Source organism: Streptomyces lacaronensis, from assembly GCF_047337785.1.
Classification (GTDB): domain Bacteria; phylum Actinomycetota; class Actinomycetes; order Streptomycetales; family Streptomycetaceae; genus Streptomyces; species Streptomyces lycopersici.
Genome location: NZ_JBLHDK010000003.1, coordinates 1,134,562 through 1,365,247 on the forward strand (window position 1 = coordinate 1,134,562; position 230,686 = coordinate 1,365,247).

Sequence of the window (230,686 nt, forward strand, 5' to 3'; positions counted from 1 at the left end):
GGGGCTGGACTCCTCGGCGATGACCTCGCTCGCCGCCCGCAAGCTCGGCGAACACGGCGAGACCGTCCGCAGCTTCGCCGTGGACTTCCCCGGGCAGGCGGAGAACTTCCGCGCGATCGACGTGGCGCCCAGCGTCGACACGCCGTATGTGCACGCCGTGGCCGAGCATGTGAAATGCGACCACCGGGACATCGTGCTCGACGGCTCCGCCCTGTCCGACCCGGCCGTCAGGCAGGCGGCCATCGCGGCGAGGGATCTGCCCACCGGTCTCGGCGACCGGGACAACTCCCTCTACCTGCTGTTCAAGGCCGTTCGCGAACAGTCGACCGTGGCTCTGTCGGGCGAGTCGGCCGATGAGGTCTTCGGCGGCTACCCGTGGTTCCACGACGAGCGGCGCGAGGCCGACACCTTTCCGTGGCTCGCCGGAGGACTGACGCTCGGCGACACCAAGGACCTGCTGTCCCAGGACCTCACCGAGAAGCTCGACCTGGACACCTATCTGCACGACCACTACCTCAGCGCCCTGGACGAAGTCCCGCTCAAGGACGGCGAGACCGGCTTGGAGAAGCGCATGCGGCAGGTCTGCTATCTGCACCTCACCCGCATGGTCAACACCCTGCTCGACCGCAAGGACCGGATGAGCATGGCCGTCGGCCTGGAGGTCAGGGTGCCGTTCTGCGACCACCGCCTCGTCTCCTATGTCTTCAACACCCCCTGGTCGCTGAAGACATTCGACGGGCGGGAGAAGAGCATCCTGCGCGAGGCCACCCGCGATGTGCTCCCCGAGTCCGTGGCCAACCGTAAGAAGAGTGGTTACCCCGGCAGCTTCGACCCCGCCTATCTCGCCGCCATCAGGCGGCAGGCGGGCGACCTCATCACTTCCGGACACCCGGCCCTCGAACTGTGCCGCGCCGAGACGCTGAAGGAGGCGCTCGACGCACCGGCGGAGGTCATCACCACTCAGCAGCGCGCCACCATCGAACGCGCCCTCGACCTGGCGACATGGTTCGACCTGCGCAAGCCCATCATCACGATCGACTGACCCCCGGGTCCCGAGCAATTCACACGTCACAACACATCACGAGGGACGGGCACCCGGGCCACCGGGTGCCCGTCCCTCGTCCCGTGGCCGGTCAATCGCGCCGCCCCCGCCCGGTGCTGCCGTGAGGTAGCTGGTGATCATCGCGACGAGTTCGTTCTCCAGCCGCGTGGTGTCGATGGAGTCGGGCGCCGCGATGAGCTGGTGGACGACGAGCTCGACCGTGGACACCACGAGCCGGGCGGCGACGTAGGTGTCCTCGACCCGGACCTCGGGATGGCGCTCGAGCAACTCCTGGGTGTAGGCGACCCGCTCCCGCTCATGCCGGGCGATCTTCTCAAGCAACTCGGGCGACCGTGGCCCGTGTTCCATCATGACGCGGAGCAGCTGCGGGTCGTCCAGATGGTTCGCTATCACGGGGCGCGCGAACCCGCGGATGATCTCTTCCAGGGAGTCCGGTTCGTCCTCGTCCTGGCGGCTCCTGATGGCGACGCCCCCGGCGTCGAGGTGACGGATCAGCAACTCGGCCAGGATCGCGTCCTTGTTCGGATAGTACTGATACAGCGAGCCGATCGAGATCCGGGCGCGCTCGGCGATGCGATTGGTGGTCCCGGCGGCATAGCCGTACTCGGCGAAAATGTGAGCAGCGGCGGTGAGGATGCGCTGCCGGGTGAGCTCGGCCCGGACCTGGCGTGGCTGTTTACGTGGCTGAAGTCCGTGACGGCCGGTCGTCATGACACCTCCTGCACAGCGCCTGTGAAAGCGAGTGGCGCGAGACCTGAGTAATTGCTCACAATAGTGCCATGAACTGCGGCGGAGCGGTGAGCCACCGTCGTCGGCAGGGAGGCGGGAGGCGACCGGCACGGGCCCCGCGCCCTCCGCTCCGCCCCTCCCGGAAGGAGTCCTCATGACACAGACCAGCACACGCCCCCGGCGGTTGTCGCCGGCCGAGGTCCACGCTCTGCTCGGGGAGCCCGAAGCCATGACCAAGGCCAAGATCCAGGACCATATCGACGATTACTTCCGCCTCTTCATCGCGCACTCCCCCTTCCTGTCCATGGCCACGGCGGACGCGGAGGGCCGCGCCGACTGCTCCCCCCGTGGCGACTACCCGGGGTTCGTGAAGGTGCTCGACGACCGCACGCTGGCGATTCCCGACCGCCCCGGCAACAAGATCGCCGACTCCTTCCGCAACCTCGCCGAGAACGACGGGATCGGGCTGCTCTTCTTCATCCCCGGGCTGCGGGAGACCTTGCGGGTCAACGGCCGCGCCTACCCCACCGACGACCCCGATGTGCTCGCCCGGATGCAGACCGAGGCCAGGGATCCGGTGCTGGCGATCGTCGTCGAGGTGGCGGAGGCGTACTTCCACTGTGGCCGCGCGCTCATCCGCTCCCGGCTGTGGGATCCCGCGAGCCAGGCCCTCGCCGACGAGATCCCATCGGTCGGCGAGATCGCCGCCGCCCAATTCGGGATGGACATCGACCCGATGGCGCTCACCCACGCTCTCGAAGAGGGCTACCGGAAACTCTACTGACCACGGCACAAGGTGAATCAACGATGCAACAGACCGTCGTCGACCACATCGAGCAGGTCGCCGAAGACGTCGTCTCCCTCGTCCTGCGGGGCGCCACCGGCCCGCTGGCGCCCTGGGAACCGGGCGCCCATATCGACCTGGCGCTGCCGAACTGGCTGACCCGGCAGTACTCGCTGTGCGGAGACCCGGCGGACCGGGAGTCCTACCGCGTCGCCGTACGCCACGACCGCCTCAGCCGGGGTGGTTCGGAGTACATCCACCGGTTTCTGCGCCGGGGCCGCGCCCTCGATGTGTCGCTGCCCCGGAACCACTTCCCGCTGCTCGCCGCGCCCGAGTACCTCTTCCTCGCCGGCGGGATCGGCATCACCCCGATCCTGCCGATGCTGCGGGCGGCGGCCGCGTCGGACGTCCCGGCGTCGCTCGTATATCTGGGGCAGTCGGTGGCGTCCATGCCCTTCGTCGACGAACTGCGCTCCTCCTACGGCGATCGGGTGCGGATCGTCGCCACGCGACAGCAGGGCAGGCCGGACTTCGCCGCTCTGGCCTCCGCGCTGAGCCCCGGTGCCGTGGTGTACGCCTGCGGCCCCGGACCGATGCTCGCCGCGGCGGAGGACGCGTTCCCCTCGGGGCGGCTGTACGCGGAGCGGTTCCGCCCGGCGCCCAGGACGTTCGCCCCCAATACGGCGTTCGAGGCGGTGTGTGCCCGGTCGGGGCGGACGGTCCAGGTACCCGCCGACGAGTCGCTGCTGGACGCCCTGACCCACGCCGGATTCCGCGTGGCGTCCGGATGCCGCGAAGGCGTCTGCGGCAGCTGCGAAGTGGCCGTGCTCGACGGCGAGCCCGAGCACCGGGACGACATCGGCGCCCCCTCGGGCCGGATGTACGCCTGTGTGTCCCGCTCCCTGTCCCCGCGGCTCGTCGTGGACCTGTGACCAGGCGGCGAGCGGCCTCCAACTCAACGCGAGGAACGACATGTTGCCCAAGACGCGCACGCCCGAATCACGGCAAATGATCACGCTGGAGGTGCGCCGTAACACTCAACTGACACCCGCCTTCTCGACCATCACGCTCGGCGGACCCGAACTGGAGCATCTGAAGCCGATGGGCTTCGACCAGATGGTGCGGCTGTTCTTCCCCCGCGAAGGGCAGGACGGGCTGAGGATGCCGAAGCTCTCCAGTGATGCGTGGATGGCGGAATTGCTCCTCCTGCCGAAGTCACGCCGACCATGGGTGCGCAACTTCACCATCCGGCGCGCCCGGCCCGAACTCGGCGAGGTGGACATCGAGTTCGCCCTGCACGGCGACACCCCGGCCTCCATCTGGGCCCGGCGCGCCCGGCCCGGGGACCCGGCGGGCATCTTCGATATGGGCATGAGCTATCTGCCACCGGCCCATGCCGAATGGCAGCTGCTCGCCGGGGACGAGAGCGCCTTACCGGCGATCCTGGCCATCCTCGAGGACGCTCCGGCGTCACTGGTGGCGGAGGTCTTCCTGGAGGTGCCCGGGACCGCCGACATCCGTGACGACATCACCGCTCCCGAGGGGGTACGGGTGCGGTGGCTGGCCCGGGACGGCGGGGACACCCTGCCCGGCGCACTGGTCCTCGACGCGGTCCGGACGTCGTCCCTGCGACCGGGTCGGTTCTACACCTGGGTCGCCGGGGAGGCCGGACTGGCCACCGGGCTGCGCCGCCACTTGGTGCGCGACCGCGGCGTGCCGAAGCCGGACATCGCGTTCTTCGGCTACTGGCGGCACGGCCGCTCCAGTCCCGGCTGAGCTCACACCGGTGGCCGTGGGTCGTACTGGATGCCACGCCGCACCTGACGTGCGCGCTCCGGTGAGGCCAGCCTGGCGACCAGGTGAAGGGCCATGTCGATACCGGCCGAGACCCCCGCGGAGGTGATCAGGTCACCGTCGTCGACGAACCGCTCGTCGGGCCGTACGTCGATCGTCGGGTCGAGCTCGGCGAGCCGGTCCAGCGACGCCCAGTGTGTGGTGGCGGGCCGCCCGGCCAGCAGTCCGGCCGCCGCGTAGACCAGCGAGCCCGTGCACACGCTCGTCATCAGGGGCACGGATCGCCGCTGGGCCCGGACCCACTCCAGATGCCGGGCGTCCCCGAGCTGGGGCCGGGTCCCCTGGCCGCCGGGGTGCAGCAGCACATCCAGGGCGGGCAGGTCAGCCATCGCGTGACGGGCTGCGACGGTGAGCCCCTTCGCGCAGGTCACAGGGTTTCCATCGGCGGAGAAGCAGAACACCCGCCATCCATCCTCGGCGAAGTTGCGCGTCCAGTAGGACAGCACCTCCCATGGACCGATGGCGTCGAGCTCCTCCACGTCCGGGAACAGCAGGATTCCGATCTTCCGCGTGTCTTCCTGGGCCATACCGCGATCCAATCAGACCCTTCCCCGCCCGGCCACGAATTTCACGGGGAGGAGGCGAGGCCGCCGATCGATGTCGGCGGCCTCGCGCTGCCGCGGCGCGGTCGCGGTCGCGGTCAGTACGCCACCGGACGGTTCTCCCGCGCCCAGAGCTGTTCGGCTTCGCTGCGCGAGGGAGGGGGCCACATCCCGTCGATCATCCAGAGATCCCGGGGCGTCTCGTCGACGTGGAACTCGCAGTGCAGCCCGCGATCCCGGGTGTGAGGGGCCAGCAGGCGGTTGAGTCCCTCGGTGCCCTTCTTCCTCACCTCGGGGTCCGTCAAGTGGCGGGCGATGTGCTCGACCACGACCCGGACGGAGTTGTTCGACGGCTCCCCGCCCACCAGGAACGAGGACTCGGGAACCTCGTGGAAAAGAGTGACGACGTAGAACTTCGGCAGACCGACCCGGGTGTAGTACTCCGTGACGTCCGCGGCGAACTGCCGCTTCTGCTCCGCGGAGTAGGCGTCGACCGGATGGTAGACGTGCCACAGGGGCATTGCTCTCTCCTTGAGGACGAGTGAAGTCGAACGGTGGCGACGAGCGACGTCCGCGGCGGGCGGTCAGCCTCCGAGACGAACGGTGAGGCCCTCCACCGGCCCGGCGAGCGCCGCCTTCATCTGCCGGGTCACGGCGTCGACGAGCACCTCGTTGCCGCCGCTCTCGACGCCGTCCAGGACCGCCTCCACGACCTCGGCCGGGGAGATCTTCTGACTCGGTATCCCGGCGACCATGTCGGTGTCGGCGAGCCCGAGGTGCACCCCGACCACCTGGGTCCCCTGCTCCGCCAGCTCGATGCGGAGGGAGTTCGTGATCGACCACAGGGCGGCCTTCGAGGCGCCGTAGGCAGCCGCGCCGGCGCCCCAGGACAGCACGGAGTGCATGTCGACCAGCGCGCCGCCACCCCGCGCGGCGAGGACCGGGGCGAACGCACGGGCCACCCGGAGGGGCCCGAAGACATTCGTTTCGAACGTGGCCACCACGTCGGCCATGTCCGCCGTCAGCAGCGGCGAGGGCAGGAGCACTCCCGCGTTGTTGATGACGATGTCCACGTCCGTGGCCCGGTCGGCGAGCGCGGCGACCGCGTCCGCGTCGTTGACATCGAGGGAAACGGCCTCGACCCGCGGGTCCTCGCTGGGGCTGGGCTTTCGCGCCGTCGCGTAGACCTTCGCCGCTCCGCGCCGGAGCAGTGCCTCCACATACGCCTTGCCGATGCCACGTTGGCCTCCGGTCACCAGCACCACGGAACCATCGATCGCAACCATGTCGGACCTCCCTGTCGAACGTGTCGAATCGCGCGTACGAACCGGCGGGGACGGCGGCCCATGAGGCCGCGGCCCAGCGGCGCGCTAAAATAGATTATTAGCATCATCTAAAATGGACCGCAAATATCATCGACGCGGTACCGGCGTCCGGTACCCCAGTCCGGCACCACACGCAGAAGGAAGTACCGACCATGCCCCGAGCATCCCGAGCCGAGGCCGAACGCCACCGCGAGCAGGTGATCGCGGCCACCGCGAAGCTGGTGCGCACCCATGGCGCCGAGAAGGTGAGCGTGCCGCAGGCGATGGCGGCGGCAGGTCTGACCCACGGCGGCTTCTACCGCCACTTCGCCTCGAAGGACGACTTGGTCGCCCAGGCGTGCTCGGCCGCGTTCGCCGAACGCCTCGCCGACATGGAGGAACCCGCCGAGGGTGAGGACACGGGCGGCGCCCGGGCCGCGTTCCTGGCCAGCTATCTGTCCGCCCGGCACCGTGACAACCCCGGGCTGGGGTGCGCCGCCGCGGCGCTGGCGGTGGACGCCGCGCGGGCGGAGCCCGGTGACCCGCTCAAGGGGGCGTACACCGAGGGTGTGCGCAACCTGATCGGCGGGATGGAGCGCACCGCGAGGACGTCCGGCGACACGGCCGCCGACGAGGAGTCCGTTCTCGTCGAACTGTCCACCATGGTCGGGGCGTTGGTGCTGTCGCGGGCCTGCGCGGGCGACGATCTGTCGGACCGCATCCTGACCGCGGTGCGCGACCACGTCCTCGGCGCGTATGCGCACACCCCCGACGGGAAGGACGCGTCCGGCACCGCGGGGTGAAACGCGCTCGTGTCAGGGGTTCGGACTCACCCGGTGCCCGCCCTCCGAAGGCGGGCCCAGGCGCGGACTACCGTACGAGCACCGAGGACAGCCGCGCCGCGAGCGGCTCGCCGTCGAGGAAGTCCAGCAGTTCGCCGACGGTCGGTCCGGTGGCGGGGCCGTGGCGGGTGACCGCGAAGGCGGCCGCCGCGTTGGCACCCCGTACGGCGCCGCTCAGGTCCAGCCCGTGGCCGAGGAGGGCCAGGAGCGCTCCCGTATGGGCGTCGCCCGCGCCGTTGCTGTCGACGGCGGTCACCCGGTGGCCGGGGATGTGCGCGGGCTCGCCGCCGGGCGGGACCAGCCAGCAGCCGTCCGCGTCGGCCCGCAGCAGCACACCGGTGCGCGGGCCCAGCCGGGCGGCGAGCGCCGCCGCGGCCTCCCGGGCGTCGTCCCGGCCGGTCAGCAGCCGCCCCTCGCGCTGGTTGCAGCTGAGCCAGTCGCAGCGCGCCAGAACGGGCTCCAGCACCTCCTCCGGGATCTGGTCGGCCAGCGGGCCCGGGTCGAGGAAGACCCGGGTGTGCTCCGGCAGCCGTGCCACGAGCGAGGCCAGGACCGGGCCGTTCACCGGGTAGGCGAGCCCGTATCCGGAGATCTGCACCAGGTCGCCGGGGCGCAGCGCGGCGAGCACGGCCGCCGCGTGGGCCTCGGTCAGCCGGGCCTCGGCGCCGAGGCTGGTGGCGAAGGTGCGCTCGCCACCGCCGTCGACGAAGGCCACGCAGAATCCGGTGTCCTCCTCCGTGACCGGAGGCAACGGCACCTCGATGCCTTCGCGGGCGAGGTCCGCCCGGACCCGGTCGCCGAACGGCCCGGTGCCGTGGGCGCCCGCGTACACGGCGGGCAGGCCCAGGCGGCGGGCGGCGGTGAGGACGTTGAATCCGCCGCCCGTGGTGAGGGTGGTGTCCTGGGAGATGATGTCGCCGCCCCGCTCGGGCAGTGCGGGCACCCGCATCACCAGGTCGACGATGGCGTTGCCGAGCAGCACCAGCCGACCGCCCGTGGCCTCGCCACAGGCCCCGGGGACGCCGTCGTGGCCGGTCATGAGAGCTCCCGCGCGGCCGGGGCGGGCAGCACCTGCTGCTGGGGCGGCTGCGCGGACGCCTCCTCGCGGACGGTGCCGTCGAGCCGGCGCAGCAGGGCGTAGACGACGGCCGCGAGCACCAGGGTCACCACCCATCCCAGCCCGTTGGACCCGATCCAGCTGTGGGCTAGCGGCCCGGAGAACCACACGTCGGTGGCGCTGGTGCTGGCCTCGGTGAACAGCAGGCCCACCACGATGGCCACCGCCCAGGCGATCATCGCGGCCCAGGCGACCCCGCCCCGGAACCAGTAGCGGCTGGAGCGGCCGACGTCCATCAGGGCCGCGCCGTCGTAGGACCGGCGGAGTACCAGGTCGACCGCGAAGACGCCCACCCAGGCGTTGATGGGGACGGCGAGGAGGGTGAGGAAGGTGATGAACGGACCGTAGAAGTCCTTGGCGATCAGGATGAAGTAGATCCCGCCCGCGAAGGTGACGACCACGTCCAGGCCGACGGCGAGGGTGCGCCGGACCCGTATCCCCAGGGTGATCATGGTGAGCCCGGCCGAGTAGACGGACAGGTGGTTGGAGAGCAGCAGTCCGCCGAACGCGGCGATCAGATACGGGATGGACATCCACGACGGCAGCATCGTGTTGATCGCCGAGACGGGGTCGGAGGCGGAGGCCAGATCGGGTTCACCCGCCGCGAGGAGCGAGCCCAGCGAGATCAGCACCACCAGCGGGATACCGGCGCCGAAGGCGGAAGCGGCCACCAGCCTGCCGCCGGGAATCCGGCGGGGCAGGTAACGGGCGTAGTCGGCCCCGGTGTTGGCCCAGCCGATCCCGGTACCGGCGGCGATCATGCCGACGCCCACGACCATCGAACTCACCGGCCCGACCTGGGCGTGGAAGACCTTGCCCCAGTCCAGGGTGGTGGCGAGAAAGCCGATCACGACCAGGTTGAGCAGCCCGAAGACATAGCTGGCCCATCTGTTGATCCACATGATGGTGGCGTGGCCCAGGCCGCTGATCAGCAGGGTGCAGCCGATGAAGACCAGCAGGCACACCACGGTGAGGACGGTGTTCCGCCGGATGCCGAAGGCGGCGTCGAGCAGCGCCAGCAGGGCGAAGGCGGCCGTGGTGGTGTTGATGGTCTCCCAGCCGAGCCGGCTCATCCAGGTGACCAGCGTGGGCCCCGCGTTGCCACGGACCCCGAACACCGCGCGGGAGAGGGTGAGGGCGGGTGCTCCGCCCCGCTTCCCGGCGATGCTGAGGGCGCCCACCAGGGCGAAGGAGCCGAAGGACCCGAGGATGGCCACGACGGCCGCCTGCCAGATGTTCAGGCCGCGGAAGCTGACCAGCGCCGCGCCGAGCGGCAGGCCGAGGATGCTGATGTTCGCGGCGAACCAGGTCCAGAACATCTGGCTCGCGTGGCCGTGGCGCTCGGCGTCGGGAACCGGTTCGATGCCTCTGGTCTCCACGGAGCCGACGCGGTCGTTCTCTGAAGCCGCCATGGTCGTACCTGTCTTTCTGTCCGGGGGCGCTCCGGTGCGGATGTGGGGGCGGAGGTGTGTGTCATTCGGCCGTGTCGGCGCGCAGCGCGAGCAGGGCCTTGGCCAGCGGTTCCAGGGCGAGGTCGTTGACCGAGCGCAGGGTGGCGAGGGCGTCGGCGGGCAGGGCGGAGGCCCCGCTGACGGCGCCGGCCATGGCGCCGGCCATGGCGCCGATGGTGTCGCAGTCGCCGCCGAGGTTGGCCGCCAGCAGGCAGGCCCGCCATGGCTCGCCCTCGGCGAGGGCCAGTACGGCGAAGGCGGCGGGGACCGACTCCTGGCTGGCGACGCTGGTGCCGACCAGGTCGCAGACGCGGTCCAGGGCCTGCCGCTCGGGAGTTGCGCGGACCAGGTCCACGGCCCAGCCGATGCGGGCGGCGATATCGGCCCCGGCGACCCAGTGGCCGCGTTCGGCACCGGCCGCGGCCGCCGTGATCGCCGCACCGACGGCATCCTCCAGATTCCCGCCGCCGATGCCCCGGCTCACCGCGGCGGCCACGGCGGCCGCGGAGGCGATGCCTATGGAGGTGTCATGGGTGACCTGGCACGCCTCCGCGACCCGGTCGAGGAAGGGCTCCAGGGGCGTGTCGGGGAAGGCGACGCCGACGGGGGTGATCCGCATGGCCGCGCCGTTGGTGGCACCGGACTTGCCCGCCTCCTCCGGCGGTACGCCACGGGACACGGCCTCCAGTGCGGCCTTGGTGGAGGGGCCGAGCAGATCGAAGGAACCCTTGGCCTTCATGGCGCGCTCCCACTCCAGGAGCTCGTGCGCGAGCCGCAGCGGGTCGATCCGGCCGCCGGACCCGGTCAGCAGCCGGCCCACGATGACGGCCTGATCGGTGTCGTCCGTGACCGAACCGGCGGGCATTCCGGCGCTCACCGGGTTGTCCTCCGGGCCGGGTTCGAAATCGGTGACGGTGCCGAACCGGGCGACGATGGACCGCCGGGACATGATCTGGGTGGGCATACCGAGGGCATCGCCCATCGCCAGGCCGTAGAGGGCGCCGAGCGCGCGGTCGTGCTGGTGGTTCATTCGGACTTCCTGTCGGTCTTCCTGTCAGTGCGCGGAGGCGGTACGCCGGGTGCGGGCGGGCGCGGTGTGCGGTCTCATCGGGGCTGCTTCGTCGCGGATGCCCCGTCGCCATTGCCCAGGGCCGTCTCGTCGGGGCTCTCCCCGAAGCCGAGGTGCAGCTGGAAGCGGGCGGGGTCCAGGAGGCTGGTCACCCGCTCGACGATCCGGCCATCGGCACCGCGGCTGACCCGGCGGGTGTTGAGCCAGACCTCTCCCACCTGGCGGCGGAGCAGGGTCGCCTCGTCGGCGGCCAGTTGGCGCACGGACGCCCACTCGTCCCCGTGCGTGGCCCGGAGGCCGACCGCGGCGAGGGTCTTGGTCAGCGAGCCGTCGAGGAGCCCGCCGAGCGGGACATCGGCCAGGGCCGGGACCATCGGAACCCGGCTGCGCTCCAGCGCGACCGGAGTGCCCTCCGGCAGCACCCGCAACCGGTCGAGCGCCATGAACTCAACGCCCTCGATGCCGAGTTCACCGGCCAGCCGGGCGTCGCGCACCACTTCGAGACGGAGCACCTCGGTGGTGACCTGAGCGCCCTGGTCGGCCAGCGCCCTGGTCCACCCCAGCCGGTTGTCCAGCAGGCCGCCGTCGAAGGTGACGAACGAGCCGACACCCGCGTGGGTGGAGATCAGTCCCTGCTTGCTGAGCTCGTCCAGCGCCTGGCGGACGGTGGCCCTGCTGACCGCGAAGCGCCGGGTGAGCGCGTGTTCGCCTGGCAGCCTGCTGCCCGGCTCCAGGGCGCCGCTGTGGATCTCACGGGCCAGGACGCGGGCGATGCGCTGATGCTTGAGGACCTGTTTAGGCATGTCCGGGAGTTAGCCATACATGTTCAGTCCTGTCTAGAGTCGCAGGCACTCCAATCGGGAACTGATCACTCTTGGTCCGGAAACGCTGATGACAACGGGAACTGAGGGCGACGGGAACCGATGACAGCGGGAACGCCGATGACAGCGGGAAAGCTGATGGCGCGGTCCACTGCGCAGTGGACCGCGCCATCAGCGAGCGACAGCCGAGGGGCCCGTCAGGCCACGTCGTGCAGGATCGCCGCCAGCTCACCGGGCCGGTCGAACATCGGCCAGTGCCAGCCGGGCAGTTCCCAGTACGCCCAGCCCTCGGTCGCCATATGCCGGAAGGCCGGAACGACGCCGATCCGCGCCCGGACCTCTGCCACCGGGAAGCTGCACAGCACATGCAGCCGCGGCGGCTTCTCCCATGCCCCGGTCAGCCGGACCGGGGTGGTGGCGGTGGCCCACGGCTGCGGGGCGGACAGCCGCACCATCCGTTCGAGCGTGTCGTCCGGCAGCCCGGGTACCTCGGAGGCCAGCCGCCGCCACGGCGGGGGCGGCAGCCGCCAGCCCTCCCCCTCCGTACGAACCAGCTCGGCGTTGCGCGACCGCTCCTCCGGCGGGGTGAACTCCAGATGGGACATGCCATCCGGCAGCGGTCCGCTGTCGATGAACACCAGGCGGCTGATCCGGTCCGGCATCCGGTCCGCCACGCTCGGTACCACCACGGCACCGGCATAGCTGTGCCCGACCAGCACCACATCGTGCAGGTCCTCGTAGTGGATCAGGTTGAGCACATCGGTGACATGGGTCTCCAGGTCGGTGTCGGGCCGGGCGAGGTGTACCCGTTCGCCCATCCCGGTCAGGCTGAGGGAGTGGACATCGTGCCCACGGCCGCGCAGGTCATCCGCCACCGGGCGCCAGGCCCAGGCCCCGAGCCAGAACCCGGGAAGAAGTACGTAGGTCGCCATGGCTCGGACGCTAGAAGGGGTACCGGACAGGATCCGCCCGGTATTCGCGGAATACTTGATCGGTATGAACCGACCGACCGCCCGTGTGCTCGCCCTGCTGGAGATCCTCCAGGCCGGTGGCACCCGTACCGTCGCCGATCTGGCCGGCCGGCTCGGCGTGGACGAGCGCACCGTCCGCCGCTATGTCGGCCATCTGATCGACCTGGACGTCCCGGTCCGGTCGGTGCGCGGCCGCTACGGCGGCTACCGGCTCGCGCCCGGCTATCGGATGCCGCCGCTGATGCTCACCGACGAGGAGGCGCTGGCCGTGCTGCTCGGGCTGGTCGCCGGCCGCCGGGCCGGGCTGGTGACCACGTCCGTCGCGGCGGCGGAGAGCGCCGCCGCCAAGGTGCGCCGGGTGCTGCCCGAGGCGCTCGGCCGCCGCCTGGACGCGCTGCTGGCGACCGCCGACTTCACCGCCCCGGCCCGCCCCATGGCCATCCCGGAGACCAGTGTGCTGCTGATGCTCGCGGAGGCGGCGCGGGACCGCCGCCCCGTCGCCATCGGCTACACCGCCTGGAAGGGGCGGCGCAGCGAACGCACCGTGCATCCGTACGGGGTCGTCGCGCACTCCGGGCGCTGGTATGTGACGGGGGCGGACTCGGCCAGCGGCGAGGTGCGCACGTTCCGGCTGGACCGGATCGAGACGGCCTCGGTGCTATCGGGGTCGTTCGATGTGCCCGAGGGGTTCGACCCGGCCGCGCGGGTGCTGTCCGGGCTGGCCGGGGTGCCGTATCTGCACGAGGTGTCGCTCCGGGTCCGGGGCACCGTCGAGCAGGTCCGCCACCGGCTCCCGCCCGGGCTCGCCACCGTGCGGGAACTCCCGGCCGCCCCGGCGCGGGACGCCGCCGCTGCCCCCGGGCAGGGAGAGGGCAGCGCATGGGTGCGGGTCGAGCTGCGGGCCGAGCGGCTGGAGTGGGTGCCCTCCGTACTCGCCTGGCTGGACCTCCCGTTCGTGATCGAGCATCCGGAGGCCCTGCGCGACCATGTGCGCGCCCTGGCCCGCCGACTCGCCACGTGCGCCGACGCGGTCGCCGATGCCACCGAGGGAGCGGAGCCCCGCGCGGAGTGACCCCGGATCGTTCAGGCGCACCGCGGTCATGCCGGTGTGACACTCAGCGGCGGGGCCACCGTACGGCGGTGTCGGCCACGGCGGAACGCGCCCGCTCCAGCGTCTCGGCGTGCCCGAACAGGCCCGGCAGCCCTCCCGTGTGCACGAAGACCGTGCGCTGCCCGGGGCGCACTTGGCCGTCGTGGACGGCCGCGATGAGACCGGCCAGGGCACGACCGGTGTAGATGGGGTCGAGGACGATGCCTTCGGTGCGTGCCGCCGTGGTGATGGCGTCCATGACCGGTTCGGTGAGCGCGGAGTAGCCGGGCCCGACCTGATCGAGGCGCAGCCGCAGGGATGTGGCCGCGGGCTGTCCGGCCAGTCCCTCGACCAGGTGGCCGACGGTGTGCCCGGGATCGGCGACGGCCCCGCAGTGCACCCCCAGCACCCGCTCGGCCCCGAGGGTGTGGACGAGACCGGCCATGGTGCCGCCCGATCCGACCGCCACGACCGCCGTGGTCAGCTCCGGGTCCTGCACCAGGAGTTCCGTCCCCGCCGCGGCATAGCCCTGGGCGCCCAGCACACTGGAGCCGCCGAAGGGGATCACCGCGGGCCGGGCGCCCCGCTCACGCAGGTCGCGGGCCACGTCCTGCACGGCCGCCGCGAGTTCCGCCTCGCTCACCTCGCCCGCCCATACGACGCGGGCGCCGAAGAGACCGTCGAGCGCGATGTTGCCGGTCATACCCTCGGTCGGCGCACCGGCGAGGACCAGGACCACGTCCATGCCCAGCCGGGCCCCGGCCGCGGCCGTCAGACGGGCGTGGTTGCTCTGCGCGGCCCCACTCGTCACCAGCGTGGTGGCGCCCTCGGCATGGGCGGCCCCGGCCGTCCACTCCAGCTTGCGGACCTTGTTGCCCCCGCCGCCGAGCCCGATCAGATCGTCACGCTTGATCCACAGATCATCGGGCTCCAGCCCGATGGCACGGGCCAGGCGCGGCGCGGCCTCCAGCGGTGTGGGCCGGCTCATCAACTCGGCCCGTGTGGTGCCCTGACGTTCTTCTGACACGATCGCCGCCTTCGCCTCACATATCGGGGCCGGGCTCGGCGTGGAGGGGTTGCGACAAGGCGGCCTCGGCCTGCCTGGTCTCCTCATCGGCGAGTACTTCCAGCCAGTCGTTCGCCAAGGCTTACATGGTCTGCTCGGCCACGTCGACCGCGGTGATCTTCGGTGCGTCTCCACTCGGACGCGCGCGAGTGGGGCGCGGGTCGCCGCCGCCCGAGTTCGGTGCAGCGGGCGCGCATCGCCTCGCTCGCGGCCGGACCCGCGGTGAACACGTACATCTCGCTGTCGTCGAGGCTTCGGCACCCAGCGGCTCGTGGGCGACTTCCCCGGCGGCACCGTCGACCTCCGCTATCGCTCCACGCCCCGTCAGGACCTGATCAGCCACCTCACCATCGCTCCCTGAGGCGCTTCAGACGCTCTCCGCCGCGGGGCCATCGGGCACGGCCCGCACCTGACCGGCGCGCACCACATTGCTGAGCGGGCTCCCCGTCTCCAGACGGTTGATGTTGGCCGCGATATCCGTGGCGCGAGCGGCGAACGTCTCCTCCGTGTGGCCCGAGTTGTGCGGTGTCATCACCACGTTGGACAGCGTGTGGAACGGCAGCCGACTCGGCGCGTGTGGTGGGCCGGCCCACCACACATCGAGGGCGGCCCCGGCGATGGTGCCGACCGACAGCGCCTCGTACAGCGCCTCCTCCTGCACGACCGGGCCACGGGCGACGTTGACCAGGAGGGACCGCGGGCCCATCGCGGCGAGTTCGGCCGGGCCGATCAGTCCGCGGGTCGCGGGGCTCAGCGGCACGGTCACCACGACGATGTCGGAGTCCGCCAGCAGTTCCGGGAGCCGGTCCGTGCCGCCCACCCAGTCGGGGCGCAGATCGTCGGGCAGCGGGGCCGATGGGTCGCGGCGCACGGCCCGTACGCCCAGGCCGACCGCCTGGCACAGCCGGCCGATCTCCCGCCCGGTCTCGCCGAAGCCGATGACGCCGACACGGCGGCCCCGCAGGGTGTCCCCGAAGGGGAGCGTGGCATCGACGGCCACGTTCCGCCAACGGCCGGCCCGCAGTTCCCGGTCGGCCGTGAGCACCCGCCGGGACAGCATCAGCACGCACATCAGGACGTGTTCGGCGATCGACGCGCCGTGGTGAAAGGTGTTCGCCACGGTCACATCGGGCCCCAGCGCCTCCAGGGGGATGCCGTCGTAGCCCGCGCCGACGACATGGACGAGGCGGAGGCGCTGGGCCCGGCGCGCGTGGTCCTCGCTGAGCTGTGAGCCCACGTACACATCGACGGAGGCGATGGCGTCGGCGATCCGCGCCGCGTCCCAGTCGCAGACGTCCAGCCACTCGTGCCGGTCCTCGGTCCGCGCTCGCAGCCGCTCGCCGAACCTGCTCAGAATCCGGTGGTTGAGCATGATGCGCATGCCCCGGTCACCACCGGGGGTAGCCGTCCTGGCCATGACCACCGTCCTCATATATAGGCGCCGTCTTCATTTGTGCACGCGACCCATAAGGCTGTCAATGATCAGGGAGCCCTGACCAAAGACCGTTTCACCTGCGTCTGTTGTCAGATCCCTTGACGCACCGGCACCTCCGGTTTAGCTTCGGCGTCCACAAATGCAGACCGGGTACGTAAGTGTAGACAGCCCATGTCGACTGTCGTTCTCGGGCGGCAACCCGCCAGCACCCTCGGAGATACGCCGACGATGAAGTCCTCCGTACCCTCCAGCCCGCGCCGGGAACGGGGCCGGGCCCATACAGTTCTCGCCCTTCTCACGACCGGCACGTTGCTGCTGACCAGCGCGTGCGCCGTGGCGAACAGTGACGCGGCGGGTGACGCCGGCAGCGCGGACGGCCGCACCCTGCGGCTCGTCCTCACCCAGGAGCCCCCGACGCTGGAGCCCTGTGAGTCATCGCTGACCGCGACCGGTGTCGTCGTCCGCTCCAACATCACCGAGCCGCTGGTGGAACGCGACCCCACCTCGGGGAAGCTGGATCCGCTGCTGGCGACCGGCTGGCGGCAGACGAAGCCCACGACATGGACCTTCGACATCCGCCCCGGTGTGACCTTCCAGAACGGGCAGCCGTTCACGGCGAAGGACGCCGCCTTCTCCATCGACCGCGCCGTCAACTCCGATCTCGCCTGCAACGTGGACGGCTACGTCTTCGGCGACGAGAAGCTCGAAGTACACGCCGTCAGCCCCACCCGGCTGACGGTCACCACCGAGAAGACCGACCCCATCCTCCCCCTGCGGCTCAGCTTCGTCGAGATCGTGCCGCGCACCACCAGCACCAAGGCCAAGGTGCGGATACCGATCGGGACCGGCCCCTACGCCGTCACGTCATGGCAGACCGGTGTCTCGATCTCCCTCGCCCGCAATGAGAACTACTGGGGGAAGGCGCCCGCCTACCCCCGGGCCCGGTATGTCTGGCGCAGCGACGCCAGCGTCCGCGCCGCGATGATCGACAAGGGCGAGGCCGACATCGCGACGGCGCTGGACCACACCAGCGCCGACAAGGGCAACACCGTGGCCTACCCCAACAACGAGACCACCGCCCTGCGTCTGGACGGCCGCGAGGCGCCGCTCAACGACATTCGGGTGCGCAAGGCGATCGGCATGGCCGTCGACCGCAAGGGCATCATCGACGCCCTCCTCGGCGGGCTGGCCAAGCCCGCCGCACAACTCGTCCCGCCCGGCGTGGTGGGCCACAACGACGACCTCGCCCCAGTCCCGTACAAGGTGGCCGCCGCCCGCGCGCTGGTGAAACAGGCCGCCGACGACGGCGTGCCCGTGCACCGGCAGATCACCCTCGTGGCGCGCAACGGCATGTTCGCCGGGATCTCGGAAGTGGCCGAGGCCCTGCAGTACGAGATGGCACGGGTGGGGCTGAACGTGAGGATTCGCATGGCGGACACCGCCACCCACCTTCAGTACCAGCTGCGTCCGCTGCCCCGTGATGTCGGGCCGGTAGCGCTGCTGATCATGCACGGCAACCAGGCCGGGGACGCGGCCTTCACCACGAGTCAGTACCTGGTGAGCGACGGCCCGCAGTCCACCTTCGGCACCAAGGAGCTCGACCGGCGCATCGCCGCGGCGGACGCGCTGTCCGGCAAGGCCCGCGAGAAGGCGTTCGCCGAGGTGCTCGGCTACCAGAACGAGACGGTCGCGCAGTACGCCTATCTGGCCCATATGCGCGGACTCCTGGGACTGTCGCCGAAGGTGCGGTACCGGCCGGACTCCGCCACCGGGGACGAGATGCGGCTGGCCGAGGTCAGCCCCGCGCAGGCGGGGAGGCACTGAAGTGACGTCCTTCCTGCGCAAGCGCATCATCTCCAGCGCGATCCCCCTGGTGTTCGTGGTGCTCGGCGTGTTCTGCCTGGCCCGTCTGACCGGCAGCCCCGTCGATCTCTACCTCCCGCTGAGCGCCACCCCGCAGCAACGCGCGGAGTTCTCCGCCGCTCACGGCTTCGACGACTCCATTCCGGTGCAGCTGTGGGACTACCTCACCAACGCCGCGCGACTCGACTTCGGGACCTCGCTGCGCACCGGGGAGTCGGCCGGTTCGATGGTGCTCAAGGCGTTTCCCGTCACCCTCCAACTGGCCGGGATGACGATGCTCCTGGCGATCCTCGGGGCGCTGCTGATCGGAAGCCTCGCCGCGTACCGGCCCAACTCGCTCATCGACCGGATCGCCGGTCTGCTGTCGATGACGGCGGCCAGCATCCCCGACTTCTGGTTCGCGATCGTGGGGGTGCTGGTCTTCGGAGTGGGGCTGGACTGGCTGCCGACCTCCGGCACCCTGGGCGGTCCCGAGATCTGGGTACTGCCCATCGCCACCCTGCTGATCCGCCCGTTCGGGGTGCTGGTGCAGGTGGTCCGCGGCAGCATGGTCGGTGCGCTGTCCGCGCCGTATGTGAAGGTCGCGCGCAGCAAGGGAGCCGACCCCAAGCGCGTGGTGTTCGGGCATGCGCTGCGCAACTCCATCACTCCGGTGCTGACCGTGGCCGGGGATCTCACCGTCGGTCTCGTCAACGGCGCGGTGGTGGTGGAGACGATCTTCGGCTGGCCCGGGATCGGCAAGCTCATGATCGACTCGATTCTGCAGCGCGACTTCGCGGTGCTGCAGGCCGCCGTCCTGCTCACGGCGGTGACGATCTTCGCGTTGAACATCCTCGTGGACGTCTGCCACGCCCTGATCGACCCCCGAGTGCGCCAGGCGGTGCCGGCGTGAGCGAAGGAGCCACCATGACCGACCCCGCCGACCCCACCGGCTCCGCCGACCGGCCCTCCGGCGCGGCAGCCGTCCCGTCGCGCCAACGCCCGCCCCGCTGGTGGCTGCTGCTCGGCCGGGACCGGGCCGCCGCCGTCGCGGCCGTCATCCTCGCCGGGGTGTTCCTCGTCGCGCTGTTCGGCCGGCTGTTCATCGGGGACCGAGCCGTACGACAGGATCTGCGCGCCTCGCTGCGCCCGCCCTCCCTCGACCACGGCTTCTACGGGCTGCTCGGCACGGATGTGCTGGGGCGCAGCGTGCTGGCCCGGCTGATGGACGCCGCCGGGACGACGCTGTCCGTCGCGGTGCCCGCGGTGCTGTGCTCGCTGCTGATCGGCTCGGCGCTGGGGCTGTGGGCCGGATACCACGGTGGCATGCGCGAGAACGTCGCGATGCGGGTCGCCGATGTCATCCTCAGCTTCCCGTCCCTGCTGATCGCGGTGGTCGTGCTGTATGTCTTCGCGCCCAGCGCGATGAACATCGTGCTGATCCTCGCCATCGCGCGCGTCCCGGTCTATCTGCGCACCGCCCGCGCGGAGTCGGCCGAGCTGAGGAGCCGTCTGTTCGTGGACGCCGCCCGGACCTTCGGCACACCCAGCCGGAACATCATCTACCGGCACATTCTGCCGATCGCGCTGCCCACGCTGCTGACCGTGGCCACGCTCGACTTCTGTTTCGTGATGCTGACCGAGTCGTCCTTGAGCTTCCTCGGCATCGGCATCCAGCCCCCCGATGTGAGCTGGGGGCTGATGGTGGCGCAAGGGCGCCAGTACCTCCAGACGGCCTGGTGGATCGCCGTGCTGCCGGGTGTCGCGATCGTGCTCACCACGGTGTCGGCCACGGTGCTCGCCGCCTGGGTCCGCCTGGCCACCGACCCGGCCCAGCGCTGGCGTCTGACCTTGCCCCGGAAGCGGCGCGGCAACCGGGCCGCTGTTCCCTCGGAGATGATCGCGTGAAGTCCTCCACCCTGCCCGCGCCCGCCGGGACCGGCGGCCCCGCGCTCGAAGTCGAGGGGCTCAGTGTCGACTTGCGCACTCCCTCCGGGACCGTACGCGCCGTGAACGGCGTCGGCTTCCAGGTGCGCAAGGGACGCACACTGGCGCTGCTGGGCGAGTCCGGCTGCGGGAAGTCGATGACCGCGCTGTCCATCGTCGGGCTGCTCGACCCGACCGCCGAGGTGACGGGCGGATCCGTGAAGGTGTCCGGCACCGATGTGCTGCGGCTGGGCCAGGCGGGGCGCAGGAAGCTCGCCGGTCCCGTGCTGTCGATCGTCTTCCAGGACGCGCTGACCGCGCTCAACCCCGTACAGCCGGTCGGCAGGCAGCTCGCCGAGCCGTTCCGCATCCATCGCGGGATGTCGCGCCGCGATGCCCGGGAGAAGGCGGTCGAGCTGATGACCCGCGTCGGCATCCCCGAGCCCCGGCTGCGGGCCCGCGCGTATCCGCATCAGTTCTCCGGCGGTATGCGCCAGCGGCTGCTGATCGCGATGGCCGTCGCGCTGGACCCCGATGTGCTCATCGCCGACGAGCCCACGACCGCGCTGGATGTCACGGTGCAGGCCCAGATCATGCGGCTGCTGCGGGATCTGCAGACCGAGCGGGACATGGCACTGGTACTGATCACCCACGATCTGGCGGTGGTGGCCCAGCGCGCGGACGATGTCGTGGTGATGTACGCGGGCAATGTGGTGGAGACCGGCCCGGTGGCGGAGGTGTTCTCCCGCCCCCGCCACCCCTACACCAGGGGCTTGCTCGACTCGGTTCCCGAACACGCCGTCAGAGGCCGCCCGTTGCCCGCCGTACCCGGGAGCCCGCCCGAGCTCAGCGCGGTCCCGTCCGGCTGTGTCTTCCAGGCCAGATGTCCGCTGGCCCAGGAGCGCTGCGCCCAGGAGCGCCCCCGTCTGATGTCCGTCGGGGCCTCGCGTTCGGCCGCCTGCCACTTCTCCGAGGAGCTCGACCGTGTCTGAGACGCCCCTCACCGACGCCACCGACGCCGGTCCCCGGGCCGATGGCTCCGCCACTCCCCCGCCCCTGCTCGAGGTCCGCGGCGTGACCAAGTCGTTCGGCCATGGCCGCCGGCGCCTGACCGCGCTCGACGGCGTCGATGTGCGGGTCGGGCGCGGGCAGACGCTCGGGCTGGTGGGCGAGTCCGGATGTGGTAAGTCGACCCTGGCCAGGGTGGTGCTCGGTCTTGAGCGGCCGGACTCGGGCACCGTGCGCTTCGACGGCACCGATCCGTTCACCCTCAAGGGCAGGGAACTGCTGGCCTGGCGGCGCCGGGTGCAGATGGTGTTCCAGGACCCCTTCGCCTCGCTCAACGCCCGGATGTCCGCGGCCGACCTCATCGGCGAGCCGTGGCGCACCCACCGCGACGTCGTGCCCACGGCACAGGCGCGGGAGCGGCGGGTCCGTGAGCTGCTGTCCCTCGTCGGGCTGCGGGACAGCGACGCCCACCGCTACCCGAACGAGTTCTCCGGCGGACAGCGGCAGCGCATCGGCATCGCCCGCGCGCTGGCGCTGGATCCCGACCTCATCGTGTGCGACGAGCCGGTGTCCGCGCTCGACCTGTCGGTGCAGGCCCAAGTGCTCAATGTGCTCTCCGAGTTGCGGGAGCGGCTCGGTGTCTCCTACGTCTTCATCTCCCATGACCTCTCCGTGGTCCGGCATGTCTCGGACCGGGTGACGGTGATGTACCTGGGCAAGGTCATCGAGCACGGCCCCACCGAGGACGTCTTCGACCGGCCCGTGCATCCCTACACCGCCGCCCTGATGTCCGCCGCGCCCACCCTCGACGTGTCCGGGCAGGCCCAGGACGAGGAGATCCAGCTGCGCGGGGAGATCCCGTCCCCGTACGACATCCCGTCGGGCTGCCGGTTCCGCACCCGCTGCTGGAAGAGCGAGGCCCGGTGTGCCGAGCTCGCTCCTCCCGTCGTGATCCGCGACGGCACGGCGGACACCGGGCGGGAGCCGCACGAGGGCCTGTGCCACTTCCCGCTGGCTGCCGGGCCGATGGAAGCATGAGCCCGCCGGAGTTCGCCCTGCTCTTCATCACGGTGGCGGTCGGGGCGCTGCTCCAGGTCTCCATCGGCTTCGGGCTCGGTCTGCTGGCCGCCCCGGTGATCGCGATATTCGACCCGTCCCTCACCCCGGTGGTGGTCCTGCTGCTCGCCACCGGGGTCACGGCCGCGGTGCTGGCGCTGGAGGGCGGCCACCTGGACCTGCGGGGTGCGGGGTGGGCGCTGGTCGGCCGGGTGCCGGGGGTGCTGGGCGGCGCGGCGCTGGTGGCCGTGCTGCCCGCCCGGTACCTCGCCCTCCTCGTGGCCGCGGTCGTCCTCACGGGCGTGGCGGTGAGCCTGCGCGGCTTCGTGCCCACAGCGCGGCGGCGGTCGGTGCTGCTGGCCGGTCTGATGTCGGGGCTGATGGGCACGGCGACCGCCATCGGGGGGCCGCCGATGGCCATGGTCTGGCAGCGCCTGAGCGGACCGCGGCTGCGCGCCACGATGAGCGGGTTCTTCCTGGCCGGTTCGGTGATGAGTCTGGCCACCCTGGCGGCGACGGGAGCGGTCCACACGTACAGCCTGTGGCGCACCGCCCTGCTGGCCCCCGCCGCGGCGATCGGGGTGCTGCTGGCCCGCCCGCTCTCGAGCCGGCTGGACACGCGGCGCACCAGGGCCGTCGCCATGGGGCTCGCCGTGGCGAGCGCGACCGTGCTGGTGGTCCAGCAGTTCGTCTGAGCCGGGCGGCGCTTTTCCGTCGGAAGAGGCTGGGGGCGACGGGCGACGGGCCGTGGTGGCGCCGGGGGGTGCCACGGCGCTCGTAGGCGAACAGCTCCTCGACAGCGTGGTCGGTCCGCGGCCCCAGTTCGCGCTCCAGCAGGTACAGGCCGAGGGCGGCCGTGGTGCGCAGCGGTACGCCGCCGACCCCGCTCACTGGCACGGGTGACATGGTTCAGCGGGGATCTCGCCAAGCAGGCCGGAGGGTGCGGAAGGGTGCCGCGGTCAGGCGTCTCAGGCCACGTCGGGCGGCATGTTGTACGGCGTGACGACCTGGATCGGCGAGGGCAGGGAGGGGCCGTCGTCGGGGAGGGCTCCGTGGGCCCGCATGATGATCTGGCAGGCGCGGCGCAGGTCCTGGCGCAGGTCGTGGTGGAGCACCGCGGACAGCCGCCGCTCGCGCAGCAGCCGGGTGTTGTCGTGGTCGAGGTCGTGGGCGATGAACACCTCGTAGTCGCGCCCGAGTTCCTCGAAGGCCTGGATGGTCGCGGTGTTGCCGCCGCCGATCGAGTAGACCGCCCGGATGTCCGGGTCGCGTCGCAGCGCCCGCAGGACCAGGTCGCGCTGGGTGGCGTCCAGCCCGTCGCTGTCGGTGACCTCCACGAGCGTGCGCCCGGGGTGTGCGTTGCGCAGGGCGCTGCGGAAGCCCATCTCGCGTTCCTCCTCACCGCGGAAGAAGCCCCGGCTGATGGTGGTGAGCACATTGCCGGGGCGGTCGCCGAGCCACTGGCCCATGAGGTACGCGGCGGTGGCTCCGGCGGCGCGGTTGTCGATGCCGACGTAGGCCCGGCGTGCGCTGCTGGGCAGGTCGGTCACCAGGGTCACCACCGGTAGCCCGAAGGCCGCCAGGCGGCCGACGGCCGCCGTGACCTCCGGGATGTCGGGCGCCTTCAGGACGACCCCCTGGCAGCCGCCGCGTTGGGCGACGCGGTCCAGCGTGGCGATCAGCTCCTCCACCGGACCGGTCTCGCGGAAGTGGAAGCGCGACCGCATCACCGCCGGGCGCAGCGAGGGCAGCTCCGCCTCCAGGGCGGCGCGGACCGCCGAGGAGAAGCGCTCAGGGGCCTGCATCACGATGTCGATCATGAAGGTGCGGCCACCGATGCGGACCTGGGTGCGCTGCCGGTCCAGATCCTTGATCGCCTGACGGACCTCCCGGGTGGTGCTCTCGCGCACCCCGCCCCGGTTGTTCAGCACCCGGTCGACGGTGGCCTCGCTCAGGCCCGCCTGCCGGGCGATCTCCCGGATGGGATACGGATGGGCCATCGGCGCGCCTCCCTGAGGGGTTTTTGATGGGCTGCTGAGGATTGCTCGATGCTCGGCCGATCACAACACTGACAGAAAGCCGCAGCCCACGGGAAGGATCGGAAAGCAATGCCTCTCATCGCTCCGAGGTCTCATGCCTGGCTCAGTGAGGCCGACTGCTCCCTCGAGGCCTTCCGCGCCCTGGTCGAGCGGACCACCGACCCCGGCGACCACCCAGGTGCCGACGCCGTGGAGCACAACGTCCCCGTCTACGACGGCGACCGCCTGCGGGCCCGGGCCGCCACGGTCCCCGGCCGCCGGGAGGCACGGGCGGAACTGGTCCACGCCCTGCTGGACGGCCCCGGCATCGTGGTGTTCAAGGGCGCCTTCCCCGACGCGTCGGTCCTGGACCGGGCCACCGAGGCGTTCACGGCGCTGATCGAGCGGGAACGGGCGGCGGGCGCCGCCCGCGGTGACCACTTCGCCAAGCCCGGCGCCAACGACCGGGTGTGGAACGCGCTGGAGAAGCTGGCCCTGAGCGCACCGGAGGTCTTCGCCGACTACTACGCCAACGACCTCATCGCCCTCGTGGCCACCGCCTGGCTCGGCCCCGGCTACCAGGTCACCTCACAGATCAACCAGGTCAACCCGGGCGGCGCGGCCCAGAGCGTGCACCGCGACTACCACCTCGGCTTCCTCTCCGAGGCGCGGGCCGCGGCCTACCCCGCCCATGTCCACCGGCTCTCCCCCGTGCTGACCCTGCAAGGCGCCGTCGCCCACTGCGCCATGCCGGTCGAGTCCGGCCCGACGCTCTACCTGCCGTACTCGCAAGCGTACGAGCCCGGCTATCTGGCCTGGCGCCGCCCGGAGTTCATGGCCTACTTCGCCGAGCACCACGTCCAGCTGCCCCTGGAGGCGGGTGACGCGGTCTTCTTCAACCCCGCGCTCTTCCACGCCGCCGGACACAATCGCTCGGCGGACATCCGGCGGATGGCGAACCTGCTGCAGATCTCCTCCGCATTCGGCCGTGCCATGGAGACCGTCGACCGCGAGGCGGTGGCCAACGCCGTCTTCCCCGTACTACGGCGGCGCAAGACCGAAGGCGCCACCGAGGACTGGCTGCACAACGTGGTCGCGGCCTGCGCCGAGGGCTACCCCTTCCCCACCAACCTCGACCTCGACCCGCCGGTCGGCGGCCTCGCCCCGGACTCCCAGGCCGACACCCTCCGGCGCGCCCTGGAGGGGGACTGGACCCCGGACACCCTGCGTACGGAACTGCGGGCCGGCGCCGAGCGCCGCCAGAGCTGAAACCGCCAGAGCTGAAGGAGACGGACCGCTGATGGGACTGTTGCAGGACAAGATCGTCCTGGTCAACGGGGGCAGCCAGGGGATCGGGGCGGGCATCGTCCGCGCCGCCGCCCGCGAGGGGGCCACGGTGGCGTTCACCGGACGCCACCCCGACACCGGTGAGCGGCTGGCCGGGGAGCTCGCCGACCGGGGAGCCACGGCCTCCTTCCTCCGCGCCGACCTGGCCGATCCCGCGCAGGCACGCGGCAGCGTGGAACGGGTGGTGGCGGCCCACGGCAGGATCGACTGCCTGGTCAACTCCGCCGGGCTCACCTCGCGCGGGACGCTGCTGGACACCACGCCCGAGCTCTTCGACGCGCATGTCGCGATCAATCTGCGCGCCCCGTTCTTCGCCATGCAGGCCGCCGTCGCCGACATGGTGGCCAGGAAGGCCCCGGGCACCATCGTCAACATCATCTCCAACTGCGCACACGGCGGATATCCGTTCCTGGCGCCGTACGCCGCCGCGAAGGCCGGGCTCGCCGGCCTGACCCGCAACGCCGCACACGCCCACCGCTGGGACCGCGTCCGCGTCAACGGCCTCAACCTGGGCTGGACCGACACCGAGGGCGAGGACGCCATCCAGCGCGCCTTCCACGGCGCGGGCGACGACTGGCGCGAGGAGGCGGCCCGCGCCCAGCCGATGGGCAAGCTCGCCCAGGTCGACGAGATCGCCGATTTCGTCGTCCTCCTCCTCTCCGACCGCAGCGGGGTCGTCACCGGCTCGGTCATCGACTGGGACCAGAACGTCCTCGGCGGACTCGGCTGACCCGCCGCGTCACAGAAGCAACACCACCGTCCAGAAGCCACACCACTCCTGAGCCACACCCTCCCCTGAACCACACCTCCCCTGAACCACACCATCAGCACTCGCACCACCAGAAAGGGACACGACTCCCCATGCGTATCGGCATCATGGGCCTGGGCCGGATCGGCGCCTTCCACGCCGAGACCCTGTCCACGCTCGACGCGGTGGACTCCCTCGTGGTCACCGACCCGGTCGCCGCGGCCACCGCCACCGCCGCCGAGCGCTTCGGCGCCCACGCGGTCGACTCGCCGGAGGCCGTACTCGCCGCCGATGTGGACGGCGTCGTGATCGCCGCGGCCACCGACGCCCACCCCGAGCTCATCGTCGCCGCCGTACGGGCGGGCGTACCGGTCTTCTGCGAGAAGCCCGTGGCGCGCACGATCGAGGAGAGCCTCGATGTCCTCCGCGCGGTGGAGGGCAGTGGGGTGGAGGTCCAGATCGGCTACAACCGGCGGTTCGACCCCGGGTACGTGGCCGCGCGGGCGGCCGTGGTCAGCGGTGAACTCGGGCCGCTGCACACCGTACGGTCGACCACCTTGGACCCCGAGCCGCCCCCGGCCGCCTATGTGGCAGTCTCCGGTGGCATCTTCCGCGACTGTGCCGTGCACGACTTCGACACCGTCCGCTGGATCACCGGCCACGAGGTCACCGAGGTCTACGCGACCGGCGCCAACCGCGGCGCCGAGTACATCGCGGCCGCCGGAGACGTGGACACCGCCTCCGCCCTCCTCACCCTGGACGACGGCACCCTCGCCGTGGTCTCCAACACCCGCCACAACCCCCGCGGTTACGACGCCCGCCTGGAGCTCCACGGCATGACGGACAGCGTGGCCGCGGGCTTGGAGGACAGGCTGCCGTTGCGCTCCGTCGAACCGGGCGCCATCTTCCCCGGCGGCACCCCGCACCACTTCTTCATGGACCGCTTCGCCGCCGCCTACCGGGCCGAGCTCACCGTCTTCACCGAGGTCGTGGCGGGTCTGCGGCCCTCCCCCTGCACCGTCGCCGACGCCGTCGAGGCCGGCTGGATCGCCGAGGCCTGCACGCTTTCACTGCGCGAACACCGCCCCGTGACCATGGAAGAGGTACGCGAGGCATGACGACAGCCGAGCCGCTGCGCATCGGGATCCTGGGCGCCGCCCGGATCTCCGAGCTCTCCCTCGTCGCCGTGGCCGCCCGCTCCCGTGGCCGGGCCGCTGCCTTCGCCGCCGAGCACGGGTCGAGCGCGTTCTGGGCTCCTACGCCGATGTGATCGCCGACCCCGATGTGGAGGTCGTCTACAACCCGCTGGCCAACAGCCTGCACGCGCAAGCCACGCTCGCCCCCTGGGCCGGTGGTCCCCCGCGCCTGGTCACCGCCCGGGGCGGCGCCCGGCACGGCGCACCGGAGGTGGACGAGTGGCTGGACGCGGACCTGGCCTTCCCCGGCGGCGCCACCGGATCCGCCCGCTGCCATATGGCACATGAGGAGTACGGATGAGCCTCAGGGGCATCGGCTCACGCGGGGAAGCGACGGCCATGAACTTCGTCCAGCCTCATCTTGACGACCGGGTCGTGGTGCGTACGCCCGCGGGTGAGCGGACCGAGCAGCTGGGCAAGCTGTCCTCGTACGCCTACCAACTGGACGCGTACGCCGCGCACCTGCGGCACGGCGCACCGCTTCCGCTGGACGCGGAGGACGCGCTGGCCGCCATGTCCCTGATCGACGCGTGCTACCGCGCCGCCGGGTTCCCGCCCCGGCCTTGCACCGCGCTCCCGGTCCCGGGCTGATCCACGAGACAACCCGCGCCACGGAGGTCCCCCCGACGGCGGGCGGGGGCCTCCGGCCGGGCTCAGCCCGCCGGGCCGGCCGCCACCCCCGGCCGGGTTCAGCTCACCCCGTCGGCCGCCGCCCCCGGCCCGGCCGCCCCGGGCGCACCCGTGCGCAGCCCGTCCATGACCAGGTCCAGAAGCCGTCGGGCGCGTGCCTGTCCGTTCTCGCCGGGCCCGATCTGCCACAGGCCGGCGATGGCGAGCAGGAAGTCGTCGGTGGTGACGCCCGGGCGGATGGTGCCGACCTCCTCGTTGGCCCGCAGCAGGAGCGCCACGGCCTCGGTCATCTGGCCGTGCCCCGGTTTCTTCTGGCCGCAGGATGCGCTGATGGCCTTGTGCAGCGCGTCGGCGAGACCGGCCTTGGCCATGGCGAACCGGGCCAGGTGCCCCATCCACTCCCGCAGGGCCTGATCGGGCGCGCGGGTACGCAGCAGCTCGGCCGCGGTGTCGGCCACCTGCCGCATCTCATGGCGGTAGATCTCCAGGACGAGGGCCTCGCGGCTGGGGAAGTTACGGTACAGCGTGCCCTGCCCGACGCCCGCCTTCTTCGCGATGGCGCTCAGCGGGACGTCCGCCGAGCGCGTCAGCTCCGCCAGCGCCACTTCCAGGATGCGCTCGCGGTTCGCGGCCGCGTCCGAGCGCAGACGCGCGTCCCTCTCTGCCCGCACTCGCCCTCCTCCGGACCCCGCCGTAGCGCCGACCTTGCTCACCGGACAGCTGTCCGCTAAGTTTCTTGCACAGCGGACAGCTGTCCGCTTAGGTCCACCTTACCGGCTGAAACGGCCAGTGTGGATGGCCGAAACCGAGCGCCGACCGGCATTGTCCCGCATCCCCCATCCCCGGGACCCCCTTCCCTGGACCCCGGGCCCCCTCCATCGGACGACTTCAACGCGCACCACACCCGCGAAAGAAGGCTGATCATGGCCCCATCGACGTCCAGCGTCATCACGCTGACCATCAACGGCGAGAAACACACGCTGCCCGTCGACCACCGCACCACCCTGCTCGACGCCCTGCGGGAGCAGCTCGACCTGACCGGCACCAAGAAGGGCTGCGATCAGGGCCAGTGCGGTGCCTGCACGGTGCTGATCGACGGCCGCCGGGCCGTCTCCTGCCTCCAGCTCGCGGTGGCGGCCGAGGGCCGCGAGGTCACCACGATCGAGGGCGTGGCCGAGGGTGACGAGCTGCACCCGGTGCAGCAGGCCTTCCTCGACCTCGACGGCTACCAGTGCGGCTACTGCACCCCGGGGCAGATCTGTTCCGCCCTCGCCGTGCTCGAGGAGCACGCGGCGGGCTGGCCGAGCGCCGCCACCGCCGATGTCCGCCCCGAAGCGGGGCCCCCGCCCCTCAGCCCGGATGAGATCCGGGAGCGGATGAGCGGCAACCTGTGTCGCTGCGGCGCCTATGTGTCGATCGTGCAGGCGGTCGCGCGGGCGGCCGAGGCGCGTACGGCCGGGACCGAGGAGGCCCTCGCATGAAGGAGTTCGGCTACCAGCGGGTCCTCGAGGTCTCCGAGGCGGTCTCCGTGCTCGGCGCCGACCCCGACGCGCGTTTCCTCGGCGGCGGCACCAACCTGGTCGATCTGATGAAGACCGGCGTCGAGCGGCCGGGACGCCTGGTCGACGTACGCGAACTGCCCCTGGACCACGTCGAGGTGACGCCGGACGGGGCCTTGCGCATCGGGGCCACGGTGACGAACAGCGATCTCGCCGCCCACCCCGAGGTGCGGCGCCGCTACCCGGCCCTCGCCGAGGCCGTCCTGGCCGGTGCGTCCGGGCAGCTGCGCAACATGGCCACCGTCGGTGGCAATCTCCTCCAGCGCACCCGCTGCGGCTACTTCACCGATGTGGCCGGGCCCTGCAACAAGCGCCTCCCCGGCAGTGGTTGCCCGGCCATCGAGGGTGAGCACCACAACCACGCGATCCTCGGCGCCTCCGAGCACTGCGTGGCCACCCACCCCTCGGACATGGGGGTCGCGCTCGCCGCCTTCGATGCCGTCGTACGGTACGAAACCGCCGACGGGCCGGGCGAGTTGCCGCTCGCGGACTTCTATCTGCCCGTGGGCGGCACCCCGCACCTGGAGACCGCGCTGCCGTCCGGCGCGCTGATCACCGGTATCACCCTGCCCCCGGCCCCGGTGGCCGCCCACTCCCGCTACCGCAAGGTCCGCGAGCGCGCGTCCTACGCCTTCGCGATCGGCTCGATCGCCGCCGCCCTCGACGTCCGCGACGGGGTCGTCCACGAGGTCCGCCTCGCCCTCGGGGCGGTCGCCTCCCGGCCATGGCGGGCGCTGGCGGCCGAGCGGGCGCTGACCGGGGGCCCGGCGACCGCCGAGGCGTTCGCCGCCGCCGCGGACGCGGAGCTGGCCGCCGCCGAGACGCTGCCCCACAACGGATACAAGGTGCCGCTGATGCGCAACCTCGTCGTGGCCCTGCTGACCGAACTCACCGAGGAGGCCGCCCGATGACCACGACGACCGGAACCACCACGACGACGGGCGCCTTCGGCACCGCGCGCACCCGCGTGGAGGGCCGGGAGAAGGTCACCGGAGCGGCCCGCTACGCGGGCGACATCCCCCTGCCCGACCTCGCCCACGGCTGGATGGTGCTGTCCACCGTGGCCCGCGGCCGCGTCAGCGCGGTCGAGTCCGAGCCGGTGCTCGCCATGCCCGGTGTCCTCGCGGTCATCCACCACGAGAACGCCCCGCGGGTCAACCTGGACTACATGGGCATGATCGGGAAGCCCGACCCGATCCTCGGGGTCTTCCAGAACGACCGAGTCCCCTTCATGGGCTGGCCGGTGGCGCTGGTCCTCGCCGAGCGGCCCGAGCAGGCCAGGGAGGCCGCGGAAGCTCTGGTCGTCCGGTACGACCAGGAGCCGCACGACATCGGCTTCACCTCCGGACACCCGGATATGTACACCCCTCCGGATTCGCCCTTCGGGCCGGCGGTGGCGTCGAAGGGGGACGTCGAGGCCGAACTCGCCGCGTCCGCCTTCGTCGTGGACTCCGAGTACACCACTCCGGAAGAGCACCACAACCCCATGGAGCCGCACGCGGCGACGGCCCACTGGGACGGAGGCCGCCTCGAGGTCTTCGACTCCAACCAGGGCAGCACGATGGTGGCCGCCGAGCTCGCGCAGATCTTCTCCCTCGACGCGGAGTCGGTACGGGTGCGGTCCGAGCACGTCGGCGGCGGCTTCGGCTCCAAGACCACCCGTCCGCACCAGGTGGCCGCCGCCATGGCCGCCACCGTCCTCCATCGCCCGGTGCGCGTCGTCATGACCCGCCGCCAGATGTTCTCGACGATCGGCTACCGCAGCCCCACCGCGCAGCGGGTCAGGCTCGGCGCCGACGAGTCGGGGCGGCTGCGGGCGCTCGACCACCGGTCCGAGTGCGTCACGTCGACGATCCACGAGTTCATCGAGCGGAGCGCCACGGTGGGCCGCGTGATGTACGACGCCGACGCGCACTACACCAGTGACCGGGTCGTACGGCTCGATGTGCCGAGCCCGACGTTCATGCGCGCGCCCGGCGAAGCACCCGGCTCGTTCGCGCTGGAGTGCGCCATGGACGAGCTCGCCGAGAAGACCGGCATCGACCCGATCGAGCTGCGCGTCCGCAACGAGCCCGACCGCGGCCCGGTCTCCGGCTTGCCGTTCAGCAGTCGCAATCTGGTCGCCTGCTACGAGGAGGGCGCCCGCCGGTTCGGCTGGGCGGACCGGGATCCCCGTCCGGGGGTGCGCCGCGAGGGGCGGTGGCTGCTCGGGACCGGTGTGGCGGCGGCCAGCTTCCACTCCGGCGCCGGGCCGTCCACGGCGGCCGTGACGGCGGAGGCGGACGGCACCTTCACCGTGCGCATCAACGCGGCTGACATCGGCACCGGTGCCCGGACCGCCATCAACCTGATCGCCGCGGACGCGCTGGCGGTGGATCCGGAGCGGGTCCGGGTGGTCATGGCGGACAGCGACCTCGGCCCGGCGATGCTCGCCGGTGGCTCGATGGGCACGCGCTCCTGGGCGTGGGCGGTGGCGATCGCGGTGAGCGAACTGCGCGAGCGGCTGGCCCTGGGCGGCGACATCCCGCCCGAGGGGATCACCGCGCGGTCCGACACCACCGAGGCCATCGGCGCCCTGGCCAATAAGGAACGCCACTCCTTCGGCGCGCAGTTCGCCGAGGTGGCCGTGGACGTCACCAGCGGAGAGGTCCGGGTGCGGCGGATGCTGGGCATCTTCGCGGCGGGCCGGATCGTCAACCCGCTGACCGCGCGCAACCAGCTCGTCGGCGGAATGATCTGGGGCATTTCCATGGCCCTGCACGAGGAGGCGGTCAGGGACCGGGCCTCGGGCGGCCTCGTCTCTCCCGACCTCGCGGGCTATCACTTCGCCGCGAACGCCGATGTGCCGATCGTCGAGGCGGACTGGGTGGACGACCCGGACCCGGACGACCCGGTCGGCATCAAGGGCGTCGGTGAGGTCGGCATCGTGGGGGCCGCGGCGGCGATCTCCAACGCGGTGTGGCACGCCACCGGCGTACGCCACCGCAACCTGCCGATCCGCCCGGACCGGGTCCTGTCGGCGGGGACGAACGTGCCGGAGCCCGGCCACGCGGGCTGACCCTTTCACCGTCGAGTGCTCGGCGCCGGCCAGGTTTCCCACCTGGCCGGCGCCGAGCTCGTACGAATCGGGGCGTTCCGATACCGCCGATCGGCTGGTGCTGTGCGGCGATCCAGTCATCTTCCCGCTCCGCCCGCTCCCCTCCGGGCCCCGGCGGGGAACACTCGCCCAAGCCGAGAAGAGCAGAGAGGGCACCGATGAGCGACGACTTCGTGCTGGACGTGACCAGGATCCGTGACAACGCCCGCCGGACGATGGCGGCGGGCCCGGTGACGGACGCCTACGGTCTGGACAAGGACCGGGTCATCGGCATCCTCAATGACGTCGTCGCGACCGAGGTGGTGTGCTGGCTGCGCTACACCCGTCACGCCATCTCGGCCAGGGGGATCGACCGCGCCCAGGTGTCCTCGGAGTTCACCGAGCACGCGAAGGAGGAGATGCAGCACGCGCTGCGCGCCGCCGAACGCGTCTCGCAGCTCGGCGGCGATCCCGACTTCGACCCCGCCTCACTGGCCCAGCGCTCCCACACCGACTACACCACCCCGGCCGACAACGACCTGAAGGCGATGCTGGAGCACAATCTGCTCGCCGAGCGCATCGTGATCGCCAGCTATCAGGAGATCATCCGCTGGCTGGGCGAACACGACCCGACCACCCGCCGGCTGATGGAGTCGATCCTGGAGCAAGAGGAGGAGCACGCCGACGATCTGGTGGATCTGATCGGCGTCTGACGCCTGTGATGGCTCGGCCCATGACCACGCGGTGGCCCCGCTCGCTCTCCTGCCTCATCGTGACCGCCCTGTCCTCGGCCCTGCTCGCCGGGTGTGGGGAGGGCGACGACCACGGCCGGAGCTGTTCCGGCCGTACGGGCAAGGATCTCTCCGGCCGCGCCGTGGCCGGTGGCGACCTGTGGCAGAAGAAGCTGCGGTGCGTCAATCTCGAACGGTCCACCCTGACCGGGCTGGTGTCCGAGGCCAATCTGCGCCGGGGCAATCTCTACGCGGCGCGGCTGGCCACCGTGTCGCTGGAGAACGTCGATCTGCGGGGCGCCGACCTCCGGCGGGCGGACCTCACCTCCGCCACCCTCTCGCAGGTCGATCTGCGCGGCGCCGATCTGAGCGGCGCCAGGCTCGGCAGGGGTCTGCTCACCGATGTCAGCTTCGAGGGCGCACGGCTGGACGACGTGTATCTGCGGGCGGCGTCCCTCACCCATGTCGGCCTCAACGGAGCGGATCTGAGCGGCGCCGACCTGGCCGGAGCCACGGTGTCCGACTCCGATCTCCGCGGCGCGCGGCTGCGGGACGCGGATATCTCGACGACGAGTTGGGAGAACGTCCTCTGCCCGGACGGCTCCCGGTCGAGCGCACGGGTCTCCTGCGCCGACCATCTGGACCGGGCGGCGAAAGGGGCCCCGGGTCAGCTTCCCCCGCCGTCGGCCGCCTTATCCGTCTCCCCCTGAGAGGTCTTCTTCGCGGCGCGATGCGCCTGCTCGAGACCTTTCATATAGGCGTCCAGATAGTCGGTGTCCGACAGCCGGGCGCAGGGCGCGGGAACGGGGTGGGAACGGACCGCTCCGCCCTTGTGGGCGGCGGCCCGGTCGGCGATGGCATCGACACAGGCCCGGGTGAACTCGGCCTTCTCGGCGGCGGCCGGGGTGCCGCTCGGGGTGCTCTTGTCGCGCGCGTCACCGCCGGTGGAACAGCCGGTCAGGAGGAGGGTGATGGCGAAGACTGCCACGGCTTGGACGGTGCGGGTGCCCATGTGTCTCCCAGATGCGTGGATGGTGGGGTGCATCATGCGGCGCGGCGGCGGCGAAGTGGGAGGGCCATGTATGCGTTGTGATGAAACGGTGACCGAACGGACGTACAGATGAACCCCGCCGGAACTCGGGCAAAGCGACGGCCGGGGCGGGCCCGTGACGGACCGGCACACCCGACCGGACCGGGCACAGGATGTCGGGTCCGGCAGGGTGCCGGCTTCCTAACGTGATCAGCGTCAAGGAAGGAGACCGAGGTGCTGGAGCGGCTGAACGAGGCCCTGGACCACGTCGATTCGCGTCTGGATCAGCGGATCGAGGTGGCCGAGCTGGCGCGGATCGCGATGACGTCGGAGTACCACTTCCGGCGGCTGTTCTCCGCGCTGGCGGGGATCTCGCTGTCGGAGTACATCCGGCGCAGACGGCTCACCCTCGCGGGGGCCGAGGTGCTCGCCGGGGAGCGGACGCTCCTGGAGATCGCGGTGCGCTACGGCTACGGCTCGGGGGAGGCGTTCGCGCGGGCGTTCCGGGCCATGCACGGCGTGGGCCCGGGTGAGGCCCGGCGGGCGGGTGCCTCGCTGAGCTCCCAGCCGCGGATGTCCTTCCGCCTCATCGTCGAAGGGAGCAGCAGTATGCGATACCGGGTCGTGGAGAAGGAGCGGTTCCAGGTGGTCGGCAAGAAGGTCCGTGTGCCGCTCGTCCATGAGGGGGTGAATCCGGGGATCGCGGAGTTCATCCGGGGGATCGGCCAGGAGACGATACGGCGGATCGCCGCTCTGTCCGATCAGGAGCCGGAGGGGATCCTCGGGGTGAGCGACGACCTCGATCCGAGCCGGGCCGAGGGAACCGAACTCGACTACTACCACGGGGTGGTGACCGGGGCCGCCGCTCCGGAGGACCTGGACACGCTGGCCGTCCCGGCGGGGACATGGGCCGTCTTCGAGAACTCCGGGCCGTTCCCGCAGGCGCTCCAGTACCTGTGGCGGGACGTCTTCACGCAGTGGTTCCCGTCCAACCCGTACCAGAGCAGGCCGGGGCCGGAGATCCTGCGCACCCGGCTGTCGCAGGACGGGGCGCGGGCGGACGCTGAGCTGTGGATCCCCGTGGAGCGGACCGCGGTCTGACGGTACGTACCGTGGTCCGGTCCGGCCGCCCGCGCCTTGCCCGGGCGGGCGGACCGGGCCCTTCTCACATACGCTCCCGCGCGCCGCGGTCCCCTCGGACCAGTCCGGCGACCGCACAGCAGACGACCAGGACCAGCGCGGTGACGGTCTGGACGGCCACGGCCGGGGCGTCATCGGTGCCCGCCGCCAGGACCAGCGCCCAGCAGGACAGCGTGTGGAACCCACCGATGATCAGGACGGCGAGACAGGTGGCCCGGGGGATGGTCCGCTCCGGAGAGCTGTACGCGTACTTCCTGCCGTATCCGCCGGACTGCCTCCGCGGCAGCAACGAGCAGCACAAGGCCATCCGGGCCGCGCTCGCCGAGCGGGACGCCGCCTCGGCGGCCGCCCTGCTCCGGGACCATGTGGCGGAGCTGCACCACTCGATGTACGTCGGCCTCGCGGACTCCGCCGAGCGGGGCGAGGACGGCTGCCCCGAGGCCGTCCGCGTCTGTGGCCGACTCCATCTGTGGCCGACTCCACAGATCGCATGGTGAGACCGGGGTCCAATTCTTGAAACCCGGACCATATCCTGGAGTGCATGTCCGCACCCGCCCGTCTGCTCTGTCTCGCGCTGTTCGCGAGCTCGGCGTGGTGCGTCGACGACGGCCTCTGTCGCCGCTGAGCCGGAACCAGCCGGTTTCCCCCACCGCGGCCGCCGTCTTGGCGCCACTCCGTCCGGCCGGGCCCTCCCGCCCAGCGTCATCCCCTCTCCTCCATCCCCGGAGTCCGCACGTGACCACCGCCCCGCCCGCCGATGCGGCGAAGACCGCCGCACTGCTGTCCCCCTCCCCCACCTCCGTGCCGCGGCCGGAGGCGCCCGCCGCGCCGCCGGTGCGGCCGGTGCCACTCGCCGTGTCCGGGCTGCTCGCCGTGGCGCTGACCGCGTACGTATGGTCCGCCCACGGGGCCAAGCCCGGCGTCCTGCTGCTCCTCGGCCTCGCCCTGGGTGTCGCCCTCTTCCACTCCCGCTTCGGCTTCACCTCCGCCTGGCGGCAGCTGGTGGCCGTCGGCAACGGCACCGGGCTGCGCGCCCACGCCCTGCTGCTCGGCACCACGGCCACGCTGTTCGCCCTGCTCATCGGCACGAAGACCGGGCTGTTCGGGTCCGTGCCGGCGCCCTCGGGCGGACCGCTGGGGCTCGGGCTGCTGATCGGCTCGTTCCTCTTCGCCGTCGGCATGCAGCTCGGTGGCGCCTGCGCCTCCGGAACCCTCTTCGCGGTCGGCTCGGGGCAGACGTCGATCGTGCTCACGCTCGGCGGCTTCATCGGCGGCGCCACCCTGGCCGCCTGGCAGTTCGACCTGTGGAAGGACCTGCCCTCGCTGGAACCGGTCGTCATGGCGGACCACATCGGCTGGTTCGGCTCCTGGGCGGTGACGATCCTCGTGCTCGCCGCCATCGTCCTGGTCAGCCGGCGCGTCCAGGCCCGCCGCAACCCGCCGCCGATCGGCCCGGTGCCCTCCGCCCGCGGTGCCGCCGCCCGTGTGCTGCGCGGCTCCTGGCCGCTGGCGGTCGGCGCGCTGGCGCTGGCCGTGCTGGGCGCCGGTGTGCTGCTCGTCTCCGGTGGCGCGTGGGGCGTCACCAGCGCCTTCAGCCTGTGGGGCTCGGAGCTGATACGCGCGCTCGGCGGCCATCCGGAGAGCTGGAGCTGGTGGCAGCAGCCCGGGAACAAGGAGATGCTCGCGGGGCCCGTGCTCGCCGACAAGACGAGCCTCACCGACATCGGCATCATGATCGGCGCGGCGGTCGCCGCGGCGCTCGGCGGCACCTGGACCCTGCACCGCGGTGTGCCGTGGCGTACGGCGACCGCGGCGGTGCTCGGCGGGGTGCTGATGGGCATCGGCGCCCGGCTGGCGGGCGGCTGCAACATCGGCGCCTATCTCGCGGGCATCGCCTCCGGCAGCCTGCACGGCTGGGTCTGGGGCGCCTTCGCCCTCCTCGGCACCTGGGCCGGGCTGAAGCTGCGGCCGTTCTTCGGGCTCGGGAACCCGAAGCCGGGCGACGGCGTCTGCTGACGGCGGCGGGCCCGTGGGCGGGGGTCGCGGGAGTCCACGGAGCCGGGAGTCCACGGGCCGGGAACGGTTCATGGGTCATGAGGGGTGCATGTTCGATGATCGTTCATGCGCACGCCATGTAGGTGATCCATCGTCAGGGCGGTGTGCCGGTCCGCCGACCGGACCCGCAGCCGACGAAGGGTGCTCACGATGGTCCCGGTCCCGTCCCATGCCGCTCCCCCGCGCCGTACCCGCCGGGTCCTCCCCGCCGCCGCGCTGGCGCTCGTGGCCGGTGCCGTGACGCTGTCCGCGCTCCCGGGCTCCGCGATGGCCGGGAGCACGGGCTACGGCACGCCGACCATCAAGCTCGCCACCTCGTACCTGTCCGGCGCCGTCGGCGCCACCGGCGACCCGACGGTGACCGTGAAGATCGCCCAGAGCGGCGCCGACACGGGCGCGCTCACCGTGTCCGCCACCGCCACCACCCACGGTTCGGTCGCCCGGGCCGGGGACGTCACGGTGACCGGCACCGGCGCCACCCGCGAGGTGGCCGTACGGGCACGCGGCAAGGGCTACACCGACCTCACCCTCGAGGTGACCGGCCTCGGTGGCAAGAGCGCCACCACCACCCTGCGCTACGCGGCCTCCGGCGCCGTGCGGAACGCCGCCGACACCCGCTACCTGACCGGCTCCAGCGACTCCTCCGCCGCCGTGGACGTCGGCGGCGGCTATATGGTCGTCGCCGACGACGAGTCCAACGTCCTGCGCCTGTACCGGCGCGACGCGTCCGGCGCGCCGGTGCGCACCTGGGACGTCAGCTCCGACCTGGACGTCGACAAGGAGATCGACATCGAGGGCGCGGCCCGCGTCGGCGACACCGTCTACTGGACCGGCTCACTGGGCAACAACAAGGACGGTGAGCCGAAGGAGGACCGCTTCACCCTCTTCACCACCACCGTCTCCGGTTCGGGCGCCGACACCGACCTCCAAGTCGGCGGCTCGTACCAGGGCCTGCGCGACGACCTGGTGGACTGGGACAAGGCCAACGGCGACCGGCTCGGCTTCGCCAAGGGCACCGCGGACGGCCAGGTGCCCAAGCGGATCGACGGATTCAACGTCGAGGGCCTGGAGTTCGCACCCGGCTCGGGATCCACCGCGTACATCGGCTTCCGGGCGCCGCTGGTGCCGCCCGCCGACGGCGGCAAGGCGCTGCTGGTCCCGGTCACCAACGCCGACGAGCTGGCCCGGTCCGTGGGCGACAAGGACACCCACGCCACCTTCGGCGATCCGATCACCCTCGACCTCGGGGGCCTGAGCGTCCGCGACATCCGCCGCAACGACAAGGGCCAGTACCTGATCGTGGCCGGTTCCTGGGCGGCCGAGGACAACAGCGCCCCGTACGCGCTCTACTCCTGGGACGGCGTCGCCGGACACCAGCCGGTCAAGCGGCTCGACCTGCCGACGGCCGACCCGGGCGGCTGGGAGATCGTGGTGGACGTGCCCGACCTCGCGGCGCCCGGCGCCCGCGCCCAGGTCATCACCGACGGGGGCTCGGCCGACCTGTACGGGGACGGCACCGAGGCCAAGGACCTGGAGCACGAGGAGTGGAAGAAGTCCCGGTCGGTCACGTTCCCCCTGAACCCCTGAACACGGTTTTCCTGACGGCTCTTCAGCAGCCGATACGGGAGGTGCCGACGGCCACGTCGTCGTACCAGAGGGTGTCGTCGCCCTCGCCGTAGCTCTCCCAGCCCAGCCGCAGATCGGCCGGGGCGGGCCGCCACCCGCCCCGGTTCAGCCACTGCTGGTCGACGTCCTGGGTCGGGGTGCCGTCGACCACCAGGCCGGTGACGAGCCCGCCGTTCACCCAGGTGTCCAGGCGGCCCGCGGCGCGGTCGAGCCGGAACTCCAGACAGGTCCAGGTGTTGACGGGCAGCGGGGTGCTGAGCGCGACGCCCGCCGGGCTCTGGGCGGGGAGGGTGGCGTCGTCCGACTCGCGGTTCCACTGGAGCGCCTTGTTCTGCCCGCCCATGCGCAGGTCCTTGCCGTTGTCGTTGGTGTCGCGCAGGGCGGCGAACGTGACGTGCTGGGCGGGCAGCGCGGTGGTGTGGCGGACCCAGAAGCGGGCGTAGAGGTCGCCGCCGGACGGCAGCCCGGACAGCGAGGTGCCGGCGAAGGCGTGGTTGCAGTACCCCGCCTTGCCGTTGATCCGGACCGACTTGGTGCCGCCGTGCGCCATCGTGGTGTCCACGGTGGCGGTGCCGGTGCCCGAGCAGTTGGCCACGGCCGTGGTCCAGCGGCCCGCGGGGGTGGTCCCGGTCTGGGACTCGAAGTCCTCGCAGAAGCCGTTGGCGGCGCAGGCCGCCGGTCGCGCCGAGGCCCGTGGCGCGGCCGGGGCGGTCAGCGCCACCGCCACGGCCACCGCGGCGACGGCCAGGGCGCGGTGTGGTGTGGGGGTCATGGGAGATCCTTCGGCTGGTCGGGAGGATGGGGAGCGCCTGAGCTTGGGAGCGCTCCCATGCTTGCCTCGCACTGTAGCCCGTACATGACAACCCCGGAAGGCCGAACGCCCGCGCAACTGGCGCGCAAGCCGCTTCACCCCGCCGGTCACCAAAAGGTTCCCCAGTCACCGAAAAGTGCGTTCTTCCATGTCAGAGGCCGCTCTCTTACGGTTTCCGGGTAACCACGAGAGAGCACGGGCTCTTGGATTCCGTGGCAGCGAGCGAGCCCGTGGGCTCCCATGACGAGAGGGCAGGCAGTATGGCCATCACCCTGGTAAACCCCAGCGGATTGCCGGAGATCGACGCGTACCGACAGGTGTCGATCGCGACCGGGTCAAGGCTGATCCACATCGCCGGGCAGGTGGCCTGGGACGCCGATGGGGTCACGGTCGGCGAAGGCGATCTCGCCGCTCAGGTCGAGCGGTGCTACCTCAACATCGCCACCGCCCTGGCCGAGGTCGGTGGCTCCTTCGACGATGTGGCGAAGCTGACCGTCTACGTCGTCGACTGGACCCCCGACAAGATGCCCCAGTTCCTGGAGGGGGCCGCGCGGGCGGCCGCGAAGCTGGGGGTCACCCCGGTCCCGCCGGGCACGCTGCTGGGCGTCGCGGCGCTGGACGTGCCCGAGCATCTGGTCGAGATCGAGGCCACCGCGGTCCTGGACTGAGCGTGGCCGCGCGGTGGCCCCACCTCTTGTGAGGCCACCGCGCGGCTCGGGTGAGCGTTCCGCTCGTTCAGGCGTCGAAGCGGCGGCGGGATTCCTCGATATGACCGAGGTACGTATGCGTCCAGCCGCACATTCCATCGACCGTCGCCCGCAGGGCCCGGCCCGCCTCGGTGAGGGTGTACTCGACCCGTGGCGGCACGATGGGATGCACCTTCCGCTCGACCAGGCCGTTGCGCTCCAGCATGCGCAGGTTCTGGGTGAGCATCTTGTGGCTGATGCCCTCGACCTCGTTCCGCAACTCGCTGAAGCGCAGGGTGCGTTCACCGAGGAACTCGATGATCAGGAACGCCCACTTGTTGGCGACATCCGCGAAGATCTCCCGCGCCAGCGAGTCCGCGCGCATCAGATCGGCGTCCTCGGGCGAGCCCGTGTACTGCTTGGTCCCCATGAAATCACTCTCCTACAGTTCTCCAGTCACCACAAGAGAGCACGGATACGGGGAGCCGACTCGGATCAGGTGAGCCGGTCGTTCAGGAACGTCAGCAGTACATCGGCCACCTCGCCCGGCACCTCCTCGGCGAGGTCGTGTCCGGCCTCGAAGACATGGCCGGTGACATCGTGGGCGAGCAGCCGCATCTGGGCCTCGTTCCGGTCGCCGATGAACGCGTCGCCGCCGAGCGCCAGCACCGGGATGTCCAGCTTCGTCCGCGCCGCCTCCCGGTTCTGCCCGGCGTCGACGAGCATCGCCCGATAGATCGCCAGCATCGAGCGGATACCGCCGGGCATGGAGTAGCAGCGCACATATTCCTCGATCGCGTCCGCGGTGGCGGTGTCGGGGTGGCTGCGCTCCTCCTTCAGCATGTACGTGATGAGCTCGCACTCATGCCCGGCGATCAGCATCTCGGGTACGTCCGGCTGGAAGTAGAAGCCCAGATGCCACAGGAACATCCCGCCCGAGACGTTCTCATGGGTCAGGGCGGTGTGGTCCTCGAAGCCGAACCCGGGCAGCAGCGCCTCGGCGAACACCAGCGCCTCGACGTGATCTCGGTGCCGGGCGGCGAGCTGATAGCCGACCACCGCTCCCCAGTCCTCGCCCATCACGGTGTAGGTGTCGTGCCCGAGATGGGCCATCAGCGCGGCGATGTCCTCGCTCATCGTGGCGCAGTCGAAGCCGTCCGCGGGATGGGCGGAGTCGCCCAGACCACGGAGGTCCGGTACGACGACGGTGTGCCGTGCCGTCAGCTTCGGGACCAGGTGCCGCCAGTGATAGCCGGTCTTGGGCACGCCGTGCAGCAGTACCACCACCGGGCCGGAGCCGGCCGTTCGGTAATGCAGCTTCGTCCCGTTGACGGCGGCGCGGCCGGTGCGGAGAGGTGCTCCACGATGGTCGGAAATCATTGCTTCTCCATGATCGATCTCGGGGTTTCGGGTGTTTCTTCGATTTCGGGACTGAGTGGTCTCGAATGAACGCAGGCATGAGCCACCGGCGACCACAGGTGTCTTCCGCGCTCGCGCGGCCGTGGACTGCCGCCGTCAGTCGGTGACGGCGGCCGCCGGTGGGGTCAGCATCGCCATGACGGCGTCGACGGAGGTGGTGATGCGGTCACGCTGGTCCACGCCCGCGCACGACAGCACCTTCAGACCGCTGTTGAGCGAGGCCAGCATGGTGGCCGCGGACCTCGGGTCCACGCCGGGGGCCAGCTCGCCCTCCGCGTGGGCCCTCAGCAGCGCGCCGTAGAGCGCGGTCTCGAGGCGGCTTCGGTTGCCCTCCAGGCGCCGCGCGATCTCGGGGTCCGAATCGCCGTGTTCCACCGTGGCGTTGACCGCGAAGCAGCCCTGGGGTGTGTCCGGTTTCGGGGCCGCCGCGCTGGTCTCCAGGAGATCCCGGACGGCGTCCAGGGCCGATGTTCGCGACGCCAGGATGTCGGCCGGGCTCGGCCCCGCGCCGCCGGAGAGGAAGCGGTCGAGCGCGGCCAGGTACAGTCCGCGTTTGGAACCGAAGGTCCCGTACAGACTTGCCCGTGCGATGCCCAGCTCGTCCACCAGGTCGCTGGTGGACGTCCCCTCGTAGCCCTTGCGCCAGAACAGCCGCATCGCGGCGTCCAGCGCGACCTCCGGATCGAATTCCTTCCTCCGTGCCATACCGGCACGCTAACCCTTTTGAGATCGATCAGTCAATTACACGGGGGCGCTGCCCGGGGGCAGCGCCCTCATCACCGCCTCGCCCGGCGGGCACTCCGCTGCCGGACCCGCGGGCGCATCGCCTTGCGGGCGTCGATGGCCACGACCTCGAAGTTGTCCACGGTGCGGTTCACCCGGCCGAAGAGGTTGTCCGGACCCGCGATGCAGACCTTGGTGATGCCGTGCTCCCGCATCGTGTCCACCATGTCCGGCCAGCGGATCGGGCGGTCGAAGGTGTCGAGCAGCATGGTGCGCACACCGTCCGCCTCGGTCAGCAGCGCGCCGTTCTGGTCGGCGACGACCGGCAGCTTGGGGTCGGCCACCTCGAAGGTGCCGAGGACCTCCTCCTCCGCCTTGCGGCGCAGGGCGCCGAACGCCGGGGCGTGCACGGGCGGCCACATGGTGTACATGTTGTAGCCGCCGAGCTCGCCGATCCGCTTCTTGAACCGGTCGAGCACGGGCTCGCGCAGGGACACGAGGTAGAAGCCCTGGTCGATGTAGCCGGAGACGTCGTGCCACTCCCCCTCGGCGTCCAGTTCGGCCAGCGCCTCCTTGAGCCGCTCCTCGGGGGTGTGGATCACGCAGTGCGTGACCGCCTCACGGTGCTCCTGCCGGAAGTACTCCTCCTCGCAGCGCGCCAGCTCGGCGGTGAGCCGCACGGTCTCCTCGAACGGCAGCGACCCCGCGTAGGTCACCGCGGCCCGCTGGCCGAAGCTCGGTCCGGCGCACAGCTCGGGCCGCTCCCCCAGCGTCTCCTCCGCCCAGTCGGCGAGGGAGAGACACACGGTCAGGAAGGCGATCTGGGTGTGCGCGGCGTACTGCGCCTCCTCGTCGGCGTCCGACTGGCGGTACCGGTCGAACACGGAGTACCCCACGACCTCGTCGGCGATCGCGAGCCGGCGCCGGGCATGGGGGTTGGTCAGCAGGAACTCGCCCACGTCGGTGAAGCGGAAGGGTCCCATCCCGGGGAAGACCATCGCCGTACGGCCGGTCTGCGACTCTGTCGCCTGCGGCTCGGTGGCCTGTGGCTCGGTGGCCTGTGGCTCGGTGCTCTGCTGCTCTGTCATGCCTTCGCTCCCGGCGCCAGGTCGAGGGCCAGTTGCTCGAGCTGTCGTTTGTCGGGCTTGCCGTTGCGGTTCAGGGGGAATCGCTCCAGGACGTGAATGCGGTTGGGGTGCTCGAAGTCGGGCAGCAGGGAGGTGATCGGCTCCCGCCAGTACCGCGGCTCGCGCTGCTGCTCGTCCTCGACGAAGAAGAGGAGCTGGCAGCCGCGCTGTTCGTCGGGGACGGGGACGACCTTGACGAGGCAGCCGCCCGCGGCCAGCTTGTGCTCGATGATCTCGGGGTAGAGCGTGTGGCCGTTGCGGTGCACCGCGGCCTTCCTGCCGAGGACGAAGAGGTTGTCCCCGCCGTCCAGATAGCCGAAGTCGCCGGTGGGGTACCAGTCGGTCTTGGTGGGGTCGACGGGGGCGACCGTGCCGTCCTCCGCCAGATAGCCCTCCATCAGGTCGGGCGAGTGGACCTGGATCTCCCCGACTTCGCCGGAGGTGAGCACGGCGCCCTCGTCGTCGACGATCCGCAGCTTCAGGCCCTCGACGGCCCGTCCGCAGGCGACCACGTTGTCCTCGGTCGCGAAGGCCACGTTCCCGGCCTCGGTGCTGCCGTAGCTGTCCAGCAGGGGCAGTCCGAACCGCTTGACGTAGTCGCCGACCAGGCCGGGGTCCAGCGGGGCCGCCCCGCTGCAGAACATCCGGACGTCGGACAGCTCGTCCGCCAGGGCGGGCTTGCGGCCGATCATGTTGAGCATGCTGCGGTAGCTGGCCGGGGTGGCGTCGACCACCGTGGCCCCGCAGGTGCCCGCCATGGTCATCGCCCGGTCCAGCCGCCGGTAGGGCGCGATGACCAGCGAGCACTTGACCAGCCAGGCGATGAGCACCATGGACAGCCCGTACTGGTGGGAGAAGGGCAGCAGCGGCAGCAGGACGTCATCGGGGCGGTGGCCCACCTGCTGGGCGTTGCGCTCCAGGTTCTTCAGGAACTTCGCCCCGGTCTTGACGACGCCCTTGGGCTCCCCGGTGGACCCGGAGGACCACATGATCAGGCCGTCGGGCAGCTCGCGCCAGGTGTCGAGGGACAGCCGCTGCTCGGCGGGGGTCTGCTCCGTGGAGGCCACGAGCAGCTCGTAGATGGTGACGCGGGCCGGGCCGCTCTCGGGCATCGGGGTGTCGTCGTCGACCACACAGATCTTGACGCCGGCCCGGTCACAGATGCGCTGTGTCGCCTCCGCCCGCTCCTGGTGGTCGACCATGACGATCGACGCACCGGTGTGCATCAGGGCGAGGAGGGCCCCGACGTAGCCGGCGGAATTGCCCGCCTTCAGCATGACCCGGGTGCCGTCGCCGACGCCGCGCTCGCGGAGCGCTTCGGCTATGGCCAGGGCCCTCTGCTCGAACTCGGGAAGCGCATACACCGCTTCCGTCGCAAAGACCTTTGCGGTCATCGGGTTTCACTGTGCCTTTCTTCTTCTTGAAGCCTCTTGGGGTGAGAAACACCCGCGCCGCCGGGGCCCTTCGAGACATGGCCCGGGAGTGCGAGTCCCCCCGGAGATCTCCGGAGGGACTCGGCCTTCGTCAGTTGCCGAGATCCTCGAGCATCATGTCGATCAGGGCGTCGTCGTCCATCGCGTCGATGGAGTCCGTCTCCTTCTCCTCGGTGTCTGTCTCGGCCTGGTCCTTGCCGCCGGCCAGTTCGGTGAGCGTGTCCAGCAGACCGGCACGGCGCAGGCGCGCCAGCGGAATCGACGCCAGGAGGGCGCGGATCCTGGCCTCTTCGGGATCGACGTCCGGTTCGGCCGGGCTGTCCGTGGCCACCCGGCCGCGCAGATACTCGGCGAGCGCGGCGGGCGTGGGGTTGTCGAAGATCAGCGTGGAGGGAAGGCGGAGCCCGGTGGCCGAGTTCAGCCGGTTACGGAACTCCACACCCGCCAGTGAGTCGAAGCCGAGGCTCTGGAAGGAGCGGTCGGGCTTGATGGACTGGGCGCTGCTGTGGCCCAGCACCATCGCCGCGCTGCCACACACCAGGGCGAGCAGCGCATGGTCGAGTTCGGCTCCGGAGAGACCGGCCAGCTGCTCCTTGGCCGACTCGGCAGCGGTCGCCTTCCCGTCGGCCGCCGCCCTGCTCCGCACCCGGACCGCGCCCCGCAGCAGGGTGGGGATATCGGTCTGGCCGCTGAGCGCCGAGGTCTCCAGCCGCATCGGCACGAGCAGGGCGTCCTCACTGGTCCGGCCGGCGTCCAGCAGACGCAGACCGTCCGCCATGGACAGGGCCGCCATGCCCTCGCGCGCCATGCGCACCATGTCCGCCTGGCTGAGCGTGCCGGTCATGCCGCCGGCCTGCTCCCACGGTCCCCAGGCCAGCGATACGGCGGGGAAACCGAGCGCGCGCCGATGTGCGGCGAGCGCGTCCAGGAACGAGTTGGCCGCGGCGTAGTTGCCCTGTCCCGGGCTGCCGAACACACCGGCGACGGACGAGAACATCACGAACTCCGCCAGGTCCAGATGGCGGGTCAGCTCGTGCAGGTTCCACGCCGCGTCGACCTTCGGCTCGAAGACCGCGTCGATCCGCTTCGGCGACAGAGTGTCGATGACACCGTCGTCGAGTACGCCCGCCGCGTGCACGACCGCGGTCAGCGGGTGGTCGGCGGGCACGTCGGACAGCACCCGCTCCAGCGAGGCGCGGTCGGCCACATCGCAGGCCGCCACCGTCACCGACGCGCCCGCCTCGGTCAGTTCGGCCTTGAGGTCGGCGGCGCCCTCCGCGTCCGGCCCGCGCCGGGAGACCAGGACCAGGTTGCGCACTCCGCGCTCGGCCACCAGGTGGCGCGCCACCTCGCTGCCCAGGCCGCCGGTGCCACCGGTCACCAGCACCGAACCCTCGGGGTTCAGGGCGCTGGGCATGGTGAACACGTTCTTGCCGATGTGCCGGGCCTGGCTGATGTACCGCACCGCGTCCGGTGCCCGGCGCACGTCCCACGCCGTCACCGGGAGGGGGTGCAGTGCGCCACGGTCGAAGAGGTCGACCAAGTCGGCCAGCATCCGCTGGACCCAGTCGTAGTCGGCCACGTCCAGGTCGAACGCCGTGTACTTCACCCCGGGGTGGTCCTGCGCGACGACCTCGGGGTCCCGCAGGTCGATCTTGCCCATCTCCAGGAACCGCCCGCCCCTGGGCAGCAGCCGCAGGGAGGCGTCGACGAACTCGCGGGCGAGCGAGTCCAGCACCACGTCCATGCCCCGGCCGTCGGTGGCCTCCGTGAAGCGCCGCTCGAACTCCAGGTCACGCGTCGAGGCGATGTGCTTCTCGTCGAATCCCATCGCCCGCAGGGTGTCCCACTTGCCGGGGCTGGCCGTGGCGTACACCTCGGCACCGAGGTGGCGTGCGAGTTGCACGGCCGCCATGCCCACACCACCGGTGGCGGCATGCACCAGGATGGTCTCGCCCTCCTGGAGCTCGCCGAGTTCCACCAGGCCGATGTAGGCCGTCAGGAAGACCAGCGGCACCGACGCCGCCTGCGCGAACGTCCAGCCGCTCGGCATGGGGACGATCCGCCGCCGGTCGGTGACCGCGACCGGCCCGAACGATGCGTCGATCATGCCCATGATCCGGTCACCGGGTGCCAGGTCGGTGACTCCCGGGCCGACCTCCAGGACCACACCGGCGCCCTCGCCACCCATCGTGGCGTGGTCGTCGGGGTACATGCCGATGGCGATCAGCGCGTCACGGAAGTTCAGACCGGCGGCGCGCACCGCGATCCGCACGTATCCGGGTGCCAGCGGCTCCTCCGCGGCCGGATCGGGCAGCAGCGAGAGGCTGTCCAGGGTGCCACCGCCCGTGGTGCCGAGCTTCCACGCCGATGTGCCGGCGGGAGCCTCGAGCACCCGCCCGGCGGCGTTCCTGGCGAGCCGGGGAATCAGCCCCCGGCCCACGCGGAGCGCCACCTCGCGCTCGCCCGCCGCGATCGCGGCCGTCACCACGCCGGCGGCCGCGGTGGCCGACTCGGCGTGGCGGTCGATGTCCACCAGCTGGATCCGGCCCGGGTTCTCCGTGGCCGCCGAACGCAGCAGTCCCCAGACCGCGGCGTTGGACAGTCCGGCGACGCCCTCACCCGGGCCCGTCGCGACCGCGTCGCTGGTCACCACGACCAGCCGGGACCCGTCGAACCGGTCCTCCGCCAGCCAGGACTGCACCAGGGCCAGCGCCCGGTGGGTCGCCTTCCGAGCGGCGTCGGCGAGGTTCCCGGCGTCCGGCCCGGCGGGCTCGCCGCCGCACCAGGCCCAGACCACATCCGGCACCGCGGCACCCTCGTCGACGGCGGCGACGAGCGCGTCCACCCCGGTGTACTCGGCGTACTCGACGGCGGAGGCGGTGAGCAGCTCGGCCACCCGCGCCCGGTCGGCGCCGATCACCGCCGTGGACGCGCCGTCCACGGTCCGCTCGCCGTCCCGCGCGGCGGCGAACTCGTCCCAGTTGGCCCGGAACAGCGTTCCGTCGCTGCCGGTGGCGCGCGGCCCGGACGCGAACCGCTCGGCCGCCACCTCGCGCACCACCAGCGACTCCACCGAGGCGACGGGCGCACCCGTGGCGTCGGTCACCAGCAGCGCGACCGTGTCCTTGCCCTGCGGGCGCAGCCGCACCCGCACCCGTGCGGCGCCCACCGCGTGCCGGGTCACCCCGGTGAAGGAGAACGGCAGCGTCACCCGTCCGCTCTCGCCGCCGAAGTCGCCCATCTCCATGGCGTGCAGAGCGGCGTCGAGCAGGGCGGGGTGCAGGCCGAACCGTCCGGCTTCCTGGGCGGCCGAGTCCGGCAGCGCCACCTCGGCGTAGACGTCGCCATCCAGCCGCCAGACCGACTCCAGCCCCTGGAAGACCGGACCATATCCGTAGCCGACCTGGGCGAGGCCCTCGTAGAAGCCCTCCATGGGCACTTGCTCGGCGCCCGGGACGGGCCATTGCAGCAGGCTGTCGGTGACCGCGGCGCCGCTGTCGGCCTCGAGGACGCCCTGGGCGTGGCGCACCCACTCCTCGCCCGGCTCGTCGCTGTCGGAGCGCGAGTACACGCCGAGGGGCCGTACCCCGGACTCGTCGACGGGACCGACCACGAGCTGGACGCGGACGCCACCCTGCTCCGGCAGCAGGAGCGGGGTTTCGAGGGTGAGTTCACCGAGCCGTCCGGCACCGGTCTCGGCGCCGGCGAGCAGGCCCAGTTCGACGAAACCGGTGCCGGGGAAGAGCACTCCGCCGGCCACGGCGTGGTCGGCGAGCCACGGGTGGGTCTGCAACGACAGGCGCCCGGTCAGCACGGTGCGGTCGCCCTCGGCCAGTTCGGTGACCCCGCCGAGCAGCGGGTGGTCCACCCTGCCGAGCCCCACGCTCCGGGCGTCGCCGGTCACGGCGCCGCCCGACTCCAGCCAGTACCGCTTGTGCTGGAAGGCGTAGGTCGGCAGGGCGACCCGGCGGGCGCCGCGCCCGGAGTACACCGCGTCCCAGTCCACACCGACGCCGTTCGCGTACAGGGTGGCGACCGCCTCCGCCAGTGTCTTGGCCTCGGCACGGCCGGAGCGGGCCAGGGGCACGAAGGCCGCGTCGGCGCCGACGGCGTCCAGGCAGTCCTGGCCCATCGCGGTCAGCACGGCGTCGGGGCCGAGCTCCACGCAGGTCGTCACGCCCTGGTCGGCGAGGCGGCGCATGCCGTCGTCGAAGCGGACCGCCTCGCGCACATGGCGGACCCAGTACTCGGGGGTGGCCAGTTCGGCGCCCGCGACATCGCCGGTGACGTTGGAGATGACCGGGATCGCCGGGGCCGAGTACGCCAGGCAGGCGGCGAGCTGGCCGAACTCCTCCAGCATGGCGTCCATCCGGGGGGAGTGGAACGCATGGCTCACCCGCAGCCGCTTGGTCTTGCGGCCCTGGGCCTCCCAGTGGCCGGCGAGTTCGAGGACCGCGTCCTCGTCGCCGGAGAGCACCACCGAGGTGGGGCCGTTGAGCGCCGCGAGCGAGACCTGGTCCTCGCGGCCCGTCAGGCTTCCGGCCACCTCCTCCTCCGACGCCTGGACGGCCACCATCGCGCCGCCCTCGGGCAGCTCCTGCATCAGCCGCCCGCGGGCCGCCACCAGGGCGGACGCGTCCTCCAGGGACAGCACCCCGGCAACGTGCGCGGCGGCGATCTCGCCCACCGAGTGCCCCATCAGGAAGTCGGGGCGCACGCCCCAGGACTCCAGCAGGCGGAACAGGGCCACCTCGAAGGCGAACAGCCCGGCCTGGGTGAACATCGTCTGGTCGAGTTCGTCACCGGCCGCGGCCGCGTCGCCGTCCTCGGGGCCGAAGACCACGTCGAGCACGGAGGTGCCGAGACGCACGTCCAGATAGTCACACGCCTCGTCGAAGACGTCGGCGAACAGCGGGTAGGTCTCGTAGAGCTCGCGGCCCATGCCCGGCCGCTGGGCGCCCTGTCCCGTGAACAGGAACGCCATCCGCTGCGCGGTGGACCTGCCCGTCACCACGCCCGGTGCGTCGGTGTCCTCGGCGATGCCCGCGAGTCCCCGGAGCAGCCCGTCGCGGTCGGCGGCCACCACCACGGCCCGATGTTCGAGCGCGGCACGTGTCATGGCGGACGACCAGCCGACGTCGACCGGCCGCAGCGAGGAGTCGCGCACCACGTGTTCGCGCAGCCTTGCGGCCTGTGCCCGCAGCGCCTCCTCGCTCCTGGCGGACACCAGCCACGAGATGGGCTGGGAGGCGGTCTCCGGGTCCTCGGCGTCGTCCGCCGTCAGGGTGGGCTCCTGCGGCGGTGCCTGCTCGATGATGGCGTGTGCGTTGGTGCCGCTCATGCCGAACGAGGAGATACCGGCACGGCGTGGCCGTCCGGTCTCCGGCCAGGCGCGCTGCTCGGCGAGCAGCGCCACGCCGCCCGACGACCAGTCCACGTGCGGGGTCGGCACCTCCACGTGCAGCGTCTTGGGCAGGATGCCGTGGCGCATGGCCATCACCATCTTGATGACGCCACCCACACCTGCCGCCGCCTGGGTGTGGCCGATGTTCGACTTGAGGGACCCCAGCCACACCGGCTGTCCCTCCGGCCGGCTCCCGCCGTAGGTGGCGATCAGCGCCTGGGCCTCGATGGGGTCGCCGAGCGAGGTTCCGGTGCCGTGCGCCTCGATCACGTCGACCTGGTCCGCGGTCAGCTCGGCGTTGGCCAGCGCCTGCCGGATGACACGCCGCTGGGAGCTCCCGTTGGGGGCCGTCAGACCGTGGCTGGCGCCGTCCTGGTTGACGGCGGAGCCGCGCACGATCGCCAGCACCTCGTGGCCGTTGCGGCGGGCGTCGGAGAGCCGCTCCACCAGGAGGACGCCGACGCCCTCGGCCCACGAGGTGCCGTCGGCCTCTGCGCCGAACGCCTTGCAGCGCCCATTGGAGGAGAGCCCGCGCTGGCGGCTGAAGAGGATGAAGTCACCCGGGGTCGGCATGGTGGCGACACCGGTGGCGAGCGCCAGATCGCATTCGCCCTGGCGCAGCGAGTGCGCCGCCTGGTGCAGGGAGACCAGCGACGAGGAGCACGAGGTGTCCACGGTCCACGCCGGGCCCTCGAAGCCGAAGGTGTAGGAGATACGTCCGGCGGCGAGGCTGCCCGCGATCCCGGTCAGCGCGTAGCCTTCGAGGCCGCTCTTGGTGCTTTGCAGGTGGGGCCCGTAGTCGTGGTGCTCCGCGCCGGTGAAGACGCCGGTCCTGCTCCCCCGCAGCTTGGTCACGTCGATACCGGCCCGCTCGAAGACCTCCCAACTGGTCTCCAGCAGCAGCCGCTGCTGCGGGTCCATGGCGAGCGCCTCACGCGGCGATATGCCGAAGAACTCCGCGTCGAACTCGGGCGCGTCGTGGATGAACCCGCCCTCGGTCGCGTAGCTGGTGCCGGGCTGGTCCGGGTCCGGGCTGTAGAGCGCCTCCAGGTCCCAGCCCCGGTCGGTGGGGAACGGGGTGATGGCGTCGACACCCTCGACGACGACCTTCCACAGGTCCTCGGGGCTGCCCACGCCTCCGGGGAAGCGGCAGCTCATCCCGACGATCGCGATGGGGTCGTCCGAGCCCACGACGGCACGCGCGGGGGCGGTGTCGTCCGTGGCCACGGGGAAGATCTGCCGGTGGAGGTGGTCCACCAGTTCGCTGGGCGTCGGGTAGTCGTAGACGAGCGACACCTCGAGCGTGAGCCCGGTGGCCGCCACCAGTCCGCGGTGCAGATTGACCGCCGCGAGCGAGTCCAGCCCCAGGTCGAGGAAGGAGCTCTCGGCGTCGAGGGTGCGCGGTGACTCGGACCGCAGTGCCCCGGCGACATGCGCGCGTACCAGGTCGAACAGGACCCTGCGCTGCTCGTGGTCCGGCAGTTCTCGAAAGTCCGGTGCGAGTGGAGGAAGTTCGCCTGGGCTCTCCCCGCGATCCGGCCCAGCCTGGATTCCGGACTCTCCTGAGTCGCTGGACCCGCGCAACATGCTGCTCACCTAACTCCTGCTTCGTGGAAGACCTTGCGTCAAAGCTGTGTGCCGCGCTGAATGCGGCCTCGGCGTGGGCGCCCGCCCGCCATCCGTCGATGCCGGGCGGGCGCCCGGCTGTCAGAGGCCGGCCACCCAGTCCTCGACGGCCTGGGCGGTGGTGTCCGCGTGCTTCTCCATCATGGTGAAGTGATCTCCGGGCACATCGATGGCGGAGTCGGCGGGCCAGTCCGCCTGCCAGCTCTGCGCCTCCGCGTCCGGGGCCGCCCGCAGCACCGGCTCCGTCGCACGAATCTGGAGGCTGGGAACCGAGATCTGCGGCGGCTTCCACCCCTCGAGCAGGTGCACGTACCAACCCATGGCGGACATCCGGACACCCTCCATGGAGACGAGCTCGTCCCGCTCGTACATTTCGTCCGTCCAGGCGTCCTCGAACTGGCCGAGCTTCGTGGTGTACGGAAGGTAGGTGTCCATCAGGACGACTCCTGCGGCCGGTGTGCCCTGGCTCTCCATGGCGGCGGCCACCGCGTGGGCGAACATTCCTCCGGCCGAGGAGCCGCACAGGACGACCGAGTCGCCTTCGGCGTACTCGGCGACGACCCGCGCCTGCAAGCGGAACAGCGCGTCCAGGGTGGCCGGAAGGCTCTCACCGTGGACGGACCCCACGGTGCCGAGAGCCGCCACATCCCGGTTGCCACGGAACGGCGCGGCGAACCGCGCGTACTGGTGGACGCCGCCCAGGGCGACATGGGAGGAGAAGCACACCAGCCGGGGGCGCCCAGGACCCCGGGAGAGCCGCGCGGGCCTGATGTTCCCCTCGAAGTCGGCGGGGTCCTCGAAGGTCGGACGGAGCTGCGCCGCGTTCATCAGCAGATCCATGCCGATCTTGTGCTTGCCCTGCTGCGCCGCCTGCCGGTAGAGAGAGCCGAGGGTGTCGGGCGCGTTCGCCTGCGGCGCCGCGGCAACGGGCTCGGTCACGGGCACGGGCACGGCGACCGGAACGGCCGGGACGGTCTGCTCCTGGGCCTGGCGGCCGATGGGGCTGGACGCGACCTCGGCCGCGAGCCTGGGCCGCAGATGGGCCACCATCTCGCCCGGGCTCGGGTGGTCGAAGACGACCGTGGTGTTCAGCCGGAGGCCGGTGAGGGCGGCGAGCTGGTTACGGAATTCCACCGCGGTAAGGGAGTTGAAGCCCATCTCCAAGAACTCGTGGCCGGTGTCGATGTCATTCGGCGATGCGAACCCGAGCACCGCGGCGGCGACGGTACGCACCAGTTCGAGAAGCACCTCGTCCGTCTCGGCCTCCGACAGCCCAGCCAGCCGCTGCCGCAGCTGTCCCGGCTGGTCCACCTCGGACTCCGCCGCCCGAGCCGCACGGCGGACCGGGGAATCCGGGACGACGGAACGGAACACGGCGGACATCGCGGCGCCCTGGGCGCGCAGCGCACCGATGTCCAGCCGGGCGGGAATCACCACGGCCGTGTCGGAGACGACGCCCGCGTCGAAGAGCTCCAGGCCCTCCTCGGAGGAGAGCGGCACCAGACCGGTGCGCGCCACATCGTTCCACGCCGCGTCCAGCCGCTGGACCTCGTAGAGATCGCTCAGCAACGGGCTGGGCCGGACCGCGGTGAACGCGGGAGCGAACCGTTCCCAGTCCACGTCCACGACGGCCACCACACCGTCGTCACCCGCTATCGCGCGTTCCAGACCGGCGATCGCCGGCTCGGGCGCCATCCTGGGCAGGCCACGTCGCGCCAGCTGCTCCCCGGAGTCGTCCCCCGCCGCCATGCCGCTCTCGGCCCAGGGGCCCCAGACCACGGAGGTGCCGGCGAGACCCCGCGCACGACGGTCTTCCACCAGCGCGTCCAAGTAGGCGTTGGCCGCACCGTAGGCGGCCTGGCCACCGCTGCCCCACATACCGGAGACCGACGAGAAGACCACGAACGCGTCGAGCTCACGGTCGCCCAGCAGCTCGTCCAGGTTGACGGCGCCCGCCACCTTGCCCGATACCAGGGCGGCGACATCGGCCAACCCGCTCTCCATCAGTGGCACCACCCCGGTGGCCCCCGCCACGTGCACGACCGCCGTCAGCGGATGCTCCTCCGGCACCGCGGCCAGCACCGCGGCCAGCCGATCCCGGTCGGCCACATCACAGGCCGCCACGGTCACCCGGGCACCCAGCGCCTCCAGCTCATCGCGCAGTCCGGCAGCCCCCGGCGCGTCAAGACCCCGACGGCTGGTCAACACCAGATGCTCGGCACCACTACGCGCCAGCCAGCGGGCCGTATGAGCACCCAGCCCGCCCGTGCCACCGGTCACCAGCACGGTGCCCCGCGCCCGCCATGTCGCCTTACCGGTGGTCGCGGCCGACCGCACCAGACGGCGTACGAAGACACCGGAACCACGCACCGCGACCTGGTCCTCGCCGCCCTCGACGGACAGCACACCGGCGAGCCGCGCCGCGCCGCGCTCGTCCAGCGACTCCGGCAGATCGACCACACCGCCCCCCAGCAGCGGCAGCTCCAGCGCGACCACCCGGCCCAACGCCGCCACCATCGCCTGTACGGGGCTGGTGAGCCGGTCCGAACCGCCCACCGAGACGGCCCCCCGCGTACCGCTCCACAGCCGAGCCGAGATCTTCGCCTCGACCATGGCCCGCACCAGGGCCAGGCTCAGCGCGTAGCCACCCGGCAGGGCCGGGTATTCCGGGCAGGGCTTCTCGTCCAGGGCCAGCAGCGACAGGACACCTCCCAGCTCGGGCGCCCGCTCGGCGACCTCGCGCAGCCGTTCCGCCAGCGCGTTCGCGTCGAGGTCCCGCTCCTCCACCACGACCGAGACCACATCCGCACCGTGCCGCTCGAGCGCGGCGACAACGCCCGAGACCAGCTCGTCCTCGACGTGGGACGCCGGAACCACCACCGGCCAGGTCCCCGACAGCGACCCCTCGGCCACGTCCGGAACGGGCTTCCACGACACCTGGTAGCGCCAGTTGTCGGGTCCCTCCTGGGGTGTCACGCCGCTGCCCTGGGCCCACAGGCCCCACGCCAGCGAGACGCCCGGCAGTCCTTGAGCGCGACGCCATGACGCGAGGCCGTCCAGGAACACGTTCGCCGCGGCGTAGTTGCTCTGCCCGGCCGCGCCGAGCAGACCCGCCGTCGAGGAGAACAGCACAAACGCCGACAGGTCCATGCCCGCGGTCAGCTCATGCAGGTTCCAGGCCGCGTCCGCCTTCGCCCGCAGCACCGCGCTCGCCCGCTCGGGCGTCAGCGATGCGAACAGCCCGTCGTCGAGCACCTCGTCCGCATGCACCACGGCGCTCAACGCGAACTCCTCCGGCAGCCCCGCCAGCACCGAGGCGAGCGCCTCACGGTCCGCGGCGTCACACGCCGTGACCAGCACCTCGGCACCCGCGGCCTCCAGCTCGGCCCGCGATGCGGCCGCGCCGTCCGTCTCCGCACCCAGGCGGGACAGCAGCACCAGCTTCTTCACACCGTGCCGGGCCACCAGATGCCGGGCCGCCAGACCACCCAGACCGCCCGTGCCCTCCGTGACCAGCACGGCACCGGAGCCGAACACCTCCGTCCCGGGAGCGTCAGCCGCGGGCAGTGAACGTGCCAGCCGTGGCACGTGGACCTCGCCCGAACGCACCACCACCTGCTCCTCACGAGTAGCTATCACCCCCGCGAGAAGTCCCACCGCACGCCCGACGTCATCCGTGTCGACCAGCACCACCCGTCCCGGGTGCTCCGACTGCGCCGACCGCACCAGACCCCATGCGGCCGCGGCCGCCAGATCCCGCACACCGTCGCCGGTGTCAACGGCACCCCGGGTCAGCACCACCAGCGGGGTTCCCGCGAACCGGTCGTCCGCTACCCACGACTGAACGGTCTCCAGCACCTCACCGACCCGTGCGTGGACCTCGTCCACCACAGCGGAGCTGTCCGAAGCCACCGGCAGTACCACCATTCCGGGCATGCTCGTGCCCGCCGCCACGGTGTCACTCAGCGCCGCGGGGTCCGCGTACACATCGGCGGGGAAGAAGCCCGCCGCCTCCAGAGCGGCGCCCACGCCGAGGCGGTCGTCGACCAGCACCGCCCACCAGCCAGGTGCCACGCCCTCGGCGGGCTTCGTGGTGCTCGCCGTCCACTCCATGCGCAACAACGCGTCACCGGCCGCCCGGCCCAGGTTCTGCAACGCGGCGGCCTGCATGGGCCGGAAGACGAGGGAGTCGACGGAAGCCACCGGGCGGCCCGAGGCGTCGGCCATGGCCACCGATACGGCCTGCCGCCCGTCCGGGACGATACGGACTCGCAGCGCTTGGGCACCGACGGCTTCCAGGGAGAATCCCCGCCACGAGAACGGCATCAGATTCCCCGCGCTCGGCGCGTCGTCGCCTCCGCGCAGCGCGTTGTTGGCGCCGATCGCCTGGAGGGCCGCGTCGAACAGGGCCGGGTGCAGACCGAAGTACTTCGCGATGCCGTGCTGGTCCTCAGGCAGCTCGACGTCGGCGAACACCGCGTCGCCGCGCTTCCATGCGCGCCGCAGCCCGCGGTACGCGGGACCGTAGTACAGCCCATGCTCCTCGGCGTGCTCATAACCACCGGAGACGTCGACGGGCTTGGCCCCGGAGGGCGGCCACTTCGCGAAGTCGAAGGAGGCCGCCGGGGCGGGCGGGGTGAGCACACCGTGAGCGTGCCGCACCCACGGCTCCTCGAGGTCGGCCTTGTCGTCGGCCGGCTCCATCCGCGAGTACACGCTCACCTCGCGATGGCCCGAGGCGTCGGCCTCCGCCACCTCGACCTGGATCTGCACCCCTCCGCGCTCCGGCACCGCCAAGGGCGCCACCAGCACCAGCTCATCGACCCGGCCGCACCCGACCTGGTCCCCCGCTTGCGCGGCCATCTCCGCGAAGGCCGTCCCGGGCACGAGCGGCACCCCTTGCACCGCGTGGTCGGCGAGCCAGGCGTGCGTGGCCATCGACAGCCGCCCGCTGAGCAACACTCCGCCGCCGCCCGCGAGCGAGACCGCGGCGCCCAGCAGGGGATGCCACACCGCCCCGAGGCCCACCGATCCCACGTCGCCGACGGTCGCCACCGAGTTCAGCCAGTAGCGCTGACGCTGGAAGGCGTAGGTCGGCAAATCGACCCGTCGGGCACCACGGCCCTCGTACACCTTCCGCCAGTCGACGCCGACGCCAGTGACGTGCAGTTCGGCGGCGGAGGTCAGGAACCGCTCCAGGCCGCCCTCATCCCGCCGCAGCGTGCCCACGACCACCGCCCGCTTCTCAGCGGCCTCCACCGTCTGCTGAACGGGAAGCGTGAGGACGGGGTGCGGGCTCACCTCGGCGAAGACCGTGTGACCGTCATTCAGCAACGTGCGCGTCGTGGACTCCAGCTCAACGGTCTGCCGCAGGTTCCGGTACCAGTACTCCGCGTCCAGACCCGCCGTATCGACCTGCTCACCGGTCACCGTCGAGTAGAACGGCACCTCCGACGAACGCGGCTCGATGTCCGCCAGGACCTTCAGCAGCTCCTCGCGGATCCCCTCCACGTGCGCGGAGTGCGAGGCGTAGTCCACCGGCACCCGGCGGACCCGGATCTCCTCGCCCTCCAGCCGCGCGACCATCTCGTCCAGCGCACCCGGATCACCCGACACCACAACCGACCCCGGGCCGTTGACGGCCGCCACCGAGATCGCACCATCCCAGGCGGCGATACGCTCCTTGACCTGGTCGACCGGCAGCCCGACCGACACCATGCCACCACGGCCCGCCAGACTCGCCGCGATCGCCTGCGACCGCAACGCCACCACCTTCGCGGCATCCTCCAGCGACAACGCACCCGCGACACAGGCCGCCGCGATCTCACCCTGGCTGTGACCCATCACCGCATCCGGCACCACGCCCACCGAACGCCACAGCTTCGCCAGCGACACCATCACCGCGAACAGCACCGGCTGGACCACGTCCACCCGGTCGAAACCAGGAGCGCCCCCGGCGCCACGCAGCACATCCGTCAACGACCAGTCCACATGAGCCGACAGAGCCGACTCACACTCACCGATCGCCTCCGCGAACACCGGCGAGGACTCCAGCAGCCCCACCGCCATGCCCATCCACTGAGCACCCTGACCCGGGAACACGAAGACGGTCCTGGGTCGCTTCACCGTCTGTCCCTTGACCAGGCCCGGAGCGATCTCGCCCTTGGCCACGGCCTGGAGGCCGCGCAGGAGGCTGTCGCGGTCCTCGCCGATCACCACGGCACGGTGCTCGAGCGCCGACCGGGACACTGCCAGGGAGTAGCCGATGTCCGCCACCGACGCGAGTGCGAGATCGTTGTCCTGGGAAGCACCCTGGGCCGTCAGACTCGCGTGCAGCCGCTCGGCCTGTGCCCGCAGCGCGGCCTCGCCCTTGCCGGAGACCAGCCATGGCACAACGGAGGAGGCGGCAGGCGCAGGCTCACCTCCGGCACCGGCCTGCGGATCGGCCGGCCCCGGCTCCTCGGCTTCGGGGGCCTGCTCGATGATGGTGTGCGCGTTGGTTCCGCCGATCCCGAAGGCCGAGATCCCCGCCCGGCGGGGCCGGCCTGTCTCCGGCCAGGGCCGAGTCTCGGTGAGCAGCTTCACGGCCCCCGCCGACCAATCCACATGGGGTGTCGGCTCGTCCACGTGGAGTGTCTTCGGCAGGATGCCGTGCCGCATGGCCATCACCATCTTGATGACCCCGGCCACACCCGCCGCCCACTGCGTATGGCCGATGTTGGACTTGAGGGCACCCAGCCACAGCGGCTGGTCCTCCGGCCGCTCCTGGCCGTAGGACGCGATCAGCGCCTGCGCCTCGATCGGGTCACCCAGTGACGTGCCCGTGCCATGCGCCTCGACCACGTCTACCTGGTCCGGGGTGAGTCCCGCGACATCGAGCGCCTGGCGGATCACCCTGCGCTGCGAGGGGCCATTGGGAGCCGTCAGACCATTGCTGGTGCCGTCCTGGTTGATTGCCGAACCTCGGAGAACGGCCAGCACCGGGTGGCCGTTGCGACGGGCGTCCGACAGCCGCTCCACGAACAGCACGCCGACGCCCTCGGACCAGTTGGTGCCGTCGGCGGCCGCCGCGAAGGGTTTGCAGCGGCCGTCGGTCGCGAGTCCTCGTTGGCGGCTGAACTCGGTGAACCCTCCCGGGAGGGCCATCACGGCGACGCCCCCGGCCAGGGCGAAGTCACACTCGCCCTGGCGCAGCGCCTGCACGGCCATGTGCAGGGCGACCAGAGACGATGAACACGCTGTGTCCACCGTCACCGCGGGGCCTTCGAGGCCGAGCACGTAGGAGATCCGGCCGGAGGTGACGGCAGGGTGTTGCCCTGTGAGCAGATGGCCTTCGACCTCTTCGGCCTCCATCGCCCCGGCCGCGCCGTACCCCGTGTTGGCACCGCCTATGAACACGCCGCCCGCGGCGCCCTTGACAGACAGCGGGTCGATGCCCGCCCGCTCCACGACCTCCCAGGACGTCTCCAGCAGCAGCCGCTGCTGGGGGTCCATCGCCAGCGCCTCACGCGGGGAGATCCCGAAGAACACGGGGTCGAAGAGCGCGGCGTCGTACAGGAACCCGCCCTCGTTCACATAGCTGGTCCCCTGGCTGTCCGGGTCGGGATTGAACAGCTCCTCGGGCCAGCCCCGGTCCTTCGGGAACGGTGAGAGCACGTCGACCCCGTCGGCGACGATGCGCCACAGCTCCTCCGGCGAGGTGACCCCACCAGGAAAACGGCAGCTCATCGCCACGATCGCGATCGGCTCCCGCTGCTTCGCCTCCACATCCCGAAGGCGCTGACGGGTGCGGTGCAGATCAGTCGTCACCCTGTTGAGGTAGTCGCGGAGCTTTGTCTCACTCATTGTTTGGCGCCACTTTCTTCGCAGTCAAAGTTCACGAGGTCTTGGGCAGGGTTCAGGAAAGGCCGAGTTCCTGGTCGATGAAGTCGAACAGCTCGTCGTTGGAGGACGATCCGATCCGTTCGGCCATATCTCCGGTGGCGTCGCCGCTCTCGGGGGCGTCATCCAGCCTGTTCAGGAACTCCCTCAGCCGTTCGGCCACCTTCGCCCGTACCTCACCCTCGGAGTCGAGCGCCGACAGGGTGGACTCCAGTCGGTCGAGTTCTCCGAAGACCGGCTCGGTCACGGGCCCGTCGGCGGGGGTGACCTCCTCGCGCAGGATCCGTGCGAGCGCCTCCGGGGTCGGGTAGTCGAACACCAGGGTCGCCGGCAGCCGCAGCCCGGTCTCCGCGTTGAGACGGTTCCGCAGTTCCACCGTGGTCAGGGAGTCGAATCCCATGTCCTTGAACGCGTGTTCCGGCTCGATCGCCTCTCCCGACGGGTAGCCGAGGACAACGGCCGCCTGGTCACACACCAGGTCCATGAGGACGCGCTCGCGCTCCGCTTCGGACTTCCCGGCCAGCTGCTGCTTGAGCGCGGCAGCCGGATCGGCGGCCGGCTCCACGGCCCTCCGCGCGCGTGCGCGCACCAGTCCGCGCAGCAGCGCGGGTACCGGCTCGCCCATCGAGGACAGGTCCATGGTGATGGGCACCAGGACGGCGTCGTCGAGATCGCAGGTCGCGTCGAACAGCGCGAGTCCGGCCTCGGGGGTGAGGGCGACCATGCCGTTCCTGGTCATCCGGGTGATATCGCTGTCGGCCAGTTCGGTGGTCATGCCGCCGTCCTGCGTCCACGGCCCCCATGCGAGCGAGGCCGCGGGGAGCCCTTCGGCCCTGCGGTGCTGGGCCAGGGCGTCCATGAACGCGTTGCCCGCCGCGTAGTTGGCCTGGCCGGCGCTGCCGAACGTAGCGGAGGCGGAGGAGAACAGGATGAAGGCGGACAGGTCGAGATCGCGCGTCAGCTCGTGGAGGTGCAGCGCGGCGTCCACCTTCGGACGCAACACCTTGTCCACCCGCTCCGGCGTCAGCGACTCCACCACACCGTCATCCAGCACACCCGCCGCATGCACCACGGCCGACAGCGGATACTCCGACCCGATCCCCGCCAGCAGCCTCTCCACCGACCCCCGGTCGGCGACATCACACGCCACGACCTCCGCCCGCGCACCGAGCCCCGCCAGCTCCGCCACCAACTCCGCCGCACCCGGCGCCTCCACGCCACGACGACTCGTCAGCACCAGACGCTCAACACCGTGCTCCACCACCAGATGACGGGCCAACAACGCACCCAGACCACCCGTACCACCAGTGATCAACACCGTCCCCCGACCATCCAGCGGCTTCGGGGTACCGCCCGAGGGGACCCGCGCCATACGCAGACCATGCACCGTTCCCTCACGGACCGCGACCTGCGGCTCCTCGGCGGCGAGCGCCGACCGTAGCGCCGAGGACACATCGCCGTGCTCCTCCGGGTCGAGGTCGACCAGGAGGAACTTCCCAGGGTGCTCGCTCTGCGCGGAGCGCAGCAGACCCCACACGGCCGCCTCGGCCGGGGTGCGCACGGGGTCGGAGTGTCGGACACCCATCGCGCCGCGGGTCACGAACACCAGATAGGAGTCGGCGAACCGCTCATCGGTGACCCACCACCGCACCAGGTCCAACGCCCGATAGGTGACGTCACGCACCCGCCCCACCAGGTCGTCGTCGTCATCGATGCCCACCGCCTCCGCGGTGCCCGTGACCATGACGACGTCGGGTACCGGGGCGCCGGACTCGATCGCCTCGCGCATCGCGGTCAGACTCGCGTATGCCTCCACCCCGGCACCCGCCGTCTCCAAGCCGGAGCGCACCCCGAGACCGTCCGTGCCCAGCACGGCCCACGTCCCCTCGGAAGCGGGAGCCGGCGCGGCGACGGGAACAGGGATCCACTCCAGGCGGAAGAGCGAGTCATGCCCGGCCGCCGGAGAACCAGGCGCCTGGATTTGCCCGTCCGCGACCAGTCGCAGCGCCAGGGAGTCGACGGAGGCCACGGGGAGGCCGGTTCCGTCGGCGACCTGGAGGCCGATCGAGTCAGGCCCGAGCGAACTGAGGCGCACCCTCAACTCCGAGGCGCCTACGGCCCGCAGCGAGACCCCAGTCCAGGAGAACGGAAGCCTGGCGGGCATCGGACCCTCATGCGGTACGAACATGACGGCGTGAAGCGCCGCATCCAGCAGAGCCGGGTGCAGCCCGAACTCCTCGGCGTCCGCGGCGCTCTCCTTGGGCAGACGGACCTCGGCGAAGACCTCGTCACCACGGCCCCACACGGATCGCAGCCCTTGGAAGATCGGACCGTAACCGAAGCCGCCCTCGGTCATCCGCTCGTAGACGTCCCCGATGTCGATCGGCTCCGCGCCCTTCGGGGGCCATACGGTGAGATCGACCTGCCCCGTCTCTCGCGGTGCGCCGCCCGGCGCCGGCGACAGCAGACCGGAGGCGTTCTGTGTCCACGGCTGTGTCACGGTGCCGTCTTCCAGCCGCGAGTAGACGTTCAGCGCACGCGCGCCGCTCTCGTCCGGCCCGCTCACCGCGAGTTGGAGGTGCACCGCACCCTGTTCGGGCAGCGCGAGAGGCGCCGTGAGGGTCAGCTCCTCGACCCGATCACAGCCCACCTTCTCGGCAGCGTGCATCGCCAGTTCGAGGAAGGCGGTGCCGGGCAGGAGAATCGTGCCCTGAACCATGTGGTCGACGAGCCACGGGTGGGTCTGCGGCGAGAGACGGCCGGTGAACAGGAAGCCGTCCGTGCCGGGCAGTTCGACGGCAGCGCCCAGCAACGGGTGCACCGGCGGGGTGAGCCCCACGGCGGTGACATCGCCGACGAACGTCGTCGGGGCCTCCAGCCAGTAGCGCTGCCGCTGGAAGGCGTACGTCGGCAGGTCAATCCGGCGGGCGCCGTATCCGGCGAACACCTTCGACCAGTCGACGTCGGCCCCGTTGACGTGAACCTCGGCGATCGAGGTCAGGAACCGCTCCAGACCGCCCTCATCACGGCGCAGCGTGCCCACGATCACCGCCCGCTTCTCAGCGGCCTCCACCGTCTGCTCAACGGGAAGGGTGAGCACCGGATGCGGGCTCACCTCGATGAAGGTGGCGTGGCCGCTGTCGAGCAGAGTACGGGTGGTGGCCTCCAGCTCGACGGTCTGCCGCAGGTTGCGGTACCAGTACTCCGCGTCCAGCCCGGCGGTGTCCACCAGCTCACCGGACACCGTGGAGTAGAACGGCACCCCCGAGGAACGCGGCTGAAGGTCCGCCAGGACCTTCAGCAACTCCTCGCGGATCCCCTCCACGTGTGCGGAGTGCGAGGCGTAGTCCACCGGGACCCGGCGAACACGGACCTCCTCGCCCTCCAACCGCTCAACCATCTCATCCAGCGCCCCCGGGTCACCGGAGACGACCACCGAACCGGGGCCATTGACCGCGGCGACCGAGATCGCGCCGTCCCAGGCGGCGATACGGTCCTTGACCTGGTCGACCGGCAACCCGACCGACACCATGCCACCGCGACCCGCAAGACCCACCGCAATGGCCTGCGACCGCAAGGTCACCACCTTCGCGGCGTCTTCGAGTGAGAGCGCGCCCGCGACACACGCCGCGGCGATCTCGCCCTGACTGTGACCCATCACGGCGTCCGGCTCGATGCCGAGCGAACGCCACAGCTTCGCCAACGACACCATCACCGCGAACAGCACCGGCTGCACCACATCCACCCGGTCGAAACCGGGAGCGCCCTCGGCACCACGCAGCACATCGGCCAGCGACCAGTCCACGTAGGCCGACAGGGCCGTCTCACACTCGGCCATCGCCTCGGCGAACACCGGCGAGGACTCCTGCAAGTCCACCGCCATACCCATCCACTGCGCCCCCTGACCGGGGAAGACGAACACCGTCTTACCGGCCCTCCCCGCCACACCGCGCACCACTCTCGGCGCGGTCCCGCCCCGCATGACGGCCTCGAGGCCGCGCAGCAGCTCCTCACGGTCCTCACCGACCAACACGGCCCGGTGGTCGAAGAGCGATCGGTTCGCCGCCAGGGAGTAGCCGACGTCCACAACGACCGCGGAATCGTCGGCAGCCGAGGCCAGCTGACCGAGCAGCCGTTCGGCCTGACCCCGAAGAGCCGCCTCGGTCTTACCGGACAGGACCCAAGGAACCGGGCCCGCGGTGGAGCCCGCGACATCCCCCGCCTGCTCCGTACCGGGCCCGTCAGCGGTCGGCGCCTGCTCGATGATCACATGCGCGTTGGTGCCGCTCACCCCGAACGCGGACACTGCCGCCCTGCGCACACGACCCGTCTCCGGCCAGGGCGTCGCCTCGGTCAGCAGCTCGACATCACCCGCCGACCAATCCACATGCGGCGACGCCTCATCCACATGCAACGTCTTGGGAAGCTTGCCCTCCCGCATCGCCATGACCATCTTGATCACACCAGCCACACCGGAGGCGGCCTGGGTGTGCCCGATGTTCGACTTCAACGCGCCCAGCAGCAGCGGCTGCCCCTCGGCGCGCTCCTGACCATAGGTGGCCAGCAGCGCCTGGGCCTCGATCGGGTCACCCAGCGAGGTGCCCGTACCGTGCGCCTCCACCGCGTCCACCTCGGCGGCCGAGAGGCGAGCGTTGGCCAGCGCCTGGCGGATCACCCGCTGCTGCGACGGACCGTTCGGCGCGGTCAGACCATTCGACGCACCGTCCTGGTTCACCGCCGAGCCCCGCACAACCGCAAGCACCTGGTGGCCGTTGCGCTCCGCGTCCGAGAGCCGCTCCACGAGCAGCACATCGACACCCTCGCTCCAGCCCGTACCGTCCGCCGCGGCCGAGAACGGCTTGCACCGGCCGTCCGGGGCGAGTCCGCCCTGCCGGCTGAACTCGACGAACGCCATCGGAGTCGCCATCACGGCCACCCCACCGACCAGCGCCATGGAGCACTCGCCCTGACGCAGCGACTGACAGGCCAGATGCAGGGCCACCAGCGAGGAGGAGCAGGCCGTGTCCACCGTGACGGCGGGGCCCTCCAGACCGTAGGTGTAGGAGAGACGGCCGGAGACGACACTGCCGGAGTTACCGGTCAGCAGATGGCCCTCGACGTCCTCGGGCACCGTCTCCAGGTTGGCGCCGTAACCGGAGCCCGAGGAGCCGACGAACACACCGACCTGGCTGCCCTTCAGCGACGCGGGGTTGATGCCCGCCCGCTCGAACACCTCCCAGGAGGTCTCCAGCAGCAGCCGCTGCTGCGGGTCGGTCGCCAGCGCCTCACGGGGCGAGATCCCGAAGAACCCGGGGTCGAACTCGGCCGCGTCGTACAGGAATCCGCCTTCACGGACGTAGAACCCGCCCGACTGCTCCGGGTCCGGGTCGTACATGCCCGCCAGGTCCCAGCCGCGGTCCGACGGGAAGGAGGAGATGGCGTCACCGCCGCTCTCGACCAGCTGCCACAGATCCTCCGGGCTGCGCACCTCACCGGGGAAACGGCAGCTCATGGAGACGATCGCGATCGGTTCATCGTCCACACCCGAACCGGCGGACGCCCCGGACCCGGCGGCGACCGCCACCGACGACACACCCAGCACCTCCGTCCGGAGATACGCCGCGAGCACCGAGGCACTGGGATAGTCGAAGACCAACGTGGCCGGGAGACCGAGACCGGTCTCGGCGACCAGCCGGTCGCGGAACTCCACCGCCGTGAGCGAGTCGAAACCCAAATCCTTGAACGCCCGCCCGGACTCGACCGCCTCCGTATCCGTGAATCCCAACACCGTGGCGGCGTGACCCCGGACCAGATCGAGCAGGACCCGGTCGGTCTCGGCCTCGCTCAGCCCCGCCAGCCGCTCCCGGAACTCCGCACCCGCGCCGAGCCCGGCGCCCTCGGTCTCCCCGGCCTCCGCCAGCACCCGCTCGACCTCGGGCAGATCACCGATCAGCGGACTCGGCCGCCCCATGGTGAACGAGGGGGCGAACCGCTCCCAGTCCACATCGGCGACCGCCACCACACCGTCATCACCCGCGACCGCCCCTTGCAACGCGGCGATCGCCAGATCAGGCGCCATCGCGGGCAGACCACGCCGCGCCAACTGCTCGCCACCATCGCCCTCCGCCATACCGCCCTCGGCCCAGGGACCCCAGGCCACGGCGGTACCGGCGAGACCGCGTCCGCGACGCTCCTCCACCAGCGCGTCCAGATATGCGTTGGCCACGCTGTACCCGGCCTGACCGCCGCTGCCCCACACACCCGCGATCGACGAGAAGACCACGAACGCGTCCAGCTCACGGTCGCCCAGCAGCTCGTCCAGGTTGACGGCGCCCGCCACCTTGCCGGAAACCACGTCGGCGACGTCGGCCAACCCGGTCTCCATCAGCGGCGCCACCCCATTGGTACCCGCCGCGTGCACGACCGCGGTCAGCGGATACTCCGCGGGAACGGCGTCCAGCACCGCGGCCAACTGCTCACGGTCGGCCACATCACAGGCCGCCACGGTCACCCGGGCACCCAGCGCCTCCAGCTCATCGCGCAGTCCGGCAGCCCCCGGCGCGTCAAGACCCCGACGGCTGGTCAACACCAGATGCTCGGCACCACTACGCGCCAGCCAACGCGCCACGTGACCACCCAGCGCACCCGTGCCACCGGTCACCAGCACCGTGCCACGCGGCCGCCACGACGTTCCGTCGCCCACGGCCGCGGCCGACCGCACCAGACGACGCACGAACACACCCGAGCCGCGCACCGCCACCTGGTCCTCGCCGCCCTCGGCGGACAGCACACCGGCCAGCCGCGCCACCGCACGCTCATCCAGCGTCTCCGGCAGATCGACGACGCCACCCCACAGCGGCGGCAGCTCCAGCGCGGCCACCCGGCCCAACGCCCACACCATCGCCTGCGTCGGATGGCGGAGCTTCTCGGAACGGCCCACCGACACGGCGCCACGCGTTGCGGACCACACCAAAGCCTCGACACGCGCCTCGACCACGGCCCGCACCAGAGACAGCGTCAGGGCGAGGCCGTTCGACAGGGCCAGGTGCTCCGGGCAGGGGTCCTCGTCCAGGGCGAGCAGCGACAGCACACCACTCAGCCCGGACACCTCCGCGACCGCCTCGCGCAGCCGCTCCGCCAACGCGTGCGTGTCAAGGTGCCGTTCGTCCACCACGACCGACACCACACCCGCGCCATGCCGCTCGAGCCCGGCGACGACACCCGAGACCAGCTCGTCCTCCGCGCGAGACGCCGGAACCACCACCAGCCACGTCCCCGACAGCGAGCCGTCGGCGGCCTCCGCAACCGGCTTCCACGACACCCGATAGCGCCAGCCATCGACAATGGACCGGTCACGGCTGTTGCGGTGGTACGCCGACAGAGCCGGCAGCACCGCGCTCAGCGGAGTCTCGGCATCGACGTCGAGCGTCTCCGTGAGCGTTTCGAGATCCTCACGCTCGACGACCTCCCAGAACCGCGTATCCACCGACGGGGCGAACCCCTCGGCGGTGAAGTCGCCGGGAAACGTCAGGCTCTCCAGCCAGTAGCGCTCCCGCTGGAAGGCGTAAGTGGGCAGCTCGACTCGCCGTGCGCCACGTCCCGCGAAGGCCCGTTCCCAGTCCACTCCGACGCCATTCACATGGAGCTCGGCCAGCGCCGTCGTCAGCGCCCGCGTCTCGGGACGGTTCTTGCGCAGCGCCGGGACCACGACGAGCGCCGAAGCCTTCTCGGCCGTCAGGCACTCGCGCGCCATCGCGGTGAGCACGCCATCGGGGCCGACCTCGACGAACCGGGACACGCCCTGCGCCTCGAGTGCCCGCACGCCGTCCGCGAACCGCACCGCCTCCCGCACATGGCGAACCCAGTATTCCGCAGAGCACACCTCATCGGCGGTGGCCGACTGACCGGTCACGTTGGATACCAGAGCGATCCTGGGCGAGGCGAACGACAGCTCTTCGACGACCTTGCGGAAGTCGCCGAGCATCGCGTCCATGCGGGGCGAGTGGAAGGCGTGGCTGACCCGCAGCCGGCGGATCTTACGCCCCTGCTCCGCCCACTGTCCGGCGATCTCCAGCACCGGTGCCTCGTCGCCCGCGATGACCACGGAGGTCGGGCCGTTGACGGCGGCGATGCTCACCTCGGCCTCGTGACCGGCGAGTGCCGGAGCGATCTCGTCCTCGGACGCCTGCACCGCCACCATGGCGCCGCCCTCGGGGAGCGCCTGCATCAGCCGGCCACGGGCGGCCACCAGCGTGCACGCGTCCTCCAGGGAGAACACCCCGGCCACATGCGCGGCCGCGATCTCGCCGATGGAGTGGCCGATCAGCACATCCGGAGTGACACCCCAGTGCTCCAGCAGCCGGAACAGCGCCACCTCGATCGCGAACAACGCGGGCTGGGTGAACGCCGTCCGGTCCAGCAGCCCGGCGTCCGCACTGCCCTCCGCCGCGAACACCACATCCCGCAGCGGACGGTCCAGCAGACCGTCCAGATGGGCGCACACCTCGTCCCACGCGTCGGCGAACACCGGGAAGGCGTCGTACAGCTCGCGGCCCATGCCGAGGCGTTGCGCGCCCTGGCCCGAGAACAGGAACGCCGTCTTACCGGCCGCGCCCGCCACGCCGCGTACGACGCCGGGCGCCGCCTCGCCGTTCGCGAGGGCCTCGAGGCCACGCAGCATGTCCGCGCGGTCCTCGCCGACCAGGGCGGCCCGGTGGTCGAAGAGAGACCGGCTCGTCGCCAGGGAATAGCCGACGTCCACAGTGGGCATGAACTCTTCGGTGGCCGCGGCCAGTTGGTCACGCAGCCGCTCGGCCTGGCCCCGGAGGGCGGCGTCGGTCCGGCCGGACAGGATCCACGGCACCGGGGCCGCGGCGGTGTCCGGGGCGTCCCCGGCGTGCGGGGCCTCCGGCTCGTCGGAGACCGGCGCCTGCTCGATGATCGTGTGCGCGTTGGTGCCACTCACACCGAACGCGGACACCGCCGCCCGGCGCGGATGGTCCGTCTCCGGCCATGGCACCGTCTCGGTCAGCAGCTCGATGTCGCCCGCCGACCAGTCCACATGCGGCGTCGCCTCGTCCACGTGCAAGGTCTTGGGAAGAACGCCCTCGCGCATGGCCATCACCATCTTGATGACACCCGCGACACCGGCGGCGGCCTGTGTATGACCGATGTTCGACTTGATGGCGCCGAGCAGCAACGGCCGGCCCTCGGGGCGGCCCTGACCGTAGGTGGCCAGCAGCGCCTGCGCCTCGATCGGGTCGCCGAGGGGCGTGCCGGTGCCATGGGCCTCGACCACGTCCACATCGGCGGAGGCCAGCCGGGCGCCGGCCAGCGTCTGCTCGATCAGCCGCTGCTGCGACGGGCCGTTGGGCGCCGTCAGACCGTTGGACGCACCGTCCTGGTTGATCGACGAACCCCGGATGACAGCCAGCACCTTGTGGCCGTTTCGCTGGGCGTCCGACAGCCGCTCCACGAGGAGCATGCCCACGCCCTCGGACCAGCCGGTGCCGTCGGCGTCCGCCGAGAACGCCTTGCACCGCCCGTCGAACGACAGCACGCGCTGGGCGCTGAACTCGATGAACGTACCCGGCGTGGCCATGATGGTCACACCGCCCGCCAGCGCCACCGAGGACTCGCCCTGCCGCAGCGACTGGCAGGCCAGGTGCAAGGCGACCAGCGACGACGAGCACGCGGTGTCCACCGTGACGGCCGGGCCCTCGAAACCGAAGGTGTAGGAGATGCGGCCGGAGGAGACGCTGGGGGCGCTGCCGAGCCCGAGGTATCCCTCCACTCCCTGGCCGTCGGCCAGGATGCGCGAGCCGTAGTCGTGGTAGTTGGAGCCGACAAAGACACCGGTCCGGCTGCCGCGCAGCGCCACGGGGTCGACCCCGGCGCGCTCGAACGCCTCCCAGGAGGTCTCCAGCAGCAGCCGCTGCTGGGGGTCGATCGCCAGCGCCTCACGGGGCGAAATCCCGAAGAAGCCCGGGTCGAAGTGGCCCACCTCGTCGAGGAAGCCGCCCGCCTGGACATAGCTGGTGCCGGACTTCCCGGGGTCCGGGTCGTAGAGGCCGTCGATGTCCCAGCCGCGGTCGTCGGGGAACGCGGAGATCACGTCCCGCTCGGCCATCAGCAGCTTCCACAGCTCCTCGGGGCTGCGCACCCCGCCGGGGAACCGGCAGCTCATGCCGATGATGGCGATCGGCTCATCGGTGGCGATGGGCTTGTCGAGCGCCTCCGGCCCGGTGGGCGCGGCGGCGGTGGCGCCACCGGTGACCGGCTGCTCGCCGAACATCTCGGTGTGCAGATACCGGGCCAGCACCGTGGCGGTCGGGTAGTCGAAGACACAGGTGACCGGGAGTCGGAGGCCGGTGACCACGCCGAGGCGGTTGCGCAGCTCGACGGCGGTCAGCGAGTCGAAGCCGAGGTCGCGGAAGGCCCGGTCGGCCTCCACCGCGTCCGCGCTGTCGTAGCCGAGGACATCGGCGGCCTGGTTGCGCACCAGCTCCAGGAGCAGCTTGGGCTGTTCGGCGGCGGGCAGCTCCGCCATCTCCCGGCGCAGCGCGGAGATCGCGTCGTCGCCGTCGCCCGCGTCCGCGCCACTGGCGGCGGCCGGGCGGTTCAGCTCGGGCACCTCGCGGAACAGCGCGTTCGGGCGTGAGCCGACGAAGTCCGGCTGGAAGCGGTCCCAGTCGATCTCGGCGATGACCAGGAAGGTCTCATCCAGTTCCAGGGCCTGCTGCAGTCCGGAGATGGCCAGCTCGGGCACCATCCCGACCATGCCGGAACGGTCCATCCGCTCGCCGACCTCGCCGGAGCCGAGGCCGCCTCCGGCCCAGGCGCCCCAGGCGATGGAGGTGGCCGGAAGGCCGTCCGCGCGCCGCTGCAGCGCCAGCGCGTCGAGATAGGCGTTGCCCGCCGCGTAGCTGCCCTGGCCGGGGCCGCCCAGCGTGCCCGCCCCGGAGGAGAACAGCACGAAGGCCGACAGGTCCATCCCGGCGGTCAGTTCGTGCAGATTCCGCGTGGCGTCCACCTTCGGGCGCAGCACCCCGGCCGCACGGCGCACCGTCAGGGCGTCCAGGACGCCGTCGTCCAGCACACCGGCGGTGTGCACCACGGCGGTCAGCGGGAACTCCTGCGGAATGCAGTTCAGTACTGCGGCCAGCGCATCCCGGTCGGCCGCGTCACACGCCGCCACGGTCACCCGGGCGCCGAGGCCCTCCAGCTCCGCCTTCAGCTCGGCGGCGCCCTCGGCCTCCATGCCACGACGGCTCGTCAGCACCAGATGCTCGGCACCCGTACGCGCCAGCCAGCGGGCCACATGGCCACCCAGCGCACCCGTACCACCGGTCACCAGCACCGAGCCCCGGCTCTGCCAGGAGCTGCGGCCCTCGGCGTCCTCGGCCGCCGTGGCACGCACCATGCGCTTGGCGAACACACCGGAGCCGCGCACCGCGACCTGGTCCTCGCCCTCCGTGCCCGCCAGCACTCCGATGAGACGGGCCACCGCGCGGTCGTCCATGGTCTCGGGCAGATCGACCGCGCCGCCCCAGCGCTGGGGGTACTCCACGCCGACAATGCGGCCCAGGCCCCACACCATCGCCTGCAGCGGGTTCCTCAGCCGGTCGGAGCGGCCCACGGACACCGCGCCCCGGGTGCCGCACCACAGCGGCGCCACCACACCGGCGTCGCCCAGCCCCTGGACCAGCGCCACCATGGCCGCAAGTCCCGCGGGCACCACCTCGAACGTCCCGTGGCCGGACTCGTCAAGACCCAGCAGCGAGAACACGCCCGCCACGCCCGAGGTCTCCGCCCCGGCCTCGTCGAGCGCCCCGCGCAGCCGCTCCGCCACGGTCCAGCGGTCGTTGCCCGATTCGTCGAGCACCACCCGGACGATGTCGGCGCCGCTCGTCTCCAGCCCGTTCACCGTGGCGGACACGAGGGCGTCGTCGGCGTGCGACGCGGGGAGGACGACGAGCCAGGTGCCCGAGAGGGCCGCATCGATGGCGGACGCCAGGGGCTTCCAGACCACCTTGTAGCGCCAGCTGTCCACCGTGTTCTGCTCACGGCGCTGACGGCGCCAGGACGACAGGGCGGGAAGCAACGCCGTCAGCGACGACTGCTGCTCCTCGTCCTCCACCTCCAGCGTGCGGACCAGCGCCGCCAGGTCCTCGCGCTCGACCGCATCCCAGAAGCGGGCGTCCACCGCGTCCGCGCCCAGAGCGTCGACGGTGGCCGACATCTCCGCGACCGACACATCCAGCCAGTACCGCTGACGCCGGAAGGCGTAGGTCGGCAGCTCCACCCGGCGGGCGCCGCGGCCCTCGAGCAGCGCGGTCCAGTCCACCGTGACGCCACGCACGAACACCTCGGCGGCGGAGGCCAGGAACCGTTCCGGACCGCCCTCGTCGCGCCGCAGCGTGCCGACGACAACAGCCTCGGCCTCGGCGGATTCAACCGTCTGCTGCACGGGAAGGGTGAGCACTGGGTGCGGGCTGGCCTCGATGAACACGGCGTGGCCGTCGTCCAACAGCCTCCGGGTGGTGGCCTCCAGCTCAACGGTCTGCCGCAGGTTGCGGTACCAGTACTCGGCGTCCAGACCGGTCGTGTCCACCAGCTCGGCGGACACCGTGGAGTAGAATGGCACCTCCGAGGCGCGTGGCTCGATATCGGCGAGGACCTTCAGCAACTCATCGTGAATCTCTTCCACGTGCGCGGAGTGCGAGGCGTAGTCCACCGGCACCCGGCGGACCCGGATCTCCTCGCCCTCCAGCTGGGCCACCATCTCATCCAGCGCACCCGGGTCACCGGACACCACCACGGAGCCGGGGCCGTTGACGGCGGCGACGGAAATGGCGCCGTCCCAGGCGGCGATGCGCTCCTTGACCTGCTCGACCGGCAGGCCGACCGACACCATGCCACCGCGGCCCGCAAGGCCCACCGCGATGGCCTGCGAGCGCAACGCCACCACCTTGGCCGCGTCCTGCAGCGAGAGCGCACCGGCCACACACGCCGCGGCGATCTCGCCCTGGCTGTGGCCCATCACGGCGTCCGGTTCGACACCCACCGAACGCCACAGCTTCGCCAGCGACACCATCACCGCGAACAACACCGGCTGGACCACATCCACCCGGTCAAAACCGGGCGCGCCCTCGGCGCCACGCAGCACATCCGTCAACGACCAGTCCACATACGCCGACAGGGCCGTCTCACACTCGCCGATCGTCTCCGCGAACACCGGCGAGGACTCCAGCAAGTCCACCGCCATGCCCACCCACTGCGCCCCCTGACCGGGGAACACGAAGACCGAGCGGCCGGTGTCGCCGGTCCTCCCGCGCACCACGCCGTTCGCCGTGGAGGTGTCCTCGGCGACCGCCTCCAGCCGCTGGAGGAGTTCATCGCGGCCGGTGCCGGTCACCACGGCCCGGTGCTCGAACGCGGACCTGGTCGTGGCCAGCGAGAGCGCCACGTCCGCGGCGCTCAACTCCGAGCGCTCCATGAGGAATTCCCGCAGCCGCCCGGCCTGCGCCCGCAGCGCGTCCGCGCCACGGCCCGACACCGGCCACGCCACCGGACCGTCGGCGGCCTCCGCCTCGCCGGCCTCCGTCGGCTCGGTCTCGGGAGCCTGCTCCAGGATGGTGTGGGCGTTGGTGCCGCTCATGCCGAACGAGGACACGGCGGCGCGGCGCGGGTGGTCCCGGTCCGGCCACGGGGCCGTCTCGTGCAGCAGGGACACGGCGCCGCCGGTCCAGTCGATGTGCGGTGAGGGCTCCTCCGCGTGAAGCGTCTTGGGCAGCACACCCTCGCGCATGGCCATCACCATCTTGATGACCCCGGCGACACCGGCGGCGGCCTGGGTGTGCCCGATGTTGGACTTGATGCCGCCCAGCCACAGCGGCTGGTCGGTGGGCCGGTCCTGCCCGTACGTGGCCATCAGCGCCTGGGCCTCGATCGGGTCGCCGAGGGTGGTGCCCGTCCCATGGGCCTCGACCGCGTCCACCTCGGCGGCCGACAGCCGGGCGCTGGTCAGCGCCTGCCGGATGACCCGCTGCTGCGAGATGCCGTTGGGAGCCGTCAGACCGTTGGACGCGCCGTCCTGGTTGATCGCCGAGCCCCGGACGATGGCCAGCACCTCGTGGCCGTTGCGCTGGGCGTCGGACAGCCGCTCCACAAGCAGCATGCCGACGCCCTCGCCCCAGCCGGTGCCGTCGGCCGCGGCCCCGAACGGCTTGCACCGGCCGTCGGCCGCCAAGCCGCGCTGCCTGCTGAACTGGACGAACGCCGACGGGGTGGACATCACCGTGACGCCACCGGCCAGCGCGAGTGTGCATTCGCGCTGACGCAGTGCCTGAACGGCCAGATGCAGGGCCACCAGGGAGGACGAGCACGCGGTGTCCACCGAAAGCGCGGGTCCCTCAAGACCCATGGTGTAGGAGATACGGCCGGAGACGATGCTCGCCGCGTTGCCGGTGCCCGAGTGGCCCTCGACGTCGTCGAGACTCTCGGAGGCACCGAGCATGAGCATGGAGTAGTCCTGGCCATTGGTCCCGACGAAGACGCCGGTCCTGCTGCCACGCAGGGACATCGGGTCGATACCCGCCCGCTCGACCGCCTCCCACGACGCCTCCAACAGCAATCGCTGCTGCGGGTCCATCGACAGCGCCTCACGCGGCGAGATTCCGAAGAACGCCGGATCGAACTGGTCGACCTTCTCCAGGAATCCGCCTGCGGTCGTGTAGCTGGTGCCGGGGCGGTCCGGGTCCTCGTGGTAGAGGGCATCGATATCCCAGCCCCGGTCCGTGGGGAACTCCGAGATCGCGTCGGTACCGTCCGCCACCATGCGCCACAGGTCTTCGGGGGAGCTCACGCCTCCAGGGAACCGGCAGCTCATGGCGACGATCGCGATCGGTTCCTGGTCGGCTGACTCGGCCTCAAGAAGGCGCTGGCGAGTCTGCTGGAGGTCCGCGGTCACCCGCTTGAGATAGTCGAGAAGCTTTTCTTCGTTCATTGCGATATCACCCAGTAAGTAGTAAGGAGCGATCCTCGGGAATTGACCGAGGCTCCGTCAGGAAACTCAGCTCAGGAAATCCCAAGCTCCTTGTCAATGAAGTCGAAGATCTCATCGGATGTCGCCGACTGAATCTTGTTCGCGACCGTCTTCTTGCCAGTGTTGCCCGAATCCTGTTCCGCTTCTCCCCACTTCAGAAGCAGCGTCTGCAAGCGCGTCGTGATCCTCGGCCGGTCCACGTCGTCGGCGGAGATCGTGGCCATCGCCGCTTCGATCCGGTCCAGCTCGCTGAGGATCGGTGCGGCCGCCGAGACTCCGTCCCGGACGACGTCGGTACGCAGTCGGCGGGCCAGCGCCGCGGGCGTCGGGTGGTCGAAGACGATCGTCGCGGGCAGGCGCAGGTCCGTCGCCGCGTCCAGCCGGTTGCGCAGTTCGACGGCGGTCAGCGAGTCGAAGCCGAGTTCGCGGAAGGCCCGCTGGGACTCGACCGACTCCACCGACGGGAAGCCCAGCACCATCGCCACCTGCGTGGTGACCAGGTCGAGCAGCGCTCGTTCCTGCTCCGCCTCGGACATTCCGGCGAGCCGCTCGCGCAGCTCCGAGCCACCGGTCTCGAACACCGCGGCGGTCCCGCCGCCGAGCGCGGCCTCCAGGATCCGCCGCGCCTCGGGCACCTCGTCCAGCAGCCGGCTGGCCCGTACGGCGGTGTAGGCGGGTACGAATCGCTCCCAGTCGAGGTCGGCGATGGCCAGGTGGGTCTCCTGCAGGTCAAGGGCCTGCTGGAGGGCCTTGACCGCCAGCTCCGGGGTCATCGCGGCCATGCCGCCGCGCCGCAGCCGGTCCTCCAGCGCCCCGTCGACCGCCATGCCGCCCTCGGCCCACGGGCCCCAGGCCACCGAGGTGGCCGCCAGGCCCTGGGCCCGGCGCTGCTGCGCCAGGGCGTCGAGGTAGGCGTTGGCCGCCGCGTAACTGCCCTGCCCGGCGCCGCCGATGGCTCCGGCGAGCGAGGAGAACAGCACGAACGCGGACAGGTCGAGGCCCTCGGTCAGCTCGTGCAGGTTGCGGGCCCCGTCCACCTTGGGACGCAGCACACCCGCTACCCGCTCCACCGACATCGAGTCCAGGACACCGTCGTCCAGAACACCCGCCGCGTGCACGACGGCGTTCAGCGGATACCGCTCCGGGATGGCGGCCAGCACGCCGGCCAGGGCATCACGGTCGGCGGCGTCACATGCCGCGATGGTCACCTCGGCGCCCAACGTGACGAGCTCGTCACGCAGTTCGGCGGCACCATCGGCCTCCAGGCCACGGCGGCTGGTCAGCACCAGGTGCTCGGCGCCGGCGCGTGCCAGCCACCGGGCCACCTGGCCGCCCACTCCCCCGGTGCCGCCGGTCACCAGCACCGAGCCCCGCGCACTCCACGGCTGAGCCGTGGTCTGCGGGGCGGCAGCCCGCACCAGACGTCGGGTGAACACCCCGGAGGTGCGCACCGCCACCTGGTCCTCGAACTCGCCCGCGCCGCCGCCCAGCACATCGGCCAGCCGGTTCGCGGCCCGCTCGTCCAGCGTCTCCGGGAGGTCGACCAGACCGCCCCAGAGCCGGGGGTGCTCCAGACCGGCGACCCGGCCGAGGCCCCACATCTGCGCCTGGGCGGCGCTGCGCAGGGTGTCGGATCCGGTCACCGAGACGGCGCCTCGCGTGGCCACCCACAGCGGGGCCTCGACACCGGCGTCCACGAGTGCCTGCAGGGCGAGAAGGTTCAGCGCGAGTCCTCGCGGCACGACCGCGTGTTCGGGGCTGGGGTTCTCGTCCAGGGCCAGCAGGGAGAGGACCCCGCCGACGGTTCCGTCCGACGCGCCCTCGGCCGCCGTGCGCAACCGCTCGGCGACCGCCGCGCGGTCGATGTCCACGGCGCCGTCGAGCACGATCCGCGCCACCTCCGCGCCCTGCCGCTCGAGCGTGTTCACCGCGGAGGTGACCAGCTCGTCGTCGGCGTGCGAGTCGGGAACCATGACCATCCAGGTCCCGCTCAGCGCCCCCTCCGACAGCTCGGACACCGGGGCCCACGCGATCTCATAGCGCCAGCCGTCCACCGTGGAACGCTCACGATGGCCCTTCCGGTAGGACGACAGAGCGGGCAGCACCTCGGTCAGCGAGGCGTTTTTGTCCACGTGCAGCGCGGTGGTCAGCGCCTGGAGGTCCTCACGCTCGACCGCGTCCCAGAACTGGGCGTCGACCGAGTCCCCGGAGGCGGGGCCGGCGGAGGCATCGCCCTCGGCGTCCTCGAGCCAGTAGCGCTGCCGCTGGAACGCGTACGTCGGCAGCTCGACCCGCCGGACATCCTCACCGGCGAACAGCGCCTCCCAGTCGACGGTGGTGCCGTGCACATGGAGTTCGGCGAGCGCCGTGGTCAGCGACTGGGCCTCGGGGCGGTCCTTGCGCAGCGCGGGCACCACGACGGGGGCCGAAGCCTCCTCCGCCGTCAGGCACTCGCGCGCCATCGCCGAGAGCACGCCGTCGGGGCCCACCTCGAAGAACCTGGTCACGCCCGCGGTTTCGAGAGAGCGCATCCCGTCCAGGAAGCGCACCGACTCCCGGACGTGCCGCACCCAGTATTCCGGCGAGCACACCTCGTCGGGACCCGCCGACTTGCCCGACACGTTGGAGATCAGGGCCAGGGAGGGCGGGGCGAACGACAGCCCTTCGACGACCTTGCGGAAGTCGTCCAGCATCGCGTCCATGCGAGGCGAGTGGAATGCGTGGCTGACACGGAGGCGGCGGGTCTTACGGCCCTGCTCCGCCCACTGTCCCGCGATCTCCAGCGCCGCTTCTTCGTCACCGGCGATGACGACAGAGGCCGGGCTGTTGATGGCGGCGATGCTCACCTCGGCCGCGCGACCGGCCAGCGACGGGGCGACCTCCTCCTCCGACGCCTCGATGGCGACCATGGCACCGCCCTCGGGAAGGGCCTGCATCAGGCGGCCGCGGGCGGCCACCAGAGTGCACGCGTCCTCCAGCGAGAGCACCCCCGCCACATGGGCGGCCGCGATCTCACCGATGGAGTGACCGATCACCACATCCGGGGCGACACCCCACGCCGACAACAGCCGGAACAACGCCACCTCGATGGCGAACAACGCGGGCTGGGTGAAGGCCGTCTGGTCGAGCAGCGCGGCATCCGCACTGTCCTCCGGCGCGAACATCACATCCTTCAGCGGACGGTCCAGCAGCATGTCCAGGTGCGCGCACACCTCGTCCAGGGCGCGGGCGAACACCGGGAAGGTGTCGTACAGCTCGCGGCCCATGCCCAGGCGCTGCGCGCCCTGACCCGAGAACAGGAACGCCGTGATTCCCGTGGGAGTCGCGACCGAGCGCACGACCCCGGGGGTCTCCTCGCCGGTGGCGAGGGCTTCGAGTCCGCGCAGCAGCTCCGCGCGGTCCGTACCCGTCAGCACGGCACGGTGTTCGAACACCGACCGAGTGGCGACCAGGGAGTAGCCCACGTCCTTCAGGCTCAGCTCCGGCCGTGCGGTCAGATGCGCCCGCAGCCGCCGCGCCTGAGCGCGCAACCCGTCCGCGCTCCGGGCCGACAGCGTCCAAGGAGCCCCACCACGCTCGTCGGGAGCCGTCACCTCGCCCGGCCGCTCGTCATCGGCGTCCGTCGGGGCCTGCTCGATGATGGTGTGCACATTCGTGCCGCTGACACCGAACGCGGAGACACCGGCCCGGCGCGGCTGCCCCGTCTCCGGCCACGCCGTGGCTTCGGTCAGCAGTCGCACCTCGCCCGCCGACCAGTCCACCTGCGGCGACGGCGCATCCACGTGCAGCGTCTTCGGCAGCACACCGTGCCGCATCGCCATCACCATCTTGATGACACCGGCGAGTCCGGACGCGGCCTGGGTGTGTCCGATGTTGGACTTCAGCGCACCCAGCCACAACGGGCGCCCCTCCGGCCGCTCCTTGCCGTAGGTGGCCAGCAGCGCCTGCGCCTCGATCGGGTCGCCCAGCGAGGTACCCGTGCCGTGCGCCTCCACCGCGTCCACCTCGGCGGCCGACACCCCGGCGCTGGCCAGCGCCTGGCGGATCACCCGCTGCTGCGACGGCCCGTTCGGCGCCGTAAGACCGTTGGACGCACCGTCCTGGTTCACGGCGGAGCCCCGCACGATGCCCAGCACCTGGTGACCGTTGCGCCGGGCGTCCGACAGCCGCTCCACGAGCAGCACGTTGGCGCCCTCGGACCAGCCGGTACCGTCCGCCGCGGCCGAGAAGGGCTTGCAGCGGCCATCGGGCGCGAGACCGCCCTGCCGGCTGAACTCGACGAACGCCATCGGGGTCGCCATCACCGTCACGCCGCCGACCAGCGCCATGGAGCATTCGCCCTGGCGCAGCGACTGGCAGGCCAGATGCAGGGCCACCAGCGACGACGAGCAGGCCGTGTCCACCGTGACGGCGGGGCCTTCCAGGCCGTAGGTGTAGGCCAGGCGGCCCGAGACGACGCTGCCGGCGTTGCCCGTCAGCAGATGGCCCTCGACGTCCTCGGGCACCGTCGTCAGGTTGGTGCCGTATCCGGATCCCGAGAAGCCGACGAACACACCGACCTGGCTGCCCCGCACGGACGTGGGGTTGATGCCCGCCCGCTCGAACGCCTCCCAGGAGGTCTCCAGCAGCAGCCGCTGCTGCGGGTCGGTCGCCAGCGCCTCACGGGGCGAGATCCCGAAGAAGCCGGGGTCGAACTCGCTCACGTCGTAGAGGAATCCGCCTTCACGGGCGTAGAACGTGCCCGGCCGGTCCGGGTCAGGGTCGTACATGCCCGACAGGTCCCAGCCTCGGTCGGACGGGAACGACGAGATGGCGTCACCGCCGCCCTCGACCAACTGCCACAGGTCCTCCGGGCTCCGCACCCCACCGGGGAAGCGGCAGCTCATGGAGACGATCGCGATGGGGTCGTCGTCCGCGCCGGCGACGGCGGAGGCACCGGACCCGGCGGTGAGTGCCGGGGACGATGCGCCGAGCACCTCGGTGCGCAGATGCGCCGCGAGCGTCGAGGCGCTGGGGTAGTCGAAGACCAGCGTGGCGGGAAGGCTGAGACCGGTCTCGGCCGTCAGCCGGTTGCGCAGGTCGACCGCGGTCAGCGAGTCGAAGCCCAGATCGCGGAAGGCCCGGTTCGGCTCGACCATCTCCGCGGAGGCGTAGCCGAGCACGGCGGCGGCGTGCTTGCGCACCAGATCGAGCAGCGCCCGGTCCCGCTCGCCCTCGGTGAGCGGCCTCAGCCGCTCGCGCAGCTGCGCTCCGGCGGCGTCGGAGCTCTCGCCGTCACCCCCCTTGGCCTCCAGCCGCTGGACCTCGTCGAGGTCGCTCAGGAACGGGCTGGGCCGGACCGCGGTGAACGAGGGGGCGAATCGCTCCCAGTCCACGTCCACGACCGTCACCACACCGTCGTCACCGGCCACCGCGCGTTCCAGAGCGGCGATCGCCAACTCGGGTGCCATCGCGGGCAGTCCGCGCCGCGCCAGCTGCTCCCCCGCATCGTCCCGGGTCGCCATGCCGCCCTCGGCCCACGGGCCCCAGGAGACGGCGGTGCCCGCGAGACCCCGCGCACGGCGCTGCTCCACCAGCGCGTCCAGGAAGGCGTTTCCGGAGCCGTAGACGCCCTGGCTGCCGCCACCCCAGATCCCGGAGATGGACGAGAAGACCACGAACGCGTCGAGTTCACGGTCGCCGAGCAGCTCATCGAGGTTGACGGCGCCCGCGACCTTGCCCGACACCACCCGGGCCGCGTCGGCGAGCTCGGTCTCCAGCAGGGAGGCCGCGATCGTGACACCCGCCGCGTGCACCACTGCGGTGAGCGGCTGGTGCTCCGGTACGGCGGCCAGGACGGCGGCGAGGGCGTCGCGGTCCGCCGCGTCACACGCGGCCACCGTCACCTCGGCGCCCATGCCCTCCAGCTCCGCCTTCAACCCGGCGGCGCCCTCGGCCTCCAGACCGCGGCGGCTGGTCAGCACCAGGTGCTCGGCACCGCTGCGGACCAGCCAGCGGGCCACCTGGCCACCGAGCCCGCCCGTGCCACCGGTCACCAGCACCGTGCCACGCGCCCGCCACGAGATCCCCTCACCGACAGCCGCGGCCGAGCGCACCAGACGACGTACGAAGACACCGGAGCCACGCACCGCGACCTGGTCCTCGCCACCCTCGACGGACAGCACACCGGCCAGCCGCTCCGCACCGCGCTCATCCAGCGACTCGGGCAGATCCACCAGACCGCCCCACAGCGGGGGCAGCTCCAGCCCGGCCACCCGGCCCAACGCCCAGACCATCGCCTGCGCCGGGCTGGTGAGCCGGTCCGAACGCCCCACCGACACCGCGCCCCGCGTACCGCACCACAGCCGGGCCGGAATCTCGGCCCCGACCATGGCCCGCACCAGCACCAGGGTCAGCGCGTAGCCGCCCGACAGCGCCGGGTACCCCGGGCAGGGCTCCTCGTCCAGGGCCAGCAGCGACAGCACCCCACCCAGCTCGGGTGCGTCGGCGGCCACCTCACGCAGCCGCTCCGCGAGCACGTCCGCGTCGAGGTCCCGCTCGTCCACGACGATCGAGACCACATCCGCGCCGTGCCGCTCGAGCCCGGCGACGACCTCCGAGACCAGCTCGTCCCCGGCGCGGGACGCCGGAACGACCACGGGCCACGTCCCCGACAGCGAGCCGTCGGCGATCTCGGAGAGCGGCTTCCACGACACCCGATAGCGCCAGCCGTCGATCGTGGACTGGTCACGGTTGTTGCGGTGGTACGCGGACAGGGCGGGCAGCACGGCGCTCAGCGGCGCCTCGCTGTCGACCGCCAACGTCCCCGCCAGCGACTCCAGGTCCTGGCGCTCCACCACCTCCCAGAACCGCGCGTCGACGGAGCCGGTGATCTCGGCCGCGCTTCCGCCGGGCGGCAGGCCGAATCCATCGAGCCAGTAGCGCTCACGCTGGAAGACGTAGGTCGGCAGCTCGACCCGGCGGCCTCCACGGCCCTCCAACGTGGTGGCCCAGTCGACCTTGGTGCCGCGCACGAACACCTCGGCGGCGGAGGTCAGGAACCGCCCCGGACCGCCCTCGTCACGCCGCAGCGTGCCGACGACCACCGCCTGCGCCTCAGCGGCCTCCACGGTCTGCTGAATGGGCAGGGTCAGCACGGGATGCGGGCTCACCTCGATGAAGAAGGCGTGTCCCTTGCCGAGCAGGGTGCGGGTGGTGGCTTCCAGCTCGACGGTCTGCCGCAGGTTGCGGTACCAGTACTCGGCGTCCAGACCAGCGGTGTCCACCAGCTCACCGGTCACCGTGGAGTAGAACGGCACCTCGGAAGAGCGCGGCGCGATGTCCGCCAGGACCTTCAGCAGCTCCTCGCGGATCCCCTCCACATGGGCCGAGTGCGAGGCGTAGTCCACCGGAACCCGGCGAACACGAATCTCCTCACCCTCCAGCTGGGCGACCATCTCATCGAGCGCACCCGGGTCACCCGAGACCACGACGGAACCCGGGCCGTTGACCGCGGCCACCGAGATCGCACCATCCCAGGCGGCGATCCGCTCCTTGGCCTCGTCCGCGGACAGTCCGACCGACACCATGCCACCACGGCCCGCGAGACCGGCCGCGATCGCCTGCGACCGCAACGCCACCACCTTCGCGGCATCCTCCAGCGACAACGCACCCGCGACACAGGCCGCCGCGATCTCACCCTGGCTGTGACCCATCACCGCATCCGGCACCACACCCACCGAACGCCACAGCTTCGCCAGCGACACCATCACCGCGAACAGCACCGGCTGGACCACATCCACCCGGTCGAAACCAGGAGCGCCCCCGGCGCCACGCAGCACATCCGTCAGCGACCAGTCCACATGAGCCGACAGAGCCGACTCACACTCACCGATCGCCTCCCCGAACACCGGCGAGGACTCCAGCAGCCCCACCGCCATGCCCATCCACTGAGCACCCTGACCCGGGAACACGAACACCGAACGGCCGCGGACATCCGCCACACCACGCGTCACACCCGAGGCGACCTCATCCCCGGCCAACACGCCCAGCCGCGCCAGGAGTTCCTCACGGTCAGCGCCCGTCACCACGCCACGGTGCTCGAACACCGACCGCGACGACACCAGCGAGTACGCCACATCAGCCGCGGCCAGCTCCGGACGCTCCGCCACGAACTCCCGCAGCCGGCCCGCCTGGGCCCGCAGGCCGGCCGGGCTACGGCCGGACACCACCCAGGCCACCGGACCGTCGGCGACCTCGGCCTGGGTCTCCTCGGCCACCTCGGCCTCCGGAGCCTGCTCCAGGATCGCGTGCGCGTTCGTCCCGCTGATGCCGAACGAGGACACACCGGCCCGCCGAGGCCGCTCGGTCTCGGGCCAGGGGGTCGACTCGTTCAGCAGCCGGATGTCGCCCTCGGTCCAGTCCACCTGGCTGGAGGGCTCGTCCGCGTGGAGCGTCTTGGGCAGCATACCCTCGCGCATGGCCATCACCATCTTGATGACCCCGCCGACACCGGCGGCCGCCTGGGAGTGGCCGATGTTGGACTTCAGCGAGCCCAGCCACAGCGGCTTGTTCTCCGGCCGCTCCTTGCCGTAGGTGGCCATCAGGGCCTGCGCCTCGATCGGGTCACCCAGCGACGTACCCGTGCCGTGCGCCTCCACCGCATCCACATCAGCGGGCGTCAGGCCGGCGTTCTTCAGCGCCTGGCGGATCACCCGGCGCTGCGAGGGGCCGTTGGGCGCCGTCAGACCGTTGGACGCGCCGTCCTGGTTGATCGCCGAGCCTCGGATGACGGCCAGCACCGGGTGGCCGTTGCGCCGGGCGTCCGAGAGCCGCTCCAGGAGGAGCAGGCCCACGCCCTCCGCCCAGCCCGTGCCGTCGGCACCCGCGCCGAACGCCTTGCACCGGCCGTCGGGGGCGAGCCCGCCCTGCCGGCTGAACTCGACGAACATGCTGGGGGTGAACATGACGGCGACGCCACCCGCCAGGGCCAGCGAGCACTCCTCCTGACGGAGCGCCTGGCAGGCCCAGTGCAGGGCGACCAGCGACGACGAGCACGCGGTGTCCACCGTCACGGCGGGCCCCTCGAGGCCCAGGGTGTAGGCAACCCGCCCGGAGACCACGGAGGTGGCGTTGCCCGCGAGCAGCAGCCCCTCCACGCCTTCGGGCATCTCGCTCACCCCGGCGCCGTAGCCGGAGGGCGAGGCACCCACGAACACACCGGCCTGGCTGCCCCGCACCGACGCCGGGTCGATTCCGGCGCGCTCGAACGCCTCCCAGGCGGTTTCCAGCAGCAGCCGCTGCTGGGGGTCGGTGGCGAGCGCCTCCCGCGGGCTCATGGAGAAGAAGCCGGGGTCGAAGTCGCCGGGGGCCTCCAGGAACCCGCCCTCGCGGACGGAGAAGGTACCGGATCGCTCCGAGTCCGGGTCGAAGAAGCCATCGACGTCCCAGCCTCGGTCAGGAGGGAACTCGCTGATGGCGTCGCCGCCCTCGGCGACGAGCCGCCACAGCTCCTCCGGCGTCTTCACGCCCCCGGGGTACCGGCAGCTCATCGCCACAATGGCGATGGGCTCCCGGTCCCGCTCCTCCACCTGTCGAAGTTGCCGACGAGCCTGACGCAGGTCAGCCGTCACCTTCTTGAGGTAGTCAAGGAGTTTTTCGTCTTCCGCCACTATCCCCAGCCCCTTGAAACACTCTGTGAGTTCCAGCTCGCCACGTCAGGAGGTTCCGAATTCGTCGTCGATGAGTTTGAAGATCTCGTCAGCGGTGGCCGATTCGATCTCGCTGTCGTCGTCCATGTCGTCGTCCAGCGCCGTCGCGGTGCCGGACAGCTGCCCGGTTCCACCGGCGGACCACTTGGCCATCAGACCCTGGAGCCGCGCCATGACCTGGGCGTGCGTCTCGCTGTCGGAGTCGAGCGCCGACAGTGTGGATTCCAGCCGGTCGAGTTCTCCGAAGACGGGCTCGGTCGCGGGCCCGTCGGCGGGGGTGACCTCATCGCGCAGGAATCGTCCGAGCGACGCCGGGGTCGGGTAGTCGAACACCAGGGTGGCCGGCAGCCGCGTTCCGGTGATCGCGTTGAGACGGTTGCGCAGTTCGACGGCCGACAGGGAGTCGAAGCCCAGGTCCTTGAAGGCGTGTCCGGGTTCGATCGCCTGTCCCGAGGCATAGCCCAGGACGACGGCCACCTGGTCGCACACCAGGTCCACGAGGATGCGCTCGCGCTCCGTCTCGGACTTCCCGGCCAGGTGCTGCTTGAGCTCGGCGGTCGGGTCGGCCGTGGTGTTCGTGGCGCCCGACTCGGCGGTCCTGCGGGCGGGCGCCCGCACCAGTCCGCGCAGCAGCGCGGGTACCGGCTCGCCCACCGACGCCATGTCCATCGTCATGGGCACCAGGACGGCACCGTCGAGATCGCGGGTCGCGTCGAACAGCGCGAGTCCGGCCTCGGGGGTGAGGGCGACCATGCCGGTCCGGGTCATGCGGCTGACGTCGGCGTCGGCCAGCTCGGTGGTCATGCCGCCGTCCTGCGTCCACGGCCCCCATACGAGCGAGGCCGCGGGGAGCCCTTCGGCCCTGCGGTGCTGGGCCAGGGCGTCCATGAACGCGTTGCCCGCCGCGTAGTTGGCCTGGCCCGCGCCGCCGAACGTACCCGAGACGGAAGAGAACAGGATGAAGGCGGACAGGTCCAGGTCGCGCGTCAGCTCGTGCAGGTGCAGCGCGGCGTCCACCTTCGGACGCAACACCTTGTCCACCCGCTCCGGCGTCAGCGACTCCACCACACCGTCATCCAGCACACCCGCCGCATGCACCACGGCCGAGAGCGGATGCTCCGACCCGATCCCCGCCAGCAGGCTCTCCACCGACGCCCGGTCGGCGACATCGCACGCCATGACCTGTGCCTCGGCGCCCAGCCCGGCCAGCTCCGCCACCAACTCCGCCGCACCCGGCGCCTCCACGCCACGACGACTCGTCAGCACCAGACGCTGAACCTTGTGCTCCACCACCAGATGACGGGCCAGCAGCGCACCCAGACCACCCGTACCACCCGTGATCAACACCGTCCCCGGACCATCCAGCGTCCTCGGAATCGTCAGCGCCACCTTGCCCGTGTGCCGGGCCTGGCCGATGAAACGGAAGGCATCCGGCGCCCTGCGCACATCCCACGTACGCACCGGCAGCGGTCGCAGCACTCCACTCTCGAACAGAGAGATCAGCTCGCCCCACATCTCATGGATGCGATGGGGCCCCGCCTCCATGAGGTCGAACGCCTGGTAGGAGACACCGGCGTATTCGGCGGCCACCTCCTCCGGCACCCTGATGTCGGTCTTGCCCATCTCCAGGAACCGGCCGCCACGCGGCAGCAGGCGCAGGCCCGCGTCCACGAACTCGCGTGCCAGCGAGTCGAGCACCACGTCCATACCGCGCCCGCCGGTCACATCCAAGAAGCGCTTCTCGAAGTCCAGCGTCCGCGACGACGCGATGTGCTCGTCGTCCAGGCCCAGCGACCGCAGGGTGTCCCACTTGCCCTCGCTCGCGGTACCGAAGACCTCGGCGCCGAGGTGCCGTGCCAGCTGGAGGGTGGCCATGCCCACACCACCGGCCGCCGAGTGCACCAGCACCGACTGACCGGCCTGGAGACCACCCAGGTCCACCATGGCGTAATAGGCCGTCAGGAACACGATCGGCGTGGAAGCCGCCTGCTCGAACGTCCAGTCGTCCGGGATCCGGGCGACGACCCGCCGGTCGGTGATGGCGACCGGGCCGAACGACCCGCTGAAGATGCCCATCACCCGGTCACCGGGCACCACGTCGGTCACTCCGGGACCGACTTCGGTCACGGTACCGGCGCCCTCGCCACCGAGCGGCCCGGCCTCTCCGGGGTACATCCCCAGGGCGTTGAGCACATCGCGGAAGTTCATACCCGCGGCGCGCATCTCGACCCTGATCTCGTTCTCGCGCAGGGCATCGGTGACGTCGGGGCAGGGCAGCAGCGCCAGGTTCTCCAGGGTTCCCTTGGCGTGCATGTCCAGGCGCCATTCCCGTATTCCGGCGGGCGGCAGCAGCGCGGTGCCCGAGGAGACCCGGGCCATCCGCTGGCCGAGCACCGCTCCCTCGCGGACCACGGCCTGCGGCTCGTCGGTGGCGAGCACTGCGGGCAGTGCCGCCTTGGACGCCTCGGCGGGCTCCTGCGGGTCCAGGTCCACCAGGACGAAGCAGTTCGGGTTCTCCGACTGCGCGGACCGCACCATGCCCCACAGGGGTGCGTGGATCAGGTCCGGGGTCTCGTCGCGGTCCTCGGGCGCCATGGCGCCCGACGTCACGAAGACCAGTCGGGAGGAGTCGAACCGGCGGTCGCCGAGCCAGCCCTGGATCATGCCGAGCGTGTGGTGCGTCACCGCGTGGATGGCGCCCGCCGGCTCCAGGCCCCGCTTGGCCTTGCGCTTGCTCCTGCCCTTGGCCTTGCTCTTGGGCTTGCCCTGAGCCGCCTCGTCGTCGAGGCCCGGTGCGTAGGAGACCAGCACGGCCTCCGGGGCAGCGGCGCCACCGTCGATCGCGGCGCCCAGCGCGTCGAGATCGGCGTAGGCGGTCACCTCGGCTCCCGCGATCGCGCCGGCGGCCAGTCCGTAGTGGTCGGTGCCCACCACGGCCCACTTGGCCGTTGCCGCCTCCGCCGGAGCGATGGCCGGAACGGTGGTCCAGTCCAGCGTGAACAGCGAGTCGCGGAAAGCCGACGTCCTGGCCGAGTCGATGTGTTCCACCGACACCGGGCGCAGCACGAGGGATTCGATCGACGCCACCGGGCGGCCGGTTCCGTCGGCCACCGCGAGGGAGATGGAATCCGGTCCGAGCTGGGTGAGCCGCACCCGAAGGGTGGAGGCTCCACCGGCGTGGAGCGACACTCCGCTCCAGGAGAACGGGAGCCGGGAGAGCCCGACGTCCTCCAGGGCCACGAAGGTCACCGCCTGTACGGCGGCGTCCAGCAGGGCGGGGTGGAGGCCGAAGTCGACCGCGTCCGACGCGTGCTTCTCACCGAGGCTGACCTCGACGTAGACGTCGTCGCCGGAGCGCCAGGCGGCCCGCAGGCCCTGGAACACCGGGCCGTAGGCGAAGCCGGTGGCGGCGAAGCGCTCGTAGAAGTCGCTGATGTCCAGGGCTTCCGCGTCCGCCGGGGGCCATGCGCTCAGGTCGAACGACGGCTCGGGGCCGGCCGGGGCCAGCGCACCGGCCGCGTGCTGCGTCCACGGCTCCTCCGAGGACGCGTCGGCCGGACGGGAGTACAGGCTGAGCGAGCGGTAGCCCGTCTCGTCCGTCTCACCCACCCAGAGCTGCACCTGAACCGGTTCGTTTTCGGGCAGAACCATCGGGGTGGCCAGGGTGACCTCCTCGACCCGGCCGCTGCCGACCTGGTCGGCGGCGCGAATGGCCAGTTCGAGGAATCCGGTCCCGGGGAACAGGGCCGCGCCCCCGATCGCGTGGTCGGCGAGCCACGGCTGGCTCTGCACCGACAGCCTGCTGGTGAACAGGAATCCGTCACTGCCCGCGAGCTCGACTCCGGCACCCAGCAGCGGGTGGTTGGGGGAGCTGAGCCCGATGGAGGCGACGTCGCCGGTCATGGCGCCGGGGGCCTTCGGCCAGTAGCGCTGCCGCTGGAAGGCGTAGGTGGGCAGCTCCACCCGCCGGACGTCGCGCCCGGCGAACGCCGTCGACCAGTCCACGGTGGTGCCGTGGACGTGGAGTTCGGCCAGCGCCGTGGTCAGCGACTGGGTCTCGGGACGGTTCTTGCGCAGAGCGGGAACGAGGGTGAAGGCGGCGACGCCTCCGTCCTCGTCGGACGCCAGGCAGTCCTGGGCCATCGCGGTGAGCACACCGTCGGGACCGACCTCCAGGAACGAGGTGACCCCGAGCTTCTCCAAAGCCCCTACCCCATCCGCGAAGCGCACCGCCTCCCGCACATGCCGCACCCAGTACTCCGGGGAGCACACGTCGGCCGCACCCGCCGACTTACCGGTGAGGTTGGAGACCAAGGACATCGACGGTGCCTGGAAGGACAGGCCCGTGACGACGTCTCGGAAGTCGTCCAGCATCGCGTCCATGCGGGGCGAGTGGAAGGCGTGGCTGACCTTCAGCCGACGGGTCTTACGGCCCTGCCGCTCCCACTCGGCGGCGATCTCCAGCGCCGGCGCCTCATCGCCCGCGATCACCACGGCCGTCGGGCCGTTGACCGCGGCGATACTCAGCTCGGCCTCACGACCGGCCAGCGAACCGGCGATCTCCTCCTCCGACGCCTGTACCGCCACCATCGCGCCACCCTCGGGCAGCGCCTGCATCAGCCGGCCACGCGCCGCGATGAGCGCGCACGCGTCCTCCAGTGAGAACACCCCCGCCACATGCGCGGCGGCGACCTCTCCCACCGAGTGGCCGATCAGCACATCCGCGGTGACGCCCCAGTGCTCCAGCAGCCGGAACAGCGCCACCTCGATGGCGAACAGCGCGGGCTGGGTGAAGGCCGTCTGATCGAGCAGCGCGGCGTCCGCGCTGTCCTCGGCGGCAAACATCACCTCCTGCAGCGGCCGGTCGAGCAGCACGTCGAGATGCGCACACACCTCGTCCAGAGCGCGGGCGAACACCGGGAAGCGGTCGTACAGCTCCCGGCCCATGCCCAGACGCTGTGCGCCCTGGCCCGAGAACAGGAACGCCGTCTTGCCGGCGGTGCCCACGGATCCCTGGACGACTCCGGGGGCCGTGGCACCCGAGGCGATGGCGTCGAGACCGCTCAGCAGCCCGTCCCGGTCGCCGCTCAGAAGCACGGCGCGGTGGTCGAAGGCGGACCGGGTGGTCGCCAGCGAATAGCCCACGTCGTCGAGGTCGAGCTCGGGGTGGGCCGCCACATAGTCGTGCAGGTTCCTCGCCTGGGCGCGCAGCGCCTCGGCGCCCTTGCCGTTGACCGTCCAGGGAAGCGTGTCCGAACCGGCCGGCGGAGCGTCCGTGCGGACCCGCTCCACCGTCTCCGGCTCCTCCGGCTCCGGGGCCTGCTCGATGATGGTGTGGGCGTTGGTGCCGCTGATGCCGAACGAGGAGATGCCCGCCCGGCGCGGCTCGCCGTTCTCGGGCCACGGGGTCGGCGCGGTCAGCAGCCGGACCTCGCCCGCCGTCCAGTCCACATGCGGTGTCGGCTCGTCGACATGGAGCGTCTGCGGCAGCACGCCCTCACGCATGGCCATCACCATCTTGATGATCCCCGCGACACCGGCGGCCGCCTGCGTGTGTCCGATGTTCGACTTGATGGAGCCCAGCCACAGCGGCTCGTTCTCCGGCCGCCCCTGGCCGTAGGTGGCCAGCAGCGCCTGCGCCTCGATCGGGTCACCGAGCCTGGTGCCGGTGCCGTGCGCCTCGACCGCCTGCACCTGGTGGGCGGCGAGGTCGGCGCTGGCCAGCGCCTGACGGATCACCCGCTGCTGCGACGGCCCGTTGGGCGCCGTCAGGCCGTTGGACGCGCCGTCCTGGTTGACGGCGGAGCCGCGCACGATCGCCATCACCGGGTGACCGTTGCGCCGCGCGTCCGACAGCCGCTCGAGCAGCAGCATGCCGACGCCCTCGGCCCAGCCCGTGCCGTCGGCCGATGCCGCGAATGCCTTGCACCGCCCGTCCGTCGACAGCCCCTTCTGGCGGCTGAAGTCCACGAACGAGCCGGGGCTGGACATGATCGTGACACCGCCGGCCAGCGCGAGGGAGGACTCGCCCTGGCGCAGCGACTGCACGGCCATGTGCAGCGCCACCAGCGACGAGGAGCACGCCGTGTCCACCGTGACGGCCGGGCCTTCCAGGCCGAAGGTGTAGGAGATTCGACCCGATACGACGCTGCCCGCGTTGCCGGTTCCGAGGTAGCCGTCGGGTCCGCCCGGGGCGGCCAGCAGCAGGCCGATGTAGTCCTGGCCGTTGCTTCCCGCGAAGACGCCCGTCCGGCTTCCCTTGAGCGACAGGGGGTCGATGCCCGCCCGCTCGATCGCCTCCCAGGAGGTCTCCAGCAGCAGCCGCTGCTGCGGGTCGATGGTCAGCGCCTCGCGGGGGGCGATCCCGAAGAACGCGGGGTCGAATTCGTCGGCGTCGTAGACGAAGCCGCCGCCGCTCGCGTAGCTGGTGCCCGTGTTCTCCGGGTCCGGGTCGTAGAGGTCGTCGAGGTCCCAGCCGCGGTTGGTCGGGTAGGCGCTGATCACGTCGCTGCCCTCGGAGACCAGCCGCCACAGGTCCTCGGGGGTACGTACCCCACCCGGGAAGCGGCAGCTCATCGACACGATCGCGATCGGGTCGTCGTCCACGACGGTGCCCGTCACCACCGGCAGGTCATCCACCGGCGCGGGGGCGGTGCCCCGCACCTCATCCAGGATGAACCGGGCGAGCACCGTGGGTGTCGGGTAGTCGAAGGCCACGGTGACCGGGAGGTTCACACCGGCCGCCAGGCTGAGTCCGTTACGCAGCTCCACGGCGGTCAGCGAGTCGAACCCGATGTCCCTGAAGGCCCGGTCCGGCTCCACCGCGTCGGCGCTCGGGTATCCGATCACCTCGGCGGCCTGGGACCTGACGAGGTCGAGCACCTCCGCCTCGCGTTCGACGGCCGACAGCCCTTCGAGGCGCTCGGCCAGTCCGGTGAGCGACGCGCCGAGCTCGGCCTCCGCCGCCTCCAGGGCCTGCCGCACCTCCGGCAGCTCGTTGAGCAGCGGACGCGGCCGGGCCGAGGCGAACCCGGGAGCGTAGCGCTCCCAGTCCACGTCGGCGACGGTGACGTCGACCTCGTCGTGATCGAGCACCTGCTGAAGGGCGTCGACGGCGAGGACGGGCTCCAGCGCCGGCATACCGCGCCGCTTGAGCTGGGCCGCGAGGGCGTCGTCGACCAGACCACCGCCGCCCCAGGCGCCCCATGCCACCGAGGTCGCCGCCAGGCCCTGTGTGCGGCGCTGCTGCGCCAGGGCGTCCAGGAAGGCGTTGGCCGCGGCGTAGCTGCCCTGACCGGCACCACCGACGGTTCCGGCGTAGGAGGAGAAGAGGATGAACGCGGACAGGTCCAGGTCCTGGGTCAGCTCGTGGAGGTTCACCACGGCGTCCACCTTGGGCCGGAAGACGCCCTGCGCCCTGGGGACGGTGAGGGTGTCGATGAGGCCGTCGTCCAGCACACCGGCCGCGTGCACCACCGCGGTCAGCGGATACTCCGCGGGCAGCCCGTCGAGGAGCTCCCGCAGCGCGTCACGGTCGGCGGCGTCACAGGCCGCGACGGTGACCCGTGCGCCGAGGGCGGTCAGCTCGTCCCGCAGCTCGGCCGCGCCGGGGGCGTCCAGGCCGCGGCGACTGGTCAGCACCAGGTGCTCGGCACCGGCCTGGACGAGCCAGCGGGCGAGGCGGCCACCGAGTGCTCCGGTACCACCGGTGATCAGGACGCTTCCGCGAGGCTCCCAGGTACGGGCCGGCCGGGCATCGCCCAAGGGCGCCCGGACGAGCCGCCGGCCGAAGGTCCCGGAGGCGCGCACCGCGACCTGATCCTCGTCACCGGAGCGCCCGATCAGGCCGACCAGACGGTTCAGCACCCGGTCGTCGATCGCGTCCGGCGACTCGGGGAGGTCGACGAGACCGCCCCACCGCTGTGCGTACTCCAGGCCGACCACTCGGCCCAGACCCCACACCAGGGACTGCTTGACGCTGCCGACCCGGTCGGAGCGGCCCACGGACACGGCTCCGGTGGTGGCGAGCCAGAGCGGCACATCGATGTCGATGTCGCTCAGCGCCTGGACCAGGGTCATGGTGCCGGCGAAGCCGCGCGGAACGCCCGGGTGTTCGGGGAGCGCCACCTCGTCGAGCGCGAGCAGGGAGAGCACTCCGTCGATCGCGAGCGTCCCCTCCTGCTCGGAGCCGTCCGCGGAGGGTGTGCGGGGAGCCGCGTCCCGGAGGAGTTCGGTCAGCGACGACCGCTCCGGCTCCGAGTCGTCCAGATCGACCCGCACCATGCGGGCACCGTGGCGCTCCACGTCCCGCGCGATGCGCTCCGCCAGTTCGCGGGCGGTGTCGACCGGCGGTACGACGACCATCCAGGTACCGGTGATCGGGGCGCCCTGCTCCTGCTCGGAGCCGGACGACGGCTGGTCGATCAGGGGCTTCCAGTTGATCCGGTAGCGCCAGTTGTCGATGGTCGTGCGGTCACGCCTGCCGCGCCGGTACGACGACAGGGCGGGCAGCACCGCACTCAGCGGCGCCTCCCCGTCGAGCTCCAGCGTCTGCGCCAGTCCTTCGAGGTCCTCGCGCTCGACGGCCTCCCAGAACCGGGCGTCCACCGAGTCGGCCTCGGAGACGGGGGCGTTGCCGAACCCGGCGTCGTCGGCCGGCTGCGGCCAGTACCGCTGCCGCTGGAAGGCGTAGGTGGGCAGGTCGATCTGGCGGGCGCCCTGTCCGGCGAACACCTTCCGCCAGTCGACACCGACCCCATTGACATGAAGTTCGGCGATCGAGGTCAGGAATCGCTCCAGGCCGCCCTCGTCACGCCGCAGCGTGCCAATGACCACGGCCTGGGCCCCGGCGGCCTCCACGGTCTGCTGCACCGGAAGGGTCAGCACCGGGTGCGGGCTGACCTCGATGAACACGTCATGCCCGCTGTCGAGCAGGGTGCGGGTGGTGGACTCCAGCTCGACGGTCTGCCGCAGGTTGCGGTACCAGTACTCGGCGTCCAGACCGGCGGTGTCCACCAGCTCACCGGACACGGTGGAGTAGAACGGCACCTCGGAGGAACGCGGTTCAAGGTCCGCCAGGACCTTCAGCAGCTCCTCGTGAATCGCCTCCACATGCGCGGAGTGCGAGGCGTAGTCCACCGGCACCCGGCGGACCCGGACCTCCTCACCCTCCAGCTGGGCCACCATCTCGTCCAGCGCACCCGGGTCACCGGAGACGACGACCGAGCCGGGGCCGTTGACCGCGGCGACGGATATTCCGCCGTCCCACGCGGCGATCCGCTCCTTGACCTGGTCCACCGGCAGCCCGACCGACACCATGCCACCACGACCGGCCAGACCGGCCGCGATCGCCTGCGACCGCAACGCCACCACCTTCGCGGCATCCTCCAGCGACAGCGCACCCGCGACACAGGCCGCCGCGATCTCACCCTGGCTGTGACCCATCACCGCATCCGGCTCCACACCGACCGAACGCCACAGCTTCGCCAGCGACACCATCACCGCGAACAGCACCGGCTGGACCACATCCACCCGGTCGAAACCAGGAGCGCCCTCAGCCTCGCGCAGCACATCCGTCAACGACCAGTCCACATGAGCCGACAGAGCCGACTCACACTCACCGATCGCCTCCGCGAACACCGGCGAGGACTCCAGCAGCCCCACCGCCATACCCACCCACTGCGCCCCCTGACCCGGGAACACGAACACCGAACGGCCAGTTGCCTCGGCCGCGCTCGCGCGGACCACGCCCGGTGCCTTCGCACCCTGGGCCACCGCCTCCAGGCGCTCGAGGAGTTCCTCGCGGCTGGTCCCGGTCACCGCGGCCCGGTACTGGAACGCGGACCTGGTCGTCGCCAGGGAGAGCGCCACATCGGCGGTCCGCAGCTCCGGGCGCTCGGCCACGAACTCCCGCAGCGCGTCGGCCTGGGCCTGCAGCGCGTCGCCGCTCTTGCCCGCCACGACCCACGCCACCGGGCCGTCGACAACCGCGGCCTCGGCGGCCTCGGCGGCCTCGGCCGCCTCGATCTCCGGAGCCTGCTCCAGGATGGTGTGCACGTTGGTGCCGCTCATGCCGAACGCCGACACACCCGCACGCCGCGGATGTCCCCTCTCCGGCCACGGCCTGGCCTCGGCCAGCAGCTCGACGTCGCCCTCCGTCCAGTCCACGTGCGGCGAGGGCTCGTCGAGGTGCAGCGTCTTCGGCAGCACACCGTGACGCATCGCCATCACCATCTTGATGACGCCGCCCACGCCCGCGGCCGCCTGCGAGTGGCCGATGTTCGACTTGATGGCGCCCAGCAGTAGCGGCTCGCCCTCGGGCCGCTCCTGGCCGTAGGTGGCCAGCAGCGCCTGCGCCTCGATCGGGTCGCCCAGCGAGGTGCCGGTACCGTGCGCCTCCACCGCGTCGACCTCGGCGGCCGTCAGACGGGCGTTCGCCAGCGCCTGCCGGATGACCCGCTGCTGCGACGGACCGTTCGGCGCCGTCAGGCCGTTGCTCGCACCGTCCTGGTTCACCGCGCTGCCGCGCACCACGGCGAGCACCGGGTGCCCGTTGCGGCGGGCGTCCGACAGCCGCTCGAGGACGAGCATGCCGACGCCTTCGGCCCAGCTCGCGCCGTCCGCGGCGGCCGAGAAGGGCTTGCTGCGTCCGTCGGAGGCGAGCGCACGCTGCCGGCTGAACTCGACCAGCGACATCGGGGTGGACATCACCGTCACACCGCCCGCCAGCGCCAGCGAGCACTCGCCCTGGCGCAGCGCCTGCCATGCGAGATGCAGAGCGACCAGCGAAGACGAGCACGCGGTGTCCACCGTCATGGCGGGGCCCTCAAGGCCCATGGTGTAGGAGATACGGCCCGAGAGCACGCTCGGCGAGACACCGGTGCCGACGAGGCCCTCGACCGCTTCCTGGGATCCGGCGAGGACACCGCCGTAGTCCTGGTAGGTCACGCCCGCGAAGACGCCGGTCTGGCTGCCCTTCGCCGAGAGCGGGTCGATACCGGCCCGCTCCAGCGCCTCCCACGAGGTTTCCAGCAGCAGACGGTGCTGCGGGTCCATCGCGATCGCCTCACGCGGCGAAATCCCGAAGAACGCCGGGTCGAACTGGCTGGCGCCGTGCAGGAAGCCACCTTCCTGCGTGTAGCACTTGCCGGGCTCGTCCGGATCCGGGTCGTAGAGGTTCTCCACGTCCCAGCCGCGGTCCGTCGGGAAGGGCGAGATGCCGTCCCGGCCCTGGGCGACGAGGTCCCACAGATCCTCCGGGGTGGCCACCCCTCCGGGATAGCGGCAGCTCATCCCCACGATCACGATCGGCTCGTCGCTGTCCGCCACCGCGACCGGCGCCGGCTGCCGCGCCCCGGTCAGCGCGCCGAGGACCTCGGCACGGGCGAACTTCGCCAGTTCGACGGGGGTCGGGTAGTCGAACACGGCCGTCGCCGGGAGACGCAGGCCAATGGCCTTGCTCACCCGGTTACGGAACTCGACGGCGGTCAGCGAGCTGAAGCCGAGGTCCTTGAACGCCTGCGAGCCCTGGACCACGTCGGCGGAGGTGTGTCCGAGCACCGCCGCGACATGCGTGCGGATCACCTCGAGCAGCACACGGTCCTGCTCGGGCTCGGAGAGTCCGGCCAGGCGCTCCCGCAGCGTGGCGAGCGGCCCGGACTCCGGGCCGCCCCGCTTGGCGGTGCGTCGTGCGGTCCTGCGTCGACGGGCAGGCATGGCGGTGGTCTCCTCAGCAGGGGTTTCGGTGGCCACGGGGGATTCGGTGGCCACCGGAGCGTCGGCGCTCGCCTCGGGCGAGACAGCGGGCTCCGGCAGGGTCTCGGTCGTCTCCGGCGCCGGGAGCTCCGGCTGGTCCGTGGCGACCTGGCGCAGCGTCAACGTGTCGGCGGAGACCACGGCCTCGCCGGCTCCGTCGACCGCGGCCAGGGAGAGGGTCTCCGGGCCCGTGCGGGCGAGCCGGACACGCAGTTCGGAGGCGCCGGACGCGTACAGCGACACCCCGGCCAGACTGAACAGGAGGCGGCCGCGCCCCACGCCGTCCAGCACTCCGAGGCCGAGCGGCTGCAACGCCGCGTCCAGAAGGGCCGGGTGCAGCCCGAACCGCTCGGCGTCCGCAACGAACTCCTCGGCCAGGCTGATCTCGGCGAACACCTCGTCATCGCGCTGCCACACCGCTCGCAGGCCACGGAAGGAAGGTCCGTAGACGAGGCCGCTTTCGGCGAGCAGGTCGTACAGGCCGTCCACCTCGACGCGCTCGGCGCCGGGCGGGGGCCATGCGGCGGAGGCGAAGCGCACCGCTCCTTCGGCGGTCGCGATGTCGTCCGGCTCCGGGGCGAGCACACCGCTGGCGTGGCAGATCCACTCGTCCTCGTCCTCGTCCACCGGCTCGGCCACGCGCGAGTACATCTCCAGCGAACGGGTGCCGGACTCGTCCTCCTCGCCGAGGACGAGCTGAATCTGGACTCCGCTCCCTCGGGGAAGGGCCAACGGCGCCTGGCTGACGAGCTCTTCCACATGGCCGAGGCCGACCTCGTCACCGGCGCGAATCGCCAGTTCCACGAGGGCCGTGGTGGCCAGGACCGCCTCGCCGCGCAGGACATGGTCCGCCAGCCAGGGCTGGGTGTGCGGCGAGAGCGTTCCGGTGAAGACCAGGCTGTCGGTGCCCGCGACGGGGACGGCTCCGCCCAGCAGCGGGTGATCGGCGGGGTCGAGGCCGAAGGCGGCGGCGTCTCCCGCCGCGGTGCCGGCCTCCAGCCAGTAACGCTGGTACTGGAACGCATAGGTGGGCAGGTCCACGCGGCGGGCGCCGCGTCCGGCGAAGAAGGCCCGCCAGTCGACGGTTTCGCCGTGGACGTGTGCTTCGGCGAGGGCCGCGACGAGCGCCTGCGTCTCGGGACGGTCCTTGCGCAGCACCGGGACCAGCAGGGGGGCCGGTGCCTCCTCGGCGGCGATGTCGTCGACCGGTTCGGTCAGGCAGTCCTGGGCCATCGCGGACAGCACGCCGTCGGGGCCCACCTCGATGTACGTGGTGACGCCCTGGACTTCGAGGGTCCGCACCCCGTTGAGGAAGCGGACGGTCTCGCGCACGTGCCGCACCCAGTACTCCGGCGAGCACACCTCTTCGGCACCGGCCTGCTCACCCGTGACGTTCGAGATGAACGCGGTGGACGGGCCGTGGTAGGTGAGCGTCTCCGCGACGGCGCGGAAGCCGTCCAGCATGGCGTCCATGTGCGGGGAGTGGAAGGCGTGGCTGACCCGCAGGCGGCGGGTCTTGCGGTCCCGCTCCGCCCACTGTCCGGCGATCTCCAGCGCCGCTTCCTCGTCACCGGCGATGACCACGGCGGTCGGGCCGTTGACGGCGGCGACGCTCAGCTCGGCCTCACGACCGGCGAGCGAACCGGCGATCTCCTCCTCCGACGCCTCGACGGCGACCATGGCCCCGCCCTCGGGCAGCGCCTGCATCAGCCGGCCTCGGGCGGCCACCAGGGTGCAGGCGTCCTCCAGCGAGAACACCCCGGCCACGTGGGCGGCGGCGATCTCACCGATGGAGTGGCCGATCAGCACATCCGGGGTGATGCCCCAGTGCTCCAGCAGCCGGAAGAGTGCCACCTCGATGGCGAAGAGCGCGGGCTGAGTGAAGGCCGTCTGGTCGAGCAGTGCGGCTTCCGCACTGCCGTCTTCCGCGAACATCACCTCGCGCAGCGGACGATCCAGCACCACGTCCAGGTGCGCACACACCTCGTCCAGGGCACGGGCGAACACCGGGAAGGCGTCGTACAACTCCCGGCCCATGCCCAGGCGCTGCGCGCCCTGGCCGGTGAACAGGAACGCGGTCTTTCCGGCCTTGGCCGCCTGCCCCTGGACGATGCCGGGGGCGTCGTCGCCGGCGGCGACGGTCTCCAGGCCACGCAGCAGCGTCTCGCGGTCGGTGCCCAGCAGCACCGCACGGTGCTCGAACACCGATCGCGTGGCGACCAGCGATTCGGCGATGTCCAGCACACCGGACTCGGCCCCCTCGGAAAGGTGGGCTCGCAGCCGCTGGGCCTGGGCGCGCAGGGCTTCCGGGCTCCGGGCGGAGAGCACCCACGGGGCCATGCCGTGGTCGTCGGCGGGGGCCGCCGGGGCGGGCTCCGTCTCGTCCTGGACCGGGGCCTGTTCGATGATGGTGTGTGCGTTGGTGCCGCTCACGCCGAAGGCGGAGATACCCGCCCGGCGCGGCTGCTCGGTCCTGGGCCACGCGGTGGCCTCGGTCAGCAGCCGTACCTCACCCGCCGACCAGTCCACCTCGCGCGACGGCTCATCCACATGCAGCGTCCGCGGCAACACCCCGTGCCGCATGGCCATCACCATCTTGATGACACCGGCGACACCGGCCGCGGCCTGGGTGTGACCGATGTTCGACTTGATCGATCCCAGCCAGAGCGGGAGGTCCTCCGGGCGCTCCTGGCCGTAGGTGGCCAGCAGCGCCTGCGCCTCGATCGGGTCACCCAGCGTCGTTCCGGTGCCGTGTGCCTCGATCACCTGGACGTCGGCCGACGACAGCCGGGCGTTGGCGAGGGCCTGGCGAATCACTCGCTGCTGCGAGGGGCCGTTCGGCGCCGTCAGACCGTTGCTCGCACCGTCCTGGTTCACGGCGGAGCCCCGCACGATGGCCAGCACCTGGTGGCCGTTGCGGCGGGCGTCCGACAGCCGCTCCACGAGCAGCATGCCCACACCCTCGGACCAGCCCGTGCCGTCCGCCGCGTCCGCGAACGGCTTGCACCGGCCATCGGGGGCGAGCCCTCGCTGCCGGCTGAACTCCACGAAGGCGGCCGGGCTGGTCATCACGGTGACGCCACCGGCGAGCGCCATGGAGCACTCGCCCTGGCGCAGCGCCTGCGCGGCCTGGTGCAGGGCCACCAGCGACGACGAGCACGCCGTGTCCACCGTCAGCGCGGGTCCCTCGAGGCCGAGGGTGTAGGAGATGCGGCCCGAGACGACGGAGGTGGCGCTGCCGGTCAGCAGTTGCCCTTCCAGCCCCTCGGGAATCTCCTGCAGCCCCGCTCCGTAGCCGGAGGTCGCGGCTCCCACGTAGACACCGATCTGGCTGCCACGCACGGACGCCGGGTCGATACCGGCCCGCTCGAACGCCTCCCACGAGGTCTCCAGCAACAGCCGCTGCTGCGGATCCATGGCGAGGGCCTCACGCGGCGAGATCCCGAAGAACGCCGCGTCGAACTCGCTCGCCCCGTCCAGGAACCCGCCCTCGCGGGCGTAGAACGTGCCCGACCGCTCCGGGTCGGGGTCGTACATCCCCTCGACATCCCATCCACGGTCGGAGGGGAAGTCCGTGATGGCGTCCGTACCGGCCGCCACGAGGTTCCACAGCTCCTCCGGACTGCGCACACCGCCCGGGAAGCGGCAGCTCATCCCGACGATCGCGATCGGGTCGTCGTCGGCCGGGACGGCCATCGCCGACGGCACGGCCACCGCGTCCTGCGTCCCCAGCACCTCGGCACGCAGATGACCGGCCAGCACCTCGGCGCTCGGGTAGTCGAAGACCAGCGTGGCCGGCAGCACCAGCCCGGTCTCCGCGTTCAGCCGGTTACGGAACTCGACGGCCGTGAGCGAGTCGAAGCCCAGCTCCTTGAACGCACGCCCGGGCTCGACCGCCTCCGCACCCGCGAAGCCGAGGACGGCCGCGGCGTGGGCGCGCACCAGGTCGAGCAGAGTCCGGTCGATCTCGGCCTCGGTGAGGCCCGTCAGGCGCTCCCGCAGGGCCGAACCGGTACCGGTGCCTTCGGCGTTGCCCGCGTTCGCCAGCGCCCGCTGGACCTCGGGCAGATCGCCGAGGAGCGAGCTCGGCCGCCCGATCGTGAACGCGGGGGCGAACCGCTCCCAGTCCACATCGGCGACCGTCACCACACCCTCGTCACCCGCGACCGCCCCCTGCAGCGCGGCGATCGCCAGGCCGGGCGCCATCGCGGGCAGACCGCGGCGCGCCAGATGGTCGGCCTCGTCTCCGGCCGCCATGCCGCCCTCGGCCCAGGGGCCCCAGGCCACGGCCGTACCGGCGAGACCCCGCGCACGGCGGCCCTCCACCAGCGCGTCCAGATAGGCATTGGCCGCACCGTAGGCGGCCTGGCCGCCGCTGCCCCACACACCCGCGATCGACGAGAAGACCACGAACGCGTCCAGCTCACGGTCGCCCAGCAGCTCGTCCAGGTTGACGGCGCCCGCCACCTTGCCGGAAACCACGTCGGCGACGTCGGCCAACCCGGTCTCCATCAGCGGCGCCACCCCATTGGTACCCGCCGCGTGCACGACCGCGGTCAGCGGATACTCCGCGGGAACGGCGTCCAGCACCGCGGCCAACTGCTCACGGTCGGCCACATCACAGGCCGCCACGGTCACCCGGGCACCCAGCGCCTCCAGCTCATCGCGCAGTCCGGCAGCCCCCGGCGCGTCAAGACCCCGACGGCTGGTCAACACCAAGTGTTCTGCACCGTTGCGCACCAGCCAGCGGGCCACCTGCCCGCCCAGCGCACCCGTGCCACCGGTCACCAGCACCGTGCCACGCGCCCGCCATGTCGTGCCGTCGGCAACGGGTGCGGCCGACCGGGTCAGGCGACGTGCGAACACGCCGGAGCCGCGTACCGCCACCTGGTCCTCGGTGGCCTCGGCGGACAGCACACCGGCCAGTCGCGCGACCGCACGCTCGTCCAGTGACTCGGGCAGGTCGACCAGACCGCCCCACAGCCGCGGCAGCTCCAGCGCGGCCACCCGGCCGAGCGCCCACACCATCGCCTGCTTCGGGTGACTGAGCCGTTCGGAGCGGCCCACCGACACGGCACCCCGCGTACCGGACCACAGCGAAGCCTCGATTCCGGCGTCCGCCATGGCCCGCACCAGCGTCAGCGTCAGGGCGAGACCGTTCGACAGCGCCGGGTGCTCCGGGCAAAGCTCCTCGTCCAGGGCGAGCAGCGACAACACGCCGCTCAGTGCGGGCGCGTCGGCGGTCGCCGCACGCAGCCGCTCCCCCAGTGTCTCGGCGTCCAGGTCCCGCCCGTCGGCCACCAGCGACACCACGCCCGCGCCATGCCGCTCGAGCCCGGAGACGATCTCCGTCACCAGACCGTCCTCGGCGCGGGAGGCCGGGACCACTACCAGCCACGTCCCCGACAGCGACCCATCGGCCACGTCCGGGACCGGCTTCCAGGCCACCCGGTAGCGCCAGTTGTCGATAGTGGACTGGTCACGCCGGTTGCGGTGGTACGTGGACAGGGCGGGCAGCACCGCGCTCAGCGGCGTCTCGCCGTCGACGTCGAGCGTCTCGGCGAGCGCTTCGAGATCCTCGCGCTCGACCGCTTCCCAGAATCGCGCGTCCACCGAGTCCACGGCGCTCGACGCGTTCAAGCCGTTCAGGGAGATGGACACCTCGGGCCAGAACCGCTCGCGCTGGAAGGCGTACGTCGGCAGTTCCACCATCCGCGCACCGCGCCCGGCGATCACGGACTCCCACTCCACCGAGGCTCCGTGGACGTGGAGTTCGGCCAGCGCCATCGTCAGCGCCTGGGTCTCGGGACGGTCCTTGCGCAGGACCGGCACCACGGCCGTGGCCGCGGTCTGGTCCTCCGTCAGGCAGTCCCGCGCCATCGCGGACAGCACACCGTCGGGGCCGACCTCCAGGAACCTGGTGACGCCCTGGGCGGTGAGTGCCCGCATGCCGTCCGCGAACCGCACCGCTTCCCGGACGTGGCGAACCCAGTACTCCGGTGTGCACACCTCGTCGCGGCTCGCCGCCTCGCCCGTCACGTTGGAGACCAGGGCGATGGACGGTGTCTGGAAGGACAGGCCCGTGACGACGTCACGGAAGTCGTCCAGCATCGCGTCCATGCGCGGCGAGTGGAAGGCGTGGCTGACCCGCAGGCGCCGGGTCTTTCGGCCCTGCTCCGCCCACCGTCCGGCGATCTCCAGCGCCGCTTCCTCGTCACCGGCGATGACCACGGCCGTCGGGCCGTTGACGGCGGCGATGCTCACCTCGGCCTCACGGCCGACGAGCGACGCCGCGAGCTCTTCCTCGGACGCCTCGATGGCGACCATCGCGCCGCCCTCGGGCAGCGCCTGCATGAGGCGGCCACGAGCAGCCACCAGCGTGCACGCGTCCTCCAGCGAGAACACCCCGGCCACATGCGCGGCGGCGATCTCACCGATGGAGTGACCTATCAGCACATCCGGGGTGACACCCCAGTGCTCCAGCAGCCGGAACAGCGCCACCTCGACGGCGAACAGCGCGGGCTGGGTGAAGGCCGTCCGGTCCAGCAGTTCGGCGTCCGCGCTCCCCTCCGCCGCGAACACCACATCCCGCAGCGGACGATCCAGCACCACGTCCAGGTGCGCACACACCTCGTCCAGAGCACGGGCGAACACCGGGAACGCCTCGTACAACTCCCGCCCCATGCCAAGGCGCTGCGCACCCTGACCCGAGAACATGAACGCCGACTTCCCGCCGGTTACGGCCTGCCCCTGGACGACTCCCGAACCGATTCCACCCTGCGCGACAGCCTGCAGGCCACGCAGCAGGGTCTCCCGGTCCTCACCCACCAGCACGGCCCGGTGCTCGAACACCGACCTGGACGCCAAGGTGTGCCCGACGTCGACCACACCGACGTCTTCGCGGGCCGCCACATGCCCGTACAGCCGCTCGGCCTGCGCCCGCAGCGCCTCCCGGCTCTTCCCGGAAACCAGCCACGGCACCACGGCCGCCGCCACCGGCGCCTCGGGCTCGACCGCCTCCGAGGCCTCAGCCTCTTCCAGGTCAGGAGCCTGCTCGATGATGGTGTGGGCGTTGGTCCCGCTCAGTCCGAACGAGGAGATACCGGCCCGGCGCGGCCGGCCCGTCTCCGGCCACACGGTGGCCTCCGTCAGCAGCCGCACCTCACCCGCCGACCAGTCCACCTCCCGCGACGGCTCATCCACATGCAGCGTCATCGGCAGCACGCCCGCACGCATGGCCATCACCATCTTGATGACCCCGGCCACGCCCGCCGCGGCCTGCGTATGACCGAGGTTGGACTTGATGGCGCCCAGCCACAACGGGTGGCCCTCCGGCCGCTCCTGTCCGTAAGTGGCGAGCAGCGCCTGCGCCTCGATCGGGTCGCCCAGCGTCGTACCGGTGCCGTGCGCCTCGACCGCGTCCACCTCGGCGGCCGACAGTCCGGCGCTGGCCAGCGCCTGTCGGATGACCCGCTGCTGCGAGGGGCCGTTCGGCGCCGTCAGGCCGTTGGACGCACCGTCCTGGTTGATGGCGCTGCCTCGCACCACCGCCAGCACCGGGTGGCCGTTCTTCCGCGCGTCCGACAGCCGCTCCACGAGCAGCATGCCGACGCCCTCGGACCAGCCGGTGCCGTCCGCGCCCTCCGCGAACGGCTTGCACCGGCCATCGGGCGCCAGCCCGCGCTGGCGGCTGAACTCGACGAAGGCACCCGGGGTCGACATCACCGACACACCACCGGCGAGCGCCAGATCGCACTCGCCCTGGCGCAGCGCCTGCACCGCGAGATGCAGCGCCACGAGCGACGACGAGCACGCCGTATCCACCGTCATCGCCGGCCCCTCGAGGCCGAAGGTGTACGAGATGCGCCCGGACACCACACTGGCCGCGCTGCCCGTGCCCACATGGCCACCGAAGTCCTCGGGGGCGTCGAGCATGATCGTGGAGTAGTCCTGGCCGTTGGTGCCGACGAACACACCGGTGCGGGTGCCTCGCAGCGCGGCCGGCTTGACGCCCGCGTACTCGAACGCCTCCCACGACGTCTCCAGCAGCAGCCGCTGCTGCGGGTCCATGGCCAGGGCCTCGCGCGGCGAGATGCCGAAGAACACCGGGTCGAACTGGGGCGCCCCGTAGAGGAAGCCGCCCTCGCGGGCGTAGAAGGTGCCCGGGTGCTCGGGGTCCGGGTGGTACATCCCCTCGACGTCCCAGCCACGGTCGCCGGGGAACCCGGCGATGGCGTCGCCGCCCTCTGCCAGGAGCCGCCACAGGTCCTGCGGGGTCTCGACACCTCCGGGGAAGCGGCAGCTCATCGCCACGATCGCGATGGGGTCGTCGTCATCCGGCCGCGCCCGGCGCGCCACCGTCGAGGTGGCCGCCCCGGTGTGGGCTCCGCCCAGCTCCTGAAGCAGATGGCCGGCGAGCACCTCGGCGGTCGGGTAGTCGAAGACGAGGGTCGACGGCAGGCGCAGACCGGTGGCCAGGTCGAGCCGGTTGCGCAGCTCGATGGCGGTGAGGGAGTCGAACCCGAGGTCCCGGAAGGCACGGCCGGGCTCGACGGAGTCCGCCGAGAAGTGGCCGAGCGCCGAGGCCGCGTGGGTGCGGATGAGGTCCAGCAGGACGGCCCGCTGTTCGGCGTCCGAGAGTCCGGCCAGTTGCTCCGGCAGGCCGGATCCCGGCTCTGTCCGGGCGGCGGCACCGCCCGAGGCGGCCAGGAGCTCACGCACTTCGGGGAGGTCGCTCATGAGGGCGCTGGGGGCGGCGCTCATCGTCGGGGCCATGCCGGCCCAGTCGATGTCGGCCACGACCAGCGCGGCCTCGTCATGGCCGATGGCCCAGCGCAGCGCGTCCACGGCCAGCGAGGCGGTCATGGGAGGCAGTGGCCCGCCACGCATCCGCTCCCCGGCGCGGCCGCTCGCGGCCATGCCGCTCTCGGCCCACGGGCCCCAGGCGATCGCGGTGGCGGCCAGGCCCTGGGCGCGGCGCTGCTGCGCCAGCGCGTCCAAGTAGGCGTTGGCCGCCGCGTAGGCGGCCTGGCCCGCGCCGCCGGCGACGCCGGCGAAGGAGGAGAACAGCACGAACGCGTCGAGCGACAGTCCTTCGGTCAGCTCGTGCAGCTGCCGCGCGCCCTCCACCTTCGCGGTCAGGGTCCCGGCGAGCTGGTCGACGGTCAGGCCGTCCAGCACGCCGTCGTCCAGGATGCCCGCCGCGTGCACGACGGCTCTCAGCGGATATCGCTCGGGGATGGCGGCCAGCATCGCGGCGAGGGCGTCCCGGTCGGCGGCGTCGCAGGCCGCGACGGTCACCTCGGCGCCCAGCTCTTCGAGCTCCGTCTTGAGCTCGAGAGCGCCTTCGGCCGCCGGGCCGCGACGGCTGGTCAGTACCACGTGTTCGGCGCCCTCGCGCACGGCCCAGCGCGCCACGTGCGCGCCCAGGGCGCCGGTGCCACCGGTGATCAGCACCGAGCCCCGGGGCCGCCACGCGCGCTCGGCCGACTCGTTGCCGGCCGTGATGCGGGAGAGGCGCCGGGCGTACGCTCCGGATCCGCGCAGCGCCACCTGGTCCTCGCCGCCTTCGGCGGACAGTGCCCAGGCCAGTCGCGCGGCGGCGCGCTCGTCCAGCGTCTCCGGCAGATCGACGAGGCCGCCCCAGATCCGCGGGTGCTCCATGGCCGCGACCCGGCCGAGGCCCCAAATCTCCGCCTGTGCGGGGCTGGTGAGCTGGTCGGAGCGGCCCACCGACACGGCACCCCGGGTGCCGCACCACAGTCGGGCCTCGATGTCCGCCTCGGCCAGGGCCCGCACCAGCATCAGGGTCAGCGCAAGGCCGCGGGAGACCACCGGGTGCTCGGTGCAGGGCCGCTCGTCCAGCCCCACCAGGGACAGCACCCCGCCGATCCCGGGCAGACCGGTGGCGATCTCGCGCAGCCGTTCGGCCAGCACACCGGGGGCAAGGTCGCCCTCGTCCGCCACCACGCGGACGACATCGGCACCGTGCCGCTGGAGAGCGGCGGACGCCGACTCCCCGAAGGTGTCATCGGCACCGGAGGTGGGGACGACCACGAGCCATGTCCCCGAGAGGGTGGCCGCGGGGGTCTCCGAGACCGGCTTCCATGAAATCCGGTACCGCCAGCCGTCGACGGTGGCCCGGTCACGCTGCTGGCGCCGGTACGAGGACAGCGCGGGCAGCAGCTCGCCGAGTGAGCCGGCGCCGTCGACATCCAGCGCCTGGGCCAGCGCCTCCAGGTCTTCGCGCTCCACCGCGTCCCAGAACCGCGCGTCGACACTGTCCGCGGCAGAACGGCCGGACACCGCGCCCGTGCCCTCCAGCCAGTAGCGCTGACGCTGGAAGGGGTACGTCGGCAGCTCGACCTTGCGGGCGCCCCGCCCGTCGAAGACCTGCGCCCAGTTCACCGTCACACCGTGGACGTGGGCCTCGGTCAGCGCGGCCATCACAGCCTGTGCGTCAGGGCGCCCCTTGCGCAGAACCGGCACCACGACCGGGGCCGGCGCCGACTCGGTCGCAAGGCACTCCCGGGCCATCGCCGAGAGCACACCATCGGGCCCGACCTCCAGGTAGGCGGTCACGCCCTGGGCATGGAGGGAGCGAATGCCGTCGGCGAAGCGCACGGCCTCGCGCACATGCCGCACCCAGTAGTCGGGCGAGGTGATTTCTTCGGCGCCAACGGGCTCGCCGGTGACATTGGAAACCAATGCCTGGGTAGGAGTCTGGAAGGACAGCCCCCGCACGACACGGCGGAAGTCGTCCAGCATCGCGTCCATACGCGGGGAGTGGAAAGCGTGACTGACCTTCAACCGACTCGTCTTACGGCCCCGCTCGGCCCACTGGGCCGCGATCTCCAGCACCGCGGCCTCGTCACCGGCGATGACGACGGCGGTGGGGCCGTTGACGGCGGCGATGCTCACCTCGGCCGCACGCCCGGCGAGCGATCCGGCGATCTCCTCCTCCGACGCCTGCACCGCCACCATGGCGCCGCCCTCGGGCAGCGCCTGCATCAGACGGCCGCGAGCCGCCACCAGCGTGCAGGCGTCCTCCAGGGAGAAGACCCCGGCCACGTGGGCGGCGGCGATCTCACCGATGGAGTGGCCGATCAGCACATCCGGGGTGATGCCCCAGTGCTCCAGCAGGCGGAACAGCGCCACCTCGATGGCGAACAGCGCCGGCTGGGTGAAGGCCGTCTGGTCCAGCAGGTCGGCGTCCGCGCTCCCCTCCGCCGCGAACACCACATCCCGCAGCGGGCGGTCCAACACGACATCCAGGTGCGCACACACCTCGTCCAGCGCCTGGGCGAACACCGGGAAGCCGTCATACAGCTCCCGGCCCATCCCAAGGCGCTGCGCACCCTGACCGGAGAAGAGGAACGCCGTCTTGACGGCCGTCCCCGCCACGCCCTGGAGCACAGCGGGAGCGACATTGCCCGTGGCCACGGCTTCGAGCCCGGCGAGGAGTTCCGCATGGTTCGCACCGGACACCACCGCGCGGTGCTCGAACATCGACCGGGTCGTCACCAGGGAATGGCCGACGTCCTGCGCACTCAGCTCGGTCCGCTCCAGCAGGAACGCCTTGAGCCGGGCGGCCTGGGCCCGCAGCGCGTCCGCGTCACGACCCGACAGCAGCCACGTGGCCACACCAGTGTCAGCCTCGGACACCGGGCTTGCCTCGGCCTCGTCCTCGACCGGCGGGGCCTGCTCGATGATGGTGTGCGCGTTGGTGCCGCTCACACCGAACGCGGAGACACCGGCCCGGCGCGGCTGACCCGTCTCCGGCCACTCGGTGGCCTCGGTCAGCAGCCGCACCTCACCCGCCGACCAGTCCACCTGGCGCGAGGGCTCGTCCACATGCAGCGTCCGGGGCAGCACCCCGTGCCGCATCGCCATCACCATCTTGATGACACCGGCGACACCGGCCGCGGCCTGGGTGTGACCGATGTTCGACTTGAGCGCACCCAGCCACAGCGGGCGGCCCTCCGGCCGCTCCTGGCCGTAGGTGGCCAGCAGCGCCTGCGCCTCGATCGGGTCGCCCAGGGACGTACCGGTCCCGTGCCCTTCCACCACGTCCACATCGGACGGGGCCAGCCGGGCGCTCGACAGGGCGTCCCGGATGACCCGCTGCTGGGACGGGCCGTTCGGCGCCGTCAGACCGTTGGACGCACCGTCCTGGTTGACCGCCGAGCCCCGCACAATGGCCAGCACCGGGTGGCCGTGTCGGCGCGCGTCCGACAGCCGCTCCACGAGCAGCATGCCGACACCCTCGGACCACCCCGTGCCATCCGCCGCGTCCGCGTACGGCTTGCACCGGCCATCGGGGGCCAGCCCCCGCTGCCGGCTGAACTCGACAAAGGCGCCCGGGGTCGACATCACCGTCGCACCACCGGCAAGTGCCAGGTCGCATTCGCCCTGACGCAGCGCCTGGGCCGCCAGATGCAGCGCGACCAGCGACGATGAACACGCGGTGTCCACCGTCACCGCGGGTCCTTCAAGACCGAAGGTGTACGAGATACGGCCCGATACAACCGATGTCGCCGTACCCGTCAGCAGATGGCCTTCGATTTCCTCCGGGAAGCCATCGACATCCGCCCCGTAGCCCGAGGTGGCGGCGCCCACGAACACACCTCCGCGGCGGCCCTTCACCGACCCCGGAGCGATGCCCGCCCGCTCGAAGACCTCCCACGAGGTCTCCAGCAGCAGCCGCTGCTGCGGATCCATGGCAAGGGCCTCACGCGGCGAGATCCCGAAGAAGCCCGCGTCGAACTCGGCCGCGTCGTGAAGAAAACCACCCTCACGGGAGTAGAACGTGCCCATGCTCTCGGGATCGGGGTCGTACATCCCGTCCACGTCCCAGCCACGGTTGGACGGGAAGTCGGAGATGGCGTCACCACCGTCGGCCACCAACCGCCACAAGTCCTCGGGACTCCCCACACCGCCCGGGAAACGGCAGCTCATCGCCACGATCGCGATGGGTTCCTGCTCTCCTGCCTCCAGCTCGCGCAGGCGTTGGCGCGCTTGGTGCAGATCTGCCGTTACCCGCTTGAGGTAGTCCCGAAGCCTATCTTCGTTCACCATGAAAACCTTGCCTGTTACGAGTCAAAGAAGACTGAAGAATGAAAGGAGGCCAGAGAACTGCACCTCGGCGGTCACATTTAGCTGAGCTCGTTTTCGATGAAATCGAAGAGATCGTCGTCCGACGCCCCGTCAAGCCGCTGCGTAATGCTCTCAGTGTCCGACGCCCCGCCCTCGCCACCGTTCAGCTTGGCGAGAAGCACCTGGAGTCGGGATGCGATGGCCATTCGCTCGGCGTTGTCCGGCTCAGCCGTGAAGAGTGATGCCTCGAGTTTTTCCAGATCCGCGATCAGCGGAGTAGCGGATGTCCCTTCGTCAGGCATTACGCCCGCTCGTACGTATTCTGCGAGAGTCCTTGCGTTGGGGTAGTCGAAGACCAGCGTGGTCGGCAGCCGGAGTCCGGTGTCCGCGTTCAACCGGTTTCGGAATTCTACCGCCGTGAGCGAGTCGAATCCCAATTCCTTGAAGGCGCGGTCGGATTCCACGCCTTCCATACCGGAGAATCCGAGAACCGCGGCCGCGTGACCGCGTACCAGGTCGAGGACGGCGCGCTCCCGCTCACCAGGAGCCAGTGCGGAGAGCCGTTCCCGCAACCGCGATCCGGCCTCGGCGTTGCCTTCTTCGGCGGCACGGGCCTGTTCCAGAACCGATACGACCTCGGGCAGCTCGCCAATGAGCGGGCTCGGCCGCTCCATCGTGAACGCGGGGGCGAATCGTTTCCAGTCCATATCCGCGACCGTCACCACACCGTCGTCACCCGCGATCGCGCCCTGCAAGGCGGCGATCGCCAGGTCGGGCGCCATGCTGTTCAGTCCGCGACGCGCCAGCTGCTCGCCTTCGCTCCCGGCCGCCATACCGCTTTCGGCCCAGGGACCCCAGGCCACAGCGGTACCGGCGAGACCCCGGGCACGGCGGTCCTCCACCAGCGCGTCCAGATAGGCATTGGCCGCACCGTACGCGGCCTGGCCACCACTGCCCCACACACCCGAGATCGACGAGAAGACCACGAACGCGTCCAGCTCACGGTCGCCCAGCAGGGCATCCAGATGACCGGCTCCCGCCGCCTTCCCCGACACCACCGGCGCCGCGTCCGCCAGACCCATACCCACCAGCTCGGCAGCCTGCTCCACACCCGCCGCGTGGAAGACGGCCCGCAGCGGGAACTCCTCCGGGACGGCGTCGAGCACCGCGGCCAGTTGCTCACGGTCGGCCACATCGCAGGCCGCCACGGTCACCCGGGCGCCCAGTGCCTCGAGCTCCTCACGCAACTCGGGCGCGCCCGGCGCCTCCAGACCGCGACGGCTGGTCAGCACCAGATGCTCGGCACCCTGGCCCACCGCCCATCGTGCGATCCGCGCGCCCAGCGCACCCGTACCACCGGTCACCAGCACCGAGCCGCCAACCCGCCACGACCGCTCCGCGCCCTCGGCGGCCCCGGCTTCAGCCCTCATCAGGCGCCGAACGAACACGCCCGAACCGCGCACGGCGACCTGGTCCTCATCGCCCCCGGCGGACAGCACGCCCACCAACCGGCCCACCGCACGCTCGTCCAGCACCTCGGGCAGATCCACCAGACCACCCCACAGACCGGAGTGCTCCAGCCCCACGGCCCGGCCCAGTCCCCACACCTGCGACTGCGTCACACCAGCGAGCCGGTCCGAACGTCCCACCGACACCGCGCCCCGCGAAGCACACCACAGCGGGGCCTCGGCACCCACCTCCACCAGCGCCTGCACCAGCGTCAGCGTGGAAGCGAAGCCGCCGGACAGCGCGGGGTGCCCCGGGCAGGGCTCCTCATCCAGAGCGAGCAGCGACAGCACACCGCCGAACGCGGGCGCGTCGGCGACCACCTCACGCAGCCGCTCCTCCAACACCCCGGCGTCAAGGTGCCGCTCATCCACCACCAGCGACACCACATCCGCGCCGTGCCGTTCGAGCCCGGAGACGACCTCCGCCGCCAGCTCGTCCTCGGCGCGGGAGGCCGGAACCACCACCAGCCACGTCCCCGACAATGATCCGCCGGCCATATCCGCGACCGGCTTCCACACCACCCGATAACGCCAACCGTCAATCCTGGAGTGCTCGCGGTTGCTCCGGTGATACGCGGACAGCGCGGGCAGCACCGCGCTCAGCGGCGTATCGCCATCGACGTCGAGTGCCCCGGCAAGCGCTGCGAGATCCTCACGCTCGACCGCTTCCCAGAACCGCGCGTCCACCGAATCCGCGACGGCCGAACCGGCATTCCGGCCGCCACCGGGCGCGGACGTCTCCGGCCAGAACCGCTCACGCTGGAACGCGTATGTGGGCAGCTGCACATGGCTCGCACCGCGGTCCGCGAATACCGATTCCCAGTTCACCGCTCCACCGTGCGCGTACAACTCGGCCAGCGCCGTCGTCAACGCCTCTGCTTCGGGGCGCTGCTTGCGCAGCACAGGAACCAGCATTGCCGCTGAAGTGTCTTCGGCACTTTCCGCGAGGCACTCCTGAGCCATCGCGGTGAGCACACCGTCGGGACCCACTTCCAAGAACCTGGTCACGCCCAACGCCTCAAGCGAACGTACCCCATCCGCGAACCGGACCGCCTCACGCACATGCCGAACCCAATACTCCGGAGAACACGTCTCCGCCTCCGATACCAGCCCACCAGTGACATTGGACACCAGCGCCATGGTCGGCGGTTCAAAAGAGACCTCACGGACCACGTGGCCGAACGCGTCCAACATACTGTCCATGAGGCAAGAGTGAAACGCATGAGAGACCCGCAAACGCCTAGTCTTTGTCCCCTTCGCCGTCCATGTGTCCGCCACCTCCTGGACCCCGGCCGCATGCCCGGCGATCACCACTGCCGACGGACCGTTGACCGCCGCGATGCTCATCTCGTGCTCGCGGCCGGCGATTGAGGCGGCGACCTCCTCCTCGGATGCCTGGATGGCGACCATCGCGCCGCCCTCGGGCAGCGCCTGCATCAGACGGCCGCGAGCCGCGATCAGCGTGCACGCGTCCTCCAGCGAGAACACCCCGGCCACATGCGCGGCCGCGATCTCACCGATGGAGTGACCGATCACCACATCCGGGGTGACACCCCAGTGCTCCAGCAACCGGAACAACGCCACCTCGACGGCGAACAGCGCCGGCTGGGTGAACGCCGTCTGATCGAGCAGTTCGGCATCCGCGCTGCCCTCGGCCGCGAACATCACCTCGCGCAGCGGACGGTCCAGCACCACGTCCAGGTGCGCACACACCTCGTCCAGCGCACGGGCGAACACCGGGAACGCCTCGTACAACTCCCGCCCCATGCCAAGGCGCTGCGCACCCTGACCCGAGAACAGGAACGCCGTCTTACCACCCGGTACGGCCTGCCCCTGGACGACTCCCGAAGCGATCCCGTGTCCGGCCACGGCCTCAAGACCACGCAGCAGGGTCTCCCGATCCTCGCCGACCACCACGGCACGGTGCTCGAACACCGACCTGGACGCGAGCGAATACCCCACGTCCAGCAAGCCGAGGTCGCCCCGGGCCGCCACATGCGCGGCGAGCCGATCGGCCTGTGCCCGCAACGCCTCCTGGCTCTTGGCCGAGATCAGCCACGGCACCACGGCCGTCGACTCGACCGTCTCGGGAGCGGGAGCCACGGTGTCCGCAGCCGCGGGCTCCTCGGCTGCCGGTGCCTGCTCGATGATGGTGTGCGCGTTGGTCCCGCTCAGACCGAACGAGGAGATGCCCGCCCGGCGCGGCCGGCCCGTCTCCGGCCACGCGGTGGCCTCCGTCAGCGGACGCACCTCACCCGCCGACCAGTTGATCTCCCGCGACGGCTCATCCAGGTGGAGGATCTTCGGCAACACGCCCTCACGCATCGCCATCACCATCTTGATGACACCGGCAACACCGGCGGCCGCCTGCGTATGACCGATGTTGGACTTGATGGCACCCAGCCACAGCGGCTGCCCCTCGGGCCGCCCCTGACCGTAGGTGGCCAGCAGCGCCTGCGCCTCGATCGGGTCACCCAGCGACGTACCCGTACCGTGCGCCTCCACCGCGTCCACGTCGGACGCCGACAGACGAGCACTCGCCAGCGCCTGCCGGATCACCCGCTGCTGCGACGGGCCGTTGGGCGCCGTCAGACCGTTGGACGCACCGTCCTGGTTGATCGCCGAGCCCCGGACGATCGCCAGCACCGGGTGGCCGTTGCGGCGGGCGTCCGACAGCCGCTCCACGAGGAGCATGCCGACGCCCTCGGACCAGCCGGTGCCGTCCGCGGCGTCCGCGAACGGCTTGCACCGGCCATCAGGGGCCAGCCCCCGCTGCCGGCTGAACTCCACGAACGCACCCGGCGTCGACATCACCGACACACCACCGGCGAGGGCGAGGTCACACTCGCCCTGGCGCAACGCCTGCATGGCCATGTGGAGCGCCACCAGCGACGACGAGCACGCGGTGTCCACTGTCACCGCGGGGCCCTCGAGACCGAAGGTGTAGGAGATGCGCCCCGATACCACGCTGGCCGCGCTCCCCGTGCCCAAGTGGCCCTCCAGGTCGCCCTGGGCATCCATCCACAGCCCGGCGTAGTCCTGGCCGTTCGTTCCGACGAACACACCCGCCCGTGTGCCCTTCAGCGACTCGGGGGCGATACCGGCCCGTTCGAACGCCTCCCACGACGTCTCGAGCAGCAGCCGCTGCTGCGGGTCCATGGCGAGCGCCTCACGCGGCGAGATCCCGAAGAACCTGGCGTCGAACTCCGGGGCGCCGTAGAGGAAGCCGCCTTCCCGCGCATAGGAGGTGCCGAGCCGCTCGGGGTCGGGGTCGTACAGCCCGTCGAGGTCCCAGCCGCGGTTGGCGGGGAACTCGGCGATGGCGTCGCCGCCCTCGACAACCAGCCGCCACAGGTCCTCCGGCGTGTACACGTCCCCGGGGAAGTGGCAGCTCATCGCCACGATCGCGATGGGGTCGTGGTCCACGGCCACCGCGCTCGGCACGGTGGCGTCGAGGGCCGGCTGGGCCGTGCCGAACGCCTCGGCGTCCAGGTAGTCGGCCAGTTCGGCGGCGCTCGGATAGTCGAAGACCAGCGTGGCCGGGAGACGCAGCCCGGTCACGATGTCCAGCCGGTTGCGCAGCTCGACCGCTGTGAGGGAGTCGAACCCGAGGTCGCGGAAGGCCCGGCCGGGCTCGACCGCCTCCACCGAGGTGTGGCCGAGTACGGCGGCCGCGTGGCCTCGCACCAGGTCCAGCACGGCCTGGTTCCGCTCGGCCGCCGAGAGTCCTACGAGCGTCTCGGCGAATGTGGCCGCCTCCGTTGTGGCACCGCCGTTGACCGTGGTCAGGTGCTTGCGCACCTCGGGGATGTCGCCGAGGAGAGCGCCACCGCCGGCCCCGGCCAGTCCGGGAGCCAGACGCTCCCAGTCGACGTCCGCGACGACGAGTGATGCCTCGTCATGGCCGGCGGCCCAACGCAGGGCCGCCACAGCCAGGGAGGGGGCCATCGGGGACACCATGCCGCCCCGCAGCCGTTCCTCGGCACGGCCCTCCGCGGCCATACCGGCCTCAGCCCATGGTCCCCAGGCGACCGCCGTACCAGCCAGCCCGACCCCACGACGCAGGGCCGCGAGCGCGTCCAGGTAGGCGTTCGCCGCCGCGTAAGCCCCTTGGCCGGCGCCGCCCACGACGCCGGCGAACGATGAGAACAGCACAAACGCGTCGAGATCCAGATCTGCCGTCAGCTCGTGCAGATGCCAGGCGCCCTCCACCTTCACACCGAGCACCCCGGCGACCCGGTCGACGGACAGACCGTCCAGTACACCGTCGTCCAGCACACCGGCCGCGTGCACCACCCCGCGCAGGGGGAACCGCTCGGGGATGCCTGCCAGCACCTCGGCGAGCGCTTCGCGGTCCGCGACATCACACGCGACCACCGAGACCAGCGCACCCATGGCCTCGAGTTCCGCCTTCAACTGGGGCGCACCGTCGGCCGCCAGGCCGCGACGGCTGGTGAGGACGACGTGCTCCGCGCCCTCGGTCACCACCCAACGGGCCACATGCGCGCCCAACGCCCCCGTACCGCCGGTCACCAGAACCGAGCCGCTCGGCCGCCAGGCTCCACCACCCGACGACACGACACGCACCAACCGCGGAACGAACACTCCGGAGCCCCGGACCGCCGCTTGGTCCTCGGCGCCCTCGGCGGACAGCACACCGGCCAGCCGCCCGACGGCGCGCTCGTCGAGTACCTCGGGCAGATCGACCAGTCCACCCCACATTCGCGGATACTCCAGGGCCGCGACCCGGCCGAGGCCCCACACCTCCGCCTGCACCGGGCTGGTGAGCCGGTCCGAACGCCCCACCGAGACCGCGCCCCGCGAAGCGCACCACAGCCGAACGTCCATGTCCAGCCCCGCCAGGGCCTGCACCAGCCGCAGCGTCAGCGCGAGTCCCGCCGCGACCACCGGCTGCCCGGCGTGCGGCTCCTCGTCCAGAGCGAGCAGCGACATCACGCCGACCTCGGACTCGCCGTCGAGCGCGCCGAGCAGTGCCTGGGCGAGCCCGTCGGTGTCCACGTCCGCGGCCACCGCCACCGGTACCACCCGGGCGCCGTGCTTCTCGAACCCCTGGCTGATCGACGTGGTGACGTCGCCATCCGCCAGACCAGCGGGCACGACCAGCAACCAGGTCCCCGGAAGGGAGACGGTGGCCAGGTCCGGGGCCGGCTTCCAGGAGACGCGGTAACGCCAGCCCTCGACCGTGGCCCGGTCATACTGCTGCCGACGGTACGACGACAGCGCGGGCAGCAGTTCGCCGAGCGGGCCTGTCCCGTCGATGTCCAGCGCCTCGGCCAGCGCCTCCAGGTCCTCGCGCTCAACGGCTTCCCAGAACCGGGCGTCCACGCTGTCGGCGGCGGAACCGCCCGTCGCCCTGCCCGAGTTCTCCAGCCAGTAGCGCTGTCGCTGGAAGGCATAGGTGGGCAGCTCGACCTTCCGCGCGCCGCGTCCGGAGAAGAGGTGTTTCCAGTCGGCGGTGACGCCGTGGACGTGGAGTTCGGCGAGCGCCGTCGTCAACGCCTGGGGCTCAGGGCGGTCCTTGCGCAGCGCCGGCACGACGACCGAGGCCGATGTCTCCTCCGCCGTCAGGCACTCTCGTGCCATCGCCGAGAGCACACCATCGGGGCCCACCTCCAGGAAGGTGGTCACGCCCTGAGCCTCCAGTGCCCGTACTCCGTCCGCGAACCGCACGGCCCCCCGTACGTGCCGCACCCAGTACTCCGGCGAGCACACCTCGGCACCCGTTGACTTGCCCGACACGTTCGAAATCAGCGCGATCGAGGGCGGGGTGAACGACAGCCCGTCGACGACCTTGCGGAAGTCGTCCAGCATCGCGTCCATACGCGGCGAGTGGAACGCGTGACTCACCCGCAGCCGACGCGTCTTACGCCCCTGCTCCGCCCACTGCGCGGCAAGCTCCAGCACCGCGCCCTCATCACCGGCGATCACGACAGCGGTCGGGCCGTTGACAGCGGCGATGCTCACCTCGGCCTCACGACCGGCAAGCAACGGAGCGATCTCCTCCTCCGACGCCTGCACCGCCACCATGGCGCCGCCCTCGGGCAGCGCCTGCATCAACCGGCCACGGGCGGCGATCAGCGTGCAGGCGTCCTCCAGCGAGAACACCCCCGCCACATGCGCGGCCGCGATCTCACCGATCGAGTGACCGATCACCACGTCCGGGGTCACACCGAAGTGCTCCAGCAACCGGAACAACGCCACCTCGACCGCGAACAGCGCCGGCTGGGTGAACGCCGTCTGATCCAGCAACTCCGCATCCGCACTCCCCTCCGCCGCGAACACCACCTCCCGCAACGGACGATCCAGCACCACATCCAGATACGCGCACACCTCGTCCAGCGCACGGGCGAACACCGGGAACGCCTCGTACAACTCCCGCCCCATGCCAAGACGCTGCGCACCCTGACCAGAGAACAAGAACGCCGTCGAACCCGAAGTGCGCGCGACGGACTGAACCACTCCCGGGGCGTTGTCACCGGCCGCGACAGCCTCGAGTCCGCGAAGCAGTTCCGCGCGATCCGCGGCCGTGACCACCGCACGGTGTTCGAGGGCCGAGCGCGTCGCCACCAAGGAGTAACCCACATCCAGCGCGCCCAGTTCGGTGCGCTCCATCAGATACGACCTCAGCCGTTCGGCCTGGGCGCGCAGGGCTTCCGGGCTCCGGGCGGAGAGCGCCCAGGGAAGGACGCCGTGGTCCTCGGCGGGAGCCTCGTCCTGCACCGCCTCGTCGTACACCGGGGCCTGTTCGATGATGGTGTGCGCGTTGGTGCCGCTCACGCCGAACGCCGACACACCGGCCCGGCGCGGCTGCCCCGTCTCCGGCCACGCGGTGGCCTCGGTCAGCAGCCGTACCTCACCCGCCGACCAGTCCACCTGCCGCGACGGCTCGTCCACGTGCAGCACCTTCGGCAGCACACCGTGCCGCATCGCCATCACCATCTTGATCACACCAGCCACACCCGCCGCGGCCTGCGTATGACCGATGTTCGACTTCAGCGCGCCGAGCCAGAGCGGGCGGCCTTCCGGCCGCTCCTGGCCGTAGGTGGCCAGCAGCGCCTGCGCTTCGATCGGGTCACCGAGCATGGTGCCGGTGCCGTGGGCCTCCACCGCGTCCACCTCGGCGGCCGACAGACGGGCGTTCGCCAGCGCCTGCCGGATCACCCGCTGCTGCGAGGGGCCGTTCGGCGCCGTCAGACCGTTCGAAGCGCCGTCCTGGTTCACGGCGGAGCCCCGCACGACCGCCAGCACCTGGTGACCGTTGCGCCGCGCGTCCGACAGCCGCTCCACGAGCAGCATGCCCACACCCTCGGACCAGCCCGTGCCGTCCGCCGCGTCCGCGAACGGCTTGCACCGGCCGTCAGGGGCAAGACCACGCTGACGGCTGAACTCCACGAAGGCGTCCGGTGAAACCATCACCGTCACACCACCGGCGAGCGCCATCTCACACTCACCCTGGCGCAGCGCATGCGCGGCCTGGTGCAGGGCCACCAGCGACGACGAGCACGCGGAGTCCACCGTCAGCGCGGGTCCCTCGAGGCCGAGGGTGTAGGAGATGCGGCCCGACACGACGGAGGTGGCGCTGCCGGTCAGCAGTTGCCCTTCCAGCTCGTCGGGAATCTCCTGCAGCCCCATTCCGTAGCCGGAGGTCGCGGCTCCCACGTAGACACCGATCTGGCTGCCACGCACGGATGCCGGGTCGATACCGGCCCGCTCGAACGCCTCCCACGAGGTCTCCAGCAACAGCCGCTGCTGCGGATCCATGGCCAGGGCCTCACGCGGCGAGATCCCGAAGAACGCCGCGTCGAACTCGCTCGCCCCGTCCAGGAACCCGCCCTCGCGGGCGTAGAACGTGCCCGACCGCTCCGGGTCGGGGTCGTACATCCCCTCGACATCCCACCCACGGTCGGAGGGGAAGTCCATGATGGCGTCCGTACCGGCCGCCACGAGGTTCCACAGCTCCTCCGGACTGCGCACACCGCCCGGGAAGCGGCAGCTCATCCCGACGATCGCGATCGGGTCGTCGTCGGCCGGGACGGCCATCGCCGACGGCGTGGCCACCGCGTCCTGCGTCCCCAGCACCTCGGCACGCAGATGACCGGCCAGCACCTCGGCGCTCGGGTAGTCGAAGACCAGCGTGGCCGGAAGGACCAGCCCGGTCTCCGCGTTCAGCCGGTTACGGAACTCCACCGCCGTCAGCGAGTCGAAACCCAACTCCTTGAACGCACGCCCGGGCTCAACGACCTCCCCACCGGCAAACCCGAGGACCGCGGCCACATGGCCACGCACCAGATCGAGCAGGACCCTGTCGGTCTCCGCCCCGGTCAGCCCCGTCAACCGCTCCCGCAGGCCCGCCGAAGTATTTGCCCCGCCGGACGCACTCACGGCCTCAAGGACCTTCGCGACCTCGGGGAGGTCACCGATCAACGGGCTCGGTCGCCCCAGGGTGAACGAGGGGGCAAACCGCTCCCAGTCCATATCCGCGACCGTCACCGCGCCATCGTCACCCGCGATCGCGCCCCGCAAGGCGGCAAGGGCCAAGGCCGGATCCATGGCGAGCAGGCCACGACGGGCGAGTTCCCTTTCCACCCCCTCCGCTGCCGCCATACCGCCCTCGGCCCAGGGGCCCCAGGCCACGGCGGTACCGGCGAGACCCCGGGCACGGCGGTCCTCCACCAGCGCGTCCAGATAGGCATTGGCCGCACCGTAAGCGGCCTGCCCACCACTGCCCCACACACCCGCGATCGACGAGAAGACCACGAACGCGTCCAGCTCACGCTCACCCAGCAACTCATCCAGGCACGCCGCCCCCGCGGCCTTCCCGGACACCACCGCCGCCGCGTCCGACAGACTCATCCCTCGAAGCTCAGCCGCCTGCTCAACACCCGCCGCATGGAACACCGCACTGAGCGGAAACTCCTCCGGAACGGACGCGAGAACACCAGCCAACGCCTCACGATCGGTCACATCACACGCGACCACGGTCACCCGCGCGCCCAGCGCCTCGAGCCCATCCCGCAGCTCGCCGGCGCCCGGCGCCTCAGCACCACGGCGGCTGGTCAGCACCACATGCTCGGCACCCTGACGCACCACCCAGCGCGCCACCCGACTACCCAGTGCACCCGTGCCGCCGGTCACCAGCACGGTGCCGCGCGCCCGCCACGGCCGCTCCGCTCCCTCACCCGCGTCAGCCCGCACCAGACGCCTGGCGAACACACCCGAGCCCCGCACCGCGACCTGGTCCTCACCGTCCCCGGCCGACAGCACACCAGCCAGCCGCGCCACACCACGCTCATCCAGCGACTCCGGCACATCAACCAGACCACCCCACACCGCCGAGTGCTCCAACCCCACAACCCGCCCCAGACCCCACACCTGCGACTGCACCACCCCGGCAAGCCGATCCCAGCGCCCCACCGACACCGCGCCGCGCGTACCGCACCACAGCCGAGCCGGAACATCCACCTCAACCATCGCCTGCGCCAGCACCAAACTCAGCGCATAACCACCCGACAGCCCCGGATACCCCGGGCAGGGCTCCTCCTCCAGAGCCAGCAGCGACAGCACACCATCCAGCTCGGGCACCTCCGCGACCGCCTCACGCAGCCGCGCCGCCAGCGCACCCGCGTCCAGGTCCCGCTCATCCGCCACCAGCGACACCACACCCGCGCCATGCCGCTCGAGCCCGGCCACAACCTGCGACACCAGCTCATCCCCGGCACGGGACGCCGGAACCACCACCAACCACGTCCCCGACAACGACCCCTCGGCCACGTCCGGAACCGGCTTCCACGACACCCGATAACGCCAGCCGTCAATCGTCGACTGATCACGACTGCTGCGGCGATACGCCGACAGAGCCGGCAACACCGCGCCCAACGACGCCTCGTCGTCGAAGTCCAGCGTCCTCGCGAGCGACTCGAGATCCTCGCGCTCCACCGCCTCCCAGAACCGCGCGTCGACCTCGTCCCGGACTCCGGCATCCGCGCCGACCGCGGCGGTGGACTTCTCGATCCAGTAGCGCCGACGCTGGAACGCGTAGGTCGGCAGGTCGACCCTGCGGGCCCCGAGGCCGTCGAAGGCCGACGCCCAGGCGACATCGGCCCCGTGCGCATGCAGTTGTGCCAGCGCCGTGATCAGGGCCGCTGCCTCCGAGCGGTCCTTGCGCAGCACCGGCACGGTCACCGGCGCCGAGGCAGGCTCGGCCCGTTCCGTCAGGCAGTCCTGCGCCATCGCCGAGAGTACGCCATCGGGGCCCACCTCCAGGAAGGTGGTCACACCCTGCCTCATCAGTGCCCGCACCCCATCCAGGAAGCGCACCGCCTCCCGCACGTGCCGCACCCAATACTCCGGGGAACACACCTCGGTGTCCGAGGCCACCCCACCGGTGACATTGGAGATCAGATCGATGGAGGGCGGGGCGAACGACAGCCCCTCGACGACCTTGCGGAAGTCGTCCAGCATGGCGTCCATACGCGGCGAGTGGAACGCGTGGCTGACCCGCAGACGGCGCGTCTTGCGGCCCCGCTCCGCCCACTGCCCGGCTATCTCCAGCGCCACCGCCTCATCACCCGCGATGACCACGGCGGTCGGACCGTTGACCGCGGCGATGCTCACCTCGGCCTCACGACCGGCCAGCGACGGAGCGATCTCCTCCTCCGACGCCTCGACGGCCACCATCGCCCCACCCTCGGGCAGCGCCTGCATCAACCGGCCACGAGCCGCCACCAGCGCGCAGGCGTCCTCCAGCGAGAACACACCCGCCACATGCGCGGCCGCGATCTCACCGATCGAGTGACCGATCACCACGTCCGGGGTCACACCGAAGTGCTCCAGCAACCGGAACAACGCCACCTCGACCGCGAACAGCGCGGGCTGCGTGAACGCCGTCTGGTCCAGCAAGTCGGCGTCCGCGCTGCCCTCGGCGGCGAACACCACCTCCCGCAACGGACGATCCAGCAGACCGTCCAGACGCGCGCACACCTCGTCCCACGCGTCAGCGAAGACCGGGAACGTCTCGTACAGCTCCCGCCCCATGCCAAGACGCTGCGCACCCTGACCCGAGAACAGGAACGCGAGCGTGCCCTCGCTCCGTACTACGCCCTGAACGACCTGAGCGGAACTCTCGCCGTTGGTCAGGGCCTCCAGGGCGCGGAGGAATTCGTCTCGGTCCCCGGCGACCAGGGCTGCGCGGTGCTGGAAAGCCGAACGGGTCGTGGCCAGGGAGAAGCCGACATCCGCCACATCCAGCTCTGAGTGGGCGCTCAGATGGGCGTGGAGCTGACCCGCCTGGGCGGCGAGCGCCTCCGTGCTCTTGCCGGACACCAGCCATGGCAGGACAGCGGGCCGCTTGCCCTCGCCCGCCTTGGGCCCCATCGCCTCAGGCTGTCCATCACGGTCGGCTTCCGGGGCGTGCTCGATGATGGTGTGCGCGTTGGTGCCGCTCACGCCGAAGGAAGAGATACCGGCCCGGCGCGGCCGGTCCGTCTCCGGCCACGGGGTGGTCTCGGTCAGCAGCCGCACCTCACCCGCCGACCAGTCCACCTGCCGCGACGGCTCATCCGCATGCAGCACCTTCGGCAATACACCGTGCCGCATCGCCATCACCATCTTGATCACACCAGCCACACCCGCCGCGGCCTGCGTATGACCGATATTCGACTTGATGGCCCCCAGCAACAGCGGCCGGCCCTCCGGCCGACCCTGCCCATATGTCGCGAGCAGCGCCTGCGCCTCGATCGGGTCACCCAACTTCGTACCCGTACCGTGCGCCTCCACCGCGTCCACCTCGGCGGCCGACAGCCCCGCACTGGCCAGCGCCTGCCGGATCACCCGCTGCTGCGCGGGGCCATTGGGCGCGGTCATGCCGTTCGACGCACCATCCTGGTTCACCGCCGAGCCCCGGACGACGGCCAGCACCTGGTGGCCGTTGCGGCGCGCGTCCGACAGCCGCTCCACCAGCAGCAGGCCCACACCCTCGCCCCAGCCCGTGCCGTCCGCCCCGTCCGCGAACGGCTTGCACCGGCCATCCGGCGCCAGCCCACGCTGACGGCTGAACTCCACGAAGGTACCCGGCGACGACATCACCGTCACGCCGCCGGCCAGCGCCAGCTCGCACTCCCCCTGACGCAGCGCCTGCACCGCCAGATGCAATGCCACCAGCGACGACGAACACGCCGTGTCCACCGTCACCGCAGGCCCCTCGAGACCGAGGGTGTACGAGATGCGGCCCGACACCACACTGGCCGAACTATTCGTCAGGTAGCCGTCGAGTTCACCCCCTACCTCATAGACATGACTCGCGTAGTCCTGGCCGTTCGTGCCCACGAAAACCCCGACCGGCCTGCCACGCAGAGACAGCGGGTCGATCCCGGTTCGCTCGATCACCTCCCACGACGCTTCCAGGACCAATCGCTGCTGCGGGTCGGTCGCCGCAGCCTCACGGGGAGACATGCCGAAGAACTGCGGGTCGAACTGGTCGGCCTCGTAGATGAAGCCGCCTTCTCGGGTGTAGCTCGTCCCCGGGTTGTCCGGGTCCGGGTGGTACAGCGCCTCGGTGTCCCAGCCCCTGTCCGCCGGGAACCCGGAGATGGCGTCGACGGCATCCGCGACCAGCCGCCACAGTTGCTCCGGGGTGCGCACGCCTCCGGGGAAGCGGCAACTCATGCCGACAATGGCGATGGGCTCTTTCGACGCCGCGACCAGGCGCTGGTTCTGCAGCTTAAGGCGGTCGTTCTCCCGCAAAGAAGCACGCAGCGCTTCGACAACTCTTTCGGAGGACGTAGCCATCAGTATCTCCACACTTCCAAAAACATCAAAGGTCCGCGCCGCCCAGTGCCCTCTGGACGAGATCATCGACATCCATCGCGTCGAGCGCGCTATTCGTTCCTTCTTGCGGCGCCGGCTCAGAAACGTTCTCTGAGGTGTGGGCGAGTTCCAGCAGGACATCCACTAGTCCGGCCTCACGGAGACGCGCGAGCGGAACAGAGGCCAACGCCTCGCGTATCCGGTCCTCTTCTGAGTCGCTCTGCTCGACCGCACCGCCCTGCGGAAACATGCTCGTCTCCAGATGCGCGGCCAGCGCGGTGAGGTTCGGGTAGTCGAATACCAACGTAGTCGGCAGGTCCAGGCCAGTGATCGCGCCCAACGCGTTACGGAGCTGAACAGCCGTCAGCGAGTCGAACCCGAGCTCCCTGAACGACCGGTCGCTCTCGATACTGTCAGGCGTCGTGTGCTCCAGGACCGCGGCGACGTGCTGCCGGACCAGCTTGCGGAGGGAACGCTGACGCTTCGCCGAGGAGAGCCCCTCCAGACTCGTACGCAGCTCCGCCGCGGCCGACTCGGCCGATGCCGGGTCCGAGGGCACCAGTGATGCGTTGGAAGGCGCCGTCTTGAGCAGTTCACTCAGCAACGGTGCCGGCCGAGCCCCCTTCAGCTCTTCCGCCAGGCGCTCCCATGCGGCATCGAAGACAAGGGCGAAGGTGTCGTCCACGTCAAGAGCGCGCTGCAGTGCGCAGATGGCCAACTCCGGGTTCATCGGGACCATGCCGCCCCGCCTCATGTGCTCTTCGAGGTCCCCGTCGATCGCCATGCCGCTTCCGGCCCAGGCGCCCCAAGCGATGGAGGTGGCCGGAAGACCATCCGCACGCCGCTGCAGCGCGAGCGCGTCCAAGAAGGCGTTACCCGCCGCGTAACTTCCCTGGCCGGGACCGCCCAACGTGCTTGCCACCGAGGAGAACAGCACGAACGCCGACAGGTCCATCCCGGCGGTCAGCTCATGCAGATTCCGCGCCGCGTCCACCTTCGGACGCAACACCCCGGCCGCGCGTCCCACCGTCAGCGCGTCGATCACACCGTCGTCCAGCACACCCGCCGTATGCACCACCGCATCCAACGGGAACTCCGCCGGAATCCCGTCCAGCACCGCGGCCAGCGCCTCACGGTCCGCCGCGTCACACGCGGCCACCGTCACCTGGGCGCCCAGAGCCTCCAGTTCCGCCTTCAACCCGGCGGCACCCTCGGCCTCCATACCACGACGACTCGTCAGCACCAGATGCTCAGCACCACGCCCCGCCAGCCACCGCGCCACATGACCACCCAGCGCACCCGTGCCACCGGTCACCAGCACCGAACCACGCGGACGCCAGGACGCCCGCCCATCCGCTTCCTCGGGCACGGACGCACGCACCAGCCGCTTCACAAACACCCCGGAGCCACGCAGCGCGATCTGATCCTCACCGTCCGCACCGGCCAACACCCCGGCCAGACGCGCCACCGCCCGAGAATCCACGGTCTCGGGAAGGTCGACGACGCCACCCCAGCGCTGCGGATATTCCGCCGCGACAATCTGCCCCAGCCCCCACACCGTGGCCTGAGCAGGACTCACCAGCCGGTCTGAACGCCCCACCGACACCGCACCCCGCGTACCACACCACAGCGGTGCCACCACACCGGCGTCGCCCAGCCCTTGAACCAACCCCACCATCGCCGCCAGCCCGGCCGGCACCACCCCGAACGCGCCATGCCCCGACTCGTCCAGCCCCAGCAGCGAGAGCACACCCACCGCCTCGGACGGCTCCAGCCCCGCCCCGTCAAGCCCCGCGCGCAGCCGCTCCGCCACCGTGCCACGATCGTCATCAGACCTGCCCCACACCACCGGCACGACATCGGCGCCGCTCGCCTCCAGCCCCTTCACCGTGGCGGACACGAGAGCGTCATCGGCATTCGACGCGGGAAGGACGACGAGCCAGGCACCCGAGAGCGAGGCCTCGGCGGCGGACGCCATGGACTGCCAGACCACCTTGTAACGCCAGCCGTCCACCGTGGCCTGCTCACGCTGCTGACGCCGCCACGACGACAGCGTCGGAAGCAACGCCATCAACGACGACTGCTGCGCCTCGTCCTCCACCGCCAGCGTCCGCGCCAGCCCCTCCAGGTCCTCGCGCTCAACGGCTTCCCAGAACCGGGAGTCCAAGCTGTCGGCAGCGGTGGGGCCGTCTGCCACCTCTGCCTTGTCCTCCAGCCAGTAGCGCTGTCGCTGGAAGGCGTAGGTGGGCAGCTCCACCCGCTGGGCGTCACGTCCGGCGAACAGCCACTCCCAGTCGATGGTGACCCCGTTGACGTGCAGCTCGGCCAGCGCTGTCGTCAACGCCTGTGTCTCGGGACGGTCCTTGCGCAGCACCGGCACCACAACGGGAGCCGACGCCTCCACCGCCGTCAGACAGTCCTGCGTCATCGCCGAGAGCACGCCGTCGGGCCCCACCTCCAGGAAGGTGGTCACACCCCGCGCCTCAAGCGCTCGCACCCCGTCCGCGAACCGCACCGCTTCCCGTACGTGCCGCACCCAATACTCCGGGGAGCACATCTCGTCGCCCTTGGCCGCCTCACCCGTGAGGTTGGAGACCAGGGCGATCGACGGTGCCTGGAAGGACAGCCCCTCGACGACCTTGCGGAAGTCGTCCAGCATCGCGTCCATACGCGGCGAGTGGAACGCGTGGCTGACCCGCAGACGGCGCGTCTTGCGGCCCCGCTCCGCCCACTGCCCGGCTATCTCCAGCGCTGCGGCCTCATCACCGGCGATGACGACCGCGGTCGGGCCGTTGACGGCGGCGATGCTCACCTCGGCCTCACGACCGGCCAGTGACGGAGCGACCTCCTCCTCCGACGCCTCGACGGCCACCATCGCCCCGCCCTCGGGCAGCGCCTGCATCAGACGGCCACGAGCCGCCACCAGCGCGCACGCGTCCTCCAGCGAGAACACCCCCGCCACATGCGCGGCCGCGATCTCACCGATCGAGTGACCGATCACCACATCCGGGGTCACACCCCAGTGCTCCAGCAACCGGAACAACGCCACCTCGACCGCGAACAGCGCCGGCTGGGTGAACGCCGTCTGATCCAGCAACTCCGCATCCGCGCTCCCCTCCGCCGCGAACACCACCTCCCGCAACGGACGATCCAGCAAGCCGTCCAGACGCGCGCACACCTCGTCCCACGCGTCAGCGAACACCGGGTAGGCGTCGTAGAGCTCCCGCCCCATGCCAAGACGCTGCGCACCCTGACCCGAGAACAAGAACGCCCTCAGTCCCGAAGCGTTCGCAACACCACGGACCACTGCCGGGGCGACCTCACCAGCGGCGACAGCCTCCAGGCCGTGCAGCAGCTCCGCGCGGCCCGCGCCCGTCAACACGGCGCGGTGCTCGAACACCGACCGCGTCGCCACCAGCGAATAACCTAGATCCAGCGTGCTCAGTTCCGGCCGGGCATTCAGATGTGCCAGCAGTCGCCGCGCCTGAGCGCGCAAGCCGTCCGAGCTCCGGGCGGAAAGCGCCCACGGAGCCGTACCACGGTCGTCGGGCGCCGCCGCGTCGGCCGGTCGCTCCTGTTCGATGTCGGAAGGGGCCTGCTCGATGATGGTGTGGGCGTTGGTACCGCTCACACCGAACGCCGACACACCGGCCCGGCGCGGCCGCCCGGTCTCCGGCCACGCGGTGGCCTCGGTCAGCAGCCGCACCTCACCCGCCGACCAGTCCACCTGCCGCGACGGCTCGTCCACGTGCAGCGTGTTCGGCAGCACACCGTGCCGCATCGCCATCACCATCTTGATGACCCCGGCGACGCCGGCGGCGGACTGGGTGTGGCCGATGTTCGACTTCACCGCGCCCAGCAGCAGCGGCCGGCCCTCGGGGCGCTCCTGACCGTAGGTGGCCAGCAGCGCCTGCGCCTCGATCGGGTCGCCCAGCGACGTACCCGTACCGTGCGCCTCCACCGCGTCCACCTCGGACGCCGACAGACCCGCGTTCGCCAGCGCCTGCCGGATCACCCGCTGCTGCGACGGACCGTTCGGCGCGGTCAGACCATTCGACGCACCGTCCTGGTTCACCGCCGAGCCCCGGACCACGGCCAGCACCCGGTGCCCCTTGCGCCGGGCGTCCGACAGCCGCTCCACCAACAGCAGACCGACACCCTCGGACCAGCCCGTGCCATCCGCGGCGTCCGCGAACGGCTTGCACCGGCCATCCGGCGCCAACCCGCGCTGACGGCTGAACTCCACAAAAGCGCCCGGCGTGATCATCACGGTCACGCCACCGGCCAGCGCCATCTCACACTCACCCTGACGCAACGCCTGCGCGGCCTGGTGCAGAGCGACCAACGACGACGAACACGCCGTGTCCACCGTCACCGCGGGCCCCTCAAGACCCAACGTGTAGGAGATACGGCCCGACACGACCGATGTCGCGCTGCCGGTCAGCAACTGTCCCTCAAGGCTCTCGGGGATCTCCTGCAGCCCGGTTCCATAGCCGGAGGTCGTGGTTCCGACGTAGACACCGATCTGGCTGCCACGCACGGATGCCGGATCGATACCGGCCCGCTCGAACGCCTCCCACGAGGTCTCCAGCAACAGCCGCTGCTGCGGATCCATGGTGAGCGCCTCACGGGGCGAGATCCCGAAGAACCCGGGGTCGAACTCCCCCGCGTCATAGAGGAACCCACCCTCACGGGCGTAGAACGTGCCGGGCCGGTCAGGGTCCGGGTCATACATCCCCTCGACATCCCAGCCGCGATCGGACGGGAACGAGGAGATGGCGTCACCGCCGCTCTCCACCAGCTGCCACAGGTCCTCCGGGCTCCGCACCCCGCCGGGAAAGCGACAGCTCATGGAGACGATCGCGATGGGGTCGTCGTCCGCGCCGGCGACGGCGGAGGCACCGGACCCGGTACCGATCGCCGGGGACGACGCCCCCAGCACCTCGGTCCGCAGATACGCGGCGAGCGTGCCGGCGCTGGGGTAGTCGAAGACCAGCGTGGCGGGAAGGCCGAGACCGGTCTCCGCGGCCAGCCGGTTGCGCAGGTCGACCGCGGTCAGCGAGTCGAAGCCCAGATCGCGGAAGGCCCGGTTCGGCTCGACCATCTCCGCGGACGCGAAACCGAGCACGGCGGCGGCGTGCTTGCGCACCAGATCGAGCAGCGCCCGGTCCCGCTCCCCCTCGGTCAGCGGCTTCAGCCGCTCGCGCAGCTGCGCCCCGGCGGCCTCGGCCCTCTCGCCGTCGTTCCCCTTCGTCTCCAGCCGCTGGACCTCTTCCAGCTCGCTCAGGAACCGGCTGTGCCGGACCGCGGTGAACGCCGGAGCGAACCGCTCCCAGTCCACGTCCACCACCGTCACCACACCGTCGTCACCGGCCACCGCGCGCTCCAGAGCGGCGATCGCCAACTCGGGTGCCATCGCGGGCAGGCCACGCCGCGCCAGCTGCTCCCCCGCGTCGCCCTGGGTCACCATGCCTTCCTCGGCCCACGGACCCCAGGCGACAGAGGTGCCCGCCAGACCCCGCGCACGCCGCCGCTCCACCAGCGCGTCCAGGAAGGCGTTTCCGGAGCCGTAGACGCCCTGCTCAGCACCGCTCCACACGGCGGAGATGGAGGAGAAGACCACGAACGCGTCGAGCTCACGGTCGCCGAGCAGCTCGTCCAGGTTGACTGCACCCGCCACCTTGCCCGACACCGCCCTGGCCGCGTCCGCGAGCTCCGTCTCCAGCAGGGAAGCCGTCATCGTGACACCTGCCGCGTGCACCACCCCGGTGAGCGGCCGGTGCTCCGGCACCGCGTCCAGAACGGCGGCGAGCGCGTCACGGTCCGCCGCGTCACACGCGGCCACCGTCACCTCGGCACCCATGCCCTCCAGCTCCGCCTTCAACCCGGCGGCGCCCTCGGCCTCCAGACCGCGGCGGCTGGTCAGCACCAGATGCTCGGCACCGCTACGGACCAGCCAGCGGGCCACCTGGCCACCGAGCCCGCCCGTGCCACCGGTCACCAGCACCGTGCCACGCGCCCGCCACGAGATCCCCTCACCGACAGCCGCGGCCGAGCGCACCAGACGACGCGCGAACACACCCGAGCCACGCACCGCGACCTGGTCCTCGCCGCCCCCGGCAGACAGCACACCCGCCAGCCGCGCCACCGCACGCTCATCCAGCGACTCAGGCAGATCGACCACACCGCCCCACAGCGTGGGCAGCTCCAGCGCGGCCGCCCGGCCCAGCGCCCAGACCATCGCCTGCGCCGGGCTGGTGAGCCGGTCCGAACGCCCCACCGACACCGCGCCCCGCGTACCACACCACAGCGAGGCTTCGATGCCCGCCCGGACCACGGCCCGCACCAGCACCAACGTCAGGGCGTAGCCGCCCGACAGCGCCGGATATCCGGGGCAGGGTTCCTCGTCCAGGGCGAGCAGCGACAGGACGCCACCCAGCTCAGGAACCTCCGCGACCGTTTCCCGCAGCCGCTCCCCCAGCACGTCGGCGTCGAGGTCCCGCTCGTCCACCACGAGCGACACCACACCCGCGCCGTGCCGCTCGAACCCGGCGACAACCCCCGCCACCAGCTCGTCCCCGGCACGGGACGCCGGAACCACCACCAGCCAGGTCCCCGACAACGACCCTTCGGCCAGGTCGGAGGCCGGCTTCCACGACACCTTGTAGCGCCAGCCGTCGATCGTGGACTGGTCGCGGTTGTTGCGGTGGTACGCGGACAGGGCGGGCAGCACCGCGCTCAGCGGCGCCTCGCTGTCCACTGCCAGCGCATCCGCCAGCGACTCCAGATCCTGGCGCTCCACCACCTCCCAGAACCGCGCGTCGACAGAACCGGCGCCATCGGCCGCGCTTCCGCCGGGCGGCAGGCCGAATCCATCGAGCCAGTAGCGTTCATGCTGGAAGGCGTAGGTCGGCAGCTCCACCCGCCGTGCACCACGGCCCTCGTACACCTTCCGCCAGTCGACGCCGACGCCAGTGACGTGCAGTTCGGCGGCGGAGGTCAGGAACCGCTCCAGGCCGCCCTCATCCCGCCGCAGCGTGCCCACGACCACCGCCCGCGCCTCAGCCGCCTCCACCGTCTGCTGCACCGGCAGGGTCAACACCGGATGCGGGCTCACCTCGACGAACACGCCATGCCCACTGCCGAGCAGAGCGCGCGTCGTGGACTCCAGCTCAACGGTCTGCCGCAGGTTCCGGTACCAGTACTCCGCGCCCAGGCCGACGGTGTCCACCAGCTCGCCGGACACCGTCGAGTAGAACGGCACCTCCGACGAACGCGGCTCGATGTCCGCCAGAACCTTCAGCAGCTCCTCGCGGATCCCCTCCACGTGCGCGGAGTGCGAGGCGTAGTCCACCGGCACCCGGCGAACCCGGATCTCCTCGCCCTCCAGCCGCGCGACCATCTCGTCCAGCGCACCCGGATCACCCGACACCACCACGGAACCGGGGCCGTTGACCGCCGCCACCGAGATCGCGCCATCCCAGGCGGCGATACGCTCCTTGGCCTCGTCCGCGGACAGTCCGACCGACACCATGCCACCACGACCGGCGAGACTCGCCGCGATCGCCTGCGACCGCAACGCCACCACCTTCGCGGCGTCCTCCAGCGAGAGCGCACCCGCCACACAGGCCGCGGCGATCTCACCCTGGCTGTGACCCATCACCGCATCCGGCTCCACACCCACCGAACGCCACAGCTTCGCCAGCGACACCATCACCGCGAACAGCACCGGCTGGACCACGTCCACCCGGTCGAAACCAGGAGCGCCCCCGGCGCCACGCAGCACATCCGTCAACGACCAGTCCGCATGAGCCGACAGAGCCGACTCACACTCACCGATCGCCTCCGCGAACACCGGCGAGGACTCCAGCAGCCCCACCGCCATACCCACCCACTGCGCCCCCTGACCCGGGAACACGAACACCGAACGGCCACGAACATCCGCCACACCACGCGTCACACCGGAGACCACCTCGTCCCCGGCCAGCGCGCCCAACCGCTGCAGGAGTTCCTCACGGTTCCCACCCGTCACCACACCGCGATGCTCGAACACCGACCGCGACGCCACCAGCGAGTGACCCACGTCCAGCGTGCTCAGTTCGGTGCGGTCGAGCAGGTACGACCGCAGCCGCTCCGCCTGGGCGCGCAGGGCTTCCGGGCTCCGGCCGGAGAGGACCCAGGGGGCGATGCCGTGGTCGTCGGTGGGAGCCTCGTCCCGCTGCGCCTCGGCAGGTACCGGGGCCTGCTCGATGATGGTGTGCGCGTTCGTCCCGCTCACGCCGAACGACGACACGGCGGCCCGACGCGGACGCCCCGTCTCCGGCCACTCCGTGGCCTCCGTAAGCAGCCGAACCTCGCCCGCCGACCAGTCCACCTGCCGCGACGGCTCATCCACATGCAGCGTCTTCGGCAGCACGCCGTGCCGCATCGCCATCACCATCTTGATGACGCCACCGACGCCCGCCGCGGCCTGGGTGTGGCCGAGGTTCGACTTCAACGCGCCCAGCCACAGCGGCCGGCCCTCGGGACGTTCCTGGCCGTAGGTGGCCAGCAGCGCCTGCGCTTCGATCGGGTCACCCAGCGGGGTACCGGTCCCGTGTGCCTCCACGGCGTCCACGTCAGCCGGCGACAGACGGGCGTTCGCCAGCGTCTGCCGGATCACGCGTTGCTGCGACGGGCCGTTCGGAGCCGTCAGGCCGTTGCTCGCGCCGTCCTGGTTGATCGCCGTACCCCGGACCACGGCCAGCACCGGGTGGCCGTTCCGCCGGGCGTCCGAGAGCCGCTCCAGGAGAAGCATGCCCACGCCCTCCGACCAGCCGGTGCCGTCCGCCGCGTTCGAGAACGCCTTGCACCGGCCGTCGGCGGAAAGTCCTCGCTGACGGCTGAACTCCACGAACACGTTCGGCGACGACATCACCGTGACGCCACCGGCGAGTGCCAGCTCGCACTCACCCTGACGCAGTGCCTGAGCCGCCAGATGCAGCGCCACCAGCGACGATGAACACGCCGTATCCACCGTCACCGCAGGTCCCTCAAGACCGAACGTGTACGAGATACGACCGGATGCCACGCTGCCCGCGCTGCCGGTGCCGATGGAGCCCTCGAAGCCTTCCGGAGCGTTCCCCTGGAGACGAGTGGCGTAGTCGTTGTACATGACACCGACGAATACGCCGGATCGGCTGCCCTGGTTGGCGACCGGATCGATCCCGGCCCGCTCGAACGCCTCCCAAGAGGTCTCCAGCAGCAACCGCTGCTGCGGGTCCATCGCCATGGCCTCACGCGGCGAGATCCCGAAGAACACAGGGTCGAACTGGTCCGCGTCGTGCAGGAATCCGCTGTTCCGGACGTAGTATGTGCCCTCCCGGTCGGGGTCCGGGTCGTACATCCCCTCAAGGTCCCAGCCGCGGTTGGACGGAAACTCGGACACCGCGTCCGTACCCGCCATCACCAGCTGCCACAGTTCCTCGGGCGTCCGCACCCCGCCCGGGTAACGGCAGCTCATACTCACGATCACGATGGGGTCGTCGTCCACCGGTGCGCCAGGCCCGGCCACCTCCCGCAGGCCTGCCGACGAGATGACACCGTCCCCGCCCAGAAGTTCGTCGCGCAGGTGGCCGACGAGTGCCATCGGGGTCGGATAGTCGAAAATCAGCGTGGCGGACAGTCGCAGGCCGGTCTCCGCGGTGAGCCGATTCCGCAGATCGACGGCCATCAGTGAGTCGAAGCCGAGTTCCTTGAAGGGCTGCCGCGTGTTCACCGTCTCGGGGGTGGCGTGTCCAAGGGCCGCCGCGATCTGAACGCGGACCAGCTCCAGCAGCATCTCGTCCTGCGCCGTCTGCGGCAGACCCACGAGCCGCCGGCGCAATTCGTCGGGAAGACTTGCGCTCTGCTCCGATCGCGCGGTACGGCGCGTCATCACGTGGGGCACGACGCTGCGGAAGAGAGTGGGGAGTTCGGCGCCCTGCGCACGCAGCGTAGGGATGTCCAGCCGCAGCGGGACCGGCACGCTTTCGTCCGACACCAACGCGGCGTCGAACAATTCGAGCCCTTCCTCGGAGGAGAGCGGCACCAGACCTGACCGCGACACTCTGCGCAGGTCCTCCTCGCCGAGGTGGCCGGTCATACCGCTGGCCTCGGCCCACAGACTCCACGCCATCGACACACCCGGCAGCCCCCGCGTCCGGCGCCAGGACGCGAGGCCGTCCAGGAACACGTTCGCCGCCGCGTAGTTGCTCTGCCCGGCGCCGCCCAGCACACCAGTGGCCGAGGAGAACAGCACGAACGCCGACAGGTCCATCGTCTCGGTCAGCTCATGCAGATTCCACGCCGCGTCCACCTTCGCCCGCAACACCGGCTCAATCCGCTCACGCGTCAACGACGTCAGCAGCCCATCGTCGAGCACACCCGCCGCATGCACCACACCACTCAGACCAAAACCCTCCGGCAACCCCGACAACACCCCGGCCAGAGCCACACGGTCCGCGGCATCGCACGCCACGATGACCACCTCCGCGCCGGCGGCCTCCAGCTCCGCCCGCAATTCCGGCGCGCCCTCGGCCTCCGCACCGCGACGGGACAGCAGCACCAGCTTCTTGACCTCATACCGGGCCACCAGGTGCCGAGCCACCAGGCCGCCCAGCACGCCCGTGCCACCCGTCACCAACACCGCACCCGAACCAAACCCGGCCGACTCCGGAACGGCCACAGCCGGCACCCGCCCCAGACGCGGCACCCGCACCACACCGGACCGCACCACCAGCTGGTCCTCGCCCAAGGCCAGCATCCCGGGAAGGAGATCGGCCACCCCCTCCACATCATCGGTATCCACCAGCACCAGGCGGCCGGGGTTCTCCGCCTGCGCGGACCGCACCAGGCCCCACGCCGCGGCCCCCGCCAAATCCCTCACGCCAACGCCATCGCCCACGTCCACCGCGCCCCGCGTCACCAACACCAACCGCGCGTCCGAGGCCTTCTGATCGGTCACCCACGACCTCACCCGCTCAAAAGCCTCAAACACCTCCCTATGGACCTCACCCACCACATCCGCACCGCTGGAGACCACCCGCACAACCTCCACGTCCGGCACGGGCACCGCCCGATCCGCCGCGGGCGCGTTCACCCATTCCAGCCGGAACAGCGCGTCCCGGGCCGCCCCACCCGCAACCCGCAGCTGACCAGCCTCGACCGGCCGCAACGCCAAAGACTCCACCGACGCCACCGCACGCCCGGACTCGTCCCCCACCACCACCGACACCGCACCCGAATTGCCCTCCGTCGCCGGAGCCAGCCTTACTCGCAGCGAGGAGGCACCGACCGCGCCGAGCGAGAATCCACGCCACGAGAACGGCAGCAGACTGCCCGAACCACCCGACAGAGCCTCACTCACGCCCATCGCGTGCAACGCCGCGTCGAACAACGCCGGGTGCAAACCGAACTCACCCGCACGCTCCCGCTCCCCCTCCGGAAGCGACACCTCCGCGAACACCTCGTCGCCACGCCGCCACGCACGCTTCAGCCCCTGGAAAACCGGCCCGTACTGCAACCCGTTCTCCGCGGCCCGCACATACTGCCCCGACACATCCGCGACCTCAGCCCCCGCCGGAGGCCACGCCCCGAAATCAAAGAGGGCCCCATCAGCGCCTTCGGCCGGCGCGAGCGTCCCACGGGCATGGCACACCCAAGCCGCGCCCTCTCCCTCCGCCTCGTCCCGCGAGAACACACTCGCCTCGCGGTAACCGGAAGCATCCGCCTGGCCCACCTCGACCTGAAGGTGCACCCCGCCCTTCTCGGGCACGATCAGCGGCGTTTCCAGGGTCAGTTCCTCAACCCGGCCACAACCGACCTGGTCGCCCGCCTGCAGCGCCAACTCCACGAACGCCGTTCCCGGCAGCAACACGACGCCGTGCACGGCGTGATCCACCAGCCACCCATGCGTGGCCAAAGACAACCGCCCACTCAGCACCACGCCGCCACCACTCGCCAGCGACACCACCGCGCCCAGCAACGGATGCCCCAGCGAGCCCAACCCCACCGAACCCACATCGCCCACACCCGCGGGCGCATCGAGCCAGTAACGCTCCCGCTGGAAGGCATACGTCGGCAACCCGACCCGTCGACCGCCACGCTCCTCCAACGCGGCGGCCCAATCCACCTGGACGCCATGGGTGAACAGCTCAGCGGCGCTGATCAAGAATCGCTCAAGTCCACCGTCGTCACGCCGCAGCGTGCCGAGGACCACGGCCTCTGTCTGGGCGGCCTCGATGGTCTGCTGCACCGGCAGCCTCAGCACCGGATGGGGACTCACCTCGACGAACACCGAGTGCCCGTCGGCGAACAGCCTGCGGGTGGTGGCCTCCAGCTCGACGGTCTGCCGCAGATTCCGGTACCAGTACTCCGCGTCCAGCCCAGCCGTGTCCATCGGTTCACCGGTAACCGTCGAGTAGAAAGGCACCTCCGACGAGCGCGGCTCGATGTCCGCCAGGACCTTCAGCAGTTCCTCACGGACCTCCTCCACCAAGACGGAGTGCGACGCATAGTCGATGGCAACCCGACGGACCCGGATCCCCTCGCCTTCCAACGCCGTGAACAGCTCATCCAGCGCCTTCCCGGCACCCGCCACCACTACCGAACCGGGACCGTTGACCGCGGCCACGGACACGGCGCCGTTCCAAGCGGCGATACGTTCCCGCGCCTGGTCGATCGGCAGTCCGACCGACACCAGCCCACCATGGCCGGCCAGCCTCTCCGCGATCACCCGCGACCGCAACGCCACCACCTTGGCCGCGTCCTCCAGCGAGAGGGCACCCGCGACGCACGCCGCGGCGATCTCGCCCTGGCTGTGGCCCATCACCGCGTCCGGCTCCACACCCACCGAACGCCACAGCCTCGCCAGCGACACCATCACCGCGAACAGCACCGGCTGAACGACGTCCTCCCGGTCATACCCGGGAGCACCGTCGACACCACGCAGCACCCCGGTCAGCGACCAGTCCACGTAAGGCGCCAACGCGGCCTCACACTCGGCCATCGCCTCCGCGAACACCGGCGAGGACTCCAGCAGTCCGACCGCCATGCCCACCCACTGTGCCCCCTGGCCCGGGAACACGAAAACGGAACGGCCGGGAGGCGCGCTCTCGCCCACCACCACGCCCGGATGAGCCGACTTCTCCGCTACCGCGGCCAAGCCCGCCAGCAATTCGTCCCGGTCGCGGCCCACCACCACCGCTCGGTGCTCCAGCACCGACCGGGTCGTCACCAACGACAGCGCCACATCGGCCACACCGTACTCCGGGCGCTCCGCCACGAAATCCCGCAGCCGCCCGGCCTGGGCCCGCAATCCCCCCGCACCACGTCCGGACACCACCCAGGCCACCGGACCGTCGACGCCCTCGGCCTCGGCGGCATCGACCACCTCGGCCTCCGGAGCCTGCTCCAAGAGCACATGTGCGTTGGTCCCGCTCACCCCGAACGAGGACACACCGGCCCTGCGCGGTGCCCCCGTCTCCGGCCACGGGGTCGGCTCGGTCAGCAGCGACACCGCCCCCGCCGACCAGTCCACGTGCTCCGACGGCTCCTCCACGTGCAGGGTCTTCGGCAGCACACCGTGCCGCATCGCCATCACCATCTTGATGACGCCACCCACGCCGGCGGCCGCCTGGGTGTGCCCCATGTTCGACTTCAACGACCCCAGCCACAGCGGCCGGTCCGCCCCGGGGCGCTCCTTGCCGTAGGTGGCCAGCAGGGCCTGCGCCTCGATCGGGTCACCCAGTGTCGTACCCGTGCCGTGTGCCTCCACCGCGTCCACATCGGCCGCCGACAGGCCCGCGTTCCGCAGCGCGTCGCGGATCACCCGCTGCTGCGAGGGACCGTTCGGCGCGGTCAGCCGGCTGCTCGCCCCGTCCTGGTTGACGGCGGCGCCCCGTACCACGGCCAGTACCTGGTGCCCGTTGCGCCGCGCGTCGGACAGCCGTTCCAGCAGCAGCACACCGGCGCCTTCGGACCATGAGGTGCCGTCGGCCGCGTTCGAGAACGACTTGCAGCGACCGTCGACGGCGAGTCCGCGCTGCCGGCTGAACTCGATGAACACCCCTGGTGTCGCCATCATGGCCACGCCTCCGGCGAGCGCCAGCGAGCAGTCGCCCTTGCGAAGGGCCTGCGCGGCCAGGTGCAGCGCCACGAGCGACGAGGAGCACGCCGTGTCCACGGTCACCGCGGGACCTTCGAAGCCGAAGGTGTAGGAGATGCGGCCGGACGCGACACTTGCGGCGCTGCCGTTTCCCAGGTGGCCTTCGAGACCCTCCGGTATCGACTGGATGCGCGAACCGTAGTCGTTGTACATCACACCGACGAACACGCCGGTGCGGCTGCCGCGCACGGACGCCGGGTCGATGCCCGCCCGCTCCAGCGCCTCCCACGAGGTCTCCAGCAGCAGCCGCTGCTGCGGATCTGTCGCCAGCGCCTCGCGCGGGCTCATGCCGAAGAACGAGGCGTCGAAGCCGTTCGCGTCGTGCAGGAACCCGCCCTCACGCGTGTAGCTCTTGCCCGGCTTCTCCGGGTCCGGGTCGTACAGGTCCTCGTCCCATCCCCGGTCCACGGGGAAGGTGGAGATGGCGTCGGTGCCCGAGGCGACCAGCTCCCACAGGTCTTCCGGCGATTCCACACCACCCGGATACCTGCATCCCATGCCGACGATCGCGATGGGTTCCGTGTCCCTGTCCTTGAGTTCCCGCAGCTCTTGACGAGTCTCATGCAGACTGGCCGTCGCGCGCTTGAGGTAATCGCGCAGTTTGGTGTCGCTCACTGCCTCTTGTCACTCCTCTGAGAACCCCGGGACAGGGGGTTGAAAGCCTTCGGCCGGTAACTTCCAGGGACGGGGTGCGTTCCGCTCACGACGTTCCGAGCTCCTCGTCGAGGAAGTCGAAGATCTCGTCGTCGGTTGCCGACTCGAACTTGTCGGCGGCAGCGACCCCACCGTTCGTCGTCTGGGTCTGCTGGCCTGCGGTCAGCTTCGCCAGCACCTGCTGCAAGCGTGATGTGAGGCGTGTCCTGGCGGCTTCGTCCGCCACCACCTCGGCGAAGGAGTTCTCCAGCTTCTCCAGCTCCGACAGGACCGGCAGCACCACCGACGCGTCCGGCTCTTCCGCGACGAGTTCCTCCGCCAGATACCCGGCCAGCGCCCTGGACGTCGTGTAGTCGAACAGCAGGGTGGCGGGCAGCCGGAGGCCGGTCACCGTGCCCAGCTGGTTGCGCAGTCCGACCGCGGTCAGCGAGTCGAAGCCGAGCTCGAGGAATCCACGGTCCGGGACGATGGCGCGAGTGTTGTCGTGGCCCAGCGCCATGGCCGCGTGCTCGGTCACCAGTTCCAGGAGCGCCTGCTGCCGGGCGGCAGGCTTCATCGAGCCGATACGGCGACGCAGGTCGGCGGGGTCGGCGCCGGAACCGGCCGTGGATGTCCTCGCGGGGCCGCGCCGAGCCGTGGTCCGGATGATGCCCCGCAGCAGGGCCGGGATCGGTCCGTCCTGGGCTCGCCACGCCGAGGCGTTGAGCCGTGCCGGGACCAGGGTCGCCGTGTCGATGCCGCAAGCGGCGTCGAAGAGGGCCAGGGCCTCCTCGGAGCCCATCGGGGTCACGCCTTCCCGGGCGATGCGCCGCGTATCGGCCTCGTCCAGCTTGCCCGTCATGCCGCTGCGCTCCGCCCACAGCCCCCAGGCCTGTGACTGGGCGGGAAGGCCCTCGGCCCGGCGGCGGTGCGCGAACGCGTCCAGGAAGGCGTTGGCGGCGGCGTAGTTGGCCTGGCCCGGGCCGCCGAGCGTCCCGGAGAGCGAGGAGAAGAGCACGAACGCGGACAGGTCGAGGCCGGCGGTCAGCTCGTGCAGGTTGAGCACCGCGTCGACCTTGGGCCGCAGCACGCGGTCGAAGCGCTCGGGAGTGAGTGCCTCGACGACGCCGTCGTCCAGCACACCGGCGGTGTGAACCACGGCGGTGAGCGGGTGCTCGTCCGGCAGGGAGGCCAGGAGTCCGGCGAGGGCGTCGCGGTCGGCGGTGTCGCAGGCGGCGACCGTGGCCTGGGCGCCGAGGTCCACCAGCTCCGTGCGCAGTTCGGCCGCGCCGTCCGCGGCGAGACCGCGGCGGCTGGCCAGCACGAGGTTGCGCACACCGTGCTCGCTGACGAGGTGCCGGGCGACCAGGCCCCCGAGGCCGGAGGCCGCTCCGGTGACCAGGACGGTGCCCTGCGGGTCCCAGGTCATGCCGGGCGTGGCCGTGTCCTGCCCGGGCTCGTCGCCGCGCGCCGGGACCCGGGCCAGCCTGCCGGCCAGGACCGTGCCGTCGCGGACCACGATCTGTGGTTCATCGGCGGTGAGCGCCACTGGGAGGATCCGGCGCGAGCCTTCCTGGCTGTCCAGGTCGGCCAGGACGAACCGGTCGGGGTTCTCGGACTGGGCCGAGCGCACCAGTCCCCAGACGGCCGCGGCGGCGGGGTCGGCCACATCGGTGTCGTCGCCCGCTGCGATGGCTCCCCGAGTGAGGAACGCCAGTCGGGAGGCGCCGAAGCGGTCGTCGGCCAGCCAGCTCTTGAGCAGGTCGAGGGCGCGGTGGCCGGCTTCCCGTACCGCCCCCGCCAGATCCCGTGTCCGGCGGGTGCCGGACACGCTCGAGGCCAGGACGACGTCGGGAGCGGTGGCGCCCGCGTCGATGGCCTGGGCCAGGGCCGCGAGGTCCGGGTAGGTGTCCACGGTGCCATCGGCCGATCCGAGGACACCGCCCACCTCGGCCTGGTCGGGTCCGACGAGCGCCCAGCGCCCGGCCGCCACGCCGTTCGGCTCCGGGGCGCGGGAGGTGTCCACGGGCACCCACTCGACCTGGTACAGCGACTCGTGCGGCTGAGCGGAGTTCACCTGCTCCGGGGCCACGGGTCGCAGCACGAGGGAGTCGACCGTGACGACGAGTGCGCCGGAGGTGTCGGTGGCGTGCAGGGAGACGGTGTCCCCGCCGGCGCTCGCAAGCCGTACGCGCAGCGCGGACGCGCCACCGGTGTGGAGGGTCACCCCGTTCCACGAGAAGGGAAGGGTGCTGCCGTCGGTACCGGTGGGGTTGAACGCGACGGTGTGCAGCGAGGCGTCGAGCAGCGCCGGGTGCAGGCCGTACCGCGCGGCCTCGGCCTCCTGCGTCTCGGGCAGGTCGATCTCGGCGAAGATCTCGTCACCACGGCGCCAGGCGGCTCGCAGCCCCTGGAAGGCCGGACCGTAGGCGAAGCCCACGTCGATGAAGCGGTCGTAGAGACCGTCCACGTCGATCGGCTTCGCGTCCGCGGGCGGCCACACGGCGAAGTCGGCGGCCACGGACTCCGGTGCCGTGGTGGACGGGTCCCTGGTGAGCAGGCCGGTCGTGTGACGTGTCCAGGGGTCGTCCGGCTGGGCGTCCTCGGACCTGGAGTACAGGCTGAGCGCACGGGCCCCGGACTCGTCCGGCTCGCCCACGGTGAGCTGGATCTGGGCCGCGCCCCGTGCGGGCAGGACCAGCGGCGTCTCGATGGTCAGTTCGTCCAGCCGCTCGTAGCCCACCTGCTCCGCCGCGCGCAGGGCCACTTCCACGAAGGCCGTGCCCGGGAAGAGAACGGTCTCCGCGAAGACGTGGTCGGCCAGCCACGGCTGAGTGGCGACGGACAGACGGCCGGTGAACAGATAGGTGTCGGTGTCGGCCAGGGCGACGGCGGCACCGAGGAGCGGATGGTCGGGCGCGTCCAGCCCCGCCGAGGTCACATCCCCCTCGGCGGCCGGCGCCGTCTCGAGCCAGTAGCGCTGCCGTTGGAAGGCGTAGGTGGGCAGCTCCACCCGCTGGGCGCCACGCCCGGCGAACACCGCGTCCCACTTCACCGTGGTGCCGTGGACGTGGAGTTCGGCCAGCGCCATGGTCAGCGACTGGATCTCGGGCCGGTCCTTGCGCAGCACGGGCACGAGGGAGGGGGCGAGCCCACCGTCGGACTCCTCGGCCGTCAGGCAGTCCTGGGCCATCGCGGTGAGCACACCGTCCGGGCCCACCTCCACGAACGACGTCACGCCCAGCTTCTCCAGGGTCCGTACCCCGTCCGCGAACCGCACCGCCTCCCGCACATGGCGCACCCAGTACTCCGGCGAGCACACCTCGTCCGGGTCCGCCGATGTGCCGGTGACGTTGGAGACCAGGGAGAGGGTCGGCGGAGCGAACGACAGACCCTCGACGACCTTACGGAAGTCGCCGAGCACCCCGTCCATGCGCGGGGAGTGGAAGGCATGGCTGACGCGCAGACGACGCGTCTTACGGCCCGCTCGCTCCCACTGTCCGGCGATCTCCAGCACCGCGGCCTCATCGCCCGCGATGACCACGGCGGTCGGGCCGTTGATGGCGGCGATGCTCACCTCGGCCTCACGACCGGCCAACGACGCCGCGATCTCCTCCTCGGGCGCCTGGACGGCCACCATCGCGCCGCCCTCGGGCATGGACTGCATCAGCCGGCCACGGGCGGCCACCAGCGCGCACGCGTCCTCCAGCGAGAACACCCCCGCCGCGTGTGCGGCGGCGATCTCGCCGATGGAGTGGCCGATCAGCACATCCGGGGTGATGCCCCAGTGCTCCAGCAGGCGGAACAGCGCCACCTCGATGGCGAAGAGCGCGGGCTGGGTGAACGCCGTCTGGTTCAGCAGGTCGGCATCCGCGCTGCCTTCGGCCGCGAACATCACCTCGGTGAGCGGACGGTCGAGCAGCACATCGAGATGCGCGCACACCTCGTCCAGCGCCTGGGCGAACACCGCGAAGGCACCGTACAGCTCCCGGCCCATGCCCAGACGCTGCGCACCCTGGCCCGAGAACAGGAACGCCGTCTTGTGCTCGGCCCGCGCCACGCCCCGGATCAGCGTGGCCGCGTTCCCGCCCGCCGCCAGCGCGTCGAGTCCGGACCGGAACTGGGCCGGGTCCTCGGCGACCACAACCGCGCGGTAGGGCAGGGCGGAACGGGTCGTCGCCAGCGAATAGCCGATGTCGGCGAGGTCATTGGCGTGTGCGGTACGCACACCGTCGAACTCGAGCAGTCGCCCGGCCTGAGCGCTCAGCGCGTCAGGGCTGCCGGCGGAGAGCAGCCACGGAACCACCGCGAGGCCGGCCGGGGAACCGGTGGCCTCGCCGCCCGTCTCCGGCGACGGCGACTCGACGGCGTCGGCCGCCTCGATGATCGTGTGCGCGTTGGTGCCGCTGATCCCGAAGGAGGACACGGCCGCCCGGCGCGGGCGGTCCGTCTCCGGCCACGGGGTCGGCTCGTTCAGGAGGGACACCGCGCCGCTGGTCCAGTCGATGTGCGGCGAGGGCTCGTCCGCGTGGAGCGTCTTGGGCAGCACGCCCTCCCGCATGGCCATCACCATCTTGATGACCCCGGCCACACCGGCGGCCGCCTGCGTGTGCCCGATATTCGACTTGATGGACCCGAGCCACAGCGGCTCGTCCTCCGGCCGCCCCTGGCCGTAGGTGGCCATCAGCGCCTGCGCCTCGATCGGGTCACCGAGCGAGGTGCCCGTGCCGTGGGCTTCCACCGCGTCCACATCGGCGGTCGACAGGCCCGCGTTCTCGAGGGCCTTGCCAATCACGCGCTGCTGCGCCGGGCCGTTGGGCGCCGTCAAACCGTTGGACGCACCGTCCTGGTTGATCGCCGAACCCCGGACGACGGCCAGCACCTGGTGGCCCTTGCGCCGTGCGTCCGACAGCCGCTCCACCACCAGCAGGCCCACACCCTCGGACCAGCCCGTGCCATCCGCCTCGGCGGAGAACGCCTTGCACCGCCCATCCGGCGACAGCACGCGCTGGGCGCTGAACTCGACGAACGTGCCAGGCGTGGCCATGATCGTCACACCGCCGGCCAGCGCCATGTCGCACTCGCCCTGGCGCAGCGACTGGCACGCCAGGTGCAGGGCGACCAGCGACGACGAGCACGCGGTGTCCACCGTCATGGCCGGGCCTTCGAAACCGAAGGTGTAGGAGAGGCGGCCGGAGGCAACGCTCGACGCGCTGCCGAGTCCGAGATAGCCCTGCACGCCGTCCGGCACGCTGATGGGCCGGCCGCTGTAGTCCTGGTAGTTCGAGCCGATGAAGACGCCCGCCTGGCTGCCACGCAACGCCGCCGGGTCGATGCCGGCGCGCTCGAACGCCTCCCAGGCCGTCTCCAGCAGCAGCCGCTGCTGGGGGTCCATGGCCAGGGCCTCACGCCGCGAGATGCCGAAGAAGTCCGGGTCGAAGTCGGAGACGTTGTCGAGGAATCCGCCGGTGCGGGCGTAGGTCGTGCCCGGCTTGTCGGGGTCAGGGTCGTACAGCCCGTCAAGGTCCCAGCCACGGTCGTCGGGGAAGCCGGAGATCGTGTCGACTCCGGCGTTCACCACGTCCCACAGCTGCTCGGGGGTCCGCACACCGCCCGGGAACCGGCAGCTCATCGCCACGATCGCGATGGGCTCGTCGAGCGAGTCCGAGCGGGTCGGCGCCGTCTCGGTGGCGCCGCCTTCCTCGGTGCCGAACATCTCGCCGTTCAGGAACCGTGCCAGCACCGTGGGTGTGGGGTAGTCGAAGACCAGGCTGACCGGCAGCCGCAGCCCGGTCGCCGCGCCGATCCGGTTGCGCAGTTCGACGGCGGTCAGCGAGTCGAAGCCGAGGTCGCGGAAGGCCCGGTCCGACGCGACCGCGTCCGCGCTGTCGTGGGCGAGAACGTCGGCGGCCTGGGCACGCACCAGATCCCGCAGCGCCCCTTCGCGCTTCTCCGGGGGCATGGCTTCCAGCCGGTGGTGAAGTTCCGCCCGCCCGGGGGCGGCACTGCCCGCCGTGGGCTGCTTCTCCGTGGTCGCGCTCCGCGCGCTCCGCAACTGGCGGAAGAGGGGAGCGTCGGCGGACTCCGCCTCGAGGCGCGTCCAGTCGATGTCCGCGACCGCGAGGAACGTCTCATCGTGGTCCAGGGCCTGCTGTAGCGCCGAAATCGCCAGCTCGGGGGACATGGCCAGGATCCCCGACCGGCTCATCTGGTCGCCGACCTCATCCGTGACGAGGCCGCCTCCGGCCCAGGCGCCCCAGGCGATGGACGTGGCCGGAAGGCCGTCCGCGCGCCGCTGCAACGCCAGCGCGTCGAGGTAGGCGTTACCCGCCGCGTAACTCCCCTGGCCCGGACCGCCCAATGTGGCCGCCGCCGAGGAGAACAGCACGAACGCCGAGAGATCCATCCCCGCGGTCAGCTCATGCAGATTCCGGGTCGCGTCCACCTTCGGACGCAGCACCCCGGCCGCCCGACGCACCGTCAGGGCGTCCACCACACCGTCGTCCAGCACACCGGCCGTATGCACCACGGCCGTCAGCGGGAACTCCCGCGGGATTCCGTCCAGCACCGCGGCCAGCGCGTCACGGTCGGCCGCATCGCACGCCGCCACGGTCACCCGGGCACCCAGCGCCTCCAGCTCCGCCGTCAACTCGGCGGCGCCCTCGGCCTCCATGCCACTGCGGCTCGTCAGCACCAGATGCTCAGCACCCGCACGCGCCAGCCAGCGGGCCACATGGCCACCCAGCGCACCCGTACCACCGGTCACCAGCACCGAACCACTCGGACGCCAGCCATCCGCGCTCGTGGCCTCAGGCGCGGAGGCCCGCACCAGCCGCTTGGCGAAGACGCCGGACCCGCGCACCGCGACCTGGTCCTCGGTCTGCGCGGCGGTCAGCACTCCGGCCAGACGGGTCATCGCGCGGTCGTCCATGGTCTCGGGCAGGTCCACGACGCCGCCCCAGCGCTGGGGGTACTCCGCCTCCAGGATCCGGCCCAGACCCCACACCATCGCCTGCACCGGGCTCACCAGCCGGTCGGAACGCCCCACCGACACCGCGCCCCGGGTGCCGCACCACAGCGGAGCCACCACATCCGCGTCGCCCAGCGCCTGAACCAGGCCCACCGTCGCCGCCAGCCCGGCCGGGACCACCTCGAAGGACTCATGTGCCGACTCGTCCAGCCCGAGCAGCGAGAACACACCCGCCACGCCCGACGGCTCCATCGCCGCGCCATCGAGGGCCACGCGCAGCCGCTCCGTGATCACCTCACGGCCATCCGCCGCCCCGACGGCTACGCGAACCGCATGCGCACCGCGCCCGGCCAGCCCGTCCAGCACGGCGGCGACCAATACATCGTCACCACGGCCTTCCGGAATGGCCACGAGCCAGGTGCCCGAGAGCGTGGTCTCGGACGCGGATGCCAGGGGCTTCCAGACCGCCTGGTAACACCAGCTGTCCACCGTGTTCTGCTCGCGCCGTTGACGACGCCAGGACGACAGCGCCGGAAGCAACGCCGTCAACGACGACTGCTGCTCCTCGTCCGCCACCTCCAACGTCCGTGTCAGCGCCTCCAGGTCCTCGCGCTCCACCGCCTCCCAGAAGCGCGCGTCCACCGCGTCCACGCTCAAGCCGTTACCGGCCGCCGCCTCGACAACCGGGTTGGCGTCCAGCCAGTAGCGCTGATACTGGAAGGCGTAGGTCGGCAGGTCGACGGAGTGCGCACCGGTCCCGGCGAACACCGTCCGCCAGTCGACGGCTATACCGCCGACGTGCGCCTCGGCCAGAGAGGTCAGGAACCGGCCCAGGCCGCCTTCGCCGCGGCGCAGCGAGCCGATGGCCGCCACGGGAGTGCCGTGGTCCTCGGCCGTCTGCTCGATGCCCATGGTGAGCACCGGATGCGCGCTGGCCTCCACGAACGTCTGGAAGCCCTCGTCGAGAAGCACCCGTACGGTCTCGTCGAAACGCACGGTCCCGCGCAGATTGCGGTACCAGTAGCCCGCGTCCAACCCGGCCGTGTCCAGCACCCCGCCGGTCACCGTCGAGTAGAACGGCACCGACGAGGAGCGCGGGGCGATTCCCGCGAGGGTCTGCTGAAGCTCGCCCTCGATGGCCTCGACATGGGCGCAGTGCGAGGCGTAGTCCACGGGGATCCGGCGGGCCCGGATCTCCTCCGCCTCGCAGGCCGCCAGGAGCTCCTCCAGCGCGTCGACATCACCGGAGACCACGACAGCCGAGGGCCCGTTGACCGCCGCCACCGACAACCGCTCACCCCACGTCGCGAGCCGCTCCCGCAACGCCTCCACGGGCAGCGAGACCGACACCATGCCACCGCGCCCGGACAGCGCCCGGATCGCCTGACTGCGCAGCGCCACCACCTTCGCGGCATCCTCCAGCGACAGCGCACCCGCCACACACGCCGCCGCGATCTCACCCTGCGAGTGGCCGATGACGGCCGACGGCTCCACGCCGTATGAACGCCACAGCTCCGCCAGCGACACCATCACCGCGAACAGGGCGGGCTGTACGACATCCACCCGCTCCAGCGCCACGGGGTCACCGAGCACATCCACCAGTGACCAGTCCACATGCGGCGCCAGGGCCGCCGCGCACTCCTCGATCCGCCGGGCGAACACCGGCGAAGACTCCAGCAGCCCGGCCGCCATGCCCACCCACTGCGACCCCTGACCGGGGAAGACGAAGGCGACCCCGGCACTACGCCTGGCAACACCCTCGACCAGCCCGGAGCCGCCCCGGCCCGCGAGATGATCAGCCAGCGCCCGTACCGCCTCCGCACGGCCCGGAGCCAGCACGACCGCACGGTGTTCGAAGGCGGTCCGCGTGGTGGCGAGGGAGAATCCGATGTCCTCGGCCGCGACCTCCGGGTGCCGCTCCACGTGGTCCAGCAGCCGCGTGGCCTGGGCGCGCAGCGCCGCCTCGGACTTGCTCGACAGCAGCCAGGGGACGAGCGGGAGCGCCACCCGGGGCGCCTCCGTCTCCTCCGCCACGCCCGCGTCAGAAGCGGCGTCGGTAGCGGCCGGTGACGGCGCCTGCTCGATGATGACGTGGGCGTTGGTGCCGCTGATGCCGAACGAGGACACCCCGGCCCGGCGCGGCTCCTCACCCTCAGGCCACGCGGTCGCCTCGGTGAGGAGTTCAATGGTGCCCGTCGCCCAGTCAACGTGCGGGGACGGCTCGTCGATGTGCAAGGTGCGGGGCAGCATGCCGTGCCGCATCGCCAGCACCATCTTCATCACACCCGCCACACCGGCCGCCGCCTGCGTATGACCGATGTTCGACTTCACCGACCCCAGCAGCAGCGGATCATCCGCCGTACGCTCACGGCCGTACGTGGCCAGCAGCGCCTGCGCCTCGATCGGATCACCCAGCGACGTCCCCGTCCCATGCGCTTCCACCGCGTCGACCTGCCCGGCCGTGAGCCCGGCATTGGCCAGCGCCTGGCGGATCACCCGCTGCTGCGACGGCCCGTTGGGGGCGGACAGCGCACTGCTCGCACCATCCTGATTCGTCGCCGTCCCCCGGACGACGGCCAGCACACGATGCCCGTTGCGCTGTGCGTCGGAGAGCCGCTCCAGGAACAGCATGCCGACGCCCTCGGCCGGCCCGAAACCGTCGGCCGCCGCCGCGAAGGGCTTGCACCGTCCATCGGCTGCGAGCCCGCGCTGCCGGCTGAAGCCGATGAACGTGCCGGGCGTGGCCATGACGGTGACACCACCGGCCAGGGCCAGGGAGCACTCCCCCTGACGAAGGGCCTGTACGGCCAGGTGCAGAGCTACCAGCGACGAGGAACACGCGGTGTCCACCGTGACCGCCGGGCCCTCCAATCCCATCGTGTAGGCCACACGCCCGGACAGCACGCTGATCGCACTGCCGGTCACCAGATAGCCCTCGACACCATCGGGAGCCTCATGCACCCGCGGCCCGTAATCGGGAGCCACGGCCCCGACGAAGACACCGGACTGGCTGCCCTTGAGCGAGGCCGGATCGATACCCGCCTGCTCGATGGCCTCCCACGACGTCTCCAGCAGCAGCCGCTGCTGCGGATCCATCGCCAGCGCCTCACGCGGCGAAATACCGAAGAAATCGGCGTCGAAGTCCCCGACGTCGTACAGGAACCCGCCCTCACGCGCGTAGGAAGTGCCTGCCCGGTCGGGATCCGTGTCGTAAAGCGAGTCGAGGTCCCAGCCGCGGTCCTCGGGGAACGGCGTGATGGCGTCCTCGGCGCCGCTCAGCAGCCGCCAGAACTCCTCGGGGGTGCGCACCCCACCGGGGAAGCGGCAGCTCATCCCGACGATCGCGATCGGCTCCCGGGCCGCCGACTCCACATCCTGTAGGCGCTGCCGCGTCTGGTGCAGATCAGCCGTCACCCGCCGGAGGTAGCCGAGCAGCTTTTCTTGTTCCGACATCAGAACCTCTCGGGGTCGCGCTTCGGGAGCGGGGTGGTCGGCGGGCAGGTGGTGTGGCTTCGTGGGTGCGCCGTGGTGGCGGCCGCTGGTCGGATCACGACGTCCCGAACTCCTCGTCGATGAAGGCGAAGAGTTCGTCGGCCGCCGCCGTCTCCAGGTGGTCGGCGACACCGTCCGCGTCGCCGGAGCCGTTGGTCGCTCCGCCGGCCTGACCGTCCGGCACCGGGCCGCCACGGCCGCCGTCCCACTGGGACAGCAGGCGCTTCAGTCGGTCGGTCACCAGCGCGCGGGTGGCGTCGTCGGCCGAGGTGTCCGTGCCGAGCAACGCGGCTTCCAGCCGGTCGAGTTCGGCAGCCACATCGGGCGCTTCGTCCGCCGCCACGGGGGCGATCTCCGCAACCAGGTGTCCGGCCAACGCGGCAGGCGTCGGGTAATCGAAGATAAGGGTGGCGGGTAGGCGTAGCCCGCTGGCCGCGTTCAGCCGGTTACGCAGCTCGACCGCGGTGAGCGAGTCGAAGCCCAGCTCCAGGAAGCCCCGATCGGTGTCCACCGCGGACGCCGTCCCATGACCGAGGACCGTGGCGGCGTGCTCCTGGACCAGACGCAGCAACATCCGCCGCCGCTCCCCCTGACCGAGCCCGGCCAGCCGCCGCGCCAACGACGCCTCCTGCGAACCAGCCTCTTCCTGGGCCGAGGCACGCCGGGGTGTAACGGACCGTCGTACGAGCCCGTTGAGCAGCGGGGGTACGGGCGAGGTATCGGCGGTGGCCGCCAACTGGCCGAGGTCGAGCCGGGCGGGCACCACCACACCCTCGGCCAGCCGACCCGCCTTGTCGAACAGCCGCAACCCCTCCTCGGAGGAGAACGGCACCAGTCCCCCCCGCGTCATCCGCGAGATGTCCGCCTGATCGAGATGTCCGGTCATCCCGGAGCGCTCAGCCCACAGACCCCAGGCGAGCGACACTCCGGGCAGGCCCATCGCCCGGCGCCGCTGAGCCAGCCCGTCCAGGAACGTGTTGGCGGCGGCGTAGTTCGCCTGCCCCGCGGCCCCCAGGACCCCGGCGGCCGACGAGAACAGGGCGAACATGGCCACATCGAAACGGCGCGTCAGCTCGTGCAGATGCCACGCCCCGTCGACCTTCGCCCGCAACACCGCGTCCAGCCGCTCCGGCGTCAGCGAGGCCACCGTGCCGTCATCCAGAAGACCCGCGGCATGAACCACACCGGTCAGACCGTGTCCGTCGGGGAGGTCGGCCAGCAGATCGGCCAGCGCCTCGCGGTCGGCGACATCGCAGGCCGCGACCGTGACCGAGACCCCCTGAGCCGTCAGCTCCGCCTCGAGCTCTGTCAGACTCTCGGCCGCGCGGCCACGGCGGCTGACCAGCAGCAGGCGGCGTATGCCGTGCTCGGCCACCATATGCCGGGCGACCAACCCGCCCAGGACACCTCCGGCGCCGGTGATCAGTACCGTCCCCTCCGGGTCCAGCGCGGCCGGAACACTCAGCACCAGCTTGCCCACATGACGCGCCTGGCTCATGAACCGGAACACCTCAGGAGCCCTGCGCACATCCCACACCCGTGCGGGCAGCGGCTCCAGCTCACCTCGTCCGAAGAGCGCCACGATCTCCGCAAGCATCTCCCCGATACGCTCCGGACCCGCCTCGGCCAGGTCGAACGCCCGGTACATCACCCCCGGATGCGCCGCGGCCACCTCCTCGGCCGACCGCACATCCGTCTTGCCCATCTCGATGAACCGCCCGCCCTCACCCAGCAGCCGCAGCGACGCGTCCACGAACTCACCGGCCAGAGAGTCCAGAACCACATCCACACCACGACCACCCGAGGCCTCCCTGAACCGCTCCTCGAACTCCAGCGTCCGCGACGACGCGATATGCGCATCGTCCAGCCCCAGCCCGCGCAGAACATCCCACTTGGACTCGCTCGCGGTCGCGAACACCTCCACACCCCACGCCCGCGCCAACTGCACCGCCGCCATACCCACACCACCAGCAGCCGAATGCACCAGCAGCGACTCACCACGCCGCAGGCCCCCCAACTCCCGCAGTCCGTACAAAGCCGTTCCGAAGACGACGGCAATGGGCGCGGCCTGGGTGAAGGACCAGCCGTCCGGGATCCGCACCAGGCTGCGGTGATCGGCCACGGTCAACGGCCCGAATCCGCCGTTCCACAGCCCCATGACCCGGTCGCCGACGGCGAGGGAGGTCACGCCGGGGCCGGTGGCCACGACCACACCGGCTCCCTCGCTCCCCATCACGGCCCCCGGGTCCGGATACATGTTCAGGCAGATCAGGACATCGCGGAAGTTCATGCCCGCGGCGCGCACGGCGACCCGCACCTCGTGCTCGCCGAGCTCCCCGGTGGCATCCGTGGCCGTGGCCGGCCTCAGCCCCTCCAGCGTGCCCGCTCCGGACGCCTCCAGCCGCCACGCCTCCCCACCATCCGGCGGCGTCAGCACACCCCTCGCGGCACCGGGGGCCAGACGCGGCACCAGCACCTCGGCACCGCGCACCGCGAGCTGCGGCTCCCCGATGGACACCGCCTGATGCACCACGGCCAGCGACGCCCCGGCACCGTCCACGTCCAGCAGAACGAACCGGTCCGGATGCTCGGCCTGCGCCGACCGCACCAGCCCCCACACCGGAGCCGCCGCCAGATCACGCGGATCCGCACCGTCCTCGGTCGCCAGCGCGCCCCGGGTGACGAACACCAGCCGCGCCCCGGCGAACCCGTCCTCAGCCAGCCACGCCCGCACCATCTCCAGGGCCCGGTGGGCCACGGCGTGTGCCGCCGGGACGACGTCCTCACCGGGGCCGGAGGACACCGTGACGAACACCAGGTCCGGCATCGGAGCACCCGATCCCACATGCGCCGCGAGAGCGGCCAGGTCGGTGTGTTCCTCCACCGACCCGTCGGCCGCCTTCAACGCCCTGGCCACACCGAAGGGGTCCGGCCCGGCCACGGCGCACTGGTCGGTGGCGGGGGCGGGGTCGGTGGTGGGGGCCGCGACCCACTCCACCCGGTACAGCGACTCGTCGTCGCCGGCGGACGACGCGAGCTGCGCTTCCGAGACCGGCCGGGTGACCAGCGCGTCCGCCGACGCCACCAGCGCACCGGCGGCGTCCGCCACGAGCACCGACATCCCCTCGGCGCCCGTGCGGGCCAGCCGCACCCGCAGGGAGGTCGCGCCGGTGGCGTACAGCGACACGCCACTCCACACAAACGGCAGTTGGATTCCCTCCGCCTTCCCGCCTCCCTCGGCGGCGGACACCAGCCAGGCGTGCAGCGCCGCATCGAGCAGCGCGGGGTGCAGCCCGAACCGGGCCGCCTCCGCCCGCGACTCCTCCGGCAGCGCCACCTCGGCGAAGACCTCATCACCCTTGCGCCACACGGCGCGCAGCCCCTGGAACACCGGCCCGTACGCCAGCCCGGTGGCCGCCACATCCTCGTAGAAGCCCGCGGTCTCGAGCGCTTCCGCCCCCGCCGGCGGCCATGCCTCCAGGCCCACCGGGCCCGTCGCCCTGTCGGCGGCGGACGCCAGGGCGAGCGCACCCTTCGCATGGCACGTCCACGACGCGTCCGGACCATCGCCACGGCGGGAATAAACGCTGAACTCGCGCAGCCCATCCTGTACCGGCCCGCTCACCACCAGCTGCACCTGGACCGCCCCCTCTTCGGGCAGCACCAGAGGCGCCTCCAGCGTCAGCTCCTCCAACCGGTCACAACCCACCGCGTCACCGGCCCGCGACGCCAGCTCGACAAACGCCGTACCGGGCAGGATGACCCGGCCCAACACCGCATGGTCGGCGAGCCAGGGATGCGTACGGAGCGACAGCCGACCGGTGAGCAGGAAACCGTCCGAGTCGGGCAGCGGCACGGCGGCGCCCAGCAACGGATGCCCGGCAGAGTCCAGCCCCACCGACGCCACATCACCAGCGCCGTTGATGGCCTCGGGCTCCAGCCAGAAGCGCGTGCGCTGGAAGGCATACGTCGGCAGCTCCACCTGCTTCGCGCCCGTCCCGGCGAACACCCCCGGCCAGTCGACGGACACACCGCCCACATACGCCTGGGCCACAGAGGTCAGAAAACGCTCCAGGCCGCCTTCCTCACGGCGCAGCGAACCCACGGCGGTGACGGGCGTGGCGTGGTCCTCGGCCGTCTGCTCAACCCCCATGGTGAGCACCGGATGGGCACTGGCCTCGATGAACACCTGGAAACCGTCTGCCAGCAGAACACGGACGGTCTCGTCGAAACGCACCGTCTGACGCAGATTCCGGTACCAGTACGCGGCGTCCAGACCGGCCGTGTCCAGCACCCCGCCGGTCACCGTCGAATAGAACGGCACCGACGACGAGCGCGGGGCGATTCCCGCGAGGATCTGCTGAAGCTCGTCCTCGATGGCCTCGACGTGAGCGCAGTGGGAGGCGTAATCCACCGGCACACGCCGCGCCCGGATCCCGTCGCCCTCGCAGGCCGCCAGCAGCTCGTCCAACGCGTCGGCGTCACCAGACACCACGACCGCCGAGGGCCCGTTCACCGCCGCCACCGACAACCGCTCGCCCCACGCCTCAAGCCGCTCCCGCACCGAGTCCATGGGCAGCGACACGGACACCATCCCGCCACGCCCCGACAGCGCCCGCAGCGTCTTACTCCGCAACGCCACCACCCGCGCCGCGTCCTCCAACGACAACGCACCCGCCACACACGCCGCCGCGATCTCACCCTGCGAATGACCAATGACAGCCGCGGGCTCCACCCCATACGAACGCCACAACTCAGCCAACGACACCATCACCGCCCACAACACGGGCTGCACCACATCGACCCGCTCCAACGCCTCCGCGGTGCCCTCCCCACCCCGCAGCACATCCGCAAGCGGCCAGTCCACGAACGGCGCCAGCGCGGCCGCGCACTCACCGATCCGCTCCGCGAACACCGGCGAAGACTCCAGCAACTCCGCCGCCATCCCCACCCACTGCGACCCCTGACCGGGGAAGACAAGCACTGCCTGGTCCCGGGCCGCCGCCATCCCCCGTACCACACCGGGGGCCACGTTCCCCTCGGCCAATGCGCCCAGGCCGTTGATGAGGCCGTCCCCGTCGCCCGCCAGCACCACCGCGCGGTGTTCGAACACACTGCGCGTGGTCGCCAACGACAGCCCGATATCGGCGGGCGACAGCTCTCGGCGCTCGCGCACATGCGTCAGCAGCCGCTCCGCCTGCGCCTCCACCGCGGTCTCCGACCGTCCGGAGATCACCCAGGGCGTGATCTCCGGCAGTTCCCCGGCCGGGGCGTCGTCATCGGCGGCAAGGCCGGGAGCGTCGTCGAGCGGGGCCTGTTCCAGCACCGCGTGGGCATTGCTGCCACTCATCCCGAAGGAGGAGACCGCCGCGCGCCGCGGCCGTCCCGTCTCCGGCCAGGGCATATCGTCCGTCAGCAGGCGCACTGCACCCGCGGACCAGTCCACATGCGCCGACGGCTCATCGATGTGCAGCGTCTTCGGCAGCGTGCCATGCCGCATCGCCATCACCATCTTGATGACACCAGCCACACCGGCCGCCGCCTGCGCATGGCCGATGTTCGACTTCACCGAGCCGAGCCACACTGTCTGGTCCGCGGGCCGGTCCTGGCCGTAGGTGGCCAGCAGAGCCTGCGCCTCAATGGGATCGCCCAGCGGGGTGCCGGTGCCATGTGCCTCGACCGCGTCCACCTCGGCCGCCGACAGCCCGGCGTTCGCCAGCGCCGCGCGGATCACCCGCTGTTGAGACGGGCCGTTCGGGGCGGTCAGGCCGTTGGACGCACCATCCTGGTTGGTCGCCGAACCCCGGACGAGGGCCAGCACTTCGTGCCCGTTGCGTCGCGCGTCCGACAGCCGCTCCACGAGCAGCAGCCCGACGCCCTCGGCGAATCCGAAGCCGTCGGCGCGATTGCTGAACGCCTTGCACTTGCCGTCCGCGGACAGCGCGCGCTGACGGCTGAAATCCACCAGCGCGACCGGTGTGGACATCACCGTCGCACCACCGGTCAGCGCCATGTCGCACTCGCCCTGGCGCAGCGCCTGGACCGCCAGGTGCAGCGCGACAAGCGACGACGAACACGCGGTGTCCACCGTCACAGCAGGCCCCTCAAGGCCGAAAGTGTAGGAGATCCGGCCCGAGGCCACGCTGGCCGCGCTGCCCATGCCGAGGTAGCCCTCAAAGCCTTCGGGGGCGTTCCCTTCCAGACGGCTGCCGTAGTCGTTGTACATCACGCCGACGAAGACGCCGGTCCGGCTTCCCTTCGCCGTCTCGGGAGCGATGCCGGCCCGCTCGAACGCCTCCCACGACGTCTCCAGCAGCAGCCGCTGCTGCGGATCCATCGACAGCGCCTCACGCGGCGAGATCCCGAAGAACTCCGGGTCGAATTCGTCCGCCTCGTAGAGGAAGCCACCGTTGCGGACGTAGTACGTGCCCTCGTGCGAGGGGTCCGGGTCGTACGTGGACTCGAGGTCCCAGCCACGGTTGGACGGGAGCGGCGACGTGGCATCGGTGCCCGCCATCACCAGCTGCCACAGCTCTTCGGGCGTCCGCACCGCACCGGGGAATCGGCAACTCATGGCCACGATCGCGATCGGCTCGTCGTCCTTGCGCCACGCGGCCCCGAAGGACCCGCCCGCCGGTGCCGCGATGGCGCTGTCCTGGGAGCCGAGGATCTCCGAGCGCAGATGGCCCGCCAGTACCGTCGGGTTCGGGTAGTCGAAAACGAGTGTCGCCGGGAGGCGCAGACCCGTTTCCGCGCTCAGACGGGCCCGCAGGTCCACGGCGGTGAGCGAGTCGAAGCCCAGGTCCTTGAAGGGGCGTCCCACCTCCACAGTGTCCGACTTGGCGTGTCCCAGGACGGCGGCCACATGGACGCGGATCAGCTCTTCGAGCAGGAACTGTTCCTGCTCCGCCTCGGACATGCTGACCAGTCGCCGCCGCAGGCGGGCCGCAACCTCATCCGCGTCCGCCTCTCCGGTGCCCGCGACACGCCGGACGGCCATCCCCGGCACGACGTTGCGGAAGAGGGCGGGGACCTCGGCACCCCGCGCGCGCAGCGCCGAGCTGTCCAGCCGGAAGAGAACGGGCACCACCACGTCCGAGACCAGAGCGGCGTCGAACAGCTCAAGCCCCTCGTCCGTGGCCAGTGGCAGCACGCCCGAGCGGGATATCCGCCGGATGTCATCCTCGCCGAGGTGTCCGGTCATTCCGCTGGCCTCGGCCCACAGACCCCATGCCATCGACACCCCGGGCAGCCCCCGGGTCCGACGCCACGACGCCAGGCCGTCCAGGAACACATTCGCCGCCGCGTAGTTGCTCTGCCCCGCACCACCCAGCACGCCAGTAGCCGACGAGAACAACACAAACGCCGACAGGTCCATCCCCGCGGTCAGCTCATGCAGATTCCACGCCGCGTCCACCTTCGCCCGCAACACCGGCTCAACCCGCTCACGCGTCAACGACGTCAGCAACCCGTCATCGAGCACACCCGCCGCATGCACCACACCGCTCAGACCAAAGCCCTCCGGCAGCTGCGACAACACCCCGGCCAGAGCCTCACGATCCGCGGCATCACACGCCGCGATCACCACCTCGGCGCCAGCGGCCTCCAACCCGGCGCGCAACTCGGCCGCACCCGCGGCCTCCGCACCACGACGGGAGAGCAGCACCAGCTTCCCGACACCGTGCCGGGCCACCAAGTGCCGCGCCACCAAGCCGCCCAGCACACCCGTGCCACCCGTCACCAGCACCGCGCCGGAACCGAACGCACCCGACTCCGGAGCGTCACCCGAAGGCAGCGACCGGCCCAGACGCGGCACCCGCACCGCACCCGACCGCACCACCACCTGCTCCTCACCCAGAGCCAGCACCCCGGGAAGAAGATCGGCCACCCCCGCCACATCATCGGTGTCCACCAGCACCAGACGCCCGGGATTCTCCGCCTGAGCGGACCGCACCAGACCCCACACCGCGGCCCCCGCCAAATCCCTCACACCATCGCCCGCATCGACGGCGCCCCGGGTCACCACCACCAGCCGCTCACCCGCGAGCTCTTCGTCCGCGACCCACGCCTGGACCCGCTCGAAGACCTCAAGGACCCGCCCGTACACCTCACCCACCACATCCGCGCCATCGGAGACCACCCGCACAACCTCTGTCCGCGGCGGGACCTCACCCGCCACGACAGCCCCGGGCGCGTCCACCCACTCGACCCGGAACAGCGCATCCCGCGCCGCCCCAGCCACGGCGTTCAGCTGATCGGCCGCAACCGGTCGCAGGACCAGCGACTCGACCGACGCCACCCCACGTCCCGACTCATCCGCCACCAGCACCGACACCGCATCCGACCCAGCACCCGCCGGCGCCAGCCGCACCCGCAGCGATGTCGCACCCACCGCCTCCAGAGCGAACCCACGCCACGAGAACGGCAGCAGACTCCCCGAACCACCGCCCAGGCCCTCGCTCACCCCCATCGCGTGCAACGCCGCGTCGAACAGCGCCGGATGCAGCCCGAACTGGCCCGCCCGCTCCCGCTCTCCCTCCGGCAGCTCGACCTCCGCGAACACCTCACCATCACGCCGCCACGCACGCTTCAACCCCTGGAAAACCGGCCCATACTCCAGCCCGTTCTCCGCCGCCCGCACATACTCACCCGACACATCAACCGACTCGGCCCCCACCGGAGGCCACACACCAAAGTCGAACCGAGCCGCGGAACCGGGCACGGCCGAACCCAGCACACCATGGGCATGCCGCGTCCACGCGGCACCCTCACTCTCCGCTTCGTCCCGCGAGAACACACTCACCTCGCGGAAGCCGGAGGCGTCCGACTCCCCCACCTCTACCTGAAGTTGTAGGCCACCCGTCGCGGGCATGATCAGCGGCGCTTCCAGGATGAGTTCCTCGACCCGGCCACAGCCGACCTGGTCACCCGCCCGTACCACCAGCTCCGCGAAGGCCGTCCCGGGCAGCAACGTCACCCCGTGGACGGCGTGATCCGCCAGCCACCCATGTGTGGCCAGTGCCAGCCGCCCGCTCAGCAGCACCCCACCGCCGCTGGCCAACGACACCACCGCGCCCAGCAACGGGTGCCCCAGCGAGCCCAGCCCCACCGAACCCACATCGCCCGCGCCCGCCCGAGCTTCGAGCCAGAAGCGCTCCCGCTGGAAGACGTACGTGGGCAGTTCGACACGGCGGGCGCCATGGCCGGCGAACACCTTCCGCCAATCGACGCCGACCCCGCTGACGTGGAGTTCGGCGGCGGAGGTCAGGAACCGCTCGGGCCCGCCCTCATCCCGCCGCAGCGTGCCGACGACGACCGCCTGGACCTCAGCGGCCTCGACGGTCTGCTGCAACGGCAGCATCAGTACGGGATGCGGGCTCGCCTCGACGAACACGGTGTGGCCGTCGTCCAACAGCTTCCGAGTGGTGACCTCCAGCTCGACGGTCTGCCGCAGGTTCCGGTACCAGTACTCCGCGTCCAGACCGGCCGTGTCCACCAGCTCACCGGTCACCGTCGAGTAGAACGGCACCTCCGACGAACGCGGCGCGATGTCCGCCAGAACCTTCAGCAGCTCCTCGCGGATCCCCTCCACATGCGCCGAGTGCGAGGCGTAGTCCACCGGAACCCGGCGAACACGCACCTCCTCACCCTCCAACTGCGCGACCATCTCATCCAGCGCACCCGGGTCACCCGACACCACGACCGAACCCGGACCGTTCACCGCCGCCACCGAAATCGCACCGCCCCAGGCGGCGACACGCTCCTTGGCCGCATCCGCCGACAGCCCGACCGACACCATGCCACCACGACCCGCAAGCCCCGCCGCGATCGCCTGCGACCGCAACGCCACCACCTTCGCGGCATCCTCCAGCGACAACGCACCCGCCACACACGCCGCCGCGATCTCACCCTGACTGTGACCCATCACCGCATCCGGCTCCACACCCACCGAACGCCACAACTTCGCCAGCGACACCATCACCGCGAACAGCACCGGCTGCACCACATCCACCCGGTCAAAACCAGGAGCACCCTCAACCCCACGCAGCACATCCGTCAACGACCAGTCCACATACACCGACAGCGCCGACTCACACTCGCCGATCGCCTCCGCGAACACCGGCGAAGACTCCAGCAACCCCACCGCCATACCCACCCACTGCGCCCCCTGCCCCGGGAACACAAACACCGACCGGCCAGGCGTCTCGGCATCCTTCCCCCACACCACACCGGGAAGCTTGACCCCCTCGGCCACCGCCTCCAGACGCTCAAGGAGCTCCTCACGGCCGGCCCCGGTCACCACGACGCGCTGCTCGAAGGCGAACCTGGTCGTCGCCAGCGAGAGCGCCACATCGGCGGCGCCCAGCTCCGGACGCTCCGCCACGAACTCCCGCAACCGCCCGGCCTGCGCCCGCAAGGCGGCGTCACTCTTACCCGACACCACCCACGCCACCGGACCCGCGATGCCCGCGACACCGCCGTCAGCAGACTCCTCGGCAACCTCCGCCTCGACCTCCGGAGCCTGCTCCAGGATCACATGCGCATTGGTCCCGCTCACACCGAACGACGACACACCAACCCTGCGCGGCTCGCCCGTCTCCGGCCACGCCCGCGCCTCGGTCAACAACTCGACCTGGCCCTCGGACCAGTCCACATGGCTCGACGGGGCGTCGACGTGCAGCGTCTTCGGCAGCACACCATGCCGCATCGCCAGCACCATCTTCATGACGCCCGCCACACCGGCAGCGGCCTGCGTGTGGCCGAGGTTCGACTTCAGCGAGCCCAGCCACAGCGGCCGCCCCTCCGGCCGGTCCTGCCCGTACGTGGCCAGCAGCGCCTGCGCCTCGATCGGGTCGCCCAGCGTCGTGCCCGTACCGTGCGCCTCGACCGCGTCGATCTGGCTGGGGGTCAGCTCGCAGTTTTCCAGGGCCTGCCGGATCACACGGCGCTGTGACGGGCCGTTGGGAGCCGTCAGACCGTTGCTCGCGCCGTCCTGGTTCACGGCGGAGCCGCGTACCACCGCGAGTATCTGGTGCCCGTTGCGCCGGGCGTCGGACAGCCGCTCCACCAGCAGCACACCGATGCCCTCGGACCATATGGTGCCGTCGGCTCCGTCGGCGAACGCCTTGCACCGGCCGTCGACGGCCAGACCGCGCTGCCGGCTGAAGGTGACAAAGCCCTCGGGACTGACCATGACCGTCGCACCGCCGACCAGCGCCATGGAGCACTCGCCCTGGCGCAGCGACTGAGCGGCCAGATGCAGGGCGACCAGCGCCGATGAGCAAGCGGTGTCCACGGTCAGCGCGGGGCCTTCGAAGCCGAAGGTGTAGGAGACACGGCCCGAGGCGATGCTGGTGGTGGCGCTGTTGTGGAGGTACGGCTCGATCTCGTCCGGGATCTGCGCCCCGTCGGACGCGTAAGTGGTGTGCATGGCGCCGGTGAAGACGCCTGTCTGGCTGCCACGCAGTGACGCGGGGTCGATGCCCGCCCGCTCCAACACCTCCCACGACGTCTCCAGCAACAGCCGCTGCTGGGGATCCATGGCCAGGGCCTCACGAGGCGAGATGCCGAAAAACGCGGAGTCGAATTGGTCCGCGTCGTGGAGGAAACCGCCTTCGCGAACGTAACTGGTACCCGGATGTTCCGGGTCCGGATTGTAGATCCCCTCCACGTCCCAGCCACGGTTTGTCGGGAAGGGCGAGATCGCGTCCGATCCGTCGGCGACCAGCTGCCACAGCGCTTCCGGAGAGTTCACTCCACCCGGAAATCGGCAGGCCATACCGATGATCGCAATGGGCTCGGTGGCCGAACTGGTCAGCTGGCGGTTCTGACGCCGGAGCCGCTCGATTTCCTTGAACGACTTGCGCAGCGCGTCAACGGCCTTGTTCTGGTTGGATGCAGCAGGCATCAAAAACTCCACACTAAACGCGTCGTTCGCTGGAAGAGCGCAACAGCCCTGAAAGTAATGAAAACACGGTTCGCCAGACGGACACCGGCCACACTAGCTCTGCCCCCATAAGGGAAACCCTAGAAACCCAGTCAGGCGTGGTTGACACCCCGAGGCGTGTTCCCGGGTTTTGGTTTCAGTAGCGTTTCACCGGCCGTGTGACTCTTGCCACTATGCGTTTCTCCGCCGCTATTCATGCCCCCGAAATTTCATGCGCTGTTTTCACACGCCAGGGTTTTCTTCGACACGGATCGCACCGGTCGGGCAGCGGGATACGACCTCTCGCAGAACGTCCAGCCGTCCGGTGTCGGGCTGTGCGTCGAGCAGAACGACGGAGCCGTCCTCGTCGCTCTGGTCGAACAAGTCAGGCGCGATCAGCGCGCACTGGCCGGCCGAACAGCACACCTCACGGTCGGCGGTGATCCTCATCGGGTCTCAGTCCTACCTTGTTGTCTGTGGTACGTCTTGTGGGCCCACTTGCTTGACGGACGATGCGAGAACTCCACATCGTCCGTCACATCCACCGCTTGGTATCTCGATCAGTCGTCCCAGGTGACGGGAAGCGACCTGGGGCCGTAGTGCACGAAGTCGTCGCGCATGGAGACCTCGTCGCCCGGCACGGCCAGCCGCAGTGTGGGGAACCTGTCGAACAGGGCCTCGTAGCCGACGCGCAGGATCGTGCGGGCGAGATGCTGGCCGAGACACTGGTGGACGCCGTGGCCGAGTGCCAGGTGACCGTGGTCCGTACGGCCGATGTCCAGCTGATCGGGGTTGCCGTAGCGCTCGGGGTCGCGGTTGACGGCGGGGAGGGCGACGGTGACCACCTCGCCCTTCTTGATGCTCTGGCCGGCGAACTCGACGTCTTCCAGCGCCCACCGGCTGGCCCCGAGGTGGGAGATGGTGAGGAAGCGGAGGAGCTCCTCGACGGCGCCCCCCATGAGCTCCGGGTCCTCCCGGAGCTTGGCGAGTTGATCGGGGTGCTCGAGCAGGGTGAAGACGCCCATGGCGAGCATGTTGCCAGTGGTGTCGAAGGCCCCGGTGATCAACGTGGCGGTCATGCCCATGAGTTCTTGCTCATCGAGCTGTCCGCCCCGGATCAAATCTCCGAGGAGGTCGTCTCGGGGGTCGTCCATCCTGACGGGGACGAAGCGCGACAGGAATCCACTCATCCCGGACACCGCGGCAAGCGCCTCGGGAACGGTACAGGAGAGCCGTCCGAGCGTCTCCACGTGCCGCTGCAGGGTCTTCCGCTCCGATTCGGGGACGCCGATCATCTCGCACATCACCCGGGAGGGAACGGATTCAGTGAAGACCTCCACCAGATCGGCGCCCGGCCCGGCCTTTTCCAGGTCGTCGAGTTGTTCGTGCACGATTCGCTCGATCATGGGGGTGAACTGACGCGTGCGCCGAACCGTGAAAAAGCCGGTGACCAGCTTGCGATACCGGCTGTGGCTCGGATCATCCGTCTTCGCAAAGGCGCCCGGATCGGCCGGGCCAGCGTACCCCAGCTCCGTGGGGACAGGAGAGATTATCCCCTCCTGGCGCGCGCTGAAGCTCTTATGGGTGAGCAGTTCCTTCGCTTCCGCGTGGCGCGTGATGAGCCACCCGGGCGTCCCGCCGTGATAACTCATGCGCGTTATCCGCTCCCGCTCGCGCAGGGGGGTGTAGCCATCCGGAGGGTTGAAGGGGCGGCTCCGCTTGGTAGGCATTGACACAGGCGGGTGCGGGGCGTCGACCAAGACTCCTCCATCGATTTATAACCCATGTATCGAGGTCGTCGGCGGCTACACCGGCTGACTCGATGTCGATGCTAGCCTCGCGGTCGGCTCAAAAGCGCACCCAAACGTCTCCGCAGACAACATCTGCAAATTTCCTTAGACAAAGGCGGGAGCTGTTGACCCCGTGCGCGCGGGTGGACTCACCGCGCCGTCCGCGACGTCCGAGCGTCGCGACCCCATCGCTCGTCTCCCTCCTTCCCCGGGCTCGGCTTCTCCAACCCCACCGGTTGGCCATGCCGGTCGAATGTCAACCGCACCGTTCAACGCTCCCGTTGCAGTTCGCTATTGTCGCTGGTCAGAGGCTGGTTTCTGAACATACTCAGCTGTCACCTCGGCACGTGACGGAGGTTCGTGACCAGTGGCTTGTGATAGCTGTTGCGCTGATCGTGCAAAACGATGTGCGGCCTGGTGCCTGGGCTTCGGAGCTTGAGGAGGTGCTGTTGCGGGTCGGTCACCGGTTCGGCCGGGTCGATCTGCGGCGGCGGATGAGCCCCGTACAGCGGCCGAAGCCCTGCGGACGAAGTTCGACCAGATCCTGCCGCACCTTGATGAGCGCCGTCGTCGGCTCTATCTGGCCAGCGAGGCCACAGCGATCGGCCACGGCGGCATCACTGTGGTGGCGGTGGCCTCCGCTACCAGCACCGCCACCATCGCACGCGGCATCGCCGAGCTTGCCGGGCAGCCTGCACCAACCCGCCGGATCCGGGTTCCGATCCCGTCTCGCCGCTGCGCTGGACCACGCTGTCGCTGCGTGCCTTGGCATCGTCCTTGACCGGCCAGGGCCATCCGGTCAGCGCCACGGCCGTCGGACACCTGCTGCACGCCCTGGGCTACAGCCTGCGAGGCACCGCGAAGACCCACGAGGGCGTCGGCCATCCGGACCGCGACGCCCAGTTCGCCCACCTGAACCGCACCGCCGCCGCCTTCCTCAACAACAACCAGCCGGTGACATCACCCCCAACAGCGGCTGGGTCAACGTCGGAACCGACCATGACACCGCCGAGTTCGCGGTGGAGTCCATCCGCCGCTGGTGGCAGCACCGCGGACAAGCCGGCCACCCGGACGCCACCCGGCTACTGATCAACGCCGACTCCGAAGGCTCCAACGATCCCCGCCGCTGGACATGGAAGAAGCACCTGCACGCCTTCGCGCACGAGAGCGGGCTCCAGATCACCGTCTGCCACTTCCCACCTGGCGCATCAAAAGTGGATACAAGGCCGATCGGTAGAACCGGCCGTAGTACTGCGTCCAGCCCGCGACGATCGGATTGATCCGCTGCGCGAGTTCTTCCCGGTGAGGTTGACCCGCCGGTGGAGCCGCCAGGAACGGACCTCCTTGCCGGTCACGAACTTCCGCCACATGACGAGACGACAGCTGAGTACAGGTCAGGAAGAAGCCTCTGACGCGTAAATAAACCGCAGGTCAGGGCGGTGTTGCGCAAGGCTGGGCGCCCGGTGGCTTCAGAGGGCCACCGGGTGTCCGGGCCATGCGGTGGTCAGTCCGCGCCCTCGATCGGGTTGAGGATGACGGTGTGGCCGAGCTGGTTCAGCGCATTGATCGCGCGGCGGGTGGCGCGTTTGGGGTCGCGCTGGGCGAAGGCGACGGACCGTGACGTCTGCGGCGGGCTGCTCCCCTTCCCACCCCTGCCCTGGCGCCGGGAAGGGGCGTGCAGGGGCGTGCAGGGGCGTGCAGGGGAAAGATCCGGACGCCCTGTAACACGCTCGCGGCCGCCGAGAAAGATCGAGGCCGGACGAAAGTTGGGGAATTTCCCTAAACCCGGTTCCCCTTCAGGAGGCCGCTCGCGCCCGTGGGGTTAGGGTCAACTCGCCGAGATGACAGCGTGTTTGGGACCGACGAAAGAGCGTGTGAGTATGACGGCATCCGCCACCGAGAGCGGCGCCAAGCGATCGTTCACCGTGTGTGCCGGAGAGGCGAGCGGTGACCGCGTACGGCTGAGCGTCTACGACATGCTCTTCAGCACGGTCTATACGACCCGCGCCTTTTTCTACCGGGAGACGCTCGACGGCGAGGCGCTGCGCGCCTCCCTCGACCGGACACTGCGTAACTTCCCCGTCCTTTCGGGCCGCATGAAGAAGGACCCCGACGGCGGTCTCAGTGCGCTCTGCGACGACTCCGGGGTGCGCTTCGTCGAGGCGCAGGCATCCGTGCCCATGCCGGACTACGGACCCCGCCACACGGCGAAAAAGGGACTGGATCGCTATCTCAGTCACGCCATACCGTTCTGGGTGGTCGACCGCGATACACCGCTTTTCACGGTGAAGCTCACCCATATGAAAGGCGGCGGCTCCATCCTGGGCCTCACGATGAACCACGCCCTGGGCGACGGATCCAGCTATATGAGCTTCCTGGAGGCCTGGTCGCACGAGCACCGGGGCCTCGGCTACGCCAAGCCCAGCCATGACCGCGGGGTCATCGACGCACTCGCCGCCTTCGCCTCCGCTGACACCCTGACGGGCGGTGCCCATTTCACGGTCACCGGGCGCGGCCAGAAGGCCGCCTTCGTGGGCCGCGCCCTGCGGGGCAGCCTCGGCAGTGTGACGACGGTGACCACCCGCTTCACCGCCGCCGAGCTGGCCGCCATGAAGGACGCCGCGATGGCCGACCTCGCGGGCACGGAGCGGTGGGTGTCGACCAATGACGCGCTCACCGCCCATCTGTGGAAAGTGCTCGGAGCATTGCGTGACCGCCCTGATGCGAGCGAGGAACGGCTCGGCCTCATCGCCGACTTCCGTTCGTTCGTCGGCGCGGCCGTTCCAGATGACTACTGGGGCAACGCCGTCACCAACACCCGGCCCGGGATGACCGCGGCCGAACTGCGCTCGCGCCCGCTCGGCGAGGTCGCCGCGGCGATCCGCGTGGGCTATGCGGAGAACACGGAGGAGCGAATCCGCGAGGAAGTGGCGTTCTTGTGCGCCGAACGCGACGCGGGGCGCCTCAAGCGCGTCATGACCACCATGGCGCTGGACTCGTTCGACACCACCATCGCGATCAACAACTGGTCGAAGCTGCCCTTCTATCGCATTGACTTCGGGCAGGGCGCCCCCTTCTGGTACGACTTCTCCGCCACCCCCATTCCCTGGACCGTACATATCGCACCGACCCCGGCCGACCAGAACGGCGGCCGCGATGTGCACATCGCGCTGCCCCGCACCCAGATCCGGGCCCTCAAGGAGCCGTCCTGGGTCGGTCGGTTCCACCATTACGCGGATTCCGGCGAGGCATTTCCGCTGACCTTTGCCGCGGCCGGCTAGAGCCGGAGATGTGATCTTGCTGGTGGGGGCCGAGGGGAGACAGGTGCCGCCACCGCTGATCATCGTCAGGTGTGTCGACTGAAGACGAAGCGGTGGCCGCGGGCCACAGCGTAGTGCCTGCCCGTTGGCAGGCGATGTTCGAGGGCTTGCTGGGCCGGATAGCGGGTCGCTTCGGGCGGGTCGAGCCCCGGCTGCGGGTACGGCAGTTGATGGTCGGACTGCTGGCGGACCTGCCGCGCAAAAACTGCTGGACGATCGCCGAGCACACCGGCGAGACCAGCCCGGACGGGCTGCAACCCCCTGCTCGGCCGGGCGAAGTGGGACGCCGATCTGGTGCGCGACGACCTGCGCGCGTTCGTGCTGGACCACCTGGCCGACGACCAAGCCGTACTGGTCGTCGACGAGACCGGCGACCTGAAGAAAGGCACCCATACCGTCGGTGTCCAGCGCCAGTACACCGGCACCGCCGGACGGATCGAGAACACCCAGGTCGCCGTCTACCTCACCTACACCTCCCGGCACGGACACACCGGTATCGACCGCGCGCCGTACCTGCCGAAGTCCTGGACATCCGGCCCGCAGCGATGCCGCCAGGCGGCGTGCCCGAGGACATCGGCTTCGCCAACGCCAATGTCCGGTCGTCGTTATGGCGCGCCACGCGCACGGGGCATCAGGTCATCGACGCGTCCACCCAGGAACTGGCGATCTGCGAACACATCGACGTGGATGTCCATGTGGCGGCGACGCGCGCGCACCGGCTGCTCGATATGTCGCACCCGTGCGATGACATCCTCAACGCGCGGACGCGGGAGGATCTCTCGGCCGATTTCCTACCGGAGTGGTCGGAGAACGAGTGGGTGCTGGTCGAGCAGGAGCAATACCATGAACTCCGGCTGTACGCCCTGGAGGCGATGACCGAACGGCTGACGGCGGCGGGCCGCCATGGCGAGGCCGTCGCCGCCGGATTCGTCGCCGTACGCGCGGAACCCCTGCGGGAGAGCGCTCATCTCGTGCTCATGAGGGCGCATCTCGCCGTCGGCAACAGGGGCGCGGCGCTGCGGCAGTACGAGCAATGCCGCCGGGTGGTGCTGCTCGAGGAACTGGGCCTGGAGCCCTCCCAGACGCTGAGGAACCTGGTACCGGCGCAATCCGGGGGCGGGAGCGCCGCTCCGGAGCTCCCGACACGTCGGATCGTCTGCCATCCGGCGGGCGAGGTCCCGGCGCAGGGCACGGACACCTCGGCTCCGGCCGGCACCAGTGCCCGCGTGCCCCATGGCTCTTGCCCGAGGTTCCACAGAGAGCTAGACGGCGGGAGCCACCGGCGTCAGATGGGCGTCACGCCGCACCAGTGCGGCGTAGCGCCCGTCCATGGCCAGCAGCTCCTCGTGGGCGCCCCGCTCGGCGATCCGGCCGCCGTCGAGGACGACGATCTGGTCGGCGTCGCGCACCGTGGAGAGCCGGTGGGCGATGGTGATCGTGGTGCGACCGGCCGAGAGGGAGTCGATGGCCTCCTGGACTGCCTGCTCGGTGCGGGTGTCCAGGGCGCTGGTGGCCTCGTCGAGGATGAGGACGGGCGGGTCGCGCAGAATCGTGCGGGCTATGGCCAGACGCTGCTTCTCCCCACCGGAGAAGCGGTAGCCACGCTCTCCCACGAGGGTGTCATAGCCGTCCGGGAGGGAAGCGATGTGGTCGTGGATCTGGGCGGCCTCGGCCGCGGCCACGATCTCCTCATCGGTCGCGTCGGGCTTGGCGAAGCGCAGATTCTCGGCGACGGAGGCGTGAAAGAGATAGGTCTCCTGGGAGACGACGCCGACGGCCCGGGCGAGGGAGTCGAAGTCGAGGTCGCGCACGTCCACACCATCGATCAGCACCCGGCCGCCGGTCACGTCGTAGAGCCGGGGCACCAGATAGCTGAGGGTCGTCTTGCCGGAGCCGGTCGGTCCGACGACCGCCAGGCTGCCGCCCGCGGGGACGGTGAGATCGATGCCGCGCAGGGTGCCCTTCGAGGCGCCGTTCGATGCGCCCTTCGAGGGGCTGGGAGCCGCGCTTTCGTAGTCGAAGTCGACGCCGTCGAAGCGGACTTCGCCGCGCACCTTCTCCAGGCGCACCGGGTCGGCGGGCTCGGTGATGTCGATCGGCAGGTCGAGGTATTCGAAGATGCGGGCGAAGAGGGCGAGGGAGGTCTGCACCTGCACACCGGTGGACAGCAGGCTCACCGTGGGCCGGAGCAGCCCCTGCTGGAGCGAGACGAAGGCGACGAGCGTGCCGATGGAGACGGCGGGGCCACCGGCCTGGAGGGCGATGCCCGCGGCCCAGTAGATCAGCGCGGGCATGGCGGCCATGACGATGCCGATGGTGGACATCCGCCAGCGGCCGGCCATGTTGGCGCGGACTTCCAGGCCCACGAGGCGCTCGGACTCCTGGGCGAACTGCTGGGTGAGCGACTCGGACCGGCCCATGCTGCGGCCGAGCAGGATGCCGCTCACCGACAGGGACTCGGTGACCATCGCGGACATGGCCGCCATCTGCTTCTGGCGCTGTGAGGTGATCTTCTTGCGCTCGGCGCCGACGCGACGGCTGATCCAGACGAAGACCGGCAGCAGGAGCAGGGAGACGACGGTCAGCCGCCAGTCGAGCGCGAGCATCGCGACGACGGTGGCGACGACGCTGGTGAGGTTGGAGACCAGGGAGGTCGCGGTCGAGGTGACGGTGGCCTGCATACCGCCGATGTCATTGGCGATACGGGACTGCACCTCGCCGGTGCGGGTGCGGGTGAAGAAGGCGAGCGGCATGCGCTGCAGCCGGTCGTAGACCGCGGTGCGCAGATCGTGCATGACGCGCTGGCCCACGGTGGTGGAGATCAGGGTCTGCAGAACGCCGAAGACGCTGTTGACGACGGCCGCGGCGATCATGCCGAGGGCGAGCAGGGTGAGCAGTCCGGTGCGGCCGTCGGGGATGGCGGTGTCGAGGATCTCGCGGAGGAGGAACGGCGAGGCGACCGAGACCAGCGCGGAGGCGGCGACCAGCAGGCCGACCACGGCGAGGCGGCCTCGGTAGGGACGGAAGAGCCGGAGTATGCGGCGCACCTGGGCGGGCTGCTCGGGCTCCTGGGTGGGCGGTGTCCATGACGGAGGTGTGTCGGGGTGCATGGGCTCCTTCTGGAGGCAGGGAAGCCGACGCGGATGATGACTGCATGGTCGAGCCGTGGCCGCGTCGGCGCGGGTTTTGAGAGCATAGCTCATTGTTACCTATACTCACAATGAACCCAGTCCTGATAAACTGCGATCATGCCCACGTCCGAGACATCCGGCCTCCTCGCGGAGCAGCTGCTGCGCCTGACCCGCAGACTGCACCGCGCCCAGAAGCGCTATATGGAGCCGCTGGGCATCACCCCCGCCCAGTCACGCCTGCTGCGCACCGTCGCCCATGACGACCAGCCGCCACGGATGGCGGACCTGGCCCAGCGCCTGGAGGTGGTCCCGCGCGCCGTGACGACGCTGGTGGACGCCCTGGAGGCGCATGGCTCGGTGCGCCGCGTACCGGATCCGACCAACCGCCGGGTGGTGCGCGTCGAGCTCACCGACACCGGACGCTCGACGCTGCGCGCGCTGCGCGAGGCGCGCCGGGGCGCCGCGGAGGACATCCTGGCGCCGCTCAGCGATCAGCAGCGCGAGACGCTGGGCGAGCTGCTGGACACCCTGTCCGGCACCCCGGACCACCGCTGCTGAGATCCGGGCGACCGCCGGAAAATCCTGGCGGCGCTCAGGCGGCCAGATGTGCCTTGTCCCCCATGACCACCACCGGGTGCAGCTTGGGGTCGAGGTTCTTCAGCAGATACTCCATACCGGACTTGGAGAGGCTGACACAGCCCGAGGTGCCGCTGCCATGGTCCATGTGCAGCCAGATGCCGCCGCCCTTGCTCTGCCCTTCTGGCCGGGTCTGGTCCAGTGGCGAGGTGCCCTTGACGCGGTTGTAGTCAATGGCGATGACGTAGTTGAAGTCCGTCCAGTGGGACTTGGGCCAGTAGTGGGGCGCCGCGAAGGAGCCGGACGACGTGTACGGCAGCCGGGCGCCGGGGTCGGGCAGCACACCGCCCGCGTCGCTGAGCGTGTAGACCCCGACCGGGCTGCGCTTGTCGCCCTCGTGATGGCTCGTCGTCCAGCCGCGCTTGCCGTTGTGCGCGGTCCAACTGCGCGTCCGCTCCCATGCCTTGCCCTGCTTGGTGTAGAGGACCACGGTCGCGTCTCCGGAGTTCACCCCTTTGCCGTAGACCGCCACGACCTGACGGGACTGGTCCGGGATCCGGGCCTGGAGCTTGTCCCCCACATCCGGGATACGCGTGGGATCCGGCGTGGGCGCCCCGCTGCGCAGCGCTTGTTTCCCCTGGTCCGCGCCCTTGTCACCGCCGCTGCCACCGCCGCCGTCGCCACAGGCCGTGAGAAGGACGAGGGCCGCGGCGGCCGCGGCCGCCGCGCGGATGGACATCGTGCCGGAAGTTCGCATGTCCCCATGGTCCCACCCCCATAGGACAGTGCGGCATGCGGGATTGGCGTGTTCCGGCCGGTCCCGGGAAAACCAGTTGAATTCCGCACCGTGAGAACGTCAGCCTTGCACGTCTCCTGCCCTCCCCTCCCTCCGCCGCCCGCCCGACCCTGGGACGTCATGCACATTCGCGATCTTCCGTACCCCGATCCCGGCCGACCCGACGTGCGGTCAGGACCGAGGTTCCTCTACTGGCTGGGCAGGAATCAGCTGGGCGGGCAGGTCAAGGCGGCCCTCTGGGGTCTGGTGCACATGGCCGCGCTGGTGTCCTTCCCGCTCGCCATCGGCTTTGGTGTGCAGGCGGTGGTGGACCGCTCCGGCTCCCGGCTGGCGATGGCCGGGGCGCTGATGGTGGGACTCACCGTGCTCACCGCGCTGGGGGACGCCATGCTGCACCGCGCGGCGGTCACCAACTGGATCACGGCGGCGGCACGGGTGCAGCAGCTGCTGTCCCGCAAGGCGGTTGAGCTGGGGTCCGCGCTCACCCGGAAGGTGGCGGCCGGTGAGGTCGTCGCCGTCTCCACGGGCGATGTCGAGAAGATCGGCTGGTTTGTGGAGGCCCTGTCCCGCTTCACCGCGGCCGCGATCACCACCGTCGCCCTCTGCGTGGCGCTGGTGCTCTACCAGCCGGCGCTGGGAGTGGTGGTGGCGGTCGGTGTGCCCGCGCTGGCGCTGGCCGTGCTGCCGCTGCTGCCGCGCGCGGCGCGGCGGGCCGACGACCAGCGGGAGAAGGCGGGCCGGGCGACCGAGCTGGCCTCGGACACCGTGGCCGGGCTGCGGGTGCTGCGGGGCATCGGCGGCGAGGAGCTGTTCCTGGGCCGCTACCGGAACGCCTCTCAGGAGGTGCGGGTCGCGGCGGTGCGCAGCGCGCGGATGTGGGCACTGATCGCGGCCGTACAGGTGGCGCTGCCGGGGCTGCTGCTGATCGGTGTGGTCTGGTACGGGGCGTCGCTGGCCCGTGAGGGGCGGATCGAGGTGGGCGAGCTGGTCACCGTCTACAGCGCGGTCACCTTTCTGCTCTTCCCGCTGCGGCACTTCGAGGAGATCGCCATGGCGTACTCCTTCTCCCGGCCCTCCGCGCGGCGCGCGGCCCGGGTGCTGGCGCTGCGGCGCTCCTCCGCGGACGGCGAGGGCGCGGCCACCGCGGCCACCACCGACACCACGGACACCGCGGCCGCCACAGCGTCCGTGGACGGGGACGAGCGCGCGGAAGCGCAGGAGGCCACCGGCCCGCTCGGCGGGGATCTGTACGACCCGGTGAGCGGGATGCTGGCGCCGAGCGGGGTGCTGACCGCGGTGGTCTGCGGCGACCCGGACGTGGCCGGGCGGCTGGCGGACCGGCTCGGCGGACATCCCGTGAGCGGCGGCCCGGGCGATGGGGACCCGGGCGACGGGGGCCACGGCGGGGCACCATCGGCGCTGCTCGGCGGAGTCGCCCTGGACGAGGTGGCGCTGGCCTCGGCGCGCACGGCGGTGCTGGTCCAGGACAAGGACCCGGTGCTGCTGTCGGGGACGCTCGCCGAGCTGCTGGATGTGCCGAGGTCCGGGGAGGTCTCGGCGGAGAAGGCGCTCGAGGCGGCCCAGTGCGGCGATGTGCTGGAGGCGCTGGCGCAGGCGTCGGCGGCCGACGAGGGTGACGCCGACCCCATGCGCACCCGGATCACCGAGCGCGGTCGCTCGCTGTCGGGTGGCCAGCGGCAGCGGCTGGCGCTGGCCCGCTCGCTGGTCACCGATCCGGAGGTGCTGGTGCTGGACGAGCCGACCTCCGCGGTGGACTCGCACACCGAGGCGCGGATCGCCGACGGGGTGCGGCGGCTGCGGACGGGCCGGACCACCATCGTGTTCACCTCCAGCCCACTGGTGCTGGACCGGGCCGACCGGGTGGTGTTCGTGGCCGACGGCGAGGCGGCGGGAGTGGGCACCCACCGTGAGTTGCTGGGCACGGACCCCGCCTATCGCGAGGTCGTCACCCGCGAGACGGACGGCGAGGCCGCCGTGCGGGAGGCCGGGCGGTCCACCGGGCCGACCGGTCACGGTCTGGAGGACATCGCCCGGAAGGACATCGCGGGAGAGGGCATCGCGCGGGAAGACATCGGGCGGGAAGACGTCGGGCGGATCGAGGAACAGATCGAGGAGTCGGCATGATCGGCGTGGCACCCCCCGCCTATGACCCGGCCGCACCGGAGTCGGCGACGACGCTGCCGGTCGGCACACCCACCACCGTACGGGCCTATGTGCGGGAGCTGCTGCGGCGGCACCGGGCCGCCTTCACCGTGCTGATGGTCGTGAACGCGACCGCGGTGCTCGCCTCCATGGTCGGCCCGCAGCTGCTCGGCGGCGTGGTCGAGGATCTCTCCCAGGGCGAGAAGGACCTTCATATCGGGCGCACCGTGGCGCTGTTCGCGGTGGCGCTGGTGGTACAGACCGTGTTCGTCCGGCTGGTGCGGCTGCGCGGGGCGGTACTGGGCGAGCAGATGCTGGCGGATCTGCGGGAGGACTTTCTCGTACGGTCGGTGGGTCTGCCCCCGGGGGTGCTGGAGCGGGCCGGGACCGGGGATCTGCTGTCCCGGATCACCACCGATATCGACCGGCTGGCGAACGCGATGCGCGAGGCCGTGCCGCAGCTCGCCATCGGCGTGCTGTGGACCGTACTGCTGCTCGGCGCGCTGACCCTGACCGCTCCCCCGCTGGGCCTCGCGGTGCTGGTGGCGCTCCCGGTGCTGGTGATCGGCTGTCGGTGGTACTTCCGCCGCGCGCCGAGCGCCTACCGCTCGGAGGCGGCGGGATACGCGGCGGTGTCCGCGTCCCTCACCGAGAGCGTGGACGCCGGGCGGACCATCGAGGCCCACCGGCTGGGCGACCGGCGGATCGCCCAGTCCGAGCTGCGCATCCGGCAGTGGACGGCGTGGGAGCGCTATACGCTCTGGCTGCGCTCGGTGCTCTTTCCGGTGATCAATGTGAGCTACACGCTGATCACCGGTTCGGTTCTGATGATCGGCGGCCTGTGTGTGATGCGGGGCTGGATGTCGATCGGCGAGCTGACCACCGGGGCGCTGCTGTCGCAGATGCTGGTCGAGCCGATCGGGCTGATCCTGCGCTGGTACGACGAGCTGCAGGTCGCCCAGGTGTCGCTGGCCCGGCTGGTGGGGGTGCGGGAGATCGAGGAGGGCCCCGCCGACGAGGGCGTGGTCCCAGGTGGCCGCGAGGTGCGGGCGGACGAGGTGCGGTTCGGCTACCACGAGGGCAGCGATGTGCTGCACGAGGTCTCCATGAAGGTGGCCCCGGGGACGCGGCTGGCGCTGGTGGGCCCGTCCGGGGCGGGGAAGTCCACCCTGGGGCGGCTGCTGGCCGGGATCTACTCCCCCCGCACCGGCCGGGTGACCCTGGGCGGGGCGGAGCTGTCGCGGATGCCGGCCGAGCGGGTCCGGGAGCATGTGGCCCTGGTCAACCAGGAGCACCATGTCTTCGTGGGCTCGCTGCGGGACAATCTGCTGCTGGCCCGCGCCTTCGCCGAGGACGCGGAGCTGTGGGCGGCGCTGGGCGCCGTCGACGCCGATGGCTGGGCCCGCGCGCTGGGCGAGGGCCTGGACACCGAGGTCGGCTCGGGCGGTCTCGCCCTCACCCCCGCACAGGCGCAGCAGATCGCACTGGCCCGGCTGGTGCTGGCCGATCCGCATACGCTGGTGCTGGACGAGGCCACCTCGCTGCTGGACCCACGGGCGGCGCGCCATCTGGAGCGGTCGCTGGGCCGGGTGCTGGAGGGCAGGACCGTGGTCGCGATCGCCCACCGGCTGCACACGGCGCATGACGCGGATGTGATCGCCGTGGTGGAGAGCGGCCGGATCACCGAACTGGGCAGCCATGACGAACTCGTCGCGGCGGACGGGGCGTACGCCGCGCTGTGGCGCTCCTGGCACCAGTAGCGGGAAGGGTGGCCGCGCCCCGGCGTGGCCACCCCGGTGCCCTCCGGGACCACCCCGGGCCAGTCCGGGGCCACCCGGCGCCGGTCCGGCGTCACCCCGGCCCCGTCCGGGGTTCAGATCACGCCGAGGGCGGCCAGTCCGCCCATGCCACCGAGCAGCATGAAGACCGGCATCAGCACCTTCAGCTCGACCCAGCTGCCGGCCCGGAACCGCATCCCCTTCGGCGGGCCGATCGGGTACCAGCGCTTGCGGCCGATCGGGATGGGCCACAGGATCGGGCAGCCGGAGACGGTGAGCGCGTCCCCGATGTCGTGGACCAGGGCGCCGAGCACGATCGGCAGGCCGAGCCAGAGGTACTCCTGGCCCGGTGCGCTGAACAGCCAGTCCGAGCCATTGCCGGGCTTGTGCAGCACATCGGCGAGGATCCAGGCACTGGCCGCCCCGAGCAGCCAGACCAGGACATCGCTGGAGACCCGCGCCGCCCGCCACAGCAGGCCCTCGACGGCCAGCACCATATGCACGAAGAGGATGCCCAGCACCGCCCAGCGCCCGCCGATCATCGCGAGCGCCGAGGCTCCGCCGCCGATCAGCACCGCCCATACCCAGGTGTGGGTCAGGGTGCGGTGGCCGCCGGAGCGGCGCGGGTCGCCCGCCTTCCTGGTCGACTTGTAGACGGAGTACGAGATCTTGTCGATCACCTCGCACAGTGCCCGTGATATGGGCCCGAAGGCGCGCGATATGGTCGCCGCCTTGTGGTCGAGGTCGGGGGCGAGCGCCGCTCCCGCGCAGATCAGCGCGCCGGCGACGAGCACCGGCCAGGGCATCGCGTGGCCGGCCGCCGCGGCCGCCGCTCCCACCCCCAGCCAGGCCGCCGCCCCGGACAGCGAATGCGCCGGTCCCATCATGGTCGTACCCCGCCCCTGTTCTTTCCCGCTTCCGAGCGGGAGTTGACTGCTTCGGCCCGGCACAGCCTAGCGGCGGACGATCTTCGCACGTACAGCCGGTTCCCGTCCCGGCGGGGAAACCAGGCAGTATAGGTGCGTGACTCTTATCGATCAGCTGCCGAGCGACGCCGACCCCGACGCACTTTTCGAGGCGTTCTCCACCTGGGTCGAGGAGCGGGGCATCTCCCTGTACCCCGCCCAGGAGGAAGCGCTGATCGAGGTGGTGTCCGGGGCGAATGTGATCCTCTCGACCCCGACCGGCTCGGGCAAGAGCCTGGTGGCGGCGGGTGCCCACTTCGCCGCGCTCGCCCGGGACGAGGTCACCTTCTACACCGCGCCGATCAAGGCCCTGGTCTCGGAGAAGTTCTTCGAGCTGTGCAAGCTCTTCGGCACCGAGAACGTCGGGATGCTCACCGGCGACGCGTCGGTCAACGCGGACGCGCCGGTCATCTGCTGTACGGCCGAGGTGCTGGCGTCCATCGCCCTGCGGGACGGCAAGGACGCCGATATCGGCCAGGTGGTGATGGACGAGTTCCACTTCTATGCGGAGCCGGACCGGGGCTGGGCATGGCAGATCCCGCTGCTGGAGCTGCCGAGGGCGCAGTTCATCCTGATGTCGGCGACGCTCGGTGATGTGAGCCGGTTCGAGGAGGATCTGACCCGGCGCACCGGGCGGCCCACCGCGGTCGTGCGGTCGGCGACCCGGCCGGTGCCGCTGAGCTACGAGTACCGGACGACGCCGCTGACCGAGACGCTGACCGAGCTGCTGGAGACCCAGCAGGCGCCCGTCTACATCGTGCACTTCACCCAGGCGGCGGCGGTCGAGCGGGCCCAGGCGCTGATGAGCATCAATATGTGCTCGCGCGCCGAGAAGGACGAGATCGCGTCGCTGATCGGCAATTTCCGGTTCACCACCAAGTTCGGCCGCAACCTGTCCCGTTACGTCCGGCACGGGATCGGCGTGCACCATGCGGGCATGCTGCCCAAGTACCGGCGGCTGGTGGAGAAGCTGGCGCAGGCCGGGCTGCTCAAGGTCATCTGCGGTACGGACACCCTGGGCGTGGGCGTCAATGTGCCCATCCGTACCGTCCTGTTCACCGCGCTGACCAAGTACGACGGTCAGCGGGTGCGGACGCTGCGGGCCCGGGAGTTCCACCAGATCGCGGGCCGGGCCGGACGGGCCGGCTTCGACACCGCGGGCTTTGTGGTGGCCCAGGCGCCCGAGCACGTCATCGAGAACGAGAAGGCGCTCGCGAAGGCCGGTGACGATCCGAAGAAGCGCCGCAAGGTGGTCCGCAAGAAGGCGCCGGAGGGCTTCGTCAACTGGGGCCAGAACACCTTCGAGAAGCTCATCGCCTCCGAGCCCGAGCCGCTCACCTCCCGGTTCCGGGTGACCCACGCGATGCTGCTGTCGGTGATCGCCCGTCCCGGGAACGCCTTCCAGGGGATGCGCCACCTGCTGGAGGACAACCACGAGCCGCGCAAGAACCAGCTGCGGCACATCCGCCGGGCGATCGCGATCTACCGCTCGCTGCTGGACGGCGGGGTGGTCGAGCAGGTGAAGCCGCAGGGCGCCGACGGCGAGGACGGGGGCGCCCCGATCGTCCGGCTGACGGTGGATCTGCAGCAGGACTTCGCGCTCAACCAGCCGCTGTCCACCTTCGCGCTGGCCGCCTTCGAGCTGCTGGACCCCGAATCGCCCTCCTACGCCCTGGACATGGTCTCGGTCGTGGAGTCGACGCTGGACGACCCTCGGCAGATCCTGGCGGCGCAGCAGAACAAGGCGCGCGGTGAGGCGGTGGCCGCGATGAAGGCGGACGGCGTCGAGTACGAGGAGCGCATGGAGCGGCTCCAGGACATCTCCTACCCGAAGCCGCTGGAGGAACTGCTCTTCCACGCGTACGGGCTCTACCGCAAGAGCCATCCATGGGTCGGCGACCATCCGCTCTCGCCCAAGTCGGTGATCCGCGACATGTACGAGCGGGCGATGACCTTCACCGAGTTCACCTCGTTCTACGACCTGGCGCGGACCGAGGGCATTGTGCTGCGGTACCTGGCCAGCGCCTTCAAGGCGCTGGACCACACCGTGCCGGACGATCTGAAGTCCGATGACTTCCAGGACATCATCGCCTGGCTCGGCGAGATGGTGCGGCAGGTCGACTCCAGCCTCCTCGACGAGTGGGAGCAGCTGGCCAACCCGGAGGAGGAGTCGGCGGAGGAGGCGCAGGAGCGCGCCGACCAGGTCCGGCCGGTCACCGCCAACGCCCGCGCCTTCCGCGTGCTGGTGCGCAATGCCATGTTCCGCCGGGTGGAACTGGCCGCGCTGGACAAGGTCGCCGAGCTCGGGGAGATGGACGCCGACTCCGGCTGGGACGAGGACGCCTGGGCCGAGGCGCTGGACGATTACTGGGAGGAGTACGAGGAGCTCGGCACCGGAGCTCAGGCCCGCGGGCCGAAACTGCTGCGGATCGAGGAGGACCCCGAGCACGGTCTGTGGCGGGTGCGGCAGACCTTCGACGACCCGAACGGCGACCACGACTGGGGCATCTCGGCGGAGGTCGATCTCGCCGCCTCCGACGAGGAGGGCCGGGCGGTGGTCCGGGTCACCGACGTGGGGCAACTGTAGCCTCCTGGACGCGGTCCAAACCGGGGACCGGACCGGTCCCCTCAGTGAAGGAGCACCACCGATGACCAACCCCGCCGAGCGCCTGGTCGATCTGCTCGACCTGGAACGGATCGAGCTGGACATCTTCCGCGGCCGCAGCCCCGATGAGTCGCTGCAGCGGGTGTTCGGCGGGCAGGTGGCGGGCCAGGCGCTGGTGGCCGCCGGGCGGACCACCGACGGGCAGCGTCCGGTGCACTCGCTGCACGCGTACTTCCTGCGGCCGGGTCGGCCGGGCGTGCCCATCGTGTACCAGGTGGAGCGGGTCCGGGACGGGCGCTCCTTCACCACCCGACGGGTCATCGCCATCCAGCAGGGTCGTACGATCTTCAATCTGACGGCCTCCTTTCATTCTCCTGAGTCGGGTATCGAGCAGCAGCTGCCGATGCCGGATGTGCCCGGGCCGGAGGGTCTGCCGACCCTCGCCGACGAGGTCCGCGCCCATCTGGGCACGCTCCCCGAGGCGTTCGCCCGGATGGAGCGCCGGCAACCCTTCGACATCCGCTATGTGGAGCGGCTGCGCTGGACGGACGAGGAGCTCAAGGGCGCGGAACCGCGCAGCGCCGTATGGATGCGCGCGGTGGGGCCGCTCGGGGACGACCCGCTGGTGCACACCTGTGCGCTCACCTATGCGAGCGACATGATGCTGCTGGACGCGGTGCGGGTGCCGGTCGAACCGCTGTGGGGCCCGCGGGGCTTCGACATGGCCTCGCTGGATCACGCCATGTGGTTCCACCGGCCGTTCCGCACCGATGAGTGGTTCCTCTACGAGCAGGAGTCGCCGGTGGCCACGGGCGGCCGGGGACTGGCGCGCGGCCGGATCTACGACCGTGCGGGACGGCTCCTTGTATCCGTGGTGCAAGAGGGGTTGTTCCGCCCGCTACCGCCCGCCGAAGGTGCCGCGGACGGCGGCTGAGCCCTACCGTTGTGTGCCGCGCCATGGTGTGCCCCGCAGGGACGTGCCGCACCGTGACTCATCGCCTGCCGATCAGCTTCTGCCACAGGCTCCGCGGGCGGCCCGGGACCGGGATGCGGTCATCGGGCACCGGCGCCAGGTCGGCGTCCGGGCGCGGAGCGGACCGGGCCCGGCGTGCGTCGTCCAACGACGAGGCGAGGGCGGCCCGATAGCGCCGGATCTCCCGTGGGTCGTCCGCCGTGACCACCGTGTCGATGACATCCCGGATCGCGCCCGCCTCGGGACGCATCCGCACGAGCGCGGGGCGGAGCTCCCGCAGATGAGCCCGCTCGTATGGATCGGCCACGGCCGAGGCCAGCTCGACGGAGCCCAGCACCGAGGCCAGCACCGAGGCCCGCTCCCAGGGGTCCTCGGTCTGGGCGAGCAGCTGGCCGATCCTTCGGCTGCGCCATTTGGCGGCCCGCCAGTCATCCCCGGCGGCCAATGCGGCGCTCAGCCCCGGCGGGGTGCGGCCGCTCAGCAACTCCGGCTGCCTGACGGCGAACTCGGTCAGGTCCAAGGCCAGATAGAGCCATACGACGGCCCGATAGCGATTGACATAGAACCGGACGGGGGCGAAGAAGCCCCCGCGCGCGAGGCGGGTCAGCCGCCCCTGGGTGATGCCGAGCAGCTCCGCGCTCTCTGCCGTGCCAACCACGCGGAGACGGGCGGTGAGCGCCTCCGGGAAGCCCTCGGCGGTGGTCGCCCGCCTCAACTCCTCGCACGCCACCCGCCGGCCCAGACCGGTGGTGACGGTGCGCACTTCCCCCAACTGAACGGCCAGCTCGAACTCCCGCGTGTTGAGCCCCAGCGCCCGGGCCGCCGCGCCGAACGCGACGCTCTCGCCCGATCCGCCAGGCCCCGCCGGCCCGCCAGGGTCTCCCGGCCCGCTCGCCCGTCCGGGTACGCTCGGCTCGCCGAGCAACTCCGGGCTCCACGGCCCCTGGCTCTCCCGCAGCTCCTGATCCACCCGCACTGCCATGCGACGTCCTCCCCCGCACTGCCTCAATCACTGACAGTGACGACGATAGCCGCGAAGCAAGAGGCCCGGTCAGGCCTGTGGATAACTTCCGCGCGGCGTCAGCTGGGGGCGCCGCTCTCCTGCCTGGCCTCGACTCCCAGGTGCTCCCCCACCCGGTTGACCAGCAGCGCCATCTCGTAGGCGACCTGCCCCACATCCGCGTCGGGCCCGGTGAGCACGCACAGACAGCTGCCGTCCCCCGCCGCCGTGACGAAGAGGACGCCCTCGTCGAATTCGACCATCGTCTGCCGCACCCGGCCCGTCCGGAAGTGGTGCCCGGACCCCTTGGCGAGGCTGTGCAGCCCGGAGGCCACCGCGGCCAGGTGCTCGGCGTCCTGGCGCACCAGCGTGGAACTCGCCCCCGTCACCAGCCCGTCGTTGGACAGCACCAGCGCATGCCGTATCTCCGCGATCCGCTCGGTCAGGTCGTCCAGTAACCAGTCGAGCCCCTTGTTCACTGCCATATCCGATTCCTCCCCGATTCCCCTTCAGCTGCGTGCCAGCCTTTCTCACTGCCGCCGTCTGGGCAACCCACCCCGCCCGGCACCTCACGCTTGTGCGCTGATTGACGCAGGATGGGGACATGGCACAGAACATGACCAAGGATCAGTGGCAGAAGTTCGTCACGGAGGGCACCCGCACCGCGAAGCTGGCGACCGTGCGGGCCGACGGAAGTCCGCACCTTGCCCCCGTGTGGTTCCTGCTCGACGGTGACGACCTCGTCTTCAACACAGGTCAGGAGACGGTCAAGGGACGTAACTTGGCCCGGGACGGTCGGCTCACCATCTGCGTGGACGACGACAGGCCGCCGTTCGCCTTCGTCACCCTGCGGGGGCGCGCCGAGCTGATCGACGATCTGGGGCAGGTCCGCGACTGGGCCACCCGGATCGCCGCCCGTTACATGGGCGAGGACCGGGCCGAGGAGTACGGCGCCCGCAACGGCGTGCCGGGCGAGCTGCTGGTCAGGGTGCGCATCGACAAGGTGCTCGCGCTCTCCGGGGTCGCCGAGTAGCGAGATTCGACCGAAATCCATCCCTTCACGACGCACCCCCGCCCATTCGACGTTTACGGGCGCATGAGGATCTTTATCGCACCGTCCTCCTTGTGCTGGAACATCTCATAGGCGCGGGGTGCCTCCTCCAGCGGGACGCGATGGGTGGCGAACCCGTCGACGCCCAGCGGGTCGTCGTCCGTCAGCAGCGGGAAGATGTCGTCGGCCCAGCGCCGCACGTTCGCCTGGCCCATCCGCAGCTGGATCTGCTTGTCGAACATGGTCATCAGCGGCAGCGGATCGGCCATCCCGCCGTAGACCCCGCTGAGCGAGATCGTGCCGCCGCGCCGCACCAGCGCGATGGCCAGCCGCAGCGCCGCCAGCCGGTCGACCCCGGCCTTCTCCGTGAGCTTGGCGGCCCATTCCCGCGGCAGGAGACCCGTGGCCCGCTGGGCGGTCCGGCCCAGCGGGCTGCCGTGGGCCTCCGTCCCCACCGCGTCGATGACCGCGTCCGGTCCGCGGCCGCCGGTGGTCGAGAGGATGGCCTCGACCAGGTCCTCCTGGCGGGAGAAGTCGTTGAGGTCATGGACCTCGGCGCCGTCGGCGCGCGCCCGGCGCAGCCGCTCGGGGACGAGGTCCACGCCGATGACCCGGTCGGCCAGGCCCTGGACCCTCGCCACCCGGCAGGCCATGTTCCCGATGGGACCAAGACCCAGGACCGCGAGCGTGCCGCCGCGCGGCACCTCCGCGTACTCGACCGCCTGCCACGCCGTGGGCAGTACGTCGGACAGATAGACGTAGCGGTCGTCGTGGACTCCTTCGGGCACCTTGATCGGGCCGTACTGGGCCTGCGGCACCCTCAGGTATTCCGCCTGGCCGCCGGCCACCGCGCCGTAGAGTTTGGTGTAGCCGAAGAGCTCCGCCCCCATGCCGTGCTCGGTGACCTGGGTGGTCTCGCACTGCGTCGGCAGACCGGAGCGGCACGTCCAGCAGTGTCCACAGGCGATCTGGAACGGGACCACCACGCGGTCGCCGGGCTTGATGTGCGTCACCTCCGGGCCGGTCTCCTCCACGATGCCCATCGGTTCGTGGCCGAGGATGTCGCCGGGGGTCATGAAGGGCGTGAGCACCTCGTACAGGTGCAGATCGGACCCGCACAGCCCCGTGGTGGTGATCCGGACGATCGCGTCCGTCGGCTCCTTGATGATGGGGTCGGGCACCGTCTCGACCCGCACATCATGTCGGCCCTGCCAGGTCACCGCTCGCATCACCGCATCCCTTCGCCGTAGTCGTCGGAACGATCTTCCGAGAGCCATTTCGGGTACCCCGGCGCATCCGGCCGAACCGTCGGCGGGACCATGAGCCGCGCCCCCGGTCCACCAGGTCCACGAGCCGGGCCGTCTCCTCGGCGATCACGGCCGGCTCGGCGCCCGCGCTGCCCAGCACGGCCAGGCACGCGCCGTCGGCCAGCGCCGCGACGAAGAGGGTGCCCGCCGCCATCTCGATCATCGTCCGCCGGGACGGGCCGCCGCGCCCCCGGCGCCCGGCGCTCGCGGCGATGCCATGGAATCCGGAGGCGACGGCGGCCAGGTGCTCTGCCTCATGGCGGGAGAGCCCACCGGACGCGCTGACGGTGACCCCGTCGCGGGAGAGCACCACGGCATGGCGCACGCCTGCGGCCCCGGCCACCAGATCGTCCAAGATCCGGTCGAGATCGGCCATGGAGCGTGCGGCGGTGCTGCGCGGCTTGGTCATGGGCGGTCTCCCTCAGTCGGGATGCGCCGCGCCGGGCGGCGCTCCAGGTGTCCCCCGGGCCAGGGACGCTAGCCCCGGCGGTGACACACATTGAGGGCGCATTACGGAACCTGTTGAAAATTGACAGAGTCAGATGCCAGAGCGATCGATGAGCGTCCGAATCTGCACTCAAAGCGGGCGTAGGCTGCTTACTCAGCGCAGCGCTTCACCGTCGTATCCGAGGTGTCCCGAGCATCCAAGGTGTCCCAAGGAGCTTCCGTGCCACATGAGCCCTCCCATGGAAACAGTGCGGCCGCCGTACGGGACTTCTTCACCCCCAGGGCGGCCGACTGGGACAGCCGCTTCCCGGACGACGGCCCCGCCTACGCCGCCGCCGTCGCCGACCTCGGGCTCCGCCCCGGGGACGCGGTGCTCGACGCGGGGTGTGGAACGGGGCGTGCGCTGCCCGCGCTGCGCGCCGCGGCCGGCCCCGAGGGGACCGTCCTCGGAGTCGACCTCACCCCGGCCATGCTGGACGCCGCCCTGCGCGAGGGCCGGGACGGCTTCGCGGGCCTCGCCCTCGCCGATGTGGCGCGGCTGCCGCTGCGCGACGGCTGCCTCGACGCGGTGTTCGCCGCCGGGCTGATCTCCCATCTCTCCGATCCCCGCGAGAACCTGCGCGAACTGGCCCGGGTGGTGCGCCCCGGCGGGCGGCTCGCGTTGTTCCATCCGGTGGGACGGGCCGCTCTCGCCGCCCGCCACGGCCGCGCCCTCACCCCCGATGACCTGCGGGCGGAGCCCCAGCTGCGGCCGTTGCTGGCGGACGCCGGCTGGCGCCTGGACTCGTACACGGACGAGGACACACGCTTTCTGGCGCTCGCCGTCCGCGAAGTCGGCTGAGGATCGGAAGGGTCGACCGGACCGGAACGGCCGACCGGACCGGAACGGCTGGCCCGAGCAGACCGCTCAGGGCCGGCCCGATCCGCTCCAGGGTCTCCTCGAATCCGCCGCCGCGTAGGAACGCGTCCTCGTCGGCGTGGTCCTCCAGCGTGTAGCCGAAGTCGGCGGGGGGCGCTGATCCCGTGGCGGGGCAGGTCCACGAAGAGCGACCGGCGGCCCGCGACGGCTGGAAGGCGGCGATATGGGCGTCGCGTCGGGCACCGACGATACATCGTTGTCGATGTATTCCCTCCAAGAGGTACAGCGGTCTTACGGCACAATGCGGTCATGCTCGAACTCGCCATCCTGGGCTTCCTCCACGACGTCCCACTGCACGGCTATGAGTTGCGCAAGCGCATCGCCGCGCTGACCGGACATGTGAAACCCGTGGCCGAGTCCACCCTCTACCCGGCGATCAAGCGGCTGGAGAAGGCCGGTCTGCTGGCCCGCCGGACCCAGCCGGGCGCGGGGGCCGCGCCCCGGCACGTGCTCACGCTGACCGCCGAGGGGCAGGCGGAGCTGCGCCGCCGTCTCGCGCATCCGGCGGACATCGACATCACCGACGAGAACCGCTGGTTCACCGTGCTGGCGTTCCTTCGCCACCTCGACGACCCGTCGGCACAGGCGGAGGTGCTGGAGCGCCGGATGGCCTTTCTGCGGCGGCCGTCGAGCTTCTTCTACGAGGGAGACCGCCCGTTGCGGGCCGAAGAGGTCGAGGATCCGTTCCGGCGCGGCATCCTCACCATCGCCCGGGCCACCAGCCAGGCCGAACTGTCCTGGCTGCGGCGCACACTGGACACGCTCCGGGCGGCGACCGACGACTGAGGGCCGACCGCCTCCCGATGTCTCGACTCCGTGGCTACTGGGTGGTTAAGGTGCGCGACGACGGATCGCTCATCGGATCCGCATGCGCAAGAGGAGGATGTCGTGCCCGCCACGGAGGAGTCACGCGACGAGGCGCTGTATGTGCTGACCGCGGTGCTGCTGACACCCGCTCAATTCCCGAGCGTGCTCGGCGACGACTATCCCGAGGCATGTGCCGCGCTCGGGCTGGAGCCGTACGACACCGGCTACGGACTGGTGCTGGGACAGGACGGCGGCGGCGCCCGCTGGACGGTGGTCACCGACGATGTGTCGCTCGTGGCCATCGCCATCGCGACCTGGGACTGCGGCATGGAGTACGCCCTGGCCATCGAGGACCGCACGGTGGTCGCCTCGCTTCCCGGCTGGCCGCTCGCGGTGGCCGTGGCCGCCCCGGGCGTACCGGCTCCCCATGATCCCGCGCCCGACCCCGAGCTGGGGGGAGACGCCTCCCGGGCGCCGCTGTCGCCGCCGGACTCCGAGCGGTGGGGCCCGGCCCAGCGGCGGCTCGGCGCCGATGAGATCGCGCTCCAGTGGGCGATCTGGCGTGAGCAGGTCGACAGCGATGTGACGTTCGTGTCCCCGGGCGAGAAGCCGCACGGGGGCGTGCGGCGGGTTCTCGAAGAGGCGCGCGGCTATCTGGACTCGCCCCCGCCGCTGGGGCGTATCCGCTCGGCGTTCGCCTCCGGTGACGCGCGGACGCTCCGCGCCGACGGTCCGGGCTGGAGCATGGTGGCCCGCACCGACGACATCGCGTTCGTGCTGCTGGACGACGCACCGGGCGAGGTGCTGCCGGTCGGTCGCGGCCCCGAGCTGCCGGGGCTGCTGACGGCTCTGGACAAACTGGCCGTACGGCCCGCCTGAGACCTGATGTCCTGCCCTGTCCCGTACGGGGTCGGCCAAGGACGCCGTTCCGGCTGGTCACGACGACGACGCGGGTGACCCGTCGCCCGTACGGTCGCCCGCGGCCCTCTCCGACCCAAACGCCACCCCGACCTCGGCGGAGCATGACCGCCCCCATCCGGCCGGGCCCGGAACGGGGTCGCGGGCGGTCCGCGATCGGTACTGCACGGTCACTCCCGGGTGCGCTCCGCCCGTGGCCCCTGGTCCAGCCGGCCGCCTTGCGCGGCCGCGCTCGGCGGGCCGGCCGCTTCAGCGTCCCAGCTGCTTACGGGTGACCCTGTTCAGCCTGCGGCGCTGGGAGGAATCCAGCAGCAGATAGGCCGCCGCCGGCACTCCCACGATCACCAGCAGCGCAGCCCAGAAGGGCAACACCCAGAGCAGGATCACACCTGCCACCACACCACCGGTGGCGACTTTCGCGCGTGTGGACATCTCACCCGCCTCCTTCACGGCCATAGCCGCACTCACTCCACACAACGGACACCGACGGCGGCCGGTTCCTCCCCGCGCCGTGATCCTGTACCCTCGGGCGGCCCGGGCTCGACTAGTCAAATTTGAGGAACGCTCAGCGCTGTGACACCACCCTCCGCGGCAACACCTTCCGACATCGCAGAACTCTCCCGCTGCACCGCGGTCTTCCTTCCCGGTGACCCGGCGCGCACCGGCCGGGTCGCCTTCTGGCGGCCGGGCGGCGCGCCGCCCGGCCCGGCCACCGGCTCCGCCGAGGAACTGACGGTCGTCGTCCCGGTGGACGGCACCGACGACGGTCCCCATGACGACCCCACCGGCCCCAGCCCCACCACTCTCGGCGTCCAGACGCACACCGTAAGGGCGCTCGTGCTGCCTCTGGGCGAGGCACTGCCGGTGCTCACCCGGGCCCGGGCGCGGGCCGCACAGGCCGGTCCGGGGCAGTGCGACCCCGCCACGGCCTTCTGGGGCGCCGCCGCCGTACTCGCCCTCCAACTCGCGGCCCGCGGAAGGCTGCTGCCCGGGCTCAGCGCCACCGACCACGACGCCTGGCGCGTCGGCCCGCTCACCCCCGACGATCTGACGCGGGTGCGTGAACTGGCCGCCGCCATGCCGCCCACGGCGCACGCCACGCCGCTGCCCGTGTCCGGCCCGGTGCTGCTGCCCGAGCCCGAGCGGCATCTGCGGGCGTTCCTGGACGCGGTGGCGGACGGGCTGCCGCGCTCGCCCGCGGCGGCGCTGGCCGCGGGCGGTCCCGCCTTCGCCGCCCCGGCGCCACGGCGGCTGCCCGAACAGCGCGCCTGGGCCGCCGACGTGGCCGCCGGACACGACGCGGGGGTTCGGCTCTCGATCCGTATCGAGCTGCTGCACGGCGTCGGTGCGAACGGTAAGGCGGACGGGCCGCGCTTCCGTGCCGTCCTCCAGCTGCACAGCCTCACCGATCCGGCGCTGGTCGCGGACGCCGCCGATGTCTGGGCGGGCACCTCGCCCATCACCCCGGCCCTCGGTCCGCGCGCCCGTATGGACGCCCTGCTGACCCTGCGGCGCGCGGCCCGCGCCTGGGCGCCGATCACCCCGCTGCTGTCGGCCGCCGTGCCCGACGCCCTCGACCTCGCCGACGAGGAGGTCACCGAGCTGCTCGGTCCGGCGGCCGGGGCGCTGGACGCCGCCGGGGTCCAGGTGCACTGGCCCAGGGAGCTGGCCCGCGGGCTCACCGCCCGCGCCGTCATCGGGCCGGACGGCGAGGACGAGGCTCAGGACGACGCCGGGCCCCGGTTCCCCGCCTTCCTCTCCGCCGACGCGCTGCTGCGATTCAGCTGGCGGTTCGCCGTGGGCGACCAGGAGCTCACCCGCGCCGAGCTCGACGGGCTCGCCGAGGCCAGCCGGCCGGTGGTACGGCTGCGCGACCAATGGGTCCTCCTCGACCCCGACGCGGCGCGCCGCCTCCGGGACCGGCAGGACCGCAAGCTCACCCCCGCCGACGCCCTCGGTGCCGTCCTTACCGGTCGCACGGAGGCCGACGGCACCGATGTGGAGGTGCGGGCCACCGGCTGGCTGGAGGCCCTGCGGGACCATCTCGCCGACCCCGAGGGGACCGTCGGCGCCCAGCGGGCGCCCGTGCCCCAGCCCTCCGCCCTGGCCGCCACACTGCGCGACTATCAGCTGCGCGGCCTGGACTGGCTGGTCCGGATGACCTCGATCGGCCTCGGCGGCTGTCTCGCCGACGACATGGGGCTCGGCAAGACCATCACCTTGATCGCCCTCCATCTCCACCGTATGGGCGTCCCCGAAGCCTCCGGGCCCACTCTGGTGGTCTGTCCGACCTCGCTGATGGGCAACTGGCGGCGGGAGATCGAGCGGTTCGCGCCGGGCACGCCGGTGCGCCGCCACCACGGCTCCGCGCGCAGCCTGGACGGCCTTGACGACGGCGAGTTCGTCCTCACCACCTACGGCACGATGCGGCTCGACGCGCAGCGGCTGGCCGAGGCAGGGCCGTGGGGCATGGTGGTCGCGGACGAGGCGCAGCATGTGAAGAACCCGTTCTCGGCGACGGCGCGGCAGCTGCGCACCATCGGCGCGAAGGCCCGCGTGGCGCTCTCCGGAACCCCCATCGAGAACAACCTCTCCGAGCTGTGGGCGATCCTCGACTGGACCACGCCGGGGGTACTGGGCACCCATGGCGCGTTCCGCAGGCGCTACGCCCAGGCCGTGGAGAGCGGAAGCGACCCCGAGGCCGCCGCGCGGCTGGCGAAACTGGTCCGCCCCTTCCTGCTCCGGCGCCGCAAGTCGGACCCCGGTATCGCCCCCGAGCTGCCGCCCAAGACCGAGACGGACCGGGCCGTCGCGCTCACCAAGGAGCAGGCCGGACTCTACGAGGCGGTGGTGCGCGAGATCCTCGCCGAGATCTCCGGCACCGGCGGCCTCGTACGGCGCGGACTCATCGTCAAGCTCCTCACCGGTCTGAAGCAGATCTGCAATCACCCGGCGCAGTATCTGAAGGAGGACCGGCCGGTGGTGCCCGGGCGCTCCGGCAAGCTGGAGCTGCTCGACGAGCTGCTGGACACCATCCTGGCCGAGGGCGCGAGCGTCCTGGTCTTCACCCAGTACGTTCAGATGGCGCGCATCCTTGAGGGCCACCTGGCCGCGCGCGGGGTGCCGGCCCAGCTGCTGCACGGCGGTACGCCGGTGGCGCGGCGCGAGGAGATGGTGCGGCGCTTCCAGGACGGCGAGGTCCCGGTGTTCCTGCTGTCGCTGAAGGCGGCGGGCACCGGGCTCAACCTCACCCGGGCAGGGCATGTCGTGCACTACGACCGCTGGTGGAACCCGGCCGTCGAGGCGCAGGCCACCGACCGCGCGTACCGCATCGGCCAGACCCAGCCGGTGCAGGTCCACCGCATCATCGCGGAGGGGACCGTGGAGGACCGCATCGCCGCGATGCTGGCACGCAAGCGGGAGCTGGCGGACGCCGTGCTCGGCTCCGGCGAGGGCGCGCTGACCGAACTGACCGACTCCGAGCTGGCGGAGCTCGTGGAGCTGAGGGGGACCGAACGATGAGTGGTACCGAGTCCGAGCGCACCTTCGCCGCACTGCCGCCCGCCCGTGGCCGCGGCTTCGCCCGCACCTGGTGGGGCCAGGCGTGGCTGAAGGCCCTGGAGGACACGGCGCTGGACGGCGAGCAGCTGAGGCGCGGCCGCAAGCAGGCGCGGGAGGGGGCGGTGGGCGCGGTGTGTGTACGCCCCGGCCGGGTCACCGCCGTGGTGCGGGACCGCGACCGCACGCCTTACCGTTCCGACGTACTGCTGCGGGAGTTCACGGGCGCGGAATGGGACCGGCTGCTGGAGGTGGTCGCGGACCGCTCCGGCCATATCGCCGCCCTGCTGGACCGCGACATACCCCCGCAGCTGGCCGAGGACGCGGCGGTCGTGGGCGTCGAACTGCTGCCGGGGATAGGCGATCTGGAGCCGGAGTGCGGCTGCGAGGCGTGGGACCACTGCCCGCACACCGCGGCGCTGTGCTACCAGCTCGCCCGGCTGCTGGACGAGGATCCGTATGTGCTGCTCCTGATGCGCGGACGTGGGGAGCGGGAGCTGCTGGACGAGCTCCAGGTGCGCAGCGCGGCGCGGGCCGCCCGGCACCTTCCGCGGGCGGCGGACGACGCCGCTCCGTCGGCGCCGGAGGGCGTACCGGCCCGGGAGGCGTTCGCCGCGCCCGGGCCGCCTCCGCTGCCCGGGCCCCCGCCCGCCGTCGCCGCACCCGGCCGTCCTCCGGCGCTGGCGGGCGGCACGGACCCGGCCGAGGGGCTGGACGTGGCCGCGCTGGAGTTCCTGGCGGCGGACGCCGCGGTACGCGCCCAGCGGCTGCTGGCCGAGGCGCTCGCCCCCGGCCACGCCACCGCACCGGTCCCGGCCGCGCTGACGGTGTGGCAGGACACGGTGCGGCTGACCGCCGCCGGTCCCCCGGCCCCGATCGCCGCCCGGCTCGCGACGGGCTGCGGGCGCGACCGCACCGATCTGGCGCGGGCCGTCCGCGCCTGGGAGCACGGCGGGGTTGCCGCGCTCACCGTGCTGGAGGAGGAGTGGACGCCGGACGCGGAGGCCCTCGCGCGGGCCCGAGCCCAGCTCGCGGCCGCCTGGGAGGTGGACGAACAGGCACCCCGGCTGCGCGCCACGGCCAACCGCTGGACGGTGGTGGGCGCCGATCTCCAGGTGCGCTACGGCCACGACGGCCGCTGGTGGCCGTACCGCAGGGAGCGCGGCCGCTGGTGGCCCGCGGGCCCGGCCGGACACGACCCGGCGGCGGCGCTGGCGATGCCCGGCTCCGACGGCTGACGCGGCGCACGGGCCGGTGGTGGCATCTCGTCCGCCATCGGCCTGGGACCAGGGCCAGGGAAGTCGCCCCATCCCGACGGCGCCACGGCGCCCACAGACGAGACGGGCGGAAGGTCCAGGCGGCCCGAAGACCCATGCGGGCCGAAGGACGAGCCAGGCCGAAGGCGGCGGGGCGGCAACCTTTGGACGGGCCGTGGAGACCGTAAGGCGTCAACCCCCTCGGCACGCCTCCACGGGACGGAGTCACCGACCATGACCCTCAGTCCACGGCGCCCCCGGCGCCGCCGCCCCGCTCCGCTCATCTCCTCCCTGGCCCTGGCCACCGGCGTCGGGCTCGCCGTCGCCCCGGCCCACGCCGCCACGCCCACGGCCGCGGCGGCCACCATCGTGGTGGCCAAGGACGGCAGCGGCACCTACACCACCGTTCAGGCGGCCGTCGACGCGGTGCCGGCGAACAACCCGACCGCCGTCACCATCTCCATCAAGCCCGGTACGTACCGCGAGACGGTGAAGGTTCCCGCCAACAAGCCGCATATCCGGCTGGTGGGGACCACGAGCAGCAAGAACGATGTGACGATCGTCTACAACAACGCCTCCGGCACCCCCAAACCCGGCGGAGGCACCTACGGCACCAGCGGCAGCGCGACCGTGGCTGTCGAGGCCGATGACTTCCAGGCCCGCAATCTGCAGTTCGTGAACGACTTCGACGAGGGCAACACCAGCATCACCGACAAGCAGGCGGTCGCGCTGCGCACCGCGGCCGACCGGATCGTCCTGGACAACGTCGGCGCGGTCGGGGACCAGGACACCCTGCTGCTGGACTCGGCGAGCAAGGACAAGGTCGGCCGGGTGTACGTCAACAACGCCTGGATCCAGGGGAATGTCGACTTCATCTTCGGCCGGGCCTCCGCCGTGATCAACAAGTCGGCGATCCGGCTCGTCAAGCGCTACGACGGCAGCTCCGGCGGCTATGTCGCGGCGCCCTCGACGGCGGCCGGGAAGAAGGGCTTCCTGTTCATCAACAGCAATATCACCGGGGATGTCAGCAGCCGGTCGTTCTATCTCGGCCGTCCCTGGCACGCGGGCGGCGACGCCAGTCTCGATCCGCAGGCGATCGTTCGCAATACGGATCTGTCAGGGGCGATCAAGACCACACCGTGGACGGACATGAGCGGCTTCTCCTGGAAGGACGACCGCTTCGCGGAGTACAAGAACACCGGCGCCGGTTCCGGTGCGGCGAGCACGGACCGTCCGCAGCTGACCGACGCCCAGGCCGCGGACTACGAGATCGCCGACTGGCTCGGCGGCTGGCAGCCGTCGTCCTGAGCGGTCGGCTGCCGGGGGCTTGAATCGGCTGCCGGAGCTCTGAGCCGGTGAGAACCCCGGCCGCCGGTCCCGTCGGGGGGCGGGACCGGCGGCCGGACGCGGCCGACCGGACACGATCAGTCGGACACGGTCAGCCGCGCGCGGCCAGCAGATGGTCCATGGCCAGCTGGTCGAGGCGCTCGAAGGCCATACCGCGCTCGGCGGCCGCCTCGACGTCGAAGTCCTCGAAGGCGGTGCGGTCCGCGAGCAGCGCCGCCGGGGTCTCGCCCTCGTCGAGGGTCGGCAGGCCCAGCTGGTCCAGGCGCGAGGCGCGCAGCGCCTCCTGGACCTCGGGGTCGGCGCGGAAGGCGGCCGCGCGCTCCTTGAGGATGAGGTAGTTGCGCATGCAACCCGCCGCCGAGGCCCAGACGCCCGAGATGTCCTCGGTGCGCGGGGGCTTGAAGTCGAAGTGGCGCGGACCCTCGTAGCCACCGGTCTCCAGCAGGTCGACCAGCCAGAAGGCGGCCCGCAGATCGCCCGCGCCGAACCGCAGGTCCTGGTCGTACTTGATGCCGTTCTGGCCGTTGAGGTCGATATGGAAGAGCTTGCCCGCCCACAGCGCCTGCGCGATGCCGTGCGGGAAGTTCAGCCCGGCCATCTGCTCGTGGCCGACCTCCGGGTTGACCCCGTAGAGCTCGGGCCGCTCCAGCCGCTCGATGAAGGCCAGGGCGTGGCCGACGGTGGGCAGCAGGATGTCGCCGCGCGGCTCGTTGGGCTTGGGCTCGATGGCGAAGCGCAGATCGTAGCCCTGCTCGGTGACGTACGCGCCGAGCAGGTCGAATGCCTCCTTCATCCGGTCGAGCGCGGCGCGTACGTCCTTGGCGCCGCCGGACTCCGCGCCCTCGCGGCCGCCCCAGGCCACATAGGTCTTCGCACCCAGCTCGGCGGCGAGGTCGATGTTGCGCATGGTCTTGCGCAGCGCGTAGCGGCGCACATCGCGGTCGTTGGCGGTGAAGGCGCCGTCCTTGAAGACCGGATGGGTGAAGAGGTTGGTGGTGGCCATGGGCACGGTCATCCCGGTGGCGTCCAGGGCCTGCCGGAAGCGCTTGATATGCGATTCGCGCTCGGTCTCCGAGGCCCCGAAGGGGATGAGGTCGTCGTCGTGGAAGGTGACGCCGTACGCGCCGAGTTCGGCGAGCCGGGTCACGGACTCCACCGGGTCGAGCGCCGGGCGGGTGGCGTCCCCGAACGGGTCCCGGCCCTGCCAGCCGACCGTCCACAGTCCGAAGGTGAACCTGTCCTCGGGGGTGGGGTTGTAGCTCATCGCGGCTCCCTCGCCTATTTCGTCATGGCGCTTTACAAATTAGTATGCGCGAGCATTCCGGGGAAGCCCCGTACAACCCGCACACCGCACGCCCCATGAACGCAAGGGAGAGCGCGAGATGGCAGCAGCAGCCGTGCCCGTGCCGCAAGGACCGCTCGTCGTCGGCGTGGACAGCTCCACGCAGTCGACCAAGGCGCTCGTCGTCGACTCCGCGACCGGTGCGGTCGTCGCCCGAGGACAGGCCCCGCACACCGTCGGCGGCGGCAGCGACGGCACCGGTAAGGAGTCCGTCCCCGAGCAGTGGTGGGAGGCGCTCACCGAGGCGCTGCGCCAGTGCGGGACCCCGGCCCGGGAGGCGGCCGCGGTCTCCGTGGGCGGCCAGCAGCACGGCCTGGTCACGCTGGACGCCTCGGGCCGCTCGGTGCGGCCCGCCCTGCTGTGGAACGATGTGCGCTCCGCGCCGCAGCGCGACCGGCTCATCGAGGAACTGGGCGGGCCCAAGGCGTGGGCGGAGCGGGTGGGCAGCGTGCCCGCGCCCGCCTTCACCGTCACCAAGTGGGCCTGGCTCATGGAGAACGAACCGGAGGCGGCCCGCGCCACCGCGGCCGTCCGGCTCCCCCACGACTACCTCACCGAACGGCTCACCGGCTACGGCACCACCGACCGCGGCGACGCCTCCGGCACCGGCTGGTGGGCCTCGGGCACCGAGTCCTACGACGAGGAGATCCTGGGCCGGGTCGGGCTCGCCCCCGAACTGCTGCCGCGCGTGCTGCGCCACGGCGAGGCCGCCGGGACCGTACGGGAGTTGCCCGACCTGCCGCTCCCCACCGGCGCCCTGGTGGCCCCCGGCACGGGCGACAACATGGCGGCCGCCCTGGGGCTCGGTCTGCGCCCGGGGCAGCCGGTGCTGAGCCTGGGAACCTCCGGCACCGTCTACGCGGTCTCGGCCCACCGGCCCACCGACCCCACCGGGGTGGTCGCGGGCTTCGCCGACACGCGTGACGCCTGGCTCCCGCTGGCGTGCACGCTCAACTGCACGCTCGCGGTCGACCGGATCGCGGCGCTGCTGGGCCGCGACCGGGAGGCGGTGGAGCCGGGCGGCTCGGCCGTGCTGCTGCCGTTCCTCGACGGCGAGCGCACCCCCCATCTGCCGCACGCCTCGGGGCTGCTGCACGGACTGCGCCACGACACCACACCCGGCCAGGTGCTCCAGGCCGCCTACGACGGCGCCGTCTTCGCCCTGCTCACCGCGCTGAACCAGGTGCTGGACGCGGACGCGGCACCCGACGCCCCACTGCTGCTCATCGGCGGCGGCGCCAAGGGCACCGCGTGGCGGGAGACGGTCCGGCGGCTGAGCGGACGCCCGGTCCAGGTGCCCCGGGCCGAGGAACTGGTCGCCCTCGGGGCCGCCGCGCAGGCCGCGGGGCTGGTGCTGGGCGAGGACCCGGCGGCGGTGGCCCGGCGCTGGTCGACCGCCGAGGGGCCGTCCTACGGTCCGGTGCCCCGCGACGAGGCGGCGCTGGAGCGGCTCTCCCGGGTGCTGACGGACGCGGACGGTCTGCTCCGCCACGCGTGAGCGCACCATGCCAGGCGGGAACGCCGTACGGCGGCGGCCGAGCGACCCCGGTTGTCGTACCGGCCCGGCACAATGAGCGGATCGGCCGAGAGGAGACGGATTCAGGTGGCAGCGCCACTGCCCAACACCCAGCAGGCGATGCGCCGGCGCAATCTCTCCCTCGTGCTGCACGCCGTGGCCGCCCACGGCCCGCTGTCCCGTGCCGCGGTGGCGGCGCGGGTGGGGCTTACCCGGGCCGCCGTCTCCACGCTCGTCGACGAGCTGATCCGGGACGGGCTGCTGGTCGAGCTGGGCCCCTCCCGGCCCGGTACGGTCGGCCGCCCCGGCAGCGCCCTCCAGCTCAACGAGCGCGGTCCGGCCGGGCTGGGCGCGGAGATCGGGGTGGACCATCTCGCGGTGTGCGCGATGGACCTCGCCGGGCGGATACGGGCCCGTACGGAGCTCGCGTCGGCGAACCGCGACCGCTCACCGGCCCCGGTGCTCGCCCAGCTCGCCGGTCTGGTCCGGCAGGTCGCGGCGGAGGCGGAGCTGGGCGGGCTGCGGCCGGTGGGGCTCGCGGTGGCGGTGCCCGGTCTGGTGGCGCGGGACTCGTCGCTGGTCGTCCGCGCGCCCAACCTGGGCTGGGAGGGGGTGGACATCGGCCACGAGCTGCGCGCGGCGCTGCCCGGTCTGCCGGTGACCGTGGACAACGAGGCGAATCTGGGCGCGCTCGCCGAGCTGTGGCGGGGCGGCCACGATCCGGCGCCCCGGGACTTCGTCCATGTCTCGGCCGAGATCGGCATCGGCGCAGCGGTCGTGCTCGACGGGCAACTGCTGCGCGGCACCCACGGTTTCGCGGGCGAGCTGGGCCATGTGCCGGTGCGTCCCGATGGGCCCGAGTGCGCCTGCGGCGGGCGCGGCTGTCTGGAGCAGTACGCGGGCGAGGAGGCGGTGCTGCGGGCGAGCGGCCTGTCCCCCGAGGAGGCCGCGGCCCAGCACCCGGGCCCCGGCGGCCGTATCGCCGTGCTGGCCGTGCGGGCGGCCGGCGGCGACCAGCGGGCGCGGCGTGCGCTGCGCGGCGCGGGCTCGGCGCTCGGGATCGCCCTCGCGGGCGCGGTGAACCTGCTGGATCCGGAGAAGGTGGTGCTCGGCGGCGCCCTGACGCCGCTGGCGCCCTGGCTGCTGCCCGCCCTGGAGCGGGAGTTGGGCCGGCGGCTCACCGACCCGGCCCGTCCGGGCAGCGGGGCGGTGACCGTCTCCCGGCTCGGCCCGGACGGTCCGCTGCTGGGCGGGGCCAGCTCGGTGGTGCAGGCGGTCCTCGACGATCCGGCGGGGTTCAGGGATCCCGCCGGGGCCGGTGAGCCGGCCGGGATCAGAGGAAGCGATGCATGATGTGCAGCCCCACATAGCCGTTCGTGGGGTGGGCGAACGCCTTGGGGACGGTGCCGATGACCTCGAAGCCGAGTGAGCGCCACAGCGCCACCGCCCGGGTGTTGCTCTCCACCACGGCGTTGAACTGCATCGCCTTGTAGCCCTCGGCGCGCGCCCAGTCCAGGACGTGCTCGCCCAGGGCGCGGCCCACACCGCGCCCGCCGTGCTCGGGGGCCACCATGAAACTGGCGCCCGCGACATGCGCGCCGGGCCCCATGTGGTTGGGGTTCGTCTTGGCCGAGCCGAGGACCGTGCCGTCGGGGTCGGTGGCGACGACGGTACGGCTCGGGGGCTCCAGCATCCAGATCTCGCGGGCCCGGTCCTCGTCCAGGTCGCGGGGGTAGGTGTAGGTCTCCCCCGCGGCGACGATGCGGCGCAGGAAGGCCCAGATGGCGGGCCAGTCCTCGGCGGTGGCGGTCCTGATGGGCATGGGGCCAGCATGGCCGTGCGGGCGGCGGCACGCGAGTGGTTTTCTCCCCGGCCGCCGCCCCATGAGGCGTCAGCGGGCCGTGCGCAGGAACGCCTCCAGTCCCGCCAGGTCGTCGGTGTTGAGGTAGTCCACGTCGGCGGCCAGGAGTTCCTGCCACAGTGCGTCGCGCTCCGTACCTGCCACGTCCGGGGTGGCCCAGAAGCGCACGGTCTGCCGGGCGTCGTGCGCGGAGGCGACGAGGCGGCGCAGTGTCTCGCGCTCCGCCGCCGGTATCGGACCGGCTCCCGTCCAGGTGAAGGTCTTGGTCCAGTCGGCGCTGATCAGCGGGATGAAGGAGGCGGGCACGCCCGAGCCGAGGTCCTCCAGCCGTCCGTCGTAGAAGGCGTGGCGCACCGTCTCGGCCTCCATGGGGGCCCGGGCGCCGCGGTCGCCGGAGATGACGGCCGTCACCGCGCCGCGGCGCACCCGGCCGGCTACCCCGCCGTAGGCGGCGCTGAACAGGTGGCCGTAGCGGCGCAGCCGCTTGGCCAGCTCCAGGTAGGTGGGCTCCCCGGCGGTCTTGAGGTCGATCAGCAGCTGAAGCGACAGGTCGTAACCGCGGTAGACCCGGCCGCCGTTGGCCTTCACCCGCCGGGCCAGCGGGTCGAGGTAGAGCGACTCCAGGGTGCGGGTGGGGTCGAGGTCCGTGGCGTCGTGCGCGACCAGCAGCTGGCCGTCGACCAGCCAGATGTCGGCCTCGACGCTGCCGAAGCCGTGCGAGAGCGCGTCGAGGAGCGGACGCGGGTGCTCGTAGTCGTTGTGGGCGTGGGCTCTCGCCAGCGGCCGCTCGCCCTTGGCGCGGTCCCTCGAGCCGTCCTTCGAGCCGTCCTTCGCGACGGCGGTGTCGCCCAGCGAGGCGGACGTGCCCGCGAACGCGGGCGCGGCGGCGCCGCCCGCCAGAGCGGCTCCGAGGGTGACGACAAAGGCACGGCGTGTACGGCGGTCCATGGGGCCTCCCGGCTCTCGTCCCGGCGCGGTGCCGGATACGCAGGCTCGACGCCAGTGAGTATCGGGCGGCCGTACACCCAAAGGGCAGTGCTGAGCGAAGAGTTCCACGGGTGGTCCCCGGCCATTTCCTCGCCGTTCCCGAGGTGCCGGGGCCGTTGCGGCGGTGGCCGTGGGGGCGCGGGGCGGATGCGCGCGCCGGGTGAACGGGCGGGGCGCGGCGGCCGTCGGCCCAGGGCGCATTCGGAATGTTTACCCGTCGGCGACCGCCGTCATAACCCGCACCCCGGCACTCTTTTGAGTGAATGCAAAGGCCCAAAGTCCGCTGATAGCTTGGCAGTTGCTCGAGCGGAATTTCTCTTCAAGGTCCGTACAGGGATGGGTGAGCATTCACGATGACGACGTCCGTTGAACCGGGTTCCGGTACCGACATTTCGCAGCCGCAGTTGAGCCTCGGCACGGCGGCCGCGCGGAACCTGGCGACGACGACCAAATCCGTTCCGCAAATGCAGGGTCTCACCTCGCGGTGGCTGCTGCGCATGCTGCCGTGGGTGCAGGTTCCGGGCGGTTCCTACCGGGTGAACCGCCGGGCGTCCCATACGCTCGGGGACGGCCGGGTGGAGTTCACCACCACCGGATCACAGGTGCGGGTCATCCCGGTCGAGCTGCGCGAGCTGCCGCTGCTGCGCCGGTTCGAGGACGCCGCGGTGCTCGAGGCCCTGGCGGACCGCTTCACCCAGCGGGAGTTCGCGCCCGGCGATGTGCTGGTGGAGGCCGGGCGCCCGGCGGATGAGCTCCTCCTCATCGCCCACGGCAAGGTCGAGAAATTGACCGAGGGCGCGTTCGACGAGCCCTCGGTGGTCGGCTCGGCCGCCGGTGGCGACCACATCGGGGAGCCGGAGCTGACCGCCGCCGACGCGGGCACCTGGGGCATCACCGTGAAGGCAGTGACGTCCTGCACGGTGCTGGCCCTGCCCCGGCAGGAGTTCGAGGAGCAGCTGGACCGCTCACCTGAGCTGCGCGCGCATGTGGAGGCGGTGCGCTCGGCGCCGGAGACCGAGCGGAACGAGCACGGGGAGGCGGCCATCGCCCTGGCCTCGGGCCACTCCGGCGAGCCGGTCCTGCCGGGCACCTTCGCGGAGTACGAGCTGGCGCCGCGGGAGTACGAGCTGAGCGTGGCCCAGACCGTGCTGCGCGTCCACACCCGCGTCGCCGACCTCTACAACGAGCCCATGAACCAGGTCGAGCAGCAGCTCCGCCTCACCATCGAGGCCCTGCGCGAACGCCAGGAGCACGAGCTCGTCAACAACCCCGAGATCGGCCTGCTGCACAACGCCGACCTGTCCCAGCGCATCCACACCCGCAGCGGCCCGCCCACCCCGGACGACCTCGACGCGCTGCTGGCCACCGTCTGGAAGGACCCGGGGCTGATCCTGGCGCATCCGCGTGCCATCGCGGCGATCGGCAGGCAGTTCAACAGCCATGGCATCTCTCCGCAGCCCACGGAGGTGAACGGGCACGCTCTGCCGGCCTGGCGGGGCGTGCCCATCCTCCCGTGCAACAAGATTCCGGTCTCCGGGAGCGGGGTGAGCTCCATTCTCGTTCTGCGCACCGGGGAGGAGAACCAGGGGGTCATCGGACTGCACCGCACCGGAATTCCCGACGAATACCAGCCGAGCCTCTCGGTGCGGTTCATGGGAATCAGCGATCAGGCCATCATCTCGTATCTCGTCAGCGCCTACTATTCCGCGGCCGTGCTCGTCCCGGACGCGCTCGGAATTCTGGAGAACGTGGAAGTCGGGCTCTGAATCGGCCCGACGGACCCTGACGTCCACCCGACCGGGCCTGTGGCCTTCGCATACCTTCCCGAAGATCTACCGAAATGGGTGATGAGCACTTATGACCACCTCCGTGGAGTCCGGTGAGCAGCCGCTGAGTCTGGGCACGGCCGCCGCACGGAACCTGGCGACCACCACCAAGTCCGTTCCGCAGATGCAGGCCATCTCGTCCCGGTGGCTGCTGCGCGTCCTCCCCTGGGTCCAGGTGTCGGCCGGTACGTACCGGGTGAACCGCCGGCTGACCTACACGGTCGGGGACGGGCGGGTGGAGTTCATCACCACCGGATCACAGGTGCGGGTCATCCCGCCGGAGCTGGGCGAGCTGCCGACGCTGCGTGGTTTCGGAGTCACCTCCGTGCTGGAGTCGCTGGCCGACGGCTGTGTGCAGCGCGAGTACGCGCCGGGGGATGTGCTGGTGGAGGCGGGCCGCCCGGCCGACCAGGTGTTCCTGATCGCCCATGGCAAGGTCCGCCAGATCGCCCCCGGCGCGTATGACGAGGGCAGCACGCTGGCGGTGCTGGCCGACGGGGAGTACTTCGGCGACGCGGTCCTGACCGGCCCGGAGCACACCTGGGAGTTCACCGCCCGGGCCGTCACCCGGACCACGGTGCTCACCCTCCCCCGCCGCGTCGTCCAGGAGGCCGCCGACCGCTCCGCGTCGCTGCGCGACCATCTCCAAGGGCTCGCCGAGCGGACCGCGCCCGCTCAGAACCGGCGTGGTGAGGCCGATATCGCCATCGCGTCCGGCCACTCGGGCGAACCGGTCCTGCCGGGCACCTTCGTGGACTACGAACTGGAGCCCCGGGAGTACGAGCTGAGCGTGGCCCAGACCGTGCTGCGCGTCCACACCCGCGTCGCCGACCTCTACAACGAGCCCATGAACCAGGTCGAGCAGCAGCTCCGCCTCACCATCGAGGCCCTGCGCGAACGCCAGGAACACGAGCTCGTCAACAACCGGGAATTCGGTCTGCTGCACAACGCGGACCTGTCCCAGCGCATCCACACCCGCAGCGGCCCGCCCACCCCGGACGACCTGGACGAGCTGCTGGCCCGGCGTCGCAAGACCCAGTATCTGCTGGCGCATCCGCGCACCATCGCCGCCTTCGGGCGCGAGTGCAGCAACCGTGGTCTGTATCCACAGGGCATCGAGGTGGCCGGGATCGCGGTGCGGGCGTGGCGCGGGGTTCCGCTGCTGCCCTGCAACAAGATCCCGATCAGCGAGTCCGGCACCAGCTCCATCCTGGCGATGCGCACCGGGGAGGAGAACCAGGGGGTCATCGGACTGCATCAGACCGGTATCCCGGATGAGTACGAGCCCAGTCTGAACGTCCGGTTCATGGGCATCAGCGAGCAGGCCGTGACGTCCTATCTGGTCTCCGCCTACTACTCGGCGGCGATTCTGGTGCCCGATGCGGTCGGTGTACTGGAGGACGTCGAGATCGGCCGCTGAGCCGGGCCGTCAGAGACCGGTCGCCGCGGGCGTGGATCAGGGACGGACGCTGCTGACCACGTCCGCGGTGGCTGCCAGCCCCTCGGAGATGGTGGGCGCCACGCTGCTGCTCGCCAGGTAGAAGCCGAGCGTCACACAGACCAGGGCATGCGAGATACGCAGTCCGCCGCTGCGGAGAAACACCACTGTGAGGATCAGAAGCAGCAGGACCACGGAGATGGAAATGGCCATGGGGAGCCTCCTCGGCCACTACGGAACATCGGAATCCGGCCGTCAGTGTGGCCCAGAATCGCCCCTGGACCGCCGTCACCTGGTGCTCCATACGGGTGCCGATCTGCTGTTCGGTTACTCCCCGGCGGTCGCCCCCGCGCAGTGAGCGGGCGTGGCGAGCCCGCTCAGGCGTCGGCGCGGATCAGCTCGGCGGCCATCTCGCCGATCATGACGCAGGTCGCGTTGGTGTTGGCCGAGACGATCGACGGCATGATCGATCCATCGGCGATCCGCAACCCCTCGACGCCCCGGACGCGCAGCCGGGGATCCACCACCGATTGCTCATCCCCGCCCATCCGGCAGGTGCCGACGTGGTGGAAGTAGGTGCCGGTGTTCTCGCGGACGAAGTCGGCCAGTCCGTCCCGGCCGCTCACCCCGGGGCCGGGCAGCAGTTCGCGCGGCTGCCACTCCTCGAACGCGTCGGTGGCGGCGAGCGACCGGGCCAGTTCGACGCCTTGGACCAGGGTGGCGAGGTCCCTTCCGTCGCTGAGATAGCCGGGGTCGATCAGCGGTCGGTCCTCGGGGTCGGCGCCGGAGAGCCGGACCGTGCCCCGGCTGTGGGGCTGCATCGCGGCGGCCGTCAGGGTGAAGCTGTTCGGCGGGAACGGCAGCAGCCTCGGGTGGAACGGGATGTGAAAGAGGAACACCTCGAGGTCGGGGCGGGGCAGCCCGGGGTCGGTCCGGGTGAACAGGGCCGCCTCGGCGGTGGTCAGCGGGGGCGGCGGCAGCGGGATGCCCGCCTCGTGGACCAGCCCGACCAGGGGGTGGTCCTGGAGATTGGCCCCCACCTCGGGGGCGTCCACCAGCACCGGGACGCCCACCTCGCGCAGATGCCGGGCCGGGCCGATTCCGGAGAGCATCAGCAGCTTGGGCGAGTCCACCGAGCCCGCGCACACGATGACCTCCCGCGCCGCGCGCACCCGACGTGCCACACCGCCGGAGCCCGCGTATTCGACGCCGACGCAGCGGGTGCCCTCGAAGAGCAGCCGGTGTACCTGGGCCTCGGTGCGCACGGTGAGGTTGGCGCGGTCCATCGCCGGGTCGAGATAGGCGACCGCCGTGCTCTGGCGGCGCCCCTTGTGAACGGTCCACTCATGGCGCCCGGCGCCGTCGCTCTCCGCGCCGTTGAAGTCGTCGTTGTAGGGGTGGCCGAGTTCCTTGGCGGCGTCGAGGAAGGCGGTGCTCAGCGGGTTGGGCGTCTCGGCCCGGCTGAGCCGCAGCGGGCCGCCGGTGCCCCGGAAGCGCGGGTCACGGCCCTCGGCGTGCTCGAGGGCGCGGAAGGTCTCCAGCACCGAGGCGGCGTCCCAGCCGGTGCAGCCGTCGGCGGCCCAGGCGTCGAAGGTGCCGAGGTGGCCGCGGACATAGGTCATCACATTGATGCTGCTGGAGCCGCCGAGCACCTTGCCGCGCGCGGCGGCCTGCGGATGCCCGGCCAGGCCCGGCTGCGGGACGGTGGTGTAGCCCCAGTCGTGCTCACCGCCGATGAGGGTGAACCACGCGGTGGGGTCGTGGATCTGCGCTGCCGCGTCGTCCTTCCCGGCCTCCATCAGCAGCACCCGTACGTCCGGGGCTTCCGTCAGCCGGGCCGCCACCACGGCGCCCGCCGAGCCCGCCCCCACCACGATGTAGTCGTAGTCGCTCATCATGTGCCCCCCGTTCCGGACCCACCCGATGTGCCGCACAGCTGTTCGGCACTCTAGTGGCGTGATCGCGGAGCGGGGGCGGGTTCGCCGGATCCGGCGGGTCAGCCGGTGGGGCCGCCGGCCGGTCAGCCGGTGGGGGCCGGCAGTTCCACCAGCGCGGCGAGCGCCTGCCGGTGGCGGCCGGGGGTGCCCAGTGCGATCTCGTCGCTCTTGGCCCGCTTGAGATACAGATGCGCCGGGTGCTCCCAGGTCATGCCGATGCCGCCGTGCAGCTGGACGCACTCCTCGGCCGCGTGCACCGCCACCTCGGCGCAGTGCGCCTGGGCCACGGCCACCGCGACCGGTGTGTCCGGGCTGTCCGTGGCCAGTGCGTCGGCGGCGTACCGTGCGGTGGCGCGCGCCGAGACCAGCTCCAGCCACAGGGCGGCCATACGGTGCTTGAGCGCCTGGAACGAGCCGATGGGGCGCCCGAACTGATGGCGCTCCTTGGTGTGGCGGACGGTCTCGGTCAGACACCATTCGGCCACGCCCAGCTGCTCGGAGGCGAGCAGCCCGGCCCCGGTCAGCAGCGCCTGCCCGATGGCCGCCTCGGCCCGGCCGGGCCCGGCCAGCCGGCGGGCCGGGGCGCCGGTGAGGGTCACCGCGGCGAGCGGGCGGGTGAGGTCGAGCGAGGTGAGGGGTTCGACGGTGACGCTGGTCCCGGCGGTCTCCACGGCGTACAGCCCATGGCCGTCCGCGCCGGTGGCGGGGACGAGCAGCACATCGGCGCCCGCCGCGCCCGCGACACCGGAGACCTGGCCGCTGAGCGTGCCGTCGCCCTCGGCCCTTACGGTCACGGCGGGCGCGCCGGACCCGCCGCCGGGCGCCACGGCCGCGGTGGACAGCGGCACCGCGAGGGCGCCGACCGTACGGCCCTCGGCGACCGCGCCGAGCAGCCGGGCCACGGCCTCCTGGTCGGTGTCGCAGCCGAGCAGGGCGGCGGCGGCGAGGACGGCGCTGGTGAGGTAGGGCACGGGAGCGACGGCGCGGCCGAGCTCCTCCATCACCACCGCCGCCTCCCGCGCGGTGGCCCCCTGGCCGCCGAGCTTGTCCGGCACCAGCAGCCCCGCGGTGCCCATCTCGGCGCCCAGCGCGCGCCACAGCGCCACGTCGTACGCCCGGCCGCTCTCGGCCTCGGACATCACCGTGGCGGGCGGGCACCGGTCGGTGAGCAGCGACCGTACGGCCGCGCGCAGATCGTCCTCCGCCTCGGAGTAGAGCAGGTCGGCGGTGCTCATCGGGGCAGGTCCTTCCACGGGACGTCCTTGTCGGTCCGCGGCTCGGACGGCAGGCCCAGGACGCGTTCGGCGATGATGTTGAGCAGCACCTCCGAGGTGCCGCCCTCGATGGAGTTGCCCTTGGCGCGCAGATAGCGGTAGCCGGCCTCGCGCCCGGTGAAGTCCACGAGTTCGGGGCGGCGCAGCGTCCAGTCGTCGTAGAGCAGTCCCTCCTCCCCCAGCAGCTCGACCTCCAGCGCGCTGATCCGCTGGTTGAGGCGGGCGAAGGCGAGTTTCATGGCCGAGCCCTCGGGGCCGGGCTGGCCGACCGCGAGCTGCTGGCGCAGCCGCTCGCCCGCGAGCCGGGCCGCCTCGGACTCCGTCCACAGCCGCAGCAGCCGCTGGTGGAGGTCGTGGGTGCGCAGTTCGGGCCGCTCCCGCCAGGTGTCGGCGACGAGGCCGATCATGCCGCCCTCGCGGGGGACGCGGCCGCCGCCGATGGCGACCCGCTCGTTCATCAGGGTGGTCTGGGCGACCCGCCAGCCCTCGCCGATCTCGCCGAGCCGTCGGCTGTCGGGGATCCGTACCCCGGTGAGGAAGACCTCGTTGAACTCCGCCTCGCCGGTGATCTGGCGCAGCGGCCGGACCTCGACGCCGGGGTCGGTCATATCGCAGATGAAGTAGCTGATGCCGCGGTGTTTGGGCTGGTCGGGGTCGGTGCGGGCGATGAGGATGGCCCAGCGGGCGAGATGGGCGCTGGAGGTCCAGACCTTCTGTCCGTCCACCACCCAGTCCTCGCCGTCGCGCACCGCCCGGGTGGCGAGCGCCGCGAGGTCGGATCCGGCGCCGGGCTCGCTGAACAGCTGGCACCACACCTCCTCGCCGGTCCACAGCGGGCGCAGCAGCCGCTCCCGCTGTTCGTCGGTGCCGAAGCCGAGGATGGTGGGGGCGGCCATGCCGAGGCCGATGCCGATGCGGCGGGGGTCGTTGTCGGGCGCCCCCGCGGCCTCCAGCTCGGCGTCGACGACGGCCTGGAGGGAGCGCGGGGCGTCCAGGCCGCCGAGTCCGGCCGGGTAGTGCACCCACGCGAGCCCGGCGTCGAAGCGGGCGCGCAGGAAGTCCACGCGGTCGGTGGTGGCGGGCGGATGGGCGTCCAGGAGTTCGCGGACGCGGCGGCGCAGCTCGTCGGCGTCCACGGCGGGGCGGTGCCGGGTGGTGCTCATCGGTCCCCTCCGGCGGCCTGCCCTGGGACGACGACCACGCGGCCGGTGGTCACGCCGTCGGCGACGCGCTGGACGGCGCCGGCCGCGTCCTCCAGCGGTACGCGCTCGCTGACCAGCGGTTTGACGGTGCCCTGTGCGGCGAGCTTGGTCAGCTCCTCGTGGCAGGCGCGGATCGCGGCCGGGTCGTGGGTGTTGTAAAGGCCCCAGTGGAGGCCGAGGATGGCGTAGTTCTTGACCAGGGCGTGGTTGAGGGCGGCCTGGGGGACGACGCCGCTGGCGAAGCCGACGACCACGATGCGGCCCTCGAAGGCGACGCATTTGACGGACTTGACGAAGGCGTCGCCGCCGACCGGGTCGTAGACGACGTCCGCGCCGCGTCCGCCGGTGGCCTCCTTGACGGCCGCCACGATGTCGTCGGCGCGCCGGTCCAGGACGAGGTCGCAGCCGAGCTCGCGGGCGACCCGCGCCTTGTCCTCGCCACCGACGACGCCGATCACGGTGGCCCCGGCCGCCTTCCCGAGCTGGACGGCGGCGCTGCCGACCCCGCCCGCGGCGGCGTGCACCAGGAGCGTCTCGCCGGACTGGATGCGGGCCCTGCGGTGCAGGCCGAACCAGCCGGTCTGGTAGCCGATGTGCAGCGCCGCGGCCTCGGCGTCGTCCAGGGCGTCGGGCGCGGGCAGCGCGGCCGCCGCCTCCACGGGCACCAGCTCGGCGAAGCCGCCCGCGGGGAGCGTGGGCGTGGCCAGGACGCGGGAGCCCACCACGCCCTCGGCGCCCTCGCCGACGGCGACGACCTCGCCGCACACCTCGACGCCGGGGGTGAACGGCAGGGGCGGCCGCACCTGGTACTGGCCGCGGCACAGCAGGGCGTCGGGGAAGTTGACGTTGACGGCCCGGACCCGCAGCAGCAGCTGTCCCGGTCCCGCCTGGGGGTCCGGCACCTCGTCGAGGCGCATGACCTCACCGGGCTCGCCATTGTCGTGCACTCGCCATGCCTGCATGCGGTGGCCTCCACAGAGGGATCGTCGGAACGCGGTACCGCGCCGGGTCGAACATACTAACTAGTCGGTACGACGAGCGGAACCGCCACCGCCGTCAGCCATCCTGCCCTGCCCACCCGGCGGCAGATGAACTCTTGTGCAACTCTGGAGGCACTCTTGAGCCCGGCGCGTCGGCAGGTAAAGGTGGACGGCGACATTTCGGTTCGTTTCCCAGCGAGCCGTTGCCGGAACGGGACGGGAGATGACGACTGTGCCCGACGACAAGGCGATCAGCGAGGCCGAGATGGAGGCCCGGCTGCACGGCATCTGCTTCAAGACCGGGCCGCCGCGCCGCATCGGAGTCGAGCTCGAATGGCTCATATACGATCCGCACGACCCCGCACGACCCATCGAGACGGCCCGGCTCGAAGCCGCGGTCACCGCCCTGCGCGGACTGCCGCTGCGGTCCGCCATCACTTTCGAACCCGGCGGTCAGGTGGAGCTCAGCTCCCTCCCGGCCGACTCCCTCACCGCGTGTGTGGAGTCCGCGACCGCCGATCTGGTTCTCGTACGTTCCGTACTCACCGGCCTCGGCCTCGGGCTCGCCGGCCACGGACATGACCCCTGGCGCCCGCCGAGACGCTTCCTCACCACGCCCCGGTACGACTGCATGGAGACCTACTTCGACCGCCGGGGTCCGGCCGGGCGCTCCATGATGTGCAACACCGCCTCCGTGCAGGTCTGCGTGGACGCCGGGCACGAGGAGCCCGGACCGCTCGGCATGGCACGGCGCTGGCGGCTCGCCCATCTGCTGGGCGCGGTGCTCACCGCCGCGTTCGCCAACTCGCCGCTGCGCCAGGGCCGCCCCACGGGCTACCGCTCCACCCGGCAGGCGCTGTGGACGGCGATGGAACCCGGACGCACCCACGCCCCGGCCGACGGCCGGGATCCCCGCACGGCCTGGGCCCACTACGTGCTGGACGCGCCCGTGATGGCCATCCGGGACGAGAAGGCGCCCTGGACGGTGCCGTCCGGGGTGACCTTCCGCCGGTGGGCCCGGACGGGGCTGCCCCGGCCACCCACCCATGACGACCTCGACTTCCACATCTCCACGCTCTTTCCCCCCGTCCGCCCGCGCGGCCATCTGGAACTGCGCATGATCGACGCGCAGAGCGGTGAGGACGGCTGGATCGTCCCCCTTGCCGTCACGGTCGCGCTCTTCGACGATCCCGAGGCTGCTGAAACGGTTTACCGGGTGGTGAAACCGCTCGCGGAGACGGCGGGCGCCCGCCCCGCACCGGGCAATCCGCTGTGGCGGGCCGCGGCCCGCCACGGTCTGGCCGACCCCGAGCTGCGCACCGCCGCCGTCAGCTGCTTCACCACGGCGCTGGACGCGCTGCCGCGTATCGGCGCCTCCCCCGCCATCACCGCCGCCGTCGCCGCCTTCACCGACCGCTATGTGGTCCGCGGCCGATGTCCCGCCGACGATCTGCTCGCTCCCCTTACCGGTAAGGAGGGACGGTCATGACCGCCCCCGATTCCGATCTCACCATCGATCCCGAAGCGCTGCGCCGACGCGCCGAGAAGGCGCTGCGCACCGCGCGCGACCGCACCCACACCCTGACCACCTGCGTGGACGAGCCCGACCTCACCGCCCAGCACTCCCCTTTGATGTCCCCGCTGGTGTGGGATCTGGCGCACATCGGCAACCAGGAGGAGCAGTGGCTGCTGCGCGCGGTCGGCGGGCGTGACGCCCTGCGCCCCGAGATCGACTCGATATACGACGCCTTCGAGCATCCGCGCGCCGAGCGGCCCACCCTGCCGCTGCTGGCGCCCGCCGAGGCCCGCGGCTATGTCCACGAGGTGCGCGGCCGGGTGCTGGACATCCTGGAGCGGATCGAGCTGCGCGGCGCCCCGCTGGTCGACGCGGGCTTCGCCTTCGGCATGATCGCGCAGCATGAGCAGCAGCACGACGAGACGATGCTCATCACCCACCAGCTGCGCCGCGGACCCGCCGCGCTCACCGCCCCGCCGCCGCCCGACGCGGCGGACGGCGAGGCTCTGCCGGAGGAAGTGCTGGTCCCCGGCGGCCCGTTCACCATGGGCACCTCGGCCGAGCCCTGGGCCCTGGACAACGAGCGGCCCGCGCACCACCGGCTGGTCCCGGCCTTCCACATCGACACCACTCCGGTGACCAACGGCGCGTACGAGCGGTTCATCGCGGACGGCGGCTACACCGAGCGACGCTGGTGGACGGCCGACGGCTGGGCGTACATCCAGGAGCACGGCCTCGCCGCCCCGCTGTTCTGGCGCCGCGAGAGCGGGCAGTGGCTGCGCCGGCGGTTCGGGGTGACGGAGCCGGTGCCGCCGGACGAGCCGGTGGTGCATGTGAGCTGGTACGAGGCGGACGCCTACGCCCGCTGGGCGGGGCGGCGGCTGCCGACCGAGGAGGAGTGGGAGAAGGCCGCCCGCCACGACCCGGAGAGCGGCCGGTCCCGGCGCTATCCGTGGGGCGACGAGGATCCCACGCCCGAGCACGCCAATCTGGGCCAGCGCCATCTGCGGCCCGCGGCGGCCGGCAGCTATCCGCGCGGCGCCTCCCCGCTGGGGGTGCGGCAGCTGATCGGCGATGTGTGGGAGTGGACCTCGAGCGACTTCCTGCCCTACCCGGGGTTCCGCGCCTTCCCCTACCGCGAGTACTCGGAAGTCTTCTTCGGCCCGTCGCACAAGGTGCTGCGCGGCGGTTCCTTCGCGGTGGACGAGGTCGCCTGCCGGGGCACGTTCCGCAACTGGGACCTGCCGGTACGCCGCCAGATCTTCTCCGGCTTCCGCACCGCGCGGGACGCGTCCTGATGTGCCGGCACCTGGCCTACCTCGGGCCGCGGACCTCCATCGGCGAGGTGGTCGTGGCGCCCGCGAACAGTCTGTTCCGGCAGTCGTGGGCGCCGCGGCGGCAGGCGCACGGCACGGTCAACGCCGACGGGTTCGGCGTCGGCTGGTACGCCTCGGGCGACCCGGTACCCGCGCGCTACCGCCGCGCCGGGCCCATCTGGGGCGATCTGTCGTTCGCCGACCTGGCCCGCGTGGTCCGCACGGGGGCGCTGATGGCCGCCGTGAGGGACGCCACCGAGGCGAGCGCGGACGGCGAGGCGGGCGCCTCGCCGTTCGCCTCCGGGACCTGGCTGTTCAGCCACAACGGGGCGCTCCGCGACTGGCCGCACGCGGTCGCTGACCTCGCCGCCGCCCTGCCACCGGCGGATCTGCTCGGCCTGGAGGCGCGGTGCGACTCGGCGTTCGTCTGGGCGCTGGTGCTGCACCGGCTTCGGCTGGGCCACGCGCCGCCGGAGGCGCTGGCCGAGACCGTGGAGCAGCTCGCCGACGCCTCCCCCGACTCACGGCTCAATCTGCTGCTCATGGACGGCGAGACCATCGCCGCCACCGCCTGGGGCGACACGCTGTGGTACCTGACCGATCCGGACCGGGGCGTGGTGGTGGCCTCCGAGCCGTACGACCAGGACCCCAGCTGGACCGAGGTCCCCGACCGCACCCTGCTCACCGCCACCCGCACCGATGTACTGCTCACCGCACTCAAGGAGGCTTCCCGTTGAGCCCCTTCACCGTCACCCGCACCCTGCCCGCCGATGCCACCGCGGCCGCGCTGCGCGCCGATGTGGCCGACGGGCTGACCAGCACCCCCAAACAGCTTCCGCCCAAGTGGTTCTACGACGCCCGGGGAAGCGCGCTCTTCGAAGAGATCACCCGGCTGCCCGAGTACTACCCGACCCGCGCCGAGCGGGAGATCCTCGTCGCCCGCGCCGCGGAGATCGCCGACGCCACCGGGGCCCGCACCCTCGTCGAACTGGGCTCCGGCTCCTCCGAGAAGACCCACCACCTGATCCGGGCACTGCCGGATCTGCGCGTCTACGTCCCCGTCGACGTGAGTGAGAGCGCGCTGGAACTGGCCGGGGAGGCCCTGCTGGCCGAGCATCCACGGCTGATGGTGCACGCGCTGGTGGCCGACTTCATGAACGGGCTCGCGCTGCCCGACGACACTCCGGGGCCGAGGCTGCTGGCCTTCCTCGGGGGCACCATCGGCAATCTGCTGCCTGCGGAACGGGCGGCCTTCTTCGCCTCGGTGAGCGAGCTGCTCGCGCCCGGCGACGCGCTGCTGCTCGGCACCGACCTGGTCAAGGACGAGGCCACGCTCGTCTCCGCCTACGACGACGCCCAAGGGATCACCGCGGCGTTCAACAAGAACGTGCTGACGGTGCTCGACCGCGAGCTGGGCGCCGACTTCGACCCCTCCGACTTCGACCATGTGGCGGTGTGGAACGCCGAGGAGGAGTGGATCGAGATGCGGCTGAGGGCCCGTAAGGAGCTCACCGCGAAGATCCCCGCCATGGATCTCGCGGTGCACTTCACGGCCGGGGAGGAGGTCCGCACCGAGGTGTCCGCCAAGTTCCGGGAGGAGAAGGTGCGGGACGAACTGGCCGCCGCGGGGATGGAGTCGCGGCGCTGGTGGACCGACTCGGCGGGCCGCTTCGCGGTCTCGCTCGCCGTGCGCCGGTAACTCCTCGGCAGAGCACGGCACGCCGCCGCCCGGGACCATCGGTCGCGGGCGGCGGCTGCGCGGGCGGACACCGTCCATGCGCTGGGCGCAGGCCGGTCACCCTGTGTCCCGCCCGAACCACCGACTGAATTCATGTGATGCACATCACATAAGCGGAAGAGGGCCGCAGCACAGCGCGCTGTGGCCTTCTTTCCAGGTGACCTCCCTCTTGTTGCGCCCAAATCGGCCCCCTTATCTTTGGCCCGCCCGGCAGCGCGCCGCACCCGGCAGCACGAGAAGGAGCCGTCCATGCCCTTACGGGGACGCCACCGCCGCTACAAGCCCAACCGCATCTCCCGTGCCTCACTGAGCGTCACGGCGGGCGGCGCCGGAATCGCCCTTCCACTCGTCGGCGCCGCGGGCGCGTCCGCGGCCTCGGGCGAAGCCTGGGACAAGGTGGCCCAGTGCGAGTCCACCCACAACTGGGACATCAACACCGGCAACGGCTTCTACGGCGGGCTGCAGTTCACGCAGAGCACATGGGAGGCTTACGGCGGCACGGCATACGCGGCACGGGCCGATCTGGCCACCAAGGACCAGCAGATCGCGATCGCGGAGAAGGTGCTCGACGGCCAGGGCCCCGGCGCGTGGCCGGTGTGCTCGGGCAAGGCGGGTCTGACGCGGGACGACGCGGCACCGCAGCAGAGTGCCCAGAAGATCGTCAGGACGGCCGCCGCCCCGGTCAAGCAGGCCCATCGGCCGGAGAAGGCCCAGCAGGCGGCGAGCAAGCCCACGCCCACCAGCCTCCCGGGGCGCGCCTCCACGAAGTCCGGCCGCTATGTGGTCGTCAGCGGCGACTCGCTGTCCCGTATCGCCGACACCCACGACGTCAACGGCGGCTGGGAGGCGCTCTACGAGACCAATCGCGAGACGATCGGCGGCGATCCCGATCTGATCTACCCCGGTCAGAAACTCTCCCTCACGGGCGGTAAGGCCACCGCCAAACCCAAGGCGGAACCCGAGCCCCACCACAAGGCCAAGGCGAAGCCGAAGCCGAAGCCCGCGCCGCACCCGAAGGCCGAGAAGCACACCAGCCGGGAGCGGGCCACCAAGCCCGTGGTCTCCTCGGGCTTCACCGCCCCCGTCAGCGGCGTCAACCCGAGCACCGCCTACCGGGCGGCCGGCTCCAGCTGGTCGAGCGGCTATCACACGGGGGTGGACTTCCCCGTGGGCATCGGCACCTCCGTGAAGGCCGTGGGTTCGGGCCATGTGGTCTCGGCGGGCTGGGGCGACGCGTACGGCTATCAGGTGGTCATCCGGCATCCGGACGGCAAGTACAGCCAGTACGCCCATCTCTCGCAGCTGTCGGTGCGGGCCGGGCAGAACGTCAACGGGGGCCAGCAGATCGGCCGTTCCGGCTCGACGGGCAATGCCACCGGACCGCATCTCCACTTCGAGATCCGCACCGGCCCCGGCTACGGCTCGGACATCAATCCGCTCGCCTATCTGCGGTCACACGGCGTCAGCCTCTGACGGCGTCAGCCTCTCACCCGTCGCCCCGGTGAGAGCCGGGGCAGACGGGCGAATCGCGGCCCCCTGGTGAGCGTGGTGGCGACCATGTGCCCGGAGACACCGCCCAGCCCGGCCCCCGGGTGAGTGGACGCGCCGATGTGCCAGAGCCCGTCAATGTCGGTCGCGTGCCGTCCGGAGGCGGGCAAGGGGCGCCAGAGAAGGCTCTGGTCGAGTTCGAGGGAGCCGCCGTACGGGTCGCCACCGGGCGCGTTGGTGTTCCGGCGGGCGAGGTCCGGGGGCGCGATGACATCGACGGCGAGCACCTTACCGGGCAGATCGGGCGCGTGCCCGGCGATCCGGTTCAGCACCCGGTCGGCGTAGCCCCGGGCCAGCTCCGGGGTCCAGCCCTGAGCGGTGTCCAGTTCACCGGCCGCGTCGCCGCGCGGGGTGGACGGCACCTCCTGCAACTGCAGCCACAGCGCGGCGGCCCCGGTCGGCACCCGGCCGGGGTCCAGGACGTACTGCTGCCCGACGACCACCGTGGGCCGCCGGGGCAGCAGGCCCGCCTCGGCCTCGGCGCAGGCGATACCGGTGCTGCCCGAACCGTCGGTCAGATGCACCAGCGGGATCGTGTTCAGCCGTGCGTCGCGCCAGCCGAGCGGCTCGGACAGCGCGACATGGATCTGCATCGCGGCGCGGCCGTAGCGGAATCGCCGCGCCTCATCGCGTAGTTCACGGCGCACCGAGCCCTCCGGCAGGAGGGTGCCGTAAAGGGCGGTGGGGGTCACCGAGGCGAGGACCGCGCGGCGGGCACGGAAGACCCGGCCGCCCGCCGCCACTCCCACGGCGCGCCCCTGCTCGACGAGGACGCGGTCGACCCGGGTGCCGGTCTCCACCCGTACGCCCGTCGTCGTCAGCAGCGACCTGAAGGCGTCGAGGAACCGGCCCGCGCCCCCGGCCACCACCGGCACCCCGGCGCCATGCAGCGTGGCGGCGAACAGCGTCACCAGGAATCCGCCCGACGCGTGGTCCGGCGACAGCCCCGCGTGCAGCAGCCACGGGGCGTAGAGATGGTCCACCTCGTCCCCGCGGAACTCCGCGCGCAGGTATCCACGGCCGCTGGTGGCCACCGAGCGCAGCCACCGCTCCACCCCCTGCCGCCCGCCGCCGCGGAGCAGGGCGACCGCGTGGCGGAGGGCGGCCGGTGAGCGGAGCTCGCCGCCCATCAGGCCGCCGATCGCCTCCATGTCGGCGCCCAGTCGGCCGAGCGCGGCCAGATACGCGGCCCGGTCCGCATCGTGCGCGAAACCCTCGGCGGTGCGCTCGGGATCGCGGTGCGCAAGCGTGACCCTGCCGTCGTCGGCCACGCTTGCGATGGCCCACTCATCGGTGTTGCGGTACTCCAGCCCATGCCGCCGCAAGGGCTCCCCCAGACGCGCGAACGCCGGGCCGGAGACGAACAGCGGATGCCAGGAGGAGTAGGTGTCATGGAGGTAGCCCGGCAGGGTGCGCTCCTCGGTGGCGATGAACCCGCCGATGTCCGGTTCGCGCTCCACCAGGATGACGGACCATCCGGCCAAGGCCAGCTCCGCGGCGGCCACCAGGCCGTTGACACCGGACCCGATGACGACGGCGTCTGCCTCGGCCATCCGGGGTTCCTCCTGCCATCGCGCGGTGCGGCGCTTTTGTCTGATTTCGGCATGCTATGCGAAGGATGCTGGGAAGATACTGAACGACGGGCTGCCGTCCGTACTCGCACGACGCGTTTCGCCCGCATGTCCGAGGCGGGTGTCAGACTCGCGACCATGCGGACCCGCCCTGCCAGTGCCTCGCTCGACATCCCTCACGACGACCCCTGGCCGCGCTACCGGGGCGCGGTGTCCCTGCGGCGGGGCCCCGGATGGACCGCCCCCGTGCGCGAGGGCCACCCCACGACCCTGTTCGCCGTGACGTCCACGATCACCGCGCCCGAGCGGGAGGAGGCGCCTGGTCTTTCGGGGATGACGATGCGCGAGTGCCGGGCGCACACGCCGGGCCGTGACCCTGCCCTTCTGCGGCCGGCCGACGGTGTGCCCATACTGACGGCCACGGCAGGGTAGCGGCCACGAACACCGGCCTTTTCAGCCCGTATCGCCCTCGAGGAGAAGAAGAAGTGACGGAGCAGTCCCAGCGCGGTCTCGACCGCCACCGGCTGATGAAGGTCCTCGCCGACCGGGCGGAGGCGGGCAGCCGCCCCGGGGCGCGTGTGGACGGATACCGGGTGGCGCTGGCGATCGAGGGTGGCGGGATGCGGGGCACGATCTCGGCCGGTATGGCGCTGGCCGTGCACGAGCTGGGGCTGCTGACCGCGTTCGACGCGGTGTACGGGGCCTCGGCGGGGGCCATCTCGGCGGCGTGGCTGGTCAGTTCGCGGCCGGAGGGCCTGCGCGGCTGGGCCGACCCCCGTTTCGCCAGTGCTCTCATCCGCAAGCGCAATCTGCTGCGCGGGCGCCCCATGGTGGATATCGAGACCCTGATCGAAGAGGTCTACATCCGTCAATTCCCGCTGGACTACGCCTCGGTGCTGGCCGCGCCCCTCGCCTTGCATCCGCTGGCCACGGACCTCGAAACCGGTCAACCGGTCGATTTGCACGGCGAGTTGACGGATGAGGTCGCCCTCCGTCTGGCGCTGCGGGCGAGCGCCGCGCTGCCGATGCTGGCGGGCGGCCCGGTCACCATCGGCGGGCGCCGCTTCTACGACGCGGGACTGGCCGAGTCGATCCCGTTCCGCCAGGCGCTGCGGGACGGCGCGACCCACGTCCTCGTCCTGCGCAGCAGGCCGCCGGTCCAGGACGCGGCGCTCCGGGCCACCCCGTCGGTGGGCTCCCGGCTGGTCGCCGCGGTCGCCTTCCGCCAGTACACCCCCCAGTTCCGCGCCGCCTTCCTGAACCGGCCCGCCCGGCTCGCCGACGACGACCGGCTGCTGGCGGTCTACGACACCGACACCGCGGAATCGCCCACGGACCCCGCGGTGCTGTCGGTCCGCCCCGATGCCGCGGCGCCGTCCATCAGCCGTCTGGAAACGGACAGCGCTCTGCTCGAGGAGGCTCTCGAGGCGGGGCGCCGGGCCATCGTGGCCCAGCTCGCCCCGGCGGCCCGTTCCTGAGAAGGGCGACCGGGGCCGCAGGGGAAGGAGTTCAGTCGCAAAGAGCAGCCGTCTGCGCCTTCAGCAGGCCCTTGCTCCGCGGTACGGGCGCCTCGCCCTTGAGCTCGGCGGCGAGGTCGTAGACGGTGGCGGCCAGGACCAGTTGGCGCTGACCGTCGGCGGTGGTGAGGGAGACGCTGGTGTAGCCGGGGCCCGCGCCGTCGGTCTCCCAGGCGGTGAGCGGATCGCCCTTCTTCCCCTCGCCGGTGGCGCACGGTACCTCCATGCGCTGCACCCCGAGTCCGTACGCGGGCGCGTCGGGGAACTTCACCGGGGTCTTGAGCTCGCGCTGCTGGTCGGGGCGGAGCAGCTTGCCCCCGAAGAGGGCGCGCTCGAACCGGGCCAGGTCGTCCACGGTCGAGATCATGGCTCCGGCGGTCCAGTCGTAGGAGGGGCTGAACCGCGTCATATCGCGGCCCTTGAGGTCGTAGCCGTGCAGATGGGAGCCGTGCACCTCGGGGTCGGTCACCGGGAAGGAGGTGTCCTTCAGCCTCAGCGGGGCGAGGATCCTGCGGTCGATCTCGGTGGGCGCGGAGCGGTGGGTCACCGCCTCGATCACCTGCCCGGCGAGCAGATAGTTGGTGTTGGAGTACGACCAGCCCTTCCCCGGCGCGAACTCCGGCTTGTGCGCGACCGAGCGGGCGATCACCTCGCGCGGGGTGATGACGTGGTCCCGGTCGCCGTCCTCCAGATAGGGGGCGAAGAACGAGGCTTCGGTGGTGGGGTCGTAGATCCCCGAGGTGTGGTTGAGCAGCTGACGGATGGTGATGGCCTTACCGTCGTTGCCGTTCCCCTGGACGACGCCCGGCAGCCACTTCTCCACGCTGTCGTCGAGTGAGAGCCGTCCCTCGCCCTCCAGCTGCAGCAGGACCGTGGAGACGAACGCCTTGGTGTTGCTGGCGATCCGGAACCGCTGCTCCGGCCGGGCCTTTTCGCCGGTGGCCTTGTCCGCGACCCCGGCCGCCGTCCGCCACTCGTCGCCGCCGCGCCGCGCGTAGGCCACCGCGCCCGGGAATCCGTCCCTCACCGTCTGGCCGACGGCCTCCTCGAAGCCGGACGGCGCCGACGGCCCTGCCGACTCCCCCTGGGCCGTGGCGATGGTGACGGTCGCCGTCACCGCCAGCGCGCCGATCCCCGCCCACAGCGCCACGCCCCTTGCCCGAACTCCCACGAAGCCGCTCCTTGCCTTGTTCCGGTATGCCGTTCGCGGATCATCGTGCCGTCGCGGCGCACCGGGCTCCCATCCCGCTGCCGCCCGTCCCGTACGGGGGTTTTCCCCACCCCGCGGGGGCCGGACGGCCCGTCAGGGTGCCCCGTACACCGGTTGGGGCGGTTCGGCCCCGGCGAGGAGTTTCCGCGCGGTCTCGCCCGCCTCCGCGGGGGTCCAGCGGGCACCCTTGTCGGCGGTGGGGCCCGGCCGCCAGCCCTCCATGACGGTGATCCGCCCGGCCTCGGCCTCGAAGACCCGGCCCGTGACCCCGGCGCAGGCGGCCGAGCCGAGCCAGACGACGAGCGGTGAGACATTGGCGGGGGCCATCGCGTCAAAGGCGGCGGGGTCGTCCGGCGCGGCCATGTCACCGGCGAACGTCGTCTCCGTCATCCGGGTGCGGGCCGCCGGGGCGATGGCGTTGACCTGGACGCCGTAGCGGCCGAGTTCGGCCGCGGCCACCGAGGTCAGGCCGAGGATCCCGGCCTTGGCCGCGGAGTAGTTGCCCTGTCCGACGCTGCCGAGCAGCCCGGCCCCGGAGCTGGTGTTGACCACCCGCGCGACCGGGGTGCGGCCCGCCTTCGCCTCGGCGCGCCAGTGGGCGGCGGCGTGCCGCAGCGGCAGGAAGTGGCCCTTGAGGTGGACGCGGATCACCGCGTCCCACTCGTCCTCGCCGAGGTTGACGAGCATGCGGTCGCGCAGGAATCCGGCGTTGTTGACGAGGGTGTCGAGCCGGCCGTAGGTGTCGAGGGCGGTGGCCAGGAGGGAGGTGGCGCCGTCGGCCGTGGCGATGTCGCCGCCGTGCGCCACCGCCTCCCCGCCCGCGGCCCGGATCTCCTCGACGACCTGCTGGGCCGGGCCCGCCGACGCCCCGGCGCCGTCCGGGGCCACGCCGAGGTCGTTGACGACGACCTTCGCGCCCTCGGCGGCGAAGGCGAGCGCGTGCGCCCGCCCGAGTCCGCGGCCCGCTCCGGTGACGACGGTGACGCGCCCGTCGCACAGTCCGCTCATCTCAGTCCTCCCGTGGTTCTGCCCGGCCGGTGCCCGGGGACGGCTGGTTGACGTTGGCGGCGTCGAGGAACGCGGGGCGCTCCCCGCCTCCGTGGATGGCGATGCTGGCGCCGCTGATGTACTCGGCCAGCCCGGAGGCGAGGAACACACAGGCATCTCCGGCCTCGACGGGCTCGGCCATCCGCCCGAGCGGCACGGTCCGGCCGACGGCGGCGACGCCCTCCTCGTCCCCGTAGTGCAGATGCGACAGTTCGGTGCGGACCATGCCGAGCACGAGCGTGTTGACCCGGACCGCGGGGGCCCACTCCACGGCCAGGGTGCGGGCCAGGTTCTCCAGGCCCGCCTTGGCGGCTCCATAGGGTCCGGTGCCGGGGGACGGCCGGGTGCCGCTGACGCTGCCGATCATCACGATCGAGCCCCCGCCCTCCTGTTGGCGCATCAGTTCGTACGCGCTCAGGGAGACGGTCATGGGAGCGATCAGATTGAGTTCGACGACGCGCGCCGCGCGCCGCTGCCCGGCCTCGGCGATCAGCCCGTAGGGGCTTCCTCCGGCGTTGTTGACCAGCAGGTCGAGCCGCCCGTGGGAGCGGCGCAGCCGGGCGAAGAACGCCTCGACCGCCTCCGGGTCCCGGATGTCGAGCGGTTCGAAGCGCGCCGTGCGCCCGTCCGCCGCGATGGGTTCGTCGGGTGGGCGGCGCGCACAGATCACCACCTCGGCCCCGGCGGTGAGCAGGGCCCGGGTGATCCCCGCTCCGACGCCGCGCGTGCCGCCGGTGACCACGGCGACGCGCCCGACGAGATCGATGGTGACGGCCACAAGACACCTCCCGCTGCGCGATGAGCGCTGCTACCTTCTCACCTAACAAATGTTTGGTGGAAAGGTATCGGATCTGCTCATGGGTGTCTCCACCTCCGACCCCGCGGCCGGCGTCCGCCTGGTCGCCATGGACTTCCCACCCGTCAACGCCCTTCCCGTGCGCGGCTGGTACGAGCTGGCCGACGCGCTGCGCACCGCGGGCGCCGACCCGTCGGTGCGCTGTGTGGTGCTGGCCGCCGAGGGCCGGGGCTTCAACGCGGGCGTGGACATCAAGGAGATCCAGGCGGCCGAGGGTCATACGGCGCTCATCGGCGCCAACCACGGATGCGCCGAGGCGTTCGCCGCCGTCTACGACTGCCCGGTCCCGGTCGTCGCCGCCGTCCACGGCTACTGCCTGGGCGGCGGTATCGGTCTCGTGGGGAACGCCGACGCGATCGTGGCCAGCCAGGACGCCACGTTCGGCCTGCCCGAGCTGGACCGCGGCGCGCTGGGCGCGGCCACGCATCTGGCGCGGCTGGTCCCGCTCCATCTGATGCGCGCGCTGTACTACACCGCGCGCACCGCGACCGCCGAGGAGCTGCACCGCCATGGCTCGGTGTGGCGGGTCGTGCCGCTCGCCGGGCTGCGGGAGGCGGCGCTGGAGCTGGCGGGCGAGATCGCCGCCAAGGACGGTGCGCTGCTGCGGCTCGCGAAGGCGGCCATCAACGGTATCGATCCGGTCGATGTGCGCCGGAGCTACCGCTTCGAGCAGGGCTTCACCTTCGAGGCCAATCTGGCGGGCCTGTCCGACGGGCACCGCGACGCGTTCGTCGCCAGGAGCACCGGGAAGGGGTGAGCGGCGTTGGCCGACAAGACGATGACGGCCGAGGAGGCCGTCGGCCGGATCCGCAGCGGTATGACGGTCGGCATCGGCGGCTGGGGGTCACGGCGCAAGCCCATGGCGCTGGTCCGCGCCCTGCTGCGGTCGGAGGTCACCGATCTGACCGTCGTCTCCTTCGGCGGCCCCGACGTCGGGCTGCTGGCCGCCGCCGGGAAGATCCGCAAGCTGGTGACGGCGTTCGCGACGCTCGACTCGATCCCCCTGGAGCCGCACTTCCGGGCGGCGCGCGAGCGGGGGGACATCGAACTGACCGAGCTGGACGAGTCGATGATGATGTGGGGGCTGACCGCCGCCGTGCACCGGCTGCCGTTCCTGCCCGTCCGCGCGGGCCTCGGCTCGGACGTCATGACGGTCAACCCCGGGCTGCGGACGGTGACATCGCCGTACGAGGACGGTGAGGAGCTGGTGGCGGTGCCCGCGCTGCGGCTGGACGTGGCGCTGGTGCACCTCAACCGGGCGGACGCGCAGGGCAACGGGCAATACCTCGGGCCCGATCCGTACTTCGACGACCTGTTCTGCGAGGCGGCCGCCGAGGCGTATCTCTCCTGTGAACGCGTCGTCGCCACCGCCGAGTTCGCGGACGCGGGCGGCCCGCAGACGCTGCTGGTCAAGCGGTATGCGGTGACCGGTGTGGTCGAGACCCCGGGAGGCGCGCACTTCACCTCCTGCGTCCCCGACTACGGACGGGACGAGGCGTTCCAGAGCGCGTACGCCAAGGCCGCGGCCGACCCGGAGGCGTGGCGGGAGTTCACGAAGCGGTTTCTGTCCGGGGACGAGGAGCGGTACCGGGCCGCGGTGGCGGCGTTCGGGAGGGAGGGCACATGACCGGCGGGGTGACCCGGGCCGAGTACTGCGTGGTGGCCTGTGCCGAGGCATGGCGCGGCGACGGGGAGATCCTGGCCGCCCCGATGGGCGCGGTGCCCAGGGTCGGCGCCCGGCTGGCCAAGCTCACCTTCGCGCCCGAGCTGATGCTGACGGACGGCGAGGCGATGATCGTGGGCGGCGATCCGGAGGTGGTGGAGGGGTGGCTGCCGTACCGGGCGCATCTGGCGCTGGTCACCGGCGGCCGGCGCCATGTGATGATGGGCGCGAGCCAGATCGACCGCCACGGCAACCAGAACATCAGCTGCGTCGGCGACTGGAAGCGGCCCAGACGACAGCTGCTGGGGGTGCGGGGAGCGCCGGTCAACACCCTGAACAACCCCACGAGTTACTGGGTGCCCCGGCACTCTCGGCGGGTCTTCGTCGAACGTGTCGACATGGTGTGCGGGGTGGGTCACGACCGGGTGGCGGCCGCGGGGCCGGCCGCGGCCCGCTTCCATGACCTCCGGTGTGTGGTGACCGATCTGGCGGTCCTCGACTTCGCCACGCCCGACCGCACCCTGCGGGTGCGCTCCCTGCATCCGGGGGTGACCGCCGATGCGGTGCGGGAGGCCACCGGCTTCCCTCTCGAGATCGCCGACGACGTCCCGTGCACACGGGAGCCGACCCCCGCCGAGCTGCGGCTGATCCGGGAGGTCATCGACCCGGAGGGGGCCCGCGAGCGGGAGGTGCCGTCCTGATGGAAACCCCGCTGACCCGGCTCGTCGGGGTGCGCCATCCGATCGTCCAGACGGGCATGGGGTGGGTGGCCGGGCCCCGGCTGGTGTCCGCCGTGGCGAACGCCGGGGCGCTGGGCATCCTGGCCTCCGCGACCATGTCGCCCGAGCGGCTGCGCTCCGCCGTGCGCGAGGTCGCCGCCCGCACCGACGCGCCCTTCGGCGTCAATCTGCGCGCCGACGCCGGGGACGCCGGGGAGCGGGTGCGGATCATCGTCGAGGAGGGGGTGCGGGTCGCCTCGTTCGCGCTGGCTCCCAGGCGTGAGCTGATCGACCGGCTGAAGGACGCGGGCGTGGTGGTCATCCCGTCCGTGGGCGCCCGGCGCCACGCGGAGAAGGTGGCGGGCTGGGGCGCGGACGCGGTGGTGGTGCAGGGCGCCGAGGGCGGTGGCCACACCGGGCAGGTGGCCACCACCGTGCTGCTCCCCCAGGTCGTGGACGCGGTGGACATCCCGGTCGTGGCCGCGGGCGGCTTCCACGACGGACGGGGGCTGGCGGCCGCGCTCGCCTACGGGGCGGCGGGGATCGCCATGGGCACCCGCTTCCTGCTCACCTCCGACAGCACCGTCCCGGACGCGGTGAAGGCGCGCTATCTGGCGGCGGCGGTCACCGATGTCACCGTCACCACGGCGGTCGACGGACTCCCCCACCGGATGCTCCGCAGCGAGCTGGTCGACTCCCTCGAACGCTCCGGCCGTGCCGCCGCGCTCCTGCGCGCCGTGCGCCACGCCGCCGCGTTCCGGCGGCTGGCCGGGCTCAGCTGGCCGCGGATGGTGCGGGACGGGCTGGCGATGCGGCACGGCAAGGACCTCACCTGGAGCCAGGTTCTGCTGGCCGCCACCACGCCGATGCTGCTGAAGGCGTCGATGGTGGACGGCCGCACCGACACGGGGGTGATGGCCTCGGGACAGGTGGCCGGGGTGATCGAGGATCTGCCCTCGTGCGCGGAGCTGGTGGAGCGGATCACGGCCGAGGCCGCGGCGGCCCTGGACCGGCTGACCGGCGGTCGTACAGTGGGGTGAAAGCGGCCAGACCATGACACGGGTAATGGGAGGTCGTCATGGCCGATCCCAAGGGTTTCCTCACCACGCCCCGTCGTCTTCCGCCCCGGCGTCCGGTGGACGAGCGGGTGCGGGACTGGGGCGAGGTCTCCGCGCCCGGCGGGCTGCTGCCGATCATCAGCGCCCAGGCGGACCGCTGCATGGACTGCGGCATCCCGTTCTGCCATGAGGGCTGCCCGCTGGGGAACCTCATCCCGGAGTGGAACGACCTGGTCTCCCGTGACGACTGGCTGCGCGCGAGCGAGCGGCTGCACGCCACCAACAACTTTCCCGAGTTCACCGGCCGGCTGTGCCCGGCCCCCTGCGAGAGCGCCTGTGTGCTGGCCATCAACCAGCCGGCGGTCACCATCAAGAACGTCGAGGTGGCCATCGCCGACCGGGCCTGGGAGAGCGGCCAGGTGACCCCCAAGCCACCGGACCGGCTGAGCGGCCGGACCGTCGCCGTCATCGGCTCGGGGCCCGCGGGCCTGGCCGCGGCCCAGCAGCTCACCCGCGCGGGGCACACCGTGGCGGTGTACGAGCGCGACGACCGGGCGGGCGGACTGCTCCGCTACGGCATCCCCGAGTTCAAGATGGAGAAGCGCCACCTGGACCGGCGGCTGGAGCAGATGCGCGCGGAGGGCACCAAGTTCCGCACCGGCGTGGACGTCGGCACCGATATGGACGCCGCCGAGCTCCGGGCGCGCTACGACGCGGTCGTGATAGCCGTGGGCGCCCGAGCCTGGCGCGAACTCCATGTCCCGGGAAGGGAGTTGGCCGGGATCCATCAGGCGATGGAGTATCTGCCGATGGCCAACCGGGTGCTGGAGGGCGACTACGCCCGGCCGCCGATCACCGCCGAGGGCAAACACGTGGTCATCGTCGGCGGCGGGGACACCGGCGCGGATTGTCTGGGCACGGTGCTGCGGCAGGGCGCCGCCTCCGTGACCCAGCTGGACATCCATCCCCGGCCCGGCGACGAGCGGACCGAGGCCGAGCCCTGGCCCACCCACCCCAAGATCTACCGGATGTCCGCCGCCCATGAGGAGGCGCGGGAGCTGGCGGCCTCTCCGGAGGCGGACGTGGACGCGCGGGTCTTCGCCGCGACCACGGTCCGCTTCGAGGGGACCGCACCGGACGCGGAGCGGCCGCACGGCGGTATCCGGGCGCTGCGTCTGATCGGGGCCTGTGCCGATGGGGAGTCCGGGCCTGGCACGGAGCGGGTGCTGCGGGCGGATCTGGTGCTGCTGGCCCTCGGCTTCCGCGGCCCGGAGCGGGACGGCGGGCTGCTGGACCAGCTCGGTCTCGAACTCGACGAGCGCGGCGCTGTCGCCCGTGACGCGTCGTTCGCCACCGGCGCGGACGGGGTGTTCGTGGCGGGCGACGCGGGCCGTGGCCAGTCGCTGATCGTCTGGGCGATCGCCGAGGGCCGCTCGGCCGCGGCGGCCGTGGACCGCTATCTCATGGGCTCCACGACGCTCCCGGCGCCGGTCGGGCCGACCGACCTGCCGATGACGGCCTGACGCGGCGGTGACCGGGTGGCCGGGGGGCCGGGAACCCGCGCGAGCGGGGCGGGCCACCTGCCGCGGGTGTGCGGCGCGGGCATAGTGTGCGTCCATGATCTCGCAATCCCCCCTCCTCACCGTGGCCGACGGTGTGCACATCTGGTCCCCGACCCCGAGTGCCGGCTGGGGTCTGGCCAACTGCGGTCTGATCGTCTCGCCCGACGGCCACGCCGCCTGGATCGACAGTCCCTACGACCGGCGGATGGCCGGTGAGTTCCTCGAACACAGCCGTGCCCTGCTGCCCGACGGGGGCCGGATCGAGCGGGTGATCGTCACCCATGCCAACGGCGACCACCTGTGGGGCGCGGAGGTCGTACCGGACGCGGAGATCGTGGCCACCCGCGAGGCGCTCGGCCACATCGAGTACGAGCCTTCGCCGCAGCAGCTGCACGGCCTGGTGCACGGCAGCGATCCGGCGACTCCGCTCGGCTGGTACCTCCGGCGGCACTTCGGGCGGTTCGACTGGTCCACCACCGAGGTGATCGAGCCGTCGCTCACCTTCGTGGGCGAACTCGACCTGCGCGTGGGCCAGGTGCCGGTGCGGCTGTTCAGCCTGGAGTCCGCGCACACCGCGGGCGATCTGGTGGCGTATCTGCCGCGGCAGAAGGTGGCGTTCACCGGCGATGTCATCTTCGCCTCCGGTCCGCAGGACCCCGGCGACCACGCGGTGCACTGGGCGGGCCCGCTGGGCAATGTGATCGCCGCGTGCGAGCGGGTGCTCGACACCGGGGCCGAGGTGATCGTGCCCGGCCATGGCCCGGTCCTCGACCGGGAGGGGGTGCGCGGCCACATCGGCTATCTGGAGCATCTGCGGGACCGCACCCGGCAGCTGCACACGGCCGGGGTACCGGCCCTGGAGGCCGCCCGCGCCCTGATCGCCGAGAACACCTATCCGTCGCTGGGCCTGCCCGAGCGGCTGGTGATCACGGTGGGCTCGGAGTACCGGCATCTGAACGGTGCTGAGGAGGCGGCGGACCTCGTGGCCACCATGGCCGACCTGGCCCAGGTGGCATGGGAGCGGCGCGAGGGCGCGCAGGCGGCCTCGGCCTGACCACCTGGTCACCGCAGGGCACGCGCCGCGGCCGGGAGATCCTGCTCGGTCCAGATGATCTTGCCCTGGCTGGTGTAGCGGGTGCCCCAGCGCTGGACCATCTGGGCGACGAGGAACAGTCCGCGTCCCCCCTCGTCGGTGGTGGCCGCCCGGCGCAGATGGGGTGCGGTGATGCTGCCGTCGGCCACCTCGCAGATCAACGCCCGGTTGCGCAGCAGCCGCAGCCGTACGGGACCCACGGCGTGCCGGATGGCGTTGCCGAGCAGCTCGCTGACCACCAGCTCGGTGGTGAAGGCGGCCTCCTCCAGGTTCCACTCGGCCAGGGTGCGGGCGACGGCCGCCCGCATCCTGGCCACGACCTCCGGGTCCGCCGGGAGGTCCCACGAGGCCACCCGGCGCGCGTCCAGCGCGTTCGTGCGGGCGATGAGCAGGCAGACGTCGTCGGTGCGGCGCGGTGAGAGCAGGGCGGCCATCACGGTGTCGCAGGCGCGCTCGGGGTCGGGGTCGGCGTCGGTGAGGGCGTCCCGCAGCTGGTCCAGCCCGGTTTCGATGTCCCGTTCACGGTCCTGGACCAGCCCGTCGGTGTAGAGGACGAGACGGCTGCCCTCGGGCAGCTCCGTCTCGGCCGCCTCGTAGAGCCGTCCGCCGAGCCCCAGCGGCGGGCCCGCGGGCAGGTCGAGGAAGGTCACCGAGCCGTCGGGGTGGACCAGGGCCGGGGGCGGATGCCCGGCCCGCGCCAGGGTGCAGTGCCGGGAGACCGGGTCGTAGACCGCGTACAGACAGGTGGCCCCGACGGCCCCGAGGCCGGGGCCGGGGCCGGGGCCGGTCTCCTCCCGGTCGAGCTGGTCGACCACCTCGTCGAGCCGGGCGAGCAGTTCATCGGGGGGAAGGTCCACGACGGAGAAGTTGCGCACGGCGGTGCGCAGCCGGCCCATGGTCGCGGCGGCGTGCAGTCCCTGGCCGACGACATCGCCGACCACGAGGGCGACCCGGGCCCCGGACAGCGGGATGACGTCGAACCAGTCGCCCCGCACCCCACCGGGGGCGGGCAGATAGCGCTGGGCGGCCACGACGGCCTGCTGCTCGGGGCGGCCGCGCGGCAGCAGGCTCTCCTGGAGGGCCAGGGTGGTGGCGTGCTCGCGCGCGTAGCGGCGGGCGTTGTCGATGGCGACGGCCGCCTGACCGGCCAGCTCCTCGGCGAAGGTCCGGTCCTCCTCGTCGAAGGGCGGGGTGTTCCCCGAGCGCCAGAACGCCGCCTGGCCCAGCCGGACGCCGCGCCCGCTGAGCGGCACGGTCAGCAGCGAGTGGATGCCGTACTCCCTCACCCACTCCAGCCGCTCCGGGTCCTGGGGTGTCCAGCTGGGGTAGGACGGCAGCTCGCCGACGGCGAACACGCGCGCCTGCCCGGTGCCACCGGCCCGCTGGGTGACGGGGAAGGACGAGACGCGCTCACCGACCCGGCGCAGCGGGGGATCCTGCCGGATGCCGCTGAAGGCGGCCCGGCGCAGCGGCGAGTCCCGGTCGCCCGGCTCCTCGCCGCGCAGGACGGCCTCGTACAGATCGACGGTGGCGTAGTCGGCGAAGCGCGGCACGGCGACCCGGGTCAGTTCCTCGGCGGTGCCTTCCATGTCGAGGCTGCTGCTGACGCGGACACCCGCCTGGTACAGCAGCCGGAGGCGTGCGTAGGCCCGGTCGGCCTTGTCCGTCAGGGCGCGCAGCTCGGTGGTGTCCCGCAGGGTGGCGACGCTGCCCCAGGGCTGTGCGCCCCGCTCCGCCGGGCGCTGGTTGACCGCCAGCAGCCGGTTCCCGACCTCGTACACCTCGTCGGTGGCCGCGCGCCCCGAGGCGAGCAGCCCGGCGATCTCCGGGGGCAGGCCGACGTCGGTGATCTGCCGTCCGTGCGCGTCGCGTGCGAGACCCAGCAGGAGCAGCGCCTCGTCGTTGGCGAGCAGCAGCCGTCCCTCGTCGTCGAGGATCAGCACCCCCTCCCGGACCGAGCGCAGCACGGCGTCGTGGTGTTCGTACATCCTGGTGATCTCGGCGGGACCGAGCCGGTGGGTCTGCCGCCGCAGCCGCCGGGCCACGAGCGCCGCACCGCCCCCGCCCAGGAGGAGCGCGAAGGCCGTGGAGCCGTAGATCATCGGCAGTTGGCGGCTGACCGTGCGGGCCACGGAGGGGATGGAGACCCCGGCGTTGACGACGCCGATCACCCGGCCCCGGGCGTTGGTGACCGGAACCGCGGCCCGGATCGAGGCGGCCGGGCGGGTGACGCCCGGGGTCTTGTCGGTGAAGGCCCGGCCCACCGTGGCCGGGTAGATGCCGCGGTCGACGCGCTTGCCGATCATCTTGGGGTTCGGATGGCTGCAGCGGATGCCCCGGGGGGTGGTCACCACGATGTAGTCGACACCGGCCCGCCGGCGGACCTTCTCGGCGTAGGGCTGGAGGGTCCTGGCGGGGTCGCGGGACTCCAGCGCCTGCTGGACGCCGGGGGCGACGGCCACGGCACGTGCGACGGTCAGGGCACGGGCCCGGGCCTGGTTCTCCCGGCTGCCGCGCGCCTGGAGGGACAGCGTGGCCCCCGCGGCGAGGACCAGGAGCGTCACGATGATCAGCATCAGGGCGAACACCTGCCCGCCGACACTGCGCGAGCTCAAGCCCGAGCGCACTTTCACATGCTCTGTCTAACGCACATCCGCGGGTCGCACACCTGGTGGCGGCCGGGTTGGGGCATCCGCGATCAGAAGTTGATCATGTGTCCGGCGAGCCCGTGGACGGCCTCCTTCACCGCCTCGCCGAGGGTCGGATGGGCGTGGACATTGCGGGCCACCTCGTGCACGGTGAGATCCCACTGCTGGGCGAGGGTGAGCTCGGGCAGCAGCTCGGTGACCTCGGGGCCGATGAGATGGCCGCCCAGCAGTTCGCCGTGGCGGCCGTCGCTGATGAGCTTCACGAAGCCGACGGGGTCGCCGAGCCCCTGGGCCTTCCCGTTGGCGGTGAACGGGAACTTCGCCACCCGGACGTCGAAGCCGCGCTCGCGCGCCTGGGCCTCGGTCCAGCCGAAGCTGGCGATCTGCGGCTGGCAGAAGGTGGCGCGCGGGATCATCACATAGTCCAGCTCCATGGACTCCGCCCCGGCGATGGTCTCCGCCGCGACGATCCCCATGGCCTCGGCGGCGTGCGCCAGCATCAGCTTGGCGGTGACGTCGCCGATGGCGAAGATGTGCGGCACATTGGTGCGGCACCGGCCGTCGATGCCGATGGCGCCCCGTTCGGTCAGCCGGACGCCGGTGTGCTCCAGCCCGTATCCCTCCACCCGCGGCCGGAACCCGATGGCCTGGAGCACCCGGGCGGCCTGGAGGGTCTGCCGCTGGCCGCCGGTGGTCACCATGACCTTGACCGCGGGGCCCGCGTCGTTGATCGCCTCCACCCGGGTGGAGGTCAGGATGTTCATGCCGAGCCTGCGGAAGCGCCGGGTGAGCTCGGCGGAGACCTCCTCGTCCTCCAGGGGCACGATCCGGTCCATGAACTCCACCAGCGTCACCTGCACCCCGTAGCTGTGCATGATGTACGCGAACTCCACGCCGATGGCTCCCGCGCCCGCGATCAGGACGCTGCCGGGCAGGGTGGGCGAGAGGATCTGCTCCTCGTAGGTGACCACCCGCTCGCTGAGGGAGGTGCCGGGCAGCAGATTGGTGATCGAGCCCGCGGCGATCACGCAGTGGTCGAAGGTGAGCGTCTCCGTGCCGCCTCCGGAGCGGGTGACCAGCATGTCGTTGGGTCCGGTGAAGGCACCCCGCCCCTCGAACTGGGTGATCTTGTTCTTCTTCATCAGATAGTGGACGCCCCTGACCCGTCCGTCGGCCACCTTCCGGCTGCGCTCGAACGCGTCGCCGTAGTCCACGGTGACATCGCCGTTCACCCGGATGCCGAAGTCCTTGGCCTCGTGGATGAACAGATGGGCCAGCTCGGCGTTGCGCAGCAGGGCCTTGGACGGGATGCAGCCCACGTTCAGGCAGACGCCGCCCCAGTAGCGTTCCTCGACCACGGCCGTGGTCAGGCCCAGCTGAGCGGCGCGGATCGCGGCGACATAGCCACCCGGTCCGGCTCCCAGGACCACCACGTCGAAATGTGCGCTCATGCGTCGCACCTTAGACATTAGAGTCGGGGTATGGCTTCAGACGAGGGGTCCGTACGGGTGGACAGCTGGATCTGGTCCGTGCGGCTGACGAAGACGCGCTCCATGGCGTCCTCGGCCTGCCGCGCGGGGCACGTCCGGGTCAACGGCGAGCGCGTCAAGCCCGCGCACACGGTGCGGTCCGGCGACGAGGTGCGGCTGCGCCATGCGGGGCGCGACCGGATCGTGGTCGTCTCGCGCATCGTGCGCAAGCGGGTCGGGGCACCCGTGGCGGTGGAGTGCTACGTCGACAACAGCCCGCCGCCGCCACCGCGCGAGCACACCGTGCCGATCGGGCTGCGCGACCGCGGGACGGGCCGCCCCACCAAGCGCGACCGGCGCGAGATGGAGCGGCTGCGCGGCACGCCCGGGGGCCCGGTCAGTCCGCTGTGATACGCACGGGGCCGCCGTGTGCGTCGGCCCCTGCGATCCAGCCGGCGGGCAGGTGGAACGGCCGGTTGGGCGCCGCCGTGTGAGGAAGGCGCCCGCGGTGCAGCGTCCGGCCGTCCTGGCTGACGGTGAGCACCGGCCGGGTCAGGAACCGCGTGGTGCGCAGGGTGAACCGGCCGCGCGGCGGACGGGGCCCGTCCGGGGAGAGCCGGTTGGGTGAGATCCACAGCAGCGGCGCCTCGACCCGCACCGGCAGCGGTCCCGGGGTCCATGGCACGCCCGCGAGATGGCGCAGTACGGGCGCGGCGGCGAACCGGCCGTCCAGGGCTGCGATATCGGCGGTCTCGACCGGGTGCAGCAGATTGCCCACGGCGAAGACCCCGGGTGCGCCGGTGCGGAACTCGGCGTCGGTGGCCGGGCCCCGGGTGCCGGGGTCGAGGGCGATCCCGGCGCTTCTGGCCAGTTCGTGGTCGGGGATCCAGTCGCCGGTGAACACCACGGTGTCGCAACCGATGGCCGCGGTCCTGCCGTCCCGGTGCCGCAGCCGTACGCTCTCCAGCCGCACCCGGCCGGTCAGTTCGGCCACGGTGGCGTCGGTGACCAGCGGAACGCGATGGCGCAGCCGGGTGCCGAGGTGACGCGCCGGGTGGGTCTGGTGGCGGGGCTGGTCGGTGACCATGGCGGCGACCTCGGCCCCGGCCCGGCGCAGGGTGGCCACCGCGGAGTAGCTGACCCGTTCCGCGCCGACGATGACGGCCCGGCGGCCGACGCTCTGGTGGTGCACGTGGACGGCCTGCTGCAACTGCCCGGTGGTGAAGACACCTGCGGGCCGGGTGCCCGGCACCAGCCGGGCACTGCGCGGGCGTTCCCGGGCGCCGGTGGCCAGGACGACGGCCGTGGCGGTGATCCGCTCCAGGCCGGTCGGTCCGGTGACGTCCACGGTCCGCGGCGCCGCCCAGCCGGTGGCCGTGGCGCCCGTGCGCAGCACGGCCCCGGCGCGGATGGCGGCGGCGATGTGGTGGCGGGCGTAGTCCGGTCCGGTCATCAGCCGGCGCAGATCGCGCAGCCCGAATCCGGTGTGGTCGCAGTGGCGGGGGATGCCACCCGCGCGCTGTTCGCGGTCGAGGACCTCGACCCGGTCCACCCCGGCGGCGGCCAGCCGTGCGGCGACCGCGAGTCCGGCCGGTCCGGCCCCGATGACCAGGACGTCGACGGTGCGGTGGGTACGGTCGATGGGGGTCATCGCCGGGCCTCCGTCCGGTCCTGGGCCGCGGTGGCCGCCTCGAACTGGGCGCGCACCGCGGCGCCGCAGAAG

The 230,686-nt window shown here is 71.6% G+C and carries 110 protein-coding genes and 7 pseudogenes (2 of these 117 running past the window's edge); 60 read left to right on the plus strand and 57 right to left on the minus strand.

Going from position 1 to position 230,686, the window contains the following annotated elements; genetic code table 11:
• Positions 1-1,042: the 3' portion of an asparagine synthase (glutamine-hydrolyzing) gene (gene asnB, locus ACMTAK_RS05880; protein WP_413812809.1), read on the plus strand. Its footprint begins 791 nt before the window's first position; only the last 1,042 of its 1,833 coding nucleotides appear in the window; its start codon lies off the left edge, out of view; it ends in the stop codon at positions 1,040-1,042.
• A gap of 36 nt (positions 1,043-1,078) precedes the next feature.
• On the opposite strand, the gene ACMTAK_RS05885 is transcribed toward asnB, so the two are convergent.
• A complete protein-coding gene (locus tag ACMTAK_RS05885) occupies positions 1,079-1,774 on the minus strand; it encodes a TetR/AcrR family transcriptional regulator (RefSeq protein WP_413805170.1) in 696 nt (231 codons plus the stop codon).
• A 172-nt stretch (positions 1,775-1,946) separates the two neighbouring features.
• Here ACMTAK_RS05885 and ACMTAK_RS05890 point away from each other — a divergent pair, with 172 nt between their 5' ends.
• The 3 genes from ACMTAK_RS05890 to ACMTAK_RS05900 are packed head-to-tail and all read left to right on the plus strand — an operon-like array spanning position 1,947 to position 4,352.
• Positions 1,947-2,576: an MSMEG_1061 family FMN-dependent PPOX-type flavoprotein gene (locus tag ACMTAK_RS05890; RefSeq protein WP_413805171.1), complete on the plus strand. Its 630-nt coding sequence runs from the start codon at positions 1,947-1,949 to the stop codon at positions 2,574-2,576.
• A 23-nt stretch (positions 2,577-2,599) separates the two neighbouring features.
• Positions 2,600-3,508 (plus strand): PDR/VanB family oxidoreductase, encoded by a 909-nt coding sequence (locus ACMTAK_RS05895; protein ID WP_413805172.1) that lies wholly within the window; start codon positions 2,600-2,602, stop codon positions 3,506-3,508.
• 40 nt (positions 3,509-3,548) lie between these two features.
• On the plus strand, positions 3,549-4,352 hold the full coding sequence (locus tag ACMTAK_RS05900) for a siderophore-interacting protein (RefSeq protein WP_413805173.1): 804 nt from the start codon (positions 3,549-3,551) through the stop codon (positions 4,350-4,352).
• A gap of 2 nt (positions 4,353-4,354) precedes the next feature.
• Here ACMTAK_RS05900 and ACMTAK_RS05905 read toward each other — a convergent pair whose 3' ends face one another.
• The 3 genes from ACMTAK_RS05905 to ACMTAK_RS05915 all read right to left on the minus strand — a co-directional run bounded on the left by ACMTAK_RS05905 (position 4,355) and on the right by ACMTAK_RS05915 (position 6,258).
• Entirely contained in the window at positions 4,355-4,957 is a 603-nt protein-coding gene (locus ACMTAK_RS05905) for a DJ-1/PfpI family protein (protein WP_413805174.1), read from the minus strand.
• A gap of 113 nt (positions 4,958-5,070) precedes the next feature.
• Positions 5,071-5,493 (minus strand): tautomerase family protein, encoded by a 423-nt coding sequence (locus ACMTAK_RS05910; protein ID WP_413805175.1) that lies wholly within the window; start codon positions 5,491-5,493, stop codon positions 5,071-5,073.
• Between the two features lie 63 nt (positions 5,494-5,556).
• Entirely contained in the window at positions 5,557-6,258 is a 702-nt protein-coding gene (locus ACMTAK_RS05915) for an SDR family oxidoreductase (RefSeq protein WP_413805176.1), read from the minus strand.
• Between the two features lie 191 nt (positions 6,259-6,449).
• On the opposite strand from ACMTAK_RS05915, the gene ACMTAK_RS05920 reads away from it, so the two are divergent.
• Entirely contained in the window at positions 6,450-7,079 is a 630-nt protein-coding gene (locus ACMTAK_RS05920) for a TetR/AcrR family transcriptional regulator (RefSeq protein WP_413805177.1), read from the plus strand.
• 67 nt (positions 7,080-7,146) lie between these two features.
• On the opposite strand, the gene ACMTAK_RS05925 is transcribed toward ACMTAK_RS05920, so the two are convergent.
• From ACMTAK_RS05925 to ACMTAK_RS05945, 5 genes are all read right to left on the minus strand, one after another.
• Positions 7,147-8,157 (minus strand): PfkB family carbohydrate kinase, encoded by a 1,011-nt coding sequence (locus ACMTAK_RS05925; protein ID WP_413805178.1) that lies wholly within the window; start codon positions 8,155-8,157, stop codon positions 7,147-7,149.
• Complete coding sequence (locus ACMTAK_RS05930) at positions 8,154-9,647, minus strand: purine-cytosine permease family protein (protein ID WP_413805179.1); 1,494 nt, start codon at positions 9,645-9,647, stop codon at positions 8,154-8,156. The genes ACMTAK_RS05925 and ACMTAK_RS05930 overlap by 4 nt, the downstream gene beginning before the upstream one ends.
• A 61-nt stretch (positions 9,648-9,708) precedes the next feature.
• Positions 9,709-10,716: an ADP-ribosylglycohydrolase family protein gene (locus tag ACMTAK_RS05935; RefSeq protein WP_413805180.1), complete on the minus strand. Its 1,008-nt coding sequence runs from the start codon at positions 10,714-10,716 to the stop codon at positions 9,709-9,711.
• 74 nt (positions 10,717-10,790) lie between these two features.
• Complete coding sequence (locus tag ACMTAK_RS05940; RefSeq protein ID WP_413805181.1) at positions 10,791-11,558, minus strand: GntR family transcriptional regulator; 768 nt, start codon at positions 11,556-11,558, stop codon at positions 10,791-10,793.
• A 215-nt stretch (positions 11,559-11,773) separates the two neighbouring features.
• Complete coding sequence (locus tag ACMTAK_RS05945) at positions 11,774-12,508, minus strand: alpha/beta fold hydrolase (protein ID WP_413805182.1); 735 nt, start codon at positions 12,506-12,508, stop codon at positions 11,774-11,776.
• A gap of 64 nt (positions 12,509-12,572) precedes the next feature.
• Between ACMTAK_RS05945 and ACMTAK_RS05950 the strand changes: the two genes are divergently transcribed.
• Positions 12,573-13,619 carry a helix-turn-helix transcriptional regulator gene (locus ACMTAK_RS05950; RefSeq protein ID WP_413805183.1) on the plus strand — a complete coding sequence of 349 codons (1,047 nt, stop codon included), beginning with the start codon at positions 12,573-12,575 and terminating at the stop codon, positions 13,617-13,619.
• A 43-nt stretch (positions 13,620-13,662) separates the two neighbouring features.
• On the opposite strand, the gene ACMTAK_RS05955 is transcribed toward ACMTAK_RS05950, so the two are convergent.
• On the minus strand, positions 13,663-14,625 hold the full coding sequence (locus ACMTAK_RS05955) for a pyridoxal-phosphate dependent enzyme (protein ID WP_413812810.1): 963 nt from the start codon (positions 14,623-14,625) through the stop codon (positions 13,663-13,665).
• Positions 14,626-15,070: 445 nt separating this feature from the next.
• Positions 15,071-16,120, minus strand: a complete 1,050-nt coding sequence (locus ACMTAK_RS05960; protein WP_413805184.1) for a 2-hydroxyacid dehydrogenase — start codon at positions 16,118-16,120, stop codon at positions 15,071-15,073.
• 246 nt (positions 16,121-16,366) lie between these two features.
• On the opposite strand from ACMTAK_RS05960, the gene ACMTAK_RS05965 reads away from it, so the two are divergent.
• From ACMTAK_RS05965 to ACMTAK_RS05990, 6 genes are read left to right on the plus strand one after another with little or no spacing between them, the layout of a single operon-like run.
• A complete protein-coding gene (locus ACMTAK_RS05965) occupies positions 16,367-17,962 on the plus strand; it encodes an ABC transporter substrate-binding protein (protein ID WP_413805185.1) in 1,596 nt (531 codons plus the stop codon).
• Position 17,963: 1 nt separating this feature from the next.
• Positions 17,964-18,893, plus strand: coding sequence for an ABC transporter permease (locus ACMTAK_RS05970; protein WP_413805186.1), 930 nt, complete (start codon positions 17,964-17,966; stop codon positions 18,891-18,893).
• A gap of 14 nt (positions 18,894-18,907) precedes the next feature.
• On the plus strand, positions 18,908-19,888 hold the full coding sequence (locus tag ACMTAK_RS05975) for an ABC transporter permease (protein WP_413805187.1): 981 nt from the start codon (positions 18,908-18,910) through the stop codon (positions 19,886-19,888).
• Entirely contained in the window at positions 19,885-20,898 is a 1,014-nt protein-coding gene (locus tag ACMTAK_RS05980; RefSeq protein ID WP_413805188.1) for an ABC transporter ATP-binding protein, read from the plus strand. The genes ACMTAK_RS05975 and ACMTAK_RS05980 overlap by 4 nt, the downstream gene beginning before the upstream one ends.
• A complete protein-coding gene (locus tag ACMTAK_RS05985) occupies positions 20,891-21,952 on the plus strand; it encodes an ABC transporter ATP-binding protein (RefSeq protein ID WP_413805189.1) in 1,062 nt (353 codons plus the stop codon). The genes ACMTAK_RS05980 and ACMTAK_RS05985 overlap by 8 nt, the downstream gene beginning before the upstream one ends.
• Complete coding sequence (locus ACMTAK_RS05990; protein WP_413805190.1) at positions 21,949-22,665, plus strand: sulfite exporter TauE/SafE family protein; 717 nt, start codon at positions 21,949-21,951, stop codon at positions 22,663-22,665. Before ACMTAK_RS05985 ends, ACMTAK_RS05990 begins: the two co-directional genes overlap by 4 nt.
• Before the next feature lie 34 nt (positions 22,666-22,699).
• Here ACMTAK_RS05990 and ACMTAK_RS05995 read toward each other — a convergent pair.
• Positions 22,700-22,822: pseudogene (locus ACMTAK_RS05995) on the minus strand (DJ-1/PfpI family protein); the annotation flags it as partial.
• Positions 22,823-22,938: 116 nt separating this feature from the next.
• Positions 22,939-23,970, minus strand: coding sequence for a LacI family DNA-binding transcriptional regulator (locus ACMTAK_RS06000; RefSeq protein ID WP_413805191.1), 1,032 nt, complete (start codon positions 23,968-23,970; stop codon positions 22,939-22,941).
• 108 nt (positions 23,971-24,078) lie between these two features.
• Between ACMTAK_RS06000 and ACMTAK_RS06005 the strand changes: the two genes are divergently transcribed.
• The 4 genes and pseudogenes from ACMTAK_RS06005 (at position 24,079) to ACMTAK_RS06020 (ending at position 27,870) form a co-directional block, all read left to right on the plus strand.
• A complete protein-coding gene (locus tag ACMTAK_RS06005) occupies positions 24,079-25,257 on the plus strand; it encodes a phytanoyl-CoA dioxygenase family protein (RefSeq protein ID WP_413805192.1) in 1,179 nt (392 codons plus the stop codon).
• A 31-nt stretch (positions 25,258-25,288) separates the two neighbouring features.
• Positions 25,289-26,065, plus strand: a complete 777-nt coding sequence (locus ACMTAK_RS06010) for an SDR family oxidoreductase (protein WP_413805193.1) — start codon at positions 25,289-25,291, stop codon at positions 26,063-26,065.
• Positions 26,066-26,196: 131 nt separating this feature from the next.
• Positions 26,197-27,201 carry a Gfo/Idh/MocA family protein gene (locus ACMTAK_RS06015; RefSeq protein WP_413805194.1) on the plus strand — a complete coding sequence of 335 codons (1,005 nt, stop codon included), beginning with the start codon at positions 26,197-26,199 and terminating at the stop codon, positions 27,199-27,201.
• Positions 27,198-27,870: pseudogene (locus tag ACMTAK_RS06020) on the plus strand (hypothetical protein). The gene ACMTAK_RS06015 and the pseudogene ACMTAK_RS06020 overlap by 4 nt, the downstream one beginning before the upstream one ends.
• A 98-nt stretch (positions 27,871-27,968) precedes the next feature.
• Here ACMTAK_RS06020 and ACMTAK_RS06025 read toward each other — a convergent pair.
• A complete protein-coding gene (locus tag ACMTAK_RS06025; protein WP_413805195.1) occupies positions 27,969-28,580 on the minus strand; it encodes a TetR/AcrR family transcriptional regulator in 612 nt (203 codons plus the stop codon).
• A 252-nt stretch (positions 28,581-28,832) separates the two neighbouring features.
• Here ACMTAK_RS06025 and ACMTAK_RS06030 point away from each other — a divergent pair, with 252 nt between their 5' ends.
• The 5 genes from ACMTAK_RS06030 to ACMTAK_RS06050 all read left to right on the plus strand — a co-directional run bounded on the left by ACMTAK_RS06030 (position 28,833) and on the right by ACMTAK_RS06050 (position 33,985).
• Positions 28,833-29,390, plus strand: coding sequence for a (2Fe-2S)-binding protein (locus tag ACMTAK_RS06030; protein WP_044567454.1), 558 nt, complete (start codon positions 28,833-28,835; stop codon positions 29,388-29,390).
• Entirely contained in the window at positions 29,387-30,379 is a 993-nt protein-coding gene (locus ACMTAK_RS06035) for an FAD binding domain-containing protein (RefSeq protein WP_413805196.1), read from the plus strand. The genes ACMTAK_RS06030 and ACMTAK_RS06035 overlap by 4 nt, the downstream gene beginning before the upstream one ends.
• The gene (locus ACMTAK_RS06040; protein ID WP_413805197.1) at positions 30,376-32,526 is read left to right on the plus strand and encodes a xanthine dehydrogenase family protein molybdopterin-binding subunit; all 2,151 of its coding nucleotides are present in this window, start codon (positions 30,376-30,378) and stop codon (positions 32,524-32,526) included. Before ACMTAK_RS06035 ends, ACMTAK_RS06040 begins: the two co-directional genes overlap by 4 nt.
• 197 nt (positions 32,527-32,723) lie before the next feature.
• Positions 32,724-33,257 (plus strand): ferritin-like domain-containing protein, encoded by a 534-nt coding sequence (locus ACMTAK_RS06045; protein ID WP_413805198.1) that lies wholly within the window; start codon positions 32,724-32,726, stop codon positions 33,255-33,257.
• Positions 33,258-33,277: 20 nt separating this feature from the next.
• Positions 33,278-33,985 carry a pentapeptide repeat-containing protein gene (locus tag ACMTAK_RS06050; RefSeq protein ID WP_413805199.1) on the plus strand — a complete coding sequence of 236 codons (708 nt, stop codon included), beginning with the start codon at positions 33,278-33,280 and terminating at the stop codon, positions 33,983-33,985.
• On the opposite strand, the gene ACMTAK_RS06055 is transcribed toward ACMTAK_RS06050, so the two are convergent.
• Positions 33,943-34,263, minus strand: coding sequence for a hypothetical protein (locus ACMTAK_RS06055; protein ID WP_413805200.1), 321 nt, complete (start codon positions 34,261-34,263; stop codon positions 33,943-33,945). The genes ACMTAK_RS06050 and ACMTAK_RS06055 overlap by 43 nt on opposite strands.
• A 276-nt stretch (positions 34,264-34,539) precedes the next feature.
• On the opposite strand from ACMTAK_RS06055, the gene ACMTAK_RS06060 reads away from it, so the two are divergent.
• The 4 genes from ACMTAK_RS06060 to ACMTAK_RS06075 all read left to right on the plus strand — a co-directional run bounded on the left by ACMTAK_RS06060 (position 34,540) and on the right by ACMTAK_RS06075 (position 39,087).
• Positions 34,540-35,406, plus strand: a complete 867-nt coding sequence (locus ACMTAK_RS06060; protein WP_413805201.1) for an AraC family transcriptional regulator — start codon at positions 34,540-34,542, stop codon at positions 35,404-35,406.
• A 140-nt stretch (positions 35,407-35,546) separates the two neighbouring features.
• Positions 35,547-35,942, plus strand: coding sequence for an FCD domain-containing protein (locus ACMTAK_RS06065; RefSeq protein WP_413805202.1), 396 nt, complete (start codon positions 35,547-35,549; stop codon positions 35,940-35,942).
• A 238-nt stretch (positions 35,943-36,180) separates the two neighbouring features.
• Positions 36,181-37,461 (plus strand): YeeE/YedE family protein, encoded by a 1,281-nt coding sequence (locus ACMTAK_RS06070; protein WP_413805203.1) that lies wholly within the window; start codon positions 36,181-36,183, stop codon positions 37,459-37,461.
• A 189-nt stretch (positions 37,462-37,650) separates the two neighbouring features.
• Positions 37,651-39,087 carry a DUF3616 domain-containing protein gene (locus ACMTAK_RS06075; RefSeq protein ID WP_413805204.1) on the plus strand — a complete coding sequence of 479 codons (1,437 nt, stop codon included), beginning with the start codon at positions 37,651-37,653 and terminating at the stop codon, positions 39,085-39,087.
• 22 nt (positions 39,088-39,109) lie between these two features.
• Here the strand turns inward: ACMTAK_RS06075 and ACMTAK_RS06080 are convergent, their stop codons facing one another.
• Positions 39,110-39,898 carry a hydrolase gene (locus ACMTAK_RS06080; RefSeq protein WP_413805205.1) on the minus strand — a complete coding sequence of 263 codons (789 nt, stop codon included), beginning with the start codon at positions 39,896-39,898 and terminating at the stop codon, positions 39,110-39,112.
• Between the two features lie 299 nt (positions 39,899-40,197).
• Between ACMTAK_RS06080 and ACMTAK_RS06085 the strand changes: the two genes are divergently transcribed.
• Positions 40,198-40,605, plus strand: a complete 408-nt coding sequence (locus tag ACMTAK_RS06085; protein ID WP_020865950.1) for a RidA family protein — start codon at positions 40,198-40,200, stop codon at positions 40,603-40,605.
• 67 nt (positions 40,606-40,672) lie between these two features.
• On the opposite strand, the gene ACMTAK_RS06090 is transcribed toward ACMTAK_RS06085, so the two are convergent.
• The 16 genes and pseudogenes from ACMTAK_RS06090 to ACMTAK_RS06165 all read right to left on the minus strand — a co-directional run bounded on the left by ACMTAK_RS06090 (position 40,673) and on the right by ACMTAK_RS06165 (position 162,768).
• Positions 40,673-41,053 (minus strand): winged helix-turn-helix transcriptional regulator, encoded by a 381-nt coding sequence (locus tag ACMTAK_RS06090; RefSeq protein ID WP_413805206.1) that lies wholly within the window; start codon positions 41,051-41,053, stop codon positions 40,673-40,675.
• Between the two features lie 65 nt (positions 41,054-41,118).
• Entirely contained in the window at positions 41,119-42,003 is an 885-nt protein-coding gene (locus ACMTAK_RS06095) for an alpha/beta fold hydrolase (RefSeq protein WP_413805207.1), read from the minus strand.
• 135 nt (positions 42,004-42,138) lie between these two features.
• Entirely contained in the window at positions 42,139-42,747 is a 609-nt protein-coding gene (locus tag ACMTAK_RS06100; protein ID WP_413805208.1) for a TetR/AcrR family transcriptional regulator, read from the minus strand.
• Between the two features lie 71 nt (positions 42,748-42,818).
• Positions 42,819-43,853 carry an ACP S-malonyltransferase gene (locus ACMTAK_RS06105; protein ID WP_413805209.1) on the minus strand — a complete coding sequence of 345 codons (1,035 nt, stop codon included), beginning with the start codon at positions 43,851-43,853 and terminating at the stop codon, positions 42,819-42,821.
• Entirely contained in the window at positions 43,850-45,286 is a 1,437-nt protein-coding gene (locus tag ACMTAK_RS06110) for a class I adenylate-forming enzyme family protein (RefSeq protein WP_413805210.1), read from the minus strand. The genes ACMTAK_RS06105 and ACMTAK_RS06110 overlap by 4 nt, the downstream gene beginning before the upstream one ends.
• Before the next feature lie 130 nt (positions 45,287-45,416).
• Entirely contained in the window at positions 45,417-52,328 is a 6,912-nt protein-coding gene (locus ACMTAK_RS06115) for an SDR family NAD(P)-dependent oxidoreductase (protein WP_413805211.1), read from the minus strand.
• Between the two features lie 138 nt (positions 52,329-52,466).
• Positions 52,467-60,203, minus strand: a pseudogene (locus ACMTAK_RS06120) (SDR family NAD(P)-dependent oxidoreductase); the annotation flags it as partial.
• Between the two features lie 52 nt (positions 60,204-60,255).
• Positions 60,256-75,246, minus strand: coding sequence for a type I polyketide synthase (locus ACMTAK_RS06125; RefSeq protein ID WP_413805212.1), 14,991 nt, complete (start codon positions 75,244-75,246; stop codon positions 60,256-60,258).
• A gap of 71 nt (positions 75,247-75,317) precedes the next feature.
• The gene (locus ACMTAK_RS06130; RefSeq protein WP_413805213.1) at positions 75,318-84,935 is read right to left on the minus strand and encodes a type I polyketide synthase; all 9,618 of its coding nucleotides are present in this window, start codon (positions 84,933-84,935) and stop codon (positions 75,318-75,320) included.
• Positions 84,936-84,980: 45 nt separating this feature from the next.
• Positions 84,981-109,805: a type I polyketide synthase gene (locus ACMTAK_RS06135; protein WP_413805214.1), complete on the minus strand. Its 24,825-nt coding sequence runs from the start codon at positions 109,803-109,805 to the stop codon at positions 84,981-84,983.
• 77 nt (positions 109,806-109,882) lie between these two features.
• On the minus strand, positions 109,883-124,138 hold the full coding sequence (locus ACMTAK_RS06140; protein ID WP_413805215.1) for a type I polyketide synthase: 14,256 nt from the start codon (positions 124,136-124,138) through the stop codon (positions 109,883-109,885).
• 25 nt (positions 124,139-124,163) lie between these two features.
• The gene (locus ACMTAK_RS06145; RefSeq protein WP_413805216.1) at positions 124,164-138,956 is read right to left on the minus strand and encodes a type I polyketide synthase; all 14,793 of its coding nucleotides are present in this window, start codon (positions 138,954-138,956) and stop codon (positions 124,164-124,166) included.
• Positions 138,957-139,041: 85 nt separating this feature from the next.
• Positions 139,042-149,397, minus strand: coding sequence for a type I polyketide synthase (locus ACMTAK_RS06150; RefSeq protein ID WP_461773807.1), 10,356 nt, complete (start codon positions 149,395-149,397; stop codon positions 139,042-139,044).
• A 94-nt stretch (positions 149,398-149,491) separates the two neighbouring features.
• Positions 149,492-161,344, minus strand: a complete 11,853-nt coding sequence (locus ACMTAK_RS06155; protein ID WP_413805217.1) for an SDR family NAD(P)-dependent oxidoreductase — start codon at positions 161,342-161,344, stop codon at positions 149,492-149,494.
• A 261-nt stretch (positions 161,345-161,605) separates the two neighbouring features.
• On the minus strand, positions 161,606-161,812 hold the full coding sequence (locus ACMTAK_RS06160) for a ferredoxin (protein ID WP_413805218.1): 207 nt from the start codon (positions 161,810-161,812) through the stop codon (positions 161,606-161,608).
• 110 nt (positions 161,813-161,922) lie between these two features.
• A complete protein-coding gene (locus ACMTAK_RS06165; RefSeq protein WP_413805219.1) occupies positions 161,923-162,768 on the minus strand; it encodes a cytochrome P450 in 846 nt (281 codons plus the stop codon).
• A 904-nt stretch (positions 162,769-163,672) separates the two neighbouring features.
• On the opposite strand from ACMTAK_RS06165, the pseudogene ACMTAK_RS06170 reads away from it, so the two are divergent.
• Positions 163,673-164,366 (plus strand): annotated as a pseudogene (locus tag ACMTAK_RS06170) (ISAzo13-like element transposase-related protein); the annotation flags it as partial.
• On the opposite strand, the gene ACMTAK_RS06175 reads toward ACMTAK_RS06170, so the two are convergent.
• Positions 164,332-164,520, minus strand: a complete 189-nt coding sequence (locus tag ACMTAK_RS06175) for a group II intron maturase-specific domain-containing protein (protein WP_413805220.1) — start codon at positions 164,518-164,520, stop codon at positions 164,332-164,334. The pseudogene ACMTAK_RS06170 and the gene ACMTAK_RS06175 sit on opposite strands and share 35 nt — an antisense overlap.
• Positions 164,521-165,032: 512 nt before the next feature.
• On the opposite strand from ACMTAK_RS06175, the gene ACMTAK_RS06180 reads away from it, so the two are divergent.
• The 3 genes and pseudogenes from ACMTAK_RS06180 to ACMTAK_RS06190 form a co-directional block, all read left to right on the plus strand.
• A complete protein-coding gene (locus ACMTAK_RS06180; RefSeq protein WP_413805221.1) occupies positions 165,033-166,433 on the plus strand; it encodes an acyltransferase in 1,401 nt (466 codons plus the stop codon).
• A 134-nt stretch (positions 166,434-166,567) separates the two neighbouring features.
• Positions 166,568-167,056: pseudogene (locus tag ACMTAK_RS06185) on the plus strand (IS701 family transposase); the annotation flags it as partial.
• A gap of 144 nt (positions 167,057-167,200) precedes the next feature.
• Positions 167,201-167,509: pseudogene (locus tag ACMTAK_RS06190) on the plus strand (AfsR/SARP family transcriptional regulator); the annotation flags it as partial.
• Positions 167,510-167,734: 225 nt separating this feature from the next.
• On the opposite strand, the gene ACMTAK_RS06195 reads toward ACMTAK_RS06190, so the two are convergent.
• On the minus strand, positions 167,735-169,582 hold the full coding sequence (locus tag ACMTAK_RS06195; protein WP_413805222.1) for an ABC transporter ATP-binding protein: 1,848 nt from the start codon (positions 169,580-169,582) through the stop codon (positions 167,735-167,737).
• Between the two features lie 138 nt (positions 169,583-169,720).
• Between ACMTAK_RS06195 and ACMTAK_RS06200 the strand changes: the two genes are divergently transcribed.
• Positions 169,721-170,161: a MarR family winged helix-turn-helix transcriptional regulator gene (locus ACMTAK_RS06200; protein ID WP_413805223.1), complete on the plus strand. Its 441-nt coding sequence runs from the start codon at positions 169,721-169,723 to the stop codon at positions 170,159-170,161.
• A 34-nt stretch (positions 170,162-170,195) separates the two neighbouring features.
• On the opposite strand, the gene ACMTAK_RS06205 is transcribed toward ACMTAK_RS06200, so the two are convergent.
• Positions 170,196-170,936, minus strand: a complete 741-nt coding sequence (locus ACMTAK_RS06205; protein WP_413805224.1) for a L,D-transpeptidase family protein — start codon at positions 170,934-170,936, stop codon at positions 170,196-170,198.
• Between the two features lie 159 nt (positions 170,937-171,095).
• Here ACMTAK_RS06205 and ACMTAK_RS06210 point away from each other — a divergent pair, with 159 nt between their 5' ends.
• Positions 171,096-173,120, plus strand: a complete 2,025-nt coding sequence (locus tag ACMTAK_RS06210) for an ABC transporter transmembrane domain-containing protein (protein WP_413805225.1) — start codon at positions 171,096-171,098, stop codon at positions 173,118-173,120.
• A complete protein-coding gene (locus tag ACMTAK_RS06215; protein ID WP_413805226.1) occupies positions 173,117-174,898 on the plus strand; it encodes an ABC transporter ATP-binding protein in 1,782 nt (593 codons plus the stop codon). The genes ACMTAK_RS06210 and ACMTAK_RS06215 overlap by 4 nt, the downstream gene beginning before the upstream one ends.
• A 113-nt stretch (positions 174,899-175,011) precedes the next feature.
• Here the strand turns inward: ACMTAK_RS06215 and ACMTAK_RS06220 are convergent, their stop codons facing one another.
• Entirely contained in the window at positions 175,012-175,803 is a 792-nt protein-coding gene (locus ACMTAK_RS06220; protein WP_413805227.1) for a metal-dependent hydrolase, read from the minus strand.
• A 136-nt stretch (positions 175,804-175,939) separates the two neighbouring features.
• On the opposite strand from ACMTAK_RS06220, the gene ACMTAK_RS06225 reads away from it, so the two are divergent.
• A complete protein-coding gene (locus tag ACMTAK_RS06225; RefSeq protein ID WP_413805228.1) occupies positions 175,940-178,468 on the plus strand; it encodes a DEAD/DEAH box helicase in 2,529 nt (842 codons plus the stop codon).
• Between the two features lie 61 nt (positions 178,469-178,529).
• The gene (locus ACMTAK_RS06230; protein WP_413805229.1) at positions 178,530-179,420 is read left to right on the plus strand and encodes an acyl-CoA thioesterase; all 891 of its coding nucleotides are present in this window, start codon (positions 178,530-178,532) and stop codon (positions 179,418-179,420) included.
• Between the two features lie 58 nt (positions 179,421-179,478).
• Here the strand turns inward: ACMTAK_RS06230 and ACMTAK_RS06235 are convergent, their stop codons facing one another.
• Together ACMTAK_RS06235 and ACMTAK_RS06240 are read right to left on the minus strand one after the other, a co-directional pair.
• The gene (locus ACMTAK_RS06235; RefSeq protein ID WP_413805230.1) at positions 179,479-180,441 is read right to left on the minus strand and encodes a DUF6397 family protein; all 963 of its coding nucleotides are present in this window, start codon (positions 180,439-180,441) and stop codon (positions 179,479-179,481) included.
• 98 nt (positions 180,442-180,539) lie between these two features.
• A complete protein-coding gene (locus tag ACMTAK_RS06240; protein WP_020865999.1) occupies positions 180,540-180,944 on the minus strand; it encodes a roadblock/LC7 domain-containing protein in 405 nt (134 codons plus the stop codon).
• Positions 180,945-181,063: 119 nt separating this feature from the next.
• Between ACMTAK_RS06240 and ACMTAK_RS06245 the strand changes: the two genes are divergently transcribed.
• Positions 181,064-181,492, plus strand: coding sequence for a PPOX class F420-dependent oxidoreductase (locus ACMTAK_RS06245; protein WP_137981617.1), 429 nt, complete (start codon positions 181,064-181,066; stop codon positions 181,490-181,492).
• A 53-nt stretch (positions 181,493-181,545) separates the two neighbouring features.
• Here the strand turns inward: ACMTAK_RS06245 and ACMTAK_RS06250 are convergent, their stop codons facing one another.
• Entirely contained in the window at positions 181,546-182,739 is a 1,194-nt protein-coding gene (locus tag ACMTAK_RS06250) for a zinc-dependent alcohol dehydrogenase (RefSeq protein ID WP_413805231.1), read from the minus strand.
• Entirely contained in the window at positions 182,708-183,226 is a 519-nt protein-coding gene (locus tag ACMTAK_RS06255) for a roadblock/LC7 domain-containing protein (RefSeq protein WP_413805232.1), read from the minus strand. Before ACMTAK_RS06255 ends, ACMTAK_RS06250 begins: the two co-directional genes overlap by 32 nt.
• A 258-nt stretch (positions 183,227-183,484) precedes the next feature.
• Here ACMTAK_RS06255 and ACMTAK_RS06260 point away from each other — a divergent pair, with 258 nt between their 5' ends.
• The 3 genes from ACMTAK_RS06260 to ACMTAK_RS06270 all read left to right on the plus strand — a co-directional run bounded on the left by ACMTAK_RS06260 (position 183,485) and on the right by ACMTAK_RS06270 (position 185,869).
• Positions 183,485-184,105, plus strand: a complete 621-nt coding sequence (locus ACMTAK_RS06260; protein WP_413805233.1) for a class I SAM-dependent methyltransferase — start codon at positions 183,485-183,487, stop codon at positions 184,103-184,105.
• Between the two features lie 327 nt (positions 184,106-184,432).
• Positions 184,433-184,969: a PadR family transcriptional regulator gene (locus tag ACMTAK_RS06265; protein ID WP_413805234.1), complete on the plus strand. Its 537-nt coding sequence runs from the start codon at positions 184,433-184,435 to the stop codon at positions 184,967-184,969.
• Between the two features lie 102 nt (positions 184,970-185,071).
• Positions 185,072-185,869 carry a hypothetical protein gene (locus tag ACMTAK_RS06270; protein ID WP_413805235.1) on the plus strand — a complete coding sequence of 266 codons (798 nt, stop codon included), beginning with the start codon at positions 185,072-185,074 and terminating at the stop codon, positions 185,867-185,869.
• A gap of 288 nt (positions 185,870-186,157) precedes the next feature.
• Here ACMTAK_RS06270 and ACMTAK_RS06275 read toward each other — a convergent pair whose 3' ends face one another.
• Positions 186,158-186,340, minus strand: a complete 183-nt coding sequence (locus tag ACMTAK_RS06275; RefSeq protein WP_413104864.1) for a hypothetical protein — start codon at positions 186,338-186,340, stop codon at positions 186,158-186,160.
• Positions 186,341-186,481: 141 nt separating this feature from the next.
• On the opposite strand from ACMTAK_RS06275, the gene ACMTAK_RS06280 reads away from it, so the two are divergent.
• From ACMTAK_RS06280 to ACMTAK_RS06290, 3 genes and pseudogenes are all read left to right on the plus strand, one after another.
• Entirely contained in the window at positions 186,482-189,430 is a 2,949-nt protein-coding gene (locus ACMTAK_RS06280) for a DEAD/DEAH box helicase (protein WP_413805236.1), read from the plus strand.
• Positions 189,427-190,704 (plus strand): SWIM zinc finger family protein, encoded by a 1,278-nt coding sequence (locus ACMTAK_RS06285; RefSeq protein ID WP_413805237.1) that lies wholly within the window; start codon positions 189,427-189,429, stop codon positions 190,702-190,704. The genes ACMTAK_RS06280 and ACMTAK_RS06285 overlap by 4 nt, the downstream gene beginning before the upstream one ends.
• Before the next feature lie 288 nt (positions 190,705-190,992).
• Positions 190,993-192,030, plus strand: a pseudogene (locus ACMTAK_RS06290) (pectinesterase family protein); the annotation flags it as partial.
• A 130-nt stretch (positions 192,031-192,160) separates the two neighbouring features.
• On the opposite strand, the gene xylA reads toward ACMTAK_RS06290, so the two are convergent.
• A complete protein-coding gene (gene xylA / locus ACMTAK_RS06295) occupies positions 192,161-193,333 on the minus strand; it encodes a xylose isomerase (RefSeq protein WP_138910562.1) in 1,173 nt (390 codons plus the stop codon).
• 118 nt (positions 193,334-193,451) lie between these two features.
• Here xylA and xylB point away from each other — a divergent pair, with 118 nt between their 5' ends.
• Positions 193,452-194,909: a xylulokinase gene (xylB, locus tag ACMTAK_RS06300; protein ID WP_413805238.1), complete on the plus strand. Its 1,458-nt coding sequence runs from the start codon at positions 193,452-193,454 to the stop codon at positions 194,907-194,909.
• Positions 194,910-194,981: 72 nt separating this feature from the next.
• Positions 194,982-196,280: an ROK family protein gene (locus ACMTAK_RS06305; protein WP_413805239.1), complete on the plus strand. Its 1,299-nt coding sequence runs from the start codon at positions 194,982-194,984 to the stop codon at positions 196,278-196,280.
• On the opposite strand, the gene ACMTAK_RS06310 is transcribed toward ACMTAK_RS06305, so the two are convergent.
• Both ACMTAK_RS06310 and ACMTAK_RS06315 read right to left on the minus strand, forming a co-directional pair.
• The gene (locus ACMTAK_RS06310) at positions 196,261-196,749 is read right to left on the minus strand and encodes a GNAT family N-acetyltransferase (RefSeq protein ID WP_413805240.1); all 489 of its coding nucleotides are present in this window, start codon (positions 196,747-196,749) and stop codon (positions 196,261-196,263) included. The genes ACMTAK_RS06305 and ACMTAK_RS06310 overlap by 20 nt on opposite strands.
• 69 nt (positions 196,750-196,818) lie before the next feature.
• Positions 196,819-197,736, minus strand: a complete 918-nt coding sequence (locus ACMTAK_RS06315; RefSeq protein ID WP_413805241.1) for a phosphatidylinositol-specific phospholipase C/glycerophosphodiester phosphodiesterase family protein — start codon at positions 197,734-197,736, stop codon at positions 196,819-196,821.
• A gap of 392 nt (positions 197,737-198,128) precedes the next feature.
• On the opposite strand from ACMTAK_RS06315, the gene ACMTAK_RS06320 reads away from it, so the two are divergent.
• Positions 198,129-199,541: a family 2B encapsulin nanocompartment shell protein gene (locus ACMTAK_RS06320; RefSeq protein ID WP_413805242.1), complete on the plus strand. Its 1,413-nt coding sequence runs from the start codon at positions 198,129-198,131 to the stop codon at positions 199,539-199,541.
• 91 nt (positions 199,542-199,632) lie between these two features.
• Entirely contained in the window at positions 199,633-201,021 is a 1,389-nt protein-coding gene (locus tag ACMTAK_RS06325; RefSeq protein ID WP_413805243.1) for a family 2B encapsulin nanocompartment shell protein, read from the plus strand.
• Between the two features lie 36 nt (positions 201,022-201,057).
• Here the strand turns inward: ACMTAK_RS06325 and ACMTAK_RS06330 are convergent, their stop codons facing one another.
• From ACMTAK_RS06330 to ACMTAK_RS06350, 5 genes are all read right to left on the minus strand, one after another.
• On the minus strand, positions 201,058-201,252 hold the full coding sequence (locus tag ACMTAK_RS06330; protein ID WP_020866016.1) for a hypothetical protein: 195 nt from the start codon (positions 201,250-201,252) through the stop codon (positions 201,058-201,060).
• A gap of 164 nt (positions 201,253-201,416) precedes the next feature.
• Positions 201,417-202,937, minus strand: coding sequence for a GMC family oxidoreductase (locus tag ACMTAK_RS06335; RefSeq protein WP_413805244.1), 1,521 nt, complete (start codon positions 202,935-202,937; stop codon positions 201,417-201,419).
• 122 nt (positions 202,938-203,059) lie between these two features.
• Positions 203,060-204,211 (minus strand): acyl-CoA dehydrogenase family protein, encoded by a 1,152-nt coding sequence (locus ACMTAK_RS06340; RefSeq protein ID WP_413805245.1) that lies wholly within the window; start codon positions 204,209-204,211, stop codon positions 203,060-203,062.
• The gene (locus ACMTAK_RS06345; RefSeq protein WP_413805246.1) at positions 204,208-205,413 is read right to left on the minus strand and encodes an acyl-CoA dehydrogenase family protein; all 1,206 of its coding nucleotides are present in this window, start codon (positions 205,411-205,413) and stop codon (positions 204,208-204,210) included. The genes ACMTAK_RS06340 and ACMTAK_RS06345 overlap by 4 nt, the downstream gene beginning before the upstream one ends.
• Positions 205,410-206,414 carry an NADPH:quinone oxidoreductase family protein gene (locus tag ACMTAK_RS06350; RefSeq protein ID WP_413805247.1) on the minus strand — a complete coding sequence of 335 codons (1,005 nt, stop codon included), beginning with the start codon at positions 206,412-206,414 and terminating at the stop codon, positions 205,410-205,412. The genes ACMTAK_RS06345 and ACMTAK_RS06350 overlap by 4 nt, the downstream gene beginning before the upstream one ends.
• A 241-nt stretch (positions 206,415-206,655) precedes the next feature.
• Between ACMTAK_RS06350 and egtA the strand changes: the two genes are divergently transcribed.
• The 5 genes from egtA to ACMTAK_RS06375 all read left to right on the plus strand — a co-directional run bounded on the left by egtA (position 206,656) and on the right by ACMTAK_RS06375 (position 212,475).
• A complete protein-coding gene (gene egtA, locus ACMTAK_RS06355; protein WP_413805248.1) occupies positions 206,656-207,921 on the plus strand; it encodes an ergothioneine biosynthesis glutamate--cysteine ligase EgtA in 1,266 nt (421 codons plus the stop codon).
• A complete protein-coding gene (gene egtB, locus ACMTAK_RS06360; protein WP_413805249.1) occupies positions 207,918-209,246 on the plus strand; it encodes an ergothioneine biosynthesis protein EgtB in 1,329 nt (442 codons plus the stop codon). The genes egtA and egtB overlap by 4 nt, the downstream gene beginning before the upstream one ends.
• Positions 209,246-210,001, plus strand: a complete 756-nt coding sequence (gene egtC, locus ACMTAK_RS06365; RefSeq protein WP_413805250.1) for an ergothioneine biosynthesis protein EgtC — start codon at positions 209,246-209,248, stop codon at positions 209,999-210,001. Before egtB ends, egtC begins: the two co-directional genes overlap by 1 nt.
• On the plus strand, positions 209,998-210,963 hold the full coding sequence (gene egtD / locus ACMTAK_RS06370; RefSeq protein ID WP_413805251.1) for an L-histidine N(alpha)-methyltransferase: 966 nt from the start codon (positions 209,998-210,000) through the stop codon (positions 210,961-210,963). The genes egtC and egtD overlap by 4 nt, the downstream gene beginning before the upstream one ends.
• A gap of 288 nt (positions 210,964-211,251) precedes the next feature.
• Positions 211,252-212,475 carry a transglycosylase family protein gene (locus ACMTAK_RS06375; RefSeq protein ID WP_413805252.1) on the plus strand — a complete coding sequence of 408 codons (1,224 nt, stop codon included), beginning with the start codon at positions 211,252-211,254 and terminating at the stop codon, positions 212,473-212,475.
• A gap of 5 nt (positions 212,476-212,480) precedes the next feature.
• Here ACMTAK_RS06375 and ACMTAK_RS06380 read toward each other — a convergent pair whose 3' ends face one another.
• The gene (locus tag ACMTAK_RS06380; protein WP_413805253.1) at positions 212,481-214,103 is read right to left on the minus strand and encodes a phytoene desaturase family protein; all 1,623 of its coding nucleotides are present in this window, start codon (positions 214,101-214,103) and stop codon (positions 212,481-212,483) included.
• A 156-nt stretch (positions 214,104-214,259) separates the two neighbouring features.
• Between ACMTAK_RS06380 and ACMTAK_RS06385 the strand changes: the two genes are divergently transcribed.
• Together ACMTAK_RS06385 and ACMTAK_RS06390 are read left to right on the plus strand one after the other, a co-directional pair.
• The gene (locus ACMTAK_RS06385) at positions 214,260-214,553 is read left to right on the plus strand and encodes a hypothetical protein (RefSeq protein WP_413805254.1); all 294 of its coding nucleotides are present in this window, start codon (positions 214,260-214,262) and stop codon (positions 214,551-214,553) included.
• A 53-nt stretch (positions 214,554-214,606) separates the two neighbouring features.
• Positions 214,607-215,599, plus strand: coding sequence for a patatin-like phospholipase family protein (locus ACMTAK_RS06390; RefSeq protein WP_413805255.1), 993 nt, complete (start codon positions 214,607-214,609; stop codon positions 215,597-215,599).
• A 31-nt stretch (positions 215,600-215,630) separates the two neighbouring features.
• On the opposite strand, the gene ACMTAK_RS06395 is transcribed toward ACMTAK_RS06390, so the two are convergent.
• The 3 genes from ACMTAK_RS06395 to ACMTAK_RS06405 form a co-directional block, all read right to left on the minus strand.
• Positions 215,631-216,809, minus strand: coding sequence for a serine hydrolase domain-containing protein (locus ACMTAK_RS06395; RefSeq protein ID WP_413805256.1), 1,179 nt, complete (start codon positions 216,807-216,809; stop codon positions 215,631-215,633).
• Positions 216,810-216,941: 132 nt separating this feature from the next.
• Positions 216,942-217,856: an SDR family oxidoreductase gene (locus ACMTAK_RS06400; protein WP_413805257.1), complete on the minus strand. Its 915-nt coding sequence runs from the start codon at positions 217,854-217,856 to the stop codon at positions 216,942-216,944.
• Between the two features lies 1 nt (position 217,857).
• Positions 217,858-218,673, minus strand: coding sequence for an SDR family oxidoreductase (locus tag ACMTAK_RS06405; RefSeq protein WP_413805258.1), 816 nt, complete (start codon positions 218,671-218,673; stop codon positions 217,858-217,860).
• A gap of 79 nt (positions 218,674-218,752) precedes the next feature.
• On the opposite strand from ACMTAK_RS06405, the gene ACMTAK_RS06410 reads away from it, so the two are divergent.
• From ACMTAK_RS06410 to ACMTAK_RS06435, 6 genes are all read left to right on the plus strand, one after another.
• Entirely contained in the window at positions 218,753-219,508 is a 756-nt protein-coding gene (locus tag ACMTAK_RS06410; protein WP_413805259.1) for an enoyl-CoA hydratase family protein, read from the plus strand.
• Between the two features lie 6 nt (positions 219,509-219,514).
• The gene (locus ACMTAK_RS06415) at positions 219,515-220,378 is read left to right on the plus strand and encodes a CoA transferase subunit A (protein WP_413805260.1); all 864 of its coding nucleotides are present in this window, start codon (positions 219,515-219,517) and stop codon (positions 220,376-220,378) included.
• Positions 220,375-221,115: a CoA-transferase subunit beta gene (locus ACMTAK_RS06420; protein ID WP_413805261.1), complete on the plus strand. Its 741-nt coding sequence runs from the start codon at positions 220,375-220,377 to the stop codon at positions 221,113-221,115. The genes ACMTAK_RS06415 and ACMTAK_RS06420 overlap by 4 nt, the downstream gene beginning before the upstream one ends.
• A complete protein-coding gene (locus ACMTAK_RS06425; protein ID WP_413805262.1) occupies positions 221,115-222,173 on the plus strand; it encodes an NAD(P)H-dependent flavin oxidoreductase in 1,059 nt (352 codons plus the stop codon). The genes ACMTAK_RS06420 and ACMTAK_RS06425 overlap by 1 nt, the downstream gene beginning before the upstream one ends.
• A 38-nt stretch (positions 222,174-222,211) precedes the next feature.
• A complete protein-coding gene (locus ACMTAK_RS06430; protein WP_413805263.1) occupies positions 222,212-223,714 on the plus strand; it encodes a glutamate synthase subunit beta in 1,503 nt (500 codons plus the stop codon).
• 94 nt (positions 223,715-223,808) lie between these two features.
• A complete protein-coding gene (locus ACMTAK_RS06435; RefSeq protein ID WP_413805264.1) occupies positions 223,809-224,807 on the plus strand; it encodes an MBL fold metallo-hydrolase in 999 nt (332 codons plus the stop codon).
• A gap of 8 nt (positions 224,808-224,815) precedes the next feature.
• On the opposite strand, the gene ACMTAK_RS06440 is transcribed toward ACMTAK_RS06435, so the two are convergent.
• Both ACMTAK_RS06440 and lpdA read right to left on the minus strand, forming a co-directional pair.
• Complete coding sequence (locus tag ACMTAK_RS06440; protein WP_413812812.1) at positions 224,816-227,422, minus strand: SpoIIE family protein phosphatase; 2,607 nt, start codon at positions 227,420-227,422, stop codon at positions 224,816-224,818.
• Between the two features lie 122 nt (positions 227,423-227,544).
• Positions 227,545-228,945 (minus strand): dihydrolipoyl dehydrogenase, encoded by a 1,401-nt coding sequence (gene lpdA / locus ACMTAK_RS06445; protein WP_413805265.1) that lies wholly within the window; start codon positions 228,943-228,945, stop codon positions 227,545-227,547.
• Positions 228,946-228,975: 30 nt separating this feature from the next.
• On the opposite strand from lpdA, the gene ACMTAK_RS06450 reads away from it, so the two are divergent.
• Positions 228,976-229,374 (plus strand): RNA-binding S4 domain-containing protein, encoded by a 399-nt coding sequence (locus ACMTAK_RS06450; protein ID WP_413805266.1) that lies wholly within the window; start codon positions 228,976-228,978, stop codon positions 229,372-229,374.
• Here the strand turns inward: ACMTAK_RS06450 and ACMTAK_RS06455 are convergent.
• Together ACMTAK_RS06455 and ACMTAK_RS06460 are read right to left on the minus strand one after the other, a co-directional pair.
• On the minus strand, positions 229,361-230,614 hold the full coding sequence (locus ACMTAK_RS06455) for an NAD(P)/FAD-dependent oxidoreductase (protein ID WP_413805267.1): 1,254 nt from the start codon (positions 230,612-230,614) through the stop codon (positions 229,361-229,363). The two genes, ACMTAK_RS06450 and ACMTAK_RS06455, sit on opposite strands and share 14 nt — an antisense overlap.
• Positions 230,611-230,686: the 3' end of an NAD(P)/FAD-dependent oxidoreductase gene (locus tag ACMTAK_RS06460; RefSeq protein WP_413805268.1), read on the minus strand. 1,352 nt of this gene lie beyond the right edge of the window; only the last 76 of its 1,428 coding nucleotides appear in the window; its start codon lies off the right edge, out of view — the gene reads right to left on this strand; the stop codon is at positions 230,611-230,613. The genes ACMTAK_RS06455 and ACMTAK_RS06460 overlap by 4 nt, the downstream gene beginning before the upstream one ends.

Excerpts from the sequence above, each read along its gene's own strand:
- ACMTAK_RS05885 (WP_413805170.1), bottom strand. The coding sequence starts at position 1,774 with ATGACGACCGGCCGTCACGGACTTCAGCCACGTAAACAGCCACGCCAG.
- ACMTAK_RS05890 (WP_413805171.1), top strand. The coding sequence starts at position 1,947 with ATGACACAGACCAGCACACGCCCCCGGCGGTTGTCGCCGGCCGAGGTC.
- ACMTAK_RS05895 (WP_413805172.1), top strand. The coding sequence starts at position 2,600 with ATGCAACAGACCGTCGTCGACCACATCGAGCAGGTCGCCGAAGACGTC.
- ACMTAK_RS05900 (WP_413805173.1), top strand. The coding sequence starts at position 3,549 with ATGTTGCCCAAGACGCGCACGCCCGAATCACGGCAAATGATCACGCTG.
- ACMTAK_RS05905 (WP_413805174.1), bottom strand. The coding sequence starts at position 4,957 with ATGGCCCAGGAAGACACGCGGAAGATCGGAATCCTGCTGTTCCCGGAC.
- ACMTAK_RS05910 (WP_413805175.1), bottom strand. The coding sequence starts at position 5,493 with ATGCCCCTGTGGCACGTCTACCATCCGGTCGACGCCTACTCCGCGGAG.
- ACMTAK_RS05915 (WP_413805176.1), bottom strand. The coding sequence starts at position 6,258 with ATGGTTGCGATCGATGGTTCCGTGGTGCTGGTGACCGGAGGCCAACGT.
- ACMTAK_RS05920 (WP_413805177.1), top strand. The coding sequence starts at position 6,450 with ATGCCCCGAGCATCCCGAGCCGAGGCCGAACGCCACCGCGAGCAGGTG.
- ACMTAK_RS05925 (WP_413805178.1), bottom strand. The coding sequence starts at position 8,157 with ATGACCGGCCACGACGGCGTCCCCGGGGCCTGTGGCGAGGCCACGGGC.
- ACMTAK_RS05930 (WP_413805179.1), bottom strand. The coding sequence starts at position 9,647 with ATGGCGGCTTCAGAGAACGACCGCGTCGGCTCCGTGGAGACCAGAGGC.
- ACMTAK_RS05935 (WP_413805180.1), bottom strand. The coding sequence starts at position 10,716 with ATGAACCACCAGCACGACCGCGCGCTCGGCGCCCTCTACGGCCTGGCG.
- ACMTAK_RS05940 (WP_413805181.1), bottom strand. The coding sequence starts at position 11,558 with ATGCCTAAACAGGTCCTCAAGCATCAGCGCATCGCCCGCGTCCTGGCC.
- ACMTAK_RS05945 (WP_413805182.1), bottom strand. The coding sequence starts at position 12,508 with ATGGCGACCTACGTACTTCTTCCCGGGTTCTGGCTCGGGGCCTGGGCC.
- ACMTAK_RS05950 (WP_413805183.1), top strand. The coding sequence starts at position 12,573 with ATGAACCGACCGACCGCCCGTGTGCTCGCCCTGCTGGAGATCCTCCAG.
- ACMTAK_RS05955 (WP_413812810.1), bottom strand. The coding sequence starts at position 14,625 with ATGAGCCGGCCCACACCGCTGGAGGCCGCGCCGCGCCTGGCCCGTGCC.
- ACMTAK_RS05960 (WP_413805184.1), bottom strand. The coding sequence starts at position 16,120 with ATGGCCAGGACGGCTACCCCCGGTGGTGACCGGGGCATGCGCATCATG.
- ACMTAK_RS05965 (WP_413805185.1), top strand. The coding sequence starts at position 16,367 with ATGAAGTCCTCCGTACCCTCCAGCCCGCGCCGGGAACGGGGCCGGGCC.
- ACMTAK_RS05975 (WP_413805187.1), top strand. The coding sequence starts at position 18,908 with ATGACCGACCCCGCCGACCCCACCGGCTCCGCCGACCGGCCCTCCGGC.
- ACMTAK_RS05990 (WP_413805190.1), top strand. The coding sequence starts at position 21,949 with ATGAGCCCGCCGGAGTTCGCCCTGCTCTTCATCACGGTGGCGGTCGGG.
- ACMTAK_RS06000 (WP_413805191.1), bottom strand. The coding sequence starts at position 23,970 with ATGGCCCATCCGTATCCCATCCGGGAGATCGCCCGGCAGGCGGGCCTG.
- ACMTAK_RS06005 (WP_413805192.1), top strand. The coding sequence starts at position 24,079 with ATGCCTCTCATCGCTCCGAGGTCTCATGCCTGGCTCAGTGAGGCCGAC.
- ACMTAK_RS06010 (WP_413805193.1), top strand. The coding sequence starts at position 25,289 with ATGGGACTGTTGCAGGACAAGATCGTCCTGGTCAACGGGGGCAGCCAG.
- ACMTAK_RS06015 (WP_413805194.1), top strand. The coding sequence starts at position 26,197 with ATGCGTATCGGCATCATGGGCCTGGGCCGGATCGGCGCCTTCCACGCC.
- ACMTAK_RS06030 (WP_044567454.1), top strand. The coding sequence starts at position 28,833 with ATGGCCCCATCGACGTCCAGCGTCATCACGCTGACCATCAACGGCGAG.
- ACMTAK_RS06035 (WP_413805196.1), top strand. The coding sequence starts at position 29,387 with ATGAAGGAGTTCGGCTACCAGCGGGTCCTCGAGGTCTCCGAGGCGGTC.
- ACMTAK_RS06040 (WP_413805197.1), top strand. The coding sequence starts at position 30,376 with ATGACCACGACGACCGGAACCACCACGACGACGGGCGCCTTCGGCACC.
- ACMTAK_RS06045 (WP_413805198.1), top strand. The coding sequence starts at position 32,724 with ATGAGCGACGACTTCGTGCTGGACGTGACCAGGATCCGTGACAACGCC.
- ACMTAK_RS06050 (WP_413805199.1), top strand. The coding sequence starts at position 33,278 with ATGACCACGCGGTGGCCCCGCTCGCTCTCCTGCCTCATCGTGACCGCC.
- ACMTAK_RS06075 (WP_413805204.1), top strand. The coding sequence starts at position 37,651 with ATGGTCCCGGTCCCGTCCCATGCCGCTCCCCCGCGCCGTACCCGCCGG.
- ACMTAK_RS06080 (WP_413805205.1), bottom strand. The coding sequence starts at position 39,898 with ATGACCCCCACACCACACCGCGCCCTGGCCGTCGCCGCGGTGGCCGTG.
- ACMTAK_RS06085 (WP_020865950.1), top strand. The coding sequence starts at position 40,198 with ATGGCCATCACCCTGGTAAACCCCAGCGGATTGCCGGAGATCGACGCG.
- ACMTAK_RS06090 (WP_413805206.1), bottom strand. The coding sequence starts at position 41,053 with ATGGGGACCAAGCAGTACACGGGCTCGCCCGAGGACGCCGATCTGATG.
- ACMTAK_RS06095 (WP_413805207.1), bottom strand. The coding sequence starts at position 42,003 with ATGATTTCCGACCATCGTGGAGCACCTCTCCGCACCGGCCGCGCCGCC.
- ACMTAK_RS06100 (WP_413805208.1), bottom strand. The coding sequence starts at position 42,747 with ATGGCACGGAGGAAGGAATTCGATCCGGAGGTCGCGCTGGACGCCGCG.
- ACMTAK_RS06105 (WP_413805209.1), bottom strand. The coding sequence starts at position 43,853 with ATGACAGAGCAGCAGAGCACCGAGCCACAGGCCACCGAGCCACAGGCC.
- ACMTAK_RS06110 (WP_413805210.1), bottom strand. The coding sequence starts at position 45,286 with ATGACCGCAAAGGTCTTTGCGACGGAAGCGGTGTATGCGCTTCCCGAG.
- ACMTAK_RS06125 (WP_413805212.1), bottom strand. The coding sequence starts at position 75,246 with ATGAACGAAGAAAAGCTTCTCGACTATCTCAAGCGGGTGACCGCGGAC.
- ACMTAK_RS06135 (WP_413805214.1), bottom strand. The coding sequence starts at position 109,805 with ATGGTGAACGAAGATAGGCTTCGGGACTACCTCAAGCGGGTAACGGCA.
- ACMTAK_RS06140 (WP_413805215.1), bottom strand. The coding sequence starts at position 124,138 with ATGGCTACGTCCTCCGAAAGAGTTGTCGAAGCGCTGCGTGCTTCTTTG.
- ACMTAK_RS06150 (WP_461773807.1), bottom strand. The coding sequence starts at position 149,397 with ATGTCGGAACAAGAAAAGCTGCTCGGCTACCTCCGGCGGGTGACGGCT.
- ACMTAK_RS06155 (WP_413805217.1), bottom strand. The coding sequence starts at position 161,344 with ATGCCTGCTGCATCCAACCAGAACAAGGCCGTTGACGCGCTGCGCAAG.
- ACMTAK_RS06160 (WP_413805218.1), bottom strand. The coding sequence starts at position 161,812 with ATGAGGATCACCGCCGACCGTGAGGTGTGCTGTTCGGCCGGCCAGTGC.
- ACMTAK_RS06165 (WP_413805219.1), bottom strand. The coding sequence starts at position 162,768 with ATGATCGAGCGAATCGTGCACGAACAACTCGACGACCTGGAAAAGGCC.
- ACMTAK_RS06180 (WP_413805221.1), top strand. The coding sequence starts at position 165,033 with ATGACGGCATCCGCCACCGAGAGCGGCGCCAAGCGATCGTTCACCGTG.
- ACMTAK_RS06195 (WP_413805222.1), bottom strand. The coding sequence starts at position 169,582 with ATGCACCCCGACACACCTCCGTCATGGACACCGCCCACCCAGGAGCCC.
- ACMTAK_RS06200 (WP_413805223.1), top strand. The coding sequence starts at position 169,721 with ATGCCCACGTCCGAGACATCCGGCCTCCTCGCGGAGCAGCTGCTGCGC.
- ACMTAK_RS06205 (WP_413805224.1), bottom strand. The coding sequence starts at position 170,936 with ATGCGAACTTCCGGCACGATGTCCATCCGCGCGGCGGCCGCGGCCGCC.
- ACMTAK_RS06210 (WP_413805225.1), top strand. The coding sequence starts at position 171,096 with ATGCACATTCGCGATCTTCCGTACCCCGATCCCGGCCGACCCGACGTG.
- ACMTAK_RS06215 (WP_413805226.1), top strand. The coding sequence starts at position 173,117 with ATGATCGGCGTGGCACCCCCCGCCTATGACCCGGCCGCACCGGAGTCG.
- ACMTAK_RS06220 (WP_413805227.1), bottom strand. The coding sequence starts at position 175,803 with ATGATGGGACCGGCGCATTCGCTGTCCGGGGCGGCGGCCTGGCTGGGG.
- ACMTAK_RS06230 (WP_413805229.1), top strand. The coding sequence starts at position 178,530 with ATGACCAACCCCGCCGAGCGCCTGGTCGATCTGCTCGACCTGGAACGG.
- ACMTAK_RS06235 (WP_413805230.1), bottom strand. The coding sequence starts at position 180,441 with ATGGCAGTGCGGGTGGATCAGGAGCTGCGGGAGAGCCAGGGGCCGTGG.
- ACMTAK_RS06240 (WP_020865999.1), bottom strand. The coding sequence starts at position 180,944 with ATGGCAGTGAACAAGGGGCTCGACTGGTTACTGGACGACCTGACCGAG.
- ACMTAK_RS06245 (WP_137981617.1), top strand. The coding sequence starts at position 181,064 with ATGGCACAGAACATGACCAAGGATCAGTGGCAGAAGTTCGTCACGGAG.
- ACMTAK_RS06250 (WP_413805231.1), bottom strand. The coding sequence starts at position 182,739 with ATGCGAGCGGTGACCTGGCAGGGCCGACATGATGTGCGGGTCGAGACG.
- ACMTAK_RS06255 (WP_413805232.1), bottom strand. The coding sequence starts at position 183,226 with ATGACCAAGCCGCGCAGCACCGCCGCACGCTCCATGGCCGATCTCGAC.
- ACMTAK_RS06265 (WP_413805234.1), top strand. The coding sequence starts at position 184,433 with ATGCTCGAACTCGCCATCCTGGGCTTCCTCCACGACGTCCCACTGCAC.
- ACMTAK_RS06275 (WP_413104864.1), bottom strand. The coding sequence starts at position 186,340 with ATGTCCACACGCGCGAAAGTCGCCACCGGTGGTGTGGTGGCAGGTGTG.
- ACMTAK_RS06285 (WP_413805237.1), top strand. The coding sequence starts at position 189,427 with ATGAGTGGTACCGAGTCCGAGCGCACCTTCGCCGCACTGCCGCCCGCC.
- xylA (WP_138910562.1), bottom strand. The coding sequence starts at position 193,333 with ATGAGCTACAACCCCACCCCCGAGGACAGGTTCACCTTCGGACTGTGG.
- xylB (WP_413805238.1), top strand. The coding sequence starts at position 193,452 with ATGGCAGCAGCAGCCGTGCCCGTGCCGCAAGGACCGCTCGTCGTCGGC.
- ACMTAK_RS06305 (WP_413805239.1), top strand. The coding sequence starts at position 194,982 with ATGAGCGGATCGGCCGAGAGGAGACGGATTCAGGTGGCAGCGCCACTG.
- ACMTAK_RS06310 (WP_413805240.1), bottom strand. The coding sequence starts at position 196,749 with ATGCCCATCAGGACCGCCACCGCCGAGGACTGGCCCGCCATCTGGGCC.
- ACMTAK_RS06315 (WP_413805241.1), bottom strand. The coding sequence starts at position 197,736 with ATGGACCGCCGTACACGCCGTGCCTTTGTCGTCACCCTCGGAGCCGCT.
- ACMTAK_RS06320 (WP_413805242.1), top strand. The coding sequence starts at position 198,129 with ATGACGACGTCCGTTGAACCGGGTTCCGGTACCGACATTTCGCAGCCG.
- ACMTAK_RS06325 (WP_413805243.1), top strand. The coding sequence starts at position 199,633 with ATGACCACCTCCGTGGAGTCCGGTGAGCAGCCGCTGAGTCTGGGCACG.
- ACMTAK_RS06330 (WP_020866016.1), bottom strand. The coding sequence starts at position 201,252 with ATGGCCATTTCCATCTCCGTGGTCCTGCTGCTTCTGATCCTCACAGTG.
- ACMTAK_RS06335 (WP_413805244.1), bottom strand. The coding sequence starts at position 202,937 with ATGATGAGCGACTACGACTACATCGTGGTGGGGGCGGGCTCGGCGGGC.
- ACMTAK_RS06340 (WP_413805245.1), bottom strand. The coding sequence starts at position 204,211 with ATGAGCACCGCCGACCTGCTCTACTCCGAGGCGGAGGACGATCTGCGC.
- ACMTAK_RS06345 (WP_413805246.1), bottom strand. The coding sequence starts at position 205,413 with ATGAGCACCACCCGGCACCGCCCCGCCGTGGACGCCGACGAGCTGCGC.
- ACMTAK_RS06350 (WP_413805247.1), bottom strand. The coding sequence starts at position 206,414 with ATGCAGGCATGGCGAGTGCACGACAATGGCGAGCCCGGTGAGGTCATG.
- egtA (WP_413805248.1), top strand. The coding sequence starts at position 206,656 with ATGACGACTGTGCCCGACGACAAGGCGATCAGCGAGGCCGAGATGGAG.
- egtB (WP_413805249.1), top strand. The coding sequence starts at position 207,918 with ATGACCGCCCCCGATTCCGATCTCACCATCGATCCCGAAGCGCTGCGC.
- egtC (WP_413805250.1), top strand. The coding sequence starts at position 209,246 with ATGTGCCGGCACCTGGCCTACCTCGGGCCGCGGACCTCCATCGGCGAG.
- ACMTAK_RS06375 (WP_413805252.1), top strand. The coding sequence starts at position 211,252 with ATGCCCTTACGGGGACGCCACCGCCGCTACAAGCCCAACCGCATCTCC.
- ACMTAK_RS06380 (WP_413805253.1), bottom strand. The coding sequence starts at position 214,103 with ATGGCCGAGGCAGACGCCGTCGTCATCGGGTCCGGTGTCAACGGCCTG.
- ACMTAK_RS06385 (WP_413805254.1), top strand. The coding sequence starts at position 214,260 with ATGCGGACCCGCCCTGCCAGTGCCTCGCTCGACATCCCTCACGACGAC.
- ACMTAK_RS06400 (WP_413805257.1), bottom strand. The coding sequence starts at position 217,856 with ATGAGCGGACTGTGCGACGGGCGCGTCACCGTCGTCACCGGAGCGGGC.
- ACMTAK_RS06410 (WP_413805259.1), top strand. The coding sequence starts at position 218,753 with ATGGGTGTCTCCACCTCCGACCCCGCGGCCGGCGTCCGCCTGGTCGCC.
- ACMTAK_RS06420 (WP_413805261.1), top strand. The coding sequence starts at position 220,375 with ATGACCGGCGGGGTGACCCGGGCCGAGTACTGCGTGGTGGCCTGTGCC.
- ACMTAK_RS06425 (WP_413805262.1), top strand. The coding sequence starts at position 221,115 with ATGGAAACCCCGCTGACCCGGCTCGTCGGGGTGCGCCATCCGATCGTC.
- ACMTAK_RS06430 (WP_413805263.1), top strand. The coding sequence starts at position 222,212 with ATGGCCGATCCCAAGGGTTTCCTCACCACGCCCCGTCGTCTTCCGCCC.
- ACMTAK_RS06435 (WP_413805264.1), top strand. The coding sequence starts at position 223,809 with ATGATCTCGCAATCCCCCCTCCTCACCGTGGCCGACGGTGTGCACATC.
- ACMTAK_RS06440 (WP_413812812.1), bottom strand. The coding sequence starts at position 227,422 with ATGCTGATCATCGTGACGCTCCTGGTCCTCGCCGCGGGGGCCACGCTG.
- lpdA (WP_413805265.1), bottom strand. The coding sequence starts at position 228,945 with ATGAGCGCACATTTCGACGTGGTGGTCCTGGGAGCCGGACCGGGTGGC.
- ACMTAK_RS06450 (WP_413805266.1), top strand. The coding sequence starts at position 228,976 with ATGGCTTCAGACGAGGGGTCCGTACGGGTGGACAGCTGGATCTGGTCC.
- ACMTAK_RS06455 (WP_413805267.1), bottom strand. The coding sequence starts at position 230,614 with ATGACCCCCATCGACCGTACCCACCGCACCGTCGACGTCCTGGTCATC.